Here is a 230,686-nt window from a genome sequence, read left to right on the forward strand (position 1 = left end):
TGAAAATTTCAAACGAAACAAAAATAGGCGCCCTTACGGTTATTGCTATCACTATACTCGTTTTAGGATACAGCTTTTTAAGGGGTAACGATGTATTTTCGGGATCAAATAAGTTTTACGCCGTATACAACAGTGTTGAAGGCCTCGGCGTATCAAAACCTGTACTGGTAAATGGTTTCCAGATTGGCCGTATTTCAAAAATGGAGCTTCAGCCGGATGGCCGCACCATAGTTGAATTTAAGATTGAGGAAAAATACGATGTCCCGAACAATACCCTGGCCAAGCTGGAAAGCACTGATCTTTTAGGTAGCAAAGCCATTGTTTTTGAATTAGGCAATAGTAAAATACTTGCCGAAAACAAAGACACTTTGAAGGCCGACATACAGGGAAGCCTGGCCGAGAGCCTGCAGCCGATACAAAAAAAAGCCGAAATGCTGATTACCAAGCTCGATTCATCGTTAGCGGCCATCAACAAGATCCTGAACCCAAATTTTCAGAAGAATGTTGACCGCAGTTTTATGAGCATTGCCAACTCCCTGCAAACCCTGGAAGGTGTTACCAAAAAAATAGATAACCTGGTTGGAACCCAAACCAAACACATTGATGTAATACTGTCGAATGCCGAAGTAGTATCATCTAACCTGAAGACGAGCACCGTACATATAAACGGTATGGCTACTAATTTTGAAAAAATAAGTAACGATATAGCTGCATCGAACATCAAAAACACCTTAGATAACGCCAATAAGGCCATGGCCGATTTACAGGCAACTATCGCCAATATCAATTCGACCAAAGGAACTTTGGGCTTGTTGATGAACGACGATAAGGTTTACAAAAACATGGATGCCGCCACCAACAGCCTAAACAACCTGTTGCTCGATTTAAAAGCTCATCCTAAACGTTACGTGAGTTTCTCGGTATTTGGCGGTAAAAAAGATTAAAAAAAAGAATTAAGAGTTTAAAGCACAAAAGCCGGGTAAATGAAATTTATCCGGCTTTTGTGTGTAGGCAGGTATTTATCACAAATTCGAGAGGCTTTCGTAAATTCCGTCGTACTGTATCGGGTTAGCTGTGACCATCACTTATAAGGAACAAAAGCAACCGCATGAATGTAAGGCGAATGTGCATAGTTGGTCATCGCTTTATACCTGGTGACATCGCACCAAACCAAATGGCACGAACTCTTTAGGAATTCGTGCCATTCGTTATATTCAAAAAATCAGCCTCTAATCAAATTCGTGAAATTCGGCTCAATAGTCAAATTAGTGTTTATGCTTTTTTAAAGTGATCGATGATCAGGTTGGCAAGCTCCACACCTATTCTTTCCTGTGCCTCATTGGTGGCAGCACCAATGTGAGGGGTTAAAGAAATTTTAGGGTGTTTCAGTATCTCTTCGCGGGGGGTTGGCTCGTTATCAAATACGTCTAAAGCTGCAAATGAAACCTGGCCGCTGTTTAACGCGTCAACTAAAGCCAATTCGTCAATTAAACCACCGCGTGAAATATTTACAAAGCCAACACCTTTTTTGGTCAATGCCAATTCTTCGGCACCAAACAGGGCCTTGTCAATAAACGGCGTGTGCAGGGTAATGAAATCGGCCGTTTTGGTTACCTCTTCTAAAGTTGAAGTTTTTACACTTACCTTAACGGTTGTACCACCACCTAAAACAATATCCAACTCGGGGTTAAAAGGGAATAAATCATAAGCCAAAACTTCCATACCAACGCCGATAGCTATTTTAGCCACCTCTCGGCCGATACGGCCAAAGCCAACAATACCTAAAGTTTTACCGCGCAGTTCGATACCTTTTGCGTAAGCCTTTTTCAGGTCGTTAAATTTTGTGCCGCCTTCAACCGGCATTTTGCGGTTGCTATCTGGCAAAAACCTAACCGCACCAAATAAACTGGCAAAAACAAGTTCGGCAACTGATAATGAAGATGACGCAGGCGTATTATAAACGCTCAGGCCTTTTTCCCTTGCATATTCTACATCAATGTTATCCATACCAACACCGCCACGGCCAATCACTTTAAGATTTGGGCAGGCATCAATAAGGGCTTTACGTACTTTAGTTGCGCTACGTACAGTAATGGCATCGTACTCTTGTAACCGCACAGGTAATTCATCCTGCGGAATGTTATTGGTATCAACAATAAAACCGGCTTCTTCTAAAAGCTGTTTTCCAATCGGGTCGATACCGTCATTAGCTAATATTTTGATCATCTTATTTTGTCATTAGTCATTGGTCATTAGTCATTGGTCTATCCGCCATCCAAAATGACTAATGACCAATGACTGATGACTAAATTATTTATTTGATTCAGCAAACTCCTGCATTACGTCAATCAGGGCGTAAACGCTGGTTATTGGCAACGCGTTGTAAATTGATGCGCGGAAACCACCAACGCTTCTGTGGCCTTTGATACCTACTATACCTCTTTCGTCGCATAGTTTCAGGAATGGTTTTTCCAGTTCAGGATTTTCCATTACAAAGGTTACATTCATGTGCGAGCGATCTTCTGTAGCGCAAACCGGTTTAAATAACGGGTTGCGTTCAATCTCGTCATATAATACGCGTGCTTTGGTGATGTTTTCCTGCTCGATAACTTCAACGCCGCCTTTGGCTTTTAACCATTGCAGCGTAAGCATCGATACGTAGATAGCAAAACATGGAGGGGTGTTATACATCGATCCGCCTTCAATTTGTACCTGGTAATTAAGCATCGCCGGTATTTTACGGTCAACTTTACCTAAAATTTCGTCTTTAACAATAACTAAGGTAACACCTGCAGGGCCCATGTTTTTTTGAGCGCCGGCGTAAATTAAACCAAAGTCGGCAACGTTAATTTTACGGCTGAAAATATCTGACGACATATCGCAAACAACCGGTACCGGCGATTTTGGGAATTCCTGTAACTGTGTACCATAAATGGTATTGTTTGAAGTGATGTGGAAATAAGCCGCATCAGCAGGAATAGTATAATCTTTAGGGATGTAAGTAAAATTATCGGCTTTTGAAGAGGCAACAATCTCTACTTCGCCAAAAAACTTGGCTTCCTTTAAGGCTTTATTAGCCCAAACACCTGTTTCCAGGTAAGCGGCTTTGCCTGTTGAAGGCAATAAATTGTAGGGGGCCATGGCAAACTGCGTACTGGCGCCGCCTTGTAAAAATAATATCGAATAACCTTCTGGCACATCAAATAATTCTTTTACCAATGCAACAGCTTCATTCAAAACTGCTTCAAATTCTTTCGACCTGTGAGAGATCTCCAGCAATGATAATCCTGTACCATTAAAATCAATAACCGCCTCGGAAGCTTGTTTTAAAACCTCCTGAGGTAAAATGCCTGGTCCGGCACCAAAATTATGTTTCATATAATTAACGAATTGTAGGTTCTGAATACTTGATTAGGAACTTTGTATTTAGTTGGGCCGAAGTTAATCAATTTGACAAAATTCATAGGATTAATTTACGTTTTTTGAAAAAATATACAATTAATCAACAAAAGCCTTTTTGATTGCAAATATCAAATTTATCCTATAAGGTTGGTAGTAATTATTACAATTGTAATAACTTTTAAGGGTGTTTGAGGTTATATATTGCATCGGCCGGTATGGCCGATGAGAACACAGAACTGCCCGCAACAAGCACATTTGCACCTGCTTGCAATAATTCTTTAACATTATTTTGATCTACACCGCCATCAACCTCGATAAATAAGCCCGGATTTTTCCTTTCACTCAGGGCCTTCAAATCGTTAAGCTTTTTGTAGGTATTGGCAATAAACTTTTGGCCGCCAAAGCCAGGATTAACAGACATAATGAGTACCATATCCAGGTCGGCTATTATATCCTCAAGCAAAGCTACGGGCGTATGCGGATTAAGGGCGACTCCTGCCCTGCAGCCAAGCTCTTTAATAGCTTGTACGGTGCGATGTAAATGCGGGCAGGCTTCGTAATGAACAGTGATACCATTGGCACCGGCATCTTTAAACGCCTTAAGGTACCTATCAGGATCAACAATCATCAGGTGAACATCCAGCGGTTTGGTGGCATGCCTTTTTGTGGCAGCAACAACCGGGAAACCAAAAGAAATATTTGGCACAAACATGCCATCCATAATATCAACATGCACCCAATCAGCTTCGCTGTTATTGATCATTTCAATATCGCGTTGCAGGTTGGCAAAGTCGGCCGCTAAAATAGATGGCGCTATCAGATGGTTCATGTGCAAATATATAAATCCCCAACATTGCAATTGGCAATTATTTGTAAAGTTTTATCTTAAGTAAACATCTGCACATCTAAAATCTGCATATCTGCACATATGCAGCTTAATCGCAGTTTAGCAACAAGTCATAGTACTTTTTCATCAGTACTGTATCGTAGTTTACAAGCGATTGATAGGCTTCTGATACCAGCTCATTCAAAATTGATGAGCCAAGCTGACCACCTCCATTGGGAATGGAGTCATAATACAGTATTAATTCTTTAACCCGGATGATCTCATATAGCAGCAATTGAACTAAATCGGTTTGTGTAGCCGATTGTATTCCCTGCGGATTGCTATTAAGAAAATCTAAAGGATCATTTGTAGCAGGGGTCATCGTTTTTACAAGCAGGATCGGATTTTATGGTTTATTCAACTATCTATGAACTGATATAAAGTTTAAACATCCCACTTTTGTTTTAATTTTTTCAAAAAAAGTGTAAAAAAAACAAGCAAAAATAACAAAACCCTCATAAAGAGGGTTTTGCACATATAATATTTACAATTATTTTTCGGATTTTGGAGCTTCCGGCCTTGGTAACAGTGCTTTACGCGATAATTTAAGTTTACCTTGTTTATCTACATCAAGCAATTTAACCCTTACCTCGTCGCCAACCTCAAATATACCGTCCATTTTTTCGATCCTGCGGTGGTCTATTTCAGATATGTGTAACAAACCATCTTTACCTGGCATTATCTCAACAAATGCGCCAAATGGCATAATTGATTTTACTTTACCTTCGTATATCTCGCCAACTTCTGGCTTAGAAGCAATGTTGCGGATACGCGATAAAGCCTGATCGATAGATGCCTTATTGTCGGCAAAAATCTGAACGATACCCTGGTTGTCTTTTTCTTCGATAGAAATAGTTGCACCGGTTTCGCGTTGCATTTCCTGGATAATTTTACCACCGGGCCCGATAACTGCACCAATAAATTCTTTATCAATTTTGATGGTAACAATACGCGGAGCATGTGGCTTCAGATCAACACGAGGGGCAGTAATGGTTTTAGCCATTTCGCCAAGGATATGTAAACGACCATCTTTGGCCTGGTTTAAAGCGTTAGTTAACACTTCGTACGATAGGCCATTGATTTTCAAGTCCATTTGAACGGCAACAATACCGTTGGCAGTACCGGTTACTTTAAAGTCCATATCACCTAAATGATCTTCGTCGCCCAGGATGTCAGATAAGATAGCATATTTAGTACCCATTTCGTTGGTGATCAATCCCATCGCGATACCAGATACCGGCGATTTGATTTTGATACCAGCATCCATCAAAGCCAATGTACCGGCACAAACCGTAGCCATTGACGATGAACCGTTTGATTCAAGAATATCAGAAACAATACGGATGGTATATGGATTTTCATCCTCAGATGGTAGTACTTGTTTTAACGAACGCATAGCCAGGTTACCATGACCAATTTCGCGGCGACCAGCACCCCTGTTAGGACGAACCTCGCCGGTTGAGAAACCCGGGAAATTATAATGCAACAGGAATTTTTGGTAACCATTGATGAACGCGCCATCAATCATTTGCTCATCATCTTTTGCACCTAAAGTAACAGTGGTTAACGATTGTGTTTCGCCACGGGTAAATACGGCAGAACCATGTGCAGACGGCAAATAACCAACTTCGCTCCAGATAGGGCGAATCTGGGTAGTTGAACGGCCATCTAAACGCTTGCCTTCATCTAATACCAGGTTACGGATAGCATCATACTCCACATCATGGTAGTATTTTTTAGCTAAGAATTTAGTAACCTCATCAATTTCGCCTAAAGTAGCGATATAGGTATCACGAACTTCTTTGAATTTTGCTGAGCGCTCGTCTTTTGCAGATGCAGAAGAAGCGATTGCGTAAACCTGGTCATAAGTAGCAGCATAGATTGCTTTTTTCAAATCTTCGTTGCTGTTTTCATGGCAGTAAACACGTTTTTCGGTTTTGCCAACTTCAATAGTTAACTCTTTTTGAGCTAAACATTGAATTTTGATAGCAGTGTGTGCAAATTTAATAGCTTCAACCAATTCAGCTTCCTGGATCTCTTTCGATTCACCTTCAACCATGTTGATATCGTGCTCGCTACCTGCAACAATAAATTCTAAAGTAGCATGCTCAAGCTGGGTTAAAGTTGGGTTAATTACCAACTGACCATCAATTTTTGCAACACGTACTTCAGAGATAGGGCCATTAAAAGGAATATCAGATACAGCTAATGCTGCCGATGCTGCCAAACCGGCAAGGCAATCGGGCATGATATCTTTATCGGCAGAAATTAAAGAGATCATCACTTGTGTATCAGCGTGATAATCTGAAGGGAATAACGGGCGTAAAGCACGGTCAACCAAACGCGAGATTAAAACCTCATAGTCTGACAAACGCGCTTCGCGGCGTAAAAAGCCACCCGGGATACGACCGGTGGCAGCGTATTTTTCCTGGTAATCAACAGAAAGGGGTAAAAAATCAACTCCCTCTTTCGCTTCCGGCGACGATACTACGGTAGCCAATAACATGGTATCACCCATTTTAATAACTACAGACCCATCTGCCTGTTTGGCCAGTTTACCTGTTTCGATCTCAATGGTGCGGCCGTCACCTAAATCAATAACTTTTTTAATTACGTTTAAACTCATCTTCTTTTTGTTGTGGTGCACTTTTCATCTTTCGGAGCGCACCGGTTTTTTATGTGTGTGTATAATTTTTTCAAAAGTAAAAAAGCCATCCACAAAATCGGGATGGCTTTTCAATAAAAAGTATGAGAATTATTTAATGATATCCCTTAGCTGTAAAGCTTTGATGATAGCACGATATCTTTCAATGTCTTTTTTGTACAGGTACGCTAACAATCCGCGGCGTTTACCTACTAATTTTTGCAGTGATAACTGGGTAGAAAAATCGTGTTTATTTTTCTTAAGGTGACCAGTTAAGTGTGCGATGCGGTGAGTGAATAATGCTACCTGACCTTCGGTTGAACCAGTGTCTGTAGCACCCTTACCGTGTTTTGCAAAGATCTCTGCCTTTGTCTCTTTACCTAAATACATTACTTGAATAATATTAAAGCGTTAAATACTTTTGTTAATTGTGGGTGCAAAGATAGTGATTAAATTCAAAAGTAAAAATTCAAAATTCAAAAGGTTGGTGAGTGGTTGATTGGGTTAATTAGGTGAGTGGTTGACTGGGTAGCCGCTCCCGCGAGCTTTCAGCTCGTGGGTTACAGGGTTTCAGCTTTCGGTTGGAACAAACCGGAGTATCGTTGCATATAAAATCTCAACCACTCACCTAATCCCGCCTAAACCAAATACTCCCCGGCTTTCCCGTATTTTTCCAGCTGCCTTATGCCGGTGCTGGAGATATGCTCAAACTCCATATCACAAAATATGGCAATAACATTGATACTTTTATCGCCAAGCTCCTGCATATAGCGGTACTGGTTTAATTCATATTGCAAATCCGATCCATTGCGTAAACCACGGATTATTGTTACCGGGTAGCCCAGGTTACCGGTAAAATCAGTTAGTAAACCCCCGTACGTGGCTAATTGCCTGTATTTTAAAATATCGGGTAAAGCATAACTGGAAGCATCTTTACCGGGGTTAACGCCGCGGGCTATGATTACCTTATCAAATACCTGTTCGGCTTTTTGCAGTATATTAAAGTGGCCTTTATGAAATGGGTTAAAACTACCGGGGTAAACCGCTATCCTGGGCCGGCGGGTGCGCACGTAATCAATTAAATATGCCAGTGCGGGGTTGTTTATATTTCGCTGTAAACTCTGCAGCACCTCTACCCTCTTCTCGCGGTAAATGGCATAATCAACAAACTGAAACTCCTTAAATATCTGCTGCTCATACTGCAGCAATTTATCAAAAGGCTGCTTGAGAATATTTAAATCGGCATCACAAAACACTTTTGATAACTCTGTTTTGGGCTGATGATTTTTGGTATCGAGGATGATCTGCGTTACTTCGTCCTTTAATTGCTGGTCGCCGATAAACACTTCATTAAAAAACTTTGCCGAATCTTCTTCGTTTGTAGCCGACCGCGGATCATAAATAATGTCATGAAATACTGTGGCAAGCAGCAATGCATCATTATCGGCAAAACCCTTTAATTCCAGCTGCCAACACAAATCGTCCAGATGCTCCAGCGTATGGTAAAACCGGTGCGGTTCGCGGTAACGGTTTAGTATATCCGCATCAAGGCCAAGCTCCATAAGCCGGTTTGTTTGTTCTGTAATTTTCATAGCGCTTTAATTACCCCACAATGCTACAAACAAATAGCTTTAAAATTGCAAGTCATTTTTGAATTTTGACTTTTGAATTTTGACTTTACAGACTCCCTATCCAGCTTTTATAAATAGCCGCCTGTAACGGATCGGGATTAGGTAGCGGACTTATCTTAAAAGTTTTTTCTTTTTTACTGCCCAGTATGATAGTTACGTCGCGTTTCTCGGTTCCTTTTTGTATGGTGAGCGTTAAAGCATCGCCAGTGTTTTTTGCTTCCAGTGCATGGTCTAATAATTTTTGCGTTGCCGGTTGGCCTTCAACGGTTAAAATTTTTGTTCCACCCCTTATGCCTTTGTCCCAGGCAGGCGAATTGGGTTCGACGGTACCAATCATTAGCGTATCGCGTCGTTGCCTGTAATTAATGCCGGCCCATGAGTTATAAGTAACCGTAGCATTAGTATCTATCCGTAAACCACCGTAAGCAAAGTATTTTGGGTAATCGGGTGGTTTAACCGTAGATGCGTATTCAAACACTTCGGGCATTGGCGTGCCGGCCATTTTTTCGCATTCGGCCCTAAATTCCTTTTCGGTAAAGCCCCGGTTAAGCTTTTTGTAATATTTGTAGTAAAGCAACCGCATTACATCATCAAGTGTCTTTTTATTTTGAGTAGCATGCCTGATGTTAAAATCAAGCATTAGGCCAAGCACAGGGCCTTTATCATAATAGGATATGGTTTTATTAATATCCTCATTTACGCGGCCGTTTGGCCCGTCGTTCCAGGTATTATAACTGGCCTGGGTGGCCGACTGGTAAAAATGGCCCGGCTTATTCTCATAGTTTTTAATATTTTCTTCAAAATCTTTCAGCATATCTTCGCCCGTCATTAAACCGGCGCGCCTTGTTATCATATATTCGTAATAAACCGTAAACCCTTCAGATACCCAAAGCATATTGGTGTGGTTCTCTTTCGAATAATCAAACGGGCCCAATTCAACCGGCCTGATGCGTTTAACATTATAATGGTGAAAATACTCGTGGGCTATAAAGTTGTAAAGCCTCTTTTTAGCCTCGGGCGAATTAAAACCCTCACCCCCGCTAAAACTTAACGACGATGAGTTTAAATGTTCGATACCGCCGCCCCCGGCACCTATTGATAAAAAGGTGTAGTGCGTATAAGGTATTTCGCCAATAATATTGCTGCCTGTAACCACAATCTTTTTCAAATCGTCCATAAATGCCTGCCTGTCAAACTCCGGCAGCTTATAACCAATAAAATTGTGCGGTTTATTTTTAACCGTAAACGGAGGCAGCACTTCCAATTCGCCCATTAAAAAGGGACTATCGTACAGCACATCAAAATTATCTGCTTTGTACAGGTGATATTTACCTGCAACCGTATCTAAGCCCGTGGCCACCATTGCATTCCATTTGCTATAGGGTTGCATTTTTATGGTAACCGGATGCCGCAGTTCATTATCCAGGTACATGAATAAACCACCGGGGGTAATGTATCCCCGGGTTTCATCAAGGTAAATATTGCCCACAAAGGGCACCGTGGCTTTAACGTCATACGAAATTTTTACTGCGCCAGGGCTGTTGTGATAAACGCGCCAGGTGTTTTCCGACGCTTTTTGCCACTTCAGGTTTGCGCCCTTGCTATCGGTTACTTTAAAATTTTGTACCGCGGCGGCAAAATCAATAAGCTGGTAGTAGCCTGGAGTCCAGGCACACATCTTAAAATCGAGTGTTTTACCTGGCGTTTTATTGGTAAGCTCAACGTGGTAAAGATGATCGGCCGCGTTCTCCATCGATACAGCGTATTGCATATTTACAGGTTGCTGCTGGGCAAACGAGTTAGCACTTAAAAACAGGGCGGCGATCAACCACCCCTTGCATAATATTTTCATGGCAGATAAGAGTTTTCCGAATATAGAAAAACCGCCGCTAACTTTGTAACGCTCAAATATATTTTCATCGGGCTAAGTTCACCCTCTTTATAACTTAAAATACACCCACTCACCTAATCAGCTTAATCAACTGCCCTACCAATCAACCACTCTCCAACCCAATCATTATATTTGCCCTATGGATACTCCCATCTACTCTACCTTCGAAAGCGAGTTTCGTGTACGCCCGGACGATATCGACATGTTTCAGCATGTACACAACAGCAAATATTTTGATTATGTATTGGCCGCCCGGTACGATCAGATGGAACGTTGCTACGGCATGGCTATGGAAAAATTTATGGAGCGCGGTTTTGGCTGGGTAGTACGCACGGCCCACGTAGATTATAAACGTGCCCTCGCCATGGGCGACTACTTCATTGTAAAAACCGGTATCGAAAGCATCGACGATAAAGGCTGCCGCGTAAAATTCAGCCTAAGCAACAAAGCCACCGGCAAAGTATCCTGCGACGGCTATTTTGATTACGTAATGATTGATATGGCTACCGGAAGAAGTGCCAAGGTCCCTGAGGATGTGATTGCGCAGTATACTATTTAGGGTCTGGGGTCTGGGGTCTGGGGTCTGGGGTCTGGGGTCTGGGGTCTGGGGTCTGGGGTCTGGGGTCTGGGGTCTGGGGTCTGGGGTCTGGGGTGAACTAACGTTCGTAACGTTTGTTTTGATTATCTTAATTTAACAAACATCAGATCTCAGACCACACACCTCAGTCTTCAGACCTCACGATCTCGGGTGAAACTGGCTTATCGTGCTTTTCAGATACTCCCTATCCAGGTGAGTATAAATTTCGGTAGTGGTTATGCTTTCGTGGCCCAGCATTTCCTGTACGGCACGCAGGTCGGCGCCGCCTTCAACCAGGTGGGTGGCAAAGGAGTGGCGGAAGGTGTGCGGGCTGATTGCTTTTTTAAGGCCGATAGTTTGCGCCAGGTCCTGGATCATCAAAAATATCATCTGGCGGCTAAGGCGTGCCCCCCTCCTGTTTAAAAACACAATATCGTCTTCGCCTTTTTTAATGGGGATGTGCACCCGAAGGTTTTCGATATAAATTTTAATGGCTTTGATGGCCTCGGCACCTATGGGTACCAGGCGTTCTTTATTACCTTTCCCGGTAACTTTTATAAATTCTATATCCAGGTACAGGTTAGATAGCTTTAGCTCGGTTAGTTCAGAAACCCGCAGGCCGCTGCCATACAAGGTTTCCAATATCGCTTTGTTGCGCGGGCCTTCCGGTTTAGATAGATCGATGGCGGCTATCAGTTTATTAATATTCTGGTAACTGAGGGTATCAGGCAGCTTACGCCGAATTTTGGGCGATTCCAATAACTCCGACGGATCACTTTTGATAATATCCTCCATCAGCATATATTTGTAAAAAGCCTTGATGCCCGATAGGATGCGTGCCTGCGACGACGGGATCATGCCCAGCTCGGCCGCCCAGGTGATAAACTCCCGCAAATCGGTTAAAGTAATGGTTTCCGGCTTCAGCTTAAATGGCTTGGTTTCGGCAAACTGGTATAGTTTTTCTATATCCCGGCTATAGGCCTCCACAGAATTATCGGCCAGCGATTTCTCTAATTTCAAATAAGCCTGGAAACCTTTTATTGCCGAACGCCAATCCAAATTGATTTTAATTTAATGTATATAAGAAAGAATCAAGATACAAGAATCAAGAATCAAGACAGAAAGCAATATTAGGATATTTTGGTCAACTTCGATGAAAGAATAGGCGATAAAGCTATATTTTCACATTATGCTTTTTTGTGCTTATCTTGATTCTTGGCTCTTGATTCTTGATTCGCATTTTTATACTTAAGTTTGGAGCAATGAAGATACAAATTATAAACGGCCCCAATTTAAACCTGCTCGGCGTTCGCGAAAAATCCATTTACGGCGATACCAGCTTTGAAGGTTACCTTGAACAACTGCGTGCGCGTTACCCTGCCGTAGATATAGCCTACTACCAAAGTAATGTTGAAGGCGAAATTATAAATAAACTTCACGAAACTGGCTTTAGTTATGATGGCATTGTGATAAACGCGGGCGCTTACACCCATACCTCTATCGCCATTGCCGATGCTATCGCGGCTATCAATACGCCGGTTATCGAGGTGCATATATCTAACGTATATAAACGCGAAGAGTTCAGGCATCACTCTATGCTGGCTGCAAGCTGCAAGGGCGTTATTGCCGGTTTTGGTATGGACTCATACAGGCTGGGGGTAGAAAACTTTCTGAACAAATAGTAAGAGTTTCAATAACAGTCTATAACATGTGGTACATGATAAACAACATTCATGATCAAATACACACTAAAAGGACTAAACGCCGAGCAACAAGCGCAGCAGCTAAAAAAGCTTCCCAGCCTTTATAAGCGCCTGGAGGGTTTTGTTACTGCTACAGTTGTTGTTTACCTTATTCTTTTTATGGCGCTGCATGTTAATTACAAAAAACTTGGAACGGAACCGGCGGCAACTCAAATTATAGCCTGTTTACTCGTTTTAGCTATTGCCTCGGCCTTAGCGGTATTTATTTGCAATAAGTTTGTAACGCCACTTAGTAACGCCAAAAAGATAAGTGCCATTAAAACCGGGCAGGTTGAAATTATTACTGTTAAAACATCAAGAGCGATAAAAAGAGCTGATTTTGATGATTTTGGGTCGGCTTTTTATATTGACGTTACTGATAAAAACCGAAAGAAAACCTTGTTTTTATGGGGACAGTACTTGGATGAAGGCGATTGCCAAAATAATTTCCCCAACACCGAATTTGAAATCATCCGCCAACCCGGCAGCGATGAGTTTATGAGTTTTAGATTATTGGGCCAACATTTTAAGGAAGACAAAACCTTGCCACCATTTGATAAAAAAATTTGGCAAACCGGGGCATATCCTGTTAATGGTGATTTACTTGATCAAAGTATTGATGAGATAACTTGAGAGGCTGTCTAAAATTAAAAAAACAAACCGTCATTGAGGTACGAAGCAATCCCAACGATACAAATCGGACCTGCAAAGCTGCCCTGTGAGTAAGGGGATTGCTTCGTACCTCGCAATGACGCGTGGATATGTGCTTCATCAAAATTACGAAAACGTTCATAATTCAAATTAAGACAGCTTCTGACTATTATCCCGTCATCGCTAAACCAACTCCTGCGGTAAATCAGTAAATTTCCGCTTCTTTTTAACAAAAAACTGCCAAACTATGCTGCCCTGGAAAGTACCTTTTGAGTTATGAGTTATGAGTTGTGAATTATATAATCCTTTTGCCTTTTGCCTTTTACCTTTTGCCTTAAATAATCCTAAAACAAAGGCCTGGTGTGCCCTGCTTACGGCCCAGGCATCTTTACGTTTACCTTCCATCACAAACCGGATAAGGGCAAGCAAATCCATTAAAAAGCGGATACTGATAACCCAGCATGCCCTCCGGAAAGGCAGGTTCTTTTTTAACAATAAAAGGTTGTTTCTGAAATTGAGGTAGGTTTTAAAGGGGTTTTCGGTATTGAGCGTACCGCCACCAACGTGGTAAACGGTAGATTCGGCGCAATACATCACTTTATAGCCCATATTTTTCAGTCGCCAGCACAGGTCAATCTCTTCCATGTGGGCAAAAAAGTATTCGTCAAAACCGCCTGCCAGGTCCCAGTATTTCTTTTTGATGAACAACGACGCACCCGAGGCCCAGAAAACCTCGCCCGATTGCTGGTATTGGCCGTGGTCTTTTTCAACTTCATAAAACATGCGGCCACGGCAAAAGGGGTAGCCGTATGCATCAATAAACCCGCCGGCGGCACCTGCGTGTTCAAATGTATCTTTATTGGCAAAAGCTAATAGCTTGGGCGCTGCCGCGGCTATCTTTTCGTCGCTTTCCATCAGGCTTATTACCGGTTCAATCCAACCGGGTACCACCTCAACATCGGAGTTTAGCAGGATATAATAATCAGCATCTACCTGTGCCAGCACACGGTTATAGCCGCCGGTAAAGCCATAATTTTCATTATTTTGAATGATCTTTATCGTAGGATAGTTTTCTTTCACAAACGCCACCGAATCGTCTGTGGAGGCGTTATCTCCCAAAACAACGTCAAGCCCGGGCCAGGTTGAAGCCATCACCGAAGGAAGAAATTGTTTAAGATATTTAATACCGTTCCAGTTTAAAATAACTACGGCAACTTTTGGTGCACTGATCATTTATGTTTGTCCTCCGGCTTAAACTTCCACCTCCGGTGACTCCATAGCCAATATTGAGGCTCCTTCCTGATCACCCCTTCCAGGTATTGCACATGCATTTCGGTTAACTCATGCTCTGCGGTCTGTTTCGGATTTTCTGTCAGCGGAACCAATGTATAAGTGTAATAACCGCGTTTAACGCGTTTCATATCGTAAAAAACAACAGCGGCATCAATTGTTTTCGAAATCTTTTCGATGCCCAGGAAAACCGCTGTAGGCTGGTTTAAAAAGGTGGTAAAATAGTTTACCTCGTTCACACCGGGGGTTTGATCGCCCACCAATACGCTTACCGTTAATTCTTTACGGTACTCTACCATTTTACGCATAGTTTGTTTCATGGCAATGGGCTGCCCCCCAAACCGCGACCGGATCTGGATAAAAAAATCGTTAAAAATTTCGTTATTCAGGGGCTTGTAAACAATCATGAATCTGTTATCGGTCACAAAATTAAAATTCAGCGCGGCCATTTCCCAGTTGCAATAATGGCCTGCTACAGCTATGATGCTTTTACCTTTGGCAAAGTATTCGTGAACTAATTGGGCATTGGTAGCCACTACCCTTTTTTGAATTTGTTTTTCAGATACGGTAATCATTTTTACCGTTTCTACAATCAAATCGGCCAGGTAATGATAGTATTTTCGTTCGATATCCTGGCGTTCCTTTTCAGTTTTTTCGGGGAAGGCGTTGGCCAGGTTTTGCTGTACTACTGCCCTTCGGTAATGAACAATGTGGTAAATAATAACGAACAAAACATCAGATATAAGGTATAAAAACCAAAAGGGCAATAGCGAGGTGAGGTATAAAAATAAAATCCCTAACCTTATAAGCCCCTTTTTTACCATTATTTTAACCAATTTTGACCACAAACATAAAATATATGATTGAAAAAGGTGCTGTATTACCTATGTTTTATCTTCCACCGGTTGAATACTTTGTACAATTAAACACGTACAAGCCTGATATACTGATAGAAAGAGAAGAACATTTCCCCAAACAAACTTACCGTAACCGGGCAAATATCTATTCGCCCGAGGGTATCCTTACATTGGTGGTACCGGTGGTAAAAGGTTCAAAAACACATACCAAAGTTAAAGATGTTAAAATAAGCTACGATTTTGACTGGCAGCGCCTGCACTGGCAAAGCCTTGGCGCGTGTTACCGCCGGTCGGCTTATTTTGAATATTACGAAGAAGACTTTGCCCGTTTTTACGACAAGCAAAAACAGATAACTTATTTATTTGATTACAACCAGGAGCTTTTACAAATGCTGCTCAAATTTCTCAAAATAAAAACTGAGCTGCAGTATACATCCGAATATCATCCAGAGTATCCTTCGGTTCCCGACTTTCGTACATCCATCCACCCAAAAAAAGAAACAGAGTTACAACAAAAACCGTATTTTCAGGTTTTTGAAGACCGACAAGGCTTCCTGCAAAATTTGAGCATTGTCGATTTACTGTTTAACCAGGGCCCGCAGGCCATAAATTATTTGTAGATGAATAATCTGATAAAAAGGGTTAAGTATAACGCCCGCCGCAATGCAGGAAATGTTGGCGACAGCCCCGGGATGATTCGTGTGCCTGAGGGCGCTCTTAAGCCGCATATAGCCATGTTTAGCTATAATAAGGATGAGCTGATAACATCCGAAGGCAAAGACATTAAGGTGATATTAGCGCAGTTAAAAAAATGCGATAACCATACCCATTGGATAAAAATCAATGGACTTGGCGATGCCCGGCTGATTGAACAGATTGGCGAACACCTGAAGATAAATCCTTTGGTTTTAGAGGATATTGCCAATGTTCATCAACGCCCCAAATTTGATGAGTATGAAAATTATGCTTTTAGCACCAGCCGGATTGTGCATTTTAATAAAGAAGATGAACTGATTAACCACCAGTTTTCGGCCATTATAAAAGATAACCTGATCATCAGTTTTGAGGAAGACTATGTGGAGTGCTTCGAGGCCGTTAAAGCACGGTTAAAGGCAGGTAAAGGTGCCATCCGCACGGCAGGGCCCGGATACATGTGTTACGCCCTTACAGATACTATTATCGACACGTATTTTATTTTGCTTGCGCAGATAGGCGACAAACTGGATGCCATTGAAGATAAGGTTTACACCGATGCTGATAAAAGCATCATGTTCAATTCGCAGCAAATTAAGCGGACGCTTATCATCATCCGCCGGGCAAGTTGGCCCGAGCGGGATAAGATAAACGACATGATCCGCTCCGACAGTCCATTGATAACACCCGAAGTTAAGCTATTTTTGCGCGATGCCTATGACCATTGCATCCAGGCGATGGATTTGATTGAAAACTACAAAGAGGTAACCTCCAGCATCATCGACCTTTACCTATCTATGGTAAGCAACCGCATGAACGAGATTATGAAGGTGCTGACCATTATTTCGGCAATATTTATTCCCTTAACTTTTATAGCGGGTATTTACGGTATGAACTTTTCCCGTCAGGACGATAAAGGCCACATCATCCCCGATAATATGCCCGAACTTTACTGGCGGCACGGATATGTTTATGCCATAGTTTTTATGTTTTTGATAGCCATTGTGCAGATATACATATTCTGGAAAAAGGGATGGTTTAATAAATTGTAAGCCGGCCCCTCTGAAAAAATGGGAATGGCACGTAAAAAATCCGTCATTGCGAGGTACGAAGCAATCCCCTACATGGTAAGTCCCACATAGTTCGGGATTGCTTCGTGCCTCGCAATGACGGTAGTTTACAACATTTGTTTAACTATATCCGTTGCACGTCATAACGATTTTTTTCAGGTTTTACCTGATGGATACTCAATGACGCATTTTTGTAGACAGCCTCTTAGAATTCAATTTTTCAAGTCTCCCCTTCAGGGGAGCTTTAGAGGGGTTTGGGCTTCTTACTTCGCAAACTCCGGCTTCAACTCTGCAGCCATGGCTTTCCTGAATTTCAGCACTTTGGGTGTTGATACCGAGGCAATATAGGGTTGGCTTAAATGAGTTTTGTAATAGCCCTGGTGATAATTTTCGGCGGCGTAAAATACGGTAAACGGCACAACCTGGGTAACTACCGGGTTACTATAATGCTTTGATTCATTTACTTTTTTGATTGTACCCAGCAGGATATTTTTCTCTTCGGGCGTACGGTAAAAAGCTATCGAGCGGTAATCTGTACCTTCATCAGGCCCCTGGCGGTTTAACGTAGTTGGGTCGTGGGCAAAAAAGAAAGCTTCGGCAATTGTAGCGTAGCTAATCACCTTGGGATCATAATAAATCTGCACTGTTTCGGCATGGTTAGTGGTGCGGGTGCTAACATCTTCATAGGTCGGATTTTTGGTATTTCCACCGGCATATCCCGAAATAACCTTGTTTACTCCTTTAAGCTCAGACATGGCCTCGCTCATACTCCAGAAACATCCGCCGCCAAAGGTAGCCAGGGCTTCGCCTGTTTTGGGTTTTGGCAACGGGGCCATCGCATCCTGGTTAGGTTGTCCGTTTGCACAGCCTACAAATAAAAATAGGCCGGCAATATATAACATCAACTTTTTCATAATTATTTATGTTTTTACTGTTAGTCGGATATACGCAGGATACCTTACAAGCGGATGGTCATCAATTGGTCACTTTAAGCTACCGTTATGTTAATAGTGTAATGACGCATAGTCTTTAGTCGAAAGTCTTAAGTTTTAAGTCAAAAAAGAATAATTTTACTTTTGACTTAAGACTTAGTACTATTAACTTAACACTACTTCAATTTCGGGCTAATGCCCTGGCCTTTATTCAGTGACTTGCGCACCATAAACAAAATCTCGCCTAAACCATTGGTCTTGATCTCAAAAACGGTAGATAACATCATCCCAAGCTTATCTTTTGTAAAACCTTTACCGCTCATCCACTCCAGGTAACTGATTGGTATATCGGCAATTATTGTGCCTTTGTATTTACCATAAGGCATTGGTGTTTGTACAATATCAATCAATACTTTGGGGTCGGGCTGTAAGTTTTTCACGTGTTAAAGATAATGTTTTTTGGGATTGAAGATTTACCCTGATACTAACCCATTTACTGCAAACACAAAGCAATAACGCGTGTTAGTATTAAAATTATAAATTATGGAACAGCAAATTGAAGCCAAATTAACCGGCACCGACAGTACCATTGATGGCATGTTAGAACCCATTGCTTACGGCAATTTTACAAAAGCATATGAATTTAAGTCGGTTGATGGCACACTGCACCTGGTAATAGCGCAGGAAGCCGATGGCGAATGGATCAGGTTAACCGGCACCGAGCCATACCTGTCAAGTTGGATTGACGAACTTGCAGCCCAGGTGAGTTGAATTGCAAATACACAAACAATAACAACAGAGCACCGGCAATAAGCGCCGGTGCTTTGTTGCATGATACTAAAGCTTAATAGGCTTCATTTTAGGAACAAGCGCATGCATAATTAACCATGCCAGTATGTAGGCGCTGCCGCAAACAAAAAACATGATGTAATAGGCAATTTCTATTTTATGAATAGCCCTGTAGTGCACAAACAGATTTTTTTGTACCGCCATTGACAAAAACACACCACCTATCGACCCAAACATCCCCCCTATACCAGTAACTGATCCTATAGATTTTTTAGGGAACATATCCGACACTGTTGTAAATATATTGGCGCTCCAGGCCTGGTGTGCCGATGCGGCGATACCAATAACCAATACTGCAAGCCACATGTTGATGCCGCCCAAAACCTGTGCAAAAACAATAGGTATCACAAACAACGCGTAAATAAACATGGATGTTTTCCGGGCCTTAAAAACGGCCCAGTTATTCCTGATCAATCTCATTGGCAACCAGCCGCCAAAAATACTTCCAACTGTCGACATGGTATAAACAGCCGCCACGGGGAATGCTACATCGGTACCCTTTAAACCATATTGGCTTTGTAAAAAATCGGGCAACCAAAACAGGTAAAACCACCAGATAGGATCAGTTAAAAACTTACCGATAACAAATGCCCAGGTTTGTTTAAAAGTGAGCAGTTTACCCCATGATATTTTTTCGCCCTCAATTAGTTTTTCATCGGGCGTTGCAGTTTCCTGGTCGCTGTTGATATAATCAAGTTCTGCTTGTGTTACAAATTTATGTTTAGCAGGAGTTTGATAAAAAAAGAACCAGAGTACCAGCCAGATAAAACCAATTGAACCGGTAATAACAAATGCCCAGCGCCAGCCCCAAACAACGGCGATATAGGGTACTGTTAAGGGAGCAACAATGGCCCCGATGTTTGATCCGGAATTGAAGATGCCCGTTGCAAAAGCCCTTTCTTTTTTAGGGAACCACTCGGCTACAGTTTTGATAGCAGCTGGGAAGTTACCGGCCTCGCTAATACCTAATGCCGAACGAACAACTCCAAAACCAAATGTACTGGCAACAAAAGCGTGGCACACTGCGGCTACGCTCCAAAAAAAAGTCGACAAAAAATAGCCCAGCTTAGTGCCTACTTTGTCGATAATACTGCCGGCAGCCAATAAACCTAAGGAGTATGCTATTTTAAATGCAATTTCAATATTGGCGTAATCCCCATCGTTCCATTTGAATTCATCTGTTAGCGGCGACTTTAACAGGCTGATTACAGCCCTGTCAAGGTAATTAATGGTTGTTGCAAAAAAAACAAGCGAACATATCACCCATCTATAATTTCCAACTTTGGCTTCTTTCATTATATAATTGGTTTATATTTTATTGGTTTATAGGCGCAAACAAGGGGAAATTTGCGCTCAGATCAAAAGTTACCGGGCAGCTTTTACCATGTCAAGCAGTGTTACAGTATCACTGTATAATTGGTCGTACAGTTTGTTTTCCAATACATTTTTGCTGATTAGTTTGCTGCCCATACCCACCGCGCAAACGCCGGCCCTAAACCAGCCGCTAATGCTGTTGATATTTAAATCGACGCCACCCGTTGGTATAAACAACTGACCGGCAAACAAATCGCGGATTGATGATACAAACTCCGGCCCCAAAATATTGGCCGGGAAAATTTTTATTAACGCCGCGCCGTGCTGCTGCGCTGTATAAATTTCGGTAGGCGTCATACACCCCGGAATCCATAGCAACTCCTGTTCCGCGGTAAATTCACCCACTTCGGGGTTCACAATTGGCGATACGATAAAATCTGCCCCGGCATCAATAAAAGCTGTCGCCTCATCAAGACTTTTAATGGTGCCTATGCCCAGGTGCAAATCGGGCATTTCGGCCTGTTGAGCCTGTTTTAACACTTTAAAATTGGCCAGCGCGGCGGCTCCGCGATTGGTATATTCAAATACCCTCACCCCTGCTTTGTACAAAGTGCGGGTAATTTCAAGGCTAACCTCGGCATCGGGATAAAAAAACAGCGGCAAGGTGCCCTGTGTTAATATCGCATCCAGTACTATCTCTTTTTTGCTCATCGTTTTGTTAAGTCTTAAGTTTTGAGTCTTGAGTTCTAAGTCCAAAGTCTTTAGTCCAAAGTGTAATTTTGTCACTTTCGACTTAAGGCTTAAGACTTTCGACTCAAGATTATCAGTCAGTTCGCGGCTAACGCGACATTAGTAATTTCTTCAACTGTTTTATTGGTGGCATCGCCCTCAATAAACAGTTTGGTGTATGCTGCGGCAGTTGCAAACTGTAATGTTTGCTGCGGCCCAAGGTTATTGTAAAAACCATAAATAAGCCCGGCCATAAAGCAATCGCCGCTGCCAACTTTGTCAACCACTTTATCGGTTTCATATTGGTTGGAGTTGTATAGTTTATCGCCGGTGTATAAAGCGGTATAGTAGTTAATACCCTCGCCGGCGTCAAATCTGAAAGTATTGGCTACAGCCTTGCATTTGGGGTATTGGGCCATGATGGTTTCTGACGTTTTAAGCGCCTCTTTAAGGTAAATGCTTTTTTGTCCCGATTCATGAATATCCGGCGCTACCGGGATGCCGAGCATCAATTCGGCCGCCCAAACATTACCCATTACCAAATCGGCATATTTTACAAGTTGTGGCATTACATCTATAGGCTGCTTGCCATATTTCCACAATCTTGAACGGTAATTTAAATCAACAGAAATGGTGATCCCTTTTGCCGAAGCAGCTTCCAGCACCTCCAGGCAAACATCGGCCACATCCTGGCTTATGGCCGGGCATATAGCGCTGAAATGGAACCAGCTTACACCATCCAAAACTTTGTCCCAGTTAACCTGACCGGGTTTTAACATGGCAAATGCCGAGCCGGCACGGTCATAAATAAGGGCATTGTTTTTAACGTCCTTACCCTGGGTTAAATAATACAACCCTATCCTATCGCCCTGCTTAAATACCGGAGAAGTATCAATTTTTTTTGCCTCCAGATGATCAATTATCTGGGCAGACAGCGCATTGTCCGGCAGAGCCGTAAAATATGCCGATGGCAATTGCCAAAGCGCCAGTGCGCCGGCAACGTTCAGTTCGGCACCGCCTATAAAAAATGGCAGTTGGTTATCGTTAAGCCACTGGCCGCCGGCATCGGGGCAAATCCGCAAAAGCAGCTCTCCAAATGAAAGGATGCGGCCTTTTGATCCAGTTATTTCAAATGGTGCATTCATTTGCTCTGATCGAAATTAAAGTAATTCTTCGCGTTGTAATAACAAATGTCCTGCACTATCTTGCCCGTCCACTCTATATCGTTTGGCAACTCGCCGTTTTCGATATCATCGCCAAACAGGTTGCAAACCAGCCTGCGGAAATACTCGTGCCTTGGGAAAGATAAGAAGCTGCGCGAATCGGTAAGCATCCCTACCAGCCTGCTGAGCAACCCTATGTTGGATAGCGCATTCATCTGTTTGGTCATTCCGTCCTTTTGATCCAAAAACCACCAGGCCGATCCAAACTGGATTTTACCGGCTACCGAGCCATCGTTAAAATTACCGGTCATGGATGCCATCAATTCGTTATCGGCCGGGTTTAAGTTATACAGAATGGTTTTGCTAAGCTGATTGGTGGTATCCAACCGGTTCAGGAATTTAGACAAAGCCCTGCCCTGCGAAAAATCACCTATCGAATCCCAACCTGTATCCGGCCCAAGCTCGCTTAATCCGCGGGCGTTGTTATTGCGTAAGGCACCCAGGTGCAATTGCATTACCCAGCCTTTTTCGTGGTTCCACAAAGCAAAATTATGCAGCATGGCCGATTTAAATTGCAAAGCTTCGGTTGCATCAAGGGACTGGTTGCTCCTGATCTTGATAAATATATCCGCTATTTCGGCATCGGTATAATCTTCGGCATATACCTGCTCTAAACCATGGTCAGATAACCGGCCTCCGTTTGCTGCAAAATAATCGTGGCGGCCTTTTAAAGCCAATAAATAGGCATCAATAGTATTGATAGCGGTGCCTGCAATCAACTGCAGTTTATCAATGTACAGGTTTAATCCTACCAAATCATCGGCATTCATCGCCTTATCAGGGCGGAAGGTTGGCAACACCTGTACTTCGTAGCCATCGGCTTTTATTTTTTGATGATAAGCCAGGTCGTCAAGCGGGTCGTCGGTAGTACAAATTACTTCAACATTTTTGCTTTTGATGATATTGCGGATGCTATACTCCGGAGATTGCAGTTTTTTGCTACTCTCCTCATAAATCTGCCTGGCCGTAACCGGCGATAACAGGTCGTGAATATCAAAATACCGCTGCAGTTCGAGGTGTGTCCAATGGTAAAGCGGGTTGCGCAGTGTATAGGGTACGGTGGCCGCCCATTGTTCAAATTTTTCCAGGTCGGTTTTCTTCCCGGTAATGTAATCTTCATCAACGCCGTTGGCACGCATGGCGCGCCATTTATAATGGTCGCCATTGAGCCATACCTGGGTTATGTTTTCAAAGTTAATATCGCCGGCAATCTGGTCGGGCGGCAAATGGCTGTGGTAATCAATAATAGGCAAATCCGCGGCATATTCATGGTACAGGCGCCGCGCGGTTTCGGTAGTTAATAAAAAGTCTTTATCTAAAAAGTTTTTCATCAATAGTAGGTTATGCTTTATCCAATAAAGAGCGCTTAACGCCCATTTCAAGCCCCCGTAACTCGGCAAGCCCTTTCAGCCTGCCTATGGCCGAGTAGCCATGATAAGTTTTGTGGTTAAAATCGTCCAACAGTTTATGTCCATGATCCGGGCGCATGGGTATGGCAATATCATCGCGGCCATCGGCTACACGTTTTTGCTGCTCCAATACAATATTCTTCATTACGGCGTACATATCGGTACTACCACCCAAATGCTCGGCCTCGTAAAAGCTGCCATCAGCTTCCCGCTGCACATTGCGCAGGTGCAGGAAGTGAATGTGTTCGCCTAATCGTTCTACAATTCCCGGTAAATCATTATCAGCCCTTGCCCCTAATGACCCAGTACAAAAAGTGATGCCGTTACTTGGCGAAGGGTAATAGTTCACCAGGTCGGCCAAATCCTGCTCGGTAGATACCACCCTTGGTAAACCCAATATCGGGAATGGAGGATCGTCCGGGTGGATGCACATTTTAACCCCTGCTTTTTCGGCCGCCGGGATAATTCCACGTAAAAAATAGGCAAGGTTTTCCTTTAAACCAGCGGCATCAATATCCGCGTAGCGCTTTAAGTGCTCCTTAAATTCGGGAATAGTTAATGTTTTATTGGTGCCGGGTAAACCTGCCATTAGGTTATTGATCAGCTGCGTACGTTCATCGGCGGTAATATTGTCAAGGTATTGTTTGGCAACCTGCTGTTGGGCGGCGCTGTAATCATCGCGGGCGCCCAGGCGCTCCAGGATATACAAATCAAATGCGGCTAAAGCTTTAGCATCGTATCTTAAGGCAGTTGCCTTGTTGGCCAGCAGGTAATCCAGGTCGGTACGTGTCCAATCCAGCACGGGCATAAAGTTGTAACATACAATGTTGATGCCTGCCTGCGCCAGGTTTTGAAGCGTAGCCACATAGTTTTGGATATAAGTATCCCTATCGGCACCGGCGGTTTTTATGCTTTCGTGAATATTCACGCTCTCTACAACCGACCACCGTAAACCGGCTGCCTCAATTATATTTTTACGCTGGATGATTTCATCCAAACTCCAAACCTCGCCAACTGGGATGTGGTAAAGTGCTGTAACAACCCCGGTAGCCCCGGATTGCGAAATTGCTGTTAGTGTAACCGGATCGGCAGGGCCAAACCACCGGAATGTTTCTTCTAAATTATTCACTATAGGTTAATGGTATTGTAGTTTGAACGGGCAAATTACACATCATTAGTTTAGGATGGAAACGATATTTGCAACAATCTACGATAACGATTGCGGAGAAGCCTCGCCCTGCCCTCTCCAAAGGCTACTGTGTGTATACAAGTTTTAAGAAAACTGCAAAAGGGTGAATCTCGATCAAAAAAAGTAGAATAAATGCCTTTACCTGCGGTAAGTAGAAATGGGCATGGAAGAGGCGTTGTAAACTGCATAGAATAAATACAAACTGTGTGTACCGGAATAAGTGAAACAGGATGAAACACCCTGGCACGGGGTGAAACACCCTGGCACGGGGTGAAACACCCTGACACGGGGTGGTACACCCTGGCACAGGGTGGTACACTACCATCGGTTAATATTTTTAATCCAGGCGATGCGTGGTGTTAAATTCATTGAATTAATCCGGCTGTGAGGCTGTGGGTAAAAAAAAGAGCGACAGGTAAAACCCGCCGCTCTTTAAGTATTTCAACAAAATTGTCTGCTACCAGAAAACAGAGTAAAGTGCAACCACGATACCTGTAATAATTACCGCACCGGCCAAAAAGCCTTTCGAAGTTTTAAACATCGATGCGTCAATTTCAAGGCCATTGGTAACAACACCTTTAGCAGTTTCAATTTTTGATATGATGTACATACCTATAATACAAATAACAAATACAAAGCCCATACGGTCAAGGAAAGGTATTTCGTACAGTTTGGTTACTTTATCATCCTGTAAAGCCAGTTTGGAGAAACCGTATGGCGACAGGAAGCTAAGATCGGCAAAGCGTGGTAAAACTTTAAATACACACGACATAATGAAACCACCAATTGTAGCAAACAAGGCCGCGTTTGATGTAGCTTTTTTCCAGAAAAAACCAAGAATGAACATGGCAAATATACCCGGAGATACAAACCCTGTATATTCCTGGATATACTGGAACCCTTGTTTACCTTCGCCCATCAAGGCGTTGCCGATAAAAAACGATAAAATAACGCCTAATGCCAAAGCAACGAGAACAGATATTTTACCAAGATTTACCAATTTTTTATCAGTTGCGCCGGGATTGATAGCTTTTTTATAGATATCTAATGTAAATATAGTGGCTATACTATTGGCTTTACCTGCTAAAGAAGCTACAATTGCCGCCGTTAGTGCCGCAAACGATAGTCCTTTTAAGCCGGTTGGCAATAAGTTCAATAAAGATGGATAAGCTTTATTAGGATCAGTTACACCTGTTGAGCTCATCATTTCCTGGTGGAACATGCCTTTTTGGTACAATAAATAAGCTGCAATACCCGGTAATACCACAATAACAGGCATTAATAGTTTAAGGAAAGCCGCGAAAAGAATACCACCACGGGCGGTTTTAAGGTTTGCCCCCAAAGCCCTTTGTGTAATATATTGGTTACAGCCCCAATAATTAAGATTGGTAATCCACATACCGCCTATTAAAACTGATAAACCAGGCAAATCCATGTAGTTAGGATTATCCTTCTTGAAGATCATGTGGAAGTGGTCTGAAGCTTCTGAATGTAATATTTTAAATCCATTTAATAAACCTGTAGTGCCCTCCTTCTCACTCAATAAAGTTAGCGCCAGGTAAGAAGCCATCAATCCGCCTAAAATAAGCACAGCAACCTGAATAACATCAGTGTAACCGATAACCTTCATGCCCCCAAGAGTAATAAATGCCGAGAAAACTGCCAGTAATATAATACATAACCAGATGTTGAGGCCAGATATACCACTGATAGCCAACGCACCCAGGTAAAGGATAGACATTAAGTTAACTACAATGTATAGCAACAACCAAAATATAGCCATTATCATAGCAACCGTACTATTATAGCGCTGGTGCAAAAATTGCGGCATGGTGAATATCTTGTTTTTAAGATATACCGGTATAAAAAATACAGCCACAATAATCAGCGTAATTGCCGCCATCCACTCGTAAGTTGATATCGCTAAACCCATCTTGAACGCCGATCCGCTGGTGCCGATAAACTGCTCGGCAGATATATTGGAGGCGATTAATGATGCCCCGATTGCCCACCAGGTAAGCGATCCTTCGGCCAAAAAATAGTCTTTCGAGGTCGCGTCGGCATTATGCTTACGCTTGTATACCCAATAGCCATAGCTGGATACTATAACGAAGTAAATAAAAAACACGACATAATCGCCGTACGAGAGGGTTTTCAGGTTCATTGTTTGGTTAAGTTGGTTTTAATAATGTTAGATTGACAATTATAAGCTATATATAGCGATTTATCAAATTTTCTAAATATTCTTGTCGGCCACTTAATGTTTTTGGCTCGCCATTGGTTATTGCATAGTTACGCAAATCTTCTAACGATAACTTACCATCCTCAAAATCTTTTCCCGAACCTGCATCAAATGAGGCATATCTGTCGGAACGGATCTTTTTATACTCCGATTTCTGCAAAATATTATCGGCTATAACCAGGGCGCGGGCGAAGATATCCATACCACCAATATGAGCGTAGAATAAGTCGGCCTGATCTGTTGAGTTACGGCGAATTTTGGCATCAAAATTAATACCGCCGCCTTGTAAACCACCTGCTTCCAGGATAATCATCATCGATTCGGTAATTTCGTTGATATCGTTCGGGAACTGGTCGGTATCCCATCCGTTTTGGGTATCGCCACGGTTGGCATCTATCGACCCTAATAAACCCGAATCGGCAGCTACCTGCAACTCGTGCTGGAAAGTATGGCCGGCCAACGTAGCGTGGTTAACTTCCAGGTTCAGTTTAAAGTCATTCAGCAAATCATATTTCTGCAAAAACCCTAAAACAGTAGCCGCATCATAATCATACTGGTGTTTGGTAGGCTCGCAAGGTTTTGGTTCGATAAAGAAGTTTCCTTTAAAGCCTTGTTTGCGTGCGTAATCTTTAGCGGTATGTAAAAATTTAGCAAAATGCTCCTGCTCGCGTTTCATATCGGTATTCAGCAGGCTCATGTAACCTTCACGACCACCCCAGAAAACATAGTTTTCGCCGCCTAAAGCGATGGTAGCGTCAATTGCAGCCTTAACCTGTGCGCCAGCGTGGGCTAATACATGAAAATCGGGATTAGTTGCAGCACCGTTCATATACCTGCGGTGGCTAAACAGGTTTGATGTTCCCCAAAGCAATTTAACACCGCTTTCGGCTTGTTTTTGTTTGGCATATTCAACCAAAGCCTGGATGCGGCGGTCGTTTTCGTTTACATCGTTGGTATAATCTACCACGTCTACATCATGAAAACAGTAGTAAGGGATATTCATTTTGGTGATAAACTCAAACGCTGCGTCCATTTTGTCTTTAGCGCGTTCTACAGCGTCGGTTTTCTCATCCCATGCAAAAATGTGGGTTGGTCCGCCAAACGGATCGGCGCCGTTACCATTAAATGAATGCCAGTAAGCGCAGGCAAAACGCAAATGCTCGGCCATGGTTTTGCCGGCCACTACTCTGTTGGCATCGTACCAGCGAAACGCCAGCGGGTTATCTGATTCCTGCCCTTCGTAAGCTATCTGCCCTATTCCTTTGAAAAATTCCTTTTCGCCTGTGATGATTTTCATATTGTTTAATTAGTGAATTATTGAGTTAGTGAATTAGTGATTTTATTAGTTAGTGAATTAGCGAGTTAGTGAATTAGTGATTTTTTGCAGCTGCTCCATTTTTGAATTTTGACTTTTGAATTTTGAATTAACTCAACTGCTTGTTAAGTAACGTATTCCATTCATTATAAATAGGTTCAAAATCAACGGAAATATCCGGCTCTATTAATTGGATGGCTTTGGTATTGCTGAATGCTTCTGACGGCGATTTGAAGATGCCTGCACCTATCCCGGCGCCTAATGCCGCGCCTACGCTGCCGTCGTTGTTGTATAGTTCAACGGGCACGCCGGTGGCATTTACAAAGGTTTCGGTAAATAGCTCGCTTAAAAACAGGTTGCTTTTGCCGGCGCGGATAACGGTTGGGTTCATGCCGTTGCTGCGCATGATATCAAAACCATAGCGGAACGCGCAGGCAATGCCCTCCTGTACCGCGCGGAAAATATGCGCCTGGGTATGCAGGTTAAGGTCGATATTTTGAAAATGGGCGCCTACCTGTTTATTGTTCAGCATACGCTCGGCGCCGTTGCCAAATGGCAGTACACGCAGGCCATCGCTGCCTAAAGGTGCTTTTTTCGCTTCCTGGTTAAGTTGATTGTAACCTAAGCCTGCGCCAAAATTGTATTTGGCCCAGCGGTATAAGCTGCCCGTTCCGTTAATGCAAAGCAATACGCCTAAACGTTTTTCCTCTTCGGAATAGTTTACGTGGGCAAAGGTGTTGATGCGCGATTGCTGGTCATAAGCCAGTTGATCGCTTACACCGTATATTACGCCGGATGTGCCTGCCGTTGCAGCTACCTCGCCCGGGTTTAATACATTTAATGATAAGGCGTTATTTGGCTGATCGCCTGATTTATAGGTTACCGGGATGCCGGCTTTAAGGCCAAGTTTTTCGGCTACATCGCTTTTTAACGCGCCGTGAGATGAAAAAACCGGGTTGATAACCGGGAACAGGCTTTCATCAAAACCAAAGTAATTGATAACTTCTTTAGAGATGCCGTTGGTTTTAAAATCGAAGAACACCCCTTCTGATAATGCCGATACCGAGGTAGTGATCTCGCCGGTTAGCTTCATGGCAATGTAATCGCCGGGCAGCATGATCTTGTCTATTTTAGCGTAAATCTCCGGCTCGTTCGCTTTTACCCAGGCCAGTTTGGACGCGGTAAAGTTGCCCGGCGAGTTTAACAGGTGCGATAAGCATTTTTCTTCACCTATGGCGGCAAAGGCTTTATCGCCAATTTCAACGGCGCGGCTGTCGCACCAAATGATGCTATCGCGTAAAACATTCTGGTCTTTATCAACCAAAACTAAGCCGTGCATCTGGTAAGCTATGCCTATGGCGGCAATATCCTGTGGGTTGTACCCACCTTTAGCGTGGCAGCGTGCCAGCGCCTGTTGCGCCTGATCCCACCACATGAGTGGCGACTGCTCGGCCCAGCCGGGATGTACAACTTTTATCGGTGATTCCTCGTCTGGAAACTGGGCTGATGTTATAATTTGTTGCGTATCAGCGTTAACAACACTAACTTTAACTGAAGAAGTACCTATATCAATCCCTAATAATAACATGGATTTTTTTGGGGTTTTAGCATGAATAGTAAAAACGGGTTTATTTTTGGGCATTTAACTTCACGAAATTAAATAAATATTTAAAATTACAATCGATTGCGTAAAATATTTTTTCCAACTTGCACTTTATAATGAAAAAGGGAAAACGCACCACCATTTATGACATCGCCGCAAAACTGGGCATAACCGCTTCGTCGGTGTCTCGCGCATTGAATAACAGCAACCAGGTAAACGAAAAAACCAAGGAGCTGATCATGAAAACAGCCGACGAACTTAACTACAAGCGTAACATCCTGGCGTCAAACCTGCGCAAGGGGCATTCCAAAACTATTGGTATTGTAGTGCCGCGCATTAACCAAAACTTTTTTGCCAACGTTATTGCGGGTATCGAGGAAGCAACCTATCAAAAAGGCTACAATCTCATCATCTGCCAATCGGGCGAATCGCATGACAAAGAGATACAGTGCGTAAATACCCTGATAAACCAGGATGTGGATTGTATTGTAATATCGGTATCGGCCGATGGCAACGACTACCAGCACCTGCAAAACGTGATTGACCACGGCATCCAGCTTATCCAGTTTGACCGCGTGGCCGAAGAACTGGAAACCCTGAAGGTAATAAACGATAACGAACAGGCATCGTACGAAGCCGTATCGCACCTGATAGAAAGCGGCTACAAACGCATAGCCCTGCTGGAAGGCCCTCAAAACCTCAGCATTTTTAAACAGCGCAAAACCGGCTACCTGCGGGCCTTAAAAGCCTACAATATTGATGTGATTGACGAACTGATAGTTGAAAACGCCTGGACAAAGGAACTGGGTGCCGAAGGTACCCGCAAGCTGCTCAGCCTCCCCCAGCCTCCCGATGCCATATTTGCCTCCACATCTGATTTCTCGGCCCTGGGTGTTTTGGAAGTTGCCAACGCGATGAAAATAAAGGTACCATCGGAGTTAGGCGTTTGCGGCTACGCCAACGAAGGTTTCTCGGAAATTACCAGCCCATCCATAACCACGATAGACCAGTTTAGTATTTATATGGGCAATACGGTTGCCAATTTGTACTTCCAGGAAAAAGGCAATACCGATACCACATCCAAACCAAAAATCATCAGCATAAAACCTGAGCTGATTATAAGGGGATCGACGGCAAGGAATGGGAAAGGGTAATTATGGAAGAGATTTTTTTCGCGCAAAGACGGTAAGACGCAAAGTTACTTAATGGTTTTTACTCGTTATTGACTCCAGCGGAGTCTCGTGTTTATAGCAAAACGAAAACCAATATTTAGGCTCCGTAGGTGCCGCCTATCGTTAGCTTATGGTCGGTGTTATCGCTCCATTTTGTTGATGGTTTCGTTTTCCGAAAAGCTATTATCGCCACTTTACGTGTTATAATTCCGTTATCATTTAGCTTTGTGAGTACAACGACCCTGCTGGTGCGGTGAAAACACCGGCCAAAGGCTACAGGTAGCAATGAATTGAGTAAGCTTTCACAGATAAACCTTTGTCTTTTGGAGTCCCTGTTAGCCACGAATCTGATGACTAATAAAATTTAGGTTCTCGTAAACCCAATGTACAGCCTCCGTTACGTGATGGGTTAAAACCAGATTTTCCAGTATATTTTTTGTATTAGAAAGCCACTTGAAAATCTTCGACTTGGCGGGCTTTTCTTCTGATATTTCTTCTTTTACTTTGTCAAAATTAGTAATCAGGCTTTGTCTTTGTTGATCCTCTATATTTGGCTCTTGCCTGATCAGTTGAATTAATTCTTCTATTTTGTCGGCGGTCTCTTTTCTACTGTTTATAGCGTCAGAAATTTTAATATCATTTCCAATAATAATTTGTCCGGAGTTATTAGTTATATCTCCTACTACAACTTTGTGTCCCATAAATATTTCGTTTTTTATGTTTGTGTGATGTTTTGGGGGTTGGGTTTCAGATAGCCCTTTATAAAGATTTTGAGCCGGGAACGAAAATTTTACATTTTTTCCTCTATTTTCTTTGAACCTTTTTATTGCATCCTCTAAACTATCAACTTTAATGTTTAGCGCCTCAAAACTTTTAAATTCATTCGCAGTTGTATCTTTAAAAAAATCAAAAAGAGATTTGAGAATTTCATCTAATCCTTGAAAAGCCATTGACAGACAAAGAAAATCCGATTTCGTTTCTGCTCGAAAGGCAAGATATTTGTGCTTATAGGTCATCACCTGCAAAACATCTTCTGATGCAAAGCCCCTTTTAAAATCAGAAATTTCGGAAATATTATTATTCCAAATGCTGGCATAGGTTTCATCACCAGACCAAATACCTAATTCTTTTAGCTTGGCTGAAATAGGTGTATATACATTTGATAGAATCGGTGAAAACTTTTCTTTTATTTGATTTTGAATGATGTCGTAGCTTTGTTTGTCAATGTAATTGATGTCAGGCTTTAATTCGTGTCTCTGCCTATTCAGATTTTCGAGTTCACCGCACAATGGAATGTATTTTTCAATATATTCTTTCTTATTCTCATCCAAATAGTCTATAAGATCAAATAATACTTGTATTTTTTGGGGTAACATAATTCTGTATCTTTAATTACTCTTTTTTTGTATTCTTTCCATGTCGGAAATCCCAATGTTTTTGCCAATAATAATTTGGCCAGAATTATTATTTATGTCCCCAACTTCAATTTTGTCACCCAAAATGAGTTCTTTTATAATGGCAGGATAGTTGCCCTCTTTAAATCTGTGACAAAGGTTTAGTATAGCTTTACCATATCTTTCTTTCTGTATTTTGTCATAACATCCAAATTCATTAGCTGAACACAAATAATACCCCCTTTGTAATTTCATATTAAATGAAGATAATCTTAGATTCATATCCAACAAACAACCAATATCTGAATGTGCTTGAAGATGAGTATAGGCCCCAATAATTCCACAAATAATCAGATGAAGAATTGAATGCTTTTGAATTTCATAATTATACTTCTCTTCTAAAACTTCCCAACCTAAATACTTTAACGATATTACCGTTGTGCAAGGGTACTCTTCATCATATCTTGAGCCAGCACAAAACAAGTTTGATAATCCGTGACTACTTGCTTGCAAAACACCGTTATAAAAGGTTAGAATCAAATCATCTGTTTCATATCCGTAATTAAGCTTTTGTTTTTCCAAATATTTAAGAACATCCAAGACTTCTGCTGTATCTCCATTTAGAATAGATTTGACTTTATTAGTTGGGGGTAAAATATAAAAGGTAAAATCGCTTTGACACTTGTTAGCAAAAGTCATTACGTCCTGGCAGATATTCTCAATTTGATTATATGGAATGATAATAACTTTTGGCATTGATAGTCGGCTTAGCATTGCAATTCGTAAATATACTCAATAGCACCACAAAAGTACTCAGATGATTGAATCAAAAAAATGGGGGGCTAAATTAGCAACTCGGTGCAGTCAGACAGGAAACGGTGGCATATTGGTATAATCCGCCACCAGACTGGTCGGGGTTTGATAACTATAATCTGTCCAATTTTTAATTAATCAAGAACCACCTGAACTTAGATCAAACTTGTGAATTATTCCTTCTCCACCACCAACGTCACCGGCCCAATCAACCCACTCTCCCTCAAAGCCGAACCTTTTTCCGGCCCGCTTATCGTCCAGGTTTTTCTTTTATCTTCGGGTAAGCCGGCATCATAGGCCAATCGGTTAAACCACGTACTGGTTACTTCCACTTTAAGCGAATTTTTGCCGGCAACAATTGCATTGGTTAAATCCAGCTGGTAAGGATTGCACCATACAGTACCGATAAACTTCCCGTTTAGCGTAACTTTGGCAATCATATTCACCGAGCCAAGGTTAACCAAAAAATGCGCACCGGGTTCAATTTTATCAATGGTAAACGTGGTGGTATACACGGCGGTACCCGAAAACGCTTTTGCCTCGGGCGATAGATCCAGATCTTTCCAGGGTTTTAATTCATTGATCCGGGTTGATTGCGGTGCGCCCCATCCTTCCGGGAAAGATAGCTCCCAGGGAGCCGAGAGGCTGGTTGTGGCAATTACTTTTGTTTGGACGGGTTTATTTGCGGCGTTTTGTTGCTGGTTATGATTAAAAACTACAAAACATGAGCCCGCCTGTGGTAAATCAAAAGTTACAGATGTACGGCCTTGTTTTTGTTCGGCTGCTACAGCCCTGGTTGTGCCATTAAGGGGATCCCACATTTCGGCAGCACCTGTATTGCGGAAATCAAGCGTGCCTTTAAATGCTTTGCCTTTTGGCGCGCATATGAAATACCAATCGGCCCCCTCTGCTTTGCGGTGTGTCCAAATGGCGTCTCCGCCGGTAACATCAGGGGTTAATTGCATTTGCTGTAAAGCATCGGCCAGCGAAGTTCCTGATATTAGCGTGCCTTTGCCCAATTTGCGCAGGCCTTTTGTTTGTTTATCACCCCAAATGTTTTTTACAGCAGTATTGAAACGGATTTGTGATTTTTGGCCGCCGCTAAGCGTTGCGAGGTATTGTGGGGCATCGCCAATAATTGTTGCCCCGGCGCGGATCAATGCCTCGAGTTTCTCCAATGTTTGCGGCAGCATATGGATGGTTGATGGCAACCATAACACCCTGTAGCTTATCCCTTCGGGCGTTACCACCATCCCGTTTGCTACGGAAAGCCTGTTCAGCAAAACATCGGGGTTGCAATAATCGTATTTAAAGCCGTCGGGGAAAGGGGCGTTTTGATCGGGCTTGTGGTCTATCTCGTCACCCAGATACCAAAGCACATCTGATACCGGCCTACCGCGCTCCTGTAAATAACTAATACGCGCAAAATAGCCGTTCAGCTGTGGCATTTCGTTCCACCATGTTTGCTGCCTCAGGAACGGGGTCCCTATGCCTGACCCAAATGAGGTACCGGGCTTCAGCGAATCGGCTTTGGGATTATGCGTGTAGGTATGGTATACCAGGTGCGTTACGCCTTCTACAATGTTCACGTTGGCCACTTCCTTTAAATCCTGCCAGTGCTCGTCCCAGGTGAGCGCGAAAGATGTAAATGCTTCGGCGCCCAACCGGGGTTTGCCATAAATATGTGCAGCGGAAGCAGCAGGCTTAATAGGTTTAAAATTAAACGAGCCTACATAGCCGTTGGTAAAAGGCTGCCAGAATTCGCACATGGGGACATCGGCAAACTTGTAATATTCTAAAATATCAGCCGGAAAAACATCTCCGGCGGCAGTTTCGTACGATACAGACAGGTTGTTTTGTTTGGCCAGCTGCGCCATGCGCCCATAAAACTTGTTGGTATACAGATCGTTTATGGTCGACCGCCAGTCGCGCAGGAATTTAAACGTGGTCTCCTGGTCTTTCAGCACATAGCCAAACAAAGCAGGGATCCATTTGCGCAGCGGGTAGGCCTCCACACGGTTAAACTCCTGTTCCATATTTTGTGTCCAGGTTTGGGTTTCGCATTCCCAGCTGTCCATCAGCATGCCTTTTAACAGGCCATCGCCCAGTATACCATTTGCTCCGGACAGCCTACCAATATAGCCAGCGAAATGCGCGTTGGCGCCGGCCTCTGAAAGTTTATTACTCTCCCAGCCGGTACCCTCTGCCGGGGCGGGGCCATTTTGCTTGCCGCTGTTTACGTGGCCTATGCGTAAAACAGTCCATTTACCGCGCGGGGCAGCCCATTTTAAATTGCCCTGCGCATCCATCATGTTGGTGATATCGCGAATCTGGGCCGGATCGATATAGCTTTTAGGCGATTGCCCGTACTTTTTGCCGCTGCGGTCGATGCTGCGCAAGGTCCACCCGGCCTCTGATTCCCAGCTATTTTTGCGGGCAGCCGAAAAGAAACGGATGACGCCAAGAGCCATATCGTGTTTGTTTTCGATATAGAGCTTTATCGTTTTAGCTCCTTTTACTTCCGTGCAGGCAAAAGAGAGCGGCTGCGTATCCTGCCAGTTCCCTTGGGGGATATTGGTATTTAAAATATCTATTACTTTACCGTTGGCCATGATAGCCTGCGCCTTTATTTTTACGCCGGGCTCATAATTCCAGGCATGCCCCATGCTGTTAACGCTCGGAAATTCGATGGTCCGGATGGTCACAGTATCGGCAAAGGTTACTTCAGCCCAATACGGTTCGCCTGTGGCTGCCGGTTTAAGCCGCACAGATTCTTTCGCCTGTTTCAGGAAACAATCCTCCCATGAAATATTGCTACTGCCCTTAACAGATTGGGCTACAAGCGGCTTGCCGGTATCGCCTAACGGAGTTGGAAATGCCAGTACGGTGATATCCCTGTAATCGCGCCAGGGCTCGCTGCTGGGTTGCGGTTGGTCAAGGTGTATATTTATTACTCCCTTCCCTCCTGCTAAATCGATTCTGCTCCAGGCCAAATGGCGCATAGCGTTGGCCGGTGTTATCCATGGCCCGCCGGCCATTGCCCATCCTGGGCAATTTTGCATGGTAAAGCGCAAACCCAGTCGGCGGCATTCCTGTGCAGTATGGCGTATAGCATCTTCCCATAACGGGCTCAAACATGCAATTTGCGGACTAACACCCGGCCATGGCCCGCCAAACTGCCCGTGAAAAAGCTGGATGCCCGAAATACCCGACCGCGCAATGGCTTCCAGATCGGCCGTAATGCCTTTTTTTGAAACATTACCCCCTATTAAATGGAACCAGGTTTCGGGATAGTAAACTTTTGGCGGCGACATAAAGGCTGCCTTATCATATTGACCAAAACTGCGGTTAAGCTGCTGCGCCGGCGGCAAAATTGGCGCCACCTGGGCTATTGATGAAAAAAAAGTTACAATCGTTAACAAAACAGCCAACAACAGCGTGAATAATATCTTTTTTAGGCGCATCCTTTTGTTTTTGCTTATAGGTTATAAAGGGTTGGCAGCATCCATTTAAATGCCTGCCAGATTTGGGTAATCTAAACTATCATTAATAATTTCCAAAACTGTCCTGTGCTGTCCCCTTTAAAATATCTGCGCAAACAAAACTTAGGCTGGCCGACATTTTGAAAGTCATTAATTTACAGACTATTTTTTACAAAATCTCATCCATAAATACAATACTCCACTTTAAAATACCTATAATTCATATTCAATATCAATTAACATTTCTGTTACATTTGTGCGATATAGCTTTTAACTTTCAACCATAATTTATATCACAACTATGGATGACTTTATAGCAGCAAGGTCGCAAATGGCCTTATCCTTAGGGTTTCACATCATCTACTCCTGTATCGGTATGGTTATGCCTGTTTTTATGGCCATATCGCATTATAAATGGATAAAAACCAAAAATCCGGTTTACAAAAACGTTACCATTGCCTGGAGTAAAGGCGTTGCTATATTTTTTGCTACCGGGGCAGTATCGGGCACCATGTTGTCGTTTGAGTTGGGGCTGCTTTGGCCGGGCTTTATGAAACATGCCGGGCCCATATTCGGGATGCCATTTTCTTTAGAAGGTACGGCCTTTTTTATTGAAGCGATAGCCCTTGGCTTTTTCCTGTACGGGTGGAACAAATTGAACACCTGGTTTCATTGGGTTACGGGTATTGTGGTAGGTGTAAGCGGGATAGCATCGGGCATATTGGTAGTGGCGGCCAACTCCTGGATGAACAGCCCATCGGGGTTTAATTATGTAAACGGCAAATATCTCAATATTGACCCACTGAAGGCCATGTTTAACGAAGCCTGGTTTTCTGAAGCATTACACATGACGATAGCGGCATTTTCGGCAACGGGTTTCGCAGTAGCCGGCATCCACGCGCTGATGATCTACCGGAAACAGAATGTTGCTTTCCACACCAAATCATTTAAAATAGCCATCGTATTTGGTGCGGCGGCGGCCATTTTACAGCCCTTAAGCGGCGATATATCCGCCAAAGGAGCAGCTAAACGGCAGCCTGCTAAACTGGCCGCTATGGAAGCTTATTTCCATACACAGGAGTATTCGCCACTGGTTATAGGCGGTATCCCGGATACAGCTGCTAAAAAAGTTAATTACGGACTGGAAATACCCGGCCTGCTGAGTTTTTTGGTTCATGATGATTTTAAAACGGTCGTCAATGGCCTGGATAAAATCCCGGTTAAAGATCAGCCACCTGTTGCAATAACGCATTATGCTTTCCAGATGATGGTGGGTATTGGTACTTTGATGATGTTTATCGGTATCCTGTATTTTATCGCTTTGTGGAAAAAGAAAGAATGGCTAAATAAACCATGGTTTTTAAAGCTGTTTATTATTGCCACGCCAACGGGTTTTATAGCTTTAGAGGCCGGCTGGACAGTAACCGAAGTTGGCCGCCAGCCATGGATCATCCAGGGTGTGATGCGTACCAGCGAGGCGGTTACCAAAATGCCGGGCATCCAGTATACATTTTACCTGTTTACATTTATTTACTTCACCCTGAGCGTATTTGTTATTTTCCTGCTGAAAAGACAAATTGAGATGGTGCCTAAATTGTACGACAAATAACCTGCTGACACTATGTTATACATCGTTATATTATTTTTATTTGCATCCATTACCCTGTACTTCTTATTGGGCGGGGCCGATTTTGGCGCCGGTATCATCGAGCTTTTTACATCCGACGGCAACAGGCACCGGACCCGCAAAACCATGTACCAGGCCATTGGCCCTATTTGGGAAGCCAACCACATGTGGCTTATCATTACGGTGGTAATATTATTTGTAGGTTTCCCCGATATCTATAGCGAGATGTGTACTTACCTGCATATCCCGCTGCTTATTTTGTTATTAGGCATCATTGCGCGTGGCACTGCTTTTACCTTCCGCAATTATGATGCTATTAAAGGTGAAAGAACGCAAACACTTTATAACCACCTTTTTATCTACTCGAGTTTTGTTACACCAATGTTCCTGGGTATTATAGCCGGCAGCGCGTTATCCGGCCAGATTGATCCAACAGCCAAAGACTTTGTTCATGCCTATATTTTCAGCTGGTTTAATTGGTTCTCGGTGGCTGTAGGCCTCTTTACCGTAGCACTTTGCGGTTTCCTGGCAGCCATTTACATTGTAGGCGAAACGGAGAATGTCGACGATATTAAACGCTATATCAAAAAAGCAAAGATATTTAACGTGGTAGCCGTTATTTGCGGGGGGCTGGTTTTTATAGCTTCAGAAATTGAGCACGTTGGCTTGTCCAAATGGATCTTCGGCAATGTTATTAGTTTGGTTGCCGTAATAGCTGCCACTTTATCACTCGTACTGCTTTGGTTTATTATCTCCGAACAAAAGAACAGGCAATGGATCAGGCTATTAGCCGCTTTCCAGGTAAGTATGATCCTGATATCGGTAGGATCAACCCGTTTCCCAAGGTTTGTAATATTCAAGGGCGGCAGCTCGATGTCATTGCTCACAGACCATGCAACCGTAAATACCATAAATGATTTGGGGATTGGTTTATTAGTTGGCAGTATGTTTATATTACCCGCGCTGGGGTATTTGTATTATAGCTTTCAGCGGAAAGACAAGCAATAGAGGAAATTATTGAATTATTGAATTATTGAATTATTGAATTAAACAAACTTAATTCGTGAAATTCGATTTAATGCACTACAATTCGTGTTTATGAAGAACTATCTTAAAATATTATCTATCGACGAGTATTCCATCACTCCGAAATACCTGCAGCTTTCAAACGCCATTATCAGGGCTATCGAAAGTGGCGACATCGTTAAGGATGATATGCTACCATCTATCAATGATTTAAGTTTTGCTTTAGACACCTCGCGCAATACGATAGAAAGAGTTTATAAAGAACTGAAAGACAAAGGGATAGTAAGCTCTGTACCTGGGAAAGGTTTTTTTATATCAAACACAGATTTCCAGAAACCACTGAAAATATTTTTGCTGTTTAACAAGCTAAGCGCGCACAAGAAAATTATTTACGACGCCTTTGTAGCCACCATAGGCGAACTGGCTACCATCGATTTTTATATTTATAACAATGATTTTTACTTTTTTAAAAAGATCATTGCCGAAAGTTTCAACAGCGGCTATGCCAAATACATCATCATCCCGCACTTTCTGGATAATGAGACCAAAGCTCACGAAATTATCAACACCATCCCAAAGGATAAACTAATCTTATTGGACAACCTGGTACCAGGAGTAAACGGAAAATTCGCAGCCATTTATGAGAATTTTGCTTCGGATGTATATGAAGCGCTTAAAAAGCTGATAGATAAATTAACTAAATATCACAATATCAAGCTAATATTTCCCGGGAAAACCTATCATTCTAAAGAGATACTGAAAGGTTTTTTGAACTTTTGCCGCCAATATGCTTTTGATTATGAAGTGGTTGATTCGTTGGCAGCAGAAACCATCCAGAAAGATACCGTATACATCAGCCTTACCGAAGATGACCTGGTAGAACTGATCAAAAAAATCATCGCATCTGATTTAAAGGTAGCTAAGGATGTAGGTGTTATATCTTATAACGAGACGGCGCTTAAGGAGATTATCCTGGATGGCATCACCACCATATCAACCGATTTTAAACTCATGGGAAGCAAAACCGCCGAATTTGCGTTGAGCAATTGCCATGAGCATTTTGCAGTACCGTTTAATGTGACGCTACGGAGCTCGTTGTAAGAAGCCCCCCCTCAAAACCTTCCCTGAAGGAGAAAATTTTGAGAGAGAAGCATTATATTTTGTTTTGAAGTCTCGTTTTAAAAGGGCTTATTTTACAAACTTAGCTGCTACCCATTCTTTGTCTTTTTTGTGGGTGATATATTTAAGGCCGTATTTGGCCGCTTCATCGGTAATGATATCCAGGTCGGGCGATTCGTAAAAACCACTGAAATAGATCTCTCCGTCGGGCTTTAACACTTCGGCGTAGCGCTCCATCTGGTCGAGCAGGATATTGCGGTTTATGTTGGCCAATATGATATCATATTGTTCATTAGGTATAACCTCCTTAGAGCCGCATAGCGGGATAATATTCTCAATATGGTTTAACGCAGCGTTTTCGAAAGTACTATCATAACAAACCGGATCATAATCAATAGCCGTAACCTGCACGGCACCTAATTTAGATGCCATAATAGCCAGGATGCCTGTGCCGCAGCCCATATCAAGCACATTTTTGCCTTCGTATTCGTTTTCCAGCATTAGTGCCAGCATCATTGATGTGGTTTGATGGTGGCCGGTACCAAAAGCCATTTTCGGATCGATAACAATCTCGTACGGAAACTCTGGCTTGGCTGGATGAAAGGTCGCCCTTACATAAATTTTGTCGCCAATCTCAATCGGCTCAAAATTACTTTCCCATACCTCGTTCCAGTTTTGTTGCGGAATAAGTGTTACTTCATAACTAAAAGTAAACAGCTCTCGATAGGGTGCTAATTGCTCAATCAGCGCTGCTTCATCAAAAGCATCTACCGGGATATAAGCTTTAAAACCAAGTTCCAGTTCTTCAAAAGTATCAAAACCAATCTCGCCCAAAGCATTAATCAGCAAATCCTGCTGGTAATCTTCGGTAGTTATGGTGGTAAAAAGTAATTCGTAGTAGTTCATAAGATAATATTTTCATCACATGTCATTGCGAGGCACGAAGCAATCGCGAACTTTGCGAGGCGAATATGCACGGTTAGCGATTGCCACGCTGCGCTCGCAATGACATAATTTTTCTCTGCTTCTACTCTTCGGTAGCAACCGTTTCGTGTTTTGCTTCGCGCTTGGTCTTCAGCTTAACAGCCTTCCCTGTCACCAAAAACAAAATAAAAAAGTTAATAGCCCAGTAAGCCAGCTGTATCATTAACATGATGGTTGTTAGCCCAATCAGGTTATCATAGCCCGATTGATCGTCCCATATAAAATAGGCAACCCCGCCGGCGGCAAGCGCACAAACAACAGCCACAATTATAAAAGTGACTAATGCCCCAACGGCCGACCGCAACACAAAGCTTTCCCAAACCGGCACAATAACAATCCATTGGGTAAGTATGGCACATATGAAGTATAAAGGCCAGCAGTAATAAAAGCAGGCCATAAATGCATGTATATTACCCTCGCCCATATCCCCTACCTGCATAGCATTGGCGTAAGCGCTTGTGATTACAAACACCGAAAATGCCATAAATGCTATAAGTGGCGGGAGAAAAGTTCTCATGTTTTAGATTTGAGATATTAGATGTGAGATTTGAGATTAACCCCAAATCTCACTATCTAACGTTCGATAGCTATTTCTGTTTGAGATATGATCAAACAGCCGGACAAGTGCAGCCCGTCTCAAATCTCACATCTCAAATCTAATCTTAATTAAACGCTTTAATAATATCCACAAAATCGCGAGATTTCAGAGATGCGCCACCTATCAGGCCGCCATCAATATCGGGGCAGGCAAATAGCTCGGCAGCGTTTTTAGGGTTGCAGCTACCGCCGTATAAAATGGTGGTACTATCGGCAACTTCCTGGCTGTATTTGGCAGCAATTTCTTTACGGATAAACTCATGAATTTCCTGCGCTTGCGCAGATGACGCAGTTACGCCTGTACCTATAGCCCAAACCGGCTCATAAGCTAAAACAAGTTTACCAAACTGCTCGGCATCTAAATGAAAAACACCTTCAACCAATTGCGATTTGATCACATCAAAATGCTCATTAGCTTCGCGCTCCTGCAAAGTTTCGCCGATGCAGAATATAGGGCGTAAATCGTGCTTTAAAACAGTATCAGTTTTTTTAGCCAAAAGCTCGTTGGTTTCGCCAAAATACTGGCGGCGCTCTGAGTGGCCCAGGATAACGTAAGCCGCGCCGATAGATTTAATCATCCGGGCAGAAATTTCGCCGGTATAGGCGCCGCTTTCGGCCTGGTGGGCGTTTTGAGCACCAACAGATACTTTATTGTAACCTTTTGCTAATTGTACCAGGCTATTGATATGAATAAAAGGGCTGCAAATAACCGCTTCCTGGGCACCGGTAACCTCGTCTTTAACCATGTTAATAATTTCGGTAAATACGCCTAAACCTTCGTTATAGTCAAGGTTCATTTTCCAGTTTCCGGCAACAATTTTTTTTCTCATTGTGTTTATTTTAAGTTGATTGTGTTTTTGTGGTTGATTTGGTTAGAATATGTTGATTAAGTAGATTGAGTTGTACTGAGTTGAGTTGGCCTGCATTGCATTAAGCCGGTTTAGTTGGAAGATATTAAAACTTAATCAACCTAATCCAACCCAATCAACTTAATCCAACTCAATCAACCACCCACTAAAACCTCCGATATTCCTCTGTTAATTCAAATACCTTAGTTAATATATCCTGTTCTACTTCGTCAAAATTGCGATGGTCGCGGCGGTCAAATACTTTTTGGGCGGTGGTAAACATTTTCTTGAGCGAATAAACCTCGAAGCCCTGCGCGCCTCCCCATGAAAAATCGGCCACAAAATTACGCGGGAAGCCAGCGCCAAACACGTTTGCACTAACGCCTACTACAGTACCCGTATTAAACATGGTATTGATGGCGCATTTAGAATGATCGCCCATAATCAAACCGCAAAACTGCAGGCCTGTTTTACGAAAACGCATGGTATTATAATCCCAAAGCTTTACCTCGTCGTAATTATTTTTCAGGTTGGAGTTATTGCTGTCGGCGCCGATGTTGCACCACTCGCCAAGTACCGAGTTACCTAAATAGCCTTCGTGCCCTTTAGATGAATAGCCCCAGATTACGGCATTGTTTAATTCGCCGCCAACCCTTGAGTAAGGGCCAACTGTGGTGGCACCATAAATTTTGGCACCCATTTTAACCTGCGAATGCTCGCAAATGGCAAAAGCGCCCCTAATGTGGGTACCCTCCCAAATCTCGGTATTAGCCGACAGATAAATGGGCCCGTTGGTAGTGTTAAATGTCGAGCATTCGGCAACAGCGCCTTCTTCGGCAAAAAAGTCGTTTCCGATAATTACGTTGGTAGCGCTTATAGCGGCGCTGGTACGGCCTTTGGTAATCAGCTGATAATCTTTCCGCAGTTCGATATCATTTTTCCTGAAAATATCTTCGGGATATTTTATCGATACAAAAAGGTTTGTGTAAGCTATATTTTTATCAAACGATGCTTCCGCGTCAAAACCTCCTGCGCCGGCCTGGTCTAAACGTACAGCCAGTAACTGGTCATTATATTTTAATGCCTCGCCTGTTTGCAGATTGCCAATCGCTTCCAGTAAACCTTCATCAGGGCAAACAGCGCCATTGATAAACAGGTTGTCGGCCTCAATTTTCGCTGGGAATTTGGCCTGCAAATAATCAAGCGTATGGAATGACGTAGTTGTATTTAAATGCTTAGCCCATTTTTCGGCAATGGTCATAATACCAATGCGCAAATCGGCAACGGGCCGGGTATAGGTAAGCGGCAGTAAAGTTCGGTGTGCGTTATCGTCGAAAAGAATAAGAGCCATGGCGCAAAAATAAAAAAAGTCCCCCGATACGTCGGGAGACTTGTAAATATTTAATTAAACAAGCAATTATTTCTTGTTGTAACGTGTACGGAATTTATCGATACGACCAGCAGTATCAACCAGTTTCATTTTACCGGTATAGAAAGGATGCGATGTGTGCGAAATTTCTAATTTGATCAATGGATACTCGTTACCGTCTTCCCATTTAATGGATTCACGTGTATCGATGCAAGATTTAGTCATAAAGGCATATTCGTTCGACATGTCTTTAAACACAACTAATCTATAGTTTTTTGGATGCAGATCTTTTTTCATTATATATAAACTTATCTTCTGTAGTCTTTAAAAGAGGCGCAAATGTAATATATATTTTAGAATTAGCAAAACAATGATTGAAATTAAGTTTGCAGTACCCGGTTGGCAGTTTGCAGGTTAAAAAAACAACATTGATGAGTTATCAGTTAGCAATAAAAAACGCATTACAATCTATTGATCTACAAATGAAAAACAACTGCTAACTGCCCACTTTAAACTGCTAACTGATTTCCTGACACAGCTCAATCAACACCCCATTCGCACTCTTTGGGTGTACAAAACAAACCAATTTATTATCTGCACCCTGCTTAGGCTCATCATTCAGCAGCACAAATCCTTCATTTTTTAAACGGTGCATTTCGGCAACTATATCATCCACCTCAAATGCAATATGATGTATCCCCTCCCCTTTTTTGGCTATAAATTTGGCTATGGGGCTATCGTCGTTCAGGGCCTGCAGCAGTTCAACCTTATTGGGCCCGGTTTGTAAAAAAGCGGTTAGCACTCCTTCGCTTTTTACGGTCTCGGTTTTATAAACCGGGGTATTTAAAAGCTTTTCATATATGTTGCCTGCTACACTAATATCGGTTACGGCAATGCCAATATGTTCCACTTTGTTCATGTCCAAATATTGTAAATTAATGGTCAGCTTTGATAATTTACACTTTATTTTGAATGATTTTAAATAAAAACTTACTTATCTTTGTACTGTTAATATTACATAGCACATGAATATCCCCATTTATTTAGATAATAACGCAACAACACCGATGGACCCACGGGTTTTAGAGGCAATGTTACCTTATTTTACCACAAAATTTGGTAACGCAGCCAGCCGTAACCATCCATTTGGCTGGGTAGCCGAAGAAGGTGTTGATTATGCACGCGAGCAAGTGGCCAAACTGATAGGCGCAAACGAAAAAGAAATCATCTTTACTTCGGGCGCTACCGAATCAGATAACCTTGCTATTAAGGGTGTGTTTGAAATGTATAAAGACAAAGGTAACCACATTATAACAACCGTTACCGAACATAAAGCCGTACTTGACGCTTGTAAACACGTTGAAAAATTGGGTGGCAAGGTTACTTACCTGCCGGTTAAAGAAGATGGTTTACTTGACCTTGCCGTATTAGAAGCCGCCATGACCAGCGAAACTATCCTGGTATCGGTAATGTATGGCAACAACGAGATTGGCGTTATCCAGCCTATAAAAGAAATATCTGCAATTGCCCACAAATACGGCGCCCTGTTTATGACAGATGCTGTACAGGCAGTTGGTAAAATACCTGTTGATGTTAATGCTGATGGTATCGACCTTTTAGCATTATCGGCTCACAAAATATACGGTCCTAAAGGTGTTGGCGCATTATACGTTAGGCGTAAAGGACCACGTGTTAAAGTTACAGCCCAAATGGACGGTGGCGGCCACGAGCGCGGCATGCGTTCAGGTACATTAAACGTACCGGGCATTGTTGGCCTGGGTAAAGCCTGTGAGCTTTGCGGCCTGGAAATGGAAAGCGAAGCTAAACGTTTATCAGCTTTACGCGATAAACTGGAAGCTGCTTTAACCGTACTGGAAGAAAGCTATGTAAACGGAAACGTTGAGCACCGCTTACCACATGTTGCCAATATATCATTCAAATACGTGGAAGGCGAAGGCTTAATGATGGCGATGAAGGATTTAGCTGTGTCATCAGGCTCGGCCTGTACATCAGCTTCGTTAGAGCCATCGTACGTACTGAAAAGCTTAGGCTTATCAGACGACCTGGCACATTCATCAATCCGTTTTGGTTTAGGCCGCTTTACTACCGAAGAAGAAGTTGATTACGCTGTTGAAGTAACCAAAAACTCGGTTACCCACCTGCGCGAACTTTCACCACTTTGGGAAATGTTTAAAGAAGGCATCGACCTTGACTCCATTGAGTGGGCAGAACACTAAATAGATATGCAAATGTGCAGATTTCAAATGTGCAGATGCCTTAACTGATAAAATAATATACGAGTAGAATTTAATCACTAATTCAATAACTCACTAATTCAATAATTAAAAAAATGGCATATTCAGATAAAGTAATCGATCACTACACTAACCCCCGCAATGTGGGCACTTTGGATAAAAGCAGCCACAAAGTAGGTACCGGCTTAGTTGGTGCACCTGAATGCGGCGACGTAATGCGCCTGCAAATTGAGGTGGATGATAACAATGTTATCACCGATGCAAAATTTAAAACCTTTGGTTGCGGTTCGGCAATTGCTTCTTCGTCTTTAGCTACCGAGTGGTTAAAAGGCAAAAGCATCGACGATGCAATGAAAATTGACAACATGGATATTGTTGAAGAACTGGCTTTACCACCGGTAAAAATTCACTGCTCAGTACTGGCAGAGGATGCCATCAAAGCAGCAATCAACGATTTCCGCGTTAAAAACGGCTTAGCGCCGATTGAAAGCGAAAAAGTACACCACTAATTTAGTAGTAAGTATCAAGTAGTAAGTATCAAGATGTTTTTGATGCTTACCACTTGATACCTGACAACTGATTTAATGATACTGAAAGTAGTAACTTGTTTGTTAGACAATCAAATCTTACTACTTGATACTTACTACTTGATACTAAGACAATGGTAACTGTAACTGATAAAGCAAAAAGTAAAATAGAACACCTGATGCAGGATGGCGGGCTTGATGCTTCGTATTTTCTGCGTGTTTCTGTACAGGGTGGCGGTTGCTCGGGTTTATCTTACAATTTGGATTTTGATAACGAAGAAAAAAAAGGCGACCAGTTTTTTGAAGACCAGGGAATCCGTATGGCTTTGGATATGAAATCGTTCCTGTACCTTGCCGGCACCGAGCTTGATTTTAGCGACGGCCTTAACGGTAAGGGCTTCAATTTCCATAACCCTAACGCCAGCCGTACCTGCGGCTGCGGCGAAAGTTTTTCTGTATAAAATTTATACTTTATATATAAAAGAGGCTCCTGATTGGGGCCTTTTTTTGTTTTGAGGCTTTTTTTAAAAACGGTTAAAAAATAGATGAACAAACCGGCATTACTGAGCTAAACAATCAAAAATAAACGACTGTCATCCTGAGTAGTAAAATTTCGCGAAATTCTGAAGGAGAAATGACATACAAAAATAAAAGACTGTCATGCTGAGGTACGAAGCATCTATTGGCGAACTTTTCTATCGGTCATGCACAGCTGATAGATCCTTCGTGCCTCAGGATGACAGGAAAACCGAACTTACCATGGGTAGTTGCAAATTTTGCGAAGTTCAGGAGGGAAAGTGGTGTATATCGCATGGCGGCGACGACTCACCCCGACGAGGCTCCGCCCGTCTGCCCCTCTCTCCGACTGCGTCGCATAGAGGGGCGGAGAAAAAATAAAAAATGAGCTTCACCCTCTTTGCGGCGAAGCCGGAGAGAGGGTCGGCCAGCGCAGCGTAGCCGGGGTGAGTCGTAGCCAGCGTTCAAAGCCAATGTTTCTCAACCCTCTTTGCGGCGAAGCCGGAGAGAGGGTCGGCCAGCGCAGCGTAGCCGGGGTGAGTCGTAGCCAGCGTTCAAAGCCAATGTTTCTCAACCCTCTTTGCGGCGAAGCCGGAGAGAGGGTCGGCCAGCGTAGCCTGGCGGGGTGAGTCGTAGCCAGCGTTCAAAGCCAATGTTTGTCTAAAACCCAACAGTTTCATTAAAGTATAAAAATTAAGCGCTATAACGGGGATTATAACTAACTTGTGCAGTAAATCTATTAGCTTATCCCATTATGTCGCTCCTAATTAAATTATCCTTCCTGTTGCTATTTGCCTTCAAACAAACAGATTATAAAGCAGATATAGAAATCATTAAAGCTTCAAGAGCCGCTTCTAATACGGCTATTGCCAAACACGATGTCGACGGTATATCCAAATACTGGCTACCCGATTTTACGCAAACCATAGGCAGGGGAATTACCACCACCGGCAAGGATAGCATAGCCGCAGGCTGGAAACAGCTATTTAAAATCAACAAGACCGTTGCTTATGTACGTACTCCGGTAACCATTACCGTAGGCGACAACGGCATTATGGCCTGGGAAACCGGCACTTGGGTAGCCACAAACTCCTACAGCAAAGGCGGCAATTACTCGGCCATGTGGCGTAAAATTGATGGTAGCTGGAAATTACAGGCGGAGTTGTTTGTATCGTTAAGGAAACTGTAAAACAAAAGAGGCTGTATCCGGGATCTTCAATCTCAAATCTCACATCTCAAATCTATCATAGCGTACGCCGCCGGTAGAAGCGGCGCCAGGCTATCCACTCATACTGCACAAGGCCTTATTCACGGGCCGGTATCCGTTTCTATCCTTTACGCGAGCTGCGGGTATACAAAGACACCCGGATGAAATTAACATCCTGGTGTTGCATATTTATTCAGCGAAAACATAGTAGTTACAAACTACAAGCATAGCCGTTCAGAGACATTTGAACAGCGAAAGACTACGGGCAACTGGGTTACCATTTTAAGCCACCCGGGGGAGGATTTAAATAGAGAGAATAAATGAAATTAAAGATTACAAATAATATCATCATAACTACTCCCAATGTTCCTACTCGGTTTCTTTTTGGTGGCCAACTATCGAATTCCTTAACGTAGTTCTTCCAGCGGTCGTCTTTTTCGAAAATAAACCATTTCATGACAAGTAAAACAATAAAAGGAGCTAAACCAACGAAACTAAAAAGAGCAATATGCGGGTGAATATTAAAAAAATAGCCACAATAAAGTGCAATTGCAAACACCAGCCAGACTTCTATACCGAACATACAGATCAGTGCTTTCATTTTCGTTGGGAATGGCCCGGCAGCACCAAATGCCCTATCAATTTTAAGCCACATTCTATATAGAATGTAAAAAAAATAACCGTATAGTTGCTTTATGCTCATAAGCTCTTTTATTGTCGGTAAGAATCATTAATATTTTATGTAATTCCACAGTTTTATCTTGAATTCCATCAAGTGCATCCCGTCGTTGCCATTACTTTCAAAAACTTTAATAAATGCCATTAAGCATGTAACGGGTATATTTCTTTAAATTCCAGTCCTGTAAAGCCTGATTTTTTGTACAAGCTGTAAAACTCGTCGCCGCTGTCTTTAACGCCGGAATATGTTAAAACATCTATTCTCGATGTTTCCGGGATTTTGAATAATGATGACTCAGAGATCCCATGATGAAAGGAATATTGGAGTATTCTTCCTTTTGTCCCGTCATCATAAATATCCCAAATGGTTTTATCATGATCAATTATATTTATGCATTCCAGTACGTTTAGAGCATATAGCGTGTTCCCTGTTTCCATGGTTAACGGTAATATTTCACCCGCCATTTCAAAAAGCGTAAGAAGTTCACTATCGTAAACCTGCTGATCAAAAACCAGCGCTCCGTTGACGCCGCAGTAAAAGTTCTTCGCTTTCGTTTTAGGATCAAAAATATACCAGCGGATTTTACTTAGCTCATCATTTCTTCTTTCGCAGTCAAAAGATAATATACTTAGTATATCATTTTCTGACACCCTTGGCATAACCCATTGAGTATTATTACTTTCTACAACTCGATATATTGTCATTTTTTATTTAGGAAATATCTCATTTAAAAGTGCTTGTTTTATTTTATCTAACTCAGTACCCGCTTTACCTCGTTGGGCATTTAAAAGGCGTTTATTAATATCATCATCGTAATTTCTTATGTGTAATGTCGAATGCGTCATTGCAGGAGGAATTGCATATTTCGACCCGCTCAGCAAAAACACACCGTTTACCGATTCATTGGCAGCCGAAATCAACGAATATTTTTCCAATCTATAGTATCGTGATCTTCATAGTAATTAGCAATAGACTCAATATCATGAAGGATCGGCTCCGTGGTTATGTGAACACTTTCTAAATATTTCAGGTACTCCTTATGCGTTGAAAAGCCTTTTTCTATTTTTTTTCCAGGGATTATGACATACCAACCTTCCTTAACATAATTTCCATGAAGAAGTGAGTTAGTGTAATATACTATAATAACGCTTCTTATAATATTCGCTTTCTTAATATTAAAAAAACCTGTATCTCCGTCTATACCATCCAAATTCATGCCCCATCCCGACTCCTTAGTCACAATAACTGCTTCATAAGGTTTAATGAATGGCAATCTGGCCGAATCCCATTCTCCTTTTTCGGTATAAAATTCATCCACATTGGATTGTTTATGAGATACCTGTGTACAGGAAAATAATGACAAAATTATTAAAAGAAATAAAAAAGTTATTTTCATAGTTTGTTATCATACATTATCTCCCTGAAACCGCCCCACGCTTGCCGCGTGTCTCCAAATTGTTTAGCACAATTATTATCGCTTACAAAAAAGCCAGGCACAGATAGTTATAGTATTTTGTATAAAGCTACAATCATTCCCTTAACATTAATCATCCTTATTAATTATCAACGCACACACAGCCCGGATGAACTTAATATATCAGGGCTTAAAAGATTGCATGGCATAGCGTTTACCTATCAGCGGGGCACACGCGACACGCGTGCGCCAGCGGAGGGGCTGAGAAACCTTTGCCGTAGCTGAGTCAATGCCACTACTGCGTATATTGGGTTAAATGATAAAGATATGCCCTTTTGTCAAAATATTGGTAAAAGTAATAATCTGTATACATTTTTGATTTGAGTTCAGGATTTAGGGTAATTCGCCTGTCTAACTCTTTCAAAGCAGATTCTTTTCCCTCTGTTAAAGGCATCACCAGGATAAAACCTCCTATGAAATTTGCATCATTGGGGTGAATTGCCAAACTGTCGGTAAAACTTTGTCGTGCTAATTGATATACCTTTTTTGCAGAATCTAACATACCCATTTTCTCAAATACCTCCGCTTTTGTTGTGATTATTGACGGATAATTTTTGGAGAGCATCAAGGCTTTATTATAAATAGTAAGTTCTTTTTTATAGTCATGATTCCTGTCATAGGCATTTGCTAAATTTATATAAGCGAGTAAATAGGTAGAATCACAATTTATTGCCTGGGTAAAAAGGTCAATGGCCCTTAACAATCCGTTTTTTCCATTCATAGGATAATTCATCATATACCCGGTTCCTTTGTTATTTAGTTGTATGCATTCGGATGGAGATAGTTTCATTTGTTGGCCATTACAGGAGCAAAACGAAATTGTTAGGTACATGCAAAAGGTAAATGAGATTTTCATAATTATTATTTTGTAGTAATTGCGATTGTAAATTTAAATAGTCGGTCCCCTCATTATGCCCGGCGAGAGAATAAGGTCCTACTGATATAAGCACATTAATGCCAAAGTTCCCGAAGCCTGCGCATGCCTGCCGCGCGTGTCCAGATTGTTTAGCACGATTATCGTCGCTTACAAAAAAGCCAGGCACAGTTATAGTATTTTGTATAAAGCTACAATCATTCCTTAACATTAATCATCCCTATTAATTAATCAACCCACAAAAAGCCCGTATTGAAGTTAATACATCAGGACTTAAAAGATTGCTTAGCAAAGCGTTTACCTATCAGCGGGCCACACGCGACACGCGTGCTCCAGCGGGAGGAGAAAAATTGTTTCAGAACTATACTAAATATGTAAGCAAGGCCAATCGGATAGGCGTGGAGAAAACAAAAATACGTCATTTTAATAAGATCAAACTTTTAGAAAGTATTACATATCTTATTAAGGAGACAGGTCTCAGTCGTTTGGAAGAGGAGTTAAAAGCCCTTAAATCATTATATAAATCCGAATTTGAATAATTGTAACTGGTTATAACCGGTTACCTGTATTTGGTGTCGTGCAATTTTGTCTATTATAAAATTATAGCAGGATGAAAAAGCAAGTAGGAGATACCAAAAAACAATTCAACAATTCTCAGTTAAAAAAACGGTTTATGACGAGCATCCACACAATGACTCGGGTAACAAGATCCTTTCGGCCATTTACTTATTATTGAAAATAGCCATATGTATTCATGAACTGTTTTTTTGAAATTGATGATTTACTGAGCTTACCCCTCCTCCTTGGCGCAGTCTTGTGTTGTGGACATTGAGCGATGGCGGACTTGTGACTTTCTTAGTCTGAAAGCTCTGGCTCTATGAGGTGAATCGTCATAAAAAAGTTCCCCATACTACAAGTCAGCCAGCCACACCCAAATGCACAAGCGCCAAAATTGGTTGAAACGGACGCCCTGGCTCATGTGTCAGCATGCCATGCCTTTAGTAAGATTAACGATATTTGTTGTTAACCTTATGCTTTTGAATTACTCTTTCGCTCCCGTTAAAAATACAAACTCTTGGATGAAATCAAACATCCGGAAGTTGCATATTTATTACTTAGCATGGCATTTACCTAAACGCGGGCCACAAGGCTGGAACCTTGCGGCAGCGGCGGTGGGAAGAAGTTAATTCTTTAATAAATTATGGATATAAATAATATATTTAAGGAATATTATGATGAGAAAAATGGATTTGTCTTTTTGGATACCGGCAATTTTGGCCGCATTACTTACATCTGGCGGTGCAGCGCTGGGTCTTTACACAGGATACCAAGCTTATAAAGAGTCAAATGAGCAAAAGGCAAAAGCTGCGAGTATTAATGCCGAACATAAGCTTTTATTGGAGAAAAACTATGATAAGGCTTTAAAAATAAATGCTGATTTAACGGAAGCAAGTCAACAACTAAAAGTTCAAACAGATGCTACAATGCAGGTGCTATTAAAGCAACAGGATGCCAGCAATTTACTTACTGAGCAAGCAGCAAAAATATCGTCACTCTTGACAACTACACAAACAAATTTAGACAAGGCTAACAAGACGTTATTTGAGTTAGAAAAAAATAAGTACCTTTTAAAAGATGTTCGACTTTTATACACTATTACTTATGATTTTTCGCATGCTAACAATCTAAGACTTTATCAAAATAAATTTAGTCTCGAAGATGCACTTGGTTATGTAAAACATAGAATATTAACTGGCGCATTAGAATCGCGACGCATGAAACCAAAGGAAACCTCCATCATGGGTATTGTTGCTAATGGGCAAGAGATAAGGTTTAAAGACGGCCCCCTAACGTTTTATTATGCAAGGGTAACACCGCAGGATACGACTGTTCTATGGGTAGAAACGATTTCTATTCCAGGACAACCAAATCCATTCTTGCAATTTTTACCATCAGTTAATAAAGGACTGTTACTATTCCAAAGACAAGTCAACTACACAATACTTGGTGGAGCAAAAGCTGTCAACGTTCAACAAGCGGAAATGCTTATGTCAATTATGAATCCAAGTGATATTGAACTTGAAAGAGGGTTATTTGATTTTCAGCGAAACACTTTGACTGCCAATGTTGTGGCCTCGTTAGTTAGACGAGAGAGTAATAATTCATTCCAAAGCTTAATTGATTTGCAGAATAATTATTTGGTACTAATTGCAGGAAACGGAATTACATCAAATGTATTCAATGTTAATCTACTCTATGGAGACAACTATTCTAGTCATGTAGCGCTAGATAAATATTGCATTTACAAAGGGTTAGCTCATGATGATTTTCAATTAGTCATTCATCCTTTATTTAATTGATTTGTTATTTATCTTTAAAAAGTAAACTTCAAAAATTTTGAAAATCGACAAGAATCTTCAAATTCCGCCCTTGTTGGTGTTCCCCACCGCACTTTGTTGGAGTTGTCTCCCAACAAACTTGTGGACCGTTACTACCTTGTAATAACCAAACCCATTGGCCCGTTGTTGTTATCGTTATCAATCGGCAAGTCATCGTTTAAAAGAAATTGGCATACGGCTTACGTTTTAACGAATTTACAACGGAAAGCGAAACGAACGCTCTGGTTCTATTCCTCTATAATTTCAGAAGGAATAAAAGTTTTCAGGACTTTCTTCAACCTTTCATTTTCAATAATTGCGAACTTCCAATTCATCTGCGCTTTATGTGATGCTGCAATTACAACTTTCTTTGAATTGATAGCAAAAAAGCCAGTGGCTTCATCAAAATTAACGTTACCAGCACCAAACCCATTGGCAAGAGCTGATTTTCGAAGTGCATTTGTTTGTTTCTGATCTTCAGGTTTTGGAGCAACTTTTCCGGTATCCTCTTTAAATTTCATTTGAAGTATGTTTTCACTTGCAAATTTCACATAACTGCTATCGTGAATGGTTTTTAAAGGATGAAAGTCCGTCAAAGTTGGCGGGCCAACTTTGAATTCAAAATCAGCAGAATTGAATGTTCTCTTTAATAACATGATCATTTGCTCTTTTGATATGATCTTGAACAAGCCGGGATTAGTATATTCCATTGCCTTTTCGAAGTTCTTATCGGCAACAAACTTTGAATAAGCATTAAATTGCTCCTTAATTCGAATCTCTGCATCTTGGGCCTTTACTTTGGATACAACAAAACATGCAAGAATCAAATAAACGAAAATGTGTTTTTTCATATTATAAAAGAAAGTACAGGTAAATATAGAGGGATAATTATGTACGTCCCTAACACTTTTATCTTTTTCCAAATACTTCTGCCATGCGATGCAATTGCCTAACGCTTGTAGTTTCCGCCCAAAGCTGGCGAATGCGTGCCGCGTGCGTCCAGATTGTTTAGCGCGATTATCGTCGCTTACAAAAAAGCCAAACACAGTTATAGTATTTTGTATAAAGCTACAATCGCTCCTTAACATTGATCATCCTGATTAGTTAATTAACATTTAAAAAACCCGGATAAACTTAATATATCTTGACTTAAAAATTTATTAGCAGAGCGTTTACCTATTACATTTGAGGGTGGATATGTTGTGCCAAAAAGATAGACTATGGATAATTTAATCGATTATGCTGATTTTAAAAAAGACATTGCAAATGGTTTTTCAGAACTTATTAGTGAGTTTGATTTAGAGTTAATACTCATTAGGAACGGCTTATATATCTTAAGAGGGAAAAATTGTATTTTGAAATTTACTTTTGATCGCGGCGATGTGTTTTGTGAATTTAAAAAAACATCGGATGATATCCATACGTTAGGTTACGGAGTATTTCCAGTTTTAAAATTTCTTCATTCTGCTGTCAAAATAAATATTAGTTATGATCCTGGATTACAATTGCTTGAATATGCTAAAGTGATTAGTGAGCACCTGAAAAATGTTCTTAACGGAGACTTTTCCTGGCTAAATGAATTTTTAAATTCGGAATCGGAATTGAACAAGATAATGGGTTATATTTTGGAAAATTTAAGTTATCATCATCCAATAAGTAAAAAAATGCGGAGCGGCGATGAGTCTTGGAAACAAGATTTTCAAAAATATATACAAGAGAACAATATTGAATTATCGTAAGCCAAGGTTGGTTATGTATCCTGCTCCAGCTACCGCAAAGTCTTTCCGCTGCCGCAAGGCCCATTGCTTATCAAAGCCTTAACCTATCAGCGGGGCACACGCGCCAGCAGTGTTTTTTTTCAGAAGCTATATCTTTGCAAAGTCAACAGTGCTTGCAAAAATTTCTTTAATTTTATCTCTCAGCACGGGATGTTGGTATTTGTTAATGAATTGTTGCCAATCATTTTGCAGGCAGAAACCATATCCTTTGCTCCCTTTTGTATACTTTTCTTATCCCGAACCCGCGTTAATAAAAATTTGAATGAGGTTAAAAACTATTGATGCGTCATCATTAACACCGGCGGAAATGCAGGGTTATTTGCACTATGCCATTGCACCCCGGCCTATATGTTTTGCATCCACCATTAATAAAAACGGCGAGGTTAATTTAAGTCCGTTTAGTTTTTTTAATGTGTTTAGTATCAACCCGCCGATATGCGTTTTTTCGCCGGCAAGCAGGGCGCGGGATAACACCACTAAGCATACGCTTGAAAACGTTTTGGAAGTACCTGAATGTGTAATTAATATTGTGAACTATGATATGGTTCAACAAACCTATTTAACCAGTATAGATTACCCGAAAGGAGTAAATGAGTTTTCGAAAGCGGGGTTTACTGAATTGGCTTCGGAGACGGTAAGACCACCCAGGGTGGCGGAATCGGCCGTTCAATTGGAATGTGTAGTGAATGATGTGATATCGTTAGGAAAAAAAGGAGGAGCAGGTAATTTGGTTATTGCAGAGGTAAAACGGATTCATATCAATGAAGATATTTTGGATGCTAATGGCCAAATAGACCCTCATAAAATAGATTTGGTGGCTCGTTTAGGCGGAGATTGGTATTGCAGGGTAACCAGCGATAATTTATTTAAAATTGCCAAACCAATAGATAATGCCGGAATAGGTATCGGCGTAGATGCTTTCCCTGAAGAAGTTAAAAACTCCAGCGTACTAACCGGGAATAATTTGGGGTTATTGGGGCTTGTTAAAACGCTGCCATCCGATGAGGAGGTAGAAGCCTTTAGCAAAACCGATGAAATGAAAGAACTGCTTGACGCCACCACCGACAGCCACACCCGCACCTTACGCCTGCATTTAAAAGCCAGGCATTTGTTAGATAACGGCCGTGCAATGGATGCCTGGAAAGTGTTGCTGATGTAGCTGATTTATTGAGCTTGTCATTTCACCGAAGCTGGACCTGGCAGCCAAAATCAACGAATATTTTTCCAATCTATAGTATCGTGATCTTCATAGTAATTGGCAATAGATTCAATATCATGAAGGATCGGCTCTGTAGTTACCAGTAAAGCCTAAGGTCATTTCCCCGGTTCAAAAATTCCGTTTTGGTTAAAAATATTAACCTCCGGTTGTGTACCACCCCGTACCAGGGTGTTTCAGGGTGTACCAGGGTGTTTCACCCCGTACCGGTACACACACTTTAACACTAAAAACTACCTTATCTTAAAAAAGTTCCCCTTATCATCAAGTCAATAGTTCGCATTCAAACGCAGCTCACCTTTCGCTAAAATGACACTCTGAAGGAACGACAAATCGGCGAAAGACTTACGAAGTTTAAAAAACTTCGTAAGTCTGGGATACCGAAATGATTTCAATACGCCCCTGGTGTATTTTTAAAACATATCCGCTGCTTCCACACCTTCTGGTACAGCTTGCTCTACGCTCCAGTGCTCGGCTATTTTACCGGCCTCAGCCCTAAAGATCTGGTAAAATACAAACCCCTTCCCTCCTCTTTTAAATTGCGATTGAACCACAACAAAATCACCCTCGGCAATAACGCGGTGAATTTTCATTTCGCGGTTATGGTCGGTCAACAGGTATTCATCCAATGCTTTACCAGTGCTTATAACGGCGGGGTCATGTTCTGTATAATTAACCTTAAGCAATCCAACGGGCATCTTTTTATCCAGGATTGCCTGGTAAAATGCATTTACCACCTGCTTGCTATTTTCTGCAGATGCGGCAGTATCAATTTCGGCAGTGCCGTTGGATGCGGTGATGGTTAGCCCGGTTTGGTCGGGTATTTCCTGAATGGCATCCCAATGCCCTGCCAACATCCCGTTTTCGAGTTCGAACAGATCGATAACAACCATCCGTTTGCCCATGAATTGAACATCAAGGTGGGTAACCACCATATTACCTTCCTGTATGGCCCTTACAATGGGCGATTTGGCCCCTTCAGGCGGCGGAGGCAAGGTTTTAAGGTAATTGATCATCCCGGTAATACCGGCCCTGCCCTGGGGAACTGTTGGATTGTGCTGCTTATAGTTTTCCAGCACAAATTCGGGGATAAGTTCGGCCTTGCGCTGGCCAACAATCAGCTTATAAAATGATAGTACTTTTTGTTTATTGGTTAGGGTATCCATAGGAGTATTTGCTTTGGCAGGGCCAAACGCGCATAAAATAATGCAGCATATGCCCATTGCCGGTAAGTTTGTAATTTTCATTACGAATGATTAGAAATATAAAAATTGAAACGTATTTAACACTTACACTGAGAAATCAGCGCTTCCGGGAACCTGTATGAACAGGCCGGGCATTAGGCTACCCTTTGTTGATATGTGGTTGAAGTAATTATGGAGTAAAGATAGCGTTTTGGACAAAGTACGAAACGCTTTTGGACAAAAGATTTTCAGAAAGGAATCAAGGATAAAGCCAATGACTAATGACAACGTAGCGAATGACTAATGACTAAAAAACTTCGGGTACTTTGTAAAACCGGTTATCGAAATTTACGAGGAATAACTCGGTTGTTGCCCGGGTAACAGCGGTATAAAACCAGCGGAGAAAATCCATATTGATCATTTCGTCGGTTACGTAGCCCTGATCAACAAAAACTGCGTCCCACTGGCCACCCTGGGCTTTATGGCAGGTGATGGCATACGCAAACTTAATTTGCAGGGCATTATAATATGGATTTAGCTTCAGTTCGTTGTGCATGGCCCGTTTGTTGGTAAGGTGGGAGTAGTCTTTCATCACTTCCTCGTAAAACTTTTTTTGGTTTTCCTGCGATAAAGCCGGGGAATCGGCATACAGGGTATCCAGCAATATTTTACAATCCAGTACCGGGTCTTCGGCATAGTCAATAAATTCTATCTGCACATCAGCAAAACGGAAACCGTACATTTCTTCCGTCCGGCGCACTTTACGGATGCGGGCAATATCGCCATTGGCAATAAAATCGGTACTATTTTCCTCGTTATCCTTGAGCCAGAAATAGTTGTTTTTAACAATCATAATCTGGTCGCCGCCGGTTAGCTCCTCTTCCCGGTACAAAATCCGGTTGCGGATCTGGCCATTGTACAGGTTGGCGTTTTTGTTCGACCGGCAGATGATGAGTGTTCTGTCGTAGCCGTATTTCCGGTAGGCGTATTCAAGTCCCTCGGGCAACCGTTCGCCTGTCATCCTGAAAACGTCTTTATAGCCCTTGGTCACAATTTTAGGGGCAACCGCTTCATCTTTCCTGATCAGGTCGCGAATTTCAGTCGCGTTAAATAATATCCCCGAGTCCTTTTGCTGGCGCAATACATCGGTCAGCTCATATTTAAAAATAGTGAGGCCGAATTTATCCTGCATAATTTTTTCGCTCAGGGCCGGGCTGGTATCTGAGCCCACCGGCGGCAACTGGGCAGTATCACCTACCAGCATCAGCTTGCAGTTTTTATCGTTGTAAACGTATCTGAGTAAATCAAACAACAATGAAACCCGGCCACCTATGGATTCGTCGCTGATCATGGATGCCTCATCAACAATAAACAAAGTATCGCTTGACAGGTTATCGGCAATGGCAAAGCCATCATCAAGCGTTAAGGCAGCCTTTTTACGGTAAATGCGTTTGTGAATAGTAAATGCCTTTTTCCCCGAGTAATTGGTGATCACTTTAGCTGCCCGGCCTGTAGGCGCCAGCAGCACCGAGCGATAATTATACTGCTTGAGCGCTTTTACCAACGCCCCCACTATGGTAGTTTTACCGGTACCGGCGTAGCCCCGCAATATAAAACACTCATCACCTTCGCGGCTTTGCAAAAAGGTATGCAGGCGGTCAAACAGTTCCAGTTGCTGGCCGTTGGGGGTATGCGGAAATGCTTTGCGGATATGATCAATCACTGTCACCCTGCAAAAATGCTGATAAGTAATTGAAAAACCCTTAGCCATATTAAAAAGCTACGCAGATTAGTTATAAATTTGGCCATGGAATTTGAGGAATACAAGCAGGAAGAACAGGGCGAAGAAGACTACGTAGATATTTATTCGCGGAAGGCAATTTTTGGCTTTGCAATTTTCAGCACAATGTACGCAGGTGTGTTATTAATTATCAATTTATGGGTTGCGGGATATAAGCAAATCATAAGCCAGGTAGTTCTTTTTATTTTAGGCTTCTCATTTCTGTCACGTTACCTTGTTCAACTTTTAGGGTTTAAAATAGATGTTGTAGCATTGCAAAAAACAATCGCAGCAAAAAAACAGTTTACTAACGAGCAGATTTTGCAGTTATCAGCTATAACTGCCATACAAATGGGACTCAACGTTATTGCAGGCTTGGTGCTTACCCGTTATTTTTTCAAAAAGTACTTTCCTGACGACGACTATTACCCAAGGCCTATTTATAGACCTGTGATCATTTTTATCATCCTTATCCTTTTTTTGGGATTTATATTATAAGCGTCGTGTTTTCTACAAGCATTTATGTTGCCTCCTATATGGTATCTGCTAAAAAATATTACTTTTGTTTAAACCGGCATGAGCGAATATAACTACAATTACCATGATGATGACTTTAGCCTTGATAAGGCGCAAGGTTATACTTTACTGATACAAATTGATAAAACAACGTTTACCTACGCTGTAACCGATCAAAATAAGCTGATTGCGGTTGCCGACAATCACCCGCTGGATGAATTAAGTAACCCCGAAGAACTACTGGACCTGTTATCGGCAAATTTTAAAAATGTAGTTATTGGTTTGCCTGCAACCGGATTTTCGCTGCTGCCACAAACCGTTTTTAACCCGGACAAACTTACCGACCTGGCCCGTTTCCTGGATGTGAAAGCCGACGAAAAAGTACTATCGCAACCGCTTGATAGCCGCAATGTCATCATTTATAAAACACCTGAAACTATATTAAATGCCGCCGACGAATTTGGGTTACGCAACACGGTATATACATCAAAAGGCTGGTTAAATGCTTTGGCCCGTAACCAGCCCGGCGACAGAGACCTGTACGTAAACATTAATGGCGGTACTGTTGAAATTGCCAACTTCAATTTCAGCAAACTGCGGTTTTACAACACGTTTGAATTTGCCGGCGAAGATGAACTGGCTTATTTTGTATCATTGGTAACTGATGAGTTAAACCTGCAACCTGCCTACACTTACGTTTACATTAGTGGAGATGTTGATTCAGGCGACAAAAACATTACCCGCCTGGCCGAGTTTTTTGGAAAGGTTGAGGTGAATACCACCAAAATTCTGCAAACCCCGCTTGAAATTGAGGGGCATAAAATACTGTCACTTTCTGCCCTGTCATTATGCGTATCATCGGAGGCACTTTAAGAGGATTAAGGCTTAATCCACCAAAAAATCTTCCGGTGCGCCCTACTACCGACCTGGCCAAGGAAGCACTTTTTAATATCCTTTTAAATCAGATAGAATTTGAAGGAATCAAGGTGCTTGATCTTTTTAGCGGAACCGGCAATATCTCATTGGAATTTGCCTCGCGGGGAGCAGCCGAGGTGATATCTGTAGACAGGAGTATTCATTGCGTTAACTACCTTAAAGATACATCGCGCCAGCACAAGCTTGACCAGGTAAAAGTGTATAAGGAGGATGTTTTTAAATATCTTCAAATGGAAACCGAGCAGTACGACCTTGTTTTTGCGGATCCACCGTATGACCTAAACAAGATCCCCGAGATACCGAAAATAGTTTTTGAGCGGAACATACTGTTACCTGGCGCTTTGCTGATTGTGGAGCATCAATCGATGCAAAATATCAGCCAGCACCCGGCATTTGTGGAGCAGCGAAAGTATGGACATTCATCGTTTTCGTTTTTTAGGAACAAAGCCGACGAACAAGCTTAATCAACTCTCAGAATAGTCAAAGCAGTTTCCGCAAAAAGCTTAAGCTTTTCGTCATCTGCATTGGTAATTATAGCGTCAACCTGGTTTATATCGGCAAATTTCAAATAAGTCTCATTGTTTATTTTACCGGCATCGCATAAGATATACGTAAAGGCACTTTGGTTGATATAAGCCGATGTTATTTCTGCTTCCAATTCACTGTTTGCAAATAAACCGTTTGGGGATATGCCGTCAACCCCTAAAAAGGCCTTACGGGCCCTGTATCGGCCAATATGTTCGTTTGCTACCCTGCCGTGTACAGCCTGCCTTTTGCTGTCAAACTCTCCGCCTATTATATTCAGGGAGACCTGGCAGTTTTGCAATTCATAAATAACAGGCAAGGAGTTAGTTATCACTTTTATTTTTTTATTTTTTATAAACTGGCAAAGCCTGAAAACGGTACTGCCGCAATCCATAAAAATAATATCTCCGTCGTGTATATGTTCGGCAGCTTTGCGGCAAATATTGTCTTTAGCACTTGAATTTTGTGCCGCCTTATTTACAAAATCCTGTGGTTTTGCCAAAGGATCAACCTTCATGGCGCCACCATGGGTACGATAGAGTAAGCCGTCGCTGGCAAGTTGGTTTAAATCGCGGCGGGCGGTTATCTCCGAGATGGCGAGAGTTGCTGCCAATTCTTTGATATCAACCTCGCCGGTGCTGTTTAGTTGCTCGAGTATTTTTTGTTTTCTTTTTTGAAAGTTCATTTAAATAACGTTCATTTGTTCAAAAATAATCAAAATAGATCAAAAACAATCAAGTAAGATGAATAAAATCAGAATATTACGAACAGAGATTCTCTCCAAGAATTGGTATACACTCAATAATGTAACGTTTGAGGCTATTAGACAAGACGGATCGGTACACCTGCTCACCCGTGAGGCTTATGACAGGGGCAACGGCGCGACTATATTGCTCTACAATACTGATCTTAAAACTGTGATACTTACCCGCCAATTCAGGATGCCTACCTACATTAATGGCAACCACGACGGGATGCTTATTGAGTGCTGCGCGGGGCTGCTGGATGAAAACAACCCGGAAGATTGCATCAGGAAAGAAACAGAAGAAGAAACCGGCTATAAAATAACCAATGTAAAAAAGGTATTTGAGGCTTACATGTCGCCTGGATCGGTAACCGAAATACTTTATTTTTTTGTAGCCGAATACACGCCCGATATGAAAGTAAGCGGCGGCGGCGGCCTGGATGAAGAAAATGAAAACATAGAAGTATTGGAATTGCCGTTTACCCAGGCTTTAAACATGATCAACACCGGCGAAATAAAGGACGCCAAAACAATAATGCTTTTACAGTACGCGCAACTAAACAACCTGGTATCATGACAAGTAAACCCCTAATCATTTTAATTGCAGGCCCCTATCGCTCAGGCACAAATGACGATCCCGAACTGATGGCCAATAATTTAAGAAAGATGGAAGAAGCTGCACTTCCTATTTTCAGGGCAGGGCACATTCCGGTAATAGGCGAATGGCTGGCACTGCCCCTGTTAAAACAAGCAGGATCAACACATCCGGGCGATGAAACTTATCAGGAAATATCTTACCCGGTATCGCGCCGTATACTTGCTAAATGTGATGCCATTTTAAGGATACCCGGCGAATCAAAAGGAGCCGATGGCGATGTACAAATTGCCCTGGAGCAAGGCATTAAGGTTTATTATAACCTGGAAGATATTATTGCGCTTTAAATTCAACCGCGTGCTTAAACTTTAAAAATCATTGCTACTTTTGGTATAGTATTAATACCATTCTACTATGAAGATCGCCCTTTTCCCAGGTTCGTTTGATCCGGTTACCAAAGCACATGTGGATATCGTGAAACGCTCTGTTGGCCTGTTTGATAAGCTTTATATAGGCGTTGGTGCAAATAGCAGTAAACAAGGATTATTGAGTATAGAAACCCGGGAGCAAATGTTACGGGCTGTTTTTAAACACGACGACCGGATACACATTGTGGCTTACGAAGGACTAACCGTAAATTTTTGCAAAAGCATCGGTGCTGCCTATATGATCAGGGGCATCCGTACAGTATCTGACTTTGAGTACGAAAAAGCGATAGCTCAGATGAACCATGCATTAATGCCTGACATCGAAAGCATATTTATAGTAAGCAAGCCGGGCTATTCGTCTATCAGTTCAACCATCGTACGCGAAATTATGCGTCACCATGGCGATGTGGCCCAGTTTATCCCTTCAGAGGCATTAGCTTATTTGTAGCCAGCTTTTCTTTGTGCAGTACATCCAATATAGATGGAAAAGTATTGTCAATAATAGGCTCAATGTGTTCTTTTTCAAACCAGCGTACATCGGTAATGCCTTCTTCTTTTTGGGGCTTCAGTTTCTCTTTACCCTTGCAATCCATTTTAAACCAGTGTGTTTTTTTCAGCACTATTTCTCCGCGGTTTATATATACGTGGTAGGTTTTACAAATTTTCTCATTAAGCCTGCTTACTTTAATACCACACTCCTCTTCTACCTCGCGCACGGCGGCTTCCTTAACTTTCTCGTCTTTCTCTATTTTCCCTTTGGGCAAATCCCATTTATCATTACGGTAAATAAATAAGTAATGGCCCGCGGTATTCTTTACAAGGCCACCTGCAGCCTCAATAACTGTAATGCTTTTTTTAACAGATTTTAAAAATTCTTTAACATTATTACATTTAATGTAGAACAGCTTTTTGGGGTTGGCCAGTATCCAGGTGTAAATTATTTTAAGATCAAATGACTCTGCATCAAGCTTTTCGTATTTTTCTGATCCATGAGGTTCTGATTCAGTTAGCAGGATAACCTTTTCGTTAATATAAATTCTGTATTTTTGGGCCATGTTTAATAATAATGAGATAGAACAGCAGGTTGCCGAGTTCCTGCTGCAAATTAAAGCAATTAAATTACAACCTAATAATCCTTTTACATGGGCATCAGGATGGAAATCGCCTATTTACTGCGATAATAGGGTAACGCTCTCTCATCCTTCAATCCGCACCTATATCAGGCAACAATTAACTGTTATTATCCAGGAAAAATTTGGCAGTGTTGGCTGTATTGCAGGTGTCGCTACAGCGGGCATACCACAAGGCGCCCTGGTAGCACAGGAAATGGGCCTGCCATTTATATACGTGCGCGCCAAAGCTAAAGAACATGGTACAGGCAGTTTAATTGAAGGCGATGTGCAAACTACCACCGGGAAAAGGGTTGTTGTAATTGAAGACCTGATATCAACCGGAAAAAGCAGCCTGCAAGCGGTCGACGCTTTAAAATCAGCCGGATTTGAAGTTGCGGGCCTTGCCGCCATTTTTAGCTACGGTTTTGATATAGCTACAGAAAACTTTAAAAATGCAGGTTGCCCTTTTGTAACGCTATCAAACTACAACGCACTGATAAAATACGCCGAAGCAAATCAATACATCAGCGAAAAAGATGTGGCCTTATTAGCGCAATGGCGAGAAAACCCATCTGCCTGGGGCCAAATTGCATCGAGCTAAAAAATAGTTTTGAGTTATGAGTATTAGGTTGCGAGCTTCATTGTTCCATCTAAAACTTATAACTCTCCACTCAAAACTTAAAACCTCTTATGAGTACATTTACCAGCGCCATCAGCATAAACAAGCCTATAAACGAGGTTTACAACTACCTGGCCGATTTTAATAATCACCAAAAATTAATGCCGGATAGCATACAGGAATGGGTGTCTACCACCGATGAAGCCAGTTTCAGCATACCCAATATGGCCAAACTATCATTAAAGATAGATAGCCGCGTGGTAAACCAGGAAATTGTAATTAAACCGGCAGCTAAACCACCCTTTGCTTTAGAACTAAAATGGTCGTTATCCCCAAATAACGACCAAACAGATATTGTTTTTACTATTAATGCAGAGTTAAGCATGATGCTGAAGATGCTTGCTTCCGGGCCCCTGCAAAAATTAGCCGACCATGAAACGCAAAGTTTAAAAGGTATATTAGCCTAAATTTGCGCTGGCGTTTAACGGGTATTAATATACCTTGCGTTTTTGTATATTGTTGAAAGCTATTACTACGTTGATAATAATTAAGCTAACTATTAGTGCTCCCATGACTGTTAAAAATTAAATTTTAATTAATATATAATAATATAGTCAAAGGTTGTTCCATAGGTTCATGATCTGGTAAATTATGATATTTAACGTATGAATCAGCCGTTTAGTTTCAAGCACGCAAATATTTTGTGCAATTGCATCCACGGTTGCCAAAAAAAATGGGCAAACAAATTCTTCCCCATTTCCCCAATCCTTTACACAAACATAATATCAGCTTAATTTACCATAAACGAAGTTTTTAGCTTATTTTTGCGCCAAATTACAGGTGCAGCATGATCACGGTATCCAATCTATCTTTACGTTACGGTAAACGTACTTTATTTGAAGACGTTAATCTTAAATTTTCTCAGGGCAATTGTTACGGCATTATTGGTGCTAACGGCGCCGGTAAATCAACATTTTTAAAAATTCTTTCGGGAGATATTGACCCTACCAGCGGTTCGGTAAGTTTTACTCCCGGTGAACGAATGGCAGTATTAAGTCAAAACCATTATGCTTTTGACGAATTTACAGTACTTGAAACCGTAATGATGGGCCACAAGGAAATGTATGCTGTAATGAAAGAAAAAGATGCAATTTACCTTAAAGAAGATTTTACTGATGCCGATGGCGAACGCGCCGGCGAACTGGAAAATCTTTTTGCCGAAATGGACGGCTGGAATGCTGAAAGTAATGCTGCCACCCTTTTAAGCAACCTTGGCATAAAGGAGGAATTCCATTACAACCTGGTAAAAGACCTGGACAACACCCAAAAAGTACGTGTGTTACTGGCACAGGCTCTTTTTGGCAAACCCGACATTTTACTATTGGATGAGCCTACCAACGACCTGGACATCCATACAGTAAGCTGGCTGGAGGATTTTTTAGCTTCATACGAGGCTATCGTTTTGGTAGTATCGCACGACAGGCACTTCCTGGATACCGTGTGTACCCACGTGGTAGACATCGACTTTGCCAAAATGACCATTTATACCGGTAACTATACTTTCTGGTACGAATCGAGCCAGCTTGCGCTGAAACAACGTTCTGACCAGAATAAAAAGACGGAAGAGCGGGTTAAAGAACTGCAGGAGTTTATCCGTAGGTTTAGCGCCAACGCATCAAAATCAAAACAGGCCACCAGCCGTAAAAAGGCGCTGGATAAAATTAATATTGATGAAATCCAGCCATCAAACCGTAAATATCCGGGTATCATATTCAACAACCTTGGCCGCGAAGCCGGTGACCAGATATTGCAGGTTGAGAATCTAAAGAAATCGCTTAACGGCGAATTGCTGTTTAACAATATTAGCTTCACTGTTAATAAGGGCGATAAAATTGCCATATTATCACAAAACAGCCTTGCAACAACAGCCCTTTATAACGTATTAACCGGCAGGGACACCGATTTTAAGGGTACATTCAAATGGGGTGTTACCATAAACCCGGCAGATATCCCTATTGATAACGCCGAATACTTTAAAGGCAAAGATGATAACCTGATTGACTGGCTGCGCGAATATTCGCCGGGCGAAAAGGACGATCAGTTTATCCGCGGATTTTTAGGTCGGATGTTATTTTCGGGCGAAGAGGTATTGAAGAAAAGTAATGTACTATCAGGAGGGGAGAAAATGCGTTGCATGTTTAGCCGCATGATGCTGCAACAAGCCAACTTACTGATGTTTGATGAACCAACCAACCACCTCGACCTGGAATCCATCACCGCCCTTAATAACGGCATGAAAGACTTCAGGGGCACCATACTGTTCACCTCACGTGACCATGAGCTGGTTGAAACCGTAGCCAACCGCATCATTGAATTAACACCTGGCGGTTATATTGATAAGCTGATGACCTACGATGAGTACATTAATAGCCCGGTAGTTCAAAAACAACGCGAGGAGCTGTACGCAGCAGTTTAAAAGGCAGAAAGTCAACAAAGACGGAAAGTCAGGATTTAAAAAATGACAAAATTCTTTCGGACTTTCCGACTTCTATATTTTCCGACTCCAATAAAAATTGGCATATTTGCAACCCGGTAAAAAACCGGAACGACTTGGTAGCTCAGCCGGTAGAGCAACTGACTCTTAATCAGTGGGTCGAGAGTTCGATCCTCTCCCAGGTCACCTTTGACCGCAAATCAGATTTAACACCTGTTTTGCGGTCTTTTTTTTGCTCAAAAACAGCCTTTACGCTATCAAAAACGCCGATTGCTTCATTTACCCGAAGTGTTCGATGTTGCTCACCGTCAAAAGTCAATTTTTCGGGGAACATCGAACACACTATATTCCTTTTAGCCTCAGAATCACCGAATTGATACAAAATTGGCAATTTTGCAATATTTTTCATTGCCCTATCAAGTAGCGGACCTATACCCTCTTTTTTACCTGACATTTCAAACAATTTACCCTCGATAATTGACACTTGTCTTTCACAATCACTCTTTATTTTTTTGAAGTCGCTACCATCAAGATCACCTTTAATTAAAAGGTCTCTTGCCTTATCAACTTTTATATTGTACTCCATGAGTTGTTTCTTGAGATGAGCAAATAATTTCTTATCATGTCCACTTTCTGTCTCATAGGCCTCAACAATCAATTCTTTATACAGATAACCTGTTCCAGGGTCGATTGAATGTTTTTTAAGAAGATCAAGAAACTTGTCGTTTGTCGTTTTGGCATTAAACCTGACGCCACAAGTAGAATTACAGTGATAATAATGGTAATACTGATTTTTACCTTTCGAGGCGCTACCTGTCAACATCTGGCCGCATTTATGGCAAATTAAAAAGCCTCTTAAAGGCAATTCCTCCATTGACCGGATTTTTACCGGATGTTTCTTTTTTCTTCCATCAAGGACATCCATCACCTGGTAAAACAAGCTTTCAGAAATTATAGGTTCATGCTGTCCTTGAACAAAATGAGCATCCTCATCCTTGTATTTCGGTATAAAAATCTTTCCACAGTAAACAGGATTCCGAATAACTCTCCAAAAATTCTTCCTTCCCATTGCAAGCCCCTTGTCTCTTGCTTCACGCCAAATCTGGTCAATAAAATAATCTCCGGTTGCAAGTTGTTCAAAAACCCACCGCATTATTGATGCCTGTGGTTCCAATGGGGTGATATACTTCATACCCCTTTCATCAATCCTGTTTGCATATCCAATTAGTGCATGCCCCATCCAACGGCCTTCCTTGCGTGCTCTTCGCATTCCAAAAAAGGTATTTAAAGCCCTCCTGTCATTTTCTACTTCAGGTTGAGCCAGATAAATGGCCAACATTAATTTATTTTCCGGGATCGAAATATCCAGCGGCTGTTCGATGGCTTGAGGTTCGACCCCCAAATCTGACAATAAGTTAATCATCTGATAAGCGTCGCCGGCATTACGGCTAAACCGGTCCCATTTAGTAAAGAGGATTAAATCAGTTTGTCCGCGCTTCTTTTTTAGCAGGATCAACAATTTTTGCCATTCCGGCCTTTTAAATGACTTTGCAGAATGGTCTTCGAATATGACGTTTCTTACTTTTATGTCACGAAGTACACAATATTTCGTTAAAACCTCCTCCTGACTGCGTTGAGAATATCCTTTGTCGGCTTGTTCATCTGTGCTTACTCTAATGTATAAATCTGCAGTCTTCATTTTTTTAAATATCTCTTCACCTCTAATTTAGCTAAAACCGTTAGTAGTTCCAAAATTTCCTTTGCCTGTTTTTTAGTAACATTCATTCCACCTTTGTGTAACAAGGCTAAGGCTCTCTCAGGAGTGATCCGGCCTTTTTCAATGCTTTCTTCCTCCATAAGTTAATAATTTAAGATGTGAAATGAGTTAACTTTTCTAAAATCGAAAAGCAGATGTCCTTTATGATTCTAAAAACCACAAAATGGCCTTTATAATTTTGACAAAAAAGGAACAGCCGTCCTATCGGCACAATCTTTTTCCAAAAGTTAAATATTAGATTTGCGCCTTTTAATAAATTAATACAATGGAAAAATTCGAGAAATTAAAAGAAGTGATAGCGGCGGCAGAAGCAGATGCTACAAGTTTTTATGACAAAGGCAATAAAGCGGCGGGTACCCGCTTACGTAATGCCATGCAGGAATTAAAGGTATTGGCTACTGATATCCGTAAAGAAGTAACAGAAAAAAAGAACGCACAATAATTAAAATTGAAAATGTTTTGGGAAAGTCTCTGTCAAAATTGACAGGGACTTTATTGTTTTGGCAAATCTGGTATTATTTAAGCCTGTAACGCGACGCAAGCGAACGGCCAATGGCCCTTAAAAGGGCCTGATTATCGCCAATGGATGTTTCTTCGGCAACCCACTCATTGAGTTGATCACGAATCAGTGTAAACTCTTCGCTAAAAAGACTGATTTTTATTTGTGTGGTTTCCCTATTGATATCTTTACTTAATACTTTATAAGTATAATCAATGTCCCCAAATGTGATACGCAAAGGTAAACTCATATTTTGCAAAGATAAAAAGATGGTACAATATCGATCCAGTTAAAATATATCTATGATCAGAAATGCTTTTAAATACGAAAGTCCCCTCGCACTCGCTGCCTGGAGACCTTCACCTAAACCTTATCACAAGATAAGCAGGAATGCTTACCGACTCTCCTAACGTAATGAATTGGCAATTGTTTTTAACTTACTATGAAAATTAACGACGGCCGTTCCTGATCCTATGGCGCATGTAATCTTCAAATAATCTTTCCCTGAATCGCCTTTCAGCTTCTTTCTTAGAGCGCCTGTTGTAACCCCATACAAATAGGGCCCAGATTCCAAACGCTATAGCGAATGCGGGAAATGGGTTCTTAGCATGCAGGGCTCCTAACAAGGCTCCAGTTGAAATAAAGCAGGAAAAAATAAAATAAACAGCGGTTTTCATAACATTTCAATAGCTAAATTTACTAAAAATATTAGTTAAATGCAAAATATCCAACCTCGTTTTTTAATTTATTTCAAAGATTCTGTTTGCCTTCCTGGCCTCCTGTACATGGTTACGAATGACATCAGTCAGGTCTGATCTCGGTATTCCCCGAAGCCATATGACAGGGTTCTCTGCATCTGTCGTTTTTAAGGTAAGGTTCATTAGCTGAAATAACTGAAGTATAAATGGCTGGGTAATAATATAGTCCTTAACCCGGTACATTTCTACGATATCCGTTCTTTTAAAGAAAATGCCTCTTTGTATCCTGATCAACTGCGGCTCTATTATGTACAGTGTTTTCCTGATGTATCTAAAGCGATAACAAGCGAACAGCATTGTAATTAAACTCATTAATATGAACGCCGGAAATATTAACCAGGCGATATATAAAAGTATAAGGGATAATAAAATCAGGGGCAATGTTTTTAAAAAAGCAAATACAGGAGCTGGTTTTATCACCATCTCCTGAATCTTGGTTACGGGTATTTCCATGATGATTAATAATTAAAGGTGTGATGTTGCAGGTGTTCTATCCAACTGTCAAAGCTTTTAGGTTTGTGTACCGGAATATTAAACCGGTATCCCGTCTTTTTTTCCAGGGCATTAAGGCTAAAACCATCAACAGTAAAAACATGATCTTTCATCCGAAAATTCACAATTACTGTCTCAGCCTGGACAGTAACAGCCGCCGGCATTTTTCGGATACCGGCGGCTAACTTGACTTCTGCTACTCTGCCCAGCAGGTCGTTGCCAAAAATGCACTTGAAAGACTTACCCGCCAGGTTTTTGCTTATCCAATGAGCCTGATCCGTACCGGGCCTTGTCCCGGTCGCCAGAAAAAGCAAATTTCGAATATCGCGGAAGTATGGCAGGTTGAGGGACAAATAAGCCATCGCATCCATGGCAGAGGTGCAGATAATCACATGGCTAACTGTATGGAAATTCCTGCTCCCTGCTAGAAAAAGATTTTCAGATACCGGTATTTTATGGAAGGCGATACCATAGTGTTCTATTGAGTCCCCATAGTTAAATACCAGATCCCCCTTCCTGTCAACGGTGTAAAATGGTTGGAAAAAAACCTGGACTTCCGGATGTACGCCAAGTCTTATCAAATAAGGATGCATTACCTGGAATAACCCGATCTGCTGGAGGCGCGGCTTTGTTCACTTTCATTCCGGCGATTCGCAGGCCTTTCAGTTTCGTTCTTTTTCACCATATCTTCCAGGGCCTGGTAATGTCCTTTGCTGTAAACATCTGCTTTTTGCGGGTCATGCTTTTGACCAAACATTGCGTTTAGTCCTTTATAAAGCAGGTAGGACATCCCACCATCAACGATGACCGAGGCGATCAGCGCCAGTTTATTGGCGCGTACTCCCCTTGCATCTCCACCCGCGTACTGGAACCGTGTACCGTCGGAGAGTTCTACTTCTTTGCCTTTACGATACCTTTCCTTTTGTTCGAGAGTCAGGTATTCATTATTGACCATATCCGGTACAAGTACCTTTTCCGTATCCGTTATAATAAACTCCCTTGTCTCCCTATCGAACTCGACCAACACCTCTTTTTTGACACCATGATCATTGATGATCTTTTCCAAGTTTACCTCAGCTCCTTTTTCCAGCGACTCAGCTTCTGAGTCTGTCAGGTACTCTGGATAACGGGCTTCCCGGTAAACCGGGTGTACCAGCAAATCCAGGCTTCCCCTATCATTTTGTCTGAGCGATAATTTGGCATCAAGCGAATCAATATTTGCCCCATCAGCCGTTATATTCTGGAGTTTAAGCATTCCCGTCCTGCTTCCTGACAGCAATGCCTGCAGATCACTTTCATCCAATATCAACCTTCCATTTTCAGCCAGGCCGATCTGACCAAGATCTCCCATTGGCAGATCCTGATCCTTATAAATTTTTTGTACCATGACGATGATTTTATCTTTCTATGGAATAAGTAGTTTCCGTGTGTTTTTCTTCAGCCAGCGCCCGTTCTTCAACTACCGGCTGACGTTCAATGGCCTGTTCTGTATTGTTTTTCGCATTGATCAGCGACGTGTATAATCCATCCTTCGGACCGACCTTAAATTTTTTTCCAGATCCCAGGTCTTCCAGCTGCGCGGTTTTACCTTTGAGAATAGCCAGCACCTTGTATTCCGTTTCCTTGTAGGAAATAACGTCATCCTTGTTTAGTCCTTTAGGATTGGTACTGTGTTGCATGTCCTGTTTAATTTCCTGCTGCCTGTCGATATTAAGGACATAATCAGCGATCTTCTGGGCATCAGCTGACGCTTTAAACAATTCAGTGGGGTCATCCTGTAAAACCCGGATCCAGCTTTCCACATATGCGGCATGCTGACCGAAATTATGGCCGATATTCAACTCGCTCCCGATCATTAAAGAAGCGATCTCAGCCCTGAGTTCTTCTTTAGCATAAGCCTCCGTACCGAATTTTCCGCCCATATCCCGGTTAAGCCTGCTTTCATGTCCTGACCAGTGGCCCAGTTCATGAAGCAGGGTCGCATAATATTTCGCGGCACTGTCGAATTGTTTTTGTGCAGGCAATTTAATAAAGTCTTTGCCCGGATTGTAATAAGCCTCATTACCACCATGTTTAACGACGGCCTGGCTTACGGCGACAAGTTGCTCAGCCCTCTCCAAAGGTGACCAGGTCTGCCCCGCTAACATCTCTTCACGGGCTGCTTTCCATTCGGGTATGCCATTGATCTGCTCGGCATTGAACACCCATGCGTTGGTGATAACGGGTTTTTCCAGTCTGACCGTCTCTGTTTTTGGCTTACCGTTTTCGTTTAAGACAGGCTCGTTCTTTTCATCCAGAACAGGCCTGATGTCCGTATGCTTGACGAAATTGATCAGGGTAGCCTTGGCTCCTTTCTCTACGGTCCAATTATTATAGGAGGCCTGTTTCAAGGTCATCCAGCGGGGATCTTCCCTGTTCTGCATACCGAGCCATAATGCGTTCATTCCCCGGTAGTTCTTCCCTGTGGTCGGGTTCACCGGGACGATATAAGCGGCGGAGCTGTCATCTGTCCAGGGTTTCTGAAAAGGAGACGTACCGGCATTCAATTCGGCGATCAGCTTTTCTGCGATCTGTTCATGAAGTGGTTTAAAATTGCTCATGATCTGTTGGTTTTAATATGATGGCATATAAAAATGCCAGCGGGTTAATAAAATGATTTTTAAACTGGATGCTAAAATGCAGGTGTTCACCGGTCACCTTTCCAGTAGCACCAGAAATTGCGATCGGCTCACCCGCTTTCACCTGTTCCCCAGGCAGGACTAAGAGCCTGGAAAGATGGCCATAGGTACTTTGAAACAGCCCATGATCAAGGCGGATATATACTCCTAGTAAAACATGATATCCCTCTTTTTGCACCCTACCGGACAGGATGGCGAACACCGTGTCATGCCGGGCAGCGAGATCAATACCTTCATGGAAGGCATACCGACCTGTTAGCGGATGAAACCGGTAACCAAATCCGGAAGTAAGATGAATGTTGCGGAGCGGAAGCACAGCCATGCCGATCAGCATTGAAATTCGTGTTAGGAAAACCATCGGTTTACCGTTCCATTTGAGGCGGCCGAAACTGGCTGAGATCGACACTTTCCGTTTTAACAATGCCTAGCTTTTCCTCCAGACTTATCATGCCGAGCTCGCGCAGCACCGGGTTCTGCTGTAACAACTCCATAGCGCCTTTAAGCTGCCCGGAATGCCCGTATTGTTGCATCAGGTTGGCCTGAAAAAGTGTTTTAAAATCGGAAGCCTGTAAATTCGGCCGGTTCTCCATCAGTGCTGAATAGACGTCATTTTCCGATTTCATGACCAGCAGGGCGTCACTGCTATACAAAGCCTGCTCCCCTCTGCCAAAACTGACATATACATCATCTTTACCCAGATCATAGTCTGTAATAATCCCGATCTGATTCTGTTTATTGGCTGGGTCTACGGCCAAATCGGGATGCACCAAAACGAGGGTGCCTGTTAGTTCATCCTTCATGTTCAATTGTTTTAATAAATAAATTATAGATTATGAAAACAGGCAACTAAGCAGCGGTACCCCGCATACTCGCTTTGGGCATGGATTGCCCGGGAGTCCTGTTATTCACCTCCCTGATCACCATTTCAACCTCCCGGTTGATCCGCATAAAGTTCTCCCGAAGTATCTTTTCTTTCTGACCACCGAAATCATAATAAACCGGCAGGTCCCGGTACCCCGCTTCTTCCTTTTTAATGCCTTCCATATCCAGGCTGACACGACAATTGATCGCAGAGGTCTCGAATTTTCCGCTGAAGGTTTCCTGCACATCAGCCGCGATCAATCCTACCATTTCACCGGTGTTCAGGGAGGCCATCTTACCTGCGGGGATCAGCGGTTCGAGCTTCTCATTCAGGGAAGTAGAAGTCTTATTACGGTCGATAGAAAGGCCCTCCCCGACCTGCTTATTCTTACCAAACAAGCGTTCAAGCCATTCAAGTGTTTCTTTATTCCTTACCGAACCCGCCATCACGTTACCAACGACCGATGTGATAGTTGCTGCTGTATCCTTCCCGTATTGCTGGTTGAACTGGGGTAACTCCTGTAGCCCCATCAGGATAGCGACCTTGTTGGACCGCGCGGTAGCGATCAGGTTCTCTACCTTATTAATGAACAAAGTCGGGATCTCGTCGATAATTAAAGCAGAAGGCAGGTTTCCCTTGCTGTTAACCAGCTTTGTCAACCTGTTCATCACGATAGAATAACTGGCAGCGTTGATGCTCTGGGTATTGGGATCATTGGCGAGGATCAGCATGCCGGGGCTGGCCGGGTCCGATATCTTGAGGTTAAAATCATCACCTGAAAACACCCAGAAGGTCTCTTTCGTCGCCAGGCGACTGATAAAGATCTTCAGCGTTCCGATCTGACCTTCCAGTTGCGTATAGGCTTTGGATAGCCAGGCAGACCTGAAAGGGGACAATAAGGGGTGGAGTTCCGGTTCTGTGAACAGGGTATCAAAAATATCCTCGTAAGACTGGTTCAGGAAAGCCAGTACGTGCGGAAAACTGGCGTAGCGCCCTCTGGTGTATTTGCTAAAAAAATATACGCAGGCTGAGAGAAAGTTAATAGCGGATTGGGTGAAAAACTGATCGCTCCCACCTGACCTGTCCCCTTTCTTCATAGCTTCCACCAGGCCTTCGGCGGCTTCTGCCGCATCTGCCAATGTTTGCAGGTAGTCACTTTTCCAGGGATTGATCCTCCTGCTCTTTTCCACATCGGTGAGGTTGACGACATGAAACTGGTGCGTAAGACATTTCCCTTCCTGCTTGGCCAAAAGATAATGGTAATAAGCGATCCTGGCCAGATCGGGAAACTTAAAGTCATAAATACAGGTACAAAAACCCTTTGCGATCATTTGCCTGATAAAAGGGTTGACCACACCAAATGATTTACCGGAGCCCGGCGTACCGATCAGAATAGTTCCCCTGAATGGGTTAACAATATTGATCCAACCTCTTCTCACCTTTCCGCTGTAATAAAAACGCATCGGAATATTGACTGAATACGGCGTATCGACCAGGTTGACCGGCTGCATAAAACTTTCCCCCTCCACATTCCAGATATCCTTACCCAGGCCCGAGCGGATCATTTTGGAAACATTGTCCATAGCCACGCTTGTCATCATGGCTCCTGTAAAAGAACAGATGATATAGATCAGATTGAACCAGCTCGTATAATCAAAAGCCAAACCTGATGGGCGGTTATAACAGGAAATACTGCCAAAGAATAACAGCAAGCCCAACGCCAAGGGGTAAAGGATATGTTTTTTCGGATCGAGGTCCAGGTTCTTTTTGGAAAGGGTTCCGATACTAACCAGGCAGATCAGCAGCAAGGTCAGCAGCTTACTAAAGATTACCTGCCTGTAAATGACAATAGACGCAATTTTGATCAGTGGAGTGGAGAAAACACTCCAGAAGGGCGCCCCGATGTAAACGAACACAGCCACCTCCAGCGCAATAGACAAATAAATAAGACATTGCATAAAGCCGTGCAGCTTTTGCATCTCATGTGTTTCTTCCATAAAGATTTGGTATTGAATAGCAGCAATTAAATAGACAATCGTGCTAAGGTGGAAAAGATTTAATTGGATGGTACGACGTCAGCGTCGAGGATGTCCTGATAAGATATGGCAAGGGCGATCACACGCCCGGATAGCTGTTTTTCGCTGAGCTCTATATGCAGTACTTTATTGCCTGGAAAACTCATCTTTTTGAACACGAAGATATTCCGGTAATTCCGTTTAAAACTTCCTGTATTAAACAAAACACATTCCGGCCTGATCTCGAGGGATTGCACATTGGAGGCTTTGGTGATCTTTTTATCATCGACCTTAAAACGAAACTCATCAATAGTATACGTGAGATTTGTTTTATTCCGATATCCAAGATCCAGGAATAAGTAATCGCCGAAAGAATACAAGTTATTGACCGTTCCCTTGATGCCGAAAGCTTTGTTGGCCGTGACCGGGTGGCTGTTTTCTCTCGTCGCCAGCCTTAGCGCAATAGTCCTGAGCTGATTTTCTGATAAACCTATACCAGAGATATCCAATGGCCTGGTCATGGATGGCAGGATTTCGACATCAGTTACCGCATCCCGCGTTGTAATGGCATTGGCCTTCACTACCCGGTACTGGGCAATAAATTTTTCACCGGTGATCGTTACGACCGCATCATCAAAAGCGCGCCCCTCCCCCGTGGTATCGGAGTTCAAACGAATCCTCAGTACGTTTTTTAATGGCAGGTCACCTGTAATAGCTTTTGCAGATATGTCTACGTATTGGATAGCTTCCGGGGAAATAAAGTGCACTGATACATTTACCGGCAGGTAAATAACCGGCAGTTGCGTTTTTTTGACACCATCAGCCATCTGTGTTTGCTGAGCATGGGTATGCGCTCCCACCAGCAAGCCAGCGAGGAAACAAAAGAATATTTTTTTCATTGGATTAATTTTTAGACGCGTTTTGCAGCGCATCGTTATCGACTAAGTAAAGGCAGGAATTGTATTTCAATTTAGCTTTATTCTTCCTGATCGCTTCAGCAATCGCAGACGATGTAGACTGGAAGATCTTGCTGGCTGAACTCATCAGAAACTGGTTACCCGATCCTGAACTGCCGTCCAAGTTCACTCCCTGCATGGAGTTACCACCCAGATCTTTGGTAAAATCACGAAAGGCTGATTCCGGTACATACAGGCCGGGCATGCCGTCCAGATCGTAGATCTCCAGTTTTACCGGAAGTACCTGGCTGTCCACTAAAATGGAAGTAACCAGCAATGTTACCCGCTGTCCGGAAAAACCGTTGATCAAAGCGTAGAGATAGGTTCCCTTTTTGACAGAAACCTTCCCGGCCATGATATCGTCCAATAGCCTGATCCTGATACGGGAACCGGCATACCCCGTTACGTTTTCATCAATAATCGCTTTGATCGGGTCGCTATGCCGCTCGGGAAGAACAGTATTGAACCCGGAGGCTGGTTCGCCGGTTTTGCTAACTTTAAGATAATTCGGCGCTGTGCGCAATTGCTCTGCTTTATCCAAAGCCTCCTTTTTCAGCTTTTCCGTCTTAAAGGCTGGGTCATTGGCTTTATTCATACTGTCCATATAGGACATTTGTTGCCTGAACAGGTTCATCGGATCTCCTTCCTTTACAGCATGGCTGTTCTGCCGTTCCTCTGCCAGGTTTTGCTGACGCCTTTTGGTCAAACCGCTGAGCGCTTCAGCCATAGCTTGGTCCCCCGGATCAACATGACGCCGCTCATTCACCACAGGGTTTTGAACTACGTTAGCTGCGTATTTTATTTTCATCGCCCGGTCTATCGAATCCAGTTTTCGTTTCTCCGTTTCACTGTAGCTATTGTCGAAAGTCGCTGTCCCGGCCTGTTCCTTCGGTATCGGCATTACCGCGGTGTAACCGTCTGCCTCTTTGTAAGTATTACGATAAGCATCCAGCTTATCCGATAATTGCTTTTTTTTGACATCACCGGATACTTCGGCCACAGTGGCATTGAGCCCTGCTGCCGGCTGTTTTTGAGTAACCTCTTTTGAAGTGCTGCTTTGGTACACATAAAAGAACAGGCACAAAAATGGCAGCAGCAACAAAGGCGCGATGTACTTGGGTTGTTTAAAATCTATGTTCATGGTTTATTTGCTAAATTGTTTACTGATCTCCCGCAGTTGATCCAGGTCTTTTTCAAGTTGCACGCTGTCTGCAGGCGTTAACGACTTTTGAGCAGCAAGGCTATCTACCTCTGCTTTTAACCTAATGGTCGTTTTCAATGCTGTTCCTGTATTGATAATCTCGTCAAAGCCTGTGTTTAAGGGAACTTTTTTTACAGAAACCATCTTTTCTTCGGACGATGTATCCTTATTCCTAAACACGGTAAAAGAGAGAATAAGCGAAACCGCCATCAGTAAGATCATAAGCCGGAAGAGAAATTCCGGGTAGCGATCCGCAAGTGATTGGCACCATTTTTCGAATTTAACGAAGTAAATACTGAACTCTTTTTTGACTTCGCCGAATACCGTAACACCCGGTGTTCTGTTAGAATGAATTTTTTTGAACATCTTCGAGATCCTTGTTTTCTAAAGTTTTCCAATTGGTGATCAGTACACCATGTGAATTATTATCGCTCCGCCGGATATCCTTGAGGGTCCCTTCGGTAATGAGCGAGCGGACAACAGTTGAGCTCCTGCGGTCGATCTTGATCTTCCCGTAGAACCTGAAATAATGCCGGGGCATGTCCAGGGAAATGGAATCCGTTTGCAGGGTAAGTACCGAACTGCTGGAGAGGATGGAGTTGAAATAACCATTCTCTTTCAGGTTATTGTATTGCTGAACCCCGGATTCGTCAATGAGGTACATCGCTTTTTTCATTTGGTATTCGATAAACTTATCATCCGGTGTCAGGGAAAAGAAGAGAGCATGGAACAGGTCGATGACCGAGCGGTATTCAGCAGGGCGGTTCATCACCATATCGGTTTGACTGGCTTGTAAGGCGACGTTATTATTCAGTACATAAATACTCTTTTCGGAATTAGCTACCTGTTTGTAAGCGTATGAACAGCAAATCAGTGAAATGATGATGGCCGTCAAAAAGCTACCCGCGGCGACGAAGGTCGCCAGCCGTATTTTGGCTTCGATATTTTTAATGATCATAAATTGAGATTAAAAGATGTTAAAGAAAACTGCCCGACGCCTTTCGGGCAAGACCGGTTACAGTAGCAGCGCCACGGCCAAAACTGGAACTGGCAGAAGTGATACCGGAGGTAGAAATGATCCAGGTCGAGATACTTGGCACGGTGAACATACAGATCGCGCCGATTAGGAAAACGATTACTACAGTACCAAAGGAAAGTATCCCGTTCCCCGCAAACCAGGCCAGTTTTTCCAGGCTGCCGCTTGTACCGTCTGCCCCTACCAACTCCTTATACTTACTGATCTCAGAGGTCAGCGCGTATTTCTGCATCAGCGCACTGAGGTACATAATGAGATACGCGATGCCGGAATACAGATTAACAGAAATAAAGCGGGCCACCCAGGTACTGAAGCTGTCCCTGAATGCCGAAAGGATACTGGCGGCTACTGCAAAAGGCCCGAGTATGATCAGGATACTGGAATAAATGATCTGGATCATAAAGATAATATAGACCGCGATCCGTAATATCCAGATACCTAATAACTCTACCAATTGCGTCATGAGCAATTGCATACCCACCTGCAACCTATTCTTTAACTCGAGCAAAGGCGCAACAACGGTAGAAATCCCCTCCTTAACCGTACTGGTTACCGAATCCCATGCTTTACCATACCAGGTATCCGACTCTTTTTCAGCAACCTCGGTTTGGGCCTGGTATGTATACAAGGCATTGGCAACTTTAATCATCAGGTCAGCCCTGGTGAAACGCAGATTATCTACGTTACTCTGCTCACTTTTGAACATTTCCTCTGTTTTGATTGCCACCAGATCCGTGGGAAAGGCAACCATTCTAGCGAAAGCTCCCCACCAGATAATCACCATCGCCAGCCCAAAAGGCCGAATAAGTGGCATGATCTCCATGCGTTTATCGCCGACCATCATCTCATAAGATTTGATCGCGAAATAGATGATCATAAAGATAGCAGCCAACGCTTTGGCATCAACGATGAACATGTCAAAATGGGTCCAGATCGAATCTTTCAGACCAGCGAGGAAAACCATCACTCCTTCTTCGTAAACGCCATTGCCCTGTAAATATTCAATGGATTTTTTATAATCCGGATCTGCAACCTGGGCATAACAAAATCCGCTTCCCCAAAAAAGCAGGAACCCCAGCAGCGATATTTTTTTCATAAAGTTTTAATTAATGTGAACCTGCCCGAAAACAAAGGGCAAAAAAAATCCCGGCTGATGGCCAGGACGAATGATTTAAGTTAATGAGTATCAGGATAACAGCAAAGGGTCCTGCCGGTTATCCCAAAAACAGATGATAAGCACCGTATGGTCGTAGATCCCGTATAACATGGAACAGTTCTTATGGAGTACGCATTTTCTGACTTGTGTTTGCTCCTCTGCAACCGCGTACAAATATGGCGTAACGGCAAGCGTTTTAAGGGAAGCAGCTACTTTAAGCTTAAACTTTTTCACGTAAGCATTGCCCCACCGTGTCCTGAGCTGGGCAACTATACTTTGAAATGTTTCTTCTGCTTCAGGGGTAAACCTGATCTCAAAGTTCATTATTCCGATAAATGTTTTTGGGTAAATTCTTCCAGTGAAATACTTTTCCCGGCCTCAAATTGACTGATCCCGCGCCGGATACTTTCTGAAACGTGGGCAGGCAGGGTAACGGGTGCTGATTCAAACTGCACCTTCAATGCTTTCAAAACAGCTTTAACCGTTTTCAATTGCTCCGGGCTTTCGGGATGTATCAGAATACTTTCCATGTAAACAAATATACAAAAATCAGCTACCATCTGCTAGCAAAATTCAATATTTCCGGTCACGCAGTACCTGTTTTGCTATCTCTACATCGCTCTGCGTTGTCCAGTTAGCGGGCGTAACCAGACCTCCCCTAACCTTTTGCTGCATTTTGACCATTTGCATATTGATCGCCGCCGTGGCCGTCCGGATTCCCCAGGTCGCTTCCAGCGTCCGGTATTGTTGCAGCATCCGGTGATAAGCCATGATCCGGGATCCTCTATCCATATCTGTACTTCGTGCCGCGTCAAGGCGTTCCTTCAGCATATCCAGCTCTTTTTTGTACCAATCCAACAGGCCTTCTGAAATTACCTTTTGCCGTACAGCATCCGACAAACCGCTCAAAATCGAAGCGTCTGAATGTTCCAAAACCGGCTCCAGCTCTTTCGCGTAGTACAGGAGCCATAAAGGATCTGCGGCCGTAATCAGCCCGGATTGATTGCCGATATCAGAAACAGCCGAGTTCCTGAGGGTATCTGAATGGAGCTTATAACTATTGTCTGTTTTATTCATAGTAGCAACCAGTGCGATTCGCTGTGTTTGCGGCCCCGATGGCCCCAGCGGACGCAGGTCTGTTTTTTTATAGCTGGGCATCTGGCCCCAGGTTAGCCAGTAGTAAGGATTCAAACCCAGGAATCCGCTGGAGGGCTTAAATTTGTTCTTGTCCCATTGTTTAAACACCATCCGCTCTTCCTGGTAACGGATAGCCTCATCGTTGATAGAAGTTTGTGCGAAGCTTAATTGTTTGGTCAACATAACAGACCATAAGAATAGATATTTGATAAAATTTTTCATGGTTTTAAGTATTTAGCGTTTCTGATAATTTCATTAACCGTATTCCGGTCATTACTGATATAGCCTGCATAAGGGTTGATACTGGCTATGATACCCCGTTCTTTTGCCCAGAACATTGCCTTCCATGCTCCATAGGCCATGCCGTCAATAATCTGCAACTCCTGCCGAACATGATTAAGAAGTTCATCCCGGCTATTATAGTCAGCCAGTATACTACCACCTTCCTTGAGAACAAATTTGGATACGTCACCAACAAGCCGGGTTGCCCTACCCCTGATCTGCCCGGCATAACTTTCAGCGAACAGCAGGAGATATGGCTGGGCCTTAGCTAATTCTATCGCCTGATTGGTATAGCGAAGAATATCGGCTGTGATAACCGCAAGATCTTTAACGACCAGGCCATTTTTCAATGCTGAATTTATATTGGAAAGGCCTTCATAGATCATGGTTTGCGCCAACACCACAGATCCTGTGTTCGTGTTAATCGTCTGTAGATTTTTATTGATCTTGTCCAGGTAATTACTGTGGGAGATCTCCGCGGCGGATTGTACAGCATCGTTCTCTATGACGGCTGCAGTATGTTTGTAATCCACAACGATTTCGTAGCCCTGGGCAAAAGCATCCAAATTAAAGCTAACCAACAGCATCAATAGCGACAGTTTCATAGCTAAGCAATTAAGAATTAAATATTTCATTGTTTCAGGTATTTAGCGTTATTAATAATATCTCTGACAATAACTTTGTCCTGGTCGATATAATTTTGAAATGGGTTTACCGAGCGGATCAGTGAAGCCAGGTTGCCGTAACGAACACTATTGACCAGATTTCCCGAGAGGTCCTGAATGTTACTTAATTCAGACAGGATATAATCAAACAGTATCCTGCGGTCAGATGCTTTCATCTGGTTCACATCCCCAATGCTTAGGCAGAGACCAACGAGATACCGGATCAGCATCTGGGCCTTATCCGCGAATTGGATCTCCGTTTTATAGGCCAGTGCGAGTATGGCTGGATTGTCCCGTGCCAGCGCATACAATTCAGATTGGTTACTGATAATCCTGCTGACCATTGGCTGGGCGTCGATCCCAACATTAGCCGCATTAATAGCTGTACCTAAAGTGCTATACCGTTGTTGAATGGTTCGGTATGTATTTTTAAGTTTATCGAGCATGGTCTTATTTCCATATTCTTCCGCAGTATTCCTGGACTGCCGGTCCCGGGCGGTCTTCTGTAGTTTGTTTTCTGATTTGGATTCACCAACCAGTTGCCAGATCCCGGGTATGTTCAAGGCTTTCTGCTGCCCGAAAGCAGACGCCGCATTCAGTAATAACCAAATGGGGCAAATAATAAATAATCTTGTGATCATCGTTTTAAATATCTGGCTTCGGTTAACACACTATTGGCGATCTGTACATCCATATTTTGCCATTCGGCCCAGGGATTAAGAGATTTCCAGATACCACGCATTTTTGCCCAGTACATGGCCCGCTGCATACCATAGGCAATCCCCCTTAAAATGCGGAGCTCATCAACGATGTGGTTAAGCAGTTTTGCTCTTTCCCCGGAATCCATCAGGTTAGATTTGCCACCTTTCAGCACAAAAGCGCTGACATCCGCAGCGAGCCTGATTGCACGGTTCTCGAAATCCCGCGCGCCGCTTTCAGCGAATAAAAGCAGAATCGGGTCCGACTTCGCAGTTTTAACGGCCAGTTCAAGATCATTGACGATATCGACCCCAGTTTCAGCAATATCTTTGATCGTGCCAAGGCTATTGATAACTCCCGCAACTTCGCTGAGCCCTTTATAGATTTTGTCCTGCATGTTATTGACGATTACCAGCTGTCCGGTTACAGCAAGTTGTCCGCGCTCAATGGCACTCAGGTTATTATTAGTCGTATTTAGCTGCCCGTCAATAACGAGGCTGTGAGATAACATTGCTGCGGCTGTAACCGGATCAACGTACAGCGATTGGGCATAAGTAGTTCCAGCTGCTAAAAGCAGCAAAATAAACAGGCACTTTTTCATAAAAATTGATTTAATGGTTAATGGAAGGGTACACCTGCCTGATTGACACGTTTAATAAAATCACCCAGTTGCAAGCCGCTATTTTGCATGTCTTTGATGAATTCATCGAGGCCGGATGGATAGGAACCAAAAGCGTTAGTGTAGACCTCCACAGCAGATTTTTCAGGCTTCTCCGTTGTATAGGTCAAATACTGGGATAGGGATACTTCTACACCGTACACTTCGCCGACGGAGCCCCTGCGGATATATACCTCTTTGAAACGGCCCCGGTCTTCTTTATTATCCAGCTGGTTGATGGTGAAGATCTTGCGGCGTTCGGTCTCGTTGATAGATAATAAAGCGGCGATCTCGTTATAATTATCCTTGAACTTGGTCTGGTCGAGCAAACAGATCGTATCCGAGTTATTGATAATACTGTCTTTGACCACTGCGTTACCTATGATATCGCCCAACTCCTGCGTTACCACAATGGCTTCGCCCCAGAACTTCCGTACTGTTTTATAGAGGTACAAAAGATATCCGGCCATAAGCGGACTGGCGATAGCTTTCCAGGCCTCTTCAACAATTAGGCATTTCCGTTGTGTTTTTCTGAAACGCATTTTCTGGATAAATACATCCATAATAATAAGGGTAACAATGGGAAACAAAATTTTCGATTCCTTGATACTGTCAATTTCGAAGACAATAAAACGCTCCGTAAATAAAGACTTATCTGCCTCTTTGTTCAGAATTGTCGCGAATTCCCCACCTTTATAAAACTTCTTTAATACGTAACGGAATTCATCCAAATCAAACGGAATATTTTCCTCTGTCCTTATCTCTGGGATCTTTTTGATGGCAAACTCATAAAAGGTATCAAACTTCAGCTCCCCTTTTTCTGAAAAGAACTGGCTATAGTAAGCGGAGATGACATTAGCGATCACATCACGTTCGACCGGGCTGAACGTCCCCTCAGCCCCCTTCCAGGCAACACCGATCAGCGTACAGAGGAAATCTTTTTTTTCAATATTGTATTCAGATTCGTCGATCTGGAAAGGGTTCATAGTGATCGGCTCCTTTTCGGTGTACGTTATATACTTTCCCTTATAGTAAGAACAAAGCCCGGAATACGAATCACCGGTGTCAACAATGACCATATCCATATTATATAACATGTACTGTTCTGCAAAGCTGTTGACAAAGTAAGATTTACCAGAACCTGAAGGACCTAAAACAAACTTATTCCTATTGTTGATCCGGCCGGTTCTCATTGGATAGTCAGCCGGGTCGATCCCAACGGGGATACCCTGCCTATCCGTAAAACGGATCAGGAAATCCGAAGGCTCATCCGCGGGCAGTGATTCCTTAAAAAAGAAGCATGCCGCCGCATCGCTGGTCGTCAGGAACCAATCATAGTGCTGAATTTCTACTGCGTTGCCGGGAAGGGCGGAGCGGAAAAGTTCCAGTTGATTATAAGCACTTTTGCTCGCGAGAATTCCAAGTTGGAAAAGCGAATTTTCAATAAAATTGCAGGCTTTCTGTAGCTGAGTTTCCGGAGCGCATACCAGGATATTAAAATGACAGTTCACCAGTAACTGACTTTCCCTGGCGACATCTTTTAACAACAGATCGATATCCTCCACGCAGAGATCATTTGCCGGGTCAGGAATCCCGGAATGCTGTTTTTTCTTTCTTTCCAGTTTGCGTAAGGTGGCCACCTGGACCGGAATTTCGATCAGCTGGTTGAATATGATCACTTCGTAACCTGGAACCTTAAATAAAAACGATAGAAAATCCACGGGAAAACCCCGCATGGTTTCCTTATCATTCAATTCCACGTACGTACCAACTTCCTGGGGCAGGTCAATGCTGTCCACATCGACGAGGCTGATGCTCCTGCATTGCAAATTCCCCATCCTGATCTCCGAATCATTTGCACTCAGGTTATTTAATGCGATAGGTTGCTTATTGAAGGTCATACTCAAGACTTGTAAAACAAAAAGGTTGATCTCCTTTTCCTTTAATAATGCAGGGGATGTTTTGGCCGCCGTCAATACATCAACCACTTTATTGATCGTCTGCCGGAATTCCACCAGGGCTTTGGCATTAAATACATAAAACGCGCCTTTTTTTACCTGCCGCGTTATGGTTAGGTAAGTGGTTGTCTTTGCACAGGACCGGCCTGCAAAATGTTCGTTATACTTTTTTTGAAGGTATTCTTCGGCCGGCTTATCCGGAAACGCAGAGCGGCTGATGATGTCTTGTTTCTGAAGAATATAGCCATCTCCAAGCATTTTAACTATACTGATGACCAGTGCATGAAACTCGTCATAACCTGAGGGGGATGCCGAGAACCGAACGACAGGATTGATCAGGCTGATGATAATAGAATATTCACCGTTCAGCCCAATCAACAGGTCAAACTCCCCGCTGGTATCCACTCCGGCATAGGGTATTTTAAAAACTTTCTTTGCGGCCATAATGGTTGATCTGATTAATAATATAAATTCCATTGGTGCGGGTCTTCCCGTGTAGACCCTGTTTTTGCCGGCTGGCGGTATAAAGCAGGCCGCCTACGATACAGCCAATCAAAACCAAAGCACCAAGCCACATGTTAATTAGGGACATGACCAAAGCGCCCAACACCAAACCGGTCAAAAGGGAAGCTAATCCCCAGTAAATAAATTTTCCTTTGAAGCCGCGAAAGATAAGGGGCTTCTGCAGCCCCTTATATACAGCAAATCGCTTCCTCATTACAAACCGAAGAAAGCTTTGATCACCAGTGCGGATACCACCAGGAACACACAGGATCCACCCCATCCCATGAGTTCTTTATTGATATCCTGATCACCGGAATTCCATTTGGAATATACCCGGATGGCACCAACGATGCCGACGATACCACCGATAACCAGTGTGATGTTAGTCACCGGGGCGATATAGGTTTTGAGTGTGGTCGTGGCCGTATTCAGACCATTTACACCATTTTGCGCAAAGGCAGGTACGGATAGGGCAAGCAGTAATGCTGAAGCCCAGATTTTTTTTGTTCTGTTCATTTGTTATTGGGTTTGTTAAAAATTTATTTGAGATTTTTTAGGCATAAAAAAAGCGGCCTCCTGTATGGAGCCGCTTGTTAAAAGGAGGCAAAAAAGGGCTAAATGCCGAATACAGCCTGGAGGAAAGCCCCGGCGATCACCATAAAAAAAGAGGCAAAGAACCAAGCCGCCACATCATTGGTTATCTGTTCTTTACCCATCTGCCAGTTATGATAAATCTTCACTGCGCCGACAATGCCGAATAGTCCGGCCAGCACCAGCGAAAAATCAACCGCAGAAAAGAACGAGGATGTAAGGTTTTGCTTTGCCTGTTGCATTTCATCAATACCTGGCTGCGCATGAGCCGGAAATGGGATAAAAAGCAAGCTGGCTGGGATAAGCTTCAGGTATTTCATAGCTAATAGCTTACCTGGCCCGTATATACGATGGATTCCTTTCGGGCCAGGCTGAATAGCTCCCTGATCAGAACACCGCCGGAAGCAATGATCGCTGACCCTCCCTGACTATTTCCTGCCTTCGGTTCGGCTATGGGTAATGAGATACTTTGTTCCTCCATAACTATCCGTTGTGGAGACTCAATCTCTGAAAACGTCAGTTCATTTACCCAACCCTGAGCATCAGGTTTATTTCCTGTGCGGAGGAAGTCAGCAAAAATAATGACCAGGTAATAAATCGCGTATATGCAAGCGATCCAAAGAAAAAAATGTAACCAGTTCATAATTCCAATTGTTGAATATATTGTTTGATGATTATTTTAAGTTCCGGGTGCTGTTCAAATAGCTGCCGGACCGAATAGGCTACCAGCCTGGTGACTTCCACGCCTGTTGCCATTTTAAAGTAGTGCAGCATTTGGGCCGTTTGTGCATCAAACCGGGCGTGCACCATACTTTTGTGACCCGAAATATCATAACCCCGGAGTAACTCGACGATTTCCGGCGCTTCAGCCTTGTTTTGCTTTTTCTTTACGGCGACCGGTTTCGGGGCCACCTGTGCCTCGGGCTGATTAATTTTCCCACGGATCTGATCCGCGAGGGATTTAATTTCATTCATTAGTTGTTTTTTAGGTATTGTTCGTAGATCTGTTTAAATACGGGCAAAATGACCGGGTAGACGGAAAGTGGGGTCATCATGGTATTGGTACGCTGGAAATCGATCCGATCAGGTAAGGATTGGGTCAAGCTCCCGAATTTGGCCAATTGAGCGTCGACATCGGCATGGGTTTCGTATTTGACATTCGCCTTAATCCGGTTGGGAACATAAACGATATTGACCTGCGGGTTAATTTTTGTTAGTACGACTGAGAATAATATGGTGGATTCAAAACTGAATTCATCATATGCAAAGGGGCAAACGACAAGGTCAGCAGATTGAAATACGGGTATCAGTCCATCATCGTCCAGCTTACCAGGAAGATCTATTAAAATAATGTCCTGAGAATTACCTGTTAATACTTCCAACAGATCGGGATAATCCTCCAGCGCGGCCGCGATGACCTCGTATGGCTCCTCATTTTCCAGCAACTTGGCTTTTTCGAATTTCTGGGCGATGGATTGCTGGTAATCCATATCAATGACTGTGACTTTGCACTTTTTGGCCAGTGTGAGGTAGTTCGCCAGCAATAATGTAAGCGTGCTTTTCCCTGAGCCACCTTTTTGGTTCCCGATAATTATGATCATAAAATTTTGCTTAAGTTTACCTGCTGTTGGCACGCGCCTTTTTCTTTCGTCTCCGGTTACGACCATGAATGGCTTCATCATCGATATCTGCCGCTATCTGTATTGTTGCGATGGGTCTATTTATATTGATGATAGCGATTTCCGGCTCGGGCTTTAGCCCATAATATCGTTCCATTAATAAAGTGCCGGACCCGTCTAATAATAAGCTAACCGGTATATACTGGTCAGCCGCAGGATCTGCAAGGTATAGTTCATCGTCATGACGCATTACCTCAAGGCCTTGGTGATGCAGGCCTTGTTTGAGGTCAGGATAATTATTCAGGGCAGCCGAAAGCAATGCCCTGTAATATTCTCTGTTTGCCGTAAGCTCATAGTTTTCAGGACCCGGGGACAACAGTTTGGAAGGCATTTTTTGATCAACAACGCTCCTATCCTGCTGTATGGCCAGGAGAATTTTCATTGGCAATATCTCACTTCCTTTATATACACCTTTTTTCGCATGATCTATGATTGAATAGCCGTAAGGTGGCTTGTCATCCTTAAAGTGAAAGATGAGCGCTATGCCATGTTTATCTTGCATGTAAGCAGCAAAATCCGATGTATACCCTTTCAAATTAATTATATCTCTGCCGGCCGAACCGGAATTAACAGGCGTTAATTTGGTATCATGTTCGGCACCATGTTTATAAAAAATAGCTTTTAACTGGTTTATTCTATCTGTATCAGGCTGATTCTGATGAATACGCTCATCGATCTGCATAAGTTTGACTTCATCCTGCAGGGTTCCGGATTTGATAATTTGGAGATTTCCACCAGTTTCTTTTAATATGTAACCAGCGCTTTCGAGGATCATTTTAAACTGGGCCCGGGTCTTAAACTGGTAGCTTAAGGCTTTTTGCACATCCAGATTTATCCTTTGTTTTTCGTCTAATCCCAACACCTTGTTGAGATTTTGGATAGCTCGGATATTTTCAAAGCCGCTGCTGATCTTTTTGCCATCTTTTCCTATCCTCGTTGAAACCAGGTGCACATGATTATTGCCGGTGTCATTGTGGTAAACGACCAGGTAAGGTTGGTCGGCATAGCCCATCTGACGGAGCCACCGGATAGCAACCTCCGTCAGGGATGCTTTATCATAGGCTTTTCCTTTAGCCGAGATAACCGCATGAAACTGCGGTTTGGAAACCCTTTTATTTTGCGCGGAAACCATTTTAAGGTAATTCTTATAGTCCTCCGGCCTCAAAGATTCCAACCCCTGCAACGGTCCGAATCCAGAGACCTTCATTAATTCACCGCGCAACCTTTCAATTTTATTGGTATTATAGCTTACACCGGCAAAGGAAGCTGAGGAGGATAGGATCCGGACAACCATATATCGAGCGCATTTGGATCGTGATAGAAATAAGCCTGATAGGTAATATACAGATCAAAAGTATCCTGCTCTATCGGGACAGGATACTATCGAACAGGTTACAAGATAGCCAGCTATAAAATACTTGGCTATAAAATGATCTATGAACTGGATACAGAAGGTTAGATGAACTGGTTACTTTTTACCGAAGTATCAGGATAGCAATGAAATCCGGAACCGGTTAAAATGGTTAATGTATCGTGGTATTTCATATCCAGCTCCTGATTATCCGGATATGAAGTATCAGAGTGATATGGATCCAGCTATTTCATCTCATGACATTTAATGCACTAACCACATCCCTCATCAATATCCTCATATCCTTTTACCCACTTTAAAACACTTTTATCTTCGCATTGCTTGTCAAGTCCATACCTCACGATCATTTTGGCTTGTCCCTGTTCATATCCCCGCCGCCAGTCCCTCCAGGAACTCCCGGGTAGATTGATCCTGGGCAGGAAAGGGTCCTGGCAGCCACTGTTATATCGGTTAAAAGTCAGGATAAGATACCTGAGCAGAAAATAGGCAGCAATGGTAATGGCGACCGACGGGCCGGTTAATGTAATGTAAATCATAAGCTTATTTTTTAAGGATCAATTATTTGCCCATATACCGAATGATCTTGCGTAAGGCCGCTTCCAGTATGGTTTGATTGTCGATATATTGGGAGAATAGCGTGTTAAAGCGCTCTATCACCACCGGCGACAAAGCAGATTTGAGTTGCAGTATATTAGCGTAGTGCGCCAGCTGGTTGATATTGTTACCAGCCCGCCCAAGTTCAGTACCTATACCATCCAGCAGCCGGATCAGTTCCCTGGCATTAATGATCGTCAGGGGGGCATTATGCAAAAGCCTTGTCCTGACCAGCTCCGTTTTACTGATCCCTAACTGTTTTTCCAGTTCCAGGATGACCAGGTATTCATCTTCGCTAAAACGTGCGTCGATCTTCCTTATTCGCTTACCTGTTTCCAATTTCGGTCTGCCGGTTGATTTGCGCTTTCCTGGCATAGAGATAACGAGTTGCGAGTTATTGATATCCTTGATCAGTTGAGGCACGAAACGGGCAAGGCAAGATTCCGTTGGCTGAGAAAACCGCTGAAGGCGTTTTTGTCGGACAAAAGGACATCTTGCCGCAATAAAAACTAAAATATAACCAGCTACCTGGTTATAAAACAGCCAGTTCAAACCCGTCAAAACTATCTGAAAAAAGAACGTTCGCTGGATCGCGTGGGAACGGCGATCAGGTAGTCATTATAATCGTTATATCCCTTATATATTTCCGAACGGTCGACTGCGAGCGGTAGGCTACGGATAAATTCCGCGGCTGCATCCTGCCCTGTCTTATCATGGTCGAAATAAATAGAAACGTCCTTAAAGGCGGCGGCGTTTTTAATCGCTGCCTGTAATAAAACAGTTGTATTCATTACCAGGACCGTATTGTTTATTAAGGGATTATCAGTTTTCCAACTCAAATAATTAAAGTAGCCTTCAAAAACATGAAGCCTATCGGTGTCCCCCTGGATGAGGGAAATAGCTTTATGCCCGAGGCAGCCCTTGAAATATTTATTCCTGACTTCCCATCCACCCAATTCATTTTGCCATCCGGCCGCAAAAAAATACTTTTTGGTCTTTTTTTCGTCTTCCACAAAATAGTAGACCTCTTTTAGATGCCCATCGGCGGCTTTAAAAATGCCGCGGCTTTGCAGGTATCGGCTGATTGCAGGATTATTACCTAACTCCTTTACGGATTCGACCCTGTAATGAGGAACCTTTAAAGCGTGCCTGCGTGTATTTATCCTGTTTAAATCCGGGCTAACACGAAGTATGGGCAGATTACAGGTGGATTTAATCTTACCAATGACATCACTGAACGTTGATCCCGCCCAGTAAAGCAGGCCAAAATCAATGACATTTCCACCTTTACCCAAGCCGTGATCATACCAGACACCAAGTTCGTCGTTTACCGCGAATGAAGGTTTGGTGTCCGAATCGCGCAACATGCTCAGGTAAATATCTTCTTTTCCCGATCTGCGTAATGGGTGAAAGCCGAGCCTGGCCAACAGATCCACAATAGAGACCTGCTCTTTCAGGCCTTTCACTTCTAAGAGATTATCCATAATCAAATTTTAAATGGTAAATATTTTCTTTCAGTCCGCTGAAACAGCGACCTCTTTTTTATAATTGTTATTCTATATAGTATTGGCCGAAAAGTCCGACATCGGAAAGGGAAATCCCCCTGTACGGAGCATCAACCATGTCCGAAATAGCCGACATTGGATTGCTGAAATCAAAACACCAGACATTGGAATCAATCAGTTCGACATCGGGGCCAAAAAATCCGACATCCAGGTCAATGAGATAGACATCAAAATCAAAAAGCCCGACATCCGCTCCGAACTACCCGACATCATTTCCGAACTACCTGACATCAATCAGGGGTTTAAGAAAACTGCCTGCTCGTATCAGACTGAGGGCCTGAGCCTGGTTGAGGTTAATTTGAAAAGCGATATAATAAGCCTGTACCAAAACCTGCGATTTCGAATTCAGGTCACTGCTCATGTCCGCTAACCAAAATTGAAAGGGATCATCATCTATAATTACACAGGCTGATTTGCGACTATCGAATACGGTTTTTAACCCAGATAATAACCGGTAATAAAAAGAATGTTCCATTTGGAGTTTACACCTGGAATGATCAGGTTTAAATTCGAGCCGGACCATATAATTAGTATTGAACCTATCCTGGATAAATTGAAAATCGAATAAGAATTTTCCGGTCTCCCTGATATAGGCAAGCATCCTGGTGAGGTTTTGCTTTTTATGAGAGGGCTTGCTGTCCAAGATATCGGCTATCTTGCATAACCTGTCCAGGGGAACAAGGGTTTCGTTATCCGCACCTGTAGAAAGCAGGATATGTTTCAGTTTGGAGAGATAAATGAGTAATTGTTTGCGGCTGTCGCCCCCCCTGCCTTTTCCAACCAGCCGGTAACTCGATGTATCTATGGTGTAGTACCTGCTTAGGAAGCCATGAAGTAAATCATCAGAAAGCCGGACATCATAGATCTTCTGCTCTTTACTGCTCCTATTAAAATTGAGTTTCAGGTCTTTCAGGATCGAGAAGCTCTGCATCTGTATCATGCCTCCTTCCGCCCTGACCTCATAAGCTGATGAAAAGATAATGTTTCGTTCCATCATGGTATACAAGGCATAATCAAATACCGTCTTGAATTCATACCCTGCGATCATCGGTGGCAAGGACTTCCCGTTAAGAAAATCCGGGTAGATGACCGCGAGGTCCTGGCGTGTCCTCCCTGTTTCCAGGCAAAATTGCTGCAGGGTAAAACGGGTATAACCAAAAAGATCGGTCTTCAGTTGCCTGGTGATAAAAATTATAAAATCCTGAACGATTCCTGCCTGGCCACCAAATGAACGTTTAATGTCTTTCATGTTATCGGCGACTGCCCTGTCAATTCGGCTAATGATCTTTGGATCCATAAAATTGGGTTTACAAAAAAGGGGGCATAAGCCCCCTTTGGTTATTGACCATTATAGTCGTTCTATTTAAAATTAATTCATCGGGCGTACTCACGTCAGTTTCTACAAACCGGGTCCTATCCTGCCTTTGTGCTTTCAGTTGTTGATACCATCTCACCTTCACAAAATTTCCTGCTGCTAACAGGATAATGCTTCTGCCCACCATGTCAAAGATCGAAGACAATAGTTTCCCATCCCGCTTAAAAAGCAGGTCCAGGATTATCCGGATAGTGAAATCCGGGTGGTATTAATAAGTTGAGAATCTTGGCACCTCTGTCGACCGCCGAAGCTGGCAATTGTGTCCTATTTATGAAATTCGTTCACTTAATACCCTAACTATCATCAGGTTGTTAAGCAAAGATTGAAAAGAGAAAAACAGGTATTTGACAACAACATGGGATGTTGTCATAAATAAATATCAGCCTCCTGACATTTTTTTCAGCAGTGCTTCCTTCATAAGGTCTATAAACTTCGTTGCACTGATCCGTTTCCGCCTGATTATTTCGTCGAACCTGCGGTGTGGGAGGCCTATCCTGATATTTAACTGCTGTTCAAGCCAGCGTACTACCCTGCTTAATGATATATCTCCATTATTAAGTTGTCCGGTTAAGTAGATTCCAAAAGCAAGCTCTACCAGGTTAATGGAATCACCGGTCCATGTTATCGGGTCATCCTGATTAGCTGGAGCTTCAGGTTTATCCTGTGGTACTAAAATGTCGGCCCGGGTTTGCAATTCAATTCTAAGATTTTCATAAGCAATAAATTTGGAAAAAAGATATGATGTGCTGGTGCCCGAGTCAGGCACCAGTTCAGGAACAGCCGGGATGAGGTGACTTTGAATTTTTGACCCCATTAAAAAATACAGTTGGTCAAGCTCAGTTGCATTCAAACGGTAATACTGATAACAGAACTGGTTACGGTTAAAAAACACATCGATAAGCTTCAGTTCATCGGCATAATAGGATTTGATTCCTATAGAATCTAAAAACTGTACGGCTTTTTCGAGGTTATACAATTCACTGTAAAAAATAAGCATGGCATAGAATTTCGGCCTAATGCTTTTATAGTATTCAATTTCCAGTTGCTCATCATCGAAAGATGTCCCTTCATACAAATCCACAAGTTTTTTTATTGTGCTCCTGATTTCTGCAATGATCATGGCATTTCGCTTTAAACTATCAACCTCTTTAACCTGGCTGATACGCTGTAACAATGGTTCGAACAAGTCAATTTTTGAGTTTTTCATATCCTTTTTTTGATACGAAAGGACAAATAATTCCGAGGCAGAAATAGTCGTTATTGGGTAATATACCCTTTACTACCCTTTGAAGTTATTACGCCCAAAATGAAATATGAGGTGGCCTCTTCACTTAATTTAGGGGCTACAAAATCACAAAAAGCCAAAAGGTGGCTACCTTTCAGCTTTTTTATCAGCTAAAAAAACAGTGATTTTTTTAGGTTGTGCTACTTGTTTGTTATTTGTAAATCGTCTACATTTATCATGTAAGCCTTTTGCGACCAACCTGGGTCAGATTATTTTTCAATGCTTAAAAGCACAAAAATTCAAATTATGGAAGAGCAAATATTTATGGAAAAACAGTTCGGTGATTTACCGCTTACTGAAAACTTTTGCCTTAGAAGCAAATTAATGGGGTATAAAACCTTGCAGGATATCGTAAAAGATCCCGTCAAGGTTTTAATAGGAAAGGAAGATTTCAGTTATAACTGGCTTGGAGAGCTCGTTAGATTATTGAATGAGAACCAATTATTGCACAGACTACAAAGATGACCGGAAAATATCGCTTGTTGATAATATCTACCATTTTGAGTAGCATATCTCGAACCACTGCAGCAGTGACTTGGGTCACACTATAAAATTCTTTGTGGATACTGCCGGTAGATATGTGCTGTTGTTTCTTAGACTCGTAGTGAAGTGCAATAAACCTCAGGATCTCTTTAATATTAGCTATGGCAAAGTGGCCGGATTCGTAAAACAACCTGACAATTAATGCCAGCTGCGCGACTGATATATTTAATGGCAGCTTTTCAGGTTTATATGAGTGTTTGGCGCCGGCTCCGTTGAAATCCTTTTTCCCTGCCAGCATCCTTGTAGCAATCTCATCGTTTAGCCAGGTTTCAAGCATAAGCTTAATAGTAGGCCATTCTGGATTATAACTAAAAGCAGGTTTAAGCTGTGCCGCCTTTATGATTGATAGATAGCGCATCAGGATTTCAATATGCTGTTCGTTGTTATCGGCATCAGCAAGTTCCAGGTTAACCAGATCCTGGTAATAGGAAAAAAAGCCCAGGTGGTTGTAATTCAGATACAGTAGTGCCATTGAGATCTGATTGTCCCAATCGCCTCTTTCCGTTTGAATAAAAACAGATGATAATTCCTTTAAAAATTCTTTCAGATAGATCAACTTACGAAAAGTGATCATCGTTTGCGGAAGTACAATTGAATTCAGAAAATCATGAATGGAAGACTGCAGTAATATTTCCACCTGCATATCGGACAATTGCCGCTGTAATTCCTTGATAATATCGCTTAGCTCCTGGAATGAAATTGCACGATAGGTTTCAGGAATTTTGCTTTCCAGGTTGAAATATTTCGAAAAAAAACGTTCGATGTAGTTCAACAATTCAAAAAGCTGGGATATAAACCACCTAATCAATTCTACGGTTACATCACGAAATGGTATGCTTTCCTCGTTATCACCTTTTAAAATATCATGGTAAGACTGTAAAAGGTCTGCAAATTCGATGATACCTGTCTGATGATATTGAATATAACGTTCTATAATATTATCCTTAGCCGCAGTAAAGATCGCTGTTGTCCATGAATCTTTGATGCGTACAGATTCGGATTCAACACTAGCCTTCCATAATGGAAGGTCCCGACGCCCTGCGTCAAATGCAGCAAGCTGTTCTGGCGCAAGGGCCAGAACAAATTCTTGCAACGTTTTAAGTTCGTATTTCAACAAGGTTATTTATTTAAATGTGGATAATTCGGTGAGTAGTTTAAACTTTGAAAATATGGGTCGTTGTTAATATGGTTATGGTTGTATTCGTCGGATCAGTCTCGCCCTTCACTGAATTTCCTGCATTCCGCACAGCATTATTCTTAAATATGTGCAGTGTATTGTTCCTTTTTTTTAAGTATTTCTCTGAATTATTTTTCATATTCTTAATATTTTTCAGGAAATTAACCTTGGGTTAATACTAAAGACCGTTTTATTACGCCAACGGCGCCTTGGTATAGGTGCATAACAAGCAATGACAATGAAATTACAATCAGAGCCGAAACATAAAATCACTATTGCCGACCGGATATACCCGCATATAATCGGCTGGTCAGTGTTTATATTGTATGAAATAGGCTTTGTTTATTTATCGACAGGAACGACATACACCCTGATCAGCTATATTTGTTATTACGCTTTAAATATTGCGTTGTTTTACACTAACGTAGGCCTACTGAATTATTCCTTCCGCCAACGTTTTCCATATTTAAAGGCTATCCTGTTTGGCTTTGTTGCATTGACCATTAGTGTAGCAATCAAATATTACCTTGATCAGGTTTTCCTAATCTTTAATATACACATGTGGTCTAAGCCTGGATATTTATACAAATTCGGTGTCCAGAACACATTCAGAGGTCTTTATTTTTTAGTCTTCAGTACCTTGTATTGGGCATTTTTAAGATTTATTGCCTATCGTAAGAACGTTAATGAAAAAGAGAGGCTCAACCTAGTCGTGTCAAAAGAAAAAGCGGAGTTGGAAAATAAGCTCGCAGATGTACGAAATGCCTACCTCCAGCACCAGATCAACCCTCACCTCCTGTTCAACACGCTCAACTTTATTTATAATAAAGTTTATCAAAATTCAGAGTCAGCTTCTGAGTGCGTTTTTCTACTTGCGGAAATTATGCGGTATTCCCTAAAGGAGGCCGACGAATCAGGAAAAAAGCTTTTAGAAATGGAGGTCGAACAAATCGATAACCTGATAAAAATCAACCGGCTGCGATATAACCACCCTTTATATATCAACTTCATTGTTACCGGAAGATTTACGGGAGTCAAAATTATCCCGCTAATCCTTTTAACATTTGTAGAGAATGTATTCAAACATGGCAATCTTAAAATTGAGGAGGATAAGGCCACTATGGAATTAAATGTGAATGAAAACAATGAGTTGACGTTTACAACCAGGAATATAAAGAAACAACAAAATCCCAACGATAGGTTAAAAAGCATTGGTGTCGAAAATGCTATAAAGCGACTTTCATACAACTACCCCGACCAATATAAACTGAACATATATGACGAAGAAGGAACATTTAACCTTTATTTATATATGCGTTTATGACTTTAACATGTTACATTGTAGATGATGAATATCATTCTATTGAAATTATTAAATCCTTTATTGAAAGGACGAAAGATGTTGAATTGCTTGGAAGTTCGGTAGATCCGGTTTCCGCTTTGAATACGATCAGCATCAGCAAACCGCCATCAGTCATTTTTATGGATGTAGATATGCCGGACTTGACGGGAATGGAATTCGCCGGAATGGTCAGCTATTATTCGCAGGTTATCTTTATCACTGCTTACCCGGAATATGCAATTGAAGCCTTTGAGAAAGATGCGATTGATTACATTTTAAAACCGCTAAACTATGAACGGTTTATAAAAAGCATCAATAAAGTACGAAGGAAACTTTGCGATGTTACGCCACAAAACACGGCCGATCATGAGTTTTTTTTCGTTTCTCATGAAACAAAAGGAAAAATGGTAAAAATTTTCCTTGATGACATTATTTTCTTTGAGTCGGTAGATAACTATATCAAGATACACACAGCTAACGGCACTTATCTTGTATACCTGATGCTCAGCGAGGTTGAAGACAAATTATTAAAGGAGCGTTTTTCCCGTATACATAAGTCATTTATTATTAACAACAGCAAGATAAGGACAATCGATGGTGCCTTTATCGGTCTGGAAGATAAAGCGAATACTATATTGCCCTTAGGGCGTTCATTTAAAGCTGATTTTATGCAGCAAATGAATACCAGGATTTGGAAAAGCAAAAGAAAAGCCCCTTAACTAACCGAGCCTGGCCTTCGCTGATATCTTGTATTTCAAAAGACAGAAATAAATAATAAACTCCTGTTCACGCTGCTGTTCTGAAAACAACCGGTTCAGATGCATATGAATCAGATCGGCCGCCAACTGCATCCGCCGATCAATTTTACTCGCGCTTAGTGGACCGAAAACGTTATCCACAGACCTTTTGAAATCTGCTGCTTTTTTTTGCATCCGAAGCCTTTTAAAATAGGACTTGTCTGCGATAAGACGATTGAGATCCTGTCTCAGACTTCGGTACTTGGAGTCCAGATCAATCTTGAGTGCCTGGTCTTTTCCGAATTCATTGAAAAACGAGTCAACCACCCTCCTGATGAAGGCTATCCCATCATCACCTTTATCGAAAACGGTATTGATTATCAGATGAACTGTCAGAAATCCAAAACTATAGATACTCATAAATTCAGGTTTTGCGCTGTATTTTCTTAAAAACAAAAGCGTTAGCACGCTGCTTGAACAAAAGAATTTTTCAACTGCCAAAATCGACTCCGAGCCATATCTTTCGAGTTCGCGGTTATAAGTATCCGCGTGATATTCTTTAATCACCTGGTATTGCAGTTGGGAAGATAAGGCCGATTTTATTTTTTTTAGAATTATCCCCAGATCACTGTCCTTTAACAGCAACCGTAATCGTATATGATGCGCAGAATCCTTATACCTTACAAAAAACCAGGTTTGAATTATTTCCTTGTTTCTACCACTTATAAAAGGAAATATTTTGGTTAGCAGCATCATATTTGCATTTTGTGGCGAGCAATATATTTTAAGATACAGCCATTTACCTCCAAGTGAAAAACTCCTTTTCCTGATTTCAGGTCGAATTTTCTCCCTGTTGCTTGTAGCTTGATACACCTTATCTTTGTTTACAAGGAAACCTATGAACTGTGTGATCACTGGTTTACCTTCCGAAGCTACCATGGAATCGACAATAAATTCCTGAATCAATAACCGCTTTAATCCTTTAATCGATTGAAGAAAAAAGTACTGGTCGGCTTCCTTATCGAGGTTAAATACCAATTGTTGGTCGTGCCGGGTCAATGCAACCCTTTCCGGAATTTTACATTTTGTTTTAAGTTCAATCAGTGCGGCAATTGATGACTTTTTTTCTTTCTGCTGCAATAACTCCAGCTCATTTCCAGTTATGACCCATTTAGCTAAAGTCAAAATAGTTTTTTTGAAGCATATTCTGGGGTAAAAGTTCATCTCCGGAAAATGGGATTCCATATCTAAATTAAAATTCGTTTGTATCCCCTGATATTGGAGGTCGCAAAGAAACCGAAATACAGCTAATTCGTTATTATTATGATTGTAAGCAGAAGTTAATCTTGGGATAACTATCCTTTTCAGACTTTGTGATTCCAGGATCATTCTGCCGTCATGAAAAGATAACCAAAGGTCATTTAATGGAATCTGCCTATTTTCCGGCAATTCAGAGCCTGTATTTATAGGTATTTCATAACTATATACCGGTGCCCTTTTATTGATGTTATCAACGTGTGGATACGACAATAAGCTGATATCAGCGAAGACCACCCCGGAATTAACGGCCTCCTCCGTTTCGGCAATATCTGCCGCAATATCCCTGACCTGATCATTCAGGGCAGCAAACCTGCCTATCAGTGAGGTCCCTGTAACCCCTCCAAGGCTTTCAATGTAGATTTCGTCATCAAATATTCTGAAAATCACCGGTAACGACGGGGGCAGGTTAGGGCTTATTTTATCTGTAAAAAGTTCAAAGTCTGTCGAATCCAGGTTGATTGGCCTATAACGGTCAGTGCCCTCGTATCCCAACCATTTGTTTAATAAAATTCGATGTGTCTCCGACCAGCTGATAGTCCTTTCAGGATTTTTCCCATTCGGAAATTTGATTTCAGTTAACAATTCCTGACCATGCAACAATTCCGGGCGGCCACCGTATCCAATTCCGGTTTCAGGATCCAGCACAAGCAATAATGGAACTTTCTGACGATCATATTTTTTAAGAAATTCCCGCTGAAATATTTCGAGTCCGGGTGGACCCGAAGGATTGCACAACTTTACCAGGCAATTGATGCCTTCGTATAATTGTAGCTGAAATTTTCGTCCTAATTTATTACGAATGACATCCCGGAACGAATTGGCATAATAGAATGTCTTTATATCGGAGATATCAAAACCGGGAAAATGTCCCAAAATTTCCTGCAAAACATAATCCAGCTGTGGTACATCGACATATTCAGCTTTTTCAAGTCGCTTATTCAACTCCATAAAGAAATCCCTGGTAGCAGGCATAACGGCCGCCTGAAAATTTGCCAGACGTTTTAAAAAGTCTGTCCCTATCATGTTAATTCCCTGCTCGGGTTTTATAACTTGGGCACTACGCAGGAATTCAAAATATTCCGTTGCCTGATCCTCATTGCAGGACGTAATATTGACGATAAACTTCCATATTTGTCTACCCTGCATTAACGATCCTTTAAATTCTTCCATAAGGCCAGATGTCAATTTATTTGCTTCGATTGATTCAAGCGTAAATGATGGCGCAATGCCGGCATCGTCGTTGCCAGACCAGATATACCGGTATTCGCGTCCAACTTTGTAAATAGTGGGGTTTAAGCGGTATTTTTGTTCATAAATCAGTTCATCTCCGACAACCTTTGCAATTCCCGCAATGACCTCCTGATCAGGTTGTATACTGATCTGAATTAGATCTTTACTAACAAGGTCGATCTCGGTAACATCACTCCACTCCACAACGGAATAAGAAGAGAACGCACCAAATGGCGTTGGGCGGAATGACATCCGGTTATAGTACTTATTGAGTGTCAGCTTTTCTTTGTCATTCAACTCGCCCCATTTAAAATCTTTTCTTGAAAGTAATCGGTAAAAAGAAGGATTTGCTAAATACACTGCATACCTGAAATAGGTATCAGTCAATATTAGCTCAAGGGAATCCAAATTATAGTCAATATAGCTATATACTGGATTTCTGGCTATTGCTCGGGCCGAAAACTGTAGCGGTAAAAATTCATCCATATATACTTTATAACCCTTTGTTTAAAACAGGTACAAATGGTTAACGGCAAGTATATTTATTCGCCCAATCCAAAAACAGTATACGAGTTCTTATAAAGTAAAATATTATTTTATAATGACATATAAATTCATAAACTCAGGCTGATAAACTTTTCCCTTAATTTTAATACTCTTAAAACTCATCAATAGATACTACTTATCAAAAATATTCCCAAAAAGGGTAATACATCTAAAATACGCCATAAAATATATACAAGACATATAAGGATAGTTAGTTGGTTCATTTAGCTCAAAGGGCGTTTAACAGCAGAATGTTCCTTTTGAGTTATCCTTGATTATATGCTACCCAATTACTACTATTTTGGCTATTCACAACGATCTTAATTTGTATAAAAATTAATACAAATGATCACGAACAACGAGGGGTTAAACTATGGCTTTTCAAAGCGGGAAAATATCTGGAGGGAAGCGTCAGTATTATTTACAGTACTTTTATTTTCATACGCAGCCATCAGTAAACTGATCAATTATGAGCAGGCACGGAATCAAATGCTGAACCAGGTATTCCCCCGTGATTTCGCTATGCTATTAACCTGGGCCGTGCCTTCTGTGGAATTGATTACCGTTTTATGTTTATCCTTTAATCGAACCGTTATTGTGGGACTATGGTTTAGCCTGACATTAATGATATCCTTCACGATTTATATCATACTGGGTTTACTACATGCTTTTTCAAGAATCCCCTGTTCCTGCGGCGGGATATTGGAAAACATGGGTTGGCAAACTCATCTTTTTTTTAATGCTGCCTGTATACTCATCATCATAACAGGGTTAATTCTTTCCATAAAAGAAAGGAGGATCGGTGACACGAGATAAAAAAACGAAATTATTTGATACAACGTGCCAGGCATGTTGCATCAACTCAGGAGGTGCCGAAAACCTGAAAACAGAGTAGGCATAAAACATACACAGCATAAAGATACTCTTTATGTTTCTCCATTATCTTTTAAAATTACCATTATGAAACGCGTAAAATTAAATCTCGCAATCGTTGCTGCCCTTTTAGGTTCTGGTGCAGCATTTGCAACATCTGCTTCTGCTACAAATGTTAAACCAGTAAATGTTTTATGGGGCCAGCGCAGTAACGGGACGTGGGCACAGACGACAACCAGTTCGACATGTACCCTGGACACAAAGATCTGTAAGGAATATTTTCCTGCAGGACAAGATCCTAACCTGGATGCTTCAGGCGGCACTGTTCAAACTGCAAACGGGCACATCAATTAATAAATCAAAAGCCGCCACAATTGGCGGCTTTTGATTTTAATTCTGTTGAATACCGCTGCGTTTTATTTCATAATCAGGAATCCTGAAAACGTACTTCTTCCCCATCGGTGCTAGCGTATGGGTGATATTTTGTACGGTATGGTATATAGTTACCGCATAAGCAAGGTCACTGTTCAATCTTCGCAGATCTGACCATCTTATACCTCTGCCGACCAATTCTTTCCTTCTCTCTTTCAAAATAATATGTAGTAAAGCGTTCGGCTCTTTCGTCGTAATATTAGTGAACGATCCCGTCTTATAGCGTTTCAAAAGTAGCGTATTTAAATCGCTAAGCGCATTATCTGCATGGCCGTTTCTCAAGCCAGCTTCTGCTTTTGTCAACAATAGTTCATCGTTTGCAATGCCACAAAAGAAATATCCGCCATCCCCATAACTACCTTTAAAATTGTATAAACCACTACCGTTGTCGACGTAGAATAAAGATTTTCTCAGATCATTGTCATCATAATCTCTATAAAGATTCGGATCAACATATGACAAGGGTGAACTGGTAAATGAGTAGTTGAGCAGCGCGGAATAAAAGACTACCTCATTACTGCTATTGGGCAATATCTGAGGAAACGGATTGTACGATGCAGGATCGAGGGTATTAAAATCCAGTAAGTAGTTGTTGACGGACAAAGCATTATTGGCAGAAGTTTCGGCGTTACGGTAATCTTGCATACTCAGATAGATCCGGGCCAGGAGCCCATCAGAAGCCCTTTTGTTTGGACGCGTCTTGTAGCTGGAATTTACGGGTAACAACGTTTGAGCCAACTTGATATCGTTGATAATCTGCGTATAAGTTTCTTCTATTGTTGCCCGCACCGATTTGATATTGACATCTGAATTCAACCTCAGCGGTATCCCAAGATCACTTTTAGCTGTCGATTTATTATAAGGCAGGCAAAACATCTGCGAGAGGTTATAAAAGGCAAATGCGCGTTGGAACAGTGCTTCACCTTTTACCCGGTTGTAATCAGATTGACTGACGGTACCATCTCTTAAATTATTTAAACCGTCCAAAACCACATTGCTGTAAAAAACCTGCTGATAGGGCGTATCCCAGTCAGACACGATAGAAATTCCCTGATAGGTATCATCTGCATAGATGTAAGCATTTTTTTCTGTGATCAAATACCACCCAAGCCATCCATCGTCAGTAGTGTAAAAATCATCTGAAGTTATTTCATTTAAGCCACAGGAAAAATTAAAGATGGTCGTGTTATCTAATAACGCGTCAAAATCGGCTAAGGTTGTGGGGACTAACAGTGACTTACTTGGTTTTGCATCCAAAAACCCTTTTTTACAGGAGATGTTTAAAAATGCTACCAAAAACGCGGCGAAGCAAATCCGTAGCATTTTATTTTTACGTTTGAGTTGTATATTATATTTCATAAAAATATTTTAAAGCTTTTAGAAATTCAGTTTAACTCCGGCCGCGATCGTCTTAATCGGCGGGTAATTCGAAGTGGCGTAATCAGGATCGAACGGTCCTTTTGTCGCTTTCCATAAAATACCAAGGTTATTCATATATAAATAGACCTGCAGATGCCTGACGGCACAACGATTAATTTTAAAAGCATTGACATCATAACTTAGGCTGATATCCTGGAGTCTGATGTTATCGGCCTTTTTAGCAAGCTGCGTGGAATACCTGTAAAGTTGGTCCCTATTATTATCGATGGCAGCAGGTAAGGATGGGACTTGCGTGGTCGTTTCATCACCTGGTTTTTGCCAGCGCTGCGCGTAATCTCCATAGGAATAACCCTGCCCGACGAGTACGGTCCCGTAATTGATCCCGTTCTGCCGGTAATAGTAGCCGAAACGGTAAGAAATATTTGCTGATAATGAGAATTGCTTAAATGCTACGGTGTTCCTCAATGAACCGAAAACAACTGGCCGTGTTGGCCCATCATAAACCAAATCTTTCACTGGAGTATTAGCGATTATAGCACCATAATCTTTACTGACCACGCCATTTAAATAACCCTGAGGATCGCCATTTAAAGGGTCCAGTCCTGCCCACCTATAGCTGTACAAAGCGAACAAAGGCCTGCTCATTAGGGGATATGATCCAAGATTACCGGAACTGGCGTAAGTAACGGCATCCGCTTCAACATTGTAATTGCTAACTTTATCGGTCACGTAACTGAACAATAATGTTGAAGACCATTTCAGGGCACCGGTGGTATTTTGAGAATTAAGGGTCAGATCGATTCCTTGGCCTTTGGTGCTGGCTGTATTACCAGTAAACACAGCGATTCCGGTCGATGGAGCAAATGGAGTATCCCCTATCAGATCAAGCCCTTGTTTGATAAAATATTCCCCGGTACCGTTCAGGCGATTTCCTCTTGTACGAAAATCAATTCCAAAGTTCACAACCCGATCCCGCTCCCATCGTAATTCAGGATTAGGTGGATTTATGATGGAAGCTGTGGGTGCGTTCAAAACAGAGTAATAGGCAGGGAAGTAATTAGCGGTAGTGTAAGCTGATACACTTTTATCGATATTGCCGTTATAACCGTACGTGGCCCTGACCTTGAGATAAGGTAAACCATCTAAATGATAAAACTTTTCCTCATTGACCACCCATCCCAACCCTGCGGACCATAGTGGTACCCCCTTTTGATTAGTGTTAACTCCAAATAAATTGGATTGGTCAAACCTGGCACTTCCCGATATAATATAACGATGGTTATAAGTGTAAGAGATATTAGAAAAATAAGAGCGATAGCGATCCGTAAGATCTCCTGCTAACTGGTTATTGGGAATCTGTTGTTGGGATATTGGGTAATTATATTGCGGAAAAGTGGAAATATAATCGACGCTGCTGCTGGTGGCGTGATCCTCATCATAACCGTATAAGCGCTCGGAATTAGAAACGGTATGAGCATCCTTGATCTCGTAACCCGCAAGTGCTATAAAATCGTGTATCTGATGAAAAGTATGGGTAAAATTTAGTTGTGCTCTAAAGCTTTGGCTGAAAAGCCGTGTGTTATCCATGTCTAATATGCCACCTATTGGAATATTATAATTAAAGGAGCCATCGGGATTAATAACAGTAAATCGATTGATCAAGTCCCTGGTGTAATAAGTTTGGAGGCTTTGCAAGTTTCTTCCATCAATGACGGCATTTTCATACTGATATAATAACATTGTATTTAAGCCGGGAATAATGGTGTATTTCAATTGCGCATTTAGGCGGTAATCTGTACTGCGAATATTATTGCTACCGTTTTTGAGATCGTCTACCGGCTTGTAGGTCCAGTCAAGCAAACCCGCTTGCTGGGCAGTCTGTACAAAAGCATTTCGATAATCGTGATTCATACTTAAAGAAGTTCCATTTGCGTCCGCCAAGCGGGCGTATGGATAGAGTGACTGGCCGTCCCCGGAATTAAGCCCAACCAGATCAGTACCTGTGTTATTAAGAGAGCGGTTGGATTTCGTTATATTAATGCCCGTGATAAATTCAAGTTTTTGCGGGATCAGGGCATAAGTATCATTAGCGGTGATAGTAACCCTGTTGTTTCCGTTGCTTATCAGGTTATCCAGATTTTTATCGTAGCCAACAGCTAAATAATATTTCTGATTAGCGCCGCCCCCGTTTAAATTCAGGGCATATTGCTGGTTTACTGTTTTGCGGTAAAAGTATTTTTGAAAATCATTTCTCACATCGTACTGCCGTAAAGCGTCAATTTGCGAATTTGCATTTTCGGAGGTAATGCTTCCATTTCTGGCTGCATACAACAAGTCAACTGCGGGAGTTAAAGCTCTGTTTCTTCTCGAGGCGGCTATACTGTTATAGTAACCATTGTTGAACAGCATTTTTTCGAGGTCAATATAGTCAGATGATGACATTTTGGGCTGATAAAAGATATCAGGCTTTTCGCCTATGGTAGTATTTACATTGAGGTTGACTTCGATCTGATGATTGTAGGCACCTTTTTTTGTCGTGATCACTATTACACCGTTTCCCGCCCTCGCTCCCCATATAGATGCGGCGGCGGCATCTTTCAATACTGTAATGCTTTCGACATCGTTAGGGTTTATATTATTGATATCTCCGTCGTACGGAAAATTATCAACCACAATGAGTGGCTGCGCATTCGCGAATAGCGTACTTCTACCACGTATGCTGATCGTGTTGCTTCCAACTCCTTTACCTTTATTAAAAATAAGGCCGGAAGTTACATCCTCAAGGCGGCTGAGCACGTCGGTGCTTGCCCTTCTGTTAAGTAAATTATTGTCTATCTGGACAAATGAACCCGTAGTTTTTTCGGCAGTAATTTGTTGAAAGCCCGTCGATACTACCACCTCTTTGATTGCCATGGTTTCTGGAATAAGGGCAATAGTCAATCCTTTCTTTGCAAATATCTTTATTGAGAGGCTTTTGTACCCGATAAATACAACAGACACCATACGGCCTGAATCGGGGATAGAAATATTGAAAAACCCATTCTCATCGGTAATTATTTTATCATTGTTTGCATGGATTATTATTGTGGCTCCTGATAGGGGGGTGTTTCCTTCCCTGGAAACTACCCTACCTTTCGTATTTACCTGGCAAAAAGCAAATAAAGGGGCGCACAACAGCCATATTGCCATTGTGAATCTGATCATGTTGAATAAATTAAAAGGAACTACTTATTTATTTTTGCGATTTGAGGTACCGAATCCGATATGGTCAATACATCTGCCTTCTCTAATTTCCGGATCAATTTAAGGCCATACTTGTCAAGCTGTTCGTTTACCTGGTCTATATCTCTCATATCAGCCTCTATATCCATATCTACCTGAGCGGTATATCCTGTTTCGTTCTTTAATATCAGTCCGGATTCCTGTTGAAAAACCCTGAACCGGCTGAGAAAAACGTTAAGATTGCAATTAATCAAGTTGCCGCCGGTCACATCAAATGCAACAGATGATTTTCCGGTAGATGAAACCGGGATAGTGGTTGATTTTGTCCGCACCAGTGCAAGGCAGCTTTTTTGTTGCTGCTTGACTATGGCCTTATATTGCGGAAAATAAAATTCCAGGTCCATACGCATTTTGGCCAATGCCTCACCAGTATCGCGGTTAGCGACAACTAACTCGTAACAAAAACCTTTTTTATTGTCCAGCCAATCCACAAATGCTTGTCCGCTTAAAGATGTATTGAGCATAGTAGTATCTTTTACGGCCAGGTTAGTTTGGTTCCAATCGAATGCCCGGGCACTTTTGCTCATGGCGATCTGGTAAAGCTGAGCGATAGTTAAATTTAAGGCAGTAATCCTATGATACCCGGTAGTTATATTTTTGTTAAACAAATCGTTGTAATAGCCACATCCTAATCCAGGCTTATAAGCGGTCAGAATACTATAGGATTTAATTTCCTGGTTGCCCGAAGGGTTGCTGATATCGAAAAGTGGTTTTATAGAATTATAATCCACGATAATATCACGTTTTAAGCCGACATCCATTTTTCCCCCGTTGAGCGCTTTCCTGATCTTTGATGAATTGATAGCCTCATAGCCGGTAATAGCTATTACGACTCCATTCCTATCGATCCAGACATAATGCGGCAGTGAACCATGCGGAAATAATTTATTTAATACCGAATCACTATAGGCTTCAGTAAGACTGAACGGATGTTGCTTTTTTAACCTCTCCAGAAATGGCACTACGGTCTTTCCAGGTTGATCAGTAACGGATAAAAATTGCAGATCGGGACCTAATTCTTTTTGCAGAGAATCCATCTTTGGAATCATATGGATACAGGGGGAACACCAGGTTGCCCAAAAGTCTATTATAAGTAATTTACCTTTAAAATCCGATAATTTAGCTGAACTGGATTTATATCCAATCATATTATTAATAGTAACATCCGGCACGTTATCCCCAATAGCGAGACCGTCGTGTCCGGCCAGTTGTGCTTTAGAAACGGTCGGAAAGATGGTCATTAGCAAAATCATCAACAGGATATAAAATAAGGCGATATAAATACCCGACCGGGCATGTTTTAATCCGTCAAAGTCGACGTTAACAGAATTGCCAGCAGGCATTTCTTGAATTGTGGGAACCTTCCCAAAAGGCAATAGCTTACCTGGGAAGCCAATTTTTAGCTTCATAAATTTGAAAAATAGTTAGAACGGTAAGAAAATTAGACTAACAAAAAAGAAGAAATATGAAACGGCAACCCATAAAAAGGACATTAACTACTAAGCTGATCATAGGTTGCCGCATCCCTAAATATCATTCGGGTGGGCAGATAACTAACATTAAAAGGTTTCTAACAGCACGCATAACACAGAAATTAAAAAGTGTTTATACCGTAAGTTGAGAAGTGCCTAACAATAAGTAAGGCGTGGAACTCAGCTTACTGCTCTGGAGGTACTGGTATACCGTGAACGAATAAGTGAGCCCACGCCATTAGCGTGAGCACTTTCACCTATCCTCTCGTTCGTCTTAAATTACCAGTTTTCCAGAGCGAGATTAAAGTGCGAATGCTTCAATTATTAGTAAGAAGGAATCGCAAAAATAAAAAGTATTTACATTACTCTTGTTAATTACAAAACACTAAAATACAAAATATTTCAATTGGTACATAATAATGTACCAATTTATTTTTTCACTGTTCTCATATTTCAGGCATGAATGACGACGAAAAAGATTTATTTAATTCTTCCTTAGGGGAGAAAATTAAATCTATTCGAAAAGGTCATAATTTTGGCGTTCGAGAACTTGCATTGATTGCGGAAATAGAACATCATCAGTTAATTAACATTGAAAAAGGTCGAGTTGACATTCGGCTTTCTACTTTAAGAAAAATAGCAAAAGCTTTGAAATGCACCCCAAAAGATTTGTTGGATTTTGAATTCGAAATTAATTCAATAAAAATCAAGTAAATATTAAATTCCGCGATTATATTTCTTAACCTGCAAATTAAACATACCTATTATGTTTAATTTTATAATGAACAGAAGCACAATGGCTACCTTGTTCGATTTAAAAAGCAAAAGATTCCATACTATAGGTAAATTTAGCTAATAATCCAGTAGTGCTTTATAATTAAAAATTAATCTAAATCCTAATTTAATTTCGGGATATCTCTCCTTTTACTTAGTTCTTATTTGTTTTGATGTAAATAGTCATCCAATACTGATTTTCATAACATCTTCTATTCGAGTAGTGTAGCACGTACACAAATTAGGCGCATTGAGTTGTAATTGTTTATCGTTGCCTTGTGCATCTAATTGGACTGTGTTTCGTCCGTAACGGATATTGATATTGTCTAAAGCTTTAGATAGTTTGGCTTCCAAAGCCAGCCCGTAGGGGAACGTTCTCTAACCCTTTTTTAGCAAATTTAAGATTATTGGCAGTGTCTTAATTTTTTAACATTCTAATAATCAACTCAGTGTAAACCATTGGAATATTAATTCGACTGGATTTCATTTAACGTAATGTTGTTGTGAACGTTCTCCGGTTCTTTTGCTTCTTTTCTTGCAAGAAAAGAAGCAAAAGAACCGGAGAAAATTTAAGCATTTTTTAATTTTCTAGTTGATGATCTCGGGGCTTACAACCACTTACTTTAAATCCATGCCCCATTCGAAATTAGTATACCAGGCTCAATGTTGGCGGGGCGATCACGTTTTTGGCCAGCTATAGCCTGGAAGCGGAGGTTCCGGGAGGCCTGACCAGACTGTTCTGTGCGGTTTAGAGCACCTAGTTGTGCAACGAGTACAAGAAAAACAATCAAAAACCAATAGCTTTACAAACTGTAACAGAATTCCACGGCTGTTATTAGCGTCTCAATTTAAATCGTTTTGCGTTAAATTAAATTTCTACTGTGAACAAATAAACCGCGAAGAAAACTTAAGTTAAAAGCTTATTCCTCAAACATACCCGATAACGCATTATTAAAAAGCTCTTGTACCATAACCCTTGCTAATATTCAGATCACGAAGTTTGTTGAAAAGGTCTACCATGGTACCATTTTCCATAATCCATTCCATTATGATCTGAAGCATTTCGTCGGCATCAGTATTGTAGGTCATCCTACCATCCCCGCCGCGAGTGCCGTCTTTCCTGATTCTTTTCCCGCGGGTCAGATAGGTGTTCTTTTCTTCATAAATGAAATCTCGCGCGGCTTTATTCGAAGGTCCTTTAGGTAAATGCGCACGTAGTAACCTATTAATTCCTTTGTAATAAAGGTCAAATTTCTTCTCAGGATCATCAATATTACTGAGGGCCGTTTGAAGAATTTCTCTTTGTCGTTCCAGGTCGCCTGTGGGTGAAATAATTAACTGCTCGCCTTTGACCTGATCAGAGGCAGCCAGGATATTTTGCTTGAGTTGTTCGTCTGCTAATTCTTTTTCTGTTTTTTTTCGCTGATCTGGTTTGTTCTCTTCTTCGGCCATGGTAATTAAATATTAAAAATGTTTTCCTTTAAGTAGTTTACGGTATCTTCAATACGTTCCTTATCAAATGGATCGATATTGATATCCTTTAAGGCCAGCTTAACGTCGGCTTCAGTGTGTTTGTATTTTGCCCAGAAGCTGCCTTTTCCTGCGGCATCCATATCCCAACAATAAAAATTATATATCATGGAAGGATGAATCTGGTGCTCCCTTGCAAAGTTGGCCACCACCAAAGGGCTGTCGATATATTTGTAAATAAACCTGGACCGCTCAGCAGGTAAAAAGTAATCACGGGCAAACTCATCAGCTTTATCTTCCTGAAGCAAAAAGAGATCGGCTTCACCGGTTAAATGAAAAACATTACGTTCGATTTCATCAAAATCGAAAATTACGTGGTGCAATTCATGCAGCAAGGCGAACCATATAGTTGCGTATCGTTTATTAAGATCCGTCAGAACAATACAAGGTTTACTGTTAATGACAAAGGTTGCCCCTCTGACCTGCGTAGTTTGTAAATGCGGTTGATAGATTACGCTAACTCCTATATTATACAACGCCTGGGTGACTGTCCGAAGCCCGGTGGTCACGTTCATGCTATAGGGTTTGATCTTAGCAATAAGCTCTATCAGTTTCGTCTTATCATACGAATTAGAATTTTTCAGGCAATCAAAATGCGCATAAGCGGACCTTACCCAAAATTCGCGCATCAGGCCACTTTCACTTTTCTTTGTTTTGCTAAATGCAGGAATGATTTGTTTGTTGGAATATTGAAAAATGGATTTTAGTCCGAAATAAGTAACAATACGTTTTTCTATTTGATCAAAATCCGTTTTAGTTGTCAAAAAACCTGATTTCGCCAGGTTTTTGATGTCAAACGTCGACAGGATGTAAGATTTCTTTTTCGCATCTTCCAATTCACCTACCATTTCCTGTGGCATATCATTAAGGAATAATTTTAATAACGCGTCCATTTGCAGCCCTAGGAATTGCCCAAGCTTCAATAAATTAATTACATCCACTCGTTTGGCTGAACCATCCAATATGCCCTCCAGTGTGCGTTTCTGCATATTCAGCATTTTTTCTGCCTGGTTAATGGTGATGCCGTGCCGTGCAAGCCTAGCATCAAAAATTTCCTTAATCGAATTGGTTTCACCTTCCCACACGTCAACCGGGGAAAGCATTTTGTAGAATTCGTTCAGAAACTGATTTTCATCCATAGTGTAACAAAAATGAAAATAATTATTGGGATATTCAAATAAAAGTTATGTAAATTTACATAACTTTTAAAATAGATTCAATGCCTGCTTTTCTAGTTGCCGAGCCAGATGCCCACCACGATTACGCGCACAGTGTAGCATTGGAGAGAGATATACATATTTCTGAAGTTACTCAGCGCGGGCGAAAAGGTTATAAGTGTATAGGTTGCCAGCGCGAGATGCAAGCCGTATTACCAAAAGTCCAAAATTATAGACCATATTTCCGTCACGACGCAAAATTTATCAAACCCGGTGATAAATGCACTTTTAAAGATGAGGATTACAGGCGTAAACTTGCCGCCACGACACTGGAGCTAAATAAAGAGATCAAGGTTCCTCCGGTTTACAAATATCCCCCTAAAGGTGTGGCCGGATTGGCGCTGTTTCTTTTGCCGGGAACTGTCATTGCCGCGAGCCGTGTTGAAAAAAATAAATATTTTTTTGAAGATCATAATGGCAATATAAAGGCGGATTTTAGTTATCATGGGCCACAGGAAGAATTGTTATTTAAGGCCGATATAGTTTTTTATGACGAAAACGATGAGCCTATACTATTTATCCAATTAGGTAAAAGAAAAAAATTAACTGTAAATGAATTTGCCGGATTAAAACGGCTACGTGTTAATACGATCAAGTTAACAATACCAAAGGAATCTGCTGAGGCAATAGAAATTTCTCAAAAAAAGGGCGACCGCGCCAAATGGTTATACCACGATGATGAACAACAAATCGCTTATTTTTCAGTACCCACCGATCTTGGAGATGGAATACCTGCAATTGATGGAGACCCGGATAGACTTTCTGAAGAAAGTTACGACTGCCGAAAGGTACAAGTTAACAATCTCATACGAGCACTTGGCCGATGTTTGGAATCAGAACCGTACCGCACGGCAGAACGAGCAGTTGTTACAGCTATCGGAAGAACTGAACTCGCAATCAAGCGAGTTGGAGAACGACGGGCTGTTTTTGAAGAACAATATCGAAACGACGCTGAAACAACATATCGCGGAGAGTTGGACGAAATTGAAGCAAGACGAGTTCAATTTAGAACTACAAAAGCAGGACTTAACGGACGTTATCAACGCCTGGACGAAAGATATCAATCAACAAAACAGCGACTTAGAGAAGAGAAAGCGTTACTTGATGCAAACATCCGGCAGGAAGAAATCGCGCTTGGCGGAACAGGAAAAACAATTGGACAATTACAAGACGATGCTGACCGAGAGCACAAAGCAACACGAGATCGATTGGATGAACAATTTGGAAGAGAACTCGAATCAATTGGAGCTGAGCAAGAACGAGTGGAACGAGCTATTGCAATTGAAAGAGCAGCTATCGAGCGATTACGCGCAGATATTACAAATGCACCAGCAGAACTTATCAGAAAGCAACACAGCCAGCGAAGCTATCATGAGCGACTTGAAGCAGCAGAAAAAGAAATTATCGGTGGACTTGAAAAAGAACGAGATGGAAGACAAGAACGTATTGATGGCGCACGAAGTGATCTTGCAGCGCGATTTGACGAGTTACGAAGACAAACTGCTCTTGCCGCTGAAAACAAAGATACTGAAGGAGGAACCGGCTTGTCCCAACGACTTAAAGCACTTAGTCCTGCAAGAGGATATGTTTTGGCTGTCGAGAATGGCAAAGCAGATAGCCGAAGACTCCGTAAAGCGAAGGATTTTATTGGAACAGCAGCTTTTCAATCTTGGCTATTACAACGTCAGCGTGGATGAATTAATTGAAGTGGCTAATAAGTAATTAACGATGCTAACTACAAAAATACTAGGTAAGGGTAATCATCAGGTTTTATATAGAACCGAGGCTGTAAAATAAACTGTGTCAAAGTGTAAATAATTACCTTTAACATAGTTTAAAATGAAGCAAGACGAGTCGCTCGAGTACGAGCAAATGAAAAAGAAAGCCTTAGAGCAACTCCGCTCGGGCAAGTCACTTTATGGCAAAGATGGCGCGTTTGCGCCGTTGCTGAAAAGTTTTTTAGATGCGGCATTAGAAGCTGAGCTGGAAAACCATCTGGATGAAGCCGAACGCAGTTCGGGCAACCGAAAGAATGGCAAGACCAGTAAGGATGTGCGTACCTCTGATGGCACTATATCGGTTAGTACGCCCCGTGACCGCAATTCCAGCTTTGAGCCTGAACTGATCCGCAAGCGTGAAACAATCCTTGCTGAGAGTCTGGAATCAAAGATCATCGGCATGTATGGTTTAGGGATGAGTTTGCGTGATATCTCTAAACATATCAAGGATATGTACGATACAGAGATCAGTCATAGCACCTTATCAGCCATTACCGACAAAATCATCCCCGAAGTAAAGGAATGGCAATCGCGGCCGCTTGATGAGCTTTATACAATTGTATGGCTCGATGCGATGCACTACAAGGTCAAAGAAGACCATCGGATGGTATCACATGCTGTTTACAATATTCTGGGTATTGACCGCAATGGGCATAAAGAACTGTTGGGGATGTATGTTTCTCAAAGCGAAGGGGCTAACTTTTGGCTATCGGTCTTAACAGACCTACAGAATCGTGGGGTAAAGGATATCCTGATTGCCTGTATCGATAACCTGAATGGTTTTCCGCAAGCAATTAATACCGTATTCCCACAAACAGAAATCCAGACATGTATCGTCCGTCAGATCCGTAACAGTCTGAAGTATGTAGCCTCAAAAGATCAGAAAGTATTTATGAAAGACCTTAAGCCGGTTTATCAAGCCGAAACATTAGAACTGGCTGAACTGCGGTTAGATCAACTGGAAGAAAAGTGGGGTAAGAAATATGAGAAAGTATTAGAATCCTGGCGTAACAACTGGGTAAAGCTTACCACCTATTTCCGTTATGACGCAGCTGGCAGAAAACTCATCTATACCACTAATACCATTGAAGGCTTTCATCGCCAAGTCAGAAAAGTTACCAAAACAAAGGGTGGTTTCACCTCTGATATGGCATTGTTAAAATTGATTTATCTGGCCCATAACAACATCAAACAAAAATGGACGATGCCACTTTCGAACTGGGCTATGACCGCCCAGAAACTGGCCATTTGGTTTCCCGGAAGAATGATATTAGATTTGATGTAGAAATCAGGCCCAGGCACAGTTTATTTTACAGACCAATAGAACCAACCCGAGTTATATCCTCCATGTCGGTCACCATACCGGACGTATTCGTTGTTATCGTTCACATTGCTTATATTTTCAGCAACATGATGTATATCGCTATTGATAAAACACATCTTACGATTTCGAATTGTACCTGTATAAACACGGTACAGCCCGAAAAATCGGTTTATACATTAAACTGATGGGTTTTAAACGGGCTGGAATCAAGGCGTTCAATTCTTACTGTAATCTATTTGTGTATTTTAACGACTATAACTACACATTGGGCAGCAGTCCGGAACATATTTGGATCACCAAGTTGTATGATCAAATGCAGAGCATGGACGAAATCAACATGATAGCCGCCAAATTTACAGATGAGATCCTCGAACGAATCAACATCCAGTTAGAGGATCTTTAGCTCGCTCCGGAAATTTTATGATAAAGGCGGATGGCACTTTCCTGCGATGCCATCTTAACTGAATTGGCTTCGAATTGCTTGGCATTGTTTTCCATCAAGTAAGTTAAGCCCTGTATGAAATTTTCAGGAATGGGTTGTCCTTTTTTGGCCATTTCCTGTCGTTTTTTCAGCCATTTTTCAACTTTCTTTCGGACTTTGGGGAAGTTATCACGGTAAAGGGCAATATGCTGCAGTAAGGTACCACTGATGCTTCGCAAATCGCAAAACGTGTCCGCATAAAAAGATGGCTGCTGGGCCAATTCGTATAACTCGAGGGCATAACGGGTAAACTTGGGTTTATTTAAACGGTACAAGGGGTTTGATGGAGACGAATCATCAGGGGAATAACCTTTTGCTCGCAGCACCGCGACATAGTCCTCCACAGCGGCTTTATGTTGCAGCTTGACCAGGAACCTGATGAGCGTCAGCTTTTCTTCCGGATTGCTTTCCTCAGCCGCTTTTTGCAACAACGTTTGCTTAATTGTTGGACTGCCGGCGGTGATGAACTTTTCAATAAGTGCTTGTAAAAAATAGGACGTCGATGTTTCCAGCAATGGTCGCAGCATTTCCAGGTTGCCCCCCAGGCGCAAATAAGCATTTAGCAACTGGTAGTCATCCTTTACAGTGCCATCGAGCAGGTAAACCCGAAATAATGGTACTGCTCTTTTCACATCGTGTGTTTCCAGGAACTTTACATAATCGTCTAATAGCTTCTGTCCCGGAACTTGCAGGGTCATGTTCGTCAGAATTGCCTCTGCCGTTGTTTCAAAACCAATTACCGACTGCACAAACGGAATGATTTCAATCAACTGGTCATCCCATCTGAATGTGTTTAACATGTCCTCGTACAGCGCGTTCGGATATTTCCGAATATCCAGGTAACGTATAAAAAAGGAAAAAATTTCCGACGTCTTATCCATAATCCACCCCCCGTAAGGAGTCCAGCTTATCGCTTCCCTGAAATTTACAGTTGTTGCTGCCTGGTCGCACCAGGCAAAGATCGGCTGCCATTGATCTGTTGTAAGTTTGGCCTGCGGGTGATGCAATAAATAATCATGCAACCGGTTAGGCAATCGCAGTTCGAAATCTGTTAGAACTTCCCGGGTGACATCTTGCAGGCTAACCGTGTGATTTTCGCCACGCAGATCGATAATATCCCTTGCAATTCCGGAAAAGTCCGTGCTCCAGAAATCTGCTACAGTATCATTGTACCGATCATCAGTAGTCAACGTGTCTTTACCGAAGGCATGAAAGATCATTTCAATTTCGCTTAGCATTACAGACTGGTCAAATATCGCTGCCAAGTCCCTGGCTTGAACCTCTTCCATCCCCGGCATCTGGCGCTGAGGCCGCCGGGGGATCTCGTTCAAGGAAAAGGCAACTCTTATATAATCAGCGTTGACATTGTTTTGCAGATCCATTTGTTGATGGATATCCTCAATGGTTTGCTGATCTATCCGACCGGCCTCCAGTTCCAGCACCAAAAAGTCGACGAATATAGTTGTTCCTAATATTGCCACGGTTCGCACGAGTGAATAATCCCGGTATCTACGCGTACCAATCATTTCTTTCACGACCAGATCCAATTGCCCGGCAGCACTGAAATAGCTTAGAAAAGCCTTATTAAAATTAGACTTCTGTAGTATTTCGGAATGATGTGCTATAAAGGTTTGCCGGATCGCCTTCGATAATGATTCATCTTCGGTATATGCTTTAGCTTTTTCGAGGGCTGGTTCGTAAACTTTACTGAAGTAAACAGAATAAGCGAACCTGGAGAAATCGGCTGGGCCGGAGTTAAAAAGTTCAGTCAATCCAGCCGCAGTATGGACGCGTTGCAGCGCATTGGACACTTCAGTAAATTCATTGCTCAGACGATTGCTTCCCTGTCTCTTGTTGAGCCGAGGCATTTCATCAGCTTGGAGGAACCGTGCTTGTTCCAGTAAGTAGCCAACGACCAAATCCTGGTGACCGGTTATCCATATCAGGGTAAAAAGCTGGTAGCGCACCCAGGTGTCTTCCGACGTTTTAAATTTCTTGAAGACTTTGAGAAAAGCCGCCGCAGAAATATCGAAAAGGCCGCCAAAGCCAGCAAGCGCTGAGGCATGTAACTCGGCATCATTTCCTTCAAGGATGCACTCGTAACGTAGTCTGAAGAGTTTCCGGTAGTTTGGATAAGCTTTCAGATGATAAAAATTTGCAATAGTTAACGCATTCATTTTGGATATGCTATCACCTGAATCCAGTTCCGCCAACAAGTAATCAAAAATTTGCTCACTTTCAGAAAAGCTGGCCAGATCTTCATACCGATAGATCTGCCGGTTAATTCTGCGTCTTTCGTTTTTAAATTGTACAAAAATGCCGGAAAACAGGTCGAACTTTAACTGGTCGGGCATTTTCTTGGGGTCAAGCGCGATCAACAGGTCTTTGTTTTCTTTCGCTAGCCAGTTAAATATCGTATTTATCAAAGCGGCTTTTTCAGGCAGGATATCGATCACAAATGCGAGGGTATTTACCCAGCTGGGTTTTATCCTGTCAAAATCCGGTTCTACCCCAATAATTTCTTTAATCTTCTTGAATTTTAATTGCGCCAATACTTTTGCCGCGAGGTATTCCTGCGCATTATTATGGGTAAATTTGAACACTTTACTTTTATCGTCAGTGCCCTGGAAGAGGTTGCCTGCCTTAAGTACCTTTCGGTAATCCTTTTTATCCGGTAATATTAAATGAAGATCGCTGCTGCTCACTTGGTTGGTACCTTTTGCTTCCATGACAAAGGCAACCTTGGTAAAAAGTTTAAATAAGGCTAACTCGTAAGGTGCTCGCTCTTCCGGCTTCAGTTTACCCACATCCATGCGGATAAGGTCAAATATTTCGGATTCAAACAATTTGCCTTTACTGTCCGCGATCTGGTGACCGTTACGGAATTGCTGCACCAGCTTCACCAGATAATAGGGAGCATGCAGCAAATCACTGATCTTTTTGCGGTTGACTTCCAGTAAGAAATCTTTCTTGTTTTGCCCAAGGTGTTTATCCAAGTATTTTTCAATTTCTTGGTTTGCAAGCGGATCAAGCTTGTAGGAGGAAAAATCTGTTAAGGTATTGTAAGCGGAGTTTTCGGAATCTGTCGTGTAAAAATTGGTACGGCAGGAAACGATGATACGGCTCTTCGGATAACCTTCTGCGAATTGAAGGATCGCGTCAATCGTTTCCTTCCGGTTCTTGCCCCGTATTTCGTCCAACCCGTCCAGGAAGACATAAAGCTGATCCGAAGGGATTCGATCGATCTGCGGTATTCGCTTATGGATAGGGCCGTTAAAATGGTGCCCGAAAATAATGCGGTGGGCATGGATAGAAGGCTTTTGAGATAATACATGTGCCAGCCTAATCAGTTCAGTCGATTTCCCGCTAAGACCCCAACCCAGCAACGCAATCCGGGTATGTTGCGTTAACACTTTTTCCAGCGTGTCATGATCTAACAGCAATTGTGCAATCGAATCGCCGCTGGAAGGGGTTACGGTTCGCAGGAGGTAACCATCGTAATCATCATTTTCAGGTTTTGGGGGTGGTGGTGCCTGCTGTTTGCGTACCTTTTTCAGCCATTTATAAAGCAATTTGATCTCCTGCGGCTGGGCCTCATCATTCATACTGCCCCGGCGCAGGTAAACGCGGTTAGCCATCAGCGTATTCGACTGATTTACCGGAACAGACAGATATTTTTCATGGGGATGTACCGGGATTTCAATAATACCGTATTTTAATTCCCGATAAGTGTAAATATAACTTTTGAACTTCGGTGCCGGGCTAATTTTACTTCTGGCTTTTTCCTGCAAAGCGGCATCGTCCATGATTTCACTTATACCATGATAGACTTTATCTCCATTTGGCAGCAGTTTGATCCCGAAAATCAGGTGGGCGGTTTGCTCCCGAATCGTGTTAGACATGGAAATTAGGTCTTTCAAAAAACCAGCGTCACCTTTGCCAGAATTACTGAAATCATAAAATGTCTTTTTGAAATCTAAAATTTCAGTTTCAGGATTGTTTAGTAATTCTGCAAATAAGGCGTCATTCATCGGTTAACTTAGGGTTGTAGGTTCTACAAAATTGTAAAATTAAATGTTACTGTGATTGGGTTTACAAGCAATTTTTACATTGAATTGCTTGTAAACGCACTTTAGCGTAATTTGAATATTTCCAAGGTCCGGCGAATCATGTTGCATCGCAAAAGCAAACTGGTCCAGTTTTTCAATGGTAGAACTCATCGCACTGAGATGGAACCAGTTATTCGATCCGGAAAAGAATACATTATTCAGGTCGATTGGGTGTATCTCGTTTTTGTAAAAACATATGGCCGGCCAAAGAAAATCAAAATCAAAGGGTTCAATTTCATCAGGCAGTCAATCCTCATCATAATCACTTTGCTGGTAGGCCATCATCAGGAATACCAGTTCTTCCTTACTAAGTTTCCCCGGATCTACTGTACTTGCCAACCTTGCCAGCGTCTTAATTTCCGGCAGCGTATGCTGGAATAACCATTGCCGAACCAGGCTTTTCACCCATGCCAGCGTATCGTCGGCGAAGTATTTGATGATCAAATCCGGGAATGCCAGGAGTTTATGTTTGATCATTTTACCGTCAATGACATGAATTTTGAAATCAACTTTTTCCTGTGTTTTGTTCAGATAATCCCTGGTGTCTTTGGTGGGATGGGTATTCGTCATCAGGACAAAGTGTTTTACCCGGTGCGCCGTCGCCCAGCCGATTTTACTGACAAGTTCAGTCATAGGTATACCGCCGGTGTAAAATTTGCATTCAAAAAACCACTTTTCAGTATAGGCCCCCAGCAATGGATTGACTACTGTAGCCAATGCTTCAATGTCCTTACCGCCATCGGCACTGCCCTGATGCCAGATCATATCGTGAAACTGGTACTTCATCAATAGATCGAAGCATAATTCTTCAAATCTGCGCCAGTCAATACGATCAAAGTCAATGTCGGTCTCTTCAAAGTTCATAGAGATTAAAGATAGTATTTACCCCGTTGATTTCTTGATGTGGGACAATCAAAATTTGTTTAAGTGAATTGGGCTGATCAGCGAAACAGTACCAAGAAAAGCGAAAATTAACCGGCTATTTGCAGAGCAGGAAAGGATTATCCTAATGGTATTGTTAAAATATAAAAGAGTGTAATATTTATCAATTCCTTGACAAAGCTAAGGTTATGGCCCCGTGTTCATAAAAAGGCACTAGTGAAGCAGGGATCTCATTCTTCTCAATTGTCGGTGCAAATGGAGATGCATTTGGGTACTGGACACTTCCAAAAGATTGAAGAAGCAATCAAGTAGTCATAAGAGCTGCCAAAATTTTTGTCTTCATACGTGATATTCTGATGCTTGCAAAATATGCTTAGATGACATTCATGATCCTGTCCGAATTAAATTCGCTTTCTCAATATACGTACAAGTAGTAGTTTAAAGCAAGCGATGTTTTGGTATTACCAAAACTGCTTGCCGGGAATACCCGGATCCGCTGCTTCACTTCGTTCAATCAGCATAAAACGTCAAAAAACAGAAAAGCGCTTCGGCTAATGACGCGTCTTTTGAGATTGTAACGTAATGAAAATAATTGGCCAGATAGACATGCGTATATAGCTCTTAAATTGGATGTCAATTCCCATGTGTGCTGAAATCAGAATGGCGACTGTTGAACTCTTAGGAAAAGATGCCGAACCTTTTTGTATTGAAGATTTGCTGGGTCATTGCGGATGAGTGCTTCGTCAATAGTACCGGTAATTCTAAGGAAAGTTTGTACTTTGTCATTATATTTACCTATCAAAAAACCTAAACGCATTGATTGTAAACATTGATAAGACTAAATTAAGTGACGCTCCTTATAGATCCGACCGTAAGAATGCTTTTGCATTTGAAGACAACGAACTTGTTGAGCAGATCGTTCTGGAATTAACCCACGGGATGCCATCGTCCTTCCTGGTATCCGGATACAGAGGTGTCGGTAAAACATCATTTGTAAACCGCGTCATCGAAAAACTGGGTGCTGAATTTATTTGTGTCACTATTAATCTGGCCAAATATGATGGTTATCCGGTTCTGTTAAAAAAGATGATACGGGCACTCTATCTTGCTTATGAAGCAAGGGAGCCGAGTGATAGCCCAAAGACAAAAGAAGGGTTGCAGTTCGACCAAGAGTTTAAATTGTTATATGACAGAACGTTCCACGAGGTCGTCCGCAACCATACCCTGAATACAAAAAAGGAATCGAAAAAGGGCACAGAAGCAGAATTTGACCTAAAGAAAGTAATCCCAATTGTGCTTACTTTACTCTCGACCACAAGCCTGACCTTCAACCTGATCGATTATAAAATATTAAACTATTTCGTTTTTATCCTGTCTCTTGCGTGGACCTGTATAAGTGTTTTTAAATTTAATTGGTCACGAAGCCAGGATGATTTGGAAATAGAGGAAACTGCCCGGAAAAGTTTGTATGATGATAATATCGCCGAGCATCACTTATTAACCACATTGGCACAGCTACAGCAACAGGGTATTAAGGTGCTCATCGCGTTTGATGAGCTGGATAAAATTGAAAAAACCGAAGAAGTCCTACCTGTAATTAATGACCTGAAATTTTTGTTACTGTCCGGGTACGCCAGTTTTTTTGTGATCGCCGGACAGGGACTTTATTATCAATACGAACGCTCAGGTTTACTCGATGACCGGGTGATCAGTACATTGTTTTCCAAGAGTATTCATATTCCTTTTCTTAAATATGCGGCGCTTAAGCGATACTGCCTCGAATTGGTCAGCGATGAAGGCCAGCGGTCGGATGTCTTGGTAAATGACCATTTCGATTGCCTGATCCTTGCTTCCGGCCGCATTCCTAGGAAGCTTGTTAACTTGATTCGTGACCAGGTCCGCTGGAAAAATGCACAGGCATACCTGACACTGGAAGAAGATCAGATAAACCTCAATAAAGAAACCCGGCTTTTGCATGCATTGACCCGCATCATGGATAACAAGTTGCCAGATATTACGACAGACCAGGTTCGCATCAGTTTTTATATTGCCCAAATCTATTTATGGGTCATAAGGATGAAACAATATAATGAAGCGCGTTTTCAATTGAGCGCAGTGATAAATGAGCCGGCCTACCAGGGTAAATATCCGGACACTTTTATCGGGCCTTTGTGGGCAGTGGGCGAACTACTGATGGATGAATTAGTCAAAGAGGCGATTTTAAAAGTTTACCATCCTGACGATCATGAAGAAGAAAGCGATTATTACTGGTCATTCGGGATCAAAAATCAATCCAAAGACTCAAGCGTACCAAAAGACGATCATGGCAATGTGCAACTACCCTCTATAGACCCGCAATTTGTGATCGATTTCGCGGATCTCGAAGCCCTGATGCGAGAAATCTATTTGGATATTGAACCTTCAGATACGCAACGTGGGAAGTATAGTTTCCCGCAACTGGTAAATCGCCTTATCGATATTGGTGTACTGACCAAAACCTGGTATAGTTCCAATAAGGTAGAGGAATTGGTAAGTATAAGGAATAAGATTGTTCATGGTGAGGGCATTACGCAAGAGGAGAAAAAAGCCGTACAAAATGCGGCATTTACGCTGAATCGCCTGCGGGCAGAAGTTGTTGACGATTTTATCTTCTACATCACTCAGCGCTATTTAACTGCGTATAATGTTAAACGCGAGCAGAACGAATTTGATTTTACGGCAAGAAGAAATGGTCTGGTAATTCTATTTGATGTCAAATATCAGCAAAACGATCAGGACAACGAGCGGACACAGTCTGAACTTATGGATAAGCTCGCAAATGCCGGTTTTACCCAGTCAAATGAAATGTATTTTATACGCTTTGTTTTCCGCGGAAATCGGCGATTACCTGTAGACGATCTTGACTCCCGTTCCACCACACCAGTTAGCAACGAATACGCTGAGATTAAGGATCGTCTCGCATTCTTTTACCTTCATGGTGAACAGGAAGGTAAACTAAAGGAAGAAATCGAAAATTGCCTTGGTATAGCACTGGGACGAGCCAACTTACCACTAAATTAGGGTCAGCACCAATATGATAAAGCATAATCAGGAGCAGTATTATTATCAACTAAAAAGGAATAAAGCGGATGATCTTTTTATTTACCAATATGATAAAGCATAATCAGGAGCAGTATTATTATCAACTAAAAAGGAATAAAGCGGATGATCTTTTTATTTATCCATTGTCAATTCTGATGGAAATTAAAGCTCTTACAAACGATTCTCTTTTTGAACTGCTTTTCAAGTTTCTTTACTTAAACTTAACGGCATTAACTGTATGCGGTGGAACAGCGAACTTCGCGAGTATCATTCGGAATCAAAAAAACACATATACCCTACCCGCTCCTTTCAATGGGATGTGAAAGGCTAATGGCAATAAACGCTAAAACGGAAGGGAAAGCCCCAATTGTTAATTAATGCGAAAACTCTTCGGTGATCCTTTTCCTGATCTCCAGCAAACCAACCGTGTCAGAAAGGCTATCTTCCGACTGGCCGGGAGTGATGTAATTCGCAAAGATCACGATACACGAAAAAACACCGACAGCCGGGACACAGATATATATCGGCCATTTCAGGGATGGGGATAATTTAATGATCACATCTTTCAGGGAATATATCACGATGATCACTAAGACCAGCGCCAGTAAGGCCAGGGAAACCTTTACTTTGGCTTGTTTAATAGCTTTGTTCCGCATCGCCTCCGTCGCCAGGCTAAGTTCCAAAATTAGTTTACGAAATTCTTCCAGCCTGGCCATTTGCGCATGACAAAGCCGCAATCCATCCGGTTCCTCATGATCTAGCAATAGCCACTCACAAACCTCCGCCGGTAAAATAAAGAAGTATTTCTGTATTGAGGGCTTGAAGACAATTTCCAGGAGTTTTTCCATTCAAACCAAAGCTCAAAACTAATAATTTTCATACTCCGTTGAGGTTATAAAAGCGATTTCCATCTCCGACAAAGCGCCGACTGGTTACCGGCCCTCAAAATACAAAGTAAACAGACGACGAAAGGGCCACGGCTATGCCGTGGCCGCCGGGCAATTCTCCGCCCTAAAGCGGTTCAAAAACAAATATATCAGCCTCTATGGCAGACAGGTATTCCACGATCATGGGTTTGACAACCTCCCAGTCCAGTCCTCCGTTACCACAACCTAAAGCTGGCATGGCGAGGCTGTCCACCGGGTTTTCAATGAGGTATTTTTGAAGGGCGACCAAACCCGATTCGATATATTCATAGGTTGACGGCTGCTTCCAGTGTTGTTTGGTAGGGAAATTAATAATAGTCTTCTCACCACGCAGCAGATCGTTTTCATGAACTATCAGAAGCTGGCCCGTGGTCAGCTTTTGATGCTTACAGGCATCCTGGTACACTTTATAATTCAGGGGAAAAGTATTTTTGAATTGCAGGGCTATCCCCTTTCCCATCACACCCACGGTATTCACTGTATTGACCAAAGCCCTGGCATTACTCTTTAATAAATTACCCTGTGTAAAATGTATCATTGTGCGGTTTGTAGCTCCAATAATAATAGCTTTTGATAAATATCACCCCAATAAGTTGCCAACACTTCATCAGTAGCTGCAAAAGTGGGATCAGCGTGGCGGTAGTGCCGGTAATCATCAGCCTGTAAAAGAGCCAGTTTTAGGTCGGTCACCTGTATGACCCTGCCGTTAATATCTATAATTTCCATTGCATTTAAATTAAGCCACTTTGAGCGGTTGTGTCCTGAACTCTTTGAGATTGAGAAAAAAGCCACGGTTGAACAGCATGCCCTCCCGGAACAAAGACCATAACAGTGACGCGCCAAGGTTGGCCAATGCGGAGTTGATGAACAAATCTTGTCTGGTCAGGGCTTCCGCCAAAGAACATGATGGTGTATTGTCTGCCTGTTCGGAACTAACCAAAAGCTCTTTAAATTCCTCGGTAACCAAAGGTAATTTGCCAACAGGGTTGTACTTTTTAGATTCCGGCTGTTTTACTGCGCCCACGGTAGCTATTAAAACCTGCCCGGTATCCCTGCTGTTGCCAAAATCCATCCAATATACCGGCCTGTTGCGGTGGTTCGGCATATGACGGTGATAGGTTTCCAATATCTCCGCTATTTCAAAACGGGTGTTCACGGTGTCCACGCAGGAAATGGTCATAGTCGCCACTCCCTTTTCCAAAGAACAATAATCCTTATCATATTTTTCGGTTACCGCTTTCCAGTTCGTGCCGAAGAAACGGTTGATACGATTAACCAGTGCGACCGACTTATATAACCCTAATTCAGCGGTGGTAAAAAGCTGCCTGCCGAGGTTAGCCCTATCTACCCTATCATCATCAAATACGGTCACCATCAGCCCGGGATGGTTCAGGGCTATAAGGGCGTGATTCATGCGTCCGAGGGCGGTCAGCAACTGGCTTCCGGTACCCCCTGCCCCAATGAGGTTAATAGAAACGGGGTTATAAGGTTGCAACAATTCTTTTTCAACGATATGCACGGCAGGTTTAACTGCTATTTGTTTTTTGAGATTTTTCATCGTATAAGATGGTTTAATGAGGTATTTGATTTGACTAAAATTTCCTGCGGAAAGTCCCTGCCTGTAGCTACCTGCTCCTGCCAAAGATGAACGATATTTATATTGGTACTGCTGTTGCTGTGGATGGTATGGCTGAAATAGCTGTTAAAGAAATAGCTTTCCCATTGCGCCATGAAATCTTCAAGGGCGGTGTTGCGGTCGATATTGATCACGACTGTCCCCATGCAAACGTTGCCGTTCATATGGATATTAAAATAAGGCGCATGATAGAGGGACGTTTTAGTAGTCGGCTTGCTTTTCCCTTTTACAGCAAACACGTCGAGCCTGTCTTTGGAGGCTTTCCATACCATAGCCGGGATATGCGCTTTACCTGACGGGATGCCAAGGCTGTCCACAAAAAACAAATTCATTTCTTGCGGTGGGGTATACCATACCGCAAAGCCATTGGTCAGCGGGTTGATATAAATCACTTTACCGGGCAGTAAGCCCCTGCTTTTCAAATAGGCACCTTTCAGTTCCTGCGTACTTTGCAATAATTCGTTAAGAGATTGCATTTCAGGAATGGTGAGCGGATGCGCGTTGATGGGGTTACCCTGTTTCCCGATATCATAGCTTTCGACGTAAATTTCCTGCCCGCTTTCCCTGTGATGGTAATTACTATCTTCCTCCTGCCCAACCGATTGGTATATCAATAATGCTTTGATAGGCAGGTACTGGTCGTTAAACTGTTGGCTCACGTTCTTCATGGTCGTATTGATGCAAAAGGGTTGATAATTTATTGATAAGGTCGAACAGCCGGGTCTCGAAGTCAAAATCTTCCGGTACTGTTTCGTTCATGGTATCGAACAATTGCACAGCTATGGGTTCATCCATGACGACTATTTCCTGAAAATTCGTATTGATCAAATCGTCGAGGGTATCGGTAAAGCAATCGTTTCCGCTCCAATAGAAAGAAATGTATTGCTCCGCCCGGATACGATCCTCTTCTTCGGGATGGTAGAGGTCAGGCCGGATGTGGTCAAAAACAGAGCGGTCGGGATACTGCTGATACAATTGGAGAAAATCAATCGCTAAAAGCGCCCATTCCAAATCCTTTTCCGGTAAATCGGTGTAGGCAATGACCACACTTTCCATGCGTTCCATCCAACAGGGATTACTGATTGATCTTAGAATATGGATGCCCGCATTTTGCATGAGGTAGAGCGTATCCAGTTCCAGTTCTTTAAACTCTTTTTCATCTTCATCGTCCCCGTCCATTTGCTCGGTTACCCATTCAAACAAGGTGTCATACTGGTATTTGAGGTAACTGTTGTCCTCCGCATAAAACGGTATTTTGACGACCTGGTACAGGTAAGCGAACAGGGCGGTAACCAGTTCCGCTATAGGCTGCTGTTCAGCCACCTGTCCCCAATGCCATAACGGCCTTACCGGTACATAGAATAAGGTACTTCCCGTATTCATTCGTTTCAGGGTTGCCAGTGTTGCTATGTGGTCAACGTCCTGAACGATGATACATTCCATTTTTTTATCGATGGCTTTGATTTGCCCGGCTACGCTTTCCCACGAACTGAAAATATTCTGCGGAAAAGCAAGGGAAAACATATCGGGTATGTGGAGGTTATAGTATGAGCAAATATTAGAGAGGGAGCGGAAATATTCTATTTCCGCCCTTCCCCTATTACCTTTAAACACCCAAAACGGCAGGAAACGATGGTTCAGAAAACCATTCCGGCTATGCCTTGCGGTGCGCTTCGAAGCGGGTTGCGTTGTACCTCCCCTGCGTCCGGCAAGCGGTTTAGTTTGGCGACGAACGCCCCGAATGATTGCTGTATCCTCCATTGGTCTGTTTCCTTTTCTATTTTGATATTCCGGTTTATTTTGGCCTTCCCGTTCATCCCTTCGTCCCCATCGTTGTTTCGAAGCGGTACAGTACCTCATCGTCCTTAATTTCCGGGCCGGTGATTTTGGCGGTGGTCAGGATGGGGTAAGTATTGGCATAAAAGTTCAGTACAGCGACCATACTGAAATCAGCACCGGGGTCGGCCAAACGGACATCCTGCCCGTTATCCTTATGCAGGAATACCCTGCTTAAAGTATTTACTATCATGTTTGGTAGGTTTAATGTTTATAAATCCTGGCTGATACTGTCATAGATTTTTTTGCGCTTGGCCAGTTCATCCGCTTTTTCTTTCAGTTCCTTTACTTTTTCGGGGTACTCGTCAACCGATGGAAGTAATGCGATGGCTTCCGCATACTTAAAAGTCTTGGCCAGTTCAGCGATTTGCAGCATGGCCTCATCATAGGCTTTTTTCTTATCCGCTTTCTGCTGTTCCTCCGCCTGTTTATTGCTGAACAGGTTTTCGCTATTTGATTCATTATCCTCATCACTTTCCTCGGCCCCTGTTTTGGCCTTGCCATTTTTGTTCTTTTTGTCCTGTTCCTGTTTAGAAGCCAGTTTGGCATCGTCCAGTCCCTTTTGGTAAGCATCCATATTGGCAAATAATTGGGAAGTCTGTTTTAAGGGTGTGCTGACAGCCTCAAAAAAGCCCTCATCGAGTTCCCCGGCGTTTCCCCTTAAAATCATGGGCTGAATAATTTTCCCTGCTTTGTCCGACAGCTTATCATTGGCGACCATCACCGATACCACCAAATTTCCGTTTGCCCCAAAGCTGACTGCTATTTTCAGGTCGGCAGTGATGCCTAAACCTGCGATATGTTCAAAAAAGTTCGTTTTCATGTGATTGCTTGTTTTTCCTGTTCTTATACATTTTTGTTCCCCTGCCCTTTTTATATCGGGTCGTATACCCGTTATTTTCAATGATCGACCTCAAGGTATTTTCCGCTTGCCTTGCCTTCTGTGCATCTTCTGCACTCATCAGCAAAAGGTCGGTATGGTCAAAAAAGCGGAGCGTGTTGGCTAAGACCTTTAAAGCCCGTCTTTCCGTCTGATTAGATAATATGCTCATGTGTGTTGTTGGAGGACTTCCCCCTTTGTTAATGATTAATTGATGTTATTTTCTACTTTAAGCAGGGCAACCGCAGTTTTCCTTTCGAGCAGGATATCCAGTATTTCGTCGAGAATCTCGTATTCCATCCCCTCGAATAGGTAAGTTTCCGTATCGAAACTATAGCAGTACTGGTCAAAATCCTCGATTTCAAGCACGATATCTGAAAACTTACCATCATCGAAACTTGCCTCACCATAAATAAGGTTTCCCATTTCGCAATACTGCATGATGAATGAAGTGTCGGTATAAATAGCGATATGCTTCATTACGCTGATATTCGGCACCCACCGTGTCTCATAATAAAGTACATCTTTCTCCCACCGGATATCGAACAGGTAACCTGTTTCAGCGGTCACAAAACCGGGAAGCTGACCTGCCCCGGTACTTTTTTCTTTTTCTGCCATTCCGCTGAATAACTCTGCCAGTTCCGATAACTGTGCTATGCTTCCCTTAAATTCTATCCTATTGTTACACCAGTTTGCCATATTGAACTTACTTATTGATTAATAAAAGCAGGTTTAAGGCTTATCCTGCATGCCCATAAGCTTTTTAGAAAGGCAGGTCATCATCGCCGGAGCCAGTCACATCGGTATCCACCGCTTTGGTTTTCTTAGCAGGTTTACCCGCTTTTCCGTCCCCCGCTTTTCCGGCTTTTCCCAATAGAGTCAAATCGTTCACATGAAAAGTGATGATAGCTTTTGCCTCGTTGTTGGCATTCATCCATGCATTAACCCCTAACCTGCCATACAATTGCACCTGTGTACCTTTGGTCAAAAATTTGGCTACCCCTGAATTTAGCCAGTAGGCACAATCCACATAGGTAGTATCCTCTGCGGTTTCCCCGTTCCTGCGGTAACGGTAATTGATGGCCAACCTGAAATTGGTTACCTTTTTGTCATTTTGTAATTCCTTAACCTCTGCATCTGCGGTTAATCTGCCTGTGATGATTTCCATAACATTTTTGTTTTTAATGAACTATTAATTGTTTACTTCTTCTCTCTTGTCCGTTTGTCTGTGTGTGTATTTTTAAAAGAAAAAGGGAAAAAAGAAAGCAATAAATAGTGCCCGTGGCGGGAGACAAAAGGAAACGGAATAAGTGCCGGAGGCTGAAGACGGGAGGTATGAGCGGCTGAATTATGCCGTAGTCTTTTTTCGTACGCCTGGGGTTTCGGGCACGAACTTGGCTGCGCTTTTTACCCGTTTCGTTTAAAATACGTTCATCAATAAAAATCCCCAACGATAACTCCGTTAGGGATAGCAGTGGAAATCCTTTGAAAAAGATTGGAACGGGGAGCCTGGGCCGGAGGCAGCGGCATAAGACAGAACAGGCAACGATTGGGAAGCAGTTGAAATGCTAAGCTCAAACGGCAGCAGAATTTTAGTACACACCTAACATGCCCCTGCTTTGCCGGATTTGTTGTTAAACAGATAAGCCTTAAATGGATTGCTGCAAGTAACTATCAATCTAAATACTAATAAAAAGTACTTGCGGTACCCGTCAATGGGAAATCATATATTCATACAAAACTGGTGTACATTTTGGGGAGTTCATTTTTCACATGTAGTATAAAGCGAACTGATTATTTCCCAGGCCTGTTCATCACTTTCGTAGCTGATTACGTGCTGATAATAATGATTTATCAATCGGCGGTTAAACCAATTAATATAGGTAACCTTTGGGTAATTGTCATAGAGATCGGTAATTATCTTTTGATATTCCGTCGATGCTCTTTTAAACAGGTCTTTGCTTTTTACCGCACATTGCCTGACAAGATCTTCCATAATTTCAGGAAGTTCATTGTGTTTCCTACCATCCAGAAAAGGCGCGACCTTTCTTAATACTTCCAGGCATTGCGTCATCAGCCAATCCGGCTGTTCTTCAACCACAACCTTAAAGTCATCTGCTTTTAAGCTGGCAAAGTCACTTATTCTTAAGTTTTTAAAAAAATTGTCAAATTGAAAAACTATAGCGTTCATAGAACCAAGTCGAATACCTTTTTTTATAAGCTCATGTTTCCAAAATATCTCATGACCTTCAATCACAGGGTTCAAAAATGAATTGTCTATAATTTTTATCAACTTTTTTCGATAGGAAGAAAATTGTGCGAGATAATTAACAACCATCAATTCCCAATGGTCATTGATGGATTCCAACCCGGATAAGAAGTGATCAAAAATATCAGGTGTATCTGCCAATTTAATAATCATCTCCACTATGTATATTTTGTAACGCCCTGCGCAATTTTTATTATCCAACATCTGAAGCATTTCGGGAAGCCCTTCTTCATATTCATAATACCGGCATATATAAGCATGATTTGTTAGAACCCGAATGGAAAGTTCCCGACGCTGAAGGTTCATTAATACGCGGTTTTTAAATCTTGCAGGATTTGTCCGCTCATGAATAAGTTCAAACAACCTCTTGTATTTTTTTTCTTCAGCCTGGGTATCATAAGCATAACCGTCAAAATCAAACAATAACAGATCCAGCTGCAAATCTTCAGGCAGGTCAATAGCTCCGTGTCTGTAGTAGTTTGACAACCGAATACCTGCGTCATTTAATGTATAGGAATCGTTTTCAACATCAACTACTGCTTCGTTAAAATTGACAAACGGCATTATATTTTTTTCCAAGTAAGTCGCGCTTTCTGTTAGTAACGAAGCCGGCAGCAAGTGCTTTTTGTTATGAATGAGATATTCTTCCACCTGCTGGAAACGATACCATTCCCAGCCATCCGGCGTAAATATTTCTTTAAATACCGTATATCCACCTGTAATTTTATACTCACTGATCACTCTGAAAATAAGGTTACTGTTCACCTTTTTCCTGATTTCCTTCCTGTCACTGTACTCTATCTGGTATAACCTTTCCTCATCGTCATCGTTACCCTTTATCTCCCTAATGAGTTTATAAACCTTTTTTGCCTCATTTAGAAATAGGTCCCGATCTCCTAAAAGCAGGATGTCTCTTTTTTCCCGCTCACTGTTTATCTTATCCCAATTAACCGACTCTGTATATTTGAATTTGTTGCCATATCGCTCCAATAGTTTTTGCTGAAAACGGTCGTGCTGAACTTTATCCCTATCTGCGAAGGCGTACCTGATCTTAAAGATCTGCACATCGCTAAGTTTTCCATTCTCGTATTTCTGAAATATCTCACCATCTAATGACTCGTTGTACAGATCAGGCAAAAAGTAATTCAATTTGTCTTCGTTTTTGCTCCACAAAAACTCCCAGAAATATCTTTCCTTCTTATCAAGTAATTCAAAGAATAGCACCGGAGTACCCCATTTTTTCTCTGTGTGGCTGTGAAAATCCAATGTTATCAGAAAACGCGTAAATGGCCCCATTAAAAAATCGCTACCACGGCTCTTGTTAATCTCACCCAATAAGATATAAAGCTTATTTATGAGGGTATTTTCTACAGGGAAACCTGTGCGGCCTGCAATATTCTCCAGCGTTTTCCCATTAGTAATTAAATGATCAATTACGCTTAATGCGTTATCCGCGTCCAAGTGGGTTAGGATAAAATTCATATAAACGTACTCCAATCCTCCACCGACCCTTGCTTCGTGGTTCGTTAATACTTCATCGCTATGAAGTACATAAGCGAACTCGTCTCTGAAATCAGCATTATCAATGTACTTAATCACTGCCCCCCGGACAAATTTGTGGTCGATCAAAGAACATTTTTTGATAACGGAATCCAGTATGCTTTTTTAAAAAAAACGGTACTGCGTAAGTATATCTATCAGCCTGTCATATACCTCGTATTCTAAACCAGGGGTTAAGATCAGTCCGTTAACTAAGCTTATTAACCGGGTTCTCGATCTTTCAGATATAAGCGTTTGACGATAAAAATGAATGATATCAAGAAGACAGATTCTATGATTACTTTCCGGTCCAGCTTCCAGTTCATCCAATAGAAACGTAAAGGCCTCCTCACTGTAATTCACGAAATCACAGAGTTCTTCCAGCCGGTAATCAGCACTCAGATAATAAATCCTGTCAGATTTTCCTTTCAGGATAATATTTTTAAATATCAGTGTCCTGGTTCGGACAGCAATTTTTTCCTTCTCAAATTGCAGCAGAACAGAAACATTCGCTTCTTTAATTTTTTCCAGCAATGTTACGAATCGTTCACTTGCAATCGGCATCAAAGTGAAAAGGTAGTTGACAGTATTCATCATTTTCGGCTTTAGCACCATCCCTCCATCCAAATAAAAAATTATTGGCGCCAGCTTCCCCCATTCGAGCCCAGATAGCTTTTCCGCAGCTAAATATTCCTGGAAATTATTATGATCGAATTGGATGGTGGTTTCTTTACCTGATTCGTTAACCCGAAATAATGAGCAACGCCTGAGATCTTCGATATCTACAGGCGGAAATCGTTTTAATTCGGCTAACTCAATAGAATTACGTCCCGTCAATGTTAGAAACATCGCCATGGTTGAAGCCATAACCATAAGCCGGCTGATAGGAAGCTCCTTTCCGAACTTATCGCGATCATTGCTTGTTTTGTTGATAATGATGTCCCGGATAAGATCAGCTTTATTTTTAGGGAGATCCTGTGCCCCGGCGATAAAAAGTTCAGTTAAACCTGACAGATAAAATGGATTTTGTATGATATCCTTAAGCCAGGGTCTTTGTATAAAACGTTCAAAAGATTTTCGCAATTGCCGGTCAGGAAGCCGCTCCAGCGTGTAACTTTTAATGTCCGTATCATCCAAATCATTAAGTGTCAATTCTGTTAATTTGTTGGCCGGGTCTATACCTTTACCAATTTTATCGGTGTAGAAATTTTTTCTTATCGATGCGATAATATGGATGTCGCCGTTGGCTTGTAAAAAATTGTTAAAGTCAACAATAAAAGAATTATACACATCTGCCGGAACTTCATCCAGACCGTCAAAGAGCAACAAAAGCCTGTCTGGCGGAAGATCTCTCCAATTTTTGTAGAACGTAGTGACATAGGACTCGAGATCTCCTTTGAAGTTTTTCAACCAAATGAGTACCGGGTAAATGCCTTGATCATTCGTAGAATATTGATAGGCAATATTCTCCATCTCCTTTGATTTGCCAAAAGCGGCTTCGGCCTTGAGAAGAATTTTGCACGGCCTGAATTCTGCAAAGCAACCCTCTATATAGCTATAAAGATCCGTCGTGTTATGAAATGTATAATCTTCAAATTTATCAATTGCGGGAGGTATCGTTAGTCTACGTTTGATGTAAAAATTAACTGGTGGGTAAATTTTCTTTTTGAAATCGAAGGCAGGTATGTGCCCATCGCGATATCGCTTTAGTGAAAAGAATGTACAAAATTCAAATGGCCAGTGTTCTCCAAAAGAACGTTCCACCAAGACCGGTTTATCTCTGAAAAAATTATCCAGCTCCGGGCTTCCAATTTTCTCCAGGGTTATCCCTGTTTTTATTATTCGGCTCTTTTGAGATTCAAATTCATCAGCGAAAGATGTATTTCCTAAGGCGTTAGAGCTGAATATCACAAAGGCTTCTGTCCGCTCGTGCCAATCCCCTTTTTCCCAAAGCTTTATTGCTTGGTTAAGATCTCCTCCCGTAAATGATTCTACTTTTTTACATTGAAATAGACGATACTTATCAACGCCCGGATTTCTTACGTAAAAATCAAACCCATGTTGTTTTTGCCCACGTTCACCGTAGTTAGAACAATGTTCTTCGCCATACTTTTCACATAAGTAATCAAAACACAGAGCCTCAAATTCCTCCCAGCTGAGCAAATTATAAGGTAGTGTCCTGAGCTGTTTATTCATAGGCAGGGGAAGGTCCGGTTTATTCATTGGTATTATAAGTCAAAATTACACGCGAATATAAACATACAGTTCTGTTCGGTGGCTGTGCGATCAAAGAGGAACGCCTAACGACTATGACTCAGAAAATTCCATTTTCTCTCGAAAGCCGCGCTACGATATAGCCTTCCCGAATTTCCAGGTATATTCTTATCCAATTCTAATAGCTACACATTGATAAACACCGAAACTGTTTTGATGACCAAGCAATATTACCGTTCGATACTTTTAAGGTTTGAATTTGTAAAGCGGTATAGTACATTTACCACTTATCGCAATAAAATACGTTATGCCCGACCAGGTGATCAGTTCGATTTTATGTATTGGCTCATTTAATCTTTCCTATGCCATCGAGGAAAGAATAGAACGACAACAAAGTTTCACCACAGTCACAGACGCTGATCCAAAAGGAGTGGCAACTGACGGGATAGCTTTATTATGCCTAAACAAAGGGTTTGGCTTTGAAAATTTCCAAATCACGCATGTTTGTCTTTTAAAGAAAGGTTCGCGGGTTGCTACCAATCAGGTCAGGTTTAAGGGAACAAACGTGATTCCACTACCTGCTATTGATTCCAAAGAAGTAATAGCGTTACTTCCCAGCCGTTTTAAAAAACAGGCGGAAACGGCCTTTTCAACGTCTTATACCAAAATATCTCCAAAGTTCGGTGAAGAATTATATAAAGCGATACTGAAGCTGTGTGAAGAACAAGCAAAAAAAATCGAACAGTTAAACGAAAGATTAAATGCGGTTATGCCAAGGGATACGAGGCCCCGTCATACCGATGCTGCTGCTGAAAAGGATGCCTTAGCTATTTGCCTGGATATTTTTGGGGTTGACCGGTCAGAGATTATGCAAAGTTGGGGTTCCGATAATGGCACATTTGGAGATTCTTTTCTTTCCGGCCTCAACGACTACACCGCATATGAAGACGACATTATCAGCAACGATTTACATACACTCCCCGGCTGGGCGCTCGTCTCCGAAGCCATTACGGGTGTAGTTGAATTTGAAAACGGAGATGGCGAAAAACTCGTGGTCATCAACGCCAACAGGAAGCCACAGGAAAAGGCAATGGGCGTTGATCTGATCTATTTTCATAGAAAATATGAAGCCTTTACGTTTGTCCAATACAAAATGATGGATCAGAAAAACAAAGATTCAGACGAACAATACTATAATCCGAACCAAAAGTCACATACGGATGAATTACGCCGAATGGACCGTTTGCAAACATTACTTGATGAAGGCGAAAAAAGCACTTCTTTAAAGGATTATCGATTCTCCAATTCTTCCATTTATTTCAAATTATGTAAAAAACTGGAAATTAAAAAAGCCGATGCCGCAATTGCGACCGGCGCCTATATCCCCCTGCAGCAATGGAAAATTCTCATTGGTGATACATCTACTAAAGGCTCACGAGATGGCCATCAATTAGGTTATCACACGATCAAAAACAGATACATCGGTACAGGCACTTTTATAGAATTGATTAAAAAAGGGTTTATTGGTACAAATAATAATACATCAAAAATCGGTACTTTTATCGAAGCGGCGATAAAAGAAGGGCATTCGGTTATGTACGCTATAGATAACCGCAAGGAAAAATCATCGCCTCAACTAAAACGACGAAATATTACGACTGATGTATTTTAATTTGGATTCCTTGATTAGTTAGAAATGCCTGATTTTTATTTTCCTACACCAAAAACCTATGATTTTTTAAGGTCCCTCGCGCAAGGCTTCTGCATGGAGATTAGTGAACGCGGCGAAATTGTACTGATGATAAAAATGGAGCCCTCGGTTTTAATGGACATTATTAAAGGTTGCAAGATTACGTTAATCGCCACTAACCCCAACCTCAAACCCCGGGGATGTGTGCTTTATATTTACGACAAGCCAGGCGATCCAATATATTTTTCTGCAGGCTTCTTTGGTGAAGAAGACACGGTTTTTAACGGCTTGGACAAAGTAGTGACAGCATTGGTCCAGCAACACGACCAGATCAAACTGGTGCTCTATAATGAACTGAATCATCCGGTTCACACCGTAAATATCCCTATAGAAATGGATCGTGAAGGCTTTGACAAATGGCTGTATAACATTTACAATGCTGATAAATTCAGGAATCCTGAAAAAACACTTCCCAAACAGTCCCACGATCCAATACATGATCAGCAGGGTTTCGCCATTTCCCTATTAAATGCAGATCATTCTATGTTGGAAAAAATGAGATTTATTTCCCCCGAATATGGTGATAGCTGGCGACAAACCACGAATTCAGACGGCAGATCTTTTAAGTTCGATGATTACCAGTTTAATGGAAAACATGGAAACTTACAAGAGTTAAGCATAACCTCGCAGCTTTCCCGTTTTTTTAAAGTCGGCGTTGACCTTTTTCCTTCACCAAAATACGCCAATGGCCTGGAATTTACAGATTACATTATTATCGACAATAACGCTGCCTTGTTTTTTGAATCAAAATATGTTATCAGCGAAAAACAAACAAAAAAGCATCAAGCTATCCACAAAGCTGTTGTACAGCTGAATAAAGCGGAAGATTTAATTCTGGATGGAAAGCTATACTTGCTCGAAGAATCCATACAACATGCATTAGCCAAAGTAAAGCTTGTACTTAAAATATGCCTGGTTAATGACAAGACCGAAATAACTGATAAAAACGCAAAAGTACTTAGCGACGAATTCGACAAGTCAGAGCTTCCTATTTTCGTTTCTTTAACGGCTTTTATAGATCTCCTCGTCGCCCTAAGCCTCAAGAACGAAAAATTCCTCAGGTATAATATATTTTCCAATTTTATTGAAATGTTCAATTTGTATGCCAAATCAAATGATAAGATTCTATATAAAAATTCATTTAGTGTTGAAGGCTTATCTGTAGAAGAGTTAAATGAACTTGGAAGAAACCAATATTAAAGTTAAACTTTGATTAAACACGCTCGAAATCCATTTCTTTAAAATACTTTCTTATTGACCATCACGAAAGGCATTATCACCTGAACATTATCAATCTAAATACCTATTTTAACAGGGCGCCAATCAATATAAAACCTTAGTGATTTTAAATTGTGATAATTGACGACAAAGCATATGATAGCAGGAGAACAAAACGACCAATATGAAGCCCTCCTATTTGAATACGATCTGGCTAATCTTGCAAAAGAATTTTGGTTCAGGCCAGACGAGCGCTGGGAACTATCGATAGTTAATGCAAAACAGCTAACGGTGCTTTCTAAAGATTACCAGCCGGTCTTGTCCATTTCAGGAGCTCCCAAATCGATACATGCCATAAGGGACATCATGGATGAAAAGATGCAGCTTTATAAAAATAGGTCAGAAAGTGACAGCGTAATTTCAGAAAAGGACACAACGTTATTCCTTGTGGCCTTTAACCCGGAACGATTGCGAAAATGATGCCTATAGCATAATGTCCGACCGTTTTATGCCTGTGTCAATCCGCGACCTCCTGGACGACATGCGTCCGAAACGAAAACCTGGCAATAAGTGCTATATTCCTTGTAAAAAGATCTATGGTTAAACCGTTAAGTAATTCCGGGTTGATGTTTTTTTCAATATAGGTTTTGATCGGTCCGTACCTGGCGACGGCCAGAGTCAAACGAAAATCTTTTTCGACAGTCTCAAACAGCATGTCAATATACTGCTGGGCGAGCTCCGGACAGCCGATGACCATGCCCAATGACAATAATGTTGGTTTAAAGTCTCTCCCCGAAGGACTGGCTGGCGTCTTATATTTTTTATGCGATTTGATGATCCTGTAAATATTGACGTACCTGTTGATCATCCTGGGCGTTTCGCCGAAGAGACCGGAAACCGCTTCCATAAACGTGAGTTCTGCGGGCGTGAACTTGGCCCTGTCAGCTGCCTTGCCCGGGCTTTCTGTTACAGGCTTTTGAGAACTGGTTTCCTGAACCACCATCAGCCTGGCCGCCCCTGGGGAAACAACAGGCTGGTTCGCCACGGTGGTACCGGGAAGAACTGAAGGGGCAAGCGCGTCATGAGGGACCGGAGTGGAAGGCGCCTGTTGATCATCAGCATTATTCTCAACCACCGCAACTACCTGTGCCCTGTCTTTAGATGTCAGGTATTGGATCAGGCTTATGCGGTCCTCCTCCTGTACAGGTTTTATGGCAAACGGGATCTGGAAAATTTTATCCAGGTAATCAAAGGAGGTAATCTGGCGCAAGCCGGTTTTTCCCTTAAACTTGGCGGCAGATTTGAACAACCGTTGGTATTTTGTGTTCAGTGCATTATCCAGCCAGGTCGGATCCACACCAACTACGACAACAAACAAGGGAAACGCCAGCAACAGGTTGATGGCCTCAAGCACTTTAACAACCGTATTTTCATTACAGCGGTCAAGGTCATCGACATAAAGAACTATCCTGTCGATCTTTAACTTAACTTCTTTCGGATTTAAGATCTCTTTTTTCCTGGCCACACTAGCAGCGTGTTGTTCCCGGAGCAATTCATCCAGCGTTTCAAAATCTTTCCTTATCCAGGAGATCACACCCAACTGGCGACTGTACTGTTCTTCCTTGGCGCGGTGACTGATAAAATCAGAAAGCTTTTTTCCGGTAAAGATGTCGTCCAACTGTAGCTGCTTGTCGCTGATGTCTTTATCCAGCTTTTGAATATCGTCAGAAAGGTGCAACAAATGCCGTTCGGCTGCCGCCAGATCTGCCGGTTGTTTGGCCGCACGGGCATCAACCGTTTTCTTGAGACTGGCCAGACGCTCATTAATTGTTTTGATTGTCCTCAGGGCCGACTCGGCCCCGGCTAACAGCCGTGAAAGGAACAACGAACCGACCGCCCACCAACCCGCGAAACTGCCGGTAATCGCATCCCATTGTACCTTCCAGTCCATTTTAATTAGCAACACCAAAACATATACTACAATAGACAGCGACAGCAGGAGCCACCAGCGCAAACCCTGAAAGCTAACGAGGTGTTTTCCAAAAATCTGCAATTGTTCCGCAATGGATGACACTTTACCAATAAAGTCATCGACTTTTTGTTTTTCATCCAATATTTTTTCAACACCTTCATTATCAAGCGACTCAAGATCGTGCTTTACATTTTTATCTGAGACCCATCGTTTCAGTAATTCAAGTCCAGATGCATCTTTCAGCTTTTTACGGTTGTCGTCGCGTATGGAAGTAAGTTGATTGACCTCTTCCTGAATCTCCTGTTTTTTTCTCTCGGTCGCCGCCTTCTGCTGCAGCGTTACCTGTAGTGATTCGGATAACTTTTTGATCTCGTCCGTTTTTTCCTCTTTCTTTCCATAATTGACAAGCTCATCAAAAATATCAGTGATCAGGCTGGCCCACAGGTTGCTGTCCGAATAATGCCAGGAATTAAACCTAACTGAAACCACATTTTCCACAAAGCGGGGATCGGTTCCCTTGATCTTTTTGATATACGCATCCAGTTTTTCCATAAAAAAACTTTTTCCGGATCCCCAATTGCCAAACAGGCCTATTGCCAGCGGTGGATGGATATGCTCGAGACAGATAACCGTGCCAAGGGATTCGATGTCATCCGAGAAGGACAGCTTGTCCATGGTGTTTACATGATCGATGTCGCTGCGAAAATCATCCAGGTAATCACCGGGGCTCACCAGTTCGTTTTTACCACGATCAATGAGCAGTTGAAACAAAAAAGCGTCAAGCGGAAATAAAACGTTTGGATCACCTTTAATAAGGTTTTCTGCAAATGTAATATCCTCCTGAAATAAGTTCAGCGGGATTACTGCATCAAAGAACTGATCAACGAGAAAGTCCACCCGTTCTACGTTTGGATCCTCGCGGTTTAAACCCTTTGTCACTCTAAATATCCCTATCAGTGCCGCCATCGCGTCGTGTGCGTATACCAGCACCTCGTCACCTGTTTTAATCCGGCCAAATTGTTCGTAATCCGGACGTTTCGTGGTATGATCTTCCTGGAAAGAACTGAACATCACCTGTTGTCCGACTGAAAGAGATGGACGGTCCCATGTTTCCGGATCGATCTTTAACATCCAGTAATTTTTTTCCTGCGTTGTCTCTGGTTGTGTCGGACCAGGGTCTTCGGAAATGTCCGAATGTATTTCAGGTGTAATTACAGGGAAAGACTCGCCGGTTATCTCGGTTATCCGAGCATTTATTTTGTCGACAAGGTCCGGGTCGTCCCAAAAACACCCAGGTTCCTGATAGGGATAACTTCCAGATAACTCCCTTATCACACCAATTGCGATAAATGGATCATCTTCGGCCCTTAAGGATATATGCAGTTCATTTTCGAGCGCTAAATTCATGGACTGATCTCTGCTCCATATCAGCACAAGGAGATCCCTGGTGTTAAAAGATTCAAAATATTCGGCATCCTTTTCTTCAACGTAGGATTCTTTGATACTGTTGATCGTTACCTGGTGCCTAAAAGGCAGCAACTTGTTTTTTAACGTGTCAGCAAATTCGTGTTCATCGGGAGAACAAACAACCAGGATCAGTGCCATAGGTTATAGGTTAAATGATCAATATTTAGGATTTTAGGGGCTGATCAGCTGGTAAAAACACGAAAAACCTCTTAGCCCTTTCAAAGCATTAAATTAAAGATTAGAAATTAAAATATCGATAAAGCGCTGATTTATAATTTCATACCAAACAAGGATAATCTTTTAACAAAATTGAACCCATAAACAATGGCGAGATTCGAATACTTTGACCACAACTTTTAAATTTAGCGATCGGTAACCATCGTGGTATTGATACATGACAGGGTCTTTATCCCACTTACATCTTACTTAGCTAAATTTCCATAAATTACGATGGACCAACGCGGCTTATGATTATCGATGATGTAAACTATTCATGAACAGAAGGCTATCAACGTGTTCGATGTTGTCTGAAATCAATCCATTCATTATTCCAGAAGATTTGTTGTTGCCATTAAACCCACAAATAACAAAAACAGATGAAAAGGCATTTTCCCTGACATTGATCCCTGATAACCAAATTCTCATCTATCATTATGAAAAAACCGGTTTTTCAATTTTGAAGTCAGTCAAATCTTATTGTAGGCCGGCATTAACACCTTTTTCTTAATGTTTCATTGCACCCTAAATTACGGCCGGCTTTTGATTTATTTAACTTTCAGTCGTCAAAAAAGCCAGCAGAATCCCATCAATAACCTTCATGGCCACAGACACCAGCAACTGATTAACTCCCTATTTCTGAGGTCTCCCCGGCGAGATCACCCCACTGCTGAACTGCTCGGCGTACCTGCGCATGGCAGCATATATTTTCATTACATCTTCTGCGCTTATCGAAGATGTTTCCGGCTCAAATTCAGACCAGACCTGTTCAGGTGATTTTGGAACTCCCAAGCCCAGGTCACTTACAAAGTTCTGAAGCTGATGAACATATTTAATATGCTTGTTAAGTTTCCCTTCGTGATAGACGTTAACAACCTCATTGTCTAAAAACTCAACAACAACGTTGCCAGACCTGAACATAGTGTAAGCTCCTTCTGTTTTGCTGATATTTTCCATAAAAAAGGAAACGAGCCTGTTATTGATCAGGATTGGCTCAATTTCACTCAGATAAGAGGTTCTCCATTGATACAAATAAAAAAGATCATCGGCGATCCCAGTTATCGTTGTAAAAAAATCATCAACCGAGGCCTTCGGGTGGATATAATTACCTACCCTGTATTTATCTGTTACCAATTCCATAGTTGCTAAAGATACCTAAAACGCCGGCCTGTTAATATAACAGGATGAACAAAATTTGTATAATGGTGTTCAAAATTATATTTTGGCCATATGCTTGATCCTATTTGCCTGCAAAACGAACAGGTCCTTGTCCATGCCTTCAGACCGGAAGAACTGGAACGCTATGAACACCTTGTAAAAGAAACCTATCAAATCCTTTCCGATAAGGAAACATTAAGGTTTATCCCTGAAAAACGTTTGAGATCACTGGCGGATACAGAAATCTGGCTCAAAAACAACATCCTTAATTTTCACTGCGGCCGCAATTTCCTGCATTTCATTACTGAGACGAAATCGGGGAAGCTTTTAGGAATGGTTGATATCATCTCACCAGCCCTGGCCGGGGAACATTACCAGCTGGACCATTATCCGCATTTTATCGAATTTTACCTTAAAAGCGATGCACGGGGCCAAAAAATCATGACCAACCTTTTGCCATTCATAATGGCAGCGTTAAACTCAAAGGGTATTTTCGATGTAGGAGCCGTTGTCAATAAAATACATTTTGCTGCCCGCAAGGTTTTGCTGCATTCAGGCTTCAAACACCAAAGCAGCTTTGATGCAAAGCAGGATCTTTATTATTACACAGTCTTTGCGGATGATAATCGTCTACGAAGGGTCGGTTAAATCAATCTTGAGCTTTATATAAAATGCTTTCTCATGTATTGCCATTAACAACACCGATCACGATTTTTATCAGGTTTCTTTAAAATACGTTCATCAATAAAAATCCCCAACGGAAACTCCGTTAGGGATAGCAATGGAAATCCTTTGAAAAAGATTGAAGTAAATAGCCCGGGCCGAAGGCAACGGCCAGAATTTTTAAACGTGTATCAGTCGGAAATTTTGACCCGGTTTATCGTTTAATACCATTCATTATACGGTTAAGTTGCTTTAGTTTTTTTCCCTTCAAACGTATTTAGGGAGTGGGGATCTAAAGACACATCCAAAACCTTTGAACCAATTTTGATGCGCAACCGCTGCGCGGTATCCTTAAAGTTACCGGCAACTATAACGTATTTGCCTTCCGGTGTCTGGAAAACCAGTACGGGCTTCTTATCATTACCAGCCTCTTTAAACGACAACAGCCTGGAGCCGGGGGTGATGTAACGGGAGTAATGTTTCACCGCATAATATTCTGGTGTGTAGGCAGCGGTCTGGTTTTGCGAATCGACACGGATAAGCGCGTTTTGTTTCCATCCCCATCCACTTGTGCCGCTATCGGTCAAAACAGGGTTCCAAAACGTATATTCAGTGCAACCATGACCCAGATACCTATTGATGAGATCGAAGGTATGCTCGGCTGATTTCCAGTCAAAAGTCCCCCAACCGCATTCACTTTCTGTTTGCACATACTGATATTGGGGATATTTTTTACGGATAGCAGATAGAATTTGCCCTCCCTCCCATTGAAACCCGATACCCTGGATCGTGTTTGCCATACGAGGGTCTGAAAGTACCTGATCGACAAGATCGTAACGATTGGTATTGATCGTTCCAAAAAACAAGGAAACATCAGGGTGTTTAGCTTTCAAGGCAGGTGCCAGATATTCTGTATTGAAACGAATAGCACCTTCGGGCGTCCAGGCGCAGCCGGGGTAAACAGTGTAGCTATAAGCTTCATTCTGATACATCACCATTTTGATTGGAATATCCTGCTCTTTATAAGCGTCAATGAACTTGCAAAAATAGTCAGCATAGGCTTGCAGGTAACGTGGGTCCTGTATCAGATAATCATTTACCGTTACCTGCTTAGGGAAGACACGCTCGTCCCTTTTCTTAGTGTTCTCATAAAGAACAACTTCGGAAAGCGGTGATAGCTGATTGTATTTGGCATCACTCAGGACCGCGTAATTGTGGTTGACTTTCATCCACGAAGGTGGAGACCATGGAGATATCCAAAAGGTCATTTTGGGATTTCTTCTCTGGGCTTCCCTGATATATGGGATAAGGGCCTTTTTGTCCCGGTCAATATTGAAATACTTCAATTGAAAGTCACCATCGACCTCATCACAACTGTACCAGTCACGGGAGTAATCATTGGCGTTCATAGAAAAACGTCCTATTGTAAAATGCATATCGCCATCCGGGGAGAAAAGCTGGTTCAGAACTATTTCTTTTTTTTCTTTTGGGAGCAGATTTAACGCATCCCAACCCAATTCGTTGAAACATGTACCCCATGACTGAAACTTACTGCCACTTTTTTTATCGTCAACGGTAATATCAATAGCTGAACCAGCCTCTTTTTGGAGATTTACGCTTTTAAGTTTCCAAAAAACGGTGTCACTACTTTTAATCCAATTGAAGGACTGGGCCGAAACCTGTAGCGATGATAAAAGGCTGCTTGCTATTAATATAACTATATTAAAAATTCTCATAAATGTTAACCTTTGATGTTTTATTCAATACTATATTATCTTGTATATTTTCCCCGCCGTTGTTTTAAAATCATACAGCCATGTTTTTGGTAACTGTATGCCCAGCTTACTATTATCGGTCCTGATGACTGGCTTTTTAATATCCATTGTCGTATAGAAACGGTTTGTGTTTCGCGCAGAAGCTTTGTTTAGTAGTTTGTTAACCACCAATTGATTTAACCGAAGCCGGCAATTACCACCCAAAGCGGAATGAATAACCAGTTTTGTAATTTTATGATCGTCCCAGGTTATGTCCATCTTAAAACCGCCACGGGCCATTAAGCCGGTTACACTTCCTTTTCTCCAGACATCCGGCAGGGCTGGCAACAAGTAAATGGCACCGTCATGACTCTGCAACAGCATTTCGGCGATCCCTGAGGTACAACCAAAATTTCCGTCTATTTGAAAGGGCGGGTGTGCATCAAACAGGTTGGGATAAGTACCACCCGACTCATGGCCCTCGTTATTTGCCGGTGAGATCTGATCAGTTAATAATTTATAGGCATGGTTACCATCAAGTAAGCGGGCCCATAAATTAATTTTCCATGCCATTGACCAGCCGGTCGAAAGATCACCCCGGTAAATCAGCGAGTTTTTGGCAGCAGCAAAAAGCCGCGGATCGCGGAAAGGTGATATTTGATTACCGGGAAATAACCCATACAGGTGCGAAACATGGCGGTGACGATCAGCTGGAGAATCCAGATCATCCAGCCATTCCTGTAACTGCCCGTATCTGCCTATTTGCATAGGTGGCAGCTTTGTTCTGTAATTCATTAAACTATCAGCAAAGGCGCTGTCTTCGTTTAAATCGGCGGCAGCATGTGCGACATTGGTAAACAGGCCATAAACCAGTTGATTGTCCATTGTGGCCCCGGCAGAAACCGATACCTGAGTTTTGCCATTGATATATTCATGCTCCGGTGATATTGATGGCGACACTACAAGCCAATTGTGCTCAGCTTCCGGTTGCAGAACGTCTTCAAAATATTGAGCTGCACCTTTCATAATGGGATAATATTTTTTCAGGAAGATTTTATCACCGGTAAACAGGTAGTGTTCCCAAAGGTGCTGGCAAAGCCAGGCATTGCCGGTTGGCCAAAGCCCCCAAAAAGGGCCGTCAACAATCCCGGTTATCCTCCATACATCAGTATTATGATGTAAAGACCAGCCCCGCGCACCGTACATCACATTGGCGGTTTCCTTTCCGGTCACTGACAGGTCGCTTATCATATTAAAAAGCGGTGTACTTAGCTCCGATAGCTGGGTTACCTCGCTTGGCCAATAGTTCATCTCTGTATTGATATTGATGGTATATTTACTATCCCAGGCACCCTTCAGGTCGCCGTTCCAGATACCCTGAAGGTTAGCCGGTTCGGGCGAACCCGGTTGTGAAGATGAAATAAGCAAATACCTGCCGAACTGAAAGTAAAGCTCCGCCAGTTGCGGATCCTTTCCCTTTGCAAAGTTTTTAATACGTATATCAGTAGTCAATTTTGTTGCATCGCCGGAACCCAAATCCAGTTTAACACAGTTATAATATTTCTGATAGAAAGCAGAATGAGCCCGGAGCAGTGTTGCAAAGTCCTTTTTATAAGCGTTATTTAAAAAACCCTGTGCACGACTGAATGGGTCGGCGCTGATGTCGTGATAGTTTACAAAATTAGTTGCCATCGATAAGTAAATGATAGCCGTATCTGCATTATTCACCTTGATCCCCGAAGTGTCAGCAGTGACAGCGCCTGCAAAGTTTTTTACGCGGGCCATCACGTTAAATTTTACTTTGCCTTTTTGATTTTCATGATCGCTGCTTAATCCTGATAAAACCAAATCACCGTTCGCAACTTCTACGGTTTTCATAAGAGGGCTTTGCAACTTAATATTGCACGTAATCATTTGTGGTTTATCGGCTGTCAGCCTGACCATTAAAACATTATCAGTAAACGATGTGAAATATTCCCTTTTATAATGCACACCGTCGTATACATAAGTTACGGAGGCGGTCGCACTTTCAATGTTGAGGTCCCTCTTATAATCTGTTACACTATTATGGCCGGGGAAATTGATGTATAAATTACCTGCCAACTGATACGGCATACCGCCATTCCCTTTTTGAGTCACTTGCTTATTGGCCAAAAGTTGTGCCTCCAGATACTTTTTTTGCGCCAAGAGAGTTCTGACCTGGTTAATGTAAGGTTTAGCTGCGGAATCGACCGTATTATTAGGTCCTCCGGCCCAAATCGTTGATTCATTCAGCTGCAGGCGTTCAAGTTGTGTAGTGCCGAAAACCATCGCGGCAATATAGCCATTGCCTATTGGCAATGCCTCGTTCCAGTTTGCGGCAGGTTTGTCGTACCATAAATTATTTTTCCCTTGTGCAAAAACGCTGGCATTAAGAAAAAACAGACAAGCAACTACTACAAGTTTTTGATATTTAGGTTTCATATACATTGATTCAAAAGACTAATATTCTTCTTTGACATGGAAAGGTTTTTGGTTGCTGTTATAACTGGCATCATGTAGCTTAATTCCATTTTGTTTACCTTATTCCGGGCCAGCCGTGAAGATCTAAGCCTGTTTTTATTTTCGGCGCTCAGCTTCAGATCATCTTTTGGATCAGAAGCAAAACACGGTGTATTTTCATTATCGGGCATTGGTGATAAATCCGCTCTTCAAGCATAGTTTAGGGAACCGGACCTTAAAACCTTCGTTGCGGGCCTATTTACTCCCCGTTAATTTTAGAGATGAAACGGTGACCGCGATAAAATCTGGAAGCCCGTTATCATGGCTTCCAGATTGGTTTATCATCAAAAGGAGCAGGAAATTACCACCCTGCAGACTGCCCCAGATTCTTGTTTCTGCTAAGTTCGGCGGTTGCAACAGGCAGCAAATACATGTTGGGGGTAAACTGCTTTTGTAATTCGACCACCGGCGTATAGGTTTGTTTGTTGGTTGCAGGATCCCGGCTGATATTCATGCCCATAATAGGCCTGTTTTCTATGTCCATCGCAATCTTCCACCTTCGCACATCAAAAAACCGATGGCCCTCAAAAGCCAGCTCTATTCTACGCTCATTATAAAGCCTTGCTTTTAATGCATCTCCGGTAACCGAGGCAGGTATCGGCGGCATATTGACACTTGGACGGGCCCTTACCAAATTAATATACTGACGGCAGGTAGCTTCATCGCCAAGCGCTAATTTTGCCTCGGCATAATTCAGGTAAATTTCGGCAAGACGAAAAAACGGCCAGGGTGTTGTATAGGTAGTTTGCCAGCTAAGCGGTACAGTGGGGTCATCAGGCATAAATTTCTTTAGTATATATCCGCCTTTCGGATTATCGCTGCTAAAAGTATAGCTGTCCATTCCAAAAGTTTTCCCATCCGGCGCTATCCACATCGCAAACCGATCGCCACGGAAAATTGTCGAATCATGTATTACGGTTGCATTAAAACGAGGATCCCGGTTTTCGTAGGGATGCTGAGGGGCATAACCCGACGCGGGATTAATGGTTTTCACGCCCCCTGCTGCGGTTATAAAAGGAGGTTGACCGTTAGTCATGTCATAGTCGTCTACCAGGTTTTGGGAAGGGCCGTTACTCCCCCACCAACCTCCGTATGCGCCGTAACGGCGGCCAAGGTTATTCATTGGGGTCTGGTGACCATTGGTAGTGGTAAACTCCCTCGCAAAGATCAATTCGCTGTTCGGCGAACCGCTTGTAAGCATAAATTCCTTTTGGTAATCCGGATAAAGCGAATAACCGCTGCTCAATAAGGAAGCTGCAGCGTCAGCGGCTTTTTGCCACTTCGTCATATCATTTGAAGTATTAAACAAAGGCGATGCCGCATAAAGCAGAACGCGAGAGCTTAGAGCCTTGCAGGCATCCTGACTGGCGCGGCCGAAGTTAGCGTCGGTGCTGGCATAACTTACGGGCAGGTCAGGGATAGCTTCGGCAATGTCCTTTTCAATAAAGGTTACACAATCATCAAAGGAACTTCGCTTAAAATCTACCTGAGTTCCCAGCGGATACGATTGGGTAACAATGGGGACTCCGCCGAATCTTTCAATCAGGTTAAAATACATAAAGGCACGTAAAAATTTGGCCTCTGCTACCAACCGGGCTTTATTAGGAAGGCTAACGGTAGTAGTGCTCATTTTTTCCAGAAAGAGGTTTACTTTTCTGATATACACGTATCCCTGCGTCCAGTAATACATATAACCGCCCCAGAAATCGCCGCTACCTGCCTGATCGATATTATCGGGCGTGTAAGTAGTTGGTCCGAAAATATTGGCCCCGCAGCAAGGCGCAGTATTTACAGCTTCATCGGTGTACTTTGAGTACATATGAATATAGAACCCGTGAGGGAGGCCGTTGTACATCTCGTTTTCATAAGCCTGGATAAGATTTGCGTCTGTCCACACAGCAGCATCCGAAACACGGTCGCTGGGTGGGATATCGAGAATGTTTTTCTTACAAGAAAAACATATAGCAATTGCGAAAAACAATAATAGTTTTTTCATAATACTTTTAATTAAAATTTTACGGTAGCGCCAAAATTGATAATACGTTGTTGTGGATAGGTGGTATAACCTCCATTAAGTTCCGGATCGGCCCAGGTGATCTGTTTAGCCCAGGTAATGACGTTAAAGCCACTCACAAAGACCCGCAGGTTGTTCATTCCTATTTTTGAGACCACATTTTGAGGCAATGTGTACCCTAACTGGACGGTTTTTAACCTGACAAAACTGGCGTTGAACAGATAGAAAGTGCTGTTGCCCGGCTGATATCCATCAGACCTTGGCATTGTTCCGTTTGGATTGCTGACAGTCCAGCGGTCTTGTGCTCTTTTAACAGCAGCGTTGGCAAAGTCAGTTGTACCTAAACTTGCAAATGTGTTGTCATAATTCCATGCGGCGGCCTGCCCCTGAAGGAATACATTCAGATCAAAGCTTTTGTACGCAAAATTCATGTTCAAACCAAATGTATATCTGGGTAAAACGCTGCCATCAAAAGTGAACTGATCTTTTGAATCTATCTTGCCGTCATGATTTAAATCAAGCATTTTAACATCCCCTACCCTGGTATTCGGATCATGGGGATAAGCGTCCAGTTCGGCCTTGGTATGAAAAATACCATCAGCTTTATAATACATTCCCGCTCCAAAAGGATGGCCGGTAAAACCCTGGTATGGCTCCTGTGGCGGAACTTCATCCTGGTAAATAATTTTACTTCTGTTATAGTTTAAGTTGGCAGCTATGCTATAGGTTACGTCACCAATTTTACTCCTGGTGCTTACGCTTAATTCAAAGCCGTGGTTGTCCATTTTCCCGATATTTTCAGCAGGAAGAGCCGGGAAGCCTAGTACCTGGCTAACTGACAGGTTTGGAATAGCCAGGATATTAGACCTTTTTTCCAAATAGTAGGTAAAATCTACCCCTAGCAAACCGTTCCACAATTCAGACTCCAGTCCAAAATCTGTTTTCTTACTAACTTCCCAGTGGATATTGGGGTTAGGGAGCACGTTGGAATAGATGCCCGGCGCATCGGTACTTCCGAAAACGTAGTTTTGTCCGAAATTATATGCCTGTAAATAGTTGTAGGTCCCCACACGGTCGTTACCTATTTCACCATAAGTAGCCCTCAATTTCAACTGATCTATAAATGGAGCCCGGTCTTTGATGAACTTCTCTTCAGACAAGCGCCACCCAACTGATGCACCCGGGAAGAAACCGTATCTGTTGTTAGTAGGAAAAATGGGGGAACCATCGTAACGGAACAAAAATTCTACAAGATATTTGGCATCGAGATCGTAATTGAACCTTCCAAAATAGTTGTTGCGGGCACTTGAACTCGCCGAACCGCCATTGGCCTGGTCGGCCGGGACACTGCTGCCATAATTAATCTGCGGGAGGGCCTGGGTCAAAAAATTCTTTCTGTATGCATCTGCACCCGAAAAAGTATTCTGCTGCTGCTCCTTTCCAACCATGGCTGCCACATGATGGTTGCGGAAATTATGGTCATAGGAAACTCTTATATTGCTTAATGTCGTAGTATATTTCGAATAAGTATCAGTCAGTTCAGTTGTCCCTGTTGCTGAACCTTGAATCCGGTCATAGTTTTTCGTATTTACATTATACTGATAGTAGAAGTACGGTATATTCCAGCGTTTCTCAAATACGTTATCCAGGTCATAGTTATAGGATGCATCGATCTTCAACCCGTCAACATGCGGAACTTTGAAGGTGGCCGTAAAAGTTGAATATAAAGGCGTTTCACTGATATTGTCATAACCGCGCTGGTCAATCAGCAAAGGATTTTCACCCAGCCGGCCCGGGCCGATCAGTCCGTTAGGATAAATCGCCGTTATCGTTGGGTTTGCCTGCAGTATATTAATAAATTGAACATTTGATGCCACTGTACTATATGCTTTAGTGTCAAGCGTACCAGATAAGTTGGCGCCTATATTCAAATATTTGTTAATGTCAACATCAACCTTCGAGCGAAAATTGTATTGCGTGTAATTTTGAGGATCATGGACGTAACCGCCATCCTGTTTCAGTCTGCCGAATGAAAACAGGTAGTGTACGTTGTCGGAACCGCCAATAACCTGCATGTTGTAGTTTTTTACGAAAGAATGTTTTTTTAAGGTAACGCCTGCCCAATCGGTATTCGGGAAATTAACAGGATCCGAACCGCTCCTGTAGGCCTGTATAGCAGCATCTGAATAAAATGGCTGGTAACCTGGTGGCGTTGTGAAGGTGCTACCAGTCGATTGCCGATAAAAATTACCTTCGTTATATACCTGTGCAAATGTCGCCGCATCCAAAACTTTCGGAACTTTAGTAGGGCTTTGGAATGCGTAATTATAACTGACGTTAAAATCCGGCTTGCCTTTTTTCCCTTTTTTTGTAGTTATCAATATTACACCGTTTGCGGCGCGCGCGCCATAAATAGCGGCAGAACCATCTTTCAGCACAGAAATACTTTCAATATCATTTGGATTAAGGCGGCTTATTATCGTACGCTCCACCCCGTCAACGATAATAAGCGGACCACTGCCTGAACCTCCATTGTAGAAAGTCGCAACTCCGCGTACAATTATACTCGGATCATCGGCCCCCGGCTGTCCTGAACGCTGATTTACGACCAGGCCGGGCAGCTTGCCTGCGAGGGAGCTTACTACGTTGGGAGCAGGGCTTTGGGTTATTTCTTTACCAGATACAGTGGATATTGACCCCGTTAACGTTTCTTTACGCTGTTGGCCATAGCCAACAACAACTATCTCGCCTAAATCTTTCGGAGCCTCCTTTAAACGGATGTTTAATACATTACGCCCGTTTGTTAAAACCTCCTGCGAGGTAAATCCTATAAAACTGACAATCAATGTGCTATTTGCGTCCGGAACTTCCAGTGTAAATTTACCGTCGGTATCGGTAATTGTACCTGTTGTTGTGCCTTTGAGCTTAATAGTTACACCAGGAAGCGGGGCGCCTTTTTCATCGGTTACAATGCCCTGTATTTTTTGCAGTACAAAACTATTGCCAGCCGCGTGATCAGGCAGGTCAGCTATTTTTTTTACTAAAATTGTGCGGTTAATAATTTTATAAGTAAAGGCCGTGTTTTTAAAACATTGGTCAAGCGCCTGTTCAACAGAAACATTAGTTAATTCTAAGTCTACATTCCGTGAAGATGACAGGTCATTTATTTTGAAAAGGAAATGGTAGCTACTTTGATCTTCGATTAACTGAAGGACCTTTTCTATCGAAATGTTTTTATGATGTATAGTCACCTGCTGACTAAAACTCTTGCCGCTCACTTGTAGAAATGCTGCAATCAGGAAAATAGCAGTGAGTTTCATGGTTAATATTATTGAGGTACAATCAGGCCATACCACGGGCATTGCCTTATGATTTAATTTCATACATTTGTAATGTTTGGGTAAGTAATAATGTCAATTTGTCAATTGGTTTAGGCACCCAAATGCTGCCGGAAAGTGCTTCGAACGCTTTTCGGCTTTTTTATATCTAAGATCAAATGATCTGGCTATTAAAATATGGGTACCTTTTAAGGGGCGGGGATTAGATTTGTAATTCTTCTCTCATAAGCTTATTATTTTAGGTTAAAAATCAGGTTACTATAATTGTATTATATTGGTTTTAATTACATTTATCTGAATGCCCGAAGAATAATTACACTTTAATTTTTTACAGTTAAGTTGTTCCCCTCAAGTGTGTAATTTATTCCCATATACTTTATCATGGCAAGCATTTCAGAAAGATTTACATTTCTGGATATTCTTCCTTTATATAAAACAGGCGCGGGTTTGCCGGTATAAATAACGTTAATGCCATACCACCTGGCTACCTGCCGCATAATTGATGTGATATCAGTGTTATTGAAATCAAAAATCTCATTTTTCCATGCAACAGCTTCTTTTACATTCACATCTGCGGCAATTTTCATTTCATCGTTTTCATTTAACGATGCCTGATCGCCGGGCTTTAAAATGCCAACTGATCGCTTCCCATTTATTTTTACCGATCCTTCAAGCAAGGTAGTTTTAGCAAATGCCTCATCCGGATAATCATTTACATTAAAATGGGTTCCTAAAACGGTAATTTGGGTTCTGTTTGACTTTACGATAAATGGCTTTGCGTGATTCTTGGCTACCTCAAAATAAACCTCGCCGCTAATCTCCACCTGTCTTGTATTACCGCTAAAATTGGTCGGGAACCTCAGATAAGATACTGCGTTTAGCCATACTTTGGTCCCATCAGGCAACATCACCTTATACTGTCCGCCTTTAGGTGTGGTGATTGTATTAAATTTCGTATTACCCGAGGCAGAATCATCGCTATTGGCTTTATAAACAAGTAATCCTTCAGAAGTTTTAGATACGTTAACATTGCCTTGTTGGCTTAATAATCCTTTTTTCGCATTCTTCAGAATGATTTCAGAACCGTCAGCGAGTGTCAATACAGCATTATTTCCCCCGGGAGCAATATCATGAAATTGCACCTTCGCTATTTCAGGAGCAATTTTATGCCGGTTAGTGAGCACAGGGTAAAGTAAAACACCGATGATCAGTGTAACTGAAGCCGCTACAGCGATTTTAATCCATAAACTATACATTTTTCGCTCACTGTTTCGCTGCGTTCCGTCAATTTTTTCCTTTGGCTCCTGACTGTTGACGGAATCAATATTCAGATGTTCTATGTTATCGCTGTTGTTGATTTCGCTTGTAATTTGCGCGAATAGTTTCTCCTTAACAATATCTTTCTCATCATCGGGAAGTCCGACAAGGCCATCTGGTATATTGTCATATGACCTGAACCATTGATATACCTCCCTGATCTCATCAGGGGTGCAATTTCCAGACAGATATCTTTCAATCACATCAACTGAAATGTTTTTTTCCATGATAAAGATTTGTAAAAAATGTGTTACTCTTGGTTTATATAAGTGAAGTCAATTAAAATAGCTGTACCCCCTAAATAAATTTTAAAAAAATATTTTATTGTAAATAATTTAAAGTAGCGAGACAATTTGTTGTACATGAGGGCGTCAACAATGAATAATAAAATCATTGATTTTTAGCTTCCGTGAAATCGTTTTTACTGAAGACTGGTTAGCTAAACAAGAACATTTAGTGGTATAGATCCGAACTATTAGCTCAGCTAACCATGTCCCGCTTGGTTAGCTGAGATTACCTTCTCGCCTTGTGTTCTTAACATTTATTTAGAATGAGCGAGGCCCGATGTATTGGGACAAGGATAAAGTGATCAGTAAACCGGGGTTATAGATGATGCCTGAATACCAGAAGGGCAAACAGGAATGAATTTTTTAGATTTATACGGAGATAGCGAATGGCATTGGTGATATGGTTCTCTACTGTTTTTTCAGATATATTTAACACGTTGGCAATTTCCTTATTTGATTTATTACCCTTGCGGCTAAGCTCAAAAACCGAACGGCAACGTACCGGAAGCTTCTCCAGCTCTTTGTCAATAATACTCTGCAGATCATTTAAATGTACGATATCCTCGGTCGAGTTATCAAGTTGATCTTCAACTGCAATGTAAGATAACTGTAGATACTGATTTTTAAGGGCTTCCTTCTTTAGATGATTGATGATTAAATAACTTATCGATGAAAAAAGATATGCCCTTAAGGATTCGTCAATTTTAATAGTATTTCTGTTTTGCCAGAATTTAGTAAAAAAATTCTGTACAATTTCCTCGGAAGCCTCCTTACACCTGAGTCTTTTATTGGTAAAAACATACATTTTATACCAATATCTGTTATATATTTCTTCAAACGCTACAAGTTCGTCACTTTGGATTAAACCCGTAAGTTCTTCATCTGAATATTGGAGATGCGCTTTCATTTGGTGTTAGTCGCTTATTTGAAGCGTAGTTACGTTAAAATTGGTCTGTCGAATGTCAGTATTTAATTTTGATATTTAATAAACTTCTAAATTAAAATCTGAAATTGACCGGGAAAAAACCTGTTTATACCAACATTGAATCGGCTACAGATCAGCGTTATCAATAATAAGACTGACTGTCCGTAGTTTTACTACACATTTGGCCTTGGCGCTGATTATAATCGCGTCCTGACATGAAAGGTCCCTTGGTCCTATTATCCAAATATTTTTGCACTATTATGCTTTCGACCGAATGAAAGCAGGAACCAGAAAAAAATGTATGGAATACTATTTTTCTTACATCTTCGAAAAAAGCATCCGCTTCAGGGGATGCTTTTTATTAATTAACTATTAGCTGATTAAAGAACGAAATGAAGACTTTTTAACTAAAATAATTTATAACAATCCATCTAACTCATCTTTCCCTTTAAGCTTGCGCACGATGAGATAAATGACCATAATGCCGATGACAACCATTATAACTGTCACAGTATCATCAGCCTGATAATCATCATTTATCATAAACACTCAAACCGCTATCCAGGTATTTCAAATAGCTAAGCGGATCATAATCTGCCCCCCGGGGCGTTACTAAAGATTCCTGTGTATCCGGATCAAGCAGCACGTAAAACGGTTGTGAATTGGATACAAATTTTGAAGTTTGCAGATAGCTCCATTTATTGCCTATGGTTTGTATTTTTCTTCCTTCGGGTGTGGTGGTCTGTTCAGCTATAGCCAAATCTGTCTTATCGTCAACATATAATTGTATCAACACATAATCCCGGGTAATTCTTTGATATACCTGGTTGTCGGGCCACACATTAGCTTCCATTTTACGGCAGTTTACGCAGGCATGGCCTGTAAAGTCTATCATCACCGGTTTATGGACCTTTTTTGCATAAGCAAGGCCTTCATCATAATCAAAATAGGGATTAAAACCCTTCGGCTTATCAAACAGTTCGGCATATTTACGCGGCTGGGTATCTGTGGTACCATTGCTGTTACTTTGATTATTATTGCCCATGCCCGGATTAGATAAGTCGAAATCCTGTGTTGCCTGCGGCGGAAGAAAGGCGCTGATCGATTTGAGCGGGGCTCCCCATAACCCGGGTACCATATATATAGTGAACGCCAAAACAATAACAGCCAGAAAAAGCCGGGGCACCGAAATAAATTTCAGGTCACTATCATGGCTGAGTTTTAGTTTGCCCAACAAATAAAAACCCATCAGGGCAAAGATCACGATCCACAACACCAGGAATATTTCCCTGTCGAACCAGTGCCAGTGATAAGCCAGATCTACATTGCTCAGGAATTTAAAGGACAGCGCCAGTTCCAGAAAGCCCAATGTAACTTTCACACTGTTCAGCCACCCACCTGATTTGGGCAACGATTGAAGCCAGCTTGGGAACATGGCGAAAAGCACAAAGGGTATGGCCAGTGCCAGCGCAAAACCCAGCATACCAATAGCGGGGCCCAGTAAGGCCCCGGTAGTAGCGGCCTGAACCAGTAATGTACCAATAATGGGACCTGTGCAGCTAAAGGATACCAATGCCAATGTAGCCGCCATAAAAAACAACCCGGCCAGCCCCCCTTTATCTGAGTTCTGGTCCATTTTATTCACCCAACCCGAAGGCAAAGTAATTTCAAAAGCACCCAGAAAAGATGCGGCGAACGCAACAATTAACAGGAAGAAACCAAAGTTGAAGATCCCGTTGGTTGATAAATTATTTAAGGCATCGGCACCAAAAACGACAGTTACCAGGAGCCCCATGATCACATATATGGCTATTATACTGACACCATAAATAACTGCCTTACCCACCGGACTCCCCTTTTTATCGCCCGATTTGGTGAAATAGCTAACCGTTAACGGCAGCATGGGGAAAATGCAGGGCATTAACAGGGCAGCAAATCCACCTGCCAAACCAGCCAAAAATATGGCCCATAGGGTTTGTTTGCTCTGCTCTTTGGTAGTTTCTTTTAATGCGGCCTTTCGGCTTTTTTTGTCCACTGCTTTTTCCCTGCTGCCATCTTTTTTTGTCGTCCCGGTGGTTTTTGCAGCCGGGGACGGATTAATAGCGGTAAATTCTATACCTGAGGTTGAAGCAGTGTCTTGTGCTTTTACCACATTTTGGGCAGATACTATCCCTGTAATTAGTAAAATAAATAATATGATCCGCTTCATTAATCTTTATTTTTTTTGATCCTTATATTTGTTACAATTCCTGTAGATTCAAGTTCATCACGTAGTTTTTGTACCTGGTGAAGGTTATCAAGATGATATTGGAGCAACAGCCCTCCTGCATGGTGATAATTATCTGTTAACCGGTTAACAGCATACGGTGATAAAACCGCTGCTATTGCACGACAATCCAAACCCATTGCATTTACCTTTAGCAGTATTTCAACACCCATAAAAATGGGCATCTGGTAATAATGCTTTCGGCTTAACGGCATTAACCGGAAGTTTTACCACGCAATACAGTAGCAAGCCGGAAAAAATCAAGCAAAGACATAGCCTGAGGTATCCCCAAATCCGCATAATTCCATGAGTTTTACAGGTTTATTTTACAGGTATGCTAAAGTCTATATCATCCGGCGGCAAGCACTTCTGATCGTTACAGGTCATATATTCCAGCTTACCGCTAACGGTAACCTCCCTGGCCTTCAGCTTAATCTTTTGCTGAAAAATCACACTCTTTTCAAAAAAACCAACTTCCATTCCAAAAGCTTTTTCCATTCGAATAATAGGCTGTGGCTCAGTGGTTTTACCTACCATAGTAAAAGTATTTGATGGGGTAAAATCAATAGTGGTTTTCACCGGGCCGCCATCTTTAACAAACTGAGAGTATACGTGCCAGCCGGCATCAATAGTTGCTTTAATAAATACTACTGCCTCTGTTGCGCTGGTTTTCTTAGCGGCATAGCTCCACTTTACCGGTTGCAAAATTTGCGATTTGCTTTGCAGGGCAAACAAGATCAGCACGGTTATCATCGTTGTAATTTTTTTCATTTTATTTTTTCTTGATTAATTATTGAATAACGGGTTCATTCAGGCGGGATATGGGCTGATACCCGGTAAAATCCGTATTTGTTGAGATGTATCCCTGTTTAATGGGTTCTTCTTTTACCAGATCGGTACTGAGGTACTTTTTATTGCTGTCACATAGCAGCGTAACCACGACCGCGTCCACTCCCAACTGTTCCTTTAATTTAATGGCGCCGATAACATTGGCCCCTGACGATATGCCTACCGCTAATCCCAATTGTTTAGATAGCTTCTGCGCCATAATAATAGCATCACCATCACTGGCCTGCAAGACCTCGTCCATGGTGTCCAGCTTTACAATTGCCGGTATAAACTCATCGGAAATTCCCTGTATGCGATGGCTGCCTACCTTGTGCCCGGTTGTTAACGTTGGCGACTCAGCGGGTTCAAGGGGATGGATCTTCACTTCGGGATTCATCAATTTCAGGTATTTGCCGGTTCCCATTACGGTTCCGCCTGTACCTACCCCGGCCACAAATGCATCGGGCTTATGGCCCAGGCCGGCGAGTTGCTCCCATATTTCGGGCCCGGTAGTCATTTCGTGCGCTTCGGCATTGTAAAGGTTTTCAAATTGCCTGGGTAAAAAAACGCCACCATCAGTTGCTAATTCCTTACTTAATTTGATACTGCCTAAAAAACCGCCTTGTTCTTTACTGATCAATAACACTTCGGCTCCCATGCTTTTGATAATATCAATCCGCTCTTTACTTAGCCAATTGGGCATAATTATTTTTACATCGTGACCCAACGCCCTTCCTATTGCTGCAAAGGCTATACCCGTATTGCCGCTGGTGGCCTCAATAATGATATCGCCAGATGATATATTTCCATTTTTGTAAGCCTTGTATAAAATATACAGCGCCATCCTGTCCTTTACACTGCCTGTAAGGTTATAATGTTCGCATTTTACATAGATTTCTCCAGGCTTGCTCTTGTAGGTATACTGTAATTTTAACATCGGCGTGTTACCCACCAGATACCATAAGTCCTGAAACTTCTTTTCCATATTTATTGTTAAATCCAATACTGCTATCCTGCCCGTCATACTTTAATTTTATTGGTTAAATTTCAGCATATCCTATAATAGTAACAATCATTCTTAAAAAATCCGTAAATTTTATGGATAATTACACTTATAGTTTGCTTATTTTCAGCTTTTAAAACTATTAGTCCCTATTATTGTATTTTTTTTCAACAGCCCACCTTTTAAACTTTTATAAATGAACGATTTAGACGCAACAGATCTTGAAATTTTAAAGCTTTTACAGCAAAATGCTTCATTAACCAATAAGGAGATATCTTACAAGCTGCATAAATCAATTGCCACTATTCATGAAAGGATCAGGCGATTGAAAGACCAGGGTTACATTAAGCGCATTGTAGCTATTCTTGACAGCAAAAAGATCAACAGAAATCTGATTGCCTTTAGCCATGTACTTTTAAACGACCATACCGCCAATACGCTAAATAATTTTGAAGCGGAAGTTGCCAAGTTCCCTGAAGTAATGGAATGTTTCCAGATGACCGGGACCTTTGACTTTATCCTGCGTATAGCTACAAGTGACATGGAGGCTTACCATCATTTTTACAGGAACAAGCTGGCAACCCTACCCAATATTACTACCGTGCAAAGTTTCTTTGTTTTGTCTGAAACCAAGAGCGATACGGCATATCCATTATAAATTTTACTATTTAATAAACAGGCAACACTATAAGGATGTTGCCTGTTTGATGAGTTCACTTATCTGAAAGTTGATAGTGATTTATATTACCGGCTTGTGTTACATCAATAGCCGAAAATCTCTTCTAATGTTAATTTTTTAACATCCCCATACTGTTTTAATATTTCAGGGGTGATCTTCTTTTCCGAACCCAGAACACAGTAGACGTAAGGCTTATCTTTCAGATTATCATCATGAAATTTTTGAATATCGGCGAAATTAATCTTGTCGGCCATTTCAAATACCTGTTTTCGATAATCATAATCTAATCCCAGTTTTTGTGCAGCGAGGTAATTGTAAATAATGCCATCCTGGGTGATCCGTTCTGTTGCAATATCCTGCTTAATACCTTGCCGGGCATTTTGTAACAGCGTGTTATTTTCAGGCATGTCATTTAACAGCTCATTCATACCGTGTATGGCATCATTCATTTTATCGGCCTGCGTACCTACATAAGCTATCTCTGAATACCTGCCGTCCTTTTTATCTGGCGATACGTATTGCGCAAAGGTTGAATAAGCCAATGCTTTTGATTCCCTGATAGTTTGAAATACAATAGAGCCCATACCCGCACCAAAATAAGTATTAAACACATTAATGGTAGTGGTATTATCCGGGTTATAGTTACTTGTGTTACGTACCCAGTATACTTCTGATTGTACCATGTCATAATCGACAAATAATACCTGGTTACTGCTTTGGCTGGTTTTATCAAATACCCTGGCAACCGGGGTCACTGCAAACTGAGCCGGCATTGTATGCAGTTTACCAAGTGTAGTTGCTAAGGACGTGATTGCTGCCGGTCCGTAATAAAGCACGGTGTGTTTATAGTTCATGAAGTTGTGCAGCATTGTGGTAAGCTGCTCTGCAGTCACACTGTTCAACTCCGCTTTACTCAATTGGTAATTGTACGGGTTATTGGGGCCATACATGGCATACTGTATCAGCCCGCGCATGATAGTTGCCTTGTTAAGCTTGTTATTTTCTCTTGCTTTTTCAATACGGCCCTTAAAGGCGGTAAATGCTCCTTCGTCAGCTTTGCAGTTAGCTAGCAGATTTTCAAATAACGATACCGCGTTATCAAAATTTTCCCGTAAACCGGTAATAGTTACTGTGGTTAGATCGGTACCTACGGCTATATTGTAGTTGCAGGCAATGTTATAAAATGCCTTAATGATGGCTTCGGCAGATGTTTTATCAGTGCCTAAAAACTGAAGGTATTGTGCGGCAAGGGGCAGCGTTTTGTTATTCCAGCTACCCATGTCAAAACGGTAAGACAGGGTAAAGAGCGTCTGAGAAACTTTAAACCTTTGCTCCTGCTGGACGACAAAAAGATATAAAGTTATCATTTCCTGATCTGTAAATTCAGGGTTATCATTATTCGTGTATCTTTGATATAAGTATTGGAGTTCTTCGTCGTGTAACTTGCAGATATGCAAATAGATAGCGATTAGTTTGAGTGCTTTAGCCTGGGAATCATTCTTAAAGTTCGATGTGGCAATCTCCTTTAAGATACTGATTTTCAAGGCTTAAAACAAGTAGAACCGAAACTAAATTCCTTGTAATCAAGCATTTACCTCATAAAGTTTTCAACACATTTCGACCCTTGATTCGCATTACTTATTAATCTTTCCGATTATAAAGGCAGGTATGTTTTACTCGATTTTTTACTACCTGGCGCGGCCCCTGCGAAGCTTCCTTTCCGGCCATGCAAATGGCGGTAGATAAATACCGGGGGAAAAGCAGCTACGGCAACGAAAGATGCAGGTGATTATATAACGGGAAAGAAATATAGCTTTCAGGTGCTGATGGATCTGAAAGATCCGGAAACCGAAGAAAATAAAGTAGTAAGCGGCTATAAGGTATTGGTATTCCTGCAAAATTTGTGATTGATGCCAATGTTAATATCCGCTTTAAATTAACCGGTTTTGATGGCTGTATCTAAGCCGCTGTTGATGAAACAAACCTTATTTGTAAAGATAAACCTATCTCATCTAATTGTTTTTACACAATTTCCTCCAGGTCTCTTTTTAGGCCCGGAATTCCCGTCGCTTTTTAATCTCACCCGAAATGGCGGGCACCTTCCCCTGCGGCTGAATAGCCCAAAACATAGCAAAAAGCCATATAGCAAACCCATCAACCACTTGGTTCCGCCGCGAAGAGGGCAATAAACAAACTCTTATTCAGCTATTTTCTCAGCATAAAACCTTCCAACACCAAGATATCCATACCCGTTTGTATAAAACACGTTAGAGCTTCCTGGGGTGTATTTACTATCGGCTCGTCCATACGATTAAAGGAGGTATTCACCAGGCATGAGCAACTGGTTAACTTGTAAAAAGCCTGAAGCAGATTGTAAAAACCTGGATTTTGCTTTGAATTTACGGTTTGTAATCGAGCAGTATAGTCGATATGGGTTACAGCCGTAATCACTGATTTACTGTCTTTTAATCTGTCAAAGCCCTTTAATACAGCCTTATTTTCCTGACTTAATATCCGATGTTTGGGTCTAACGCTCGTTACCAGCAACATATACGGACTCTTAGCCACCAACTCAAAATACTCAGCAGCATGCTCTTCTAACGAAGCCGCGGCAAAGGGGCGAAATGATTCCCTGAATTTAATTTTCTGGTTTAAAATGCTTTGCATATCTGCATTCCTTGGATCTGCCAGAATACTGCGTGCTCCTAGAGCCCTTGGGCCAAACTCCATACGTCCCCTAAAGTAACCCACCACCTTTCCGTCGGCCAAGCAGGCGGCTATTTTATTGTTAAGATTTTCTGTTGATAGCTCTTCAAAATTGATCCCGTTCTCTATTAAACATTTCCTGATTTCATCGCTTGTAAATGACGGCCCCAACAGCGAATTTTGCATTTTATCTCCCATTTCAATTTCCTTTCGCGCATCTCCCGAGTACCCATAGTATACCGCGTATGCTGCTCCCAGAGCCCCGCCGGCATCTCCCGCGGCTGGTTGGATCCAAATGTGTTTAAAACCGGACTGTTTCAATATTTTTCCGTTAGCTACGCAGTTTAGCGCCACGCCGCCCGCCATGCATAAATTATCGATTTGATATTCGCGGTAGAGGGCTGAGGTCAGGGTGATCATGATTTTTTCAGCAGCTGCCTGGATGGAACTGGCTACGTCCATGTGGAACTGGCTGATCTCTGCTCCGGTTCGTCGGGGCGGCTGGCCAAACAATTGGTTAAACCGTGATGAAATCATCGTGAGGCCGGTACAATAGTTAAAGTAGCGCATGTTGAGGCTAAAGGAACCGTCATCTCTCAAATCTATCAGGTGCTTAAAAATCAGATCTGTATACAATGGTTCGCCATATGGTGCCAGGCCCATCACTTTATATTCGTCGCAATTGACTTTGAAACCAAGATAGTAGGTAAAGGCCGAATATAACAAGCCAATGGAATGCGGAAAGTTGATCTCCTTTACCTGTTCAATCCGGTGGTTGGTGCCAATAGCTACCGAGGTGGTTGTCCACTCCCCTACGCCGTCGGCTGTTAATATTACCGCTTTGGTAAATGGTGAGGGATAAAAGGCCGAGGCTGCGTGCGACTGGTGATGCGTGGTAAAAAGTAGTTTATTTGTATTAGGGTTCCAGGTGTTATCTATCTGTTTTAACTGCTTAATCAGGTTTTTCTTTAAAAACAGCTTATCCTTTAGCCATATGGGCATGGCTTTTATAAAAGAAAGAAAGCCAGCGGGGGCAAAAGCCAGGTAGGTTTCTATTAGTCTTTCGAATTTCAGGAATGGCTTTTCATAAAAAACAACATGATCTACCTGGCTGAGTGTGATTTTGGCTTCCTTGAGGCAGTAAAGGATGGAATTTAGCGGAAAGCTTTCATCATTCTTTTTACGGGTAAAGCGTTCCTCCTGCACCGCGGCTACAATGTGATCATTTTTTAATAAGCAGGCTGCGCTATCATGAAAATATGCCGAGATTCCGAGCGTGTACATACCCGGCTTAAAAAATGCTATAGATAAAAGGGGCCAGTACCGATCCCTGGGCCAGAAACAAAAACAGGCTCAGGATAAACAGAAAAATAAACAAAGGCCAAAGCCACAGTCGTTTCCGTGACCATAGGAATATCAAAAACTCACGTATAATTTCCATAACATCTATTTAAAATTGCTGCTCCAGCGTGCTGTTTTCCGTGGGCTTTGTGGGTTTCCAATACGTACCATCCGCCTTTATTTTCAGTTCAAGCCCTTGTTTGCCCAGCAACCTCATAATAAGTCCGATAGGTGTTATCACTAAAAAGAACACCAGGAACAAAATAATGCCAGTATTGATCATCCCCAAAACATCGCCGATTTTAGTCCACAATATCCTAAGGGGATTTAACAATAATGGTACTGTTAAAGCGATAAGCACAAGCAATGCTCCCACAATAGCAAGCACGAAAGAAAAATGATGACACACAAGCTGCTTATATATTGAAATAAAGAGGCAAGCAGCACCTGTTATCAACCCAAATTTTCGATTTAGCGCTTTCTGTTCCATTAGTTATATTTTAACGCGGCTTCATCTGCCCCAATGGCGTGGTAATTTGCCGCTATCCTGCCATAGGCTACCTTATCCACCGTTTGCGCTGTTGCCTTCTTTAGCCTGATGATATCTAAAACCATGGCCCTCATATTGCTCAGCCCCGCGTATGCCGGGTTTTGTTTTAAAGCCATGTCAATATACGGTATGGCATTGGCGGGCAAATCGCTTTTTAAATATACCAGGTAAATATTTTGAATATTAGTAAACGATGGCGCCAATTCATAAGCCTTTTTAAAGTAGTAAACTGCGCTGGCCGTATCACCTAATTCAAAACTTAAACGACCGGCAAAAACCGGGTAAGTGGTGTTTTGAGGCTTTTCAAGCATCACTGCCTCAACGGCCTTAAGCGCCGTTTTTTTATCATTGGCCTGCATGCTGTATTTAAAAAGCTGGTTCATGGCATCAAGCCAGCTGATGCGGTTTACTGATAATGCCCCCGCAAGCTGTTCCTCCATACTGATGCCGCGTTTAAACCCGGCGGGGATCGGTTTATTAAAAGGCCAGCCGGCCTGCAACATCATTATCGTATAAGCACCGTAAAGCGAATCAACTTTGGTCACCGGCATTTTATCAATCAAGTTGGCAAAGCTCATTTCTTTTTCTGCATAAGCCTTTATCAGGTTTGATTCTCTGATCGACTGATAAAAAGCTTCAGAAAGCAAGGCATAACCGTATAAATTAGGATGCACATGCTCCAGCAAAGTTTCGCTCCCCAAAATACCGTGGGGCGAATGTTGTTCAAAAACCTCAAGCGCGTTAACCAAATGAACATTACTGTATTTTTTGGCAAGGCCGATGATTGCCCGGTTCATGGCCTCGGGTGCCCTGAAACGTAACTGATCGAGCTCCTTTGCTTTAATATACTGTTGTTTGGCGACTGCATAATTGCCCTTTTGATAAGACGCCGTTGCCAGCGCGAACTGATTATCGGCAGAAACTGCTGATTTAACCGGTCCACTGATAAACGGTTTCAGATCTTTTTGATTGCTCACCAGTGTACTTAAAAAAACAGGCACCTTTTGCTGCTGCATAAAATTGCACAGCTCATCCATGTTGTTTTTAAACTGATCTATCCCGGCTTTGTACGCGTCAGACTGATAGCCTATTTCCTGCTGCCGGGCCATACGCTCCATCAGGTTATTACGCTGGTCAATATCCGCAGATGCCGGCTTAAAACTGCTCATTGTGTTATTTATAAGCTGTACTAAACGCAGTTCTTTTAGCGCAAGAACTGTTTTTACCAGCAAACGGTTATTGGCGATGTGACTGGTTGACCCTATCCCCAAAGCCCCGTAATATTCGTTATGTCCGGTGTATACCAACACCGCGTCGGGCTGGTATTTTACCACCTGCTTGCCAAAATCAAGCACGGTATAAGAGTTTACTGCCGTAAGCGAAACATTAATAACCTCAAACTGCAGCCCAGGGTAAGTATGCATCAGGCGGTATTGCAGCCAGCGGTGAAACGAACCATTATGCAGGTAAGGATAACCCGCCGTAGTCGATTCGCCCAACACAAAAATTCGGAAGGAATTTTTGGCTTTAACAACTTTAAAAGGTTCTATACCGCCTTTGGTCGCATTAGCCGTATCTGTAAAATACCGTTCAGACGCATATTTATTAATCACCCAATAATCAGGGTTATCCGGATAACGGATAAACAGGCTGGTATTATGTCCGTAATTAAACAAGCGTAAAAAAAGCTCGGCAAAAACTAAAATAACCAGGGGCAGGCAAAAAGCAACAGCCCTAAACCATTTTAATTTTTTGCCAGATAGCTTCCCGTTCTTCATTACTTACCGCTGTTTACTTCTGGGAACCAAACTGTCATTTCGCCCTTGCCCCTATTAGCCCATGAGTAATATGGGATGGCGGTAAGCTCCACCTTTTTAGCGCCCGCACCGTTAATGCCTTTACTCAACACCTCTCCTTTTAAAACAGTTACACCGTTCAATAAGCCGGCTTCAGTTACCGGTTTAAAAGTGGCATCAACCGGAATCACGATACTGCTTACATTTACCTTATTATCGGGCCACTCAGCACAATATATGATTGGGCCACGCTGTAAGGCTGTTTTGCCACGATCCTCGGCAAGGGCTTTATTAGCAACGACTTTTTTTACCTGCATAGGCAAATCCATTTGAATATTATCGCCTCTCTTCCATTGCCTGCTTATAACAGCATAACCGTTTTCAATGGTATAGCTTAATGGTTTGCCATTTAGTTTTATGCCGATGCGGACAGCAGCTTTATGCTGAAACGAATACAGATCGGATGGAATAGCTTCGGCCCTTGCCCAACCCGGTAACCTTACACGCAGGGTAAAAGTAGCGGGTGCCTCTGGCGATACCTCAAATGCAAGCCCGCCATTCCATGGGTAATTGTTACGCTGTACTATGTTTACCTTTTTGCCCTCAACCTCAAGCGCGGCAGTACCTGCTATAAACAGGTTAACAAACACATCCTTATCTTTTTGGGCATAAATGTAGCCCGATAGCGATGGCAGGAAACGTGCCATATTGGTTGGGCAGCAGGAACATTCAAACCAACCCGAACGGCCAGCCTCTAAAGCCGGGTGCGTGAATCCGTTGGTTACCTGCATGGCATTGGTGTAAAAAAATGATTGCCCATCAAGCCCAACACCCGATATGAGGCCATTGTATAACACTTTTTCCATTACATCAATGTATTTAGCCTGACCATGCAGCAAGAACATGCGCTGGTTCCAGTATACATCACCAATGGCTGCACATGTTTCATTATAAGCCGTGGCGTTGGGCAGCTCGTAGTCTGCCCCAAAACGCTCACCGCCCGGTACGGCCCCAATTCCGCCCTGAACATAAATTTTCTTGCTCACCATGTTATTCCAGATCTTATCAATAGCAGTAAGGTATTCCTTATCGCCTGTTAAAGCGGCTACATCGGCCATACCCGAGTACAGGTACATGGCCCGCACGGCGTGGCCTTCGGCATCGCCCTGGTCAATAACCGGCAGGTTATCCTGCCAGTACATCCCGTTTTTCCATTCGTCGGTACTGGTTTTATCATAGGCGCGACGACCGCGTTCGTCAATAAAAAACTTAGCGAGGCTTAGGTATTCCGTTTTCCCGGTAATTCGGTACAGGCGTACCAGGCCCATTTCTACAATTTCATGCCCCGGAGCTACATGCCTTTTACCTGGCCCGAATGTTTTAACCAACAAATCGGCATTACGCAAAGCGATATCCAAAAAGTTGCGTTTATTAGTAGCCAGGTAATGCGCGGCGGCAGCCTCAAACATGTGGCCCGAGTTGTATAGCTCATGGCTTAGCTCATTCTCTTTAACCCAACGTTCGGTGCCCGACCAAGCGTGCGGGTGTAATGGATCGATGGTACGGGCTGTATATAAATAACCATCTGGCTCCTGGGCTTTACCTACTATCGTGATCAGCGAATCGACATATGCGTCCAGTCTTGTATCGGAATGAACGGCCATGGAATAGGATGCGCCTTCAATAGTTTTGTAAATATCGGTATCGTCAAAAGGGAACTTGGTACAAAACTTACCGCTCCTGGCAGCTGCCATTTCAAAATTTCTTACCCGGCCGGTGTTTTCACAACGCGCAAATGATGCCGGTATAGTTACCGTGCGGTTGGTTTCAATGCGTGGCGACCAAAAATGATCATCGAGCTTTACATTGGTAAATGGTACCGGTTTAATAGGATAATCTTTGTTTTGTGCGTATGCCACCCGGCAATAAAACGATAAAACAATTAGTATTCTCTTCATTTGCTTGCATATAAAAGCTAAAAGCGTAATGCAGAAAGCTTAAAGCTATTTAATTAACTATCAGTATTTTTTGAATAAACTAATAAACTTCATATGAAAGGCACAGGATATAAGCTACCCCTGTGCCTTTGATAATTTATTAATAACCTGTATTTTGTTTAAGGTTGTTGTTTTTAACAACTTCCTGCCGTGGTAGCGGCAGCAAAGCGCGGTAATCGCCGTTTGGCGAGTGCGACAGCCATGATTTTTTGGTGTAAACGCCAAAACGTATCAAATCCTGCCTGCGGCGGCCTTCGGTATTAAACTCCCAGGCCAGCTCGTCTAAAAACCTGCCATATTGAATATCGGCGCCACCTTCGTGCGTGGTGTTAAGGTGATTTCTCAGCCCATAATCATATGAGCTTCCCTTTTGCAAATCAGCACCGGTAACAGTAGCTTTTGCAGGGTTAGCTGTAAAATTACGCTGCCTTACCTGGGTAACTAACAAAGCCGCGCCGTTGGCATCCCCAGATCTGAGCATACTTTCTGCCTTCATCATCAACACATCGGCATAACGGAACAGCGGGAAGTCATTACTTAACCCCAGCAAAGCGCCTTGTTTGTACTCAAATTTACCAAGCCTGAAACCGTGTACCTCTTCGGTGGAATCTACACCAGGCACCACGTTAATGTAGTTAAGCGGTTTGCCGGTATAAGCCCCCAGTGAGCCGTTGATAGGCACACCGGCCAGGGTGTATTGCTGCCCCTGGATCCAATTGCTTTTTAACCTGCTGTCATCGGGATCAAACGTGTTGATAAATTGCGGTATAGCACAAATACCACCCCACGGCGAGTATTGAAAGTTATAGGTAGCCTGGTTTTCGGGCTCGAGGCTTTCCATATGTAAAGCAAAAGCGTTGGCACCATCAGCAGTAAACTTTTCGTCAAAAGGGATAGCGAAAATGATCTCTTTTGAGTTTTGATTTTCGGTGGCAAAAACCGAGCTCTGGCTTGCTTCCAAACCAAAACCAACACCTGAGTTGATAATGGCATTGCACTCGGTAATACATTTATCCCATGCGGCAGTGCCGGTATAAACACCTGCATTAAGGTACACTTTAGCCAACAATGCATGCGCGGCCCATTGGTTAAACTTACCATAGGTTGTTTGATCGTTAGCCTTGCTTAACAAAGGCAAATTGGTGGTAATTTCTGACACGATAAAATTATAAACCTCCTGCCTGCTGCTCTGTGTTGGTAAAAACCCTGTAGGTAAATCAAACTTAGTGATGATAGGTACACTGCCAAAAAAATCACAAAGCGGATAGTAGAACGATGCACGTAAAACCTTCAATTCGGCCAGGGCGGCGTCTTTTCCTGTGGTAATAGGGATAAGGCCATTTTCTATCTGGTAAATAACCCGGTTGCAGGTTGTGATACCAGCATAGGCGTTGTTCCATATCTGGTAGCAGTTATCCTCATCAGATGTCCATTTATGTTCATGCACCCGGCGATAGATACCACCATCCACCCAACCGTTAGGGCGTTCGGGAATTACGAGCTCATCTGCCGAAATTTCGTTTGTTCTGAAAACAGAATTGGCGCTACGGCCCAGCTCCAGCGGACGCCAATAGGTATACCCTGCGCCAAGTAATGAAGCCAGATCTTCGGTACCGGGTGTAAAATTGCTGGCAACTATAGTGGAGTAATCCTTATCTTTTAATTTGGTGCAGGAAAATGTAATAGCAACAGCAGTTAAAACGACCGCGCTGCTTAAAATATAATGTATCTTTTTCATGATGTTAATGATTAAAAGTTTGCACTTAAGCCCAATGTAAATGTGCGCGTGGTTGGATACTTGTCGCGGTTATCGTTACCGGGGGCTAACCCGCTGCGGCTAACTTCCGGGTCAATACCCTTGTAGCCGGTTATTACAAATGTGTTAAGCGTAGATACATAAATGCGTGGCGCGTGGATATACTTTGATTTTAAACTATTGAAAGTATAACCCAGGTTGATGTTATCAATTTTCCAGAAATCGCCATTTTCAATATAATAGCTGTTAAACTCAAGCGGCATTGTTTTATTAAGCACTGCGGTACCAAACACTTTATCATTAGCCGATTTTAGGCGGTTATAATATTGAATAGATGTGTTTTCATAATACATGCGCTGAAAGTTTAGGATCTGGTAGCCAAAAGCACCGCGCATGGTTACACTAAAATCCCAATCTTTATAGCGGATAGTGTTGTTCCAGCCGGCGTAGTATTTAGGCAGGCCGTTACCCAGTACCCTTTTGTCTTCAAACGAATGGGTAAAATCTTTATAGGCCACTGCCTTACCATCTTTATCCTCATATATCCACTGCCCGTCTGGCGATACACCGGTAACTTTAAAGCCATAAAAATCGCCTATGTTTTTACCAACGGTAACAATATTTGTAAAGGTTTGAATCGGCTCGCCGGTTCCACCTGTTGTAAAGTAATTACTGGTGGTTTTATACGTTTCGTTTGATAGGCTGATGAGTTTGTTGGTATTGGTTGAAAAGTTAAAGCTGGTTGTCCATTGAAAATCTGCCTTACGTATGGGGGTGATGTTTAATAAAACCTCGATACCTTTATTTTGCATGGTGCCTACGTTTGCCCTGGTAGACGGATATAAATTTGGCGGGCTTGGCACAGCGTAATCGTATAATAAACCTTTTATTTTACGGTTGTACAGATCAACAGAGCCGGTGATCATCCCTTTAAGCAAACTATAATCCAGGCCCAGGTCGGTTTCATGTTTTTCTTCCCAACGCAGGTTTGGGTTTGGGTTTTGCGACGGACCAAGCGTTTGTACCCATTGCCCGTTTGATAACACGTAGTTGCCATAACCTAACAAACCCACACCTAAAAAGCCTTGTGCCGGCTGGTTACCGGTAACACCATAACCTGCGCGCAGCTTCAAATCATCAAAAATTTGCTGCCCCTGCATGAATGATTCTTTGGTGATCCTCCAACCTACCTGTACAGCCGGAAAAGTACCCCAGGGTTCTTTGGCCCCATAAAGCTGGCTGGCGGCCTCGCGGCGTACACTGGCCAACAACAGGTACCTGTCTTTATAATTATAAGTAGCGCGGCCAAAAAAGCTGATCAGGTTAGTTTCTGAGCGTGAACTGCTTTCAACACCCAGCCCCTTTGCAGCAGCACGACCTAAGCCAATGTTGTTATAGCTGAATATATCGGTAGGAAAATCGTGGTTTTGCTCAAAGAACGAAAATGTATCATTGTCCTGGTAGCTATAGCCGCCTAAAACCGAAAAGTTATGATCGCCAATTGTTTTTTTATACTCGGCAGTTAACTCTAACAAGCGATCTATCGACTGTAAAGAACCTACAGCAGCGTAACCATTGAGGTGATCACGGATGTTGGAAATGTTCTCCTTATTTTCTGAATAGCCCGCGGTTTGGTTAAAGCGTATGTATGAACCTAATGCCGATAGCTTAAGGCCATCAAACGGCGTAAGGGTAATGGTTGAGTTATATTTTGATGTTGTGTTTGATGTTTTCCCGTCGCTGTTGTAAATCATCGATACCGGGTTTTGGTAATTGAAAATGCTTGGTTGCTCAAAATAAGTACCATCGGCATTTTTAATAGGCGAGGTGGGATTTTGCAGTATAGCCTGGCGATAGGTATAGCCGTTAAAGGTGCCGCCATCCTGGGTTTGGGTAAATGCGTTATCCTGCTGCAATAAACCAAAATTGATCTTCAATTTGTCATTAAACATGTAATGATTGATATCAACCCGGCCGGAGAAGGTACGGTTATCTGATTTAAGGAAAATACCGTTCAATGACCGGTAATTAACCGAAGCCAAATAATTGGTTTTGCTGTTGCCGCCCCTTAAAGTAAGCGTATGTACGGTAGTTACCGGCAGGTTGTTGGATATCGCTTTAAGCCAATCTGTCGAGCTGCCCAAATCATATGATTTATCCCTGGTACCGGCCGCTATCTGAGCGCGGTAATCGGCCGCGGTAAATAGTTTAGGTTCGCGGGCAAGGGTTTGGGTACTTACGTAGCCGCTATAATCAACCGCGTTGGTAAAGTTGCTGCTGGCGCGTTTGGTGGAGATAATGATAACGCCATTGGTACCACGCACACCGTAAATGGCCGCTGCCGATCCATCTTTCAGCACATCAATGGTTTCAATATCTTCTGGTACAACCGTTTTTAAGCTTCCGGGTACGCCATCAACTAACACCAAAGGATCGGAGTTGGCGCCCAATAATGTGGTGTTACCTCTTAGCAGGATCGCCGAGCCTGATGTAGGATCGCCGCTTGGGGCAGATACCGAAAGACCGGCCACCTTACCCTGTAATAGCTGGCCGGCATCTAACACCGGGCCTTTTACAAAGTTTTCGGCTTTAACAGTAGCTACAGAACTGGTAACATCTCCTTTACGCTGGCTACCGTAACCAATAACAATAACCTCATTAAGCGAGCTTGGCGATGCCACCAGGCGCACATTGATTACAGTACGGCCACCGGCAGGTATTTCCTGCGAACTAAAGCCGATAAAAGAAAAGATAAGGATGGCTTTTTCGGTTTCGGCATCCGGAATATTGAGGGTGTATTTACCGGTAGCGTCGGTTTGGGTGCCCATACTGGTTCCTTTTATAGTTACGGTAACGCCGGGTAAAGGCTGGTCATGATCATCGGTTACTTTACCCGTTATGGTTTTGGCAACTGCCAGTGTTGTATTTTCGGCCTCATCGGCATTTACGACATCAGGTTGTTTTGCTACGGCTTTCGCCTTTGCCAAAACTATCTGGTCGCCAATAATATCAAATGTAATACCCCTGGGCGTTAACAGCTTGCCAAGTATAGCACCCAGCTTTTCCTGTTTGGCATCTATTGAAAGGCCTAACTCGTTTTCCACAAGGTTTTTACGGTATACAAACTTCAGGCTGGTTACTTTTTCCAGCTGTTGTATAGCGTTGGTAAGGCTTGTATTTTGAATATTATAATCAACCCGCTTATCAAGCAGGCCCTGCCCTTTGCTGGCGTTCGCAAATGAAATACCAGTAAACACAAGGATGATTATAATTTGACTAAAAGTGATCCTCATAATTTTACACCAGTCAAAGTGGTTTTGTAAATAAATCTTCATACATTTAAGTGTTTCTTTTTTAAAAAATTGAGACATAGGATTCCCGGTTCACCTTTTTAGGCGTTGTACACCGGGGGTTTAAAATTATAGGGGTGTCTCCAGCACTCCTATAATTTTTTTCAGGAAATTGGGGTGGGTTTAAGTAATAATTCTTTTTTCCATATAGGCTGCTTTAGATTTTTACTGGTTATTGAACTGTTTAATTGGTTATTGTTTATTGCTTTCCAGCGTGAAGCTGTTGCCGTTTATACTGTAAGTTGCATTAAGCGTTTTTTTAAGCATCTCCATAATGGCAGGCAGATTCTCGTTGGTAAAATCAGCCTTCAAAAAATCGGCATTAATGCTCTCGTCCTTTGAGCTGATATTTACATTGAAGTTTTTATTGAGTGTTTTAAACACCTCCCTTATTGGTGTATTGTTAAAAGAAAGACTTGCTTTTTTCCACATACTCAGTGATGCATCCTTTATCACTATATTCTTTTTAAGATCATCGGCCGCTTTATCATAAACAGCTTCCTGGTTGGGCAGCAACATAACCCCATCACCGGCACCAAGCGTTTCGTTTACGCCTGGCCTGGTTTTATGCTGCCCGTCCACAGATACCGAAACCTTACCGGTAATCACATCTACCCGGGTAGTTTTATCTGCCGCGTAGGCGCGAATCCTGAAACTTGTGCCCCATACTTTGGTAATTACATTACCTGTTGAAATAGAAAACGGGCGTGAATGGTCTTTGGTTACTTCAAAAAATGCCTCACCGGTTAATGAAACCTTGCGGCTACGCTTTTCGAATGTTTTGGTATAAGTTAAGGCCGAACCGGGGCTTACCCAAACCCGGCTACCATCTGATAAAACAATATCTTTGATAGCATTAGAGGTATTGCTAAAAACCAACTGTGTGTTTGTAGCCTGTAAGGTATTATTTGCCGGTTGTGGTTTTAGTTTGATAAAAAACACCGCGATTAAAACAGCAGCAGCACCAGAAAGCCAGTACAGCACGGTTTTTAATTTGCCTGCCCTGTTACGATTAATTGAAATTACCTCATCGCCTTCGGCCGCGTTGATGTTGCTGTTGATGTTGTGCCACATCAGCATTTTGAAAAGTTCCTGTTCGCGGGCCGAAAGCTCAGTAACATCGTCCCTGTCAAGTTCAAACGACTCATACCAGGAAAGGATCATATCCCTTTCGTGCTCATCACAGTTGCCTGCAAAAAATTTCTCCAATAGCTCGGCAGGTATTTTCTTTTTCATTAGGAACTTGTTTTGGACAAGAGTTAATATTGGTTATATAATAAGATGTAACCTAAGTAAGACGCATCCCCTACTCCTGTTTAAAATATTTTCAAAAAAATTATTGGAATAAGTACAGGTGTGTTTCTAAGGTGGGGGGGATTTGATTACCTCAAAAGGAAAAACAACACCAGGATATTAAGGTGTACCTTTAGAAACCGCAGCGCTTTGGTCAGGTGATTCTCTACCGTTTTTTCAGAAATACCCAGAAGCAGGGCTATTTCTTTATTCGTTTTATACTGATTGCGGCTTAATTCAAATACATTGCGGCATTTGGGTGGTAAATGGGTAACCTCGGCCTCAACCCGTTCAAGCAGTTCTTTGTAGTAGTAATTTTCTTCGGTGGAGTTATCGTTAACAATCAGCAAAATTTCACTGTATGAATTGCGCACGGCCTCGGCCCTTTTATGGTTAAGTACCAGGTACCTGATAGAAGTAAACAAATACCCCTGAAGCGATGTAACTATTTTAACCTGCTGCCGGTTGATCCAAAGGCCGGTAAAAAAATCCTGCACAATCTCTTTGGCCGTTTCTCTTTCTTTGAGGCGTTTATAAGCAGCAGCGTAAAGTTTAAGCCAATAACGGTTGTAGATCTCTTCAAACGCGCTGATACTATCCTTTTCGAAAAGTTCGATCAATTCTACATCCGTAAGGTCACAAAACTTTTTCATTCTTTACGATAATTACCAACACAAACTGCATAGCTAAATCGTAACCCGACACTATAATCGTAGAGTTTACAATTAATTGAAAGGTAACAATATTCAATAAAGCTATTTCATTACAATTACTTAGGCTATAACTGTGGCAATATAAGCATATTTTTAAATCGCCATACGAAAATTAAAAATAATTGTGTTTTACACACTAATAAAAGAACTACCTGCCACCTTGATATTCCGGGATAACACTCATTTAATTCCGCGACACCATCGATTGTAATCCGCCAGTAATTGGTAATAATACATCAGTGTAATTTGGGGGCTTTTCATGAAATAACATGTCTAAACTTTTTTCTAAGATAACGACTCTTGTTAATCGAAATGCACTATTCAAAAGCCAGAATAACCAATCATTTAAAACCTTAAAATACTTACGGTTATACTGATCAAACGAAACAACATCAAACTTTAATAAAAATTGATTGACAGCAAACAAGTAACGAAAAGTGATAATTGAAACAGAGCATGGTGCGAGTTAGATTACGTAATTAATATCTTCAAAAGAATTAAAGTACATCTGTAATTCTTTTAACATATCCAGGAAAAACGGTTCAAACGAAACCCGTTTAAGGTGATTTAAAACTCAAAACTTTAAGAATTCCTTGCCTATTTATAAAGCCTTTAACTTTCAAATCTTGGATTATGGGTTCAATAAACCTTAAAAAGCCCTCTAAGCTTTCAAAGTATTCCCGCTCAGGGGTACTAACCGGATGCTGGTTAGAAAACTAAAAGGGTTGTACTTGTAAAAAATCAAACATTTTTCATTGGCTTTCAGTGCGTTACCATAGAATGCTAAATAAACAAAAGCGGTTCTAAACATACCATCATCCCATAGCAGATTATCTTTGCCTCCCTAATCAGGGTTTGCTTCTGTACTATGTTCTCCCTCTCGTCGATCTGATGTAAGTTGGCTAATTTTGGAAGTAAGCGTTGAATTAAATCATCGATAGTATCAAGCTGAGGCTTGTTTTTCCGTTTAAAGCGAATTCCCGTTTAGATTTTCCCTCCTTGAATTTTTTGAAACCACGTTTTGTAGGTACTTGCTTCAATTTTCATTATTCATTAATCGCCTTATCAGAAAACGTTATTTTTAAAGTGTAAGCGCTAACATATCGATAATTTGCCTATGGGTTATCTCCCTCTCTGCATTGATGGTCTGCAATAAAATTCAAATGTGCATTCTGATTGTGCTGCAAAGCACTTTTGCTGATATTCTTGTGGTAACGTGTCTTGAGACTATCTGAATATTCCGGAGTCGTCGTTCCAAAATATCAAACAAACCATTCTGTAACACTGACAATATTAATTTTTTTGATTATTGATGCCAATGTTATAGGTAACAAACCGAATTCAGCGTTCTAAAATGCGCGGAATAGACTGGCCAAGCCACCCGACATATCCGTTTAACGGATGGTGTACGAAATTCATAATCGAAGAGTACGAAGTCATTTCCATTTTTGGGAGCACAATCAACCCTCCTGGGATTACCCCAAATCTTAACCTATGTTAAGGTTATTTCTTACCATAAATCAAATGAGAATGGTGATTTAAAGACCAGTTTTGTGATGTCCAATAAGACAAAAAACTTAAACATCAGAAAAATGAAAAATTTGACAAAAATCGCAGCCGTATTATTATTGATGGTGAGCGCTGGTACTTTATCCGTAAAAGCACAATCAAAACAGGAAATTGCTAAAATGCAGCAAGAGTTAAAACAACTGACAGCAGCCGACAAACTGGTTCAACGCCACCTGAAAACTTTTGATACATTAGATTATACCGTTTTCAGTGGACAACAGTGGGCACGCTTCCACGAAAGTCATGGCGCCAATATCAAAGTATTCTGGCCTGATGGTCATATAACCACTGGCCTGGCCAAACATATCGAAGACATGAAAGCTTTGTTCGTTTATGCACCTGATACCCGTATCAAGCAGCACCCTATCCGTTTCGGCTCAGGAAACTTTACAGCCGTTACCGGCGTTTTCGAAGGTACATTTACCAAACCTATGCCTATTGGCAACGGTAAATTCATCCAACCGACCGGTAAAAAATTCAATATCCCTATGGCTACCATCGGAATCTGGAAAGATGGTGTAATGACCGAAGAACATTTGTTTTGGGACAACAAGGCTTACCTTGACCAAATTGGTTTAGGCAAATAATCCACATACTCCGCAGGCATACCAAATGGCGTGCCTGCTTAAATTGAATATATGAAATTGCAGGAACTGGCAACTATTGCCGGGAATTTTCCATTGAGGGAAAAAAATATGCCCTTGTTATTTATCGGTCATGGTCATCCCATGAATGCCTTATGGGATAATGATTTCACGCGGACACTGACCAAACTTGGTCAAAGCTTAGATAGACCAAGTGCAGTGTTGGTTATATCAGCACATTGGGAAACTGTTGGCACCTATGTAAGTGTTAATCCGGCACCACGTACGATCCATGACTTTGGCGGGTTCCCCGAAGAACTGTTTCGTGTTAAATACGAACCGCAGGGGCACCCTGAATTAGCCCGGGAATTAAAATCACTCGTGTCACTTACTGATGTGATGGAAGATCATGATATGGGTCTTGACCATGGCACATGGACAGTATTAAAATTTATCTGGCCGGAGGCTGACGTGCCAGTATTTGAAATGAGTATGGACTATTCAAAAGATGCGGCCTTCCATTTCCGCTTAGGTGAACAGCTGAAAGCGCTGCGGCGTAAAGGCGTACTCATCCTTTGCAGCGGGAATATCGTGCATAACCTCCGAATGATTGATTGGCGGAACATCGATGCCCAACCGTATGATTGGAATTTTGAATTTGATGGATTTGTTAAAGAGCAATTAGAACATCGAAACTTCGGCGCTTTGATTAACTACGATAAAGCAGGTTTAGCAGCACGAATGTCTATTCCAACCAATGACCACTACCTGCCTTTGATGTATGCGATAGGATTGATCGAAAAAAGCGAACCGATAAAACATATTTACGAAGGCTACCAATTCGGCAGTTTGAGTATGCGTTGTTTTCAGGCAGGATAATTATTATTAAATATACTATGATAATGAAAATTAAAACAGATGCCCTGAAGGGCGAAGAGCTGATGCTCATATATAAAATGCGTGAGGCAGAATTATCCGAAAAAAAGCCAGGGTTAATTCTTTTATTACATGGAATTGGCAGCAATGAAGAAGACCTTTTCAGGTTAGCAAACCAATTTCCGTACGATTTTGTAATAGTTTCGGCAAGAGCACCTTATACGATTTCTCCCGGAAAGTATACCTGGTTTGAATTAGGATTCAACAACGGCGAACGGGTAATTAATCCTGAACAGGCTGAAAAAAGCCGTTTGGTCATCAATACATTTATCAGCCAGTTGGTTGACAAATATACTATTGACCCAAAAAAAGTTTTTCTTGGTGGTTTTAGTCAGGGCGGTATCATGTCTTACAGCGTTGGTCTTACTTTCCCTAAAAAATTCGCGGGAATATTCATTTTAAGCAGTCGTTTGTTACCAGAAGTTAAGCCGCTGATCAGACCGGGTGAAGAATTGCAAAGCTTGCCGATATTCATAGCCCATGGGAAAAACGATCCCGTATTGCCTGTAACCTATGCGACTGATGCACTCGCTTATCTGCAAACTTTAACCAACAACATTACCTACCACGAATACGATATGGTTCATACCGTGGGTGAAAAGGAGCTTGCTGACCTGCTTGATTGGTTATTGGCCAAAACTGTTTAAATTGCGGATATAATTTATCCGCATGCGCTCATCTCTCCTATTTGACAACTTTAATAAATATGCTATAATAACGGAGTCGGATTTTGAACAAATCGAAAAGATAATGTCAAAAAGGTTCGTTAAAAAAAGAAAGACTTTATTAACTGAAGGAGATATAAGCCGCTACATTTATTTTATTGAAAAGGGCGCTCTTCGTTCTTTTACGATCGATAAAGAAGGTGCAGAGCATGTCATTCAACTGGCGCTGGAGGATCATTGGATTGCTGACCTTTACAGCTTCGTTACCCAGGTGCCGGGGAATGTCAATATTGAAGCCATTGAGGATAGTGAGGTTTTACTTTTGCCGCATCATGAACTCGACCTGCTTTACGATCAGGTCCCGGCTTTAGAGCGATATTTCCGTCACTTATTCCAGCGCGCTTATGTGGGCTTACAACAGCGGCTTAATACCACAGTGAGCCTCAATGCAGAGGATCGTTACAGGATGCTGATCCATGACTTCCCCCAGGTTGCAGCCCGTGTACCTCTTATCTATGTGGCATCTTTCCTGGGCATTACCCCGGAAAGTTTAAGCCGGATCAGGAAACAGCTTTTTCATTAGCGGATCTAATATATATCCGGCCAACATTATTCTTCCTTATCCTTTTCAGGGAGCACTTTTTTCAATAAACCGGGAAGTTCATTTATTTCAAAAGGTATAGAAATGAAACTATCTGCATAATGATCAAATGAGTTTTGCGCCGAACGTTTTAAAGTTGAAAATAAGATTACCGGAATGGCTTCGGTGGGCTCATTGCTCTTCAGATAGTTATATATCATCTCGCTGTCTTCACCCCACAGCTGAACATTGAGCAAAAATATATCAGGCAAATTAAAGGAATCCAATAGCAGCAGGCTTAAAAGCTCGGTACTCCCGTATCCCTCGTACCCTATACCTTCAAGAAAAACAGACATCATCTCTATAAACGCGCCGTCATCATGGGCTATATATACTTTTTTCCTCATCGCAGTTTTCAATGTATGTCCATATAGCCGAAGATTTTTGTTTGAATTTTCCGGCCCCCTCAATTCCTGACAGCGGCAATAAACGTCGTGGATAGCGGATCCAAACTTAGCCTTTACTGTTAAAATACGATGCTGGGTGCTCCCCGCGGAATCGCCCATCATCAATGATCACTCAATTCAATTCGACTAAGCTCAGTCTGTTCATTTTTCTTGAATTTCACAGCCAGTTTATCAATGATCAGGTACATCGCCGGAACAACAAACAATGTCAGAATCATAGAGCTTGTCAATCCGCCGATGATCACCCAGGCCATACCGTTTTTGATCTCGGAGCCCGCACCACTGGCAATAGCAATAGGGAGCATACCAAAGATCATAGCCAGCGTGGTCATCAGGATCGGCCGTAAGCGTTCTTTACCTGCTTCGATCAATGCTTCCTTAACATTCCGCCCTTCCGCTTTAAGCTGGTTGGTAAAATCAACGATCAGGATGGCATTTTTAGACACCAGGCCCAATAGCATGATCACGCCGATGATCGAAAAGATATTCAGCGTTTCCATGGCAAGCGCCAGGGCCAGCAAAGCGCCGATCAGGGCCACCGGTATGGAGAATAATACCACAAAGGGATAGATCACACTTTCATAGAGCGCCACCATGATGAGGTAAACCAGGACAATAGCAATAATGAGGGCAAGACCCAGGCTGCCAAAGGCGTCGGCCTGATTCTTTACATCGCCAAGATACTCCACAGATATACCTTCCGGGAGCTTGATTTTTGCCGCTTTTATTTTGATCTCACTGGCGACCGTGCCGGTTGGCCTGCCCGCAACATTGGCGTTAACCGTGATAGAACCCATCCGGTCGCTTCGCTGTAAAACACTTTCACCCAACCCGTCCCTGACTTCAGCAAACTGGCTCAGCACAAAGACCTGGCCGTCACTATTGATGAAAGAAAGGTTTCGCACATCGTTAATGTTAGACCGGTCATAACGGTCCAAACTGATCAGGATGTCATACTCATTGCCCGATTGCTTGAACTTGCCCTTACGGTTGCCACTGAAGGCATTCTGTAAAGCGCCGCCAACCTGGCTGGCGTTGATACCCAGTAAAGTCATTTTATCACGGTTCAGCTTCACCTCTACCTGCGGCTTCCTGTCTTTGACCGAAAGCTGTACGAATTTGGTACCGGGTATGGTAGCCACCATGTTCCGGTACTGCTCGGCCACGCTTCGCACTGCTTCCCGGTCCACTCCTTTGATAGCGATCTGTATAGGTGCTGAACTGGCGTTACCGGTGATGGAGGTTGATGATGCGGTCACTTTAACACCGGCAATAGCAGCGCTCAGTTTTTGCTGTATGATAATGCCGAACTCATCGGCAGTCATACTCCGCTCTTTGCGATCTTTCAGGCTCACCGTGAGTTCAGCCCTGTTCGCGTTATTACCGGTTCCAACTACACCGCCGCTCACAAACCCGATACTGGAAAAGACCTTGTCAACCTCAGGCTGTTCCATGATTATCTTTTCTACCTGCTGTGTTACCATATTGGTTTGATAGATGGACGCTGCCGGTTCGAGTTCAAGGTTGACCAGTAATTCGCCCTGGTCACTCGAAGGAATAAATGACGCGCCGATAAAGCCTTTGCCGACCAGCATAAGCGAGCCGATAATGAGTACAATTACCCCCGACAGCAACCAGCGCTTTTTGTGCAGCATCACCTCCAGCATCTTGCCGTAGCTTTCTTTCACGATGTCAATCACATGCTCAAAGCCCAGGTTTATACGGCCCCATAGAGTGTCCTTCGTCAGGTGCTCCAGCCTGCCAAAGCGGCTGGCCAGTAACGGCGTTACCGTGAATGACACAAACAGGCTCATTAACGTAGAAATTACCACCACCAGGGAAAACTCCCGCAATATAGAACCGATTATCCCCCCCGACAATGCCAGCGGCAGGAACACCACAACGTCTACCAGCGTGATTGCCATAGCTGTAAAACCGATCTCGTTACGGCCATCCAGCGCGGCCTTTCGGCGTTCAGATCCCATCTCCAAGTGCCGGTAAATATTCTCCAGCACCACAATGGAATCATCGACCAGGATACCGACTACCAGCGACATGGCCATCAGCGTCATCAGGTTGAGCGAGAAACCCAGGAAATACATCGCGATGAAAGTCGGGATGATGGATGAAGGCAGCGCGATCATCACAAACATGGAACTGCGGAAACTGTGCAGAAAGGCTAACATCACCACCCCCACAATCGCAACGGCCAGGCCAAGGTCTTCCATTACCGCGTTGGCCGAGCGAAGCGTATAGGTGGACTGATCGCTCGATATAGTAAAGCGGATGCCCTGAGCCTTATACTGGCCTTCCAACCGGCTGAACATCGCTTTTACGCCTTTACTGACATTCACTGCATTGGCATCTGTTTGTTTAATTACCTGTATACCAATGGATGGCAGACCATTAATATGGTTAATGGCCGTCAATTTTGCCGTTGCGTCAACTACTTCGGCAATATCTTTCAGATAGATACTGCCACCGCCTGGTTGTTGTTTCACAATGAGGTTACGGATCTGGCCGACAGAGGCCACATTGGCATCAAACTGAATAGATACCTGCTGGTTTTGGGTTTCAATCCTGCCCGCAGGAAAAGATTTATTCGCGTTATTGATCGCATCGCTTACCTGGGTAATGCCCAGCCCGTATGCCCGTAATTTTCCCTGATCGATATTGACCTGTATCTCCCGCTCATCGCCGCCAATAATGTTAATCTGTCCTACACCGCTCACATTCTGAAGCATGGGGCGAAAGTCCTGATCTACCAGGTCATATAATGCTTTGGGTGCAAGCGTTGAAGTTACACCTGCACGAATAACGGGTGTTTCCTCCAGATTGATCTTATTGACTATTGGGCGGTCAATATCATCCGGCAGGTCATTTTGTGCCTGGTCTGCCTTCCGCTGAATGGCGCGCTCTGCCTGATCCACGTCTGTGCCGCTTTTTAGCTGAACGGCGATCTGCGATACGCCTTCCTGTGAGGTTGAACTGATTTTATCCAGGCCTTCTACCGAAGCGAAAGCGTCTTCCAGTTTTTTAGTTACGGAGGTTTCGACCTCGGCTGCCGAGGCACCCGGGTACACTGTACTTACAGAGACGGTGGCTACCTCGATATTGGGCAGGAGTTTATAGTTGAGTTTGGAATAGCTCAGGGCTCCGAACAGGAAGAGTACGGTAAAGATAACGATGATAAATAGGGGCCGTTTAACGGCAATCTCTGCTATTGACATGTACCGGTGTTTTAGTTTGTAAAATGGATCTTAGGATCTTTATTTTTAAATAGGTTTGTAAGGCGATCAGCAACAGCACAATGACGCCCAAAATGATATTGGACCGGGATGGCCTGCCTTGTTGATTATTTGCCGTCATACCGGTACTTATTTGGAAATACTTACCGGCGTGCCGTCCTTCAGATTGATCTGGCCTGATATGACCACCTGATCGCCTGGTTTAAGGCCGCTGGTTACAACGATCATACCGCCCATTTCGGCTCCCGTTTGAATACTTTTCTGCCTGGCAATGCCATTTTCAACCACATAAACCGTAGCACTCTTTATGCTTTCCGTCAGCGCCTCACGCGGGATGACCAGCACCCGCTGGGATGTCTTTTCAGAGAAATCGGCGTAAACAAAAGTTCCGGAACGCAGTATCGCTTTTTGCGTGTTATCGATCTGTATTTCCACAGGGTAATTGTGTGTCTGATCTGCCTGCGGACTGATAAAGGTTACCGTACCGGCAAACACCTTACCAGAATAAACGTCGGTAGTTATTTTTACTTTCTGCCCCTGCACAATCTGGTAAACCTCAGCCTCCGTAAGGTTAACCTGCACCTTAGCTTTGGACAGGTTGACGATGGTGGCTATCTCCGCACCTGCATTTACAAAAACACCTTCTTCAACTGGCCTGGCAGATATAATGCCGCTGGTTGGCGCTTTGATGGAAGCATCAGCCAGGTTCTTGCGCGCCTGGCTTGCCTGGTTAACGGCATTTGAATAATCCTGCCGGATATTGTTCACCTGCTCCTGTGTCGCGGCCTTCCCCTGTAGCAGCTCGGTATAAGTGTTCAGGTCGTTATGCAACTTGGCTACACTGGTTTCCGCTTTTTGTAACTCCAGCTGCTGGCCGCGGGTATCGGTCAGGGCCAGAACCTGTCCTTCGTCCACCTGGTCACCTAATTTAAATCGTACCTGTAACAAGGTGCCACCTGTTTTAGCAAGAGCTTTGGCTTCCTTAAAAGGTGCGAGATTACCGGTTTTTACCATACTGATCTCTAATAGCTGCTCTCTGACAGAAGCTGCCTTAACCGGGATGCGGACCGTGGTGACAGGCGCCGGCCTGTTCTTTTCGTCCAGTTTCTTCTTATTGGATGTAAGCCGGAATACGATCAGCGCCGCAATCGCTAAAAGGGCTATAAGTACAATATATTTAGTTTTCATGTGCTGATGATAAGCCGGTGTAAAATGTTTTTAATGTTCCGCCTGCTTTTTCAAGGTCGATACGGGCCTGAAAAAAGGCATACAGCGAGTTGAGGTAATTATTTTGCGCCTCTTTTAACGAGTTTTGCGCGTTCAGCCAATCGGTAAGGTTGGTAGTGCCTTTTTGTAACTGCAGGTTGGTGGTGCTGAGTACAGATTGCGCCAGCTGTATATTACGACGATTGTTCTCTACGTTGCTTTGTTCTTTAAGTACTTTGGTTCGCGCGTTCCCGTAGTCCAGCTGATATTTGTCTTCATCCAGCTTCAGGTTCTCCTGCGCGTTTAGGCGTTTATATTTAGCCTGGTTATATTGCGCGTTACGCTTAAAGAAATCAAACAACGGGATACTCAGTTTAAGACCTATCGCTGAATAGGGCGACATGCCGGAAAATGCTGGCCCAAGCTGGTCGCCGAAACCGATGAGACCATATTGCGCATAAGCGGTCAGTTTAGGAAGGGCACCTGCTTTAATCCGGCTTTCGTCTATCTCCAGTAGCTTGGCATTCACCTGCGAAATGCGGTAATCGGTACGGTTATCTGCTGTAAATGTACTGTTATAGGCAAGCGTGGCAGCAGCGGGCGTAAACACATCGCGGGCAGCTATACTATCAATAGCAAGCTTGTCATTGAAGGGGTAACCCATCTCATACTTAAGTTGATTTTCGGCAAGGGTAAGATTGCTCTCGGCCACCTGTATCTGCGATTGGGCGTTATTATAGTCAACGGTTACTTTATCTGCGTCCTTTTGCAGGGCCGTCCCCTTTTTTACCTGGAGGGCAATAATTTCCATTTGCCTCTTGTAGGTTTCCTGATTGGCTTTTAACAGGTTAAGCTGCTCCCGGTAAACAAATATCTGCGAATAAGCCGTACTGATATTATAAATGATGGTTTCGTCGTTCTGGCGTTGGTTCAGCACCGCTTGCTGAGCATTGTATTTATTCGCTTTTAAACCGGTAAGCAATGACTGATCGTAAATGGTTTGATCAATACGTGCCACATGGTTTGTATTAAATTTCTTGGTAAACGCAACCCGCAGGTCGTTTGGCCCGAAAATCCCGGCAGGGATGACGGTTACCTGAACCTTCAGGTTATCATCCAGCGTACTGTTAACCCCGATGCCGGGCAGATAAGCGGCCAGGGCCTCCCGGGCTTTGGCATCCGCGATTTTCTTTTCATTGGCGTATATGGCATTACTCCGGTTATTTTTCAAACCATAATCAATGCAGGCTTTAAGCGACCAGGAGGCCTGGGCAGCTAACCCCAAAGGGAGAAATACCAGTAATAGGAATACGATGTTTTTGCTCATGATACAACGGTTTGATAGCAGCCGCTGGCGTTTAAGAGATGATGATTATCGTCTTTTCTTCCCAAAGGGGTTGAACGAAAGACCAACGTTGAAATACAGTGAAGGGTCGGCTTTTGCCTGAAAAATCGGATCATTATAAGATTGGTTACGATCGAATATCCTGGGCGACAGACTGGTCTTCAATCCGCCTTTCATGGTCAGGATAAAATAATCCCAAAGCCGGTATTCATAAATCAGCCCATTGTTCAGATCCACCTGATTAAATTCAAAGGTTCTTCCCGAATTGTCTCGGTTATACAAGTAGAAACTTGTACGATCCAGTTCGGTTCCCAGGGTGATCCTGCCATTTTGGAATACCCGTTTCCGGATAAATATATTCCTGGGCAGGGTAATATCCGCGACAAGTCCATTATCGAAGCGATGTTCGTAAGTGAATACAGGAAGTACTGGTAGTTGAGCGCTTGGGTCAATATTGACAACAAAACCGATACCCATTTTTGTCCGCGCATCGGCCTTTAACAGCATTGTTGCTGCAAACTGGCCCCTAACCCGCTCGAATTGTTTTTCACTTCCGTCTATACTTACACTGCTGGAGTATATCGTTGTTTTATCAAACAGTTTTGATACATAAGCCAGGTTTAAGGCCGAATTATGGTATTGAAAATTCTCGTTCACTGAACTGGTAAGTCCTGAAACGGGTTCATTCAATGCAGCTGTAAGCGAAGTTAAACGATAGGTAAATGTAGTTCCCAGTATCCAGTGTTTCGATTTGATAAAATTGATGTTCGCACTTGCCCTGGCCTGTGTCCAGTTTGTTACCCTGCCTGCGGGCAATGCTTCGCCTCGTAGGGTTGATGTGAAATTATAGGGTCCGGAGCCTGAAAATTCAAAATTAAAGGTTCTGGTTTCAGGAAATTTATTGGCGGCATAGGCCACCACTTTTCGGGTTACACTGTCCTGGTTTTGCGCCAACCCTGCTTTTGACAGAATCATGGCACCCAGTATAAGCAGGAGCTTGTTCATGGTTTTCATAATTACTTAATAACTTGGATTATTGATTGAAAAAAATCGAAAAGGAAAATCTTATCGAAAGTTGTGGATAGCTGATGTACTTTTATCAGGTCAAGAAAAAAGGATTTGCGCTTCATTATATCCCCGGTTACCAAAACCAGCCATAACTCAGCAATATCTTGTATATCAGAATTGATAGAATCACCGGAAATAGGAGCTTCATAATCCGTTGTCAGATTTAGCGGCAATTGGAGATCACAAAAAGCGATACCCGTTTTTGTTCCCGCGTCTTCCATAATATATACCGGATGACGCTGCCAGCCTGCAATATGCATCGAAGGTCGGTAACATTGAACGAAGTGACATAAATAGGCCAGTTCTGTAAATTTTCTGTATTGGCTGCCCACTGACATACCAGCACCAGATGCAATATTTACGGCTAACTTTTTAAGTGTTTTCAGATCCTTCGTATTCATGATTTAGCACAAAGAAAGGCGCTGAAACAATGCTGAATTTTGTTTATATACCAAACCCGCTGCTTTTTATACCAAACCCCGATTTGTCCGGTCTTTAGCTTGTAAGAAATCATGCGTATGAATAAATAAGAAGGCTATCGAAGCAGGTGTCCTATGCCTATTAATGGCAGAAGAGGTCGGATAGGTGGTCTGATATTCCGCTAAACAGGAAAAGGAATGAACGAAATAATTGAACAATTAATAAAACAAGGGGTTTCAAAAAAAATGGGAAAGGACTCAAAAGATTTTGGTGAAGTCTGACTGTTTGATGGACCGGGCGTTTTATTGAAAAGAGCCACTATATTTATCAACTATGCTAAATAAATTTCAAATTCAATCGAAAGGAACCACATAAAATCTACTTAAAAGCATAATATTCAACCATTTTATCCCACGCGCATTTTCCAGCGATTGACATATTTTTGCCCAATTAATAATTAAGTTCAGGTTAAACGATATAGTTTCATTGCCAGTTCAACTAATATGGATATGCAAATAGAGTTTTAAATTAAGAAAATGCGGTTAAACTGTTTACTCAAAACAATAGGCGGTGTCGCTTATATGTTTTTGGTATCATATTGCGTATTTATTAATGGTTATACAGCGTTTCGTAGTATTCTTTCGCAAGCCGGCCGGCTTCAAATCCGGGAACGACATCGGTAGCAGCTTGTTTTAGGACTGCTAACCATAGTGCTGGTTTCTGATAGTACATCGGTAATACTGCATCCTCCAGGACTTCCATCAGGTTTTTGTTTTCCAGGCTGTCCTTTTCTACTACCGATAAACTATCCTGTGCCTTAGCGATAAGGAAACAATTCTCTTTATCCCGGGCAAACTCGGGTACCCAACCATCAGGCAGGGACAAGTTGATACTGCCGTTCATCGCGGCGGTCATTCCGCTGGTTCCTGAGGCCTCATGGTACATCCGTGGGTTATTCAGCCAAACGTCAGATCCTTTTTTTAACAAGGCCGACAAAGCCAGCTCATAGCCGGTTAGCACAGCACAATTTTTAAAAGGCTTCGCCCGGCTCATAATCTGGTTAAACAGGCCGATACCTTCGCTGTCTTCAGGGTAAGGTTTCCCGGCCCAGATCATCTGTACCGGAAAGTTCTTGTTGTTGAGCAGATTGATAAACCTGTCCCAGTCCTGCATGATCAGATCGGCACGTTTATAACCGGCAAAGCGCCGGGCCCATACAATGGTCAGCACGTTTACATCAAACAACTTCCCGCACTGATCTGCCACTACCCTAAACAGTTCATGCTTCATCTTTTTTTTCCGGCTGACAATTCCTTGGTCGTCATTTGCAAGAATTGCCTTATCAATGATCGGATCAGCCCAATAAGCCTTGTTCTGCGCATTGGTGACCGATGTAATCTCACACCCCCCCGGATTACTTTCCCACATTTGCCTGGCTACCTCACCGTGCAGTTTGGATACCCCATTGGCTTTCCGGGAAAATTTGAGTGCCGCAAGGGTATAATTAAAATAATCGCCGTCGAGGCCCAGCAAATATTTGACCTCATGTTCCTGGAGATGGTAAAAGAATGACATCTCTTTGAGTAAACCGTAGCTGTGCGCTTCATTGCCGGCCATCTCTGGCGTATGGGTTGTAAAGACCACTCTTTTTCTTACCTCGTTCAGGCTTTTGTACTTGGCATGCAGGAAAAAGTTAAGGGAGACCGAATGCCCCTCATTCATATGGTAAACATCCGGCTCGATGCCTAAAATATCCAGCAGCATAGCGCCGCCGATACCCAAAATGATCGTCTGCGCGATCCGGGTCGTTTCATTTGGATCGTACAGGCTACGGGTGATGGATTTGGAGAGTTCATCGTTTTCCGGAATATCAGTACTGAGCAAAAAAAGCGGCGCAGTACCAAACGTCTCCGGCCTGAGCAACCATGCTTTAACATGCACCGGGGCATCATGAACAGGTACCGTAAAAACGATCCCTATATCCTCCAAAAAAGCATAGTCCTTTTCTACAAAATCGGGCTTCATCAATGTACTCCCGCCACGAACCTGATCATAATAGCCGTATTTCCAGAGCATGCCAATCCCCATCAGATTTTGCTTCAATTCATAAGCGCTGCGTAAATGTGAACCCGACAGGAAGCCCAAGCCGCCGCTGTAGGTTTTCAATGCCTGGTCGACCGCATATTCCATTGAGAAATAGGCCACCGTAGTTTTATATTGGCGATCCGGCGTATAGCCGAATATATCATCTTTTGTAATCATCGTTTAAATGTGTATGCGGTAAGGTGTCCATTTGAAATTTTTATTGAGTTTTAGTTCAGCCTCAAGCCATCGAATGTTGTGGTCTACCAGGTTAAACCACAGATCTTCGTAATGATCGATGCGATATTGCAATAATCGGGGCAGAGCGGGCTCTCCTTCTTTGATTAGTTGGCTGATATATTCTTGCGCACCTTTTTTAGCTTTTTCCAGCGCCTGAACCAAACTGGTATAACCATAGCATGTTTCGCAGTCCTGAACTAAGCTTAACATGGCGTTGGGCACGAACCGCTGAAGAACCTGTTTAAAGTCATTCGTTGAAATTTCTGTTACCGAAGTATCATGCTTCATGACCTGATAATATTTAAAATAAGGTTTTCTTTTCATCCTATTGACCGTTAGGCTGTTTATTCCATTTCCAGTTAAGTATCTCCGGGATATCCTTGCCGTTGGCATTAATATAATGTTTGCGTTGGATCAGCTTATTCTGTAGTATTTGTTTGAGATAAGCCCCTTCGGGTTAATATGGTCAATGCCCATAAACGCCACTCTATTACAAATGCACTCCCCGATAACGGCTAAGTTTTCGTCCATTCGTTATATCCCGGGCTACTAAAAACAGTCATAACGCTGAAGCATCCAGCGTATCAGGTTTAGCCGATCACCGGCAACAGGGTTTTCCTGATGCATTGTCAGGTTGAATGACAACAGAAGATCACAAAAAGCGATACCTGTTTTGGTTTCCGCGTCTTCTATAATATACACCGGATGACGCTGCAAACCGGCAATATGCATAGACGGCCTATAACATCCAACGAAATGACATCAATAGGCCAGTTTTGTAAAATTCCGAATTGGCTATCCACGGACAAAACCGGATTCGGCGTCTACATTTACAGCTAACTTTCTCTTTATTTTCAGATCGTCCGTATTCATGATTTAGCGCAAAGAAAGGCACTGAAACAATGCTGAATTTTGTTTTTATACTAAAGCCCCGGTATTTTCTACCAAACCCTAATTTTTCTGTTTTCATTTGCATAAGAAATCACGGACATGTTATTAATTTCGCCATCCGTTGTAAAAACAGGGAGTTGTTGACCATTGAACTTCGGGTTCACAACTAAATTATTGGCTATTTTTAGAACGGCAATCCTACCTGTTTGCCTTACTACAGGAATGTTAAATTTTGATCGGTATTTTAATAACGGGGAACAACAGCGGTATGCAGATGAACATCAACGGGAAAGATCTTTATGTGGCATTTGAAAATACTTATAAAAATGCCCCGACAATTGTATTTCTTCACGACTCTTTGGGTTGTGCAGCACTCTGGAGGGATCTGCCTCAAAAGCTTGCAGAGGCTACACACTGCAATCTAATGGTGTATGACCGATTCGGCTATGGTTTGTCTGAACCAATGAGTTCTTACCAAAGGCCTGTTAACTACTTGGAATTAGAGGCAGATGTATTGAATGAACTGCTGAATACTTTGGACATCGACCATGCAATTCTGTTTGGCCATAGTGACGGAGGTTCTATTGCCCTGATTGCAGCCAGTAAATACGCAGAAAGGATTGAGGCGGTAATATGTGAAGCTGCCCACATTTTTGTGGAAGAGGTGACGTTAAAAGGGATTTATAAAGCGATAGAAGCATATAAGAATTCAGATCTGGCTGATCGCCTTCGGAAATATCACGGTAATAAGACGGATACTATTTTTAAAGCATGGACAGAAATCTGGACGGAAAGCGACTACAGAGATTGGAATATTGAGCATTTTTTACCGGGTATTTATTGCCCGCTTTTGTTTATTCAGGGGGAAGCCGACGAATATGGCACATTGAAACAGGTGGAAAAAACAATAAGCGGGGTAAGCGGTAAGGCAGAAAAGTATATTATTCCGAATGTTGGCCATACGCCTCACAAAGAGGCAGCCAGGTTGACCTTCAACGCAGTAAAACAGTTCATGAAATATATATATGTAACCGGAAATTTATTAGCTGAATAGCCAAACTTGTAGCATTTTCTGTTAATCACTGTTTTGTACGGTTTTTTGTAGAAGAAATCATGGGCTTGGTATAAATCCCAACTTCTGCCGGGTGGAATATCCTATTTTTGTTTTACTTAATTCTCCGAATAAATGGAACAATATACCGATGCACAGAAGAATGAACAGGCAATAAACGTATTGATTCATAAACGTTACCGGCTTCTGCGTCATATCATATTCTTACTCGGGCTTTTTTTCTTTATATATAGCTCCGACTGGTCTCAACACTACGACGAGTCGTACTTATATTTCCGGTTGTTCGCCGTCTATTTTGGGTTTGTAATGATGACTTACCTGAATATATATGTGTTGGTGCCGACATTTTTTTTTAAGGCCAGGTATCTTATTTATATGGTTCTGCTGATACTAATGGTCTTCAGTACATTGGTCTTAGTATCGTTCCTGTTAGATACATATTTTCACGCAAACCGAAGTGCAAGATCTCTATCGGATTCTGATAATTTAGGATTGTATGCGGGCACCGGTGTATCCATTGCCATTATTTTGGTAACCACCATGATGAAACTTTTCGGACAATGGATCAAAGACAAGGAGCGGATTACCGAATTGAATAACTTAACGCTTAGGATGGAGCTGAACGAGCTGCGGAACCAGATCAATCCACACTTCTTGTTTAATATGCTGAACAATGTAAAAGCGCTGATTCGCATTGATCCGGAAAAAGCGACTATCGTCATCATGAAACTTTCAGACATTTTAAGGTACCAGCTATATGAGAATGGCGAGGCGAAAACCTCCTTACAATCAGAACTGGATTTTCTTTCTAACCTGGCGGAATTAGAAAAGATCCGCCGTGATAAGCTTTCGATTACCCTGGACGCAGCAATACCCCCGGGGCGCCTGAAAAATATTTTTTTGCCGCCAAACCTATTTACCACGTTCCTGGAAAACGCCATTAAATACAGTGTGGACATGACGGAAGAGCAGGAATATATCCGCATTAATATCTCGGTTAACGACGGGAATCTTTATTTCACGTGTCTCAATTCCAAAGGACCGGATATCTGGCCTGCTGACCGTAAAAACAGCGGCCTGGGGCTGGCCAACATCAAACGGCGGCTTGAACTGTTGTATAAGGATGATTTTATGCTGAAGATATCTTCAACTAATGAAACGTATTTTGTAGATTTAATGATACCATTATGAATTGTATCATCATAGACGACGAGCCACTGGCCAGGGATGAAATGGAATCGCTGATCAGGGAAGTATCATCCCTTGAAGTGCTGAAGAAATTTTCCAATGCATTTGCAGCTATGGAATACCTGGCTAAAAACGAAGTCGATTTGCTGTTCCTCGATATCGAAATGCCCGGTTTGAACGGCGTTGATTTCGCAGCCAGTATCCCGGGAAAAAGTCTTACCATCTTTACCACAGCCTATCCCCAGTATGCGCTCCGGAGCTATGAGCTAGACGCTATTGATTATTTGCTGAAGCCCATTGACAAAGTTCGACTGGGGAAAGCGATCCGTAAAGCGGATATGTATAACAAGCTATTGTCTGACGATACTGCAAAGAACACCGTAGAGTCTAATACTAATGACTTTTTTTTTATCAGATCAGAACGAAGGACTTATAAGCTTAACTTCACTGATATTCTTTACATAGAAGGGTTAAAAGACTATGTGGTCATCTATACGCAAAATCAAAAATTGATTACTGCTATGAATATCAAAACCATCCATCAAAAAATACCGCAGCGTTTATTTTTCAGAGTAAGCAAATCTTTTGTTGTAAATATGGAACAGGTTACTTCATATGATAATCATGCTGTATATATGGGGGAAACGGAAATTCCGCTTGGAGAAATCTACCGGACTGATTTCGTCAAAAAATATATTGAGGGACATCTTGATTCAGAGCTCTAAAATTGCCGTTTGTTAACCAAACATGAACGGGGACTTTTAGTCATGAAAAAGAGGCTGTACACAAGCCATTTTAGCGTTTAAGTCATCCTATTAAATTCTTTAAGAAAGCCATCTCTAAATAAAAACGGCAATTTCCAAATCTGGAATTGCCGTTTTTGTATTAATCTTTATATTATTTTCAGGCTATCAACATTCAATTTTGTTCTATAATTATAATTTTTGACTTACAAAACAGACTCTTAGATAGCCCATTCAGACAAAAATATGAATCACATCCAAATTGTTTTGAACCATCTTTTGACCGGGTCCCTTTTTTGTAAAATTGATCAGTTAAACAACTCCTCAAGCTTTTTCTGCAGTTCGGGACCTTGAAGGTTCTTTGCAATGATAATTCCGTTTGGATCAACAAGGAAATTCGACGGGATGGCATGGATTCCATATGCTTTCATTGCGCCCCCGTCAATATTGGCCGGGGAAAGCAATTGAGTCCAGGGCATGCCGTCATCTTTTATGGCTTTTATCCATTTACCTTTATCTTTTTCAAAATCTATCGATATGCCTACAACAGTAAAATTCTTTGTTTTATAAGCATTGTAAGCTTTTAAAACATTGGGGTTTTCTGCACGGCACGGATGGCACCATGATGCCCAAAAATCGACCAGTACATATTTACCTTTAATGTCTTTGAGCTTAACGATCTTGCCTGATGTGTCAGGCTGGGCAAATACCGGCGCCCTGGAACCCACATCTGTAGCTTTTGATCCCAAAATAACCGCATTGATAATCTTGCCATTATAACTTTCCTTCAATTCAGGATCAAGTGTACCCCAAAGCTCATCCACTTTTTCAACTACAACATAAGGTCCCATCAATTCGGTTATGGCCTCGATGCTGAAATAGGACTTAGGATGAGATCGCACATAAGCCTTAAGCAGTTCTTCCCGTTTTATGGTTGTTTCGTCAATCTTTGCCTTGAGCTCAGCAGCTCTTGGCAGCACCTTTCTATCAGCGGCTTTAATTTTAACGTATTCGTCCCAAAGTGGTTTCCGCTCCTTCGCAATCACCTCCAAAGGAGCCATAAAACTTTCATATGCTGAATTTATTGCAGAACCTACCACCCTTGCTGTTGAAATGGAATCCTTTGCAACAATTTTAAAACTGCCGGGTTCAATGTATATACTCTTAGAATCGCGCCAGGCCTGTTTGATATCTGTTGCCCGCGTAGGCTTAAAAGTAAAGTAGGCTCGTTGAATACCCGAAACTTTCCCTTTAAACTCAAATCTGCCATTGATTACAGGGGTGCTGTCTGCAACATTAATCCCGCGTTCATTATAATTGTAATGAACCTTACCGTCCATATCTTTTTTGACAAATGATCCCTCAATCACAAACTCTTGCCTCTGTGCATAGAGCGACATCGGAAACAGGGTAATCAGCAGTATAATAATCTTTTTCATGTGGTATTTTTTAATCTATAGACTTTTTTTTAATAACTAATAATTTGTGGTAGATCGGCATCGCTGCAGCCGAGTGATCAAATGTCCTCTGAAATGCCGGGACGTTATACCTGGTCGCCCGCCCATTATTCCAGGACCTGCTTTAACTTAACCGTTAGCGCATCTCCCCTAAGGTCTTTCGCGAGAATCTTTCCTGAAGGGTCGATTAGGAAACTGGAAGGGATATTTTTTATACCGAAATAGGTCATCAGCTCGAAACTCTTGCTGCCTGATCCCCGAACCTGCACCCAGGGTAACTGATCTTCTTTTAAGGCCTTCACCCATTTGTCTTCCTTTTCATCGCAGGAGACTGATAATATCGTAAAGTTTTTATCCTTAAACGTTTGATACGCTGTTAGTAAATTGGGGGTTTCTGCCCTGCATGGCGCACACCAGCTTGCCCAAAAGTCGATCAGGACGAACTTTCCCCTGTAATCTGCGAGACGAATCGTTTTTCCAGCCGGGTCATTGAATGCAAAATCCTGCATTTCTCTTCCAATGGAACCATTTTGGATGGCTGATAACTGCGCCTGGATCATTCGACCTTTAACAGTGGTTCTCATAGCCGGTTGTAAGCTTTCAAACAGGCGTTTAGCCTTATCATATGCTCCTGTATTGGCAATTTTAAGCAGGAGTTCCAGACTCAAATAGCTTCCCGGATGCTGTTCTACATAATTCTCGTTCTCAGTAACAAAGTATTGGCGGTAATAGGATTCCGCCTGATTTTTCAATTCCGGTACTTCCGAAGCGGGTGCCGATTTTAACAGTTCTTTTGCATGGCTATACTTTGCGTAAATACTTGCCATTTGAGTGCAATACTGTACATACTCGTTTTGTGTATTTGACCCTGTTACCGACATTTCCTTAAAAGTGGCTGGCGTGGCCGCGTCTCCGCTCAACTTTTGTTCTCCGGGTTCTGCGAATAGCATGAATGACATTTTTGATTTGCCTACCGGCATGATCACGTTTACAGCTGTTGTTTCTGTCCATGAGGATAGCCATTCGAATTGACCGTTATGAACGGGTATTTTAACCTTTTCCTGCTTCGATTTCACAGAAGCATAAATCAGCAGGATCGAATCAGCATTGAGATTTTTGACATCCCCTGTTATCTTTAACTGGCCGAAGGCAAATGCCGGCAGCACAAGCAGCATAACGCATAATATCGTGTATGAATTTTTGTAGCTCATTACTTGAATTTTATTTGGGCCCGCTTGTCTCAAAATGAATGCTGACCATTGGCTGGTCAGCATTCAAGATCGACATCGGTGATGTTCGCGGATAACATCGACCTTGTCCAATATTTATGTCAATAGCCCGGATTTTGAACCAGGGCCGGATTATTCGTCACCTGTAGTGCTGGGATCGGGTATAGAGCGTCTGTTGACTGCCATGCCGATCCTTTAACCGGGGCGAGCACAGCATCTGCGCGGCCTGTGCGTTTCAGGTCAAACCAGCGATGGCCGAATTCGCCAAAGAGCTCGACCTGTCTTTCGTGTTCGACGGCCAGCAACAACTCTGCCTGGGTTTGAGCGGTTGCCGGATGGAGACCCGCCCTCGAACGGATGACATTGATGTCAGCCAGGCTTCCGGTAAGGTTGTTCTGCTGCGCCATCGCTTCGGCTCGGATCAGGTATTGTTCAGCCAGGCGCAGTACGACAAAAAATTCCGTATTCGCGGCGGTGATCGTTCCGTATTTGGCGATGTAGTATTTACCGCTGGCTGATGTTTTTACCCAGCTGTCAAAACGATCATCCTGGTAGTCCGGCCTCAGGGCATTCCGCTCAAAAGCAGCCACCAATGAAGCGGTAATCGCATGGTTCGGATCAGCGCTCGCCGTGAGCGGGATAAACACCCTGGCTATGGAAGCATAGCCATACTGATTCGTATTAAAAGCCCAGATAGTTTCAGTGCTGGCCTTCAAAAACACGTTGCTTAATTTGGCAGGAAGGCTGTATATGCTGGATTGAGCGATCACCCTGGAGGCTTCTGCTTCAGCGTTGACATAATCTTTATTATACAGGTAAACACGGGCCAGCAAAGCAGTGGCAGCCCAGCTGTTTACCCTGGTCCGTAAGCCGGCCGACCAGGAATAATCCTGGGCCAGCGATCCCTGCGCATCTTTCAGATCGCTGATGATCTGGCTATAGATCTGTGAAACTGTACTTTGTGGCTGGGTCCTGGTCACTGCAATGTCCGTAGTGGTGATCAGCGGCACCGCGCCATACAAGTTGACCAGGTAGAAATGGCAAAACGCCCGCATAAATTTAGCCTCGCCAATCAGCTGTTTTTTGAGGGTCGGAGACAAGGATGACGCGCCCATTCCCGCAATGATTTCGTTTGCCTGGTAAATAATCTGGTAGTTTTGCAGCCATACCGTATTCACCGTACCCGTCCCGGGTATCAGGCTGTTGTTAGCGAATTCATCAGTTGGGGTAGCAGGCAGATAAAGTTCGTCTGCTGAGCGTGCCGGTAGTGTACTGGCGAAAACACTGTAATTGGTCGTCAGATTCGCAGAGGCGCCTGTGTACATAAATGCATACATGCCGTTTACGGTGGCCTGCGCGGTGAGGGAATCCTGGAAGGCAGCAGTGGACGGGATCTGATTTACCGGAACGGCTACTTCTATCGCTTTTTCGCAGCCGGTGATGGCAACTACAAAAGGCAGCAGTATATATATAAAACCTTTGATAAGGTTAATTTTAAAAATCTCTTTCATGGTCATTTATTTTAGAATGAAAATTGCAATCCGGCGGTGAACATTTTTAAAGGGGGCAAAACTGAGCCCTGCGTTTCAGGATCCAGCCCTTTATAATTGGTTACGGTTACCAGGTTTTCTCCACGCAGGAAGATCTGACCGTTTTTAACCTTTACCGCATCGAGCCATTGCCGGGGGAATGAATAACTCAGCGACAGGTTCCGCAATCGCATAAAAGAAGCATCAACAATCACGGCATCTGAAGAAATATACCTGGTGTAGGAGTTATAAGCCGCGGAGGAAGTTGATGCGCTGGGCTTAAAGGGCGACTGCAGCAGATCATCAAGCTGCGAGCCGAGCAAGCCTGGAAATGCGGTTTGCGCAATGCCTTTCTGCTTAACAAAGTTGATTAAAAAATCCAGTCTGAAACGCTTGTAACTCAGGCCTGATGTGATACCTCCGTAAAACTTCGGATCACGGCTGGCAATAATATAAGTATCATTGGCCAGTCCGCTGGTGACAGCACCATCGCCGTTCCGGTCCGCAAACTGGGCAACGCCGTCAACAAAGCCCGTGTTTTGATAGCCGATAAACGAACTGACCGACTGGCCCACCTGATAAGTGTTGGCATAGAGCGTCGCTACCTGCGCGGGGATGGAAAGAATCTTGTTTCTGGCTCTTGTAAAATTGGCCGAGAGGTCCCATCGGAACACTTTGCTTTTGACCGGAACGGTATGAAGGTTAAATTCCCAACCCTTGTTTTGTACCTTCATATCAAGATTTTCAGTAAAACTTGGAAAGCCGCTTTGGGCCGGCAGCGGAGAAGAATTCACCACCATATTGCCGGAGCGGTTCAGGTAAAATGCCGAAGTTAACCGGATACGATCATCCAGGAATCCCAAATCCAAAGCCACTTCAAACTTGCGGTTCGTTTCCCACCGGTAATTCGGATTGGCTATTCTCGTCGGGTAAAACCCGGGATTTCCGCCGTAACTTGTACTGGTACTGGTGTAGGTGTCCAGGTAGCCGTAATTGCCCACCTGATCATTACCGGTTATGCCGTAACTGCTTCGCAGCTTACCAAAGCTAAATAGATTAATATCCTTTATAAACTGTTCTTCGGAGAACAGCCAGGCGGCCGCAACCGAACCGAAATTTCCGAATTTTTTATCAGGCCCGAAACGTGATGAGCCATCTCTGCGGAAAGTGCCGTTGAACAGGTACTTGTCGGCAATATTATAATTGACCAAACCGTAAGTTGAGATATATTTATATTCCTGCGATAAACTGGAAACAGTCGGAAAACTTGCCGCATTTCCCAGGTTGTCAAGCAAGCTTTCTGACGCGAAAGTAGATGCCTGGATGTAATAGGGCATGGCAAACATATTATGCTGATACGAACCGCCAATAGTTGTGCTCAGTTTACCCTTCCATATCGGGGTTTCATAATTTAACTGAGGTTCAGCTATTAATGTCTTACCGTTACTGCTCGTATATATCCCCTGCGAGGGGAGTGAATATATCGGATTAAATGTACTGGCAGGAACGGTATTGCGGTAAGTTTGACTAACGATATCATAACCGGCATTTGTTCTGAATGTCAACCCTTTAACAATCAAATAGGAAAGATTAGCACTGAAAACCATATTGCTCGTTCCCATATCAAAGGTTTGCCTTGAGGTGGCTATCGGGTTATTGAAATCGGTGACCCAGTATAATTTGCCGGCGGCATCATATAAAGGATAATTGGCCGGCATGCTGATAGCCGCGGAAGTATAATCAGCGCCGGGCATATTGTTAGAGCCAAATGTTAAATTAGCCCCCAAGCTCAGTTTCAGGCGATTATCACCGGAAGTATGCTGGGCCCCCATATTGAAACCACCTCGTATGTAACCGTATCCGCCGTAAAGCACTGATTGCTCATTATGGTAATTGCCGCTTAACAGGATGGATGATTTATCGGTTCCCATGGACAGCGACGTCGACGCGTCGGTAATTTTGGCCGTATTACCGATCAGCATATTCTGGTAATTGGTGTTGGCATTCTGATCCCAGACCATCAGGTCAGGAGCAAGGGCAGCAGTCGGCGTTACATTATCATTGGCGAATCCCTGGCGACGTAAGGCCAGATAATCCGATGAGGATAGCAAGGCTCGCTGTTTAACAACCTCCCCTATTCCGCTCGATACATTGAAATTCAGTGCCGGTTTGCCTTTCACCGCCCTTTTGGTCGTAATCAGGATAACGCCGTTAGAGCCCCGTGAACCGTATATCGCGGTTGCGTCGGCATCTTTGAGGACAGTGATACTTTCGATATCAGTCGGATTGATGTTGTTTAAAGGATCTGTCGTCCCGTTAGGCTGTCCGGAAGTGATAAAACCGCCGATCTGCTGATCTGTAGCTGTGCCGTTATAGGGTACGCCATCCACTATATATAGAGGCTGATTACCGGAATTGATTGAATTTCGGCCACGGATCAGCACGCTCGAGGTGGAAGCCGCAACTCCGGAGCTTTGTTTCACATATAAGCCAGGAACGAGGCCCTGTAGCGCTTGTATCGGATTAGTTAGCGGCTGCCGTTCAAGGTCGGCAGCGTTGATCTGAACAGCGGAGCCTGTGTTCAGGCGCTCAGTTGTGGTATAGTACCCTTTATTGATCACCACCTCGCTCAAGCTGGCCATGGATGGCTTCATTTCAACTATTTTAAGGTCGGCGGTTACTTTTAACCGCACGGTTTCGTAGCCGATGAACGAAATTTCGATCAGCGCGTTTTCCGAAACATCTTTCAACTGCACAAAGCCGTTGACATTAGTAATTAAAATGGGGCCGTTTTGCAGTATTTTTACCGTCGCGCCCTGAAGCGGATTACCTTTTTCGTCGGTGACAGTAACAATAAGACTCAATTTGGTTTCAAAGACCTTCCTGATCCGATCCAGTAAGGACTGTTCCTTCGCTTTCAGCAAGATGTTTTTATCTACGATTTTATAAGTCAGCGGCAAATTCGTCAGACAGGCCGAAAGGGCCTCCTCTATCGATACATTTTTGAGGTCAACAGTGATGGGTAGTACCGGCAGTTCATTTTCATCAAAAAGAAATACGTATTTAGATTGTGTTTCTATCTCATGCAAAACCTGCTGCAACGGTACGCTCTTTCGATGAATCGTAATCTGCGTATAACCCTTCGCGCTGATTTGCGTAAGTAGTATAAAAAACAGAAAAGCGGTCAAATTTATTCTCATGATGATCTTCCTCCTTTTTTGAGGACTTACTGAAAGCCATAGCCTGGGTATGGCCATAGAAATGGCATTAAAATTCATTACATTTGTTACTGTAAGGTTAACATTAGACTCAACTCAGAAATTGTTTGTCTGTCCCGGACCCCGGTCGGGGACAAAAGGGTTAACCTGACATTCTCCGCGGAAGTGCTTCGACTCACTTTCGCGGTTTTTAAGGCCCCTTATCCGGTGGGTTATCGTAAATATCTTATCATATGGTGTGCTTTTTAATGGTTAATTGATAATGGTTATTTTATGGCCTTCAACAATAAATTTGACATTGAAATAGGTCAATATTTCTAATGCTTCCGATAATTTTAAGGTGCGGTATACTTTACCTGTAAATCTCTTTTCAGATATATCACCAACATAATCCACCTCAATATCATACCAACGTGCAAGCTGCCGCATAACATCTTGGATATTTGCTCTTCTGAATTGAAAAAAACCGTTCGCCCAGGCCGTTGCTGCTATGGTATCTGCTGGCGCTATGGTGAATATCGAGCTGGCAGAAGTTAATCTCGCCTGATCTCCCGGTTTCATGATTTGCACTCCGGCCCGGCCGGATATCTTTATCGAACCACTCATTAAAGTTGTCGCCACATAGGGTTCATCGTGATAAGCATTGATATTAAAATGCGTCCCCAAAACCTGTACGATCTGTTCATCTGTCTTTACCTTGAATGGCAGGGATTTGTTATGAGCCACCTGGAAATACCCCTCCCCTGTCAACTCAACCACACGTTCTTTTTGATGCGTGAACGAAACCGGATATTTTAGAGAAGAGGCCGCATTCAACCACACCTGGGTACCATCCCCTAGTATGATATGGTAATCCCCTCCCCGGGGGGTTATAATTGTATTAAATTTCGCGGTTTGTTGCCCGGTTGCTAGGCTATCATTCTGTTTATCGCTGCCCGCGAAGTACACCTTGCCATTAAGTGTCCGCTGCAGCCCGTTATTATAGATGATAACAGCGCGGCGTGATCCGGGCATCAGGTCATGCGATTTAAAGGACACCAGTTCTGAGGTGCTGTTTTGGGTAAGATATTTTATCGTGATAAGGCCGGCGATACTGATGAAGATGAGAACGGCTGCCGCTGATACAAATTTCTTCCAGTTGATATGGTAAATCCTGGCTTCCTGCCGGAGCGAAAGTCTGTCCTGTATGCTGGCCCACATGGCGTTTTCGGCATCTTCCAGCTCTGATTCTGAGAGCGAGGCATTTTGATCTCTTTTAAATGTTAAAAACCACTTTTTTATTAAGAGTTTCTCTTCCTCTGTACAAGTACCATCTTTATATTTTTGAAGAATATCAGCTGCTTTTGATTCGCGCATATTGAAATAATATTAACTCAATATTACCATGACGGGTCAAAAGCACCAAGGGGGTACATCTTTTAAAAAAAATGCAAAAAAAAATCACTCCGACAGCAAGAATGCGATAATTAAGATCAGTTTCAGTCTAAGGCGAAGGATTTTTAGCGCCCTTTTGATTTGCTTGGTTACCGTTTCTTCGGAAATACCTATTTTTTTTGCTATTTCCTTGTGAGAATAATTTTCTTTACGGCTCAGGATAAAAATTTCGCGCATTTTGGGTGGCAACGACTGAATTTCGCGGTCTATTAACGCGGAAATATCCTTTTCCCGAACCAGATAGTCTGTTGTAGACTGAGGAAGATCAATAAATTCCTGAAAAGAGGCAACATAGTCACTTTTGATTTTTTTATGCGCGAAGATATCCAGCGCCCGGTTTCTTACTGCACGGAAAAGATAAGAAGGCAGAGATGTTTTTAGAAGAAAAGATTCCCGGTTACTCCATAGCCTGATAAATAAATCCTGCACAATGTCCTTCGCTTCTTCCTGATCTTCCAGTTTTTTATACGCATAACTGTAAAGCAATTTGTTATAACGCGTAAAGATCTCCTTTAGAGCTTGTTCGTTCCCCTGTTGTAACAGGGCGACCAGCTTATCATCAGGAAGATCAGTATATGTGCCCATGTTTAATCAGATCTCTAAATTACAACATTTATGGGTTCCAACAAGTATATTGGATATTCCGTGAGGCCTGACCATGAAATTCCGCACCCTAAGTTCATTTAACTGTCTAAGGGCATAATTAAATATTTATATATAAGAGATTAGTCATAATCAAAAATTATCGGAACGATTCCGCTTGTTTTGTCATTATTTTCTAAACATTGAAACCGGGGTCAACATTCGCCGTTTTTCTTGCGGACAGCTAACTGACAAGCAGCGTTATCACAAAACCCAAAATACCGTCGTCATTTACATGCCCTTATAAAGCCGCTTCATGCCGGATGGTATGAGTACACGTGCCCGGGTTAATCGCGCCAGGTTACATTTTTTGCCTATAATAAGAACATACCCGTGATGAAGCGTCATCTTAAATGTCTCTGTTAAGAAGCCCCGGATTACCGGGGGCTTCTTATTTCTGAACTTATCAGAACTTTCGTATTCGGTTACTGTTCCTTAAACGGCATCAATTGCTTCGCGGAGTGCTTTGGCGGCGGCCGCAGGATCTTCGGCACCATAAATGGCGGCGCCGGCTACGGCTACCTGGGCACCGGCTTTGATAACTGCAGAGACGTTGGCCAGGTTTACTCCACCTGCTATAGAAACAGGCACACCTGCCCTTGCTGCTTCATCGATCAGTACCTGGATAGAATATCCTGCTGTCCATTGTTCGTCCAGACCGGCGTGCAGTTCAACAAATTCAACACCTAATTTAATCACTTCCTGAGCTCGTTTTACGCGGTCGGGATAACCAATAGTATCCACAACAACCCCTTTATTGTGCGCTTTGGCTGCTTTAACAGCTCCAATGATAGTTGCATTTCCTGCTGCCCCCATGACCGTAACTAAATCAGCCCCTGCTTTAAATGCAATATCAGCCTCCAGTTCTCCGGCATCGGCGGTTTTAAGGTCAGCAAACACAAGTTTATCAGGATGCGCGTTTTTCATCGCTGTGATTACGGCGGAACCCATATTCTTGATAAGCGGAGTACCTAATTCAATGATGTCCACATAAGGAGCCACTTTAGCGGCAAGCGCTAATGCGTCCTCTGTTGTCAATAAGTCTATTGCTACTTGTAATTTTGCCATTTATATATATATTAAATTTTAATGATATGATTGATTATTATTTATTCCATGTTAGCATGACGTTTCCAAAGTTCTTCGGCAGGTGTACCATCAATTTTCCATAATTCTATAAAAACCGCGTCCCCCAATAAGAGCAACGCTTGTTCAAATAAGCTTCCTGCATACTGTTTTGATCGTGCGCTATCATGATCCTGTTTTTCGGCGGCAGGTATCAGTATATGAATGTCCGCAATTTTGGCAAGAGCCGATGATGCATTAGTGCTGACCGCAATTACGCTAGCCCCCACCTGTTTTGCTTTTTCCGCTGCTTTTACAATTGTTCCTGTAGTACCGGATCCCGATGCTGCCCATAACAGATCTCCGGCTTTAATCGCGGGCGTAGTCGTATCGCCAACGAAAAAAACTTTTAATCCCAGGTGCATCAGGCGCATTGCGACCGAGCGCATAGAAAAGCCCGAACGCCCCGACGCGATGAGAAAGATGGCATTCGCTTGTTGGATACTGTCTACCAGCTCCGAAAAACTGGAGTAATTGATATTTTCGGTCAGCGCTATGTTTTCCTGTAATATCAGTTTAAGGTTGTTATGAATGGCTATTGCCGTCTTTTCACTTTTTTCATATATCGAATCCATTGGATGACGTTTTTAATTCGGTGGCAAAAGTATTCCGCGCCCGGACAGAAACGATTACACAAAAAGCCCGATCAGGTGGACTATCAGGAAATTCCATCAAGTCAAAGTCATAAATAATTTAGTATTTACCTATTATTTCCGAATAGTCCACTATAATTAGTCAATTATCCACTACATCAAAATTGAAGTACTTACCTTTATAAAATGATGAATCAGTCAGAAGAAAGTCGCCTTGAAAGCGCCATGATCTACATCAGAAACTTACATAACTGCCCGCCCAGTTATTTAAACGATCCGGGGAGGAAGGACTTTTTTGAAATTGTATGGTTAAAAAATGAAGATCCGTTACACGCTCTAAAAACAAATGATTTTGAAGTAAAAGGCGATTGGATTTACCTGATCCCTCCTTACCGGGTACACCAGCTGAATAAAGCGGGAAAGAATGGTGAGTTAATCTCCTTTAAAAGGGAGATCCTGGAGGAGGAAGACAAAGAGTTTTTGCTGGATATTTTTAAAATATTTAACGTGCAGGGGGAATTCTCCTGTTTAAGGTTAGACAAAGCTGCCGCGGAAGACTTAAGCGGTATTTACCAATTATTGATTACGGAATATCAGAAGTCGCCCGATGAACTAATTATTCTGAAGGCATTACTTAAAGTCTTCCTGTTGAAACTGATCAAAGTTAAAGAGCAGGAATTTACCGGACATGACATTCACCAGAAAAGGATCTATGAATTTTTAATGCTGCTGGAAGGTAACTATCTACAGGTTCGCAATATCGATTTTTATGCAGGCAAACTGGATATCAGCTCCAAAAGGCTTAATCAGATTTTAAAGAAAAAACTGGGTAAGACAGGTACGCAAATCATCCATGACCGGATCATATTAGAGGCTAAGCGGCTCATTATTCACAGTGAACATACAATCAAAGAAATCGCTTATGAGCTAGGTTTTTCTGACCGTCCGTACTTCAGCCGATTTTTCAAAAAGCAGACCGGGCAAACAGCGGAAGAGTTTCAAAAACAGGCGCAAAATCATTTAAAATTAAAAGCTAATACCTTATTTTGATACAAAAAAATTAAATCAGGCATCAATCGTGAATAATGAAAATTTACCGGTAGCGGCATTGTTAAAGTCCTTTGAACAATACTTCCCGCTAAACCATCTTGAACGTCAGGAAATACCCGCAAGATTTACAGAGCGCAGTGTCAAACGACGCGGCTTTATTTTGCAGCAGGGCGATGTTTGCAAATACTTTACTTTTATTGTGTCCGGCTGTTTCAGGCAATATGCAATTGATGAAAACGGAAAGGAGCACAATTTACAGTTTGCAGCCGAGAATGAATGGATCACTGATCTTTCGAGTTTCTATGCTGAAGAGCCCAGCGGCCTTTATATCGAAGCAGTTGAGCCGTCCGTTGTACTACAGATCAAACATGACGATCTGCTCTATTTATATACCAATTATCATAAGTTCGACCGTAATTTTCGGATTATTGTTGAAAGAAAATACATCGATCTCCAAAACCGTGTAATGCAGAATATCAGTGTTACAGCGGAGAATAGATATATCAACTTTATGTACCGTTATCCGAATTTGGCTAACCGTTTACCCAATATTCAAATCGCCTCTTACCTCGGTATAACGCCTGAATTTCTAAGCAAGGTCAGAAAAAAAATGGTCCATAAAAACTAATTCTTAAACAAGTTTAAGAATATTTCTTAACAAAGTTCATTGGCCTGTTAACGTTAGTCTGCTCACCTTTGTATCGTTTAATAATTAGAACGATGAAAGGATCAGAAAAAATACCGGCATCCGCAAAATTTAGAAAATTGGCCTTTACGGCGTTTTTACTTTTATGCGGAGCTTTTTCAGCGATGGCGCAGGAATTTGTGTCGTTAACCCAACCGGCGAAACCCGGAAGAGCGCCTGGTGCAAAAGTAAAACTGTTAAGCACGAACGGAAAAACCAAGACTTACCTGTTGGTGCTGGCAACCGGCGATGAAGTAACCTCGGGTATAGCAGAATTCGCACAAAAATATCAGGTAAAAAATGCGCATTATACAGCATTTGGTGACGCTACCTCGGCAAAATTTGGATGGTATGATAAAGATCGCAAAATGTTTAAGCTTACTGATATTAGCGAACCTTCTGAAGTAACTGGCCTGACAGGCGATATTTCCCTTTATAATGGTAAACCATTCGCACATTCACATGCCAGTGTAGCGACAAGTGACGGCTTATGTCACGGCGGACACTTGCTGGAACTGATCGTAGGCCCCACATTTGAATTCTACATTACTGTTGAACCTACAGCAGTTTATAAGAAAGTTAGCCCTGAATTTAATGCCCTTGTCGTAGATCCCGATTTAGAAAAATAGTAATCGTGGCTCTAAACAGGCTATTCTAAGAAAGAAATAAATAAAAAAAATGAAATTTATAAATAAGAAATCAGGCATAATGCTTGTTATCATATCGCTGATATTTTCACTCGGAACCAATGCCCAGGACCTGAATCACCTGAGAGGTTTTATGCAGGCGGGGGCGACACCTGACAATGCAATTCCCTATGGCAACAATCCCAAAGCGGGACACTACCTGAACACGGGGAACGCCCGTATTTACTATGAAGTTTATGGCAAGGGAAAACCCCTGGTCATTTTACACGGCGGGATTTTCGGATCAACTTATGAAATGGGAAGATTTATTGACAGCCTATCCAGGACTTATCAGGTAATCGCTATTTCAACCAGAGGTCATGGAAAGTCAGAAATGGGTACCACCGAACCCACCTATGAGCAGAAAGCGAATGACGTGAACGCTATCGTACAGGCAACAACCAAAGATAGCGTTATCGTTTTAGGATTCAGTGACGGCGGTTATACCGCCTACTATTTCGCAGGTATATATCCGGAAAAGGTAAAGAAACTGATTACGATCGGTGCAGGAGAATGGCTAAAGGGTTCAAGAACATTCAACGTAACCCGGAAAGACGCGTTTGGCCTGGATAGCCTTTATTGGAAGCAACAACTGGCGCTGTCACCTCAGCCTGAAAAGTTAGATGCCTGGCTGGCATCGATCAATAAGTATTACAATTCTGTAAATATAAGCAGCGAGGTGTTTTCTAAAGTTCACTGCCCGGTATTGTTGATGGCGGGCGAGCTTGATCAAAATGCACGGCTTAAAACCGTGATCGCAGCTTATTATATGTTTCCTAAAGTTCAATTGGCTATAATACCCAATGCTCCGCACCCAGCCTTTTTGGTGAATTTTCCGGCGGTATGGGCAGATATTGTGCCTTTTATGAAACAATAATTGATACGTAGAATGAACAACAGGTTTATATTTTACAAATTTCAAAGATCCATATGAGCACTATAAATGAAAAACAAGCTGCAGAACAATTGTTGTACGGCTATGCAGCAGTATTGAACAAGGCAAACCCCGCATCAATTTCTTCCTTCTATGCCTTTGATGGCCTGTTTATGCCTGACGGATTTAAAACGTTGACGAAAAAAGATTTAGACGCAGCAGGCAGTAAATTCCTTCAGAACAAGACTTTTAAGATAAAATACGATATACAAAGCGTTACAGTAGGAAACGAATTCGCCTTCATTGACGCTACCGCCTGCACGACAATCGTCCCAAATGGCGGCGAAGAAATACACCAAAGCAGCAGGGATTTTTTTGTATTACGGAAAGACGGTACAGATTGGAAGATTTACCGTTACCTGTTTAACAAAGGACAGAACTAAAATATTTCGCTTTAAAGACAAAACCATACCTGGCATGAAAGCAGCATTAATTTATCGTTCCGGTGGTCCCGAAAACTTTGTTTTAGAGGACTTACCGTTACCTGAACCCAAAAGCGGATGGGTACTGGTTCAAGTTAAAGCTTTTGGACTCAACCGTTCGGAATTGATGACCCGAAAAGGCTTTTCCCCTGACGTCAGTTTTCCGCGGGTGCTGGGTATTGAATGTGTTGGTGAAGTAATAAACGATCTTTCGGGGGAATTTCAGCCGGGACAAAAGGTAGCCGCCTTTATGGGTGGTATGGGCAGGGATTTCAATGGCAGTTATGCAGAATTTGCATTATTGCCCAAGCCTCTGCTCAGTTCCTTTGAAAGCCAGCTGTCCTGGGAGCAATTAGGAGCTATGCCGGAGATGTTTCAGACGGTATATGGTTCACTGCATCTGTCCTTAAAGATCCAGCCCGGCGAAACTATTTTGATTCGCGGTGGGAGTTCCTCTGTTGGCCTGCTGGCTGCACAGCTGGCTAAAAACAGCGGTCTGACTGTGATTGCAACAACCAGGAACCCGGATAAAAAAGAAATGCTGCTGAAAAATGGTGCAGATCAGGTAATGATTGACAACGGGGATCTAACCACGCAAATTCATGCGGTTTATCCTTTCGGCATAAATAAAGTGTTGGAACTGATTGGTACTGCTACGCTGAAAGATTCGCTCAGTTGTGCCGCCCCCGGTGGCATTGTATGTATGACTGGCATGCTGGCGGAGCAGTGGTCTTTTAATGAATTTGCACCCATGGAATATATCCCGGCCACCGTCAGCCTGACCGTTTATGACAGCGGGCAGATCAGGGTCGATGTAAAAAACTTTCAGCAATTTATCAGGGACGTAGAGGCAGGGGAAATCAAACTCCCAGTCGGCCGCACTTTCATCCTGGCAGATATAGCGGCGGCACATCAATTGATGGACAGTAATGCCGCCGGGGGAAAGGTTGTAGTGCTGCCTTGAAGCCCTATACATTTAATTGATCTATAGACTTATGAAAAAACTAATCGCTTTGACTTTACTAAATGGCTTCCTGTTGACCCATTCCCCTTCCTATGGGCAAAATATCAAATTAAGCGCGGCAAGCCTTTCCCCTGTCCAGGTTTCCATGACTGTCCGGAAACTGGATGGAGAAGACGTGGTAAAAGTTTGTAAGGATACTGCGGTTAAGGCCGTGGATCAGCCAACATTTGCCAGATTGAACAAAGTTATTTTTAAAAACGGCAGCATCGAGGTAAAAGTGCTCAGCAGGCTGCTTAAAACCGCCAAAAAAGACGACCGTGGTTTTATAGGCATCGCATTTCACATCAATGACGACAATTCCAAATTTGAAGGGATTTATATTCGTCCCACAAACGGCCACGCGGACGACCAGGTCCGCAGAAATCATACGGTTCAATATTTCTCATTTCCGGACTATCCTTATTCCCGCCTAAGAAAAGAAAATCCAGAAGTATATGAAACACATGCGGATATCGGGTTAAACGAATGGATAAAACTGAAAATAGAAGTAAAAGGAAATCAAGCCAAACTCTTTATCAATGACAGCAAGTTTCCGGCTTTCCTGGTCAACGATTTAAAACTTGGCGCTGATACGGCCGGAGGAATTGGCTTATGGGTAGATGTGGGAACCGAAGGCTTTTTCCGCGATCTGCGAATCCTGCCAACTAATGAATAAATAAATTAATGAATTTGAACTCAACTCTTGATTCAGGCATCACTGCGCCCGACCTTGTCATTAATAAATTTGAAGAAGAAGTTTTGCTGGGCCTTACAGAAACGCCCAAAAGACTGCAATCGAAATTCTTTTATGATGAACAGGGTGACTCGCTTTTTCAGCAGATCATGGCATGCCCGGAGTATTACCTGACGGATTGCGAACTGGAAATTTTCAGCAGCCAGACAGCAGAGCTGGCCGGCAATATCTGTTCATCAGGTGAACCCTTTGATCTGGTAGAACTTGGTGCAGGCGATGCCACGAAATCAGAACACCTGCTTTCTTACCTTGCAGATACAGGGGTAGATTTTAATTATTTACCCATCGACATATCAGGTAATATTCTTCGTGTGCTGCAAGAAAGAATAGAACGAAAAATACCGGGGCTGTCGGTTATTCCCTTAGCAGGTGAGTATTTTGAAATGCTTGCACAGACTTCACTACGAGGCCAAAGACGCAGGGTGATCCTGTTTTTAGGGGCCAATATTGGAAATATGAGTGAAGAAGAAGCCGTTTCGTTCTGCGAAACCTTGCGTGAACATCTGCTGCCGGGGGATCTGCTGATAATAGGTTTTGACCTGAAAAAAAATCCGCGAACGATCCTTAATGCCTACGATGACGCTGCGGGGATAACGGCGAAATTCAATCTGAACCTGCTTTCAAGAATCAACAGGGAACTTGAAGGCAATTTTGACCTGGGACATTTTGAACATTATCAATCCTACGACCCGGAGAACGGAGCTTGTAAAAGCTACCTGGTCAGTTTACGTGATCAGCTGGTTTCTATCGGAGGGCAATACGTCCATTTTGCCAAAAATGAAACGATTTACATGGAAGTGTCGCAAAAATATACGATTGCAGAAACAGACAGGCTGGCTGAACGGAGTGGTTTTTTGCCTGTTCAACACTTTTTGGACTCAAAAGGATGGTTCGCAGACATCTGCTGGAAAGCCATTTAAAAAATCTCCGCTTAATGGATAAGCGGGATACATTCATATATAAATCAAATGAATAATTCAATTAAAAAAGTGCTCGTTACCGGCGCAAGCAACGGAATCGGTCTCGACCTGACCAAAAAATTACTGGCCGAAGGAGCCGAAGTGATCGCCATTACACGTTCCGGCAAAGTTGCTGATTACATACATCCAAAACTTACCGTATTTCAGGCAGACATCAGCAATGCAGAAAGCATTAATAAAGTAGCTCAGCAGATCGAAGCAGCCGGGATTAGAATAGATGTACTTGTCAATAATGCAGGGGTTGGTCTGGACTTAGGAGATGAACTGCCGACAGCTGACTTGATGAATGCCACCTTTGCTACCAATACAACCGGCACGGTTTTGTTCACAGAAGCATTATTAAATAGTTTAAATAATGGCGGACAGATCGTGTTTTTATCGACCGCAATGGCATTACTTCGTAATGCTGCACCTAATGCACCTGCTTACCGGATGTCTAAGGCGGCAATTAACATGTATGCTGTTATGCTTAGCCAAAGACTTGCTGAAAGAAAAATCAGGGTAACGCCACTGCACCCGGGATGGGTACAGACGAGAATGGGCGGCGACACTGCACCGGTTACCATCGAAAAATCGGTTAACGGTATCTTTAAAGCCATTACAGAAAATAAACAAACCGGTAAGTTCTGGAATATCGAATTGGACGGGCTGGAAGAATATTAATCCTGGCTAAATAGCTTCGAGAGAAAGGCGGACAATAAAATGTTCGCCTTTCTTTTTGTTTGCTATTTCAGTACCTGCAGTGTTCAGATCAGCAACCTCATTTGGCTTCCGTATGCTGATGTTCAGGTTCCCTGTTGGCAGGCCGCACGATCATTCGCAGATATTGATCTTTGGAAATATATGCTGCGCTCCAACTGGTCAGCGTTTTTAGTTTATTCCTGAAATTGACCAGAGAAAGCAGGTGCACGAAAAGCCACATCAGCCAGGCAAAAAATCCCTGGAAATGAAGAGATGGTTTAGGAAGATCCGTTACGGCTTTGTTCCTGCCGATAATGGCCATGGACCCTTTATCATGATACCGGAATGGCTTTAAGGGATACCCTGTCAGTTCTGCATGGATATTATGCGCCAGGTTTTTACCCTGCTGAATGGCGACCTGGGCCAGTTGCGGATGGCCGTTAGGGAACCCTTTGTCCAGCGTTTGCAGGCAGCTGTCTCCGATTGCATAAATATTAACCGTGCCTTTTACTTTATTACAGGCATCAACCAGCAGCCGTTTTCCGCGTCCATAAAATTCAGCCGGCAATCCGGTAAATGTCTGCCCGGTAACTCCGGCGGTCCAAATCAGGTTTTTGGTTTCTATCCGTGAACCGTCGCCGAGCAGCACGCTTTCACCGTCGTAGTCTTTCACCAACTGATTTAAGTTAATAATTGCACCCATTGATTCCAGCGATTTTAAAGCATAATCCTGGGATTTTTGGGTCATCGGTGCCAACAAAGTCGGCAAACCGTCCAGCACATAAATATCAAATGGCAGGGCTGCCAGTTCGGGGTAATCTTTTTTGAAAATGTTCTGCTTCAATTCGGACAGCATACCCGCTATTTCAACCCCGGTAGGTCCGCCACCCGCAATGACGAAGTTGGTTAGCCTTTTTTGTTCGATCTGGTTATTGGAAACAGTAGCTTCCTCTAACCTGGTCAGGAGTGTGTTCTTTAGTAACAGCGCATCGGCAACCGTTTTCATGGGGAGGGCGTGCTTCCGGACATTTTCATTTCCGAAAAAATTGCTTTCTGTACCTGTAGCGAGAATCAGTTTGGAATAACGCAGTTCCCCCGAGGACAAGACGACCAGATTCTGATCGGGTTTAATCTCCAGAAGTTCGCCCATCCTGAAGGTAAAGTTAGGATGGTTTCTAAACAATTTTCTGTACGGGTAGCTGATGTTGGATACGTCTAAAAAGCCTGTCGCAACCTGGTACAGCAACGGGGGAAAGAAATTGAAATTGTTTCGGTCGACTAACGTAATATGTAAGTCCCTTTCTTTTTTTAATAGATTCTGGGCGACATTTATACCGGCGAACCCGCCGCCGATAATGACTATACTATTTCCATATGGTGTCATGATGAAAAAAAATTAATGCTGTAGTGGCAGCTGATTTTTAAAGGGAACGATAATGAGCGGGTATTCAGTTGGGGCCGGACCGGTAACCCATCTGGCGTAACTCAGGATATTGATATGATCACCAGCATGAACAAGTCTTGTCGCGGGCCCGCAGACAAAACAGGCCTGGCTGCCTTTGCCGGCCTTAAGCACATATGTTTCGAAAGTTGCCCCGTTATTATGGTTAAATATCAAAACTCTTTCGTTCTCCAGTATTTTTGCAGCCTCTAAGATCTCCTCGTCAAGCAGCAGGTAATCTTCACCATCAGGGTAAATTCTGTTTACCAGGACATATTGTATTTCAGATTTAAGGAGGGATGAAGTAAGATCCATGTTATAAAATTTTAGTATTGTTCCTTATCGCTGGGGAATTTTCGGGATTTGACATCTGAAACATAAGCGTTCGTGGCGTTGGTGATCTGGCTGTACAGGTCAAGATATCTTCGGAGAAAACGGGGGGCGAAATCCTTCGATATCCCTAACAGGTCGTGCATGACCAGGACCTGTCCGTCAACGTATTTTCCTGCACCAATCCCTATAATTGGAATTGTTAAAGAATCTGTCACTTTTTTTCCTAAAATCGCCGGGATCTTTTCCAAGACTATACTAAAACATCCGGCATCCTGCAAAATCTGTGCATTGCGCAGCAGTGTTTTCGCTTCGCCCTCCTCTTTCGCACGGACAGTATAACTGCCGAATTTATAAATAGACTGAGGAGTAAGACCCAGATGTCCCATCACTGGAATACCCGCCTGGATAAGCCTGCTGACCGATTCTATAATTTCTTCCCCACCTTCCAGTTTAAGTGCATGCGCGCCCGCTTCTTTCATCAGCCGGATGCCTGAACTGAGCGCTTGTTTGCTGTCACCCTGGTAAGAGCCAAAAGGAAGATCGGTGATGATCATTGCTCTTTTCACCGCTCTTGCTACACTTTGTGTATGATAGATCATATGCTCAAGTGTCATTGGAAGCGTAGTTTCGTAACCCGCCATGACATTGGCAGCTGAGTCGCCCACCAGGAGAACATCCACACCTGCTTCGTCAAAGATACGTGCCATCGAAAAATCATAGGCGGTCAGCATGCTGATCTTCTCACCGGAGTTCTTCATGTCCTGAAGAACTTTACTCGTTATTTTCGGGAATGCTGTTTGAACTGACATTGAAATTTATTTTATTGCCGCCGGAATCAGCAGCAAATATTTACCGATTGTTGTTGATGCAATATTACAAATCGCTTAAACGGCCGGTTTGTCGATATGGCTTGACAATTTGTTTAAATGGAGCAACCCGAAAAAATTGGTTTTAAAATGGCAAAAAGGAATATCAGTAAAATCAATATCGTAATTTCACACCAATGAAGGAAATCAAAACCTTTTCGCTTTCAAGACATAGCCGCCTTTTCGCTGTGCCTGACACCAGCAGGGAATATTTGTTTATTCAGGCTGAGGGGCATCCGTATCTGGAAGAACCATACAGGGCTGAGAGCTACGCCATTGCTTACCTCAAAGAAGGGGCCGTCTTTTTACAGGCCGGGCTTACCCAGTATGAGATTAATGCGCCATCCATCATCACGCTCGGACCTTCGGTCATCCGGAGTTTCCGTAAGCGCAGCGATCTTTTGAAAATGGATATTATATTTTTTAAAGACGCATTTTTGCTGGAAAAGTATGTCGATGTTCTCTTCTTTAACAATTATGATTTCTTTGAAAACGCTGATTTGCATGTATTCAGCTTAAGCGATGTTTATCATATTAAATTCAGCAGATTTTTTGAAATTATCCAGCTGACCCTGGCTACGGCCAATTATAATCAGGCCCCGATCATCCGCAATCTCATCTTTGCACTCATCTACGAGATTGACGCTTATCATCGGATGCATACCGCTGCAAACCAGTACTCACTGACCGGCTATACACTTTTTTCAAAATTCAAGCAACTGCTCAGTCGCAATTTTATGCACGAGCGCAAGCTTGAATTTTATGCTGATCATCTTCATGTGATGCCCAAATCACTTTCTGCTGCAATCAAAAAGCAATCGGGCAGGTCTGCCGGTAAATGGATCGACGAAACAATAGCCCTCGAAGCCAAGGTTCTGCTGCAAAATAAAATGCTTACCGTTTCCCAGATCAGCGATATGTTGAATTTCTCAAACCAGTCGGTGTTCAGTAAGTTTTTCAGGGCTAATGCCGGAATGTCACCTGTAGCGTATCGCAAAAGACTCCTATAAATTCCTGTATTTTTTTTAAAAGGCGCTGTAATTCCAAAAACAAATGAATTTGCGCCATAAGTCATTTCGACAAACACTGAGGCGGTTTGGGCAATTTTATTGCCTGTTTTTATAGGAATTTTGTCATATCAAAACTTTTTTGAGTTGGATATGACTGAGCACAAAGATTATTCGTTACAAAATCGCAGGCAGACATTATTAAGAGCTGCTGAAGATCTCTTTGCCAAACATGGCTTTGATGGAACATCGATCAGGATGATATCGAAAGAGCTCGGCATCAACTCGGCGATGATTAGTTATTATTTTGGTTCTAAAGAAGCACTTTATCTTCAAATATTCAGGAACAGGTTGACTGAAATTGCAAATGAGATCAGCCAGTTCAATCAGCTCGACCTTGGTCCTGTCCAAAAGCTCGAAGCCTACCTGGCAGTTTACATCAAGAGGATATCGTCCAATAAAAGTTTTCATCGACTGTTGTACAACCAACTTGCGACCGGACAATATCCGGCCATTATTTCGATGGTGTCAGAAGCGAGGGCTCAAATATATTCTTTCCTGCTTAAAATTATTAAAGACGGTATCCAGTCCGGGCATTTCAACGTCATTGATGCTGAAATTTTTGCACTCAATATCCTGTCATTCATCCCATCTGTGTTTACAGCAAATCTGATCTCACTTATTCATTTAGGTGAACCTATGAGAGACGATTTCGCCCAACGGATGATCGATCATATTATGCTGATGGTTATTCCTTCAGGAGTCCAATCTAAAAAATTGTGTAATGTTTAATTATAGCTTTTACAGTAAAAAAAATCACCTGGTGGCTGCCACTTTTTTGTTGGTCAGTTTAGCTGCGGGTATACAAAATACGTACGCGCAAGCGCCTGATGCCGGCTTCCGTGTTTCACTATCGGAGGCCGTACAGTTTGCAAAAAGCCAAAACAAATGGGTACAAGCTGCCCGCGTTGAAGAAAGTGCGGCAGGTGAAGACCGGCTGGACTCTTATCGGGCTGCACTGCCAACAGTGAATGTAAACGGTTCCTACCAGCGCTTTTCTGATCTTACTTTATTTACTGAAGGTCTCAGTCATTCCACTACCGGCCCGCGAAAACCGACGCCAAATGCTGCTGCATTGGGGATCGATGCCTTATTTAATATTTACAGTGGCGGACGCCAGCGGGCTTTTCAAAAAGAACAAACCTCCCGGCAGTCATTGGCTAAACTTAATACAGAAGACCAATCCGGAAATATTGCGCTGCAAACTGCCGGCCAGTACCTTGATTTGGTCCGGCTTTCCGATTTGAAAAAGTACATCCAGGATCAGTTAAAAAGGGCGCAAATCCGCCTTAAGAATATTAACACGCTTTATAAAAATCAAAAGGTTACGAAAAGCGATGTATTGCGCGCGGAAGTAATGCTGTCCAATGTAGAACTTTCGTTGCAACAAACAGAGAATGACATCAGTATAGCCAATCAAAAACTGGATGTATTGATGAATGTGCCGGACAGTGTGCGCCTCAATCCGACCGATTCTGCGGGTATGCTGAAGCCCCGGCCAGACTCGTTGCTGCAATTGATCGAGCGGACGGGAATATCTTCTTACAGCGTACGTAAGGCAGCGGAAAACGTGGAAATACAGCGCGCGAGGGTCAATGGCATCCAAAGTGCCAATATGCCAACTTTAGGTTTCTATACTGCATACGGGCTGAATTACCCTAACTATTTGTTTTTCCCCTCAGTAAATCAGGCCTATGCAATCGGTTTTGTGGGTCTTAAAGCACAATATAGCATTTCGTCGCTTTACCACAATAAAAGCAAAGTGGCTGCCGGTAAGCTCAGGGTTAAAGAACTGGAATTACAACAGCAGGCAATCGCCGATAATATTACTATCGATGTCAAATCTTATTACATCAAATATATGGAGGCACTGAACCGTATTTCAGTAAATCAGCGCTCTGTGGAACAATCACAAGTCAATTACCGCATCGTAACTACCAAGTACTTTAATCAACTGGCTTTATTAACGGATTTGCTTGACGCCGACAACCTCTACCAGGAATCGAGGTTCAACCTCGTCAAAGCCCAAACCGACGCACTCACCATTTACTATCATCTCTTATACACCAGTGGCAACTTGTAATTAATGCCTTTGACATGAAAAAAGAAAATCAAAAAATCCACCCCGGAAATATCGTCATCACGATCATCGCTATTATAGTCGTCCTCGCCGGAGTATTTTATTTTATCCAATACTGGGGTTTTAGCCGGCATTATGAGGAAACCAATGATGCTCAGGTGGAATCTTACATCAATCCGGTATCCGCACGCGCAGGCGGGTATATCGAACAAGTTAAGTTCGAGGAACATCAACTGGTTAAACGGGGCGACATACTGGTCATACTCGATGACAGGGAATACAAAGCGCAACTGGAAGCTGCGGAAGCCGCCATCGAAGACGCACAGGCTCAACTTACAGTATTGACAGCCGGAATCCGTTCATCCGAATTGGGAACCGATGTCAATAAAGATCAGATCAAAGGCGCGGAGGCAAAGTACGTGCAGCAGCAGCAGGATATCAGGCGTTATAAAAACCTGGTTAAGGAAGAAGCTGCTACCGGGTCGGATCTGGAACAGGTACAGGCTCGTTATGATGTAGCTGCAAGTGATTACAGCGCAGCCCAAAACAGCCTTAAAACAAATCAGGCACGGGTTGCAGAAATGAAAACACATTTCGCCCTGCTTAAAGCGGATATCAAGCGGAAGCAGGCCGCATTGGATTTGGCCAGGCTCAATCTATCTTATACCATCATAAGAGCACCTTATTCCGGGAGATTGGGCCGGAAAAATATATTAGAAGGTCAGCAAATCCAGCCAGGTCAGCCGCTGGTCAGTATTATCAATGAAAATCGAAAATGGATCACCGCAAATTATAAAGAAACGCAGGTAGAGGGTATGTATATAGGTCAGCCCGTAGACATCAGGGTCGATGCTATAAACGGGAAGGTATTTAAAGGCAGGATCGAAGCGATCGCCGGCTCGACCGGTTCCAGGTTCTCACTTTTACCTCCGGATAACTCTACCGGAAACTTTGTGAAGATCATACAGCGGGTGCCCGTCAAAATTGTATTTGAAGATAAAAATACAGATCAGTTTATTCCGGGAATGAACGTGACTGTAGCTGTAAAAAAGAAAATATCATGAGGAAGCCCGTTTATTTTAGAAACTGGATAAATGACTGGCAATGGGGTGTGCGTATAGCACTGTTTCTCATTCTGTTGGTTTCGCTGATGCAGTTTGGTATGTTTTCACTGACACAAAACTACATGATTGCTTACCTGGGAGCGCAGCCTGAAGATATTTCATTTGCGCTGCTGCTGACCTATGCCGGTATTATCTCGATACTGCCTGTTCAGTTCCGCTTCCTGAAATATTTCGAAACAAGAAACTATTTGATCACTAATATCATAGTGGCTGTGTTCCTGAACTGCTTATGTATGAACTGCCATGACATCAATGTTTTTTTCATCCTTCGGTTTTTACAGGGTATTTTAGTTGGCAATACGGCTGCCTGTGCGCTCATTCTGATCTTTACACGTTTAGAAAGCGAACGTGCCCAGGCGATTGGTTCGGCCGTATTTTATGGCACCATTCTCGCCAATACGGTTCTAATAGGTTTAGTTGCCGCAGCAGTTGTTGTTTCGGCAGACTGGAAAGTCACCTACTATTACCTGATGGGGTTCCAGATACTCACACTCATTATTTGTTTGCTGGTTTTGCGGGGAACATCAGGCCATAAAGCCTACCCTTTACACCAGATCGACTGGGCCGGGTTTATCCTATTTTCCTGTACTGTTGCGGCTTTCGCCTATACCATGATCTACGGTTCGAAATATTATTGGTTTGCAGACCCGCGGGTCCTTTGGAGCACATTAATTACGGTATGCGGTGCAGGGCTCTTTTTTTACAGGCAATCGATTATTAAAAGGCCATCGATTAATATCAAAGCATTTAAATACCCTAATTTTTTGATCGGGCTTTGCCTGCTGGCCATCTATTATGGAAGTAAAGACAGCATTAACCTGGTTTATAATTATGCGGGCGGGATTTTGAAATGGGGTACGCTCCAGGTAATTTGCCTCGGACTGTGTAATGTGGGCGCAATAGTGATTTCGCTGATTGTCTCTACACAGCTCACCTTAGCTAAACGGCATTCCACCAAAGGCTTCCTGGTAGCCGGTTTTTTGCTCATGGCCGGTTATAATCTTTGGATGTGTTTTATCATAACACCCGATCTGTCTTTTACCGATCTGCTATTTCCTGTCATGCTGCAAGGGGCAGCTTCGGGTTTTTTGTTTGTTCCTATTATCATTTTTACGGTTTCCTCTTTGCCTGCGGAAACAGGCACAACCGGCCTTGTGGTGGCCGCATACGCCCGGTTTACGGCATCTTCTAATTCAGTTGCCGGGTTTTACAATTTGCAATTGTACTTCAACCAGCACTTCAAAGAAGGATTTTTGGGATACCTGACAGCAGACAACGTGATGACTGCCGACCGCCTCAAGGGATACCAGGCGATCTATGCGGCTAAAGGATTTTCCCCGGATCAGGCAACGACCCTGGCAAATGCGGTGCTCGGTCAAAATCTTGCACAGCAAACCCAGTTACTGACTAACCGTGCCGTATTTCTAAGCATTGCGTTATTGCTTTTCGGAGTGGCTATGCTCATACTGATGATACCAGCGATCAATAAAACCTTTTTACACTGGAACCGGCGCATGGTTGTGCCATCAGGCAGCCTTTAGATTTTCAGAAGACTTAATACAAATAAATTAATCAAATTATTCACTACTTAATCAAACATTATGGAAATCACAGCAGCTGTCGTTAAGAAACAAGGCAGCGAATTTGAATTAGCAAAAGTAATTTTAGATCAACCCAAATCCGACGAAGTATTGGTCAGGATCGTAGCAACAGGAATATGTCATACCGATATGGTTGCACGCGATTTCGTCATGGGATCTCCCAACTTTCCCGTGATCCTGGGCCACGAAGGCTCGGGTGTTATTGAAAGTATCGGCGAGGATGTTCATCACCTGAACGTGGGTGACCACGTAGTACTGACCTATGGCTATTGCGGGGAATGTGAAATATGCCGGTCTGGTACACCAGCATATTGTTATGAATTTTTCCCGCGAAATTTCTCAGGTGCCCGAGTGGACGGCTCCCATAACCACCATTACCCTGATGGAAAAGTGATTAATGATAACTTCTTTTCTCAATCCTCCTTTGCAACTTATGCTATAGCCCATAAGAATAACGTTATTTCAGTACCAAAGGATGCGCCATTGGACATATTAGGTCCGTTAGGCTGTGGGATTCAAACAGGTGCGGGCGCCGTGATCAATTCACTGAAAGTTAAAATAGGCAGCACCATCGTCATCACAGGCACCGGGGCTGTCGGGTTAGCAGCATTAATGGCAGCCAAGGCATCTTCAGCGACAACGATCATCGCCGTTGATATCAACGAAGAACGATTGAACTTTTCAAAAGAATTTGGTGCAACCCATACCATCAATAGTTTAACTGAAGATGTGCAGAAACGCATTCGGGAAATATTGCCTAACGGTGTACAGTATGGCATTGATACGACCGGCAGAAACGAAGTAATCAATAATGTGTTATCCAGCCTGGCTCCGGTGGGTGAAATGGTTTGCATTGGTGTGGCGCGCAAACCACTGGAACTGGAAACCAACATCTTCCTGACTAAGGGTTATAAGATCAGGTGGATCAACCAGGGAGACAGCGTTCCGCAGGAGTTCATTCCCAAATTAATTCACATGTATCAGTTGGGTCAGTTTCCTTTTGACAAGCTGATCAAAAAATATGCTTTTCAGGATATTAATGAGGCTGTTGAAGATTCGGAAAAAGGGCGGACAATCAAATCTGTGCTGTTAATCGGCGAGTACAAACAATAGGTCGGCGATCTGTTAAGTACATATCCCCTATTGCGGATATGTACTTATATATCACAGTTCATTAATGTCTGACCCTTTTATTAATAATCAAAACAAGAGAAATCATGAACAAAACAATAGGTATCCTCGCAGGAAGTCTGCGCAGGGAATCATTTTCAAAAAAAATAGGTAAAGCCATATTAGCTATGGTACCCAAAGGGTTTGAGTTTAAAGCAATTTCTTTGGACGATTTGCCGGTATACAATCAGGACTTCGATGACAACAATGAGGTTCCCAAAGCCATTTCGGTGTTCAGGGAGGTGATGAAAACAGTTGACGGTGTTATTTTTATTACGCCGGAATATAACAGGTCGGTCCCGGCCGTCCTGAAAAATGCATTAGACTCAGGCTCAAGGCCCTATGGTAAAAGTGTATGGAATGCAAAACCTGCTGCCGTTTTTAGCAGCTCACCGGGGAATTTGTCTGCTTTCGGCGCCAACCATCATTTAAGGCAAAGTCTCGTATTTCTTAATATGCCGGCTATGCAGCAGCCAGAAGTCTACCTTCAGAAAGTGAATGAGTTGTTTGATGAAAACGGTGTTTTGAAAGAAGGAACGACTAAAGAGTTTCTGCAAAAAGCTGTGAATGCGTATATCGTCTGGTTTAAAAGAAATGCTGAGTAGCAGTATATAAGTTAAGACAATTATTATCGTCAATAAATGACTGTTTAGTCATTATAAAATAGAATAGTACGATCATTATAAGTCTAAAATAACATCATAAAGATTGCCGCATACCATTCTTACGGTTGGCGGCGTCTTATTTATTAACTGAAAGCAGTCATCAAAATCATTTTAACATCATCTTTTTCGTCGGTACTTTACGACATTCCCGCTCTGCGCTATCAAAAACGCTGCCTTAACAGTTATACCCTTCACGCAATATGTTATTAAAGGGCAGGATTAAATATTGTTTTTTATCTTAGAAGGTTTTCGGAAAAACCCCTGATGAAAAAAATAAGCGCCTCATCCGATGAAGAATTGATCGCCATGTTAAAAGATGGTGATTTCCCCGCATTTGGCGAATTGTACGACCGCTATTTAAACCCAATGCTGGCAAAAGCCTTTGACCGGCTAAAGAGTCAGGAGGACGCCGAAGAAGTAGTTCAGGAGCTTTTTATAAAAATATGGCGGCGAAGAGAACGGATAGAACTGCAGTTTTCGTTTAAAACCTATATTTTTGCCGCACTACGCTATGAAATACTCGATTTTTTAGCCAAACAATTACACCGGAAAAATCATCTTTCTATTGATGAAACAGATCATCTGCAGGTTTTAGTCCAGGGAGAAGGGTTTTATTCACTTGAAATGAAAGAACTTCAACAGCAAGTGAACGAAATGATCGACAATCTCCCGGAGAAATGTCAATTGATATTTAAAATGAGCCGGAATGAAGGTTTGAGTTCCCGGGAAATTGCCAATGAGCTCAATTTGTCGCACCGGACGGTGGAAACACAAATAAGCAAAGCTATTAAAACGCTCAGGCAGGCTTTAAAAAACATAAACTCCCTATTTTTGTAGCCTAAATTTTCCGTTTTTATAAAAAAGTAACAAAAAATTAACTTTTTTTTCATGTTGCGTACGTGTTGTTGCGAAAAATGCACGCTATAGTATTAGTAAATTGATACAATAGCTATGGATGTCCCTGAAAATATCAAATATCTGAGCCTTAAATGGAAAAAAGGCAGCTTAACAGAGTCTGAAAAAATTGAATTAAGGAACTGGTATGACGCCCCCCTACCCGAATTTCTGGAATTGGAAGGCACTGATGAACAGCGATTGAAAGCGCTGCTGTTTAAAAGGATCAGTAAAGAGTTGGGCAATGAAGAGAAAAAGACAGTAAGACAGCTTCCGGTATGGTTAAGAACAGCAGCGGCTATTATTTTGTTCTTTGGCATGTCATTCCTGGCCTATCAATATTTTAATAGAGCGGCCGCACCTGCTGTAAATCAACAGATCGTAAACACCGAAGGTGTACGAAGAATAATTTTACCCGATAGCAGTGTTGTATGGCTGAAGGGAAAAAGTAAGTTTACCTACCCGGCAACTTTTGGAAAAAACAACAGGGAGGTGTCACTTACCGGCGAGGCGCTTTTTGAAATCAGACACGACGCACGCTGGCCATTCGTTGTAAGGTCCGGAAGTTACTTAACTACCGTATTAGGAACCAGTTTTAACCTGAAAACAGGAACCGCCGACCGGGATTTTGACATTGCCGTTCTGACGGGAAAAGTTGGTGTCATAAGAAAGGTATCAGGACAGGATAGCAAGGTGGTTTTTGTATCCGCCAACCAAACATTTAAGGCCGAGCTGGGGAAGGTAGAAAGTATAGACAGCAGGGCGAAAAAAGAAAACTTTCAGTCCATAACGGCGGGAACGCAATATGATATGGCCTTTGAGAAAACGCCATTTGAGGAAATTATGCATCGTTTTGAACAAAAGTTTGATGTTCATTTTGAAGGGTATACCGGAGAGTATAAGTCTTGTAAAATAACAGCCGATCTTACTAATCAATCCCTGGAACAATCACTCAGGCTCCTTTGCGGGTCAATTAATGCCACCTATAAAATTCATGATAATAAAATTCAGTTAACAGGGGGAGGCTGTTTCGATGAATAGATAGTCTTTACTAAATTAAAACGGAGGTGCTTCCAACACCCCCGTCAATTGGTTCCTAATTTTTTTAATCTCAAAATTCAAACCTAACAAATGTATAAAAAAGATTTGATATGGCCTTTCTGTGCCCTATCCAAACGGCTAATTCACACACAACATTCGGGTAAAGCAGCAACCATTGGGTTGAACATTAAAAGGGCAATTTTCCGTGGCCGGCCGGCACCGTTCTTTTTACTTGCTGTATTCATGGTGCTCTCCTGTCCTGCGGCTGCGCAGTCTTCCGCGGAAAAAATCATTTCGATTGTTTTTAACAATGTTTCGCTCGAAAACGGCATCAAACTGCTCGAAAAGCAGAGCCATACCAAGTTCGTTTATAATGACAAGCTGCTTGATAAAAAAATAATACTTAATCAGTCATTTACCGGTCAGCGCCTTTCAACGGTCCTTAACTGGATACGCGACAAGTATGGTATAAACTACGACATCATCGATGACCAGTTTATTGTACTGAAGAGCAGCAGGACCTTGCCGGCTCCGACAGGGCCGCCTGCCACCGGTTCCCGGCAGCCTTCGTTAACGGGATTTGTACAGTCAGGTGTAGTTAAAGATGAAAACGGCATACCGATGCCGGGTGTTACCATTCATCTTAACAATGCAGCAAATGGTGCCCAGACTGATAGCCACGGAGTTTTCAATATCGGAATTCCCAATGACGAATCCATCCTGATTTTCACCTTTATCGGTTATAAAACCGCGGAACGAAAGGCTATCAGGAACCAGGAAATGGTCTTTTTGCTGGAACCGGACCCGGCCAGGCTGGACGAAGTTCAGGTCATTGGATACGGCACTGCTACCAGGAGAACAAGTACCGGATCTCAGTCGGAGATTTCAGTGCAGAATCTGATGAATACGCCTGCAACCAATCCCGCCTCAGCCATTCAGGGCAGAATGGCCGGCGTTTATGTTTCGCAGGGCAATGGTTTACCCGGCAGCCCGATGACATTTACGATCAGGGGAACAAACTCGCTGGCAAGCAGCAATAATCCGCTTTTTATCGTGGATGGTGTCCCTTATCTCGCCGATGCGATATCTTCGATGGATGCCGCCAACGGCGCGACAAGTCCGCTTAACAGCATCAATCCCGCGGACATCGAGAATATCACGGTGTTGAAAGATGCTGATGCCACGGCCATATACGGATCGAGGGGCTCAAACGGGGTCGTACTGATTACGACAAAAAAAGGCAGACAAGGCGATACACGCGTCGAAGGACTGGTTAAACACGGGGTGTCGAATGTCAACCACTTTGTTAAAACCCTTTCCACCCCGGAATATCTTGCGATAAGGCGAAAAGCTTATGCAAATACGGGGATTGACCCGGCTACAGATGCCGCATTTGATCTAACACGCTGGGATCAAAATGCTTATACTGACTTTCAGAAACTCCTGATCGGCAACACGGCACATACGACAGATGCGAACGTTGCACTAAGCGGCGGGGATGCGCTGACCAATTTCCGTATAAGCGGAACACATCACCTGGAGGGCAACGTCTTTACCCGGGATCAGGGCTATAAACGCAGCTCCCTTAATTTCAACCTCGGTCATAAATCCTTTGACCAAAAATTTGAAGTTAACTTATCTGCTATTTATAGCGCAGATGAAAATAATATCTCGGTTCTGGATCAAACTTCTGCAGCTTATTACCTACCGCCAAATTTCCCGCTGTATAATCCCGACGGCAGTCTTTACTGGAGCGGTGTCGCCTACGGTGTTCCGCGCAACCCGCTGGGACAGCTGAATCAGGTGCAATCCAACAAAGGCAGTAACCTGATCAGTAATATTACACTTGCTTACCATATAGTCAAAGGTCTGACCTTCAAAACCTCTCTCGGCTTCAGCCGGTCAGATATGGATCAAAAACGATTATCGCCAAAATCATCAATGGATCCGGGCATCAGTTATAATGTCTCAGGGAGCATGTTTGCCTACAACGTCAGCAATAATTACATTATTGAACCACAGCTTACCTACTCAACAAAGATATCAAAGGGGGAACTAAGCACTTTACTTGGGGGAACCTGGCAATACCAAAGTTCCAGAACACCTTATTACACGCTTGCAACTGATTTTCCTTCTGATGATTTACTGGAAAACCTCGCTTCCGCACAAAATGTGAGCACCAGCAGCGGTTCCAGTCAATATAAATACGTCTCTGTTTTCGGGCGTGTAAACTATAACTGGGACCAAAAATATATTCTAAACCTTAATTTCAGAAGGGACGGGTCATCCCGCTTCGGACCGGATTCCCGCTTCGGAAATTTCGGATCAGCAGGCGCGGCCTGGGTATTTACGGAAGAAAAATTTGCGAAAGCATTCCCTTTGATCAGCTTTGGGAAATTAAGGGCAAGCTATGGTGTTGTCGGCAGTGACCAGATCGGCGATTATCAGTTTCTCGACTCCTACGTCTCCGTACCATATGTATATAATGGTGCGACCGGTCTTGTGCCCTCCCGTATTGCCAATCCTACATACCGCTGGGAGCAAACAAGGAAACTGGAAGCGGCGATAGACCTGTCGTTTCTGAAAGATAAACTTTCCTTTACTGCAGCTTTCTATAGAAACCGTACCGGTAATCAGCTTGTGTCCTATCCGCTCAGCATACAGGCAGGTTTTTCCAGTTACCAGGCCAATATGCCGGCCAATGTGGAAAATAAAGGCTGGGAGTTTACTTTGTCTTCTCAGAATATTAAAAGCACGTCGCTCCGGTGGAACAGTGAATTTAATATCTCGTTCAACCGGAATAAGTTATTATCCTTTCCCAATATCCAAAACACGTCCTATTACTCTCGCTATGTTGTCGGAAGACCGCTCAGCAGCGTTTACCTGTTTCAGTATACCGGCTTTAGTCCGCAAACGGGATTGCCAACTTTTGCAGACCTGAACGGGAACGGCAGCATCAACTTTGGCTTTGCCGAAACCGGACGCGGAGACCGGTATTTCGCGGGGTATACACAGCCTCGCTATTATGGGGGCCTTTCAAACACATTGATTTACAAAAATATCACCCTGGATTTCCTGTTCCAGTTTGTTAAACAAAAGGGCAGATCGGTTTTATCCCAGTCATTTTATCCGCCCGGGATGATGTATAACGGAGCCGCCAAACCTATTCTTCAATACATCAATGCGGGCTTGCCGGGCCAGCCGCAAATCACCAGTACCTATAACAATGCCTATAACGCTTATTCCAACTATGTTTCATCCGATGCAATACTTACAGATGCTTCCTTTGTCAGGCTGAAGAATATCAACGTCGCTTATGATTTTACAGGCGACTGGTTAAAACGGATGAAGCTGCAGAAGCTCAGACTGCAGGTACAGGGACAAAATCTGTTCACTGTTACCAATTACCTGGGGTTTGATCCGGAGTCTCAGGGTTTAAACGTCCCCCCGTTGAGGACTATCGTCGGTGTTATTCAATTTACCTTTTAATTTAACTGCCATGATTAATATATCAAAACTTATTAAGTCAGCCGGTTTAGCCTTTTTTATTTTCATTAGCACGGGCTGTCAAAAATTACTGGACATCAAACCTCCCAAGAATGAACTTCCCTCTGAAATAATTTTCAACTCGGTAGAATCGGCCAGAGGAGCCTTGTCGGGGGCATATAGTCAATTATCAGGATCGCAAAGTTATAGTTTGAACTTAACGCTCGCCGATGCCCTGGCCGCCGATGAATTACACTCTCTTTCCGGTTCGGCCCGGTACGC

The 230,686-nt window shown here is 42.5% G+C and carries 207 protein-coding genes and 1 tRNA gene (2 of these 208 cut by a window edge); 71 read left to right on the plus strand and 137 right to left on the minus strand.

Features of this window, described 5'->3' with window-relative positions; genetic code table 11:
• Window positions 1-944 carry the 3' portion of an MlaD family protein gene (locus tag ACFGVS_RS07385; protein WP_090647093.1) on the plus strand. It extends 1 nt beyond the left edge of the window, so only the last 944 of its 945 coding nucleotides appear in the window; its start codon straddles the left edge of the window (only 2 of its three bases are visible, at window positions 1-2); it ends in the stop codon at window positions 942-944.
• A 328-nt stretch (window positions 945-1,272) separates the two neighbouring features.
• Here ACFGVS_RS07385 and ACFGVS_RS07390 read toward each other — a convergent pair whose 3' ends face one another.
• From ACFGVS_RS07390 to ACFGVS_RS07425, 8 genes are all read right to left on the minus strand, one after another.
• Window positions 1,273-2,226, minus strand: coding sequence for a D-2-hydroxyacid dehydrogenase (locus ACFGVS_RS07390; RefSeq protein WP_177183787.1), 954 nt, complete (start codon window positions 2,224-2,226; stop codon window positions 1,273-1,275).
• Between the two features lie 84 nt (window positions 2,227-2,310).
• Window positions 2,311-3,378, minus strand: coding sequence for a 3-phosphoserine/phosphohydroxythreonine transaminase (serC, locus tag ACFGVS_RS07395; RefSeq protein WP_274212893.1), 1,068 nt, complete (start codon window positions 3,376-3,378; stop codon window positions 2,311-2,313).
• A 202-nt stretch (window positions 3,379-3,580) separates the two neighbouring features.
• Window positions 3,581-4,231: a ribulose-phosphate 3-epimerase gene (gene rpe, locus ACFGVS_RS07400; RefSeq protein ID WP_439698087.1), complete on the minus strand. Its 651-nt coding sequence runs from the start codon at window positions 4,229-4,231 to the stop codon at window positions 3,581-3,583.
• 106 nt (window positions 4,232-4,337) lie between these two features.
• Entirely contained in the window at window positions 4,338-4,610 is a 273-nt protein-coding gene (locus ACFGVS_RS07405) for a hypothetical protein (RefSeq protein WP_090647080.1), read from the minus strand.
• 168 nt (window positions 4,611-4,778) lie between these two features.
• Window positions 4,779-6,914, minus strand: coding sequence for a polyribonucleotide nucleotidyltransferase (gene pnp, locus ACFGVS_RS07410; protein ID WP_090647077.1), 2,136 nt, complete (start codon window positions 6,912-6,914; stop codon window positions 4,779-4,781).
• Window positions 6,915-7,043: 129 nt separating this feature from the next.
• Window positions 7,044-7,322, minus strand: a complete 279-nt coding sequence (gene rpsO, locus ACFGVS_RS07415) for a 30S ribosomal protein S15 (protein ID WP_090647072.1) — start codon at window positions 7,320-7,322, stop codon at window positions 7,044-7,046.
• A 248-nt stretch (window positions 7,323-7,570) separates the two neighbouring features.
• Entirely contained in the window at window positions 7,571-8,524 is a 954-nt protein-coding gene (locus tag ACFGVS_RS07420) for an adenylyltransferase/cytidyltransferase family protein (RefSeq protein ID WP_439698088.1), read from the minus strand.
• Between the two features lie 85 nt (window positions 8,525-8,609).
• Window positions 8,610-10,415 carry a M61 family metallopeptidase gene (locus ACFGVS_RS07425; RefSeq protein WP_439698089.1) on the minus strand — a complete coding sequence of 602 codons (1,806 nt, stop codon included), beginning with the start codon at window positions 10,413-10,415 and terminating at the stop codon, window positions 8,610-8,612.
• Window positions 10,416-10,593: 178 nt separating this feature from the next.
• Here ACFGVS_RS07425 and ACFGVS_RS07430 point away from each other — a divergent pair, with 178 nt between their 5' ends.
• The gene (locus ACFGVS_RS07430) at window positions 10,594-11,013 is read left to right on the plus strand and encodes an acyl-CoA thioesterase (RefSeq protein WP_439698090.1); all 420 of its coding nucleotides are present in this window, start codon (window positions 10,594-10,596) and stop codon (window positions 11,011-11,013) included.
• Between the two features lie 177 nt (window positions 11,014-11,190).
• Here the strand turns inward: ACFGVS_RS07430 and xerD are convergent, their stop codons facing one another.
• Window positions 11,191-12,090: a site-specific tyrosine recombinase XerD gene (gene xerD / locus ACFGVS_RS07435; protein ID WP_439698091.1), complete on the minus strand. Its 900-nt coding sequence runs from the start codon at window positions 12,088-12,090 to the stop codon at window positions 11,191-11,193.
• Between the two features lie 203 nt (window positions 12,091-12,293).
• On the opposite strand from xerD, the gene aroQ reads away from it, so the two are divergent.
• Window positions 12,294-12,713 (plus strand): type II 3-dehydroquinate dehydratase, encoded by a 420-nt coding sequence (gene aroQ / locus ACFGVS_RS07440; RefSeq protein WP_439698092.1) that lies wholly within the window; start codon window positions 12,294-12,296, stop codon window positions 12,711-12,713.
• Between the two features lie 51 nt (window positions 12,714-12,764).
• On the plus strand, window positions 12,765-13,406 hold the full coding sequence (locus tag ACFGVS_RS07445; RefSeq protein WP_439698093.1) for a hypothetical protein: 642 nt from the start codon (window positions 12,765-12,767) through the stop codon (window positions 13,404-13,406).
• A gap of 201 nt (window positions 13,407-13,607) precedes the next feature.
• Here ACFGVS_RS07445 and ACFGVS_RS07450 read toward each other — a convergent pair whose 3' ends face one another.
• Together ACFGVS_RS07450 and ACFGVS_RS07455 are read right to left on the minus strand one after the other, a co-directional pair.
• A complete protein-coding gene (locus tag ACFGVS_RS07450) occupies window positions 13,608-14,657 on the minus strand; it encodes a glycosyltransferase family 2 protein (RefSeq protein WP_439698094.1) in 1,050 nt (349 codons plus the stop codon).
• Window positions 14,654-15,538 (minus strand): lysophospholipid acyltransferase family protein, encoded by an 885-nt coding sequence (locus tag ACFGVS_RS07455; protein WP_439698095.1) that lies wholly within the window; start codon window positions 15,536-15,538, stop codon window positions 14,654-14,656. The genes ACFGVS_RS07450 and ACFGVS_RS07455 overlap by 4 nt, the downstream gene beginning before the upstream one ends.
• A 14-nt stretch (window positions 15,539-15,552) precedes the next feature.
• Between ACFGVS_RS07455 and ACFGVS_RS07460 the strand changes: the two genes are divergently transcribed.
• Window positions 15,553-16,191 (plus strand): WbqC family protein, encoded by a 639-nt coding sequence (locus ACFGVS_RS07460; RefSeq protein ID WP_439698096.1) that lies wholly within the window; start codon window positions 15,553-15,555, stop codon window positions 16,189-16,191.
• Window positions 16,192-17,316 (plus strand): magnesium/cobalt transporter CorA, encoded by a 1,125-nt coding sequence (corA, locus tag ACFGVS_RS07465; protein WP_274212881.1) that lies wholly within the window; start codon window positions 16,192-16,194, stop codon window positions 17,314-17,316.
• Between the two features lie 281 nt (window positions 17,317-17,597).
• On the opposite strand, the gene msrA is transcribed toward corA, so the two are convergent.
• Together msrA and ACFGVS_RS07475 are read right to left on the minus strand one after the other, a co-directional pair.
• Window positions 17,598-18,248: a peptide-methionine (S)-S-oxide reductase MsrA gene (gene msrA / locus ACFGVS_RS07470; RefSeq protein ID WP_439698097.1), complete on the minus strand. Its 651-nt coding sequence runs from the start codon at window positions 18,246-18,248 to the stop codon at window positions 17,598-17,600.
• Window positions 18,249-18,442: 194 nt separating this feature from the next.
• On the minus strand, window positions 18,443-18,706 hold the full coding sequence (locus ACFGVS_RS07475) for a DUF3820 family protein (RefSeq protein WP_090647026.1): 264 nt from the start codon (window positions 18,704-18,706) through the stop codon (window positions 18,443-18,445).
• Window positions 18,707-18,809: 103 nt separating this feature from the next.
• Here ACFGVS_RS07475 and ACFGVS_RS07480 point away from each other — a divergent pair, with 103 nt between their 5' ends.
• Window positions 18,810-19,037: a hypothetical protein gene (locus ACFGVS_RS07480; protein WP_439698098.1), complete on the plus strand. Its 228-nt coding sequence runs from the start codon at window positions 18,810-18,812 to the stop codon at window positions 19,035-19,037.
• A 66-nt stretch (window positions 19,038-19,103) separates the two neighbouring features.
• Here the strand turns inward: ACFGVS_RS07480 and ACFGVS_RS07485 are convergent, their stop codons facing one another.
• The 8 genes from ACFGVS_RS07485 to ACFGVS_RS07520 form a co-directional block, all read right to left on the minus strand.
• Entirely contained in the window at window positions 19,104-20,411 is a 1,308-nt protein-coding gene (locus tag ACFGVS_RS07485; RefSeq protein ID WP_274212876.1) for an MFS transporter, read from the minus strand.
• 69 nt (window positions 20,412-20,480) lie between these two features.
• The gene (locus ACFGVS_RS07490) at window positions 20,481-21,140 is read right to left on the minus strand and encodes a bifunctional 4-hydroxy-2-oxoglutarate aldolase/2-dehydro-3-deoxy-phosphogluconate aldolase (RefSeq protein WP_274212875.1); all 660 of its coding nucleotides are present in this window, start codon (window positions 21,138-21,140) and stop codon (window positions 20,481-20,483) included.
• A 116-nt stretch (window positions 21,141-21,256) separates the two neighbouring features.
• Complete coding sequence (locus ACFGVS_RS07495; RefSeq protein WP_439698099.1) at window positions 21,257-22,303, minus strand: PfkB family carbohydrate kinase; 1,047 nt, start codon at window positions 22,301-22,303, stop codon at window positions 21,257-21,259.
• The gene (uxaC, locus tag ACFGVS_RS07500) at window positions 22,300-23,712 is read right to left on the minus strand and encodes a glucuronate isomerase (protein WP_439698100.1); all 1,413 of its coding nucleotides are present in this window, start codon (window positions 23,710-23,712) and stop codon (window positions 22,300-22,302) included. Before uxaC ends, ACFGVS_RS07495 begins: the two co-directional genes overlap by 4 nt.
• Before the next feature lie 10 nt (window positions 23,713-23,722).
• On the minus strand, window positions 23,723-24,922 hold the full coding sequence (gene uxuA / locus ACFGVS_RS07505) for a mannonate dehydratase (protein ID WP_439699236.1): 1,200 nt from the start codon (window positions 24,920-24,922) through the stop codon (window positions 23,723-23,725).
• 514 nt (window positions 24,923-25,436) lie between these two features.
• Window positions 25,437-27,137, minus strand: a complete 1,701-nt coding sequence (locus ACFGVS_RS07510) for a sodium/sugar symporter (protein WP_394349445.1) — start codon at window positions 27,135-27,137, stop codon at window positions 25,437-25,439.
• Between the two features lie 52 nt (window positions 27,138-27,189).
• On the minus strand, window positions 27,190-28,518 hold the full coding sequence (gene xylA / locus ACFGVS_RS07515) for a xylose isomerase (RefSeq protein WP_274212871.1): 1,329 nt from the start codon (window positions 28,516-28,518) through the stop codon (window positions 27,190-27,192).
• 127 nt (window positions 28,519-28,645) lie between these two features.
• Window positions 28,646-30,124, minus strand: coding sequence for a xylulokinase (locus tag ACFGVS_RS07520; protein ID WP_439699237.1), 1,479 nt, complete (start codon window positions 30,122-30,124; stop codon window positions 28,646-28,648).
• A 131-nt stretch (window positions 30,125-30,255) separates the two neighbouring features.
• On the opposite strand from ACFGVS_RS07520, the gene ACFGVS_RS07525 reads away from it, so the two are divergent.
• Window positions 30,256-31,293 carry a LacI family DNA-binding transcriptional regulator gene (locus tag ACFGVS_RS07525; RefSeq protein WP_090646986.1) on the plus strand — a complete coding sequence of 346 codons (1,038 nt, stop codon included), beginning with the start codon at window positions 30,256-30,258 and terminating at the stop codon, window positions 31,291-31,293.
• 353 nt (window positions 31,294-31,646) lie between these two features.
• Here ACFGVS_RS07525 and ACFGVS_RS07530 read toward each other — a convergent pair whose 3' ends face one another.
• The 3 genes from ACFGVS_RS07530 to ACFGVS_RS07540 all read right to left on the minus strand — a co-directional run bounded on the left by ACFGVS_RS07530 (window position 31,647) and on the right by ACFGVS_RS07540 (window position 36,982).
• Window positions 31,647-32,687 (minus strand): hypothetical protein, encoded by a 1,041-nt coding sequence (locus ACFGVS_RS07530; protein WP_439698101.1) that lies wholly within the window; start codon window positions 32,685-32,687, stop codon window positions 31,647-31,649.
• Between the two features lie 12 nt (window positions 32,688-32,699).
• Entirely contained in the window at window positions 32,700-33,461 is a 762-nt protein-coding gene (locus tag ACFGVS_RS07535) for a hypothetical protein (RefSeq protein ID WP_439698102.1), read from the minus strand.
• Window positions 33,462-33,691: 230 nt separating this feature from the next.
• Entirely contained in the window at window positions 33,692-36,982 is a 3,291-nt protein-coding gene (locus tag ACFGVS_RS07540; protein WP_439698103.1) for a glycosyl hydrolase, read from the minus strand.
• A gap of 319 nt (window positions 36,983-37,301) precedes the next feature.
• Here ACFGVS_RS07540 and ACFGVS_RS07545 point away from each other — a divergent pair, with 319 nt between their 5' ends.
• From ACFGVS_RS07545 to ACFGVS_RS07555, 3 genes are all read left to right on the plus strand, one after another.
• Entirely contained in the window at window positions 37,302-38,609 is a 1,308-nt protein-coding gene (locus tag ACFGVS_RS07545; RefSeq protein WP_439698104.1) for a cytochrome ubiquinol oxidase subunit I, read from the plus strand.
• Between the two features lie 12 nt (window positions 38,610-38,621).
• Window positions 38,622-39,635, plus strand: a complete 1,014-nt coding sequence (locus ACFGVS_RS07550) for a cytochrome d ubiquinol oxidase subunit II (RefSeq protein WP_439698105.1) — start codon at window positions 38,622-38,624, stop codon at window positions 39,633-39,635.
• Between the two features lie 90 nt (window positions 39,636-39,725).
• A complete protein-coding gene (locus ACFGVS_RS07555; RefSeq protein ID WP_439698106.1) occupies window positions 39,726-40,754 on the plus strand; it encodes a GntR family transcriptional regulator in 1,029 nt (342 codons plus the stop codon).
• A gap of 87 nt (window positions 40,755-40,841) precedes the next feature.
• On the opposite strand, the gene prmA is transcribed toward ACFGVS_RS07555, so the two are convergent.
• The 6 genes from prmA to mce all read right to left on the minus strand — a co-directional run bounded on the left by prmA (window position 40,842) and on the right by mce (window position 45,489).
• Window positions 40,842-41,678: a 50S ribosomal protein L11 methyltransferase gene (gene prmA / locus ACFGVS_RS07560; RefSeq protein WP_439698107.1), complete on the minus strand. Its 837-nt coding sequence runs from the start codon at window positions 41,676-41,678 to the stop codon at window positions 40,842-40,844.
• A gap of 121 nt (window positions 41,679-41,799) precedes the next feature.
• Window positions 41,800-42,273, minus strand: coding sequence for a hypothetical protein (locus ACFGVS_RS07565; protein WP_439698108.1), 474 nt, complete (start codon window positions 42,271-42,273; stop codon window positions 41,800-41,802).
• A 145-nt stretch (window positions 42,274-42,418) separates the two neighbouring features.
• Window positions 42,419-43,183, minus strand: a complete 765-nt coding sequence (gene tpiA, locus ACFGVS_RS07570; RefSeq protein ID WP_439698109.1) for a triose-phosphate isomerase — start codon at window positions 43,181-43,183, stop codon at window positions 42,419-42,421.
• Window positions 43,184-43,367: 184 nt separating this feature from the next.
• Window positions 43,368-44,552 (minus strand): GlmU family protein, encoded by a 1,185-nt coding sequence (locus tag ACFGVS_RS07575; RefSeq protein ID WP_439698110.1) that lies wholly within the window; start codon window positions 44,550-44,552, stop codon window positions 43,368-43,370.
• Window positions 44,553-44,618: 66 nt separating this feature from the next.
• Window positions 44,619-44,867, minus strand: coding sequence for a type B 50S ribosomal protein L31 (locus ACFGVS_RS07580; protein ID WP_090646940.1), 249 nt, complete (start codon window positions 44,865-44,867; stop codon window positions 44,619-44,621).
• Between the two features lie 220 nt (window positions 44,868-45,087).
• Window positions 45,088-45,489, minus strand: a complete 402-nt coding sequence (mce, locus tag ACFGVS_RS07585; RefSeq protein WP_439698111.1) for a methylmalonyl-CoA epimerase — start codon at window positions 45,487-45,489, stop codon at window positions 45,088-45,090.
• A 106-nt stretch (window positions 45,490-45,595) separates the two neighbouring features.
• Here mce and ACFGVS_RS07590 point away from each other — a divergent pair, with 106 nt between their 5' ends.
• The 4 genes from ACFGVS_RS07590 to ACFGVS_RS07605 all read left to right on the plus strand — a co-directional run bounded on the left by ACFGVS_RS07590 (window position 45,596) and on the right by ACFGVS_RS07605 (window position 49,057).
• On the plus strand, window positions 45,596-46,807 hold the full coding sequence (locus tag ACFGVS_RS07590) for an IscS subfamily cysteine desulfurase (RefSeq protein WP_274212855.1): 1,212 nt from the start codon (window positions 45,596-45,598) through the stop codon (window positions 46,805-46,807).
• 113 nt (window positions 46,808-46,920) lie between these two features.
• A complete protein-coding gene (iscU, locus tag ACFGVS_RS07595; protein ID WP_147059619.1) occupies window positions 46,921-47,334 on the plus strand; it encodes a Fe-S cluster assembly scaffold IscU in 414 nt (137 codons plus the stop codon).
• A gap of 152 nt (window positions 47,335-47,486) precedes the next feature.
• Window positions 47,487-47,813 (plus strand): HesB/IscA family protein, encoded by a 327-nt coding sequence (locus ACFGVS_RS07600; RefSeq protein ID WP_090646922.1) that lies wholly within the window; start codon window positions 47,487-47,489, stop codon window positions 47,811-47,813.
• A gap of 809 nt (window positions 47,814-48,622) precedes the next feature.
• Window positions 48,623-49,057 carry a YybH family protein gene (locus tag ACFGVS_RS07605; RefSeq protein WP_439698112.1) on the plus strand — a complete coding sequence of 145 codons (435 nt, stop codon included), beginning with the start codon at window positions 48,623-48,625 and terminating at the stop codon, window positions 49,055-49,057.
• Window positions 49,058-49,349: 292 nt separating this feature from the next.
• On the opposite strand, the gene ACFGVS_RS07610 is transcribed toward ACFGVS_RS07605, so the two are convergent.
• The 5 genes from ACFGVS_RS07610 to ACFGVS_RS07630 form a co-directional block, all read right to left on the minus strand.
• Window positions 49,350-49,778 carry a hypothetical protein gene (locus ACFGVS_RS07610; protein ID WP_439698113.1) on the minus strand — a complete coding sequence of 143 codons (429 nt, stop codon included), beginning with the start codon at window positions 49,776-49,778 and terminating at the stop codon, window positions 49,350-49,352.
• A gap of 119 nt (window positions 49,779-49,897) precedes the next feature.
• The gene (locus ACFGVS_RS07615; RefSeq protein WP_439698114.1) at window positions 49,898-50,458 is read right to left on the minus strand and encodes a hypothetical protein; all 561 of its coding nucleotides are present in this window, start codon (window positions 50,456-50,458) and stop codon (window positions 49,898-49,900) included.
• 3 nt (window positions 50,459-50,461) lie between these two features.
• A complete protein-coding gene (locus ACFGVS_RS07620; protein WP_439698115.1) occupies window positions 50,462-50,689 on the minus strand; it encodes a hypothetical protein in 228 nt (75 codons plus the stop codon).
• Window positions 50,671-51,150, minus strand: coding sequence for a hypothetical protein (locus ACFGVS_RS07625; RefSeq protein ID WP_439698116.1), 480 nt, complete (start codon window positions 51,148-51,150; stop codon window positions 50,671-50,673). The genes ACFGVS_RS07620 and ACFGVS_RS07625 overlap by 19 nt, the downstream gene beginning before the upstream one ends.
• 313 nt (window positions 51,151-51,463) lie before the next feature.
• On the minus strand, window positions 51,464-51,964 hold the full coding sequence (locus ACFGVS_RS07630; RefSeq protein WP_439698117.1) for a hypothetical protein: 501 nt from the start codon (window positions 51,962-51,964) through the stop codon (window positions 51,464-51,466).
• A gap of 1,370 nt (window positions 51,965-53,334) precedes the next feature.
• Here ACFGVS_RS07630 and ACFGVS_RS07635 point away from each other — a divergent pair.
• Entirely contained in the window at window positions 53,335-54,462 is a 1,128-nt protein-coding gene (locus tag ACFGVS_RS07635; protein ID WP_439698118.1) for a hypothetical protein, read from the plus strand.
• Window positions 54,463-54,728: 266 nt separating this feature from the next.
• On the opposite strand, the gene ACFGVS_RS07640 is transcribed toward ACFGVS_RS07635, so the two are convergent.
• Window positions 54,729-55,331, minus strand: coding sequence for a hypothetical protein (locus ACFGVS_RS07640; RefSeq protein ID WP_439698119.1), 603 nt, complete (start codon window positions 55,329-55,331; stop codon window positions 54,729-54,731).
• A 369-nt stretch (window positions 55,332-55,700) separates the two neighbouring features.
• On the opposite strand from ACFGVS_RS07640, the gene ACFGVS_RS07645 reads away from it, so the two are divergent.
• Window positions 55,701-56,219 carry a hypothetical protein gene (locus ACFGVS_RS07645; protein WP_439698120.1) on the plus strand — a complete coding sequence of 173 codons (519 nt, stop codon included), beginning with the start codon at window positions 55,701-55,703 and terminating at the stop codon, window positions 56,217-56,219.
• 301 nt (window positions 56,220-56,520) lie between these two features.
• Complete coding sequence (locus ACFGVS_RS07650) at window positions 56,521-57,417, plus strand: flavin reductase family protein (protein ID WP_439698121.1); 897 nt, start codon at window positions 56,521-56,523, stop codon at window positions 57,415-57,417.
• Window positions 57,418-57,887: 470 nt separating this feature from the next.
• On the opposite strand, the gene ACFGVS_RS07655 is transcribed toward ACFGVS_RS07650, so the two are convergent.
• Both ACFGVS_RS07655 and ACFGVS_RS07660 read right to left on the minus strand, forming a co-directional pair.
• A complete protein-coding gene (locus ACFGVS_RS07655) occupies window positions 57,888-58,721 on the minus strand; it encodes a nuclear transport factor 2 family protein (protein WP_439698122.1) in 834 nt (277 codons plus the stop codon).
• Window positions 58,722-58,965: 244 nt separating this feature from the next.
• Entirely contained in the window at window positions 58,966-60,429 is a 1,464-nt protein-coding gene (locus ACFGVS_RS07660) for an ATP-dependent DNA helicase (protein ID WP_439698123.1), read from the minus strand.
• Between the two features lie 36 nt (window positions 60,430-60,465).
• Here ACFGVS_RS07660 and ACFGVS_RS07665 point away from each other — a divergent pair, with 36 nt between their 5' ends.
• The 3 genes from ACFGVS_RS07665 to rsmD all read left to right on the plus strand — a co-directional run bounded on the left by ACFGVS_RS07665 (window position 60,466) and on the right by rsmD (window position 62,354).
• Window positions 60,466-60,936: a hypothetical protein gene (locus ACFGVS_RS07665; protein WP_439698124.1), complete on the plus strand. Its 471-nt coding sequence runs from the start codon at window positions 60,466-60,468 to the stop codon at window positions 60,934-60,936.
• 78 nt (window positions 60,937-61,014) lie between these two features.
• Entirely contained in the window at window positions 61,015-61,827 is an 813-nt protein-coding gene (locus ACFGVS_RS07670) for a DUF3822 family protein (RefSeq protein WP_439698125.1), read from the plus strand.
• A complete protein-coding gene (gene rsmD, locus ACFGVS_RS07675; protein ID WP_439698126.1) occupies window positions 61,803-62,354 on the plus strand; it encodes a 16S rRNA (guanine(966)-N(2))-methyltransferase RsmD in 552 nt (183 codons plus the stop codon). Before ACFGVS_RS07670 ends, rsmD begins: the two co-directional genes overlap by 25 nt.
• Here the strand turns inward: rsmD and ACFGVS_RS07680 are convergent.
• Entirely contained in the window at window positions 62,351-63,100 is a 750-nt protein-coding gene (locus ACFGVS_RS07680) for a DeoR/GlpR family DNA-binding transcription regulator (protein WP_439698127.1), read from the minus strand. The genes rsmD and ACFGVS_RS07680 overlap by 4 nt on opposite strands.
• Window positions 63,101-63,158: 58 nt before the next feature.
• On the opposite strand from ACFGVS_RS07680, the gene nudK reads away from it, so the two are divergent.
• The 3 genes from nudK (at window position 63,159) to coaD (ending at window position 64,631) form a co-directional block, all read left to right on the plus strand.
• On the plus strand, window positions 63,159-63,737 hold the full coding sequence (gene nudK / locus ACFGVS_RS07685) for a GDP-mannose pyrophosphatase NudK (protein WP_439698128.1): 579 nt from the start codon (window positions 63,159-63,161) through the stop codon (window positions 63,735-63,737).
• The gene (locus tag ACFGVS_RS07690) at window positions 63,734-64,102 is read left to right on the plus strand and encodes a DUF4406 domain-containing protein (protein WP_439698129.1); all 369 of its coding nucleotides are present in this window, start codon (window positions 63,734-63,736) and stop codon (window positions 64,100-64,102) included. Before nudK ends, ACFGVS_RS07690 begins: the two co-directional genes overlap by 4 nt.
• Before the next feature lie 67 nt (window positions 64,103-64,169).
• Window positions 64,170-64,631, plus strand: a complete 462-nt coding sequence (coaD, locus tag ACFGVS_RS07695) for a pantetheine-phosphate adenylyltransferase (protein ID WP_090646857.1) — start codon at window positions 64,170-64,172, stop codon at window positions 64,629-64,631.
• Here the strand turns inward: coaD and ACFGVS_RS07700 are convergent.
• Complete coding sequence (locus ACFGVS_RS07700) at window positions 64,600-65,238, minus strand: NUDIX hydrolase (protein WP_090646854.1); 639 nt, start codon at window positions 65,236-65,238, stop codon at window positions 64,600-64,602. The genes coaD and ACFGVS_RS07700 overlap by 32 nt on opposite strands.
• On the opposite strand from ACFGVS_RS07700, the gene pyrE reads away from it, so the two are divergent.
• The 4 genes from pyrE (at window position 65,237) to ACFGVS_RS07720 (ending at window position 68,594) form a co-directional block, all read left to right on the plus strand.
• Window positions 65,237-65,896 (plus strand): orotate phosphoribosyltransferase, encoded by a 660-nt coding sequence (gene pyrE, locus ACFGVS_RS07705; RefSeq protein ID WP_090646850.1) that lies wholly within the window; start codon window positions 65,237-65,239, stop codon window positions 65,894-65,896. The two genes, ACFGVS_RS07700 and pyrE, sit on opposite strands and share 2 nt — an antisense overlap.
• 89 nt (window positions 65,897-65,985) lie before the next feature.
• Window positions 65,986-66,381 carry an SRPBCC family protein gene (locus tag ACFGVS_RS07710; protein WP_274212842.1) on the plus strand — a complete coding sequence of 132 codons (396 nt, stop codon included), beginning with the start codon at window positions 65,986-65,988 and terminating at the stop codon, window positions 66,379-66,381.
• Between the two features lie 380 nt (window positions 66,382-66,761).
• Window positions 66,762-68,390 carry an ABC-F family ATP-binding cassette domain-containing protein gene (locus ACFGVS_RS07715; protein ID WP_439698130.1) on the plus strand — a complete coding sequence of 543 codons (1,629 nt, stop codon included), beginning with the start codon at window positions 66,762-66,764 and terminating at the stop codon, window positions 68,388-68,390.
• Window positions 68,391-68,521: 131 nt separating this feature from the next.
• A tRNA-Lys gene (locus ACFGVS_RS07720) sits at window positions 68,522-68,594 on the plus strand.
• Here the strand turns inward: ACFGVS_RS07720 and ACFGVS_RS07725 are convergent.
• Window positions 68,560-70,107 (minus strand): recombinase family protein, encoded by a 1,548-nt coding sequence (locus tag ACFGVS_RS07725; protein WP_439698131.1) that lies wholly within the window; start codon window positions 70,105-70,107, stop codon window positions 68,560-68,562. The two genes, ACFGVS_RS07720 and ACFGVS_RS07725, sit on opposite strands and share 35 nt — an antisense overlap.
• Window positions 70,104-70,265 carry a hypothetical protein gene (locus ACFGVS_RS07730; RefSeq protein ID WP_439698132.1) on the minus strand — a complete coding sequence of 54 codons (162 nt, stop codon included), beginning with the start codon at window positions 70,263-70,265 and terminating at the stop codon, window positions 70,104-70,106. The genes ACFGVS_RS07725 and ACFGVS_RS07730 overlap by 4 nt, the downstream gene beginning before the upstream one ends.
• A 185-nt stretch (window positions 70,266-70,450) precedes the next feature.
• Between ACFGVS_RS07730 and ACFGVS_RS07735 the strand changes: the two genes are divergently transcribed.
• Window positions 70,451-70,627 carry a histone H1 gene (locus tag ACFGVS_RS07735; RefSeq protein WP_439698133.1) on the plus strand — a complete coding sequence of 59 codons (177 nt, stop codon included), beginning with the start codon at window positions 70,451-70,453 and terminating at the stop codon, window positions 70,625-70,627.
• A 73-nt stretch (window positions 70,628-70,700) separates the two neighbouring features.
• Here ACFGVS_RS07735 and ACFGVS_RS07740 read toward each other — a convergent pair whose 3' ends face one another.
• From ACFGVS_RS07740 to ACFGVS_RS07900, 33 genes are all read right to left on the minus strand, one after another.
• Window positions 70,701-70,934 carry a hypothetical protein gene (locus ACFGVS_RS07740; RefSeq protein WP_439698134.1) on the minus strand — a complete coding sequence of 78 codons (234 nt, stop codon included), beginning with the start codon at window positions 70,932-70,934 and terminating at the stop codon, window positions 70,701-70,703.
• 490 nt (window positions 70,935-71,424) lie between these two features.
• Window positions 71,425-71,895, minus strand: coding sequence for a PH domain-containing protein (locus ACFGVS_RS07745; protein ID WP_439698135.1), 471 nt, complete (start codon window positions 71,893-71,895; stop codon window positions 71,425-71,427).
• A 5-nt stretch (window positions 71,896-71,900) separates the two neighbouring features.
• The gene (locus ACFGVS_RS07750) at window positions 71,901-72,527 is read right to left on the minus strand and encodes a hypothetical protein (RefSeq protein ID WP_439698136.1); all 627 of its coding nucleotides are present in this window, start codon (window positions 72,525-72,527) and stop codon (window positions 71,901-71,903) included.
• Entirely contained in the window at window positions 72,527-73,321 is a 795-nt protein-coding gene (locus ACFGVS_RS07755) for a DUF4099 domain-containing protein (RefSeq protein ID WP_439698137.1), read from the minus strand. The genes ACFGVS_RS07750 and ACFGVS_RS07755 overlap by 1 nt, the downstream gene beginning before the upstream one ends.
• A 10-nt stretch (window positions 73,322-73,331) precedes the next feature.
• On the minus strand, window positions 73,332-74,534 hold the full coding sequence (locus tag ACFGVS_RS07760) for an ArdC family protein (RefSeq protein ID WP_439698138.1): 1,203 nt from the start codon (window positions 74,532-74,534) through the stop codon (window positions 73,332-73,334).
• Window positions 74,521-74,946, minus strand: coding sequence for a M23 family metallopeptidase (locus ACFGVS_RS07765; RefSeq protein ID WP_439698139.1), 426 nt, complete (start codon window positions 74,944-74,946; stop codon window positions 74,521-74,523). Before ACFGVS_RS07765 ends, ACFGVS_RS07760 begins: the two co-directional genes overlap by 14 nt.
• A gap of 28 nt (window positions 74,947-74,974) precedes the next feature.
• Entirely contained in the window at window positions 74,975-75,412 is a 438-nt protein-coding gene (locus ACFGVS_RS07770) for a hypothetical protein (RefSeq protein ID WP_439698140.1), read from the minus strand.
• A 46-nt stretch (window positions 75,413-75,458) separates the two neighbouring features.
• Window positions 75,459-77,471, minus strand: a complete 2,013-nt coding sequence (locus ACFGVS_RS07775) for a type IV secretion system DNA-binding domain-containing protein (RefSeq protein ID WP_439698141.1) — start codon at window positions 77,469-77,471, stop codon at window positions 75,459-75,461.
• Between the two features lie 59 nt (window positions 77,472-77,530).
• Complete coding sequence (gene traN / locus ACFGVS_RS07780; protein ID WP_439698142.1) at window positions 77,531-78,388, minus strand: conjugative transposon protein TraN; 858 nt, start codon at window positions 78,386-78,388, stop codon at window positions 77,531-77,533.
• Between the two features lie 4 nt (window positions 78,389-78,392).
• The gene (gene traM, locus ACFGVS_RS07785) at window positions 78,393-79,586 is read right to left on the minus strand and encodes a conjugative transposon protein TraM (protein ID WP_439698143.1); all 1,194 of its coding nucleotides are present in this window, start codon (window positions 79,584-79,586) and stop codon (window positions 78,393-78,395) included.
• 3 nt (window positions 79,587-79,589) lie between these two features.
• Window positions 79,590-80,012: a hypothetical protein gene (locus ACFGVS_RS07790; protein WP_439698144.1), complete on the minus strand. Its 423-nt coding sequence runs from the start codon at window positions 80,010-80,012 to the stop codon at window positions 79,590-79,592.
• Complete coding sequence (gene traK, locus ACFGVS_RS07795; protein WP_439698145.1) at window positions 79,990-80,604, minus strand: conjugative transposon protein TraK; 615 nt, start codon at window positions 80,602-80,604, stop codon at window positions 79,990-79,992. Before traK ends, ACFGVS_RS07790 begins: the two co-directional genes overlap by 23 nt.
• A 19-nt stretch (window positions 80,605-80,623) precedes the next feature.
• On the minus strand, window positions 80,624-81,778 hold the full coding sequence (locus ACFGVS_RS07800; RefSeq protein ID WP_439698146.1) for a plasmid transfer protein: 1,155 nt from the start codon (window positions 81,776-81,778) through the stop codon (window positions 80,624-80,626).
• 90 nt (window positions 81,779-81,868) lie between these two features.
• Window positions 81,869-82,162, minus strand: coding sequence for a type II toxin-antitoxin system RelE/ParE family toxin (locus tag ACFGVS_RS07805; protein ID WP_439698147.1), 294 nt, complete (start codon window positions 82,160-82,162; stop codon window positions 81,869-81,871).
• Window positions 82,162-82,368, minus strand: a complete 207-nt coding sequence (locus tag ACFGVS_RS07810) for a DUF2683 family protein (RefSeq protein WP_439698148.1) — start codon at window positions 82,366-82,368, stop codon at window positions 82,162-82,164. Before ACFGVS_RS07810 ends, ACFGVS_RS07805 begins: the two co-directional genes overlap by 1 nt.
• A 43-nt stretch (window positions 82,369-82,411) precedes the next feature.
• The gene (locus ACFGVS_RS07815) at window positions 82,412-83,197 is read right to left on the minus strand and encodes a hypothetical protein (protein ID WP_439698149.1); all 786 of its coding nucleotides are present in this window, start codon (window positions 83,195-83,197) and stop codon (window positions 82,412-82,414) included.
• Entirely contained in the window at window positions 83,194-83,892 is a 699-nt protein-coding gene (locus ACFGVS_RS07820; RefSeq protein ID WP_439698150.1) for a hypothetical protein, read from the minus strand. The genes ACFGVS_RS07815 and ACFGVS_RS07820 overlap by 4 nt, the downstream gene beginning before the upstream one ends.
• Window positions 83,889-84,563 carry a hypothetical protein gene (locus ACFGVS_RS07825; RefSeq protein WP_439698151.1) on the minus strand — a complete coding sequence of 225 codons (675 nt, stop codon included), beginning with the start codon at window positions 84,561-84,563 and terminating at the stop codon, window positions 83,889-83,891. The genes ACFGVS_RS07820 and ACFGVS_RS07825 overlap by 4 nt, the downstream gene beginning before the upstream one ends.
• Window positions 84,560-85,222, minus strand: coding sequence for a hypothetical protein (locus tag ACFGVS_RS07830; protein WP_439698152.1), 663 nt, complete (start codon window positions 85,220-85,222; stop codon window positions 84,560-84,562). Before ACFGVS_RS07830 ends, ACFGVS_RS07825 begins: the two co-directional genes overlap by 4 nt.
• A 17-nt stretch (window positions 85,223-85,239) precedes the next feature.
• Window positions 85,240-87,681, minus strand: a complete 2,442-nt coding sequence (locus ACFGVS_RS07835; protein WP_439698153.1) for a TraG family conjugative transposon ATPase — start codon at window positions 87,679-87,681, stop codon at window positions 85,240-85,242.
• The gene (locus ACFGVS_RS07840; RefSeq protein WP_439698154.1) at window positions 87,659-88,021 is read right to left on the minus strand and encodes a plasmid transfer protein; all 363 of its coding nucleotides are present in this window, start codon (window positions 88,019-88,021) and stop codon (window positions 87,659-87,661) included. The genes ACFGVS_RS07835 and ACFGVS_RS07840 overlap by 23 nt, the downstream gene beginning before the upstream one ends.
• Window positions 87,955-88,257, minus strand: coding sequence for a DUF4134 domain-containing protein (locus ACFGVS_RS07845; protein ID WP_090646747.1), 303 nt, complete (start codon window positions 88,255-88,257; stop codon window positions 87,955-87,957). The genes ACFGVS_RS07840 and ACFGVS_RS07845 overlap by 67 nt, the downstream gene beginning before the upstream one ends.
• 98 nt (window positions 88,258-88,355) lie before the next feature.
• Complete coding sequence (locus ACFGVS_RS07850) at window positions 88,356-88,652, minus strand: DUF4134 family protein (protein WP_439698155.1); 297 nt, start codon at window positions 88,650-88,652, stop codon at window positions 88,356-88,358.
• Window positions 88,653-88,654: 2 nt separating this feature from the next.
• A complete protein-coding gene (locus ACFGVS_RS07855) occupies window positions 88,655-88,975 on the minus strand; it encodes a hypothetical protein (RefSeq protein ID WP_439698156.1) in 321 nt (106 codons plus the stop codon).
• A complete protein-coding gene (locus ACFGVS_RS07860) occupies window positions 88,972-89,307 on the minus strand; it encodes a hypothetical protein (RefSeq protein WP_439698157.1) in 336 nt (111 codons plus the stop codon). Before ACFGVS_RS07860 ends, ACFGVS_RS07855 begins: the two co-directional genes overlap by 4 nt.
• Window positions 89,307-89,933 carry a ParA family protein gene (locus ACFGVS_RS07865; protein WP_439698158.1) on the minus strand — a complete coding sequence of 209 codons (627 nt, stop codon included), beginning with the start codon at window positions 89,931-89,933 and terminating at the stop codon, window positions 89,307-89,309. The genes ACFGVS_RS07860 and ACFGVS_RS07865 overlap by 1 nt, the downstream gene beginning before the upstream one ends.
• Window positions 89,934-89,949: 16 nt before the next feature.
• Window positions 89,950-91,305: a relaxase/mobilization nuclease domain-containing protein gene (locus ACFGVS_RS07870; RefSeq protein ID WP_439698159.1), complete on the minus strand. Its 1,356-nt coding sequence runs from the start codon at window positions 91,303-91,305 to the stop codon at window positions 89,950-89,952.
• A 329-nt stretch (window positions 91,306-91,634) separates the two neighbouring features.
• Window positions 91,635-91,919: a hypothetical protein gene (locus tag ACFGVS_RS07875; RefSeq protein ID WP_439698160.1), complete on the minus strand. Its 285-nt coding sequence runs from the start codon at window positions 91,917-91,919 to the stop codon at window positions 91,635-91,637.
• Between the two features lie 22 nt (window positions 91,920-91,941).
• The gene (locus ACFGVS_RS07880) at window positions 91,942-92,400 is read right to left on the minus strand and encodes a plasmid mobilization protein (protein ID WP_439698161.1); all 459 of its coding nucleotides are present in this window, start codon (window positions 92,398-92,400) and stop codon (window positions 91,942-91,944) included.
• Window positions 92,401-92,540: 140 nt separating this feature from the next.
• Entirely contained in the window at window positions 92,541-93,461 is a 921-nt protein-coding gene (locus ACFGVS_RS07885; RefSeq protein WP_439698162.1) for a toprim domain-containing protein, read from the minus strand.
• Window positions 93,462-93,762: 301 nt separating this feature from the next.
• Window positions 93,763-94,839: a hypothetical protein gene (locus tag ACFGVS_RS07890; protein WP_439698163.1), complete on the minus strand. Its 1,077-nt coding sequence runs from the start codon at window positions 94,837-94,839 to the stop codon at window positions 93,763-93,765.
• Between the two features lie 457 nt (window positions 94,840-95,296).
• The gene (locus ACFGVS_RS07895) at window positions 95,297-96,124 is read right to left on the minus strand and encodes an RteC domain-containing protein (RefSeq protein ID WP_439698164.1); all 828 of its coding nucleotides are present in this window, start codon (window positions 96,122-96,124) and stop codon (window positions 95,297-95,299) included.
• A 496-nt stretch (window positions 96,125-96,620) separates the two neighbouring features.
• The gene (locus ACFGVS_RS07900) at window positions 96,621-97,859 is read right to left on the minus strand and encodes a hypothetical protein (protein WP_439698165.1); all 1,239 of its coding nucleotides are present in this window, start codon (window positions 97,857-97,859) and stop codon (window positions 96,621-96,623) included.
• A 622-nt stretch (window positions 97,860-98,481) separates the two neighbouring features.
• Here ACFGVS_RS07900 and ACFGVS_RS07905 point away from each other — a divergent pair.
• The gene (locus ACFGVS_RS07905; protein WP_439699238.1) at window positions 98,482-99,246 is read left to right on the plus strand and encodes a sensor histidine kinase; all 765 of its coding nucleotides are present in this window, start codon (window positions 98,482-98,484) and stop codon (window positions 99,244-99,246) included.
• Window positions 99,243-99,983: a LytR/AlgR family response regulator transcription factor gene (locus tag ACFGVS_RS07910; RefSeq protein ID WP_439698166.1), complete on the plus strand. Its 741-nt coding sequence runs from the start codon at window positions 99,243-99,245 to the stop codon at window positions 99,981-99,983. Before ACFGVS_RS07905 ends, ACFGVS_RS07910 begins: the two co-directional genes overlap by 4 nt.
• On the opposite strand, the gene ACFGVS_RS07915 is transcribed toward ACFGVS_RS07910, so the two are convergent.
• Window positions 99,984-103,037: a lantibiotic dehydratase gene (locus ACFGVS_RS07915; protein WP_439698167.1), complete on the minus strand. Its 3,054-nt coding sequence runs from the start codon at window positions 103,035-103,037 to the stop codon at window positions 99,984-99,986.
• A gap of 405 nt (window positions 103,038-103,442) precedes the next feature.
• Between ACFGVS_RS07915 and ACFGVS_RS07920 the strand changes: the two genes are divergently transcribed.
• Both ACFGVS_RS07920 and ACFGVS_RS07925 read left to right on the plus strand, forming a co-directional pair.
• Complete coding sequence (locus ACFGVS_RS07920; protein ID WP_439698168.1) at window positions 103,443-103,913, plus strand: MauE/DoxX family redox-associated membrane protein; 471 nt, start codon at window positions 103,443-103,445, stop codon at window positions 103,911-103,913.
• A 144-nt stretch (window positions 103,914-104,057) separates the two neighbouring features.
• Window positions 104,058-104,324 (plus strand): DUF6520 family protein, encoded by a 267-nt coding sequence (locus tag ACFGVS_RS07925; RefSeq protein WP_439698169.1) that lies wholly within the window; start codon window positions 104,058-104,060, stop codon window positions 104,322-104,324.
• A 36-nt stretch (window positions 104,325-104,360) separates the two neighbouring features.
• On the opposite strand, the gene ACFGVS_RS07930 is transcribed toward ACFGVS_RS07925, so the two are convergent.
• Genes ACFGVS_RS07930 through ACFGVS_RS07940 form a run of 3 tightly spaced genes read right to left on the minus strand, consistent with a single transcriptional unit; the run spans window position 104,361 to window position 110,473 of the window.
• Window positions 104,361-105,761, minus strand: a complete 1,401-nt coding sequence (locus tag ACFGVS_RS07930) for a RagB/SusD family nutrient uptake outer membrane protein (protein WP_439698170.1) — start codon at window positions 105,759-105,761, stop codon at window positions 104,361-104,363.
• Window positions 105,762-105,779: 18 nt separating this feature from the next.
• A complete protein-coding gene (locus tag ACFGVS_RS07935) occupies window positions 105,780-108,971 on the minus strand; it encodes a SusC/RagA family TonB-linked outer membrane protein (protein ID WP_439698171.1) in 3,192 nt (1,063 codons plus the stop codon).
• 35 nt (window positions 108,972-109,006) lie between these two features.
• Complete coding sequence (locus ACFGVS_RS07940) at window positions 109,007-110,473, minus strand: TlpA family protein disulfide reductase (protein WP_439698172.1); 1,467 nt, start codon at window positions 110,471-110,473, stop codon at window positions 109,007-109,009.
• A gap of 522 nt (window positions 110,474-110,995) precedes the next feature.
• On the opposite strand from ACFGVS_RS07940, the gene ACFGVS_RS07945 reads away from it, so the two are divergent.
• Window positions 110,996-111,250: a helix-turn-helix domain-containing protein gene (locus tag ACFGVS_RS07945; protein ID WP_439698173.1), complete on the plus strand. Its 255-nt coding sequence runs from the start codon at window positions 110,996-110,998 to the stop codon at window positions 111,248-111,250.
• A gap of 243 nt (window positions 111,251-111,493) precedes the next feature.
• On the opposite strand, the gene ACFGVS_RS07950 is transcribed toward ACFGVS_RS07945, so the two are convergent.
• From ACFGVS_RS07950 to ACFGVS_RS07960, 3 genes are all read right to left on the minus strand, one after another.
• On the minus strand, window positions 111,494-111,664 hold the full coding sequence (locus ACFGVS_RS07950) for a DUF4113 domain-containing protein (RefSeq protein WP_439698174.1): 171 nt from the start codon (window positions 111,662-111,664) through the stop codon (window positions 111,494-111,496).
• A gap of 597 nt (window positions 111,665-112,261) precedes the next feature.
• Window positions 112,262-112,762 (minus strand): hypothetical protein, encoded by a 501-nt coding sequence (locus ACFGVS_RS07955; protein WP_439698175.1) that lies wholly within the window; start codon window positions 112,760-112,762, stop codon window positions 112,262-112,264.
• A gap of 5 nt (window positions 112,763-112,767) precedes the next feature.
• Complete coding sequence (locus ACFGVS_RS07960) at window positions 112,768-113,979, minus strand: ImmA/IrrE family metallo-endopeptidase (RefSeq protein ID WP_439698176.1); 1,212 nt, start codon at window positions 113,977-113,979, stop codon at window positions 112,768-112,770.
• A gap of 80 nt (window positions 113,980-114,059) precedes the next feature.
• Between ACFGVS_RS07960 and ACFGVS_RS07965 the strand changes: the two genes are divergently transcribed.
• The 3 genes from ACFGVS_RS07965 (at window position 114,060) to ACFGVS_RS07975 (ending at window position 117,562) form a co-directional block, all read left to right on the plus strand.
• Complete coding sequence (locus ACFGVS_RS07965) at window positions 114,060-115,754, plus strand: hypothetical protein (protein ID WP_439698177.1); 1,695 nt, start codon at window positions 114,060-114,062, stop codon at window positions 115,752-115,754.
• 142 nt (window positions 115,755-115,896) lie between these two features.
• Window positions 115,897-117,120 carry an IS256 family transposase gene (locus ACFGVS_RS07970; RefSeq protein WP_439698178.1) on the plus strand — a complete coding sequence of 408 codons (1,224 nt, stop codon included), beginning with the start codon at window positions 115,897-115,899 and terminating at the stop codon, window positions 117,118-117,120.
• A gap of 277 nt (window positions 117,121-117,397) precedes the next feature.
• Window positions 117,398-117,562: a hypothetical protein gene (locus ACFGVS_RS07975; RefSeq protein WP_439698179.1), complete on the plus strand. Its 165-nt coding sequence runs from the start codon at window positions 117,398-117,400 to the stop codon at window positions 117,560-117,562.
• Here the strand turns inward: ACFGVS_RS07975 and ACFGVS_RS07980 are convergent.
• Both ACFGVS_RS07980 and ACFGVS_RS07985 read right to left on the minus strand, forming a co-directional pair.
• Window positions 117,559-121,671, minus strand: a complete 4,113-nt coding sequence (locus ACFGVS_RS07980) for an RNA-binding domain-containing protein (RefSeq protein WP_439698180.1) — start codon at window positions 121,669-121,671, stop codon at window positions 117,559-117,561. The genes ACFGVS_RS07975 and ACFGVS_RS07980 overlap by 4 nt on opposite strands.
• A 324-nt stretch (window positions 121,672-121,995) precedes the next feature.
• Window positions 121,996-122,613, minus strand: coding sequence for a restriction endonuclease (locus ACFGVS_RS07985; protein WP_439698181.1), 618 nt, complete (start codon window positions 122,611-122,613; stop codon window positions 121,996-121,998).
• An 834-nt stretch (window positions 122,614-123,447) separates the two neighbouring features.
• Between ACFGVS_RS07985 and ACFGVS_RS07990 the strand changes: the two genes are divergently transcribed.
• Entirely contained in the window at window positions 123,448-125,691 is a 2,244-nt protein-coding gene (locus ACFGVS_RS07990) for a P-loop NTPase fold protein (RefSeq protein ID WP_439698182.1), read from the plus strand.
• Window positions 125,692-126,086: 395 nt separating this feature from the next.
• Here ACFGVS_RS07990 and ACFGVS_RS07995 read toward each other — a convergent pair whose 3' ends face one another.
• The 12 genes from ACFGVS_RS07995 to ACFGVS_RS08050 all read right to left on the minus strand — a co-directional run bounded on the left by ACFGVS_RS07995 (window position 126,087) and on the right by ACFGVS_RS08050 (window position 137,021).
• The gene (locus ACFGVS_RS07995; RefSeq protein WP_439698183.1) at window positions 126,087-126,560 is read right to left on the minus strand and encodes a hypothetical protein; all 474 of its coding nucleotides are present in this window, start codon (window positions 126,558-126,560) and stop codon (window positions 126,087-126,089) included.
• Between the two features lie 163 nt (window positions 126,561-126,723).
• The gene (locus tag ACFGVS_RS08000; RefSeq protein ID WP_439698184.1) at window positions 126,724-127,176 is read right to left on the minus strand and encodes a macro domain-containing protein; all 453 of its coding nucleotides are present in this window, start codon (window positions 127,174-127,176) and stop codon (window positions 126,724-126,726) included.
• Window positions 127,173-127,364 (minus strand): hypothetical protein, encoded by a 192-nt coding sequence (locus tag ACFGVS_RS08005; RefSeq protein ID WP_439698185.1) that lies wholly within the window; start codon window positions 127,362-127,364, stop codon window positions 127,173-127,175. Before ACFGVS_RS08005 ends, ACFGVS_RS08000 begins: the two co-directional genes overlap by 4 nt.
• Before the next feature lie 10 nt (window positions 127,365-127,374).
• Window positions 127,375-128,196: a PRTRC system ThiF family protein gene (locus tag ACFGVS_RS08010; RefSeq protein WP_439698186.1), complete on the minus strand. Its 822-nt coding sequence runs from the start codon at window positions 128,194-128,196 to the stop codon at window positions 127,375-127,377.
• Window positions 128,193-128,942: a PRTRC system protein B gene (locus ACFGVS_RS08015; RefSeq protein WP_439698187.1), complete on the minus strand. Its 750-nt coding sequence runs from the start codon at window positions 128,940-128,942 to the stop codon at window positions 128,193-128,195. Before ACFGVS_RS08015 ends, ACFGVS_RS08010 begins: the two co-directional genes overlap by 4 nt.
• Entirely contained in the window at window positions 128,917-130,035 is a 1,119-nt protein-coding gene (locus tag ACFGVS_RS08020) for a hypothetical protein (RefSeq protein WP_439698188.1), read from the minus strand. Before ACFGVS_RS08020 ends, ACFGVS_RS08015 begins: the two co-directional genes overlap by 26 nt.
• A 52-nt stretch (window positions 130,036-130,087) precedes the next feature.
• On the minus strand, window positions 130,088-130,303 hold the full coding sequence (locus ACFGVS_RS08025; RefSeq protein WP_439698189.1) for a PRTRC system protein C: 216 nt from the start codon (window positions 130,301-130,303) through the stop codon (window positions 130,088-130,090).
• An 18-nt stretch (window positions 130,304-130,321) separates the two neighbouring features.
• Window positions 130,322-130,933 (minus strand): PRTRC system protein E, encoded by a 612-nt coding sequence (locus tag ACFGVS_RS08030; protein ID WP_439698190.1) that lies wholly within the window; start codon window positions 130,931-130,933, stop codon window positions 130,322-130,324.
• Between the two features lie 264 nt (window positions 130,934-131,197).
• Window positions 131,198-131,689 (minus strand): hypothetical protein, encoded by a 492-nt coding sequence (locus tag ACFGVS_RS08035; protein ID WP_439698191.1) that lies wholly within the window; start codon window positions 131,687-131,689, stop codon window positions 131,198-131,200.
• Window positions 131,690-131,753: 64 nt separating this feature from the next.
• Window positions 131,754-132,158: a single-stranded DNA-binding protein gene (locus ACFGVS_RS08040; RefSeq protein ID WP_439698192.1), complete on the minus strand. Its 405-nt coding sequence runs from the start codon at window positions 132,156-132,158 to the stop codon at window positions 131,754-131,756.
• 594 nt (window positions 132,159-132,752) lie between these two features.
• Complete coding sequence (locus ACFGVS_RS08045; protein WP_439698193.1) at window positions 132,753-134,888, minus strand: hypothetical protein; 2,136 nt, start codon at window positions 134,886-134,888, stop codon at window positions 132,753-132,755.
• Window positions 134,889-134,924: 36 nt separating this feature from the next.
• Window positions 134,925-137,021, minus strand: coding sequence for an NACHT domain-containing protein (locus ACFGVS_RS08050; RefSeq protein WP_439698194.1), 2,097 nt, complete (start codon window positions 137,019-137,021; stop codon window positions 134,925-134,927).
• A gap of 298 nt (window positions 137,022-137,319) precedes the next feature.
• Between ACFGVS_RS08050 and ACFGVS_RS08055 the strand changes: the two genes are divergently transcribed.
• The 3 genes from ACFGVS_RS08055 (at window position 137,320) to ACFGVS_RS08065 (ending at window position 140,460) form a co-directional block, all read left to right on the plus strand.
• The gene (locus ACFGVS_RS08055; protein ID WP_439698195.1) at window positions 137,320-138,684 is read left to right on the plus strand and encodes a hypothetical protein; all 1,365 of its coding nucleotides are present in this window, start codon (window positions 137,320-137,322) and stop codon (window positions 138,682-138,684) included.
• 24 nt (window positions 138,685-138,708) lie between these two features.
• Window positions 138,709-139,962, plus strand: a complete 1,254-nt coding sequence (locus ACFGVS_RS08060; RefSeq protein ID WP_439698196.1) for a hypothetical protein — start codon at window positions 138,709-138,711, stop codon at window positions 139,960-139,962.
• 174 nt (window positions 139,963-140,136) lie between these two features.
• Window positions 140,137-140,460: a hypothetical protein gene (locus ACFGVS_RS08065; protein ID WP_439698197.1), complete on the plus strand. Its 324-nt coding sequence runs from the start codon at window positions 140,137-140,139 to the stop codon at window positions 140,458-140,460.
• A gap of 37 nt (window positions 140,461-140,497) precedes the next feature.
• Here the strand turns inward: ACFGVS_RS08065 and ACFGVS_RS08070 are convergent, their stop codons facing one another.
• On the minus strand, window positions 140,498-143,557 hold the full coding sequence (locus tag ACFGVS_RS08070) for a P-loop NTPase fold protein (protein WP_439698198.1): 3,060 nt from the start codon (window positions 143,555-143,557) through the stop codon (window positions 140,498-140,500).
• Between the two features lie 355 nt (window positions 143,558-143,912).
• On the opposite strand from ACFGVS_RS08070, the gene ACFGVS_RS08075 reads away from it, so the two are divergent.
• Window positions 143,913-144,146 carry a hypothetical protein gene (locus tag ACFGVS_RS08075; RefSeq protein ID WP_439698199.1) on the plus strand — a complete coding sequence of 78 codons (234 nt, stop codon included), beginning with the start codon at window positions 143,913-143,915 and terminating at the stop codon, window positions 144,144-144,146.
• A 122-nt stretch (window positions 144,147-144,268) separates the two neighbouring features.
• On the opposite strand, the gene ACFGVS_RS08080 is transcribed toward ACFGVS_RS08075, so the two are convergent.
• The gene (locus ACFGVS_RS08080; RefSeq protein ID WP_439698200.1) at window positions 144,269-144,775 is read right to left on the minus strand and encodes a hypothetical protein; all 507 of its coding nucleotides are present in this window, start codon (window positions 144,773-144,775) and stop codon (window positions 144,269-144,271) included.
• 90 nt (window positions 144,776-144,865) lie between these two features.
• Between ACFGVS_RS08080 and ACFGVS_RS08085 the strand changes: the two genes are divergently transcribed.
• The gene (locus ACFGVS_RS08085) at window positions 144,866-145,441 is read left to right on the plus strand and encodes a GNAT family N-acetyltransferase (protein WP_439698201.1); all 576 of its coding nucleotides are present in this window, start codon (window positions 144,866-144,868) and stop codon (window positions 145,439-145,441) included.
• A 257-nt stretch (window positions 145,442-145,698) separates the two neighbouring features.
• Here the strand turns inward: ACFGVS_RS08085 and ACFGVS_RS08090 are convergent, their stop codons facing one another.
• From ACFGVS_RS08090 to ACFGVS_RS08135, 10 genes are all read right to left on the minus strand, one after another.
• Window positions 145,699-147,192, minus strand: coding sequence for a glycoside hydrolase family 30 protein (locus tag ACFGVS_RS08090; RefSeq protein ID WP_439698202.1), 1,494 nt, complete (start codon window positions 147,190-147,192; stop codon window positions 145,699-145,701).
• A 30-nt stretch (window positions 147,193-147,222) separates the two neighbouring features.
• Window positions 147,223-149,673, minus strand: a complete 2,451-nt coding sequence (locus tag ACFGVS_RS08095; RefSeq protein WP_439698203.1) for a glycoside hydrolase family 95 protein — start codon at window positions 149,671-149,673, stop codon at window positions 147,223-147,225.
• A gap of 379 nt (window positions 149,674-150,052) precedes the next feature.
• Window positions 150,053-151,747 (minus strand): RagB/SusD family nutrient uptake outer membrane protein, encoded by a 1,695-nt coding sequence (locus ACFGVS_RS08100; RefSeq protein WP_439698204.1) that lies wholly within the window; start codon window positions 151,745-151,747, stop codon window positions 150,053-150,055.
• 11 nt (window positions 151,748-151,758) lie between these two features.
• Complete coding sequence (locus tag ACFGVS_RS08105) at window positions 151,759-155,085, minus strand: TonB-dependent receptor (protein WP_439698205.1); 3,327 nt, start codon at window positions 155,083-155,085, stop codon at window positions 151,759-151,761.
• Window positions 155,086-155,423: 338 nt separating this feature from the next.
• Complete coding sequence (locus ACFGVS_RS08110) at window positions 155,424-156,647, minus strand: FecR family protein (protein WP_439698206.1); 1,224 nt, start codon at window positions 156,645-156,647, stop codon at window positions 155,424-155,426.
• Between the two features lie 376 nt (window positions 156,648-157,023).
• Window positions 157,024-157,614, minus strand: a complete 591-nt coding sequence (locus ACFGVS_RS08115) for an RNA polymerase sigma-70 factor (protein WP_439698207.1) — start codon at window positions 157,612-157,614, stop codon at window positions 157,024-157,026.
• 550 nt (window positions 157,615-158,164) lie between these two features.
• Window positions 158,165-159,841: a protein-disulfide reductase DsbD family protein gene (locus tag ACFGVS_RS08120; protein WP_439698208.1), complete on the minus strand. Its 1,677-nt coding sequence runs from the start codon at window positions 159,839-159,841 to the stop codon at window positions 158,165-158,167.
• On the minus strand, window positions 159,841-160,113 hold the full coding sequence (locus tag ACFGVS_RS08125) for a hypothetical protein (protein WP_439698209.1): 273 nt from the start codon (window positions 160,111-160,113) through the stop codon (window positions 159,841-159,843). Before ACFGVS_RS08125 ends, ACFGVS_RS08120 begins: the two co-directional genes overlap by 1 nt.
• A 106-nt stretch (window positions 160,114-160,219) precedes the next feature.
• Window positions 160,220-160,669, minus strand: a complete 450-nt coding sequence (locus ACFGVS_RS08130; RefSeq protein ID WP_439698210.1) for a protein-disulfide reductase DsbD domain-containing protein — start codon at window positions 160,667-160,669, stop codon at window positions 160,220-160,222.
• A gap of 19 nt (window positions 160,670-160,688) precedes the next feature.
• Entirely contained in the window at window positions 160,689-161,711 is a 1,023-nt protein-coding gene (locus ACFGVS_RS08135) for a PLP-dependent cysteine synthase family protein (RefSeq protein WP_439698211.1), read from the minus strand.
• Between the two features lie 214 nt (window positions 161,712-161,925).
• Here ACFGVS_RS08135 and ACFGVS_RS08140 point away from each other — a divergent pair, with 214 nt between their 5' ends.
• Window positions 161,926-162,387, plus strand: a complete 462-nt coding sequence (locus ACFGVS_RS08140; RefSeq protein WP_090646507.1) for an Lrp/AsnC family transcriptional regulator — start codon at window positions 161,926-161,928, stop codon at window positions 162,385-162,387.
• Between the two features lie 104 nt (window positions 162,388-162,491).
• Here ACFGVS_RS08140 and ACFGVS_RS08145 read toward each other — a convergent pair whose 3' ends face one another.
• The 10 genes from ACFGVS_RS08145 to ACFGVS_RS08190 form a co-directional block, all read right to left on the minus strand.
• Window positions 162,492-163,952 (minus strand): M16 family metallopeptidase, encoded by a 1,461-nt coding sequence (locus ACFGVS_RS08145; protein WP_439698212.1) that lies wholly within the window; start codon window positions 163,950-163,952, stop codon window positions 162,492-162,494.
• A gap of 661 nt (window positions 163,953-164,613) precedes the next feature.
• On the minus strand, window positions 164,614-166,398 hold the full coding sequence (locus ACFGVS_RS08150) for a carbamoyltransferase family protein (RefSeq protein WP_439698213.1): 1,785 nt from the start codon (window positions 166,396-166,398) through the stop codon (window positions 164,614-164,616).
• A gap of 7 nt (window positions 166,399-166,405) precedes the next feature.
• Window positions 166,406-166,555 carry a DUF5989 family protein gene (locus ACFGVS_RS08155; protein ID WP_439698214.1) on the minus strand — a complete coding sequence of 50 codons (150 nt, stop codon included), beginning with the start codon at window positions 166,553-166,555 and terminating at the stop codon, window positions 166,406-166,408.
• 9 nt (window positions 166,556-166,564) lie between these two features.
• Window positions 166,565-166,945, minus strand: coding sequence for an SxtJ family membrane protein (locus ACFGVS_RS08160; RefSeq protein ID WP_439698215.1), 381 nt, complete (start codon window positions 166,943-166,945; stop codon window positions 166,565-166,567).
• Complete coding sequence (locus ACFGVS_RS08165) at window positions 166,945-168,783, minus strand: GDSL-type esterase/lipase family protein (RefSeq protein ID WP_439698216.1); 1,839 nt, start codon at window positions 168,781-168,783, stop codon at window positions 166,945-166,947. The genes ACFGVS_RS08160 and ACFGVS_RS08165 overlap by 1 nt, the downstream gene beginning before the upstream one ends.
• Window positions 168,783-170,759 carry a glycoside hydrolase family 127 protein gene (locus tag ACFGVS_RS08170; RefSeq protein WP_439698217.1) on the minus strand — a complete coding sequence of 659 codons (1,977 nt, stop codon included), beginning with the start codon at window positions 170,757-170,759 and terminating at the stop codon, window positions 168,783-168,785. Before ACFGVS_RS08170 ends, ACFGVS_RS08165 begins: the two co-directional genes overlap by 1 nt.
• Window positions 170,760-170,898: 139 nt before the next feature.
• A complete protein-coding gene (locus tag ACFGVS_RS08175) occupies window positions 170,899-172,536 on the minus strand; it encodes a RagB/SusD family nutrient uptake outer membrane protein (RefSeq protein ID WP_439698218.1) in 1,638 nt (545 codons plus the stop codon).
• An 11-nt stretch (window positions 172,537-172,547) separates the two neighbouring features.
• The gene (locus ACFGVS_RS08180; protein ID WP_439698219.1) at window positions 172,548-175,889 is read right to left on the minus strand and encodes a SusC/RagA family TonB-linked outer membrane protein; all 3,342 of its coding nucleotides are present in this window, start codon (window positions 175,887-175,889) and stop codon (window positions 172,548-172,550) included.
• 207 nt (window positions 175,890-176,096) lie between these two features.
• Window positions 176,097-177,140, minus strand: a complete 1,044-nt coding sequence (locus ACFGVS_RS08185; protein ID WP_439698220.1) for a FecR family protein — start codon at window positions 177,138-177,140, stop codon at window positions 176,097-176,099.
• A 146-nt stretch (window positions 177,141-177,286) separates the two neighbouring features.
• On the minus strand, window positions 177,287-177,850 hold the full coding sequence (locus ACFGVS_RS08190; protein ID WP_439698221.1) for an RNA polymerase sigma-70 factor: 564 nt from the start codon (window positions 177,848-177,850) through the stop codon (window positions 177,287-177,289).
• Between the two features lie 1,652 nt (window positions 177,851-179,502).
• Between ACFGVS_RS08190 and ACFGVS_RS08195 the strand changes: the two genes are divergently transcribed.
• The 4 genes from ACFGVS_RS08195 to ACFGVS_RS08210 all read left to right on the plus strand — a co-directional run bounded on the left by ACFGVS_RS08195 (window position 179,503) and on the right by ACFGVS_RS08210 (window position 182,247).
• The gene (locus ACFGVS_RS08195; RefSeq protein WP_439698222.1) at window positions 179,503-180,066 is read left to right on the plus strand and encodes an ester cyclase; all 564 of its coding nucleotides are present in this window, start codon (window positions 179,503-179,505) and stop codon (window positions 180,064-180,066) included.
• Between the two features lie 51 nt (window positions 180,067-180,117).
• Window positions 180,118-180,942 (plus strand): 4,5-DOPA dioxygenase extradiol, encoded by an 825-nt coding sequence (gene ygiD, locus ACFGVS_RS08200; protein WP_439698223.1) that lies wholly within the window; start codon window positions 180,118-180,120, stop codon window positions 180,940-180,942.
• 23 nt (window positions 180,943-180,965) lie between these two features.
• Window positions 180,966-181,646 carry an alpha/beta hydrolase gene (locus ACFGVS_RS08205; RefSeq protein ID WP_439698224.1) on the plus strand — a complete coding sequence of 227 codons (681 nt, stop codon included), beginning with the start codon at window positions 180,966-180,968 and terminating at the stop codon, window positions 181,644-181,646.
• Between the two features lie 103 nt (window positions 181,647-181,749).
• Window positions 181,750-182,247 (plus strand): Crp/Fnr family transcriptional regulator, encoded by a 498-nt coding sequence (locus ACFGVS_RS08210; RefSeq protein ID WP_439698225.1) that lies wholly within the window; start codon window positions 181,750-181,752, stop codon window positions 182,245-182,247.
• Window positions 182,248-182,273: 26 nt separating this feature from the next.
• On the opposite strand, the gene ACFGVS_RS08215 is transcribed toward ACFGVS_RS08210, so the two are convergent.
• The 8 genes from ACFGVS_RS08215 to ACFGVS_RS08250 all read right to left on the minus strand — a co-directional run bounded on the left by ACFGVS_RS08215 (window position 182,274) and on the right by ACFGVS_RS08250 (window position 192,644).
• A complete protein-coding gene (locus tag ACFGVS_RS08215) occupies window positions 182,274-182,651 on the minus strand; it encodes a hypothetical protein (RefSeq protein ID WP_439698226.1) in 378 nt (125 codons plus the stop codon).
• Between the two features lie 161 nt (window positions 182,652-182,812).
• Window positions 182,813-185,941 (minus strand): efflux RND transporter permease subunit, encoded by a 3,129-nt coding sequence (locus tag ACFGVS_RS08220; protein ID WP_439698227.1) that lies wholly within the window; start codon window positions 185,939-185,941, stop codon window positions 182,813-182,815.
• Between the two features lie 147 nt (window positions 185,942-186,088).
• Window positions 186,089-187,147, minus strand: coding sequence for an efflux RND transporter periplasmic adaptor subunit (locus ACFGVS_RS08225; RefSeq protein WP_439698228.1), 1,059 nt, complete (start codon window positions 187,145-187,147; stop codon window positions 186,089-186,091).
• On the minus strand, window positions 187,137-188,492 hold the full coding sequence (locus tag ACFGVS_RS08230) for a TolC family protein (RefSeq protein ID WP_439698229.1): 1,356 nt from the start codon (window positions 188,490-188,492) through the stop codon (window positions 187,137-187,139). The genes ACFGVS_RS08225 and ACFGVS_RS08230 overlap by 11 nt, the downstream gene beginning before the upstream one ends.
• Before the next feature lie 45 nt (window positions 188,493-188,537).
• Window positions 188,538-189,515 carry a hypothetical protein gene (locus ACFGVS_RS08235; protein ID WP_439698230.1) on the minus strand — a complete coding sequence of 326 codons (978 nt, stop codon included), beginning with the start codon at window positions 189,513-189,515 and terminating at the stop codon, window positions 188,538-188,540.
• 11 nt (window positions 189,516-189,526) lie between these two features.
• Complete coding sequence (locus ACFGVS_RS08240; protein ID WP_439698231.1) at window positions 189,527-189,979, minus strand: hypothetical protein; 453 nt, start codon at window positions 189,977-189,979, stop codon at window positions 189,527-189,529.
• Between the two features lie 628 nt (window positions 189,980-190,607).
• Window positions 190,608-192,260, minus strand: a complete 1,653-nt coding sequence (gene glgP / locus ACFGVS_RS08245) for an alpha-glucan family phosphorylase (RefSeq protein ID WP_439698232.1) — start codon at window positions 192,258-192,260, stop codon at window positions 190,608-190,610.
• Between the two features lie 3 nt (window positions 192,261-192,263).
• A complete protein-coding gene (locus ACFGVS_RS08250) occupies window positions 192,264-192,644 on the minus strand; it encodes a hypothetical protein (RefSeq protein WP_439698233.1) in 381 nt (126 codons plus the stop codon).
• 835 nt (window positions 192,645-193,479) lie between these two features.
• On the opposite strand from ACFGVS_RS08250, the gene ACFGVS_RS08255 reads away from it, so the two are divergent.
• The 3 genes from ACFGVS_RS08255 (at window position 193,480) to ACFGVS_RS08265 (ending at window position 196,196) form a co-directional block, all read left to right on the plus strand.
• Window positions 193,480-194,265, plus strand: a complete 786-nt coding sequence (locus tag ACFGVS_RS08255; RefSeq protein WP_439698234.1) for an alpha/beta fold hydrolase — start codon at window positions 193,480-193,482, stop codon at window positions 194,263-194,265.
• Between the two features lie 132 nt (window positions 194,266-194,397).
• Window positions 194,398-195,474 (plus strand): sensor histidine kinase, encoded by a 1,077-nt coding sequence (locus tag ACFGVS_RS08260; RefSeq protein ID WP_439698235.1) that lies wholly within the window; start codon window positions 194,398-194,400, stop codon window positions 195,472-195,474.
• Window positions 195,471-196,196, plus strand: a complete 726-nt coding sequence (locus tag ACFGVS_RS08265) for a LytR/AlgR family response regulator transcription factor (protein ID WP_439698236.1) — start codon at window positions 195,471-195,473, stop codon at window positions 196,194-196,196. Before ACFGVS_RS08260 ends, ACFGVS_RS08265 begins: the two co-directional genes overlap by 4 nt.
• 326 nt (window positions 196,197-196,522) lie before the next feature.
• Here ACFGVS_RS08265 and ACFGVS_RS08270 read toward each other — a convergent pair whose 3' ends face one another.
• The 8 genes from ACFGVS_RS08270 to hxlB all read right to left on the minus strand — a co-directional run bounded on the left by ACFGVS_RS08270 (window position 196,523) and on the right by hxlB (window position 207,423).
• Window positions 196,523-197,653, minus strand: a complete 1,131-nt coding sequence (locus ACFGVS_RS08270) for a redoxin domain-containing protein (RefSeq protein WP_439698237.1) — start codon at window positions 197,651-197,653, stop codon at window positions 196,523-196,525.
• Between the two features lie 125 nt (window positions 197,654-197,778).
• Window positions 197,779-198,882 (minus strand): TlpA family protein disulfide reductase, encoded by a 1,104-nt coding sequence (locus ACFGVS_RS08275; protein ID WP_439698238.1) that lies wholly within the window; start codon window positions 198,880-198,882, stop codon window positions 197,779-197,781.
• A gap of 119 nt (window positions 198,883-199,001) precedes the next feature.
• On the minus strand, window positions 199,002-200,411 hold the full coding sequence (locus ACFGVS_RS08280; RefSeq protein ID WP_439698239.1) for a RagB/SusD family nutrient uptake outer membrane protein: 1,410 nt from the start codon (window positions 200,409-200,411) through the stop codon (window positions 199,002-199,004).
• Between the two features lie 11 nt (window positions 200,412-200,422).
• On the minus strand, window positions 200,423-203,629 hold the full coding sequence (locus tag ACFGVS_RS08285; protein WP_439698240.1) for a SusC/RagA family TonB-linked outer membrane protein: 3,207 nt from the start codon (window positions 203,627-203,629) through the stop codon (window positions 200,423-200,425).
• Between the two features lie 270 nt (window positions 203,630-203,899).
• The gene (locus ACFGVS_RS08290; RefSeq protein ID WP_439698241.1) at window positions 203,900-205,003 is read right to left on the minus strand and encodes a FecR family protein; all 1,104 of its coding nucleotides are present in this window, start codon (window positions 205,001-205,003) and stop codon (window positions 203,900-203,902) included.
• Window positions 205,004-205,087: 84 nt separating this feature from the next.
• On the minus strand, window positions 205,088-205,666 hold the full coding sequence (locus ACFGVS_RS08295; RefSeq protein WP_439698242.1) for an RNA polymerase sigma factor: 579 nt from the start codon (window positions 205,664-205,666) through the stop codon (window positions 205,088-205,090).
• A 492-nt stretch (window positions 205,667-206,158) separates the two neighbouring features.
• Entirely contained in the window at window positions 206,159-206,791 is a 633-nt protein-coding gene (gene hxlA / locus ACFGVS_RS08300; protein WP_439698243.1) for a 3-hexulose-6-phosphate synthase, read from the minus strand.
• A 41-nt stretch (window positions 206,792-206,832) separates the two neighbouring features.
• A complete protein-coding gene (hxlB, locus tag ACFGVS_RS08305) occupies window positions 206,833-207,423 on the minus strand; it encodes a 6-phospho-3-hexuloisomerase (RefSeq protein WP_439698244.1) in 591 nt (196 codons plus the stop codon).
• Window positions 207,424-207,627: 204 nt separating this feature from the next.
• Between hxlB and ACFGVS_RS08310 the strand changes: the two genes are divergently transcribed.
• The 9 genes from ACFGVS_RS08310 to ACFGVS_RS08350 all read left to right on the plus strand — a co-directional run bounded on the left by ACFGVS_RS08310 (window position 207,628) and on the right by ACFGVS_RS08350 (window position 214,618).
• Window positions 207,628-208,491 carry a helix-turn-helix domain-containing protein gene (locus ACFGVS_RS08310; protein ID WP_439698245.1) on the plus strand — a complete coding sequence of 288 codons (864 nt, stop codon included), beginning with the start codon at window positions 207,628-207,630 and terminating at the stop codon, window positions 208,489-208,491.
• 28 nt (window positions 208,492-208,519) lie between these two features.
• A complete protein-coding gene (locus ACFGVS_RS08315) occupies window positions 208,520-209,119 on the plus strand; it encodes a Crp/Fnr family transcriptional regulator (protein WP_439698246.1) in 600 nt (199 codons plus the stop codon).
• A gap of 92 nt (window positions 209,120-209,211) precedes the next feature.
• Window positions 209,212-209,805, plus strand: a complete 594-nt coding sequence (locus ACFGVS_RS08320; protein ID WP_439698247.1) for a PPC domain-containing DNA-binding protein — start codon at window positions 209,212-209,214, stop codon at window positions 209,803-209,805.
• Between the two features lie 49 nt (window positions 209,806-209,854).
• Complete coding sequence (locus ACFGVS_RS08325; protein WP_439698248.1) at window positions 209,855-210,739, plus strand: alpha/beta fold hydrolase; 885 nt, start codon at window positions 209,855-209,857, stop codon at window positions 210,737-210,739.
• A 53-nt stretch (window positions 210,740-210,792) separates the two neighbouring features.
• Entirely contained in the window at window positions 210,793-211,179 is a 387-nt protein-coding gene (locus ACFGVS_RS08330) for a nuclear transport factor 2 family protein (RefSeq protein ID WP_090646378.1), read from the plus strand.
• Window positions 211,180-211,213: 34 nt separating this feature from the next.
• Window positions 211,214-212,182 (plus strand): zinc-binding alcohol dehydrogenase family protein, encoded by a 969-nt coding sequence (locus tag ACFGVS_RS08335; protein WP_439698249.1) that lies wholly within the window; start codon window positions 211,214-211,216, stop codon window positions 212,180-212,182.
• Window positions 212,183-212,213: 31 nt separating this feature from the next.
• On the plus strand, window positions 212,214-212,897 hold the full coding sequence (locus ACFGVS_RS08340; RefSeq protein WP_439698250.1) for a family 16 glycoside hydrolase: 684 nt from the start codon (window positions 212,214-212,216) through the stop codon (window positions 212,895-212,897).
• An 8-nt stretch (window positions 212,898-212,905) separates the two neighbouring features.
• Window positions 212,906-213,895: an L-histidine N(alpha)-methyltransferase gene (gene egtD / locus ACFGVS_RS08345; protein WP_439698251.1), complete on the plus strand. Its 990-nt coding sequence runs from the start codon at window positions 212,906-212,908 to the stop codon at window positions 213,893-213,895.
• 48 nt (window positions 213,896-213,943) lie between these two features.
• Entirely contained in the window at window positions 213,944-214,618 is a 675-nt protein-coding gene (locus ACFGVS_RS08350; protein ID WP_439698252.1) for an SDR family NAD(P)-dependent oxidoreductase, read from the plus strand.
• A 97-nt stretch (window positions 214,619-214,715) separates the two neighbouring features.
• On the opposite strand, the gene ACFGVS_RS08355 is transcribed toward ACFGVS_RS08350, so the two are convergent.
• From ACFGVS_RS08355 to panB, 3 genes are read right to left on the minus strand one after another with little or no spacing between them, the layout of a single operon-like run.
• Window positions 214,716-216,020 (minus strand): NAD(P)/FAD-dependent oxidoreductase, encoded by a 1,305-nt coding sequence (locus ACFGVS_RS08355; protein ID WP_439698253.1) that lies wholly within the window; start codon window positions 216,018-216,020, stop codon window positions 214,716-214,718.
• Between the two features lie 12 nt (window positions 216,021-216,032).
• Window positions 216,033-216,392 (minus strand): aspartate 1-decarboxylase, encoded by a 360-nt coding sequence (locus ACFGVS_RS08360; protein WP_439698254.1) that lies wholly within the window; start codon window positions 216,390-216,392, stop codon window positions 216,033-216,035.
• 11 nt (window positions 216,393-216,403) lie between these two features.
• On the minus strand, window positions 216,404-217,219 hold the full coding sequence (gene panB / locus ACFGVS_RS08365; protein WP_439698255.1) for a 3-methyl-2-oxobutanoate hydroxymethyltransferase: 816 nt from the start codon (window positions 217,217-217,219) through the stop codon (window positions 216,404-216,406).
• 194 nt (window positions 217,220-217,413) lie between these two features.
• Here panB and ACFGVS_RS08370 point away from each other — a divergent pair, with 194 nt between their 5' ends.
• The 11 genes from ACFGVS_RS08370 to ACFGVS_RS08420 form a co-directional block, all read left to right on the plus strand.
• A complete protein-coding gene (locus ACFGVS_RS08370) occupies window positions 217,414-218,286 on the plus strand; it encodes a helix-turn-helix domain-containing protein (protein ID WP_439698256.1) in 873 nt (290 codons plus the stop codon).
• A 150-nt stretch (window positions 218,287-218,436) separates the two neighbouring features.
• A complete protein-coding gene (locus tag ACFGVS_RS08375; protein WP_439698257.1) occupies window positions 218,437-219,075 on the plus strand; it encodes a TetR/AcrR family transcriptional regulator in 639 nt (212 codons plus the stop codon).
• A complete protein-coding gene (locus tag ACFGVS_RS08380; protein ID WP_439698258.1) occupies window positions 219,068-220,426 on the plus strand; it encodes a TolC family protein in 1,359 nt (452 codons plus the stop codon). The genes ACFGVS_RS08375 and ACFGVS_RS08380 overlap by 8 nt, the downstream gene beginning before the upstream one ends.
• A gap of 14 nt (window positions 220,427-220,440) precedes the next feature.
• Entirely contained in the window at window positions 220,441-221,487 is a 1,047-nt protein-coding gene (locus ACFGVS_RS08385) for an HlyD family secretion protein (protein WP_439698259.1), read from the plus strand.
• A complete protein-coding gene (locus ACFGVS_RS08390) occupies window positions 221,484-223,088 on the plus strand; it encodes an MFS transporter (protein WP_439698260.1) in 1,605 nt (534 codons plus the stop codon). Before ACFGVS_RS08385 ends, ACFGVS_RS08390 begins: the two co-directional genes overlap by 4 nt.
• A 60-nt stretch (window positions 223,089-223,148) precedes the next feature.
• A complete protein-coding gene (locus ACFGVS_RS08395; protein WP_439698261.1) occupies window positions 223,149-224,261 on the plus strand; it encodes an NAD(P)-dependent alcohol dehydrogenase in 1,113 nt (370 codons plus the stop codon).
• A gap of 104 nt (window positions 224,262-224,365) precedes the next feature.
• Entirely contained in the window at window positions 224,366-224,923 is a 558-nt protein-coding gene (locus ACFGVS_RS08400) for an NADPH-dependent FMN reductase (protein ID WP_439698262.1), read from the plus strand.
• Between the two features lie 324 nt (window positions 224,924-225,247).
• Entirely contained in the window at window positions 225,248-225,820 is a 573-nt protein-coding gene (locus tag ACFGVS_RS08405) for an RNA polymerase sigma factor (protein ID WP_439698263.1), read from the plus strand.
• 114 nt (window positions 225,821-225,934) lie between these two features.
• The gene (locus tag ACFGVS_RS08410; RefSeq protein ID WP_090466082.1) at window positions 225,935-226,918 is read left to right on the plus strand and encodes a FecR family protein; all 984 of its coding nucleotides are present in this window, start codon (window positions 225,935-225,937) and stop codon (window positions 226,916-226,918) included.
• 90 nt (window positions 226,919-227,008) lie between these two features.
• Complete coding sequence (locus ACFGVS_RS08415; protein ID WP_439698264.1) at window positions 227,009-230,407, plus strand: SusC/RagA family TonB-linked outer membrane protein; 3,399 nt, start codon at window positions 227,009-227,011, stop codon at window positions 230,405-230,407.
• Between the two features lie 10 nt (window positions 230,408-230,417).
• Window positions 230,418-230,686: the beginning of a RagB/SusD family nutrient uptake outer membrane protein gene (locus ACFGVS_RS08420; protein ID WP_439698265.1), read on the plus strand. It continues 1,144 nt past the right edge of the window; 269 of the gene's 1,413 nt are visible here — the first part of the coding sequence; it begins with the start codon at window positions 230,418-230,420; its stop codon lies off the right edge, out of view.

The organism is Mucilaginibacter sediminis (assembly GCF_051903035.1).
Taxonomy (GTDB): Bacteria; Bacteroidota; Bacteroidia; order Sphingobacteriales; family Sphingobacteriaceae; genus Mucilaginibacter.

What these genes read in the sequence shown, in the direction of transcription:
- ACFGVS_RS08065 (WP_439698197.1), top strand. Translation starts at nt 140,137, where the DNA reads ATGATAGCAGGAGAACAAAACGACCAATATGAAGCCCTCCTATTTGAA.
- ACFGVS_RS07450 (WP_439698094.1), bottom strand. Translation starts at nt 14,657, where the DNA reads ATGATCAGTGCACCAAAAGTTGCCGTAGTTATTTTAAACTGGAACGGT.
- ACFGVS_RS08340 (WP_439698250.1), top strand. Translation starts at nt 212,214, where the DNA reads ATGAAAAAACTAATCGCTTTGACTTTACTAAATGGCTTCCTGTTGACC.
- ACFGVS_RS07945 (WP_439698173.1), top strand. Translation starts at nt 110,996, where the DNA reads ATGAATGACGACGAAAAAGATTTATTTAATTCTTCCTTAGGGGAGAAA.
- ACFGVS_RS07740 (WP_439698134.1), bottom strand. Translation starts at nt 70,934, where the DNA reads ATGAGTTTACCTTTGCGTATCACATTTGGGGACATTGATTATACTTAT.
- ACFGVS_RS07870 (WP_439698159.1), bottom strand. Translation starts at nt 91,305, where the DNA reads ATGGTTGTCCGGATCCTATCCTCCTCAGCTTCCTTTGCCGGTGTAAGC.
- ACFGVS_RS07875 (WP_439698160.1), bottom strand. Translation starts at nt 91,919, where the DNA reads ATGATTTACATTACATTAACCGGCCCGTCGGTCGCCATTACCATTGCT.
- ACFGVS_RS07485 (WP_274212876.1), bottom strand. Translation starts at nt 20,411, where the DNA reads ATGAAAGAAGCCAAAGTTGGAAATTATAGATGGGTGATATGTTCGCTT.
- ACFGVS_RS07635 (WP_439698118.1), top strand. Translation starts at nt 53,335, where the DNA reads ATGATGAGAAAAATGGATTTGTCTTTTTGGATACCGGCAATTTTGGCC.
- panB (WP_439698255.1), bottom strand. Translation starts at nt 217,219, where the DNA reads ATGTCAGTTCAAACAGCATTCCCGAAAATAACGAGTAAAGTTCTTCAG.
- ACFGVS_RS08290 (WP_439698241.1), bottom strand. Translation starts at nt 205,003, where the DNA reads ATGCGCGAATCAAAAGCAGCTGATATTCTTCAAAAATATAAAGATGGT.
- ACFGVS_RS08015 (WP_439698187.1), bottom strand. Translation starts at nt 128,942, where the DNA reads ATGAAGAACGTGAGCCAACAGTTTAACGACCAGTACCTGCCTATCAAA.
- ACFGVS_RS07445 (WP_439698093.1), top strand. Translation starts at nt 12,765, where the DNA reads ATGATCAAATACACACTAAAAGGACTAAACGCCGAGCAACAAGCGCAG.
- ACFGVS_RS07645 (WP_439698120.1), top strand. Translation starts at nt 55,701, where the DNA reads ATGGATAATTTAATCGATTATGCTGATTTTAAAAAAGACATTGCAAAT.
- ACFGVS_RS08230 (WP_439698229.1), bottom strand. Translation starts at nt 188,492, where the DNA reads ATGAGCAAAAACATCGTATTCCTATTACTGGTATTTCTCCCTTTGGGG.
- ACFGVS_RS07815 (WP_439698149.1), bottom strand. Translation starts at nt 83,197, where the DNA reads ATGAAAAATTTTATCAAATATCTATTCTTATGGTCTGTTATGTTGACC.
- ACFGVS_RS07995 (WP_439698183.1), bottom strand. Translation starts at nt 126,560, where the DNA reads ATGGAAAAACTCCTGGAAATTGTCTTCAAGCCCTCAATACAGAAATAC.
- ACFGVS_RS08410 (WP_090466082.1), top strand. Translation starts at nt 225,935, where the DNA reads ATGGATGTCCCTGAAAATATCAAATATCTGAGCCTTAAATGGAAAAAA.
- ACFGVS_RS07525 (WP_090646986.1), top strand. Translation starts at nt 30,256, where the DNA reads ATGAAAAAGGGAAAACGCACCACCATTTATGACATCGCCGCAAAACTG.
- ACFGVS_RS08175 (WP_439698218.1), bottom strand. Translation starts at nt 172,536, where the DNA reads ATGAAAAAGATACATTATATTTTAAGCAGCGCGGTCGTTTTAACTGCT.
- ACFGVS_RS07845 (WP_090646747.1), bottom strand. Translation starts at nt 88,257, where the DNA reads ATGAACAGAACAAAAAAAATCTGGGCTTCAGCATTACTGCTTGCCCTA.
- ACFGVS_RS07530 (WP_439698101.1), bottom strand. Translation starts at nt 32,687, where the DNA reads ATGTTACCCCAAAAAATACAAGTATTATTTGATCTTATAGACTATTTG.
- ACFGVS_RS07670 (WP_439698125.1), top strand. Translation starts at nt 61,015, where the DNA reads ATGAGCGAATATAACTACAATTACCATGATGATGACTTTAGCCTTGAT.
- ACFGVS_RS07755 (WP_439698137.1), bottom strand. Translation starts at nt 73,321, where the DNA reads ATGGTACAAAAAATTTATAAGGATCAGGATCTGCCAATGGGAGATCTT.
- tpiA (WP_439698109.1), bottom strand. Translation starts at nt 43,183, where the DNA reads ATGAGAAAAAAAATTGTTGCCGGAAACTGGAAAATGAACCTTGACTAT.
- ACFGVS_RS07865 (WP_439698158.1), bottom strand. Translation starts at nt 89,933, where the DNA reads ATGATCATAATTATCGGGAACCAAAAAGGTGGCTCAGGGAAAAGCACG.
- ACFGVS_RS07420 (WP_439698088.1), bottom strand. Translation starts at nt 8,524, where the DNA reads ATGAAAATTACAGAACAAACAAACCGGCTTATGGAGCTTGGCCTTGAT.
- ACFGVS_RS08000 (WP_439698184.1), bottom strand. Translation starts at nt 127,176, where the DNA reads ATGATACATTTTACACAGGGTAATTTATTAAAGAGTAATGCCAGGGCT.
- ACFGVS_RS07920 (WP_439698168.1), top strand. Translation starts at nt 103,443, where the DNA reads ATGATCACGAACAACGAGGGGTTAAACTATGGCTTTTCAAAGCGGGAA.
- ACFGVS_RS08035 (WP_439698191.1), bottom strand. Translation starts at nt 131,689, where the DNA reads ATGGCAAACTGGTGTAACAATAGGATAGAATTTAAGGGAAGCATAGCA.
- ACFGVS_RS07910 (WP_439698166.1), top strand. Translation starts at nt 99,243, where the DNA reads ATGACTTTAACATGTTACATTGTAGATGATGAATATCATTCTATTGAA.
- ACFGVS_RS08085 (WP_439698201.1), top strand. Translation starts at nt 144,866, where the DNA reads ATGCTTGATCCTATTTGCCTGCAAAACGAACAGGTCCTTGTCCATGCC.
- ACFGVS_RS07455 (WP_439698095.1), bottom strand. Translation starts at nt 15,538, where the DNA reads ATGGTAAAAAAGGGGCTTATAAGGTTAGGGATTTTATTTTTATACCTC.
- ACFGVS_RS07605 (WP_439698112.1), top strand. Translation starts at nt 48,623, where the DNA reads ATGTCGCTCCTAATTAAATTATCCTTCCTGTTGCTATTTGCCTTCAAA.
- ACFGVS_RS07770 (WP_439698140.1), bottom strand. Translation starts at nt 75,412, where the DNA reads ATGAAGGATGAACTAACAGGCACCCTCGTTTTGGTGCATCCCGATTTG.
- ACFGVS_RS07665 (WP_439698124.1), top strand. Translation starts at nt 60,466, where the DNA reads ATGGAATTTGAGGAATACAAGCAGGAAGAACAGGGCGAAGAAGACTAC.
- ACFGVS_RS07790 (WP_439698144.1), bottom strand. Translation starts at nt 80,012, where the DNA reads ATGTTCAAAAAAATTCATTCTAACAGAACACCGGGTGTTACGGTATTC.
- ACFGVS_RS07840 (WP_439698154.1), bottom strand. Translation starts at nt 88,021, where the DNA reads ATGGGGTGGATCCTGTGTGTTCCTGGTGGTATCCGCACTGGTGATCAA.
- ACFGVS_RS08390 (WP_439698260.1), top strand. Translation starts at nt 221,484, where the DNA reads ATGAGGAAGCCCGTTTATTTTAGAAACTGGATAAATGACTGGCAATGG.
- ACFGVS_RS07545 (WP_439698104.1), top strand. Translation starts at nt 37,302, where the DNA reads ATGGATGACTTTATAGCAGCAAGGTCGCAAATGGCCTTATCCTTAGGG.
- ACFGVS_RS07955 (WP_439698175.1), bottom strand. Translation starts at nt 112,762, where the DNA reads ATGGCCGAAGAAGAGAACAAACCAGATCAGCGAAAAAAAACAGAAAAA.
- ACFGVS_RS07680 (WP_439698127.1), bottom strand. Translation starts at nt 63,100, where the DNA reads ATGAACTTTCAAAAAAGAAAACAAAAAATACTCGAGCAACTAAACAGC.
- ACFGVS_RS07660 (WP_439698123.1), bottom strand. Translation starts at nt 60,429, where the DNA reads ATGGCTAAGGGTTTTTCAATTACTTATCAGCATTTTTGCAGGGTGACA.
- ACFGVS_RS08195 (WP_439698222.1), top strand. Translation starts at nt 179,503, where the DNA reads ATGAAAAATTTGACAAAAATCGCAGCCGTATTATTATTGATGGTGAGC.
- ACFGVS_RS08030 (WP_439698190.1), bottom strand. Translation starts at nt 130,933, where the DNA reads ATGAAAACGAACTTTTTTGAACATATCGCAGGTTTAGGCATCACTGCC.
- ACFGVS_RS07710 (WP_274212842.1), top strand. Translation starts at nt 65,986, where the DNA reads ATGAGTACATTTACCAGCGCCATCAGCATAAACAAGCCTATAAACGAG.
- rpsO (WP_090647072.1), bottom strand. Translation starts at nt 7,322, where the DNA reads ATGTATTTAGGTAAAGAGACAAAGGCAGAGATCTTTGCAAAACACGGT.
- ACFGVS_RS08120 (WP_439698208.1), bottom strand. Translation starts at nt 159,841, where the DNA reads ATGAAGCGGATCATATTATTTATTTTACTAATTACAGGGATAGTATCT.
- ACFGVS_RS07600 (WP_090646922.1), top strand. Translation starts at nt 47,487, where the DNA reads ATGGTAACTGTAACTGATAAAGCAAAAAGTAAAATAGAACACCTGATG.
- ACFGVS_RS08405 (WP_439698263.1), top strand. Translation starts at nt 225,248, where the DNA reads ATGAAAAAAATAAGCGCCTCATCCGATGAAGAATTGATCGCCATGTTA.
- hxlB (WP_439698244.1), bottom strand. Translation starts at nt 207,423, where the DNA reads ATGGATTCGATATATGAAAAAAGTGAAAAGACGGCAATAGCCATTCAT.
- ACFGVS_RS08280 (WP_439698239.1), bottom strand. Translation starts at nt 200,411, where the DNA reads ATGAAAGAGATTTTTAAAATTAACCTTATCAAAGGTTTTATATATATA.
- ACFGVS_RS07700 (WP_090646854.1), bottom strand. Translation starts at nt 65,238, where the DNA reads ATGGCCCAAAAATACAGAATTTATATTAACGAAAAGGTTATCCTGCTA.
- traN (WP_439698142.1), bottom strand. Translation starts at nt 78,388, where the DNA reads ATGAAAAAAATATTCTTTTGTTTCCTCGCTGGCTTGCTGGTGGGAGCG.
- serC (WP_274212893.1), bottom strand. Translation starts at nt 3,378, where the DNA reads ATGAAACATAATTTTGGTGCCGGACCAGGCATTTTACCTCAGGAGGTT.
- ACFGVS_RS07590 (WP_274212855.1), top strand. Translation starts at nt 45,596, where the DNA reads ATGAATATCCCCATTTATTTAGATAATAACGCAACAACACCGATGGAC.
- ACFGVS_RS07640 (WP_439698119.1), bottom strand. Translation starts at nt 55,331, where the DNA reads ATGAAAAAACACATTTTCGTTTATTTGATTCTTGCATGTTTTGTTGTA.
- ACFGVS_RS08380 (WP_439698258.1), top strand. Translation starts at nt 219,068, where the DNA reads ATGTTTAATTATAGCTTTTACAGTAAAAAAAATCACCTGGTGGCTGCC.
- ACFGVS_RS07430 (WP_439698090.1), top strand. Translation starts at nt 10,594, where the DNA reads ATGGATACTCCCATCTACTCTACCTTCGAAAGCGAGTTTCGTGTACGC.
- ACFGVS_RS07775 (WP_439698141.1), bottom strand. Translation starts at nt 77,471, where the DNA reads ATGGAAGAAACACATGAGATGCAAAAGCTGCACGGCTTTATGCAATGT.
- ACFGVS_RS07915 (WP_439698167.1), bottom strand. Translation starts at nt 103,037, where the DNA reads ATGGATGAATTTTTACCGCTACAGTTTTCGGCCCGAGCAATAGCCAGA.
- ACFGVS_RS08310 (WP_439698245.1), top strand. Translation starts at nt 207,628, where the DNA reads ATGATGAATCAGTCAGAAGAAAGTCGCCTTGAAAGCGCCATGATCTAC.
- ACFGVS_RS08080 (WP_439698200.1), bottom strand. Translation starts at nt 144,775, where the DNA reads ATGGAATTGGTAACAGATAAATACAGGGTAGGTAATTATATCCACCCG.
- ACFGVS_RS07490 (WP_274212875.1), bottom strand. Translation starts at nt 21,140, where the DNA reads ATGAGCAAAAAAGAGATAGTACTGGATGCGATATTAACACAGGGCACC.
- ACFGVS_RS08205 (WP_439698224.1), top strand. Translation starts at nt 180,966, where the DNA reads ATGAAAATTAAAACAGATGCCCTGAAGGGCGAAGAGCTGATGCTCATA.
- xylA (WP_274212871.1), bottom strand. Translation starts at nt 28,518, where the DNA reads ATGAAAATCATCACAGGCGAAAAGGAATTTTTCAAAGGAATAGGGCAG.
- ACFGVS_RS07805 (WP_439698147.1), bottom strand. Translation starts at nt 82,162, where the DNA reads ATGAACTTTGAGATCAGGTTTACCCCTGAAGCAGAAGAAACATTTCAA.
- ACFGVS_RS08180 (WP_439698219.1), bottom strand. Translation starts at nt 175,889, where the DNA reads ATGAAGATTTATTTACAAAACCACTTTGACTGGTGTAAAATTATGAGG.
- ACFGVS_RS07810 (WP_439698148.1), bottom strand. Translation starts at nt 82,368, where the DNA reads ATGGAAAGTATTCTGATACATCCCGAAAGCCCGGAGCAATTGAAAACG.
- ACFGVS_RS08125 (WP_439698209.1), bottom strand. Translation starts at nt 160,113, where the DNA reads ATGCCGTTAAGCCGAAAGCATTATTACCAGATGCCCATTTTTATGGGT.
- ACFGVS_RS07715 (WP_439698130.1), top strand. Translation starts at nt 66,762, where the DNA reads ATGATCACGGTATCCAATCTATCTTTACGTTACGGTAAACGTACTTTA.
- ACFGVS_RS07750 (WP_439698136.1), bottom strand. Translation starts at nt 72,527, where the DNA reads ATGCATCCTTATTTGATAAGACTTGGCGTACATCCGGAAGTCCAGGTT.
- ACFGVS_RS08050 (WP_439698194.1), bottom strand. Translation starts at nt 137,021, where the DNA reads ATGAATAAACCGGACCTTCCCCTGCCTATGAATAAACAGCTCAGGACA.
- ACFGVS_RS08355 (WP_439698253.1), bottom strand. Translation starts at nt 216,020, where the DNA reads ATGACACCATATGGAAATAGTATAGTCATTATCGGCGGCGGGTTCGCC.
- ACFGVS_RS08225 (WP_439698228.1), bottom strand. Translation starts at nt 187,147, where the DNA reads ATGAAAACTAAATATATTGTACTTATAGCCCTTTTAGCGATTGCGGCG.
- pyrE (WP_090646850.1), top strand. Translation starts at nt 65,237, where the DNA reads ATGTTTAATAATAATGAGATAGAACAGCAGGTTGCCGAGTTCCTGCTG.
- ACFGVS_RS07980 (WP_439698180.1), bottom strand. Translation starts at nt 121,671, where the DNA reads ATGAATGACGCCTTATTTGCAGAATTACTAAACAATCCTGAAACTGAA.
- aroQ (WP_439698092.1), top strand. Translation starts at nt 12,294, where the DNA reads ATGAAGATACAAATTATAAACGGCCCCAATTTAAACCTGCTCGGCGTT.
- ACFGVS_RS07800 (WP_439698146.1), bottom strand. Translation starts at nt 81,778, where the DNA reads ATGAAAAAAATATCGCTGCTGGGGTTCCTGCTTTTTTGGGGAAGCGGA.
- ACFGVS_RS07925 (WP_439698169.1), top strand. Translation starts at nt 104,058, where the DNA reads ATGAAACGCGTAAAATTAAATCTCGCAATCGTTGCTGCCCTTTTAGGT.
- ACFGVS_RS07655 (WP_439698122.1), bottom strand. Translation starts at nt 58,721, where the DNA reads ATGAAAATTACAAACTTACCGGCAATGGGCATATGCTGCATTATTTTA.
- ACFGVS_RS08075 (WP_439698199.1), top strand. Translation starts at nt 143,913, where the DNA reads ATGAACAGAAGGCTATCAACGTGTTCGATGTTGTCTGAAATCAATCCA.
- ACFGVS_RS08255 (WP_439698234.1), top strand. Translation starts at nt 193,480, where the DNA reads ATGCAGATGAACATCAACGGGAAAGATCTTTATGTGGCATTTGAAAAT.
- ACFGVS_RS08320 (WP_439698247.1), top strand. Translation starts at nt 209,212, where the DNA reads ATGAAAGGATCAGAAAAAATACCGGCATCCGCAAAATTTAGAAAATTG.
- ACFGVS_RS07965 (WP_439698177.1), top strand. Translation starts at nt 114,060, where the DNA reads ATGCCTGCTTTTCTAGTTGCCGAGCCAGATGCCCACCACGATTACGCG.
- ACFGVS_RS07825 (WP_439698151.1), bottom strand. Translation starts at nt 84,563, where the DNA reads ATGATCACAAGATTATTTATTATTTGCCCCATTTGGTTATTACTGAAT.
- ACFGVS_RS08415 (WP_439698264.1), top strand. Translation starts at nt 227,009, where the DNA reads ATGTATAAAAAAGATTTGATATGGCCTTTCTGTGCCCTATCCAAACGG.
- ACFGVS_RS07765 (WP_439698139.1), bottom strand. Translation starts at nt 74,946, where the DNA reads ATGCTGATCGGCATGGCTGTGCTTCCGCTCCGCAACATTCATCTTACT.
- ACFGVS_RS07730 (WP_439698132.1), bottom strand. Translation starts at nt 70,265, where the DNA reads ATGGAGGAAGAAAGCATTGAAAAAGGCCGGATCACTCCTGAGAGAGCC.
- ACFGVS_RS07820 (WP_439698150.1), bottom strand. Translation starts at nt 83,892, where the DNA reads ATGAAATATTTAATTCTTAATTGCTTAGCTATGAAACTGTCGCTATTG.
- ygiD (WP_439698223.1), top strand. Translation starts at nt 180,118, where the DNA reads ATGAAATTGCAGGAACTGGCAACTATTGCCGGGAATTTTCCATTGAGG.
- ACFGVS_RS07690 (WP_439698129.1), top strand. Translation starts at nt 63,734, where the DNA reads ATGACAAGTAAACCCCTAATCATTTTAATTGCAGGCCCCTATCGCTCA.
- glgP (WP_439698232.1), bottom strand. Translation starts at nt 192,260, where the DNA reads ATGATTACAAAAGATGATATATTCGGCTATACGCCGGATCGCCAATAT.
- ACFGVS_RS08395 (WP_439698261.1), top strand. Translation starts at nt 223,149, where the DNA reads ATGGAAATCACAGCAGCTGTCGTTAAGAAACAAGGCAGCGAATTTGAA.
- ACFGVS_RS07930 (WP_439698170.1), bottom strand. Translation starts at nt 105,761, where the DNA reads ATGAAATATAATATACAACTCAAACGTAAAAATAAAATGCTACGGATT.
- ACFGVS_RS07895 (WP_439698164.1), bottom strand. Translation starts at nt 96,124, where the DNA reads ATGAAAAACTCAAAAATTGACTTGTTCGAACCATTGTTACAGCGTATC.
- ACFGVS_RS07745 (WP_439698135.1), bottom strand. Translation starts at nt 71,895, where the DNA reads ATGGAAATACCCGTAACCAAGATTCAGGAGATGGTGATAAAACCAGCT.
- ACFGVS_RS07885 (WP_439698162.1), bottom strand. Translation starts at nt 93,461, where the DNA reads ATGGATAATCTCTTAGAAGTGAAAGGCCTGAAAGAGCAGGTCTCTATT.
- mce (WP_439698111.1), bottom strand. Translation starts at nt 45,489, where the DNA reads ATGAACAAAGTGGAACATATTGGCATTGCCGTAACCGATATTAGTGTA.
- ACFGVS_RS07650 (WP_439698121.1), top strand. Translation starts at nt 56,521, where the DNA reads ATGAGGTTAAAAACTATTGATGCGTCATCATTAACACCGGCGGAAATG.
- ACFGVS_RS08025 (WP_439698189.1), bottom strand. Translation starts at nt 130,303, where the DNA reads ATGATAGTAAATACTTTAAGCAGGGTATTCCTGCATAAGGATAACGGG.
- iscU (WP_147059619.1), top strand. Translation starts at nt 46,921, where the DNA reads ATGGCATATTCAGATAAAGTAATCGATCACTACACTAACCCCCGCAAT.
- ACFGVS_RS08265 (WP_439698236.1), top strand. Translation starts at nt 195,471, where the DNA reads ATGAATTGTATCATCATAGACGACGAGCCACTGGCCAGGGATGAAATG.
- ACFGVS_RS08130 (WP_439698210.1), bottom strand. Translation starts at nt 160,669, where the DNA reads ATGAAAAAAATTACAACGATGATAACCGTGCTGATCTTGTTTGCCCTG.
- hxlA (WP_439698243.1), bottom strand. Translation starts at nt 206,791, where the DNA reads ATGGCAAAATTACAAGTAGCAATAGACTTATTGACAACAGAGGACGCA.
- ACFGVS_RS08185 (WP_439698220.1), bottom strand. Translation starts at nt 177,140, where the DNA reads ATGAAAAAGAAAATACCTGCCGAGCTATTGGAGAAATTTTTTGCAGGC.
- ACFGVS_RS07580 (WP_090646940.1), bottom strand. Translation starts at nt 44,867, where the DNA reads ATGAAAAAAGATCTGCATCCAAAAAACTATAGATTAGTTGTGTTTAAA.
- ACFGVS_RS08165 (WP_439698216.1), bottom strand. Translation starts at nt 168,783, where the DNA reads ATGAAGAACGGGAAGCTATCTGGCAAAAAATTAAAATGGTTTAGGGCT.
- ACFGVS_RS07835 (WP_439698153.1), bottom strand. Translation starts at nt 87,681, where the DNA reads ATGGCCGCAAAGAAAGTTTTTAAAATACCCTATGCCGGAGTGGATACC.
- ACFGVS_RS07565 (WP_439698108.1), bottom strand. Translation starts at nt 42,273, where the DNA reads ATGAGAACTTTTCTCCCGCCACTTATAGCATTTATGGCATTTTCGGTG.
- ACFGVS_RS07725 (WP_439698131.1), bottom strand. Translation starts at nt 70,107, where the DNA reads ATGAAGACTGCAGATTTATACATTAGAGTAAGCACAGATGAACAAGCC.
- ACFGVS_RS07735 (WP_439698133.1), top strand. Translation starts at nt 70,451, where the DNA reads ATGGAAAAATTCGAGAAATTAAAAGAAGTGATAGCGGCGGCAGAAGCA.
- ACFGVS_RS07830 (WP_439698152.1), bottom strand. Translation starts at nt 85,222, where the DNA reads ATGAAAAAGTGCCTGTTTATTTTGCTGCTTTTAGCAGCTGGAACTACT.
- ACFGVS_RS08235 (WP_439698230.1), bottom strand. Translation starts at nt 189,515, where the DNA reads ATGAACAAGCTCCTGCTTATACTGGGTGCCATGATTCTGTCAAAAGCA.
- ACFGVS_RS08330 (WP_090646378.1), top strand. Translation starts at nt 210,793, where the DNA reads ATGAGCACTATAAATGAAAAACAAGCTGCAGAACAATTGTTGTACGGC.
- ACFGVS_RS07625 (WP_439698116.1), bottom strand. Translation starts at nt 51,150, where the DNA reads ATGAAAATAACTTTTTTATTTCTTTTAATAATTTTGTCATTATTTTCC.
- ACFGVS_RS08210 (WP_439698225.1), top strand. Translation starts at nt 181,750, where the DNA reads ATGTCAAAAAGGTTCGTTAAAAAAAGAAAGACTTTATTAACTGAAGGA.
- ACFGVS_RS08100 (WP_439698204.1), bottom strand. Translation starts at nt 151,747, where the DNA reads ATGAAAAAACTATTATTGTTTTTCGCAATTGCTATATGTTTTTCTTGT.
- ACFGVS_RS08170 (WP_439698217.1), bottom strand. Translation starts at nt 170,759, where the DNA reads ATGAAGAGAATACTAATTGTTTTATCGTTTTATTGCCGGGTGGCATAC.
- ACFGVS_RS07985 (WP_439698181.1), bottom strand. Translation starts at nt 122,613, where the DNA reads ATGAACTTTGAAGAGACCGACATTGACTTTGATCGTATTGACTGGCGC.
- egtD (WP_439698251.1), top strand. Translation starts at nt 212,906, where the DNA reads ATGAATTTGAACTCAACTCTTGATTCAGGCATCACTGCGCCCGACCTT.
- ACFGVS_RS07480 (WP_439698098.1), top strand. Translation starts at nt 18,810, where the DNA reads ATGGAACAGCAAATTGAAGCCAAATTAACCGGCACCGACAGTACCATT.
- msrA (WP_439698097.1), bottom strand. Translation starts at nt 18,248, where the DNA reads ATGAAAAAGTTGATGTTATATATTGCCGGCCTATTTTTATTTGTAGGC.
- nudK (WP_439698128.1), top strand. Translation starts at nt 63,159, where the DNA reads ATGAATAAAATCAGAATATTACGAACAGAGATTCTCTCCAAGAATTGG.
- ACFGVS_RS07520 (WP_439699237.1), bottom strand. Translation starts at nt 30,124, where the DNA reads ATGTTATTATTAGGGATTGATATAGGTACTTCTTCAGTTAAAGTTAGT.
- ACFGVS_RS07425 (WP_439698089.1), bottom strand. Translation starts at nt 10,415, where the DNA reads ATGAAAATATTATGCAAGGGGTGGTTGATCGCCGCCCTGTTTTTAAGT.
- ACFGVS_RS07405 (WP_090647080.1), bottom strand. Translation starts at nt 4,610, where the DNA reads ATGACCCCTGCTACAAATGATCCTTTAGATTTTCTTAATAGCAATCCG.
- corA (WP_274212881.1), top strand. Translation starts at nt 16,192, where the DNA reads ATGAATAATCTGATAAAAAGGGTTAAGTATAACGCCCGCCGCAATGCA.
- ACFGVS_RS08360 (WP_439698254.1), bottom strand. Translation starts at nt 216,392, where the DNA reads ATGGATCTTACTTCATCCCTCCTTAAATCTGAAATACAATATGTCCTG.
- ACFGVS_RS08105 (WP_439698205.1), bottom strand. Translation starts at nt 155,085, where the DNA reads ATGAAACTCACTGCTATTTTCCTGATTGCAGCATTTCTACAAGTGAGC.
- ACFGVS_RS08115 (WP_439698207.1), bottom strand. Translation starts at nt 157,614, where the DNA reads ATGAAAGCGCATCTCCAATATTCAGATGAAGAACTTACGGGTTTAATC.
- ACFGVS_RS08370 (WP_439698256.1), top strand. Translation starts at nt 217,414, where the DNA reads ATGAAGGAAATCAAAACCTTTTCGCTTTCAAGACATAGCCGCCTTTTC.
- ACFGVS_RS07860 (WP_439698157.1), bottom strand. Translation starts at nt 89,307, where the DNA reads ATGAATGAAATTAAATCCCTCGCGGATCAGATCCGTGGGAAAATTAAT.
- ACFGVS_RS07905 (WP_439699238.1), top strand. Translation starts at nt 98,482, where the DNA reads ATGTGGTCTAAGCCTGGATATTTATACAAATTCGGTGTCCAGAACACA.
- ACFGVS_RS08110 (WP_439698206.1), bottom strand. Translation starts at nt 156,647, where the DNA reads ATGGAAAAAAACATTTCAGTTGATGTGATTGAAAGATATCTGTCTGGA.
- ACFGVS_RS07890 (WP_439698163.1), bottom strand. Translation starts at nt 94,839, where the DNA reads ATGGATCCAAAGATCATTAGCCGAATTGACAGGGCAGTCGCCGATAAC.
- ACFGVS_RS08250 (WP_439698233.1), bottom strand. Translation starts at nt 192,644, where the DNA reads ATGAAAAGAAAACCTTATTTTAAATATTATCAGGTCATGAAGCATGAT.
- ACFGVS_RS07855 (WP_439698156.1), bottom strand. Translation starts at nt 88,975, where the DNA reads ATGAACTGGTTACATTTTTTTCTTTGGATCGCTTGCATATACGCGATT.
- ACFGVS_RS08295 (WP_439698242.1), bottom strand. Translation starts at nt 205,666, where the DNA reads ATGGGCACATATACTGATCTTCCTGATGATAAGCTGGTCGCCCTGTTA.
- ACFGVS_RS08150 (WP_439698213.1), bottom strand. Translation starts at nt 166,398, where the DNA reads ATGTACACGCTCGGAATCTCGGCATATTTTCATGATAGCGCAGCCTGC.
- uxaC (WP_439698100.1), bottom strand. Translation starts at nt 23,712, where the DNA reads ATGAAAAACTTTTTAGATAAAGACTTTTTATTAACTACCGAAACCGCG.
- ACFGVS_RS08040 (WP_439698192.1), bottom strand. Translation starts at nt 132,158, where the DNA reads ATGGAAATCATCACAGGCAGATTAACCGCAGATGCAGAGGTTAAGGAA.
- ACFGVS_RS07615 (WP_439698114.1), bottom strand. Translation starts at nt 50,458, where the DNA reads ATGACAATATATCGAGTTGTAGAAAGTAATAATACTCAATGGGTTATG.
- ACFGVS_RS08155 (WP_439698214.1), bottom strand. Translation starts at nt 166,555, where the DNA reads ATGGAAATTATACGTGAGTTTTTGATATTCCTATGGTCACGGAAACGA.
- ACFGVS_RS07610 (WP_439698113.1), bottom strand. Translation starts at nt 49,778, where the DNA reads ATGAGCATAAAGCAACTATACGGTTATTTTTTTTACATTCTATATAGA.
- ACFGVS_RS08270 (WP_439698237.1), bottom strand. Translation starts at nt 197,653, where the DNA reads ATGAAAAAGATTATTATACTGCTGATTACCCTGTTTCCGATGTCGCTC.
- ACFGVS_RS07390 (WP_177183787.1), bottom strand. Translation starts at nt 2,226, where the DNA reads ATGATCAAAATATTAGCTAATGACGGTATCGACCCGATTGGAAAACAG.
- coaD (WP_090646857.1), top strand. Translation starts at nt 64,170, where the DNA reads ATGAAGATCGCCCTTTTCCCAGGTTCGTTTGATCCGGTTACCAAAGCA.
- ACFGVS_RS08260 (WP_439698235.1), top strand. Translation starts at nt 194,398, where the DNA reads ATGGAACAATATACCGATGCACAGAAGAATGAACAGGCAATAAACGTA.
- traK (WP_439698145.1), bottom strand. Translation starts at nt 80,604, where the DNA reads ATGATCATTAAAAATATCGAAGCCAAAATACGGCTGGCGACCTTCGTC.
- ACFGVS_RS07575 (WP_439698110.1), bottom strand. Translation starts at nt 44,552, where the DNA reads ATGGCTCTTATTCTTTTCGACGATAACGCACACCGAACTTTACTGCCG.
- ACFGVS_RS08275 (WP_439698238.1), bottom strand. Translation starts at nt 198,882, where the DNA reads ATGAGCTACAAAAATTCATACACGATATTATGCGTTATGCTGCTTGTG.
- ACFGVS_RS07550 (WP_439698105.1), top strand. Translation starts at nt 38,622, where the DNA reads ATGTTATACATCGTTATATTATTTTTATTTGCATCCATTACCCTGTAC.
- ACFGVS_RS08325 (WP_439698248.1), top strand. Translation starts at nt 209,855, where the DNA reads ATGAAATTTATAAATAAGAAATCAGGCATAATGCTTGTTATCATATCG.
- ACFGVS_RS07960 (WP_439698176.1), bottom strand. Translation starts at nt 113,979, where the DNA reads ATGGATGAAAATCAGTTTCTGAACGAATTCTACAAAATGCTTTCCCCG.
- ACFGVS_RS07540 (WP_439698103.1), bottom strand. Translation starts at nt 36,982, where the DNA reads ATGCGCCTAAAAAAGATATTATTCACGCTGTTGTTGGCTGTTTTGTTA.
- ACFGVS_RS08160 (WP_439698215.1), bottom strand. Translation starts at nt 166,945, where the DNA reads ATGGAACAGAAAGCGCTAAATCGAAAATTTGGGTTGATAACAGGTGCT.
- ACFGVS_RS08220 (WP_439698227.1), bottom strand. Translation starts at nt 185,941, where the DNA reads ATGTCAATAGCAGAGATTGCCGTTAAACGGCCCCTATTTATCATCGTT.
- ACFGVS_RS08055 (WP_439698195.1), top strand. Translation starts at nt 137,320, where the DNA reads ATGCCCGACCAGGTGATCAGTTCGATTTTATGTATTGGCTCATTTAAT.
- ACFGVS_RS08190 (WP_439698221.1), bottom strand. Translation starts at nt 177,850, where the DNA reads ATGAAAAAGTTTTGTGACCTTACGGATGTAGAATTGATCGAACTTTTC.
- prmA (WP_439698107.1), bottom strand. Translation starts at nt 41,678, where the DNA reads ATGAACTACTACGAATTACTTTTTACCACCATAACTACCGAAGATTAC.
- ACFGVS_RS08135 (WP_439698211.1), bottom strand. Translation starts at nt 161,711, where the DNA reads ATGGAAAAGAAGTTTCAGGACTTATGGTATCTGGTGGGTAACACGCCG.
- ACFGVS_RS08010 (WP_439698186.1), bottom strand. Translation starts at nt 128,196, where the DNA reads ATGAAAAATCTCAAAAAACAAATAGCAGTTAAACCTGCCGTGCATATC.
- ACFGVS_RS08095 (WP_439698203.1), bottom strand. Translation starts at nt 149,673, where the DNA reads ATGAAACCTAAATATCAAAAACTTGTAGTAGTTGCTTGTCTGTTTTTT.
- ACFGVS_RS08335 (WP_439698249.1), top strand. Translation starts at nt 211,214, where the DNA reads ATGAAAGCAGCATTAATTTATCGTTCCGGTGGTCCCGAAAACTTTGTT.
- ACFGVS_RS08240 (WP_439698231.1), bottom strand. Translation starts at nt 189,979, where the DNA reads ATGAATACGAAGGATCTGAAAACACTTAAAAAGTTAGCCGTAAATATT.
- ACFGVS_RS07940 (WP_439698172.1), bottom strand. Translation starts at nt 110,473, where the DNA reads ATGAAGCTAAAAATTGGCTTCCCAGGTAAGCTATTGCCTTTTGGGAAG.
- pnp (WP_090647077.1), bottom strand. Translation starts at nt 6,914, where the DNA reads ATGAGTTTAAACGTAATTAAAAAAGTTATTGATTTAGGTGACGGCCGC.
- ACFGVS_RS07495 (WP_439698099.1), bottom strand. Translation starts at nt 22,303, where the DNA reads ATGAATGCACCATTTGAAATAACTGGATCAAAAGGCCGCATCCTTTCA.
- rpe (WP_439698087.1), bottom strand. Translation starts at nt 4,231, where the DNA reads ATGAACCATCTGATAGCGCCATCTATTTTAGCGGCCGACTTTGCCAAC.
- ACFGVS_RS08020 (WP_439698188.1), bottom strand. Translation starts at nt 130,035, where the DNA reads ATGGAGGATACAGCAATCATTCGGGGCGTTCGTCGCCAAACTAAACCG.
- ACFGVS_RS08140 (WP_090646507.1), top strand. Translation starts at nt 161,926, where the DNA reads ATGAACGATTTAGACGCAACAGATCTTGAAATTTTAAAGCTTTTACAG.
- ACFGVS_RS07760 (WP_439698138.1), bottom strand. Translation starts at nt 74,534, where the DNA reads ATGAGCAATTTTAAACCACTTCATGAACAGATCGCAGAAAAGCTGATC.
- ACFGVS_RS08285 (WP_439698240.1), bottom strand. Translation starts at nt 203,629, where the DNA reads ATGAGAATAAATTTGACCGCTTTTCTGTTTTTTATACTACTTACGCAA.
- ACFGVS_RS08070 (WP_439698198.1), bottom strand. Translation starts at nt 143,557, where the DNA reads ATGGCACTGATCCTGGTTGTTTGTTCTCCCGATGAACACGAATTTGCT.
- ACFGVS_RS08005 (WP_439698185.1), bottom strand. Translation starts at nt 127,364, where the DNA reads ATGGAAATTATAGATATTAACGGCAGGGTCATACAGGTGACCGACCTA.
- traM (WP_439698143.1), bottom strand. Translation starts at nt 79,586, where the DNA reads ATGAACATAGATTTTAAACAACCCAAGTACATCGCGCCTTTGTTGCTG.
- ACFGVS_RS08090 (WP_439698202.1), bottom strand. Translation starts at nt 147,192, where the DNA reads ATGAGAATTTTTAATATAGTTATATTAATAGCAAGCAGCCTTTTATCA.
- ACFGVS_RS08385 (WP_439698259.1), top strand. Translation starts at nt 220,441, where the DNA reads ATGAAAAAAGAAAATCAAAAAATCCACCCCGGAAATATCGTCATCACG.
- ACFGVS_RS07850 (WP_439698155.1), bottom strand. Translation starts at nt 88,652, where the DNA reads ATGAAATACCTGAAGCTTATCCCAGCCAGCTTGCTTTTTATCCCATTT.
- ACFGVS_RS07555 (WP_439698106.1), top strand. Translation starts at nt 39,726, where the DNA reads ATGAAGAACTATCTTAAAATATTATCTATCGACGAGTATTCCATCACT.
- ACFGVS_RS08350 (WP_439698252.1), top strand. Translation starts at nt 213,944, where the DNA reads ATGAATAATTCAATTAAAAAAGTGCTCGTTACCGGCGCAAGCAACGGA.
- ACFGVS_RS07970 (WP_439698178.1), top strand. Translation starts at nt 115,897, where the DNA reads ATGAAGCAAGACGAGTCGCTCGAGTACGAGCAAATGAAAAAGAAAGCC.
- rsmD (WP_439698126.1), top strand. Translation starts at nt 61,803, where the DNA reads ATGCGTATCATCGGAGGCACTTTAAGAGGATTAAGGCTTAATCCACCA.
- ACFGVS_RS07535 (WP_439698102.1), bottom strand. Translation starts at nt 33,461, where the DNA reads ATGCCAAAAGTTATTATCATTCCATATAATCAAATTGAGAATATCTGC.
- ACFGVS_RS07630 (WP_439698117.1), bottom strand. Translation starts at nt 51,964, where the DNA reads ATGATGAATTATCCTATGAATGGAAAAAACGGATTGTTAAGGGCCATT.
- ACFGVS_RS08215 (WP_439698226.1), bottom strand. Translation starts at nt 182,651, where the DNA reads ATGAGGAAAAAAGTATATATAGCCCATGATGACGGCGCGTTTATAGAG.
- ACFGVS_RS08400 (WP_439698262.1), top strand. Translation starts at nt 224,366, where the DNA reads ATGAACAAAACAATAGGTATCCTCGCAGGAAGTCTGCGCAGGGAATCA.
- ACFGVS_RS08375 (WP_439698257.1), top strand. Translation starts at nt 218,437, where the DNA reads ATGACTGAGCACAAAGATTATTCGTTACAAAATCGCAGGCAGACATTA.
- ACFGVS_RS07935 (WP_439698171.1), bottom strand. Translation starts at nt 108,971, where the DNA reads ATGGCAATATGGCTGTTGTGCGCCCCTTTATTTGCTTTTTGCCAGGTA.
- ACFGVS_RS08060 (WP_439698196.1), top strand. Translation starts at nt 138,709, where the DNA reads ATGCCTGATTTTTATTTTCCTACACCAAAAACCTATGATTTTTTAAGG.